This is a genomic window from Guptibacillus hwajinpoensis, assembly GCF_005144865.1.
GTDB classification, from domain to species: Bacteria; Bacillota; Bacilli; order Bacillales; family Guptibacillaceae; genus Guptibacillus; species Guptibacillus hwajinpoensis_A.
The window spans coordinates 230,687-461,372 of record NZ_SWFM01000001.1 but is presented as its reverse complement, the minus strand read 5'-3'; the positions used below and the strand labels follow the sequence as shown (position 1 = coordinate 461,372).

The following is a 230,686-nucleotide window of genomic DNA, read 5'->3' as shown; positions in this document are numbered from 1 at the left end:
TAATAAAATCGAGAGACTTCTTGCAGATTTAAATCAATCGGATGAGTAATGATGAAGGGATAGACAGGAATGTCTATCCTTTCTCTATGTCATCAGAGTGAAAGGAGGAAGAGAATGAACGGCATTTTACCATTAAAAAAACCGGCTGGCATGACGTCTCATGATTGTGTAGCCATTATAAGAAAGCTTTTACGAACAAAGAAGGTTGGTCATACAGGAACTTTAGATCCTGATGTGACAGGTGTTTTACCTCTTTGCATTGGTAGAGCGACAAAAGTGGCTCAGTATATGACTGATTTCTCAAAGACGTACGAAGCTGTAATTACTCTAGGCTTTTCAACGACGACAGAAGATGCGTCTGGAGATAAAGTGGAGGAAAAGATTGTAGACAGATTGCCAGCAAATAGTGAGATAGAAGAAGCTCTTGCTGCGTTCAGAGGAGATATTGAGCAAATTCCACCAATGTATTCCGCTGTAAAAATAAACGGTAAGAAGCTATACGAGTATGCCTTTAAGGGAGAAGTCGTGGACCGCCCATCTAGAAAAGCGACTATACATGAGCTAGAGTTGAATGGAGAGGTTACTCATGAAGAAGGAACTGTCTCTATTCCTGTTCGTGTCACATGTAGCAAGGGGACATACATTCGAACACTTGCGGTGGATATTGGGGAAAAGCTTGGTTTTCCAGCTCATATGTCTTTTTTGATTCGTACCGCTTCAGGCCCGTTTAAACTAGAAGAATGTTTGACATTTGATGAGATTAAACAGATGATAGAAGAGGAAACACTATCTCTATTCCCAATGGAATACGCTCTTTCCGCAATGCCATCTTTAACTGTAGAACCTGAGCTTGAAGAAAAGCTTCAAAATGGAGCTGTGCTTCCTCAAGTGGATGAGATGACAGCGGATCGACTTGTTATGTACAATAAGGACGGAGAAGCAATTGCAATCTATCAAAAACATCCTGAGAAACCTGGCTTAATGAAGCCTGAGAAAGTGTTTTCGAGATGAAGTTAGAAGGTGAAACCGTTGAAAACAATTTATTTATCTCATCCTCATAAAATGGAAGCAGACAAACCATCTGTCATGGCACTTGGTTATTTCGATGGCATTCACCGGGGCCATCAGAAAGTCATTTCTACTGCAAAGGAAATCGCAGTAGAAAAGGGAGTAGACGCATCAGTAATGACATTCTATCCCCATCCATCGGTAGTATTAGGTAGTTCAGCGCCACAAACAGAGGCCATTACACCACTGGATGATAAAATTGATCTGATTGAACAGCTTGGTATTGATGTGCTTTACATCGTAAAGTTTGACCCAACTATTGCGGGTTTAACACCACAGCAGTTCGTAGATGACTACATTATTGCTCTATCAGTTGTACACGTTGTAGCAGGATTTGACTTTACATATGGAAGTAAAGGAAGAGGAACAATGGATTCAATGCCATTTCATGCTCGAAACAAATTCAATCAAACTACAATTGATAAAGTATCAAAACATGATGAAAAAGTTAGTTCTACATTAATTCGTTCTTATATTCGTGAAGGGGCTGTCGAGAACATCAAAGGTGTTCTTGGTCGCAACTATATTGTGAAGGGAACGGTTGTAAAAGGAGATCAGCGTGGACGTACAATTGGCTTCCCAACGGCTAATGTTGAGTTGAAAACTGAATATCTTGTTCCATCTACAGGTGTATACGCTGTTCGGATGAAAGTGGAAGGCACCTGGCTGAATGGTGTTTGTAACATAGGGTATAAACCTACCTTTTATGAAGAAAGACCAGAGCATCCATCACTAGAAGTCCATGTATTTGATTATGAAGGAAACTTATATGGTCAAGATGTGATGGTAGAATTCCATAAAAAAATTCGTGGGGAAGTTAAATTCCCTTCAGTTGATGCCTTAATTAAACAAATTGGGCAAGATTCTGAAGAGGCAAGAAGAATACTTACGTAGTTTCCTCTTGCATTTTGGTAAGAAAACCTGTAATCTAATATTCGTACGGAAAGTACACAACCTATACTGGGCAATCGAGTCACCGACGTTTGCGCGGTACCAGGGGATTAGAAATTAAGGAGGTGAAACGGATGGCAATCACACAAGAGCGTAAGCAAGAACTTATCACTAAGTTCAAAACTCACGAGAATGATACTGGTTCTCCAGAGGTTCAAATCGCTGTCCTTACTGAGGAAATCAACAATTTGAACGATCATCTACGTTTCCACAAGAAAGACCACCACTCTCGTCGCGGTCTTCTTAAGATGGTTGGTAAACGCCGTAATCTTTTAACGTATCTTCGTAACAAAGACGTTACTCGTTACCGCGAACTAATCAAAGAACTTGGTCTACGTCGATAATGATTCAGAAAAGCGGGATATTTCCCGCTTTTTTATTAGGTTAAAAATACATAGATTTCTTCCTTTCTTTTTAGAAGCAAAAAGGTTAGGGTATAATAAAAGAAATGATTTTATTGGATGAGAGGAGTTCTCACATTAATGGCACAGGACAAGCAAGTGTTTTCAATTGATTGGGCCGGTCGCGAGTTGTCGGTTGAAATTGGTCAACTGGCAAAGCAAGCGAGCGGTGCGGCATTGATTCGCTACGGCGACACAGCCGTATTAGCAACGGTTACAGGTTCAAAAGAGCCTAAAGACCTTCCGTTTTTCCCACTAACGGTTAACTATGAAGAACGATTATATGCAGTAGGTAAGATTCCTGGAGGCTTCATTAAGCGTGAAGGCCGTCCAAGTGAAAAGGCAATTCTAGCGAGTCGTCTAATTGACCGCCCGATTCGTCCTTTATTCCCTGACGGTTTCCGTAACGAAGTACAGGTAGTAAGTACAGTTATGAGCGTTGATCAAAACTGTTCCTCAGAGATGGCAGCTATGTTCGGTTCATCTCTAGCATTAGGTATTAGTGATCTTCCATTTGATGGACCGATTGCTGGTGTTATTGTAGGACGCATCGACGGTGAATTTGTTGTGAATCCAAACGTTGATCAGCTTGAACAAAGTGATATTCACTTAACGGTAGCTGGAACGAAAGAAGCCATTAACATGGTTGAAGCAGGTGCTGAAGAAGTTCCTGAAGAAGCAATGCTTGAAGGTATTCTTTATGGACATCAGGAAATTAAGCGTCTAATTGCTTTCCAAGAGCAAATTATTGAAGCAACTGGTAAAGAAAAGCGCGAAGTAGCGCTTAAGAAAGCCAACGAAACGCTTGAAGCAGAGCTTGGAGAGCAGTACCTATCTGACGTTAAAGAAGCTGTAAAGGTGATTGAGAAGCATGCAAGACAGGAAGCTATTGATGCTGTAATGACGCGTGCAACAGAAGCATATGAAGAAAGCGAAGAATATAGTGCTGATGAAGTGAAATCAATTCTGAATAGCTTCGTGAAGCAGGAAGTTCGTCGTTTAATTCTGAAAGATAAAGTACGACCTGATGGACGTGGCGTTGATGAAATTCGCCCGCTTGATTCTGAAGTCGGTATTTTATCAAGAACACACGGTTCGGGTCTGTTCACTCGTGGACAAACTCAGGCGCTAAGCATTTGTACGCTAGGAGCACTTGGGGATGTTCAAATCCTTGATGGTCTAGGTACAGAGGAATCAAAGCGTTTTATGCATCACTATAACTTCCCTAAATTCAGTGTAGGTGAAACTGGCCCTATGCGTGGACCTGGTCGTCGTGAGATTGGTCACGGTGCACTTGGTGAACGTGCTCTTGAGCAAGTTATCCCAACTGAGAAAGATTTCCCTTATACAATTCGTCTTGTATCTGAAGTGCTTGAATCGAATGGTTCGACTTCACAGGCAAGTATCTGTGCAAGTACGCTTGCGATGATGGATGCAGGTGTGCCGATTACAGCACCGGTTGCAGGTATTGCTATGGGGCTTGTAAGCGATGGAGAAGATGTTACAGTTCTTACTGACATTCAAGGCATGGAAGATGCTCTTGGTGACATGGACTTTAAAGTAGCTGGGACGAAGCAAGGAATAACAGCTCTTCAAATGGATATTAAAATTTCTGGAATTAACGAAGACATCCTTCGTCAGGCTCTTGAGCAGGCGAAAAATGGACGTCTTGCAATCCTTGAAAACATGATGAGCGCTATTAACGAGCCTCGTACTGAGCTTTCTGCTTACGCTCCTAAGATCCTTACAATGTCAATTAAACCTGATAAAATTCGCGATGTTATTGGACCAAGTGGAAAAATCATCAACAAGATTATCGAAGAGACTGGCGTTAAAATCGACATTGAACAAGATGGATCAATCTTCATTTCTTCTACTGAACAAGAAATGAATGCAAAAGCTAAGAAAATCATCGAAGATCTTGTGCGCGAAGTTGAAGTTGGTACAACATACCTTGGTAAAGTTAAGCGAGTTGAGAAGTTCGGAGCATTTGTTGAACTATTCGCTGGCAAAGAAGGTCTTGTTCACATTTCTGAACTTGCCGAAGAACGGACAAACAAAGTTGAAGATGTTGTCTCGATCGGTGATGAAATTATGGTTAAAGTTAAAGAAATCGATAAGCAAGGACGCGTTAACCTTTCTCGTAAAGAGCTATTAAAAGAGCAGCGTGAACGTGAAGAACAAAGTCAACAGAACTAAAGAATTCGGCTTAGGCCGAATTCTTTTTTTTTTTGCCTTTTATTGAAGAAGCAGACCTTAGAGAGGCTTATAATGAAACATTTTTAATACGCGTCTCGTTCTATAGCTTGACTTAAGCACATACCCTTTGTACAAAAGGGGGCAAAACAATGAAGAAGTCCTGGATCCATTTAGTTGTTTTTGTAATGATCTTAGCGGTTGCAGCAGGTTCACTTCAGAACCCCTACACATCGATGTATCTTGGTAATTTAAAAGAACAGGCTACTATAACTGTTAATGGAAGTCCACTATATAGTGAGATAAACGAAGCAAAATCGGAACTTGATATACTTCCTGTTAATGCCGTGATTGATCGTGTATGGAAAGGCATACCAGGTTATAATGGGGTTGTGATTGACGCAGAAGCTTCCTACGAGAAAATGAAAGGTAAGTCTTTCAACGAAGACATGCTTGTTAGAAAAGAAGTTGAACCTGATATCCAGCTAGATGACCTTGAACCTACACCAGTGTATAAAGGAAATCCTAATAAGGCTATGGTCGCTTTGATGATAAATGTTGCATGGGGTGAAGAGTATCTACCGGATATGCTGCAAGTGTTAAAGAAAAATAATGTTCACGCAACGTTTTTCCTTGATGGGTCATGGGCTAAGAAAAATTCAGATATGGTGCGCATGCTTGATGAAGAGGGGCACGAACTTGGAAATCATGCCTATTCTCACCCTGATCTAAAGCAATTAAGTGATGAATCCATTCGGAAAGAGCTAGAAGATACAAATAAAGTTATTGAAGCGACAATCGACAAAAAGCCAGTTGTTTTCGCGCCACCAAGCGGTAGCTATGCGAACAATGCAGTACAGATTGCTGACAGCCTTGGCATGCAGACGGTTCTCTGGTCTGTTGATACAGTTGATTGGAAGAAACCTGCCCCACAGGTTATAACGGATCGAGTATTGCAGAAGGTTCACGCTGGCGCATTAATTTTGATGCACCCTACAGACTCGACAGAGAAAAGCCTGGAATCTATTATTCGAGGTGTTAAAAAGCGCGGTTATCATCCTGGTACCGTCTCACAAGTGTTAGATTCAAAACGGATTGAGAAAAGACCATAGAATTGTTTCCTATCTTCATTAATGATATAGTGATTTTGGAAGATTACGAAAGAAAAGGTTACGATACAGGAGGAAAAGGCTTGATAAATAAAGTAACTTGCAAAAACGGAGTAAGGGTAGTGTTAGAAAATATTCCAACAGTTCGATCGGTCGCCATCGGCATCTGGATTGGAACTGGTTCTCGGTTTGAACCTAAAGAGTTAAATGGCGTTTCACATTTCCTTGAGCATATGTTTTTCAAGGGAACTGAAAAGCGTAGCGCGAAAGAAATTGCTGAATCATTTGATAGTATTGGCGGTCAAGTTAATGCGTTTACATCGAAAGAGTACACATGTTACTATGCAAAAGTTCTCGATGAGCATGCGGATTATGCGCTTGATGTGTTAACAGATATGTTTTTCCAATCAACGTTTGAAGCTGGAGAGCTCGCGAAAGAGAAGAACGTTGTTCATGAAGAAATCAAAATGTACGAAGATACGCCAGATGACATCGTTCATGACATGTTGAGTCAGGCGAGTTACGGTGATCACGAATTAGCAATGCCGATCCTTGGGACAGAAGAAACATTAAAAGGATTTTCTGGAGATACACTTCGAGAGTATATGCAAACTCACTATACACCTGACAATATCGTTGTATCTATTGCAGGAAACATTGATGAGTCGTTTATGCAAAAAGTAGAAGCTGCTTTTGAACACTGGGAAACACCTGCTGGAAAGCCTGATGTTTCAGCACCAGTTTTCCACTCAGGACATCTTGCTCGAAAGAAAGAAACAGAACAAGCTCACCTTTGTCTCGGATACGCAGGACTTCCTTTTGGTACAGACGATATTTATAGCTTAATTGTTATGAATAACGTACTTGGCGGAAGTATGAGCAGCCGTCTCTTCCAAGATGTAAGAGAAGATCAGGGACTTGCTTATTCTGTGTTCTCGTATCATTCTGCTTATAAAGATAGCGGGTTGCTTACGATTTATGCAGGGACAGCACAAAACCAGCTCGACCGTCTATATGAAACGATTCAGAAGACATTAACAGAATTTAAGAAAGATGGAATTACATCTAAAGAGCTTAAGAATTGCAAGGAGCAGTTGAAAGGGAACTTGATGCTTAGCCTTGAAAGTACAAATAGCCGGATGAGCCGAAACGGTAAAAATGAATTATTACTAAATCAACACCGCACACTTGACGACATTATTACGAATATCGAAAGTGTAAATCATGAGAATGTGAATAACATGATTCAATCCATGTTCACAGACGATTTCTCTTGTTCGTTGATTAGTCCAAACGGTAAATTACCAAATGGTATGAAATAGATTCGATTAAAAGCCCGTCTCTCTTGTAGAGGCGGGTTTTTAGTCGTGATTATTTATGTCTTCCTGTCTAACTTTATTCATAGACTAATATATATAAACGCGATAGTTAGGAGGAGAACGATGAGGTTAAGTCAACTGAGTGGCAAAGAATTAATTGATATTGAGAGAGGTCAGAAACTCGGTGTATTAGGTCAAACAGATCTATTATTTGATGAAAAAACGGGGTTATTAAAAGCCTTAATTATCCCTAAGTCCTCCTGGATGGGCTTTAAACGTAGAGAACAAGATATCTCCATACCGTGGGAACATATTGAAACAATCGGAAGAGATATGATTATCGTTCAAAATAATAAAAAGGATTAAATTGGAGTTCATTCTAAATTCACCAAGCGGGTATTCACCACATAGAATGTTGAGAAATTACATTAATCCCCGTAGTAAGACGTGGAAAAGGAAAGGGGAGGAACGATGCTAACGAATCAACACATCGCCGTAATTGGCGGTGATGCCCGCCAGCTTGAAATTATTCGAAAGTTGACCGAACTGAATGCGGACTTATACCTAATCGGGTTTGATCAGCTTGATCACGGATTCACCGGAGCAACGAAATGTACAATGGATGAAGTTAAGCTTTCAACACTGAATGCGATTATCCTTCCAGTGGGTGGAACGACGCTTGAAGGGGAAGTAGATACGATATTTTCCAATGAGAAGGTTATTTTAACGGCAGATCAACTGAAACAAACTCCTTCCCACTGCACAATTTATAGTGGTATCAGTAACAGTTGTTTAAATCAAATGGTTGCCGAGGCGTCCAGGACGTTAGTTTGCCTATTTGAACGAGATGATGTTGCAATATATAATTCTATCCCGACGGTAGAAGGTACTGTCATGATGGTTATTCAGCATACTGATATTACGATCCATCAATCAAATATAGCAGTACTAGGACTTGGGCGCGTTGGGATGTCAGTAGCACGTACATTTGCGGCACTTGGTGCAAACGTCAGTGTAGGAGCAAGAAAGCCCGAACACATTGCTAGAATTACGGAAATGGGCTTAAAACCATTTCATTTATCAGATCTCGTTCATCAAGTCTCAAATCTGGATGTTTGTATCAATACGATACCAGCCCAAATTGTAACGTCACAAGTGATTGCAAAAATGCCTTCTCATACGCTTGTGATTGACCTTGCTTCGAAGCCTGGAGGAACGGATTTTCGATATGCAGAAAAGCGTGGCATTAAGGCGCTTCTTGCACCTGGGCTTCCTGGTATTGTTGCACCAAAAACAGCAGGGAAAATTATTGCGAATGTATTGACTCAGCTGCTGATTGAGCAGTCTCACAAGGGAAAGGAGAACAATCCATGAGTTTGAAAGGGAAACACATTGGTTTTGGTTTAACAGGTTCTCATTGTACGTATGATGCCGTTGTCCCTCAAATTGAAGAACTCGTTCAATCTGGAGCCAAAGTCACTCCATTTGTGTCACATACCGTTATGAACACGACTACGAGGTTTGGAGTAGGTGAAGATTGGATTGCTCGAATTGAAGAAATCACAGGCATTTCTGCTGTAGATTCTATAGTGAAGGCAGAACCGTTTGGCCCGAAAACACCGCTTGATTGCATGGTTATTGCCCCAATAACAGGCAACTCGATTAGCAAATTCGCTAATGCGATGACTGATTCACCCGTATTAATGGGTGCAAAAGCAACGTTAAGAAATGAGAAACCGGTCGTTCTTGGCATATCGACGAATGATGGTCTTGGATTAAATGGCACAAATATTTTACGATTGATGTCGACCAAGAATATCTATTTTATTCCATATGGGCAAGATGATCCTGTTAAAAAGCCAAACTCACTTGTAGCTCGGATGCCTTCTTTGAAAGATACAGTTGAAATGGCGATGCAGGGAAAACAGATTCAACCCGTCTTAGTCGAGCGGTATTTAGATTAACCAATTGATTTTTCTTTCTTTAGAATAGGTTTATGATAAAATAGAAAATAAAATCACTATGTAGGAGGAGAAACCTCGGTTTCTCCTTCTGTTGTGATGGATTTAGGAATGGACTATGGAAGGAGAATAAAGAAATGAGCGGGAACCAATATCATGTAGCAGTAGTTGGAGCAACAGGTGCAGTCGGACAACAAATGATTCATACACTAGAGGAACGAGATTTTCCGATATCGACCTTAACGCTCCTTTCATCATCACGTTCAGCGGGTAAGAAAGTCATGTTTAAAGGGCAGGAATTAACCGTGAAGGAAGCAACACCAGAAGCTTTTGAAGGGGTGCAGCTTGCCTTATTTAGTGCTGGAGGTAGTGTTTCTAAAGAATTAGCTCCTGAAGCTGTTAAACGAGGCGCAATCGTTGTTGATAATACAAGTGCGTTCCGAATGAACCCAGAAGTTCCACTTGTGGTACCGGAAGTGAACGAAAGCGACTTGAATGATCATAAAGGTATTATTGCTAACCCAAACTGTTCAACGATCCAGATGGTGGCAGCACTTGAACCACTTAAACAAACATACGGCCTTCATAAAATTATTGTTTCTACTTACCAGGCTGTTTCAGGTGCAGGAGCGAACGCTGTTACTGAGATGAAAGAACAGTCACAAGCTGCATTAAATGGAGAAGAATACACTCCAGAAATTCTTCCAGTTAAGGGAGACAAGAATCATTATCCAATCGCATTTAACGCGATTCCGCAAATTGATGTTTTTGAAGAAAATGGATTTACTTATGAAGAAATGAAAATGATAAATGAAACGAAGAAAATCATGCACGACGCTGAGCTACATGTAGCTGCAACTTGCGTACGTCTCCCAATTGAGACAGGTCACGCTGAATCTGTTTATGTGGAAATCGGCCGAGACGATGTTACAGTTGATGATGTTAAAGAACTTATGAAGAACGCGCCAGGAGTAACATTGAAGGACGACCCTTCTAATCAAGTTTATCCTATGCCGCTTGATGCTGTAGGGAAATCAGATGTTTTTGTGGGTCGTATTCGAAAAGACCTTAATCAAAAAAATGGCTTCCATATGTGGATTGTCTCTGATAATCTACTCAAGGGGGCAGCATGGAATTCTGTTCAAATCGCCGAAAGTTTGGCAGCCCTCAATATTTTGAAATAGACATAAGAAGGTGTTCTGAATGAAAGTCATCGTGCAGAAGTTTGGCGGAACTTCATTAAAAAGTGAAGACGGCAGACTTAGAGCTGTTAACCATATTAAAGAAGCAGTCAGCGATGGATATAAAGTTGTCGTCGTCGTATCAGCGATGGGTCGAAAAGGAGATCCTTATGCAACGGATACGTTGCTTGGATTAATTGGTGATCGAAATCGTAAAGTAACGTCAAGAGAATATGATCTCTTAGTTTCATGTGGAGAAAGCATTTCTTCTGTCGTTTTTTCAAACTTGCTACTTACAGAAGGGCTTAGAGCCACAGCTTATACAGGTGGTCAGGCAGGGTTTATGACGACTGCCGAGCATAGTAAAGCAAGGATTCTTGAAATGAAATCTGAACGTCTCATGGAAGAGCTCAAGACGATGGACGTTGTGGTTGTAACAGGTTTCCAGGGTGTTACAAAAGATGGCGATGTTACAACACTTGGTCGTGGAGGTAGTGATACCTCGGCTGCAGCTCTTGGTGCAGCACTAACGGCTGAGTGGGTTGATATTTTCACAGATGTGGAAGGAATTATGACAGCCGATCCTCGTCTTGTTGAAAAAGCTCGCCCGCTTTCCATTGTGACTTATAATGAAGTTTGTAATATGGCTTATCAAGGTGCAAAGGTGATTCACCCACGTGCCGTTGAAATTGCGATGCAAGCGAAAATTCCAATGCGTATTCGATCTACTTATTCGTCCTCAACAGGAACACTTGTTACATCTGCTACTGGTAAGATCACAGGTGAACAGGTTATAGATCGTGTGATAACGGGTATCGCTCATGTGAGTGGCGTGACACAAATTAAAGTCTTCGCGAAAGAGGGGCAATACGATCTTCAGTCCAGAGTATTTAAAGCTATGGCTCGAGAAGGAATTAGTGTTGACTTCATTAACATCAGCCTTACAGGTGTCGTATACACTGTAATGGAAGAAATGACAGAGCGAGCAGTTTTGACTTTAAATGAAATGGGCTACGATCCAGAAATCATTCAAGATTGTGCGAAAGTATCTGCTGTAGGAGCGGGCATGAGTGGTGTACCTGGTGTTACTGCGAAGATTGTTGAGTCGCTTGCTCAAGAAAACATTGATATACTTCAGTCGGCTGATTCTCATACAACCATTTGGGTTCTGGTAAGACAACATGATTTGTCAGCGGCTGTTAACGCGTTGCATGATGTGTTTCATTTACATCTTGCCCCAGGACAGGAATTAGAAGAAATGAAGGATCAGCTTCAAGCTGAAGGCAAGGAGTGAAAGAAATGAATTTTGGAAAAGTATTAACAGCTATGGTCACTCCCTTTGATCGTAAAGGGTATGTTGACTTTGCGAAAACGGAACAATTAATCAACTATCTATTGAAGAACGGAACTGATGGACTTGTTGTTGCCGGAACAACAGGTGAATCTCCAACGCTTTCGTCAGAAGAAAAGGTAGCCTTGTTCAAGCATTCCGTTAAAATAGCAGATGGAAGAGTGCCGATTATTGCTGGAACAGGTAGTAACAATACACACGCATCAATTGAGCTAACGAAGAAAGCGGAAGCTGTAGGTGTGGATGCAATCATGATCGTTGCACCTTATTACAGTAAGCCCGGACAAAAAGGTCTTTACGAGCATTTCAAAACTATCGCTGAATCAACAAAACTTCCTGTCATGATTTATAACATTCCAGGTCGTTCTGTAGTGAATATGACAGCTGAAACGATTGTAGAGCTTTCCAAAATCAATAACATCGTTTCCGTTAAAGAAGCGAGTGGAGATCTTGATCAGATTACTGAGATTATCAGTCAAACAGACGATTCTTTCTCTGTCTATAGCGGAGATGATGGATTAACATTGCCGATTATGTCGATCGGTGGAGATGGCGTTATTTCTGTTGCTTCACACGTTCTCGGTAGCGAAATGCAGGAAATGATAGCTGCTTATGAAGCAGGAGAAGTAAAGAAAGCAACATCAATTCATCATCAGATTTTACCGATTATGAATGAGCTTTTTAAAGCCCCAAGCCCATCACCAGTGAAAACAGCCCTTCAGTTGAAAGGAATGGACGTTGGAAGTGTTAGACTCCCAATGATTCCTCTTACAGCTGAAGAACGTTCTTCATTAGCTGCTGCGCTATCTAAATAATATGTTCGAACGGACGCCTATGGCGTCCGTTTTTTGTTAAGCAATAAGGGGAGCTTTGTAATGAATGGTAAAACAATGTCTCGTTCATACTACTACTACCAGAGTAAGGAAGGGGACACTAGTATGAATAATGAATATCGTAATGAAAACCCAGGTCAGGAGCCTGATAAAAAGGATGACCAAAAATCATCACTTGTTGATAAAATACAGCAGCTCGGTCAAACGAATGTACCAAGTATGGATCATTCAAACATTCATTGTTTAACAATCATTGGTCAAATTGAAGGTCATGTTCAGCTTCCACCACAAAATAAAACAACGAAATATGAACATTTAATTCCACAGATTGTTGCAATCGAGCAAAACCCTAAGATTGAAGGAGTACTAATCCTGTTAAATACAGTTGGAGGAGACGTGGAAGCTGGTCTTGCCATCTCAGAAATGATTGCTTCCCTATCAAAACCTTCTGTTTCGATCGTGCTGGGCGGAGGGCACTCCATTGGTGTTCCAATTGCCGTTGCGGCGAATTATTCTTTTGTTGCTGAAACAGCTACGATGACGATCCATCCTGTTCGATTAACTGGACTAGTTATTGGCGTACCACAAACATTTGAGTACTTAGATAAAATGCAGGAGCGCGTTGTTAGTTTTGTAACAAGGCATTCAAATATAACAGAAGAAAAATTCAAGGAACTAATGTTCTCAAGAGGTAACCTTACAAGAGACATTGGAACGAACGTAGTTGGGGACGATGCTGTTAGTTATGGATTAATTAATGAAGTAGGTGCGGTGGGGCCTGCGATGAAAAAGCTTAATGAATTAATTGATGAATACAAAGGGAAGCAGGAAGGAGATCTTGTACAATGATCCTCTACACGATTCTTCCACATGAAGCGGTTTTTCCACCAGATCAATCCGTCTACGAACAGCAAAACATCATTGAATGGAATGGTGTAGAATTACTCGTTGAAAGGACTTCTCTTACAGAATGTAGAGTTGTCCAAGTTTTAAGTACAAATCCTCAGGATTATTTAAATGAATCAACTCAGCCTGGTCAAATGCTTACTTTATCAACTTCGCCTTTGAAATAGAGCCTATAGGACCACGGCAAGATGTGGTATACTAGGAATAGATTGGTGAACAAAAAGCAGCCTGAAATGGCTGCTTTTTCTTACCAGCTATGGCTTGTATAGAGGTGAGAATATGGCAAAGCGAAAACGAAAGAAGTCAACAAAGAAACAGGCCGCCTGGCAATCCCAAGTTAAAATTGAATTTATCGGTTTGACCGTTCTGGCGTTTACCGTTTTAGGCGTTTTGAAGATGGGAGTTGTCGGTCGAGCAATCTATCATATGTTTCGTTTTTTTGCAGGAGAATGGTTTGGGCTCATTGTCGCTGGACTCGTTCTATTTGCTGGTTTTTTAATTGTGAAAAGAAAACTGCCACCGTTTTGGACAAGGCGGCTAGCTGGATTTTATTTATTAGGAACATCTTTTTTACTATTAAGTCATGTTGGCTTATTTGAAACCTTATCTCGTGAAGGAGAATGGGGTAGTGCATCGGTTATTGCTAATACATATGAACTCTTCCGTATGGATGTAACCAATCCATCAGATTCCAGCCCGCTTGGCGGTGGCATGATCGGTGCTTTGTTATTTGCGTTTAGCTATCGTTTGTTTGATGCAACTGGCACTCAGTTAATGGCGTTTCTATTAATTCTTCTCTCATTCGTCTTAATCACTGGCAAATCATTCAGTGATGTTCTTGGGAAGTTCTTTGAATGGATCAAAGGGTTTGTCACCAATACTTTTGACGAAGCAAAAGCTTTATTTGCGGAAAGCAAAAATGCGCGGAGAGAAAAGAAGGAGCAGCGAGCTGCTTTAAGGGCACAGGAAGAAACAATGGAGCCTGAAACCTATGATGTCTCGCAAAATGATAACGAACAAGAAGAGGACCCTTTCGAACCTGAAATCCGTACGTTCACAGAAAGTGCATACAGAGAAGAGCCTGAGGCTGCACAAGATAAGCAGGAAGAGTCGAAGAGTGAAGCTACTTCAGAAGCAGCAGACGGCACGCCTATTAAGTCACTAACTGTTGGAGAGTTAGAAAACAAAGATTACCGTCTTCCATCACTCTCATTGCTTCAGCCTCCTAAGAAAATTTCACAGGATAATGAACGGCAGCAGATTTCTGCTAATGCAAGGAAACTAGAGAAAACCTTTGAGAGTTTTGGAGTGAAAGCAAAGGTAATGAAGGTTCATCTTGGACCTGCGGTAACGAAATACGAGGTATATCCGGATACAGGTGTAAAGGTAAGTAAGATTGTCAACCTCACAGATGACCTGGCTCTCGCTCTTGCAGCAAGAGATCTACGGATTGAAGCACCGATTCCAGGTAAATCGGCAATAGGTATTGAAGTTCCGAATTCAGAAGTAGCGATGGTTACTTTGAGAGAAGTACTTGAATCGAAAGAGTATCAATCACATGAATCAAGAGTTGCTATCGGTTTCGGAAGAGATATTTCAGGCGAAGCCGTTGTATCTGATTTATCAAAAATGCCACACTTGCTTGTCGCAGGGGCAACAGGAAGCGGTAAAAGTGTGTGCATTAATGGAATTATTGCAAGTATTATGATGAAAGCTAAGCCACATGAAGTGAAAATGATGATGATTGATCCTAAGATGGTGGAGCTAAATGTCTATAATGGTATTCCTCATCTTCTTGCACCGGTTGTTACAGATCCTAAAAAAGCATCACAGGCGTTGAAAAAGGTCGTCAATGAAATGGAACGTCGTTATGAGCTTTTTTCACACACTGGGACTCGAAATATTGAGGGATATAATAATTACATTAAGCGACAAAATGAAACGTCTGAAGCAAAGCAACCGACGCTACCTTATATTGTTGTAATTGTTGATGAGCTAGCTGATTTAATGATGGTTGCATCAAGTGATGTAGAGGATGCGATAACAAGACTTGCACAGATGGCACGTGCAGCTGGTATCCATTTAATTATCGCTACACAGCGACCTTCTGTTGATGTTATAACAGGCGTAATCAAAGCCAATATCCCTTCTCGAATTGCATTTAGTGTTTCTTCAATGACGGATTCGAGAACCATCCTTGATATGGGTGGGGCAGAGAAACTACTTGGTAAAGGAGATATGCTCTTCCTACCAGTCGGAGCGAATAAACCGAAGCGTGTTCAGGGCGCTTTCTTATCTGATGAGGAAGTAGAAGAGCTAGTTGACTTTGTTATTGCTCAACAAAAAGCGCAATACCAAGAAGAAATGATTCCAACAGATAAACCTGAAGAAGCTCAACCTGAAGTAGATGACGATCTCTACGATGATGCTGTCCAACTCATTACTGAAATGCAAACAGCATCCGTATCCATGCTTCAACGTCGTTTTAGGATTGGTTATACAAGAGCAGCAAGGCTAATCGATGCAATGGAGGCTAGGGGAATAGTTGGACCATATGAAGGAAGCAAGCCACGCGAAGTACTTATAAGCAAAGAAGAAGAAGCGCAATCTAGCTAGATTGCGTTTCTTTTTTGTTGTCTAAATGAGAATCAACAAATTGAAAATATACAATAATTTCACGTAATGTATTGTACGATTTAAAATATTGGTAATCGATTTTTTTTTCAAAAAACTATTTCTTTATCTCCTTGAAAATGGTATAGTTATGTCGAAATATGACTTATTTTTCAAAATTGTCTCAATTGCTTTCCATGCTCTTTCCTTATTATATAATTTTTTTTGGGGTATGAGAGCGCAACCAAACAAAGCGTAGCTCGATATAGAGAAAAGAGCAGGCGGAGTTTAAAAAACATTAGGGGGATTAAAATGAAGAAGAAGTACGGTTTTATGTTGTCGGCTGTATTAGCTGCCGGTACACTTTTGTCTGCTTGTGGAACAAATGATTCAGCAAATGAAGGTTCTGGAGGCGGAGGTACCGAAGATAAAAGCAGCGATTTTAAAGTTGCGATGGTAACTGATACAGGCGGTGTTGATGATAAATCCTTTAACCAATCTGCTTGGGAAGGTCTTCAGCAGTTCGGTAAAGATAATGGACTAGAGAAAGATAAAGGCTTTAAATACGTTCAATCTACTGCAGCAAGTGACTACCAACCAAACCTTTCAGGTTTAATTCGCGAAGATTATAACTTGATCTTTGGAATTGGGTTCCTAATGCAGAAGGATATTGAAACAATTGCTACACAAAAACCAGATGCTCAGCTCGCACTTGTTGATAGCGTTGCTGTAAACAAAGATAACGAACCTCTTGAGAACGTAGCGAGTATTACATTTAAAGAGCACCAGGGTTCATTCCTAGTTGGTGTTATTGCAGGTATGCAGTCTGAATCAAATAAAGTTGGCTTCATCGGAGGAGTTAACTCTGAATTAATCAAAAAGTTCGAAAGTGGATTTAAAGCTGGAGTTAAATCTGTAAACCCTGATGCTGAGATCTTTACTCAGTATGCGGATGATTTTAACGCTGCAGAAAAAGGTCAACAGATTGCTGCAACGCTTTACGATAAAGGCGCAGATATCATCTATCACGCTGCTGGTGGAACTGGTAACGGAGTGTTCACAGAAGCGAAGAACCGTGCGAAGAACGGTGAAAAAGTTTGGGTTATTGGTGTAGACCGTGACCAGCATGAAGAAGGTATGCCAGAGAACGTAACGCTAACATCTATGATTAAGCGTGTTGACACTGCTGTAATGGAAGTATCAAAGCTAACGATGGATGGAAACTTCCCTGGTGGACAAGTTACTGAATTTGGTCTTGAAGAAGACGGCGTAGGTATTGCTGAAACACAGGAAAACGTATCAGAAGAAGCACTGAAAAAAGTAGAAGAGTATAAAGAGAAAATCCAGAGCGGCGAGTTGGAAGTTCCTAGTACGGACGAAGAATTCGAGAAATTCGAAAGCTCTTTATAAAAGACATTCATCTTTAGGGCTGAACAACCTCTTGGAAATCTCACCTATATTACAGCCAAATACGGGACAAAGGCTAGTATTTTCATAGACTAGCCTTTGTTTCATGTTTTGGATAAGGGAGTGACATCTGTATGGAGTATGTAATTGAAATGAGAAATATTCGTAAGGAATTCCCTGGCATCGTCGCAAATGACAATATTACTCTTCAGCTACAAAAAGGAGAGATTCATGCTCTTCTAGGTGAAAATGGTGCAGGTAAATCAACGCTTATGAATGTGTTATTTGGCCTTTATCAACCTGAGCAAGGTGAAATTCATGTGCGCGGTCAAAAAGTTAATATAACAGATCCAAACATTGCAAACGAACTCGGGATTGGTATGGTGCACCAGCACTTTATGCTAGTAGAAAAATTTACGGTTACTGAAAATATTATTCTTGGAAATGAACCGACTACTAAAGGACAGGTTAACCTTAAAAAGGCAGCTAAAGAAGTGGAATCGATTTCTAAGCAATACGGTCTTTCAGTTGATCCAAACGCTAAGATAGAAGATATTTCAGTTGGAATGCAGCAGCGGGTTGAAATATTGAAAACACTTTATCGTGGCGCTGATATTTTAATCTTTGATGAACCAACTGCTGTGCTCACACCTCAAGAAATCAAAGAATTAATTATCATTATGAAGAAATTGATCTCAGAAGGTAAGTCGATTATCTTAATTACTCACAAATTGAAAGAAATTATGGAAGTAAGCGATCGCTGTACGGTTATACGTCGCGGTGTGGGAATCGGTACTGTGGATGTTGCTAATACGAACGAAGATGAACTAGCATCTATGATGGTTGGGCGCGAAGTAAACTTTTCGATTCAGAAAAAGCCTTCTGAACCTACAACGAATACACTTGAAATTCAAAACCTTGTTGTAGAAGATGCAAGAAAAGTACCTGCTGTCAATGGAATGGATTTGTCGGTTCGTGCAGGAGAAATTGTTGGCATCGCAGGTGTAGATGGAAATGGACAGTCAGAATTAATTGAAGCTATTACTGGACTACGAAAATCAAAATCCGGCAGCGTCATGCTTAACGGGAAAGATGTTACGAATTGGAAACCGCGTCGCGTAACAGAGGGCGGTATTGGACATATTCCACAGGATCGCCATAAGCATGGCCTTGTATTGGATTTTTCTATTGGCGAAAACATGGTCCTTCAGACCTATTATAAAAGACCTTTTTCTAGGAACGGCATTCTGAATTTTTCTACTATCATGGACAAAGCAAAGTCCTTGATAAAAGAATATGACGTTAGAACACCAAGTGAATCAACGCCAGCGCGTGCTTTATCTGGAGGGAATCAGCAAAAAGCAATTATTGCGCGTGAAATTGATCGTAGTCCTAATCTCCTAATTGCAGCACAGCCTACACGTGGGCTTGATGTTGGAGCAATTGAATTTATCCACTCAAAGTTGGTGGAGGAGCGAGATAAAGGAAAAGCTGTCCTCTTAATTTCCTTTGAACTAGAGGAAATCATGAATGTTAGCGATCGTATTGCAGTTATATACGAAGGGAAAATTGTTGCGATCGTTAAGCCTGAAGAAACGACAGAGCAGGAGCTTGGCCTCTTAATGGCGGGCGCAAACCGCAAAAAGGCTGGTGAGACTTCATGAAGTTATTAAAAGGAAAATGGTCTAATATTACTGTTCCTGTGCTATCAGTAGCTCTTGGGTTACTTGTTGGTGGTATTATCATGCTTGTGAGTGGATACAATCCACTTGTCGCTTATGCAGCGTTATTTAACGGGATTTTCTCTAACTCATATGTTCTTGGTGAGACAATCCGTCAAATGACGCCGCTTATTCTGTCAGGTCTTGCGGTCGCATTTGCATTTCGTACTGGTCTTTTTAATATTGGTGTAGAAGGACAGCTTCTTGTCGGATGGCTCGCATCTGTTTATGTGGGACTACAATTCGATGGCTTAAGTCCAATAGTACACATTCCACTAGCTGTTCTTGCTGCTGCAGTTGCAGGTGCAATGTGGGCCTTTGTTCCAGGCTTCTTAAAAGCAAAGTACCATGTTCACGAAGTTATTACGACGATCATGATGAACTATGTGGCACTTCATGTGGTGAATGCTATTATTCGTACGTATTTGCTTGCGCCTGGAGAGCGTACCGACCAAATCAATCAATCGGCTTCTCTTCAGTCATCTTTTCTACAAACGATTACTGATTTTTCTCGTCTACACTACGGCTTTGTCGTTGCGATTATTGGAGCTATTATTATGTGGTTCTTGCTTTGGAAGACAACGACGGGTTATGAACTTCGCTCAGTAGGATTTAATAAATATGCATCTGAATATGCAGGCATAAACGTTCAACGAAACATTATTCTTTCTATGGTCATTTCAGGTGCATTTGCTGGAGCGGCTGGTGCAATGGAAGGACTTGGAACATATGGGTATATGACCGTTATGGCTGATTTTACAGGTGTCGGTTTTGATGGAATCGCCGTAGCTCTTCTTGGAGCAAATAGTGCGTTTGGGGTAGTTCTAGCATCTGCTTTGTTTGGCGGATTAAAAATCGGAGCTCTCAATATGCAGTCTGTGGCACAAGTGCCAACTCAGCTTGTTGAAATTGTAATTGCGATGATTATTTTCTTTGTCGCATCTAGTTACTTGATTCACTGGATCAGCAACAGGGTGAACAAAAGGGGGAAAATTTAATGGATTTCATGCAGATTCTTCAGCTCGTCATTCCTGCTGCTATCTTTTCAGCAGCTCCCCTGATTTTCACTGCTCTTGGTGGAGTATTCAGTGAACGGTCAGGCGTTGTAAATATTGGCTTAGAAGGCCTCATGCTTATGGGAGCTTTCACAGGTGCATTGTTTACAATTCTCGGTGAGCAGTGGGGGATGGGTGCAGCTTCACCCTGGTTTTCACTCATAGTCGCTATTATTGTAGGTATGTTATTTTCACTTTTACATGCTGTTGCAAGCATCTCGTTTAAAGCAGACCAAGTTGTAAGTGGTGTTGCACTTAACTTTCTTGCAGCTGGTCTTGCAATTTTTCTTGTGAAGAAAATTTTTGACGCTGGTCAAACACCAATTATCCAAGAACGAATTTATAAAACAGACGTGCCTTTATTAAGTGATATTCCATTTATCGGTCCGTTGTTTTTCTCGAGTGCATACTATACGTCGTACATCGCAATTGCACTTGCCTTTGTCGTATGGTGGATTCTTTTCAAAACGCCGTTTGGTCTTCGTCTACGTTCAGTAGGGGAGCATCCAATGGCAGCTGATACAATGGGGATCAACGTTACAAAAATGCGCTATGTAGCTGTAATGCTTAGTGGAGGCTTTGCGGGACTTGGCGGAGCAGTCTATGCCACTTCAATTGCAGGAAACTTTAGTCATGCTACGATTTCCGGTCAAGGTTTCATGGCACTAGCAGCTATGATCTTTGGTAAGTGGCATCCACTAGGTGCGATGGGCGCAGCGCTGTTCTTCGGCCTTGCTCAGTCGCTTAGTATAACCGGTCAACAGATTCCTGGATTAAAAGAAATTCCAGAAGTTTATCTACTTATATCTCCTTATGTATTAACAATTCTTGCGCTTGCAGGACTTGTTGGAAGAGCGGATGCTCCCAAGGCAATTGGACAGCCGTATGAAAAAGGAAAACGATAGAAGTGAAGCTCTCCGTGAAAGCGGAGGGTTTTTTATATAGAGAAATTCATGTTTCTAAACGCTCGTCTCGGATTTTCGTGTCTAGTTACGCGGGCCAAATCCTCCGGCTGTTTCACCCTATCGATTGAGACAAAAAGCGTCTCATTCAATAGGGCTCCAACATCCTACGGATTTAAGCAGGCCCGCTTCGCTTTTCGTGATCCAGCTGCGCGGGCCAAATCCTCCGGCTGTTTCACCCTATTGATTGAGACAAAAAGCGTCTCATTCAATAGGGCTCCAACATCCTACGGATTTAAGCAGGCCCGCTTCGCTTTTCGTGAGATCCAGTTGCAGTGGCCAGATCCTTGTCACTTCACCTTTTAATCCGAACACAAAAAACGTGTTCATATTAAAAGGCTCCAGTGCCTGACGGGCCTAAACGCTCACTTCCGCTTTTCATGTCCAGCTGCAGTGAGCAGGGTCTCGATCGCTTCACCATTTCATCCGAACACAAAGAGCGTGTTCAAATGAAATGCCTCCAGCGCTTGTCGACCCTAAACGCTCACTTCCGCATTTCTTATAAAAAGTGTTAATTGCTTACACTATTACACATACTATGGTATAAAGGGGATAAGTTATGCTTTCCTCTAATGGTAGTTAATGGATTTTAAAAAGGAGTGAGGTCAATGGCTATTATCCCTCATGAGAAAACCTCTTGCGGCGGTTTGACGCTACATAGGATACAGACGGATAAATATAAGACGACAACGGTAGTAATGCAGTTTAAAGCAAAGTTAACGAAAGATACGGTTACAGAGCGTGCTCTTTTACCTTATGTGCTTCAGAGTGGAACGGCTCAATATGGATCTTCGAAAGCTGTGAGAACAGAGCTTGAGAAATTGTATGGAGCAACGCTTGGTGTAGATCTTGCTAAAAAAGGTGATTTTCATATTATGACGTTCCGAATGGACTTTGCAAATGAGAAATTCCTATCGGAAGATGATCCGTTATTTAAGAAAGCTTTGACGCTTCTTGCGGATGTTGTAATGAACCCTAAAACAGGGTACGCTGGATTTGATCCTTCAATTGTGGAGAAAGAAAAGCGAACGATGAAGCAGCGAATTGAATCGATCTACGACGATAAAATGAGATATTCTAACATGAGGTTAACTCAGGAAATGTTTCCTGATGAGCCGTTTGGCTTACACGTGTTTGGTGAGAGTGAACAGGTGGATAAAGTTACTTCACAATCTCTCTATGATTACTATAAAAAGATTTGCTCAGAAGATGAAATTGATCTCTATTTTGTAGGTAATCTGGAAGGCATTGAAGTAGAAAGCATCGTAAAAGAATTATTTCCATTTGAAGAACGTAGCAGCAGAGAGTCTGAGACGACGGTGAAGGCATCGCTTGAAGTTGAAGAGAAGGAAGTGCAAGAAACTCAGGAAATCAAGCAAGGGAAGCTTCATATGGGTTTTCGTTCGGGTGTTGGGTATGCTGACGATGAATATTACGCTCTTCAAGTTTTCAATGGCATGTTCGGTGGCTTCTCACATTCTAAGCTTTTCCGTAATGTACGTGAGAAAGAGAGCCTTGCTTATTATGCAGCTTCACGCTACGAGAGCCATAAAGGTTTAATTATCGTGATGTCAGGAATTGAAGCTAAGAACTATTCCAAAACTGTTGAGATTATTAAAGAACAGCTCACTGCAATGAGGAATGGTGACTTCAATGAAGAAGAAATGAAGCAAACAAAAACCATGATTCGTAATCAGCTACTCGAAACAGTTGACGATGCGAAGGGTATGGTTGAACTTCTTTACCATGGTGTTGTATCAAGAAAGCTTCGTAGCATCGAAGAATGGCTGGACGGTGTTGAAGCCGTTACCACAGAAGATATTCTAGCGGTTGCTGATAAGGTTAAGCTTGATACCGTTTACTTCTTGAAAGGGGAGGAAGCTTAATCATGAAAACTATTCCATTTAATCAACTACAAGAAACGCTATATCATCAAACGATGGACAATGGACTTGATGTTTATGTTCTTCCAAAGAAAGGGTTTAACAAAACATACGCAACGTTCACGACAAAATACGGCTCGGTTGATAACCATTTCGTGCCGCTGAATGGTTCAGAGAACATTCAAGTTCCAGATGGCATTGCTCATTTTCTTGAGCACAAGTTGTTTGAGAAAGAAGATCGGGACGTGTTCCAGGATTTTAGTAAACAGGGTGCATCATCAAATGCGTTTACTTCTTTTACTCGAACGGCATACTTGTTTTCAACAACACAAAATGTGATGCAAAACCTCGAGACGCTTGTAAACTTTGTACAGGATCCTTATTTTAGTGATAAAAGTGTTGAGAAAGAAAAAGGCATCATTGGCCAGGAAATTGAGATGTACAATGATAATTCAGATTGGCGCGCGTATTTTGGTGTGATTGAAAACATGTTCCATCACCACCCAGTTAAAATTGATATTGCTGGTACAGTAGAATCCATCGCTAAAATTACGAAAGAATCCCTCTATACCTGTTATGAAACGTTCTACCATCCTTCCAACATGGTGCTCTTTGTTGTTGGAGCTGTAGAGCCAAATGAAATTATGTCATTTGTTGAGAAAAATCAGGCTGCAAAATCTTATAAAGATCAGCCACCAGTTGAGCGTTTCTTCGATGAGGAACCTAAAAAGGTTGCAGAGAAGAAAAGGGTTCTACCGATGTCTGTTCAAGTTGCTAAATGTCTTGTTGGGTTTAAAGAGCCAAACCCAGGACGTCAGGGTGAAGAACTTCTCAAGCACGAGTTATCCATTAATCTGGCGCTTGACTTAATGTTTGGTCAGAGCTCGGAGAATTATGAAACACTGTATAACGAAGGCTTAATTGACCAGAGTTTCTCTTACGATTTTACAGAAGAAGAGAAGTTTGGTTTCTCTATTCTTGGAAGCAATACAAGTTCACCGGATGAGCTTGCTGATCGGTTGTACAACATGATTCAATCGTTTAAGAACAAAGCTGTAGACGAAGAACAGCTTGAGCGAATTCGTAAGAAGAAAATCGGAAGCTTTTTGAGAGCTTTAAATTCACCAGAGTTTATTGCAAATCAGTTCACGCGCTATCGCTTTAATCAAATGGATTTATTTGAAGTAGTACCTGTACTTGAGGCTTTAACAGCTAAAGATGTTGAAAAAGCTGTGAAGGAACACTTCGCTGAAGAATGCTTTACGGTTTGTCAGGTGGTTCCGAAGGCGTAAAAGCACCCTATCGGGTGCTTTTTTCTTTTTAGAAAGGAGACTTTGCGTGAAAAACATTCTAATAACAGGAGCAAGTGGAGGAATAGGGAAAGCTGTCGCAGAGCAGTTTCTCAGTAGAGACCATAGGATCTATGCACATTATCATTCCAATATGAAAAGTATTACAGCTCTTAAACATGAGAATCCTGAAGCATCCATCATACCAGTTAAAGCTGATTTATCTTGTTCGAATGGGGTAGAGGCTTTAATCAATGAAGTGCCAGAAGTCGATACGCTCATTTTAAACGCAGGCAACAGTTTTAATGGTTTATTAACAGATATGACTGATCAAGAAATCGAGGAGATGATCCATCTTCACCTTACTTCATCCATTAAGCTTGCTAGACACTATACGAAGAACATGGTGCAGAAAAAGAGCGGTTCGATTATCGTTGTTTCTTCTGTTTTTGGCATATCTGGCGCTTCGTGTGAAGTTGTGTATTCTTCTGTTAAAGGTGGATTAAACGCGTTTGTTAAAGGGCTTGCGAAGGAGCTAGGACCAAGTGGCATTCGTGTTAATGCAGTCGCTCCAGGCTACATCTCAACAGCAATGAATGCCTCGCTTATGGAGGAGGATGAAAGAGCTTTGCTTGACGAAATCCCATTAGGAAGACCTGGAAAACCGCATGAAGTCGCTTCACTCATTTCATTCCTTGATTCAGATCAAGCGGCGTACATAACTGGACAAATCATTTCTGTTGACGGTGCTTGGCAGTAAATTTATGCATAAAGTCCTTCGTTTCGACGCAATATATAGGTGATGAATTGATAAAGGAGGGACATAAATGTCTGTACTAGATAATTTTGATACGTGGAAAGAATTTTTGCACGATCGCTTAAATCAGGGACAGCAGCAAGGGCTTTCTCAAGAAGTTGTCTCAGATGTTGCTTTTCAAATCGGCGGATACCTTGCTGATGGCGTTAAAGCTAAAAACGAACAAGAACAAATTCTTGCTGACTTATGGCATGTAGCGAGTGAAGAAGAACAGCATGCTATCGCTAACATGATGGTAAAGCTTGTCCAAAACGAAAGATAAATAAAGGAATAGAGGAGAAGGGTGTGAGAACATCCTTCTTTTTGTATGCATTTGTACCATTCATCTAAGAAAAGTAAACAAAATCCGTATTCATCTCTTTTATACTAATTGAAAATCATTTATGATTAAAGAAACATAGGAAATTTGTGGCTGAGGGAGTTGGCATATGGAGAAAAAGGAATGGTACCTTGAATACGAGATTCACAAGAACAGACCTGGTCTTCTTGGAGACGTCGCTTCTCTATTGGGAATGCTAGGTATTAATATTATTACAATTAATGGTGTTGACGATATGAGAAGGGGACTTTTGCTTCTTGTAGATGATGTGGAGCAAATTGAGCGCCTTGAATCGATCCTCAATACAATGGATAATATTACAGTTACGAAAATGCGAGAGCCTAAATTGAGAGACCGTCTCGCTGTTCGTCATGGCAGATACATACAGCGTGACGCAGATGACAAAAAAACATTTCGGTTCATTCGCGATGAACTTGGTCTTCTTGTTGATTTCCTTGCAGAAATCTTTAAGCAGGATGGACATAAGCTCGTTGGAATTCGTGGTATGCCACGTGTAGGAAAGACAGAATCAATTGTGGCCTCAAGCGTATGTGCGAATAAGAGGTGGGTTTTCTTGTCTTCCACAATGCTAAAACAAACTGTTCGAACCCAAATTGCGGACGATGAGTTAAATAGTGATCACATTTTCCTAATCGATGGAATTGTTTCAGCAAGAAGAGCGTCAGAGAAGCATTGGCAGGTGCTCCGCGACATCATGAGACTACCAGCAACCAAGGTAGTTGAGCATCCTGATATATTTGTTCAAGAAACAGAGTATACGATGAACGATTTTGATTATATAATTGAATTGCGAGACGATCCGGAACAAGAAATTACATATCAAGTGATTGAAAATCAGAATTCTGGATTTTCGAGCTTAGACTTTAACTAATTGGTAGGTGTTTTTCATTGACAGAGCTAGGTCAACGATTGAAAGAGGCTCGAAGTGATAAGGGATTATCAATCGAGGAAATTCAATCCATCACAAAGATTCAAAAACGCTATCTTCATGCAATAGAAGAAGGAAATTACGAACTGCTTCCAGGTAATTTTTATACGCGTGCATTTATTAAAAACTATGCGGAAGCAGTTGGCCTTGGCGGAGAGGAATTACTTGAGGAATATGCCTCTGAAATTCCTAAAGCCAGCACAGATGTGCCAGAGAACTTGCCTCCAAGAAAAATGAGAAGGCCGGCCTCACCAAGTAAAACAACTTCGAAGTGGTCATCCGTATTTCCATCGATTCTTGTCGTGCTCGTATTGGTCGGTGTTGCAGCCATCATTTGGTATGTAGTGCAGAATGGTGATGAGAAAACAAATCAGACTGCTACAACAAATCAAGTAGAAGAACAAGTATCTAGTGATGAGAATAGTGGTGACGCGCCTTCTTCTGATGAGGTATCAGATTCCAAAAAGCCTGAAGAGTCATCAGATCAACCTGATGGAGAAGCTAAGGATCAGCCCTCAGAAGAAGACAAAAAGTCTGAAGAGAAGTCTGAAGAAAAACCTGAAGAAGAACCAGAAATGGCTATCAAAAAAGTCAAGAGTAATTCTTCAAGTTCAACTTATGAACTATCTAACACAGATAAGTATGAGGTTAAGCTAGAAGCTAAAGGCGGTAGTTGGGTTGCTTTAACAGGTGCAAGTGATAAGAGATACGTGTATAAGAGTCTTAAAAAAGGTGAAAAGGTTACACATGACTTAACAAGCGAATCTTCAGCGTCATTGCGACTAGGAAGCTCACCAAATATTACTGTGTTCGTAAATGGAGAGAAGATTGACATTCCAAATGAACCCGTTGTTCAAAACGTTACATTGAATTTTAAAAAATCAGAGTAAGCAAGTAGGGGTCATCTATGTTAGATGACCCTTTTTCTTTCGACTAATCATTGGAGAAGTTTTCCTTTCTGCATGAAAGAAACAATGATAGAATAGAATACGATTTAATGGGTTGCTTTTATAGTTTCACAATAACTACTACCCAATTTATTGGTTAAATGACATTTAGGAGGAACATACGTGAATTTACCTAATAAAATTACAGTATCCCGCATTTTTCTAATACCCGTTTTTCTCATTTTTCTATTAGCTCCACTGCCTCTTGGAGAAACCGAGATTGCAGGAACCGTTTTATTAAATTCTCAGTTAATCGCTACAGCCATTTTTATTTTCGCTTCAATAACAGATTGGATTGACGGTTATATCGCTAGAAAGCACAACCTTGTTACTAATCTTGGTAAATTTCTAGATCCACTTGCAGACAAACTTCTTGTTACATCTGCATTCGTTTCTCTTGTGGAGCTAGGTGCTGCACCTGCTTGGATTGTAGTTCTGATCTTAAGCCGTGAGTTCGCTGTAACTGGCCTTAGACTTGTTGCTTCTTCAGAGGGAGAGGTGCTTGCAGCAAGCAATCTTGGGAAGCTAAAAACATGGATTCAAATTATCGCCATCATAGCTCTATTAATTGAAAATGTACCATTTGGAGCAGTAGGTTTTCCATTTGCGACAATTTCATTATGGGCTGCACTAATAATAACTGTATATTCAGGATGGGATTATTTCTATAAAAATCGCGAAGTACTCCTGAAATCACGTTAAACACTTAGAGGAACAGATTATTCTGTTCCTTTTTGAAACCATTTTTATCCTCACTTAATGACCGTTTCATTCGTACCATATTAAAGGGACATGAGGCGCTTTCTTATACGTAATGACCATTCCAATGTATAATAGAGGAAGAAGAGTTATGATCATGTTAATAAACTTGGTTGCTAATCAGGTTTTTAATAGAAGGGATGAATAAGTATGAATGCAGAAGTTATCGGAATAGGTTCAGAGTTATTACTTGGACAAATAGCAAACACAAATGCACAATTTATTTCTACCCGACTTGCTGATCTTGGTATTAATGTTTTCTATCACACTGTTGTTGGAGACAATAGTGATCGACTGAAACAGGTGATAGAAACGGCAGAGTCTCGATCAGATTTGCTAATTTTCACCGGTGGACTTGGTCCAACGAAAGATGACCTTACGAAGGAAACGATTGCTGAAACACTTAACAAAAAGCTTGTTTACAATGAAGAAGCTATGGATACCATTCAAGCTTATTATACGAAAACTGGAGCACCTATGTCAGAGAATAATCGTAAACAAGCGCTAGTCTTAGATGGTGCAGACGTTCTTCGAAATGACAACGGAATGGCTCCTGGTATGGCTTTAACAGCGAATAATCGGACGTATATGCTGTTTCCAGGCCCCCCTAAAGAACTTTACCCAATGTTCACAAATTATGCAGAGCCATACTTACTTAGTCAGATGAAGCAGGGTGACACCATTGTCTCTCGTGTGCTTCGTTTCTTTGGTATTGGGGAATCTAGGCTTGAGACCGAACTTGAAGATTTAATTGATCATCAAACAAATCCTACCATTGCTCCTTTAGCAGGGGACTGGGAAGTAACGCTTCGCCTAACAGCAAAAGCGGATTCTAAAGAAGTAGCCGAAAAGCTTATTGACGAAACTGAAGAAAAAATCAGTCAGCGTGTTGGGAAGTTCTTGTATGGTTATGACCAGACTTCTCTTCCAAAAGAAACGTTTTCAATGCTTAAAGAACGCAATTGGACAATTTCATCTGCTGAAAGCCTTACTGGTGGACTGTTTAGTCAACAATTAACAGATCTTCCTGGAGTTTCTTCACTTTTTTATGGTGGGGTTGTGTGTTACTCTAACGAAGTAAAGCGAGAGATCGGCGTATCAAACGAAACGCTCGAAGCATACGGTGCCGTAAGCGAAGAGTGTGCGATTGAACTTGCAAAAAGCGTTAAAGCGAGATATAACACCGATGTCGGAATCAGTTTCACCGGCGTAGCTGGACCAGACCCTAGTGAAGGAAAGGAACCTGGTACTGTGTTTATTGGAATAGCATCACCATTAGGGGAGAAAGTCATTTCACTTCAACTTGCTGGTAATCGAGATGCTATTCGTAAACGAACAGTGAAACATGGATTTAATACACTATTGAATTTAGAAAGGTGAATTACGTAGGTATGAAGAATTTTGAAGACTTTGCATTATCCAATGAAGTAAGTAAAGCTGTGCTTGAACTTGGTTTTAAGGAACCGACTCCTATCCAGGAAAAAGCACTTGAACCAATACTTGAAGGAAGAGATATAATCGGTCAAGCGCAGACTGGAACAGGAAAAACGGCTGCCTTTGGTATTCCTATTATCGAAAAAGTAAAGAAAGTTGGCGGTCCTGAAGCTATTATTCTTACCCCAACACGTGAACTTGCTATGCAGGTTGCGATTGAACTTCAGAAGCTTTCGAAATATAAGGGTCTTAATGTCCTTGCCGTATATGGTGGCGAGCCGATCTATCATCAGATTCGTGCATTGAAGAAAGGTGTTCATATCGTTGTAGGAACACCTGGACGTATGCTTGATCACTTAAAGCGCAAAACACTTCAAACAGACAATGTTCATACGGCGGTTCTTGATGAGGCTGATGAAATGCTCGACATGGGCTTTATTGATGACATAGAACTAATTTTCAAGCAGTTACCTGTTCAGCGCCAATCATTGCTTTTCTCTGCTACGATTCCAGCTCCGATTCGTAAGCTTTCAGGAAAGTATTTGAAAAACCCTCTTACGATTTCGGTTTCAAAAGGAGATGTAACTGCAGATACAGTTGAGCAAGTGTACTATCGAACGTTCGAAAGTGATAAGTTTGATACCCTTTGTCGTGTGATTGAGAATGAAGATATTCGTCTTGGCATCATTTTTACGAAAACGAAAAAAGGTGCTTCTCAGCTAACGGAATCACTTAAGAAACGCGGCTACCGTGGTGAAGAACTTCATGGTGACCTTACACAACAGCAGCGTTCAAAAGTGATGAATTTATTTAGACGATCCCAGATTAACTTTCTTGTTGCGACTGATATAGCCGCAAGAGGAATAGACGTTGCCCACGTCAGTCATGTAATTAATTATGATATCCCTGAGGATCCTGAGCGTTATGTTCACCGTATAGGACGAACCGGTCGTGCAGGGAATAAAGGTATTGCATTAACACTAGTAACACCGAAAGACATGCGCTTTCTTCAGTCGATTGAATCAAAAATCAAGTTGAACCTTTCTGCTGAACCACTTCAAGATGAATCAGTGGATCTTGAAAACATTGTTAAATCAGTTGAAAAGCAATTGAAGAACCAAAAGCAGGAATCATCAGCTCGAGAAACATCTGAACTGCTTCTTGCGAAATATGATGCACATGCACTTGTTCAAGCATTGCTAGAAAACGCGATTCAAGAAAAACAAAATACAACGCCATCCGAATATAACTTCGGTGAAACGGGCGGACAGAATGGCATGGTGCGTTTCTTCCTTAATGTAGGACGTAACATTGACCTTCATCCAAAGAAACTCCTTAGTGAGCTTTCAGTGATGGCAGGAGTTGAGAACGATTCTGTCGGACGAATTGATATCTTCGAGAAGTTCTCTTTCTTTGAAGTTCACGAAGATGTAGCTCCATTCGTATATGAAGCGCTTCGTGCAGGAGGCATTGATGGTAAATCGATCCATTTAGAGCCTGCCAAACCCCAAAAAAGCAGAGTGTAGAAAACGAAACGATCAGCTCCAAGGCTTGGAGCTGATCGTTCTTCTTAACTTTTTCTTCACCTTTAGAACAAAGAAATGATGAAAAAGTCAAGATAAGTAAAAAATAAAAAGACGAATAAATGTTCGGTTTTCTATTGGCAAATTGATAAAAAAGAGATATGATAGTGATAGTTTAATAACGAGGAGGAATTCATTCGTGAGTGATCGCAAAGCTGCCTTAGATATGGCATTAAGACAAATAGAAAAACAATTTGGTAAAGGTTCCATTATGAAACTTGGCGAACAAGCCGAGCAAAGGGTCTCTACTATTTCCACTGGATCGCTAGCACTCGATATTGCTCTCGGTGTAGGAGGATATCCTAGAGGGCGTGTTATTGAAGTATACGGTCCGGAATCTTCAGGTAAAACAACTGTTGCCCTTCACGCTATCGCAGAAGTACAACGCAACGGCGGTCAGGCCGCTTTTATAGATGCTGAACATGCATTAGATCCAGTTTATGCAGAAAAACTAGGCGTTAATATTAATGAGTTACTGCTATCACAACCTGATACAGGGGAACAAGCTTTGGAAATTGCTGAAGCACTCGTACGAAGTGGTGCAGTTGATATGGTTGTTGTTGACTCCGTAGCTGCCCTTGTACCAAAGGCAGAAATCGAAGGTGAAATGGGAGATGCTCACGTTGGTTTACAAGCACGTCTCATGTCTCAAGCGCTTCGTAAGCTTTCAGGTGCGATTAACAAGTCCAAAACCACCGCGGTCTTTATTAACCAGATTCGTGAAAAAGTTGGAGTTATGTTCGGAAACCCCGAAACAACTCCAGGTGGACGTGCCCTTAAATTCTATTCTTCTGTGAGATTAGAAGTGCGCCGCGCTGAAACTCTTAAACAGGGTAATGATATGGTTGGTAACAAGACTCGTATTAAAGTTGTAAAGAACAAGGTTGCTCCACCATTTAAACAAGCTGAAGTTGATATTATGTATGGTGAAGGTATTTCTAAGCAGGGTGAAATCCTTGATATCGGTTCAAACCTCGAGATCGTTCAAAAGAGCGGCGCATGGTTCTCGTTTGAAGGCGAACGCCTTGGACAGGGTCGTGAAAATGCGAAGCAATTCTTGAAAGAAAACCCGGCTATTGAAGCTGAAATTGAAGGACGCGTACGCGCTCATCATAATCTTGACGCAGATAAGCAGACGGAAGAAACTGCAACAGGCAAAGATACGCTTCTTCCTGATGAAGATAAGTAAGATAGATAGAGATAGTCGGTCATTAAGACCGGCTTTTTCTATAATTACATAGGCTTTTTGTGTAAAATACGTTCATAGTTTGTTTAATGAAAATTTTCATTTCCATGTTTAGGCAGAGAGATGTCAGTTATTAGTAATGAATAATTCATGATTAAGAGGCGAAAAAAAGAGCAATAATGAGCTATCTGAAGCAATTTTGGCTCCATGTGCTCTCTTGACAACCCTTACGCTGAAAGATACAATATTAATTGTATAATTATAATTTTCTAGTAAGATTATACTTTACTCTTAACAAGTGACATGTGCTGGATTGAAATCTTGCAAATGGTACAAAGAACTAACATGACAGTAAACCAACAAGTTGATAGCAGGAGGAGGTGAGTTCGATGGATATAGTGATCATCATCTCCACTATGCTGGTCTCTGCAGTAGTCGGAGCAGTTGTTGGATTTCTTGTTCGCAAAACGATTGCTGAAGCGAAAATCTCCAGTGCAGAATTGGAAGCGCAACGGATTATCAAAGAAGGTAAAAACGACGCGGAAGCTTTGAAAAAGGAAGCTATGCTTGAAGCGAAGGACGAGAATCATAATCTTCGTGTTGAAGCTGAGCGTGAAATTCGTGAACGCAGAAATGAGTTACAAAAACAAGAGAATCGTTTGGTACAAAAAGAAGAGGTCCTTGATCGCAAAAGTGAGACTCTTGACAAAAAAGAGGATTCCCTCGAAAGAAGAGAGGACTCTCTCACCAAAAAACAACGACAAATTGAAGAGATGGAAGGCAAAGTGGAGGAGTTGCTACAAGAACAGCAACAGGAACTTCAGCGGATTTCCGGTCTTACGAGGGAAGAAGCGAAGCAAATCATCTTCCGTGAAAGCGAGCATGAACTTGAGCATGAACTAGCGCAGATGGTGAAAGAGCGTGAGAATCATGCAAAAGAAGAAGCTGATAAGAAGGCGAGAGAAGTATTATCGCTTGCAATTCAGCGCTGCGCTGCGGATCATGTTGCAGAAACGACGGTTTCCGTTGTTAACCTGCCAAATGATGAGATGAAAGGTCGGATTATTGGCCGTGAAGGTCGAAACATTCGAACTCTTGAAACGCTGACGGGGATTGATTTAATTATCGATGACACACCTGAGGCAGTTATTCTGTCCGGTTTTGATCCGATACGAAGAGAAATCGCTCGTAATGCCCTGGATAAACTCGTACAGGATGGAAGAATACACCCTGCACGAATTGAAGAAATGGTTGAGAAATCACGCAGGGAAGTAGACGAATACATCCGCGAAGTTGGAGAACAATCCACATTTGAAATTGGAGTTCACGGACTCCACCCGGATCTCATTAAGATTCTGGGACGTTTGAAATTCCGTACAAGTTATGGACAGAATGTATTGAAGCATTCCATGGAAGTTGCTTATTTAACAGGACTTATGGCAGCAGAGCTTGGGGAAGATGTACAGCTTGCTCGACGTGCTGGTCTTCTACATGATCTTGGTAAAGCGATTGACCATGAAGTGGAAGGAAGCCACGTTGAAATTGGCGTAGAGCTTGCGACTAAGTACAAAGAGCATCCTGTTGTAATTAATGCAATCGCATCTCACCATGGTGATACGGAAGCTACATCTGTAATCTCAACTCTTGTGGCAGCGGCCGATGCATTGTCAGCTGCACGTCCGGGAGCACGTCGTGAGACATTAGAGACGTACATTCGTCGTCTTGAGAAACTGGAAGAGATTTCAGAGTCGTTTGAGGGCGTAGAGAAGTCATTTGCTATTCAAGCAGGTCGTGAAATTAGAATTATGGTTAAACCTGATCTTGTCGATGACGTTTCATCTTATCGTCTAGCACGAGAGATTACTAAGAAAATCGAAAATGAACTGGACTACCCTGGGCACATTAAAGTCACGGTAATTCGTGAAACAAGGGCAGTTGAGTATGCAAAATAAAGCGATGCCGCGTGCATCGCTTTATTTAATTGGCTCTTTTCTAAAAGATTGTTACTTTTCAAAGATTCTTCTATAAAGAACCCCATATCATAGGTGATTGGAGCGGAAGGTGCTCGACTCCTGCGGGACTAGCGGGACAGGTGAGACCCCGCAGGCGCGATGTTCTTGCGCGCTGAGGAGGCTCATCGCCCGCCCCGCGGAAAGCGAGCATCCTGAAGCGGAAATCAACCACAACTGTTATAGCAACAATGGTTACGAAAGCAGCTATTAAATTTTATCCGTTACTTAATATCATGAATTTCTTTTGATAAACTGATAAAGAATGAAATAAGAGATTGGAGTATCATTATGAAAATACTATTTATCGGAGATGTTGTAGGCTCTCCAGGACGCAATATGATTTCAACTTACTTACCTCGTTTAAAAAGAAAGTACAAACCTACATTTACAATCGTTAACGGGGAAAACGCAGCAAGTGGACGAGGAATTACTGAGAAAATTTATCGTGGCTTTCTAGAAGCAGGTGCCCAGGTCATTACGATGGGAAATCACACATGGGATAATCGAGAGATCTTTGAATTCATCGATCGCGCTCCGAAGCTCGTTAGACCTGCCAACTTTCCTCAAGGCACTCCAGGTAATGGGTCAACGATTGTGAACATTAACGGAATAGAGGTTGGTGTTATTAACCTTCAAGGAAGAACATTCCTTCCGGCACTTGATGATCCGTTCACTAAGGCGGATGAGCTTATTGAAGAGATGAGAGAACGAACTCCAGTTATCTTTGTTGATTTTCATGCTGAAACAACAAGTGAGAAGCAGGCAATGGGTTGGTATCTTGATGGGAGAGTAACAGCGGTTGTTGGCACACACACGCATGTTCAAACAGCAGATGAGCGAATTTTACCTGGAGGTACAGGCTATTTGACTGATGCCGGAATGACTGGTCCGTATGATGGTATTCTCGGAATGGAACGCGAAGCTGTTATCAAGAAATTTCTGACAACGATGCCCGTAAGGTTTGAAGTAACAAAAGGTCGGGAACAACTTAGTGGGGTCATTTTAACATTAGATCCAAAAACTGGTAAGGCGACCAAGATTGAACGCATAGCGATCAATGACGACCATCCATTCTATGATTAGGTTTTGAATGTATTGAAAATTTGATGGACACAGCAGGAATACAAGCTTCTTACAAGGAATATAGTCTAGAGTGGTAATGGATGATCAAATTAAGGAGGGGCTATAAAAATGGATATATTAAAAGTTTCAGCAAAATCCAATCCTAATTCTGTAGCTGGTGCACTTGCTGGCGTCCTTCGGGAACGCGGTAATGCTGAGATTCAAGCGATTGGAGCAGGTGCACTAAACCAGGCAGTGAAAGCAGTAGCCATCGCAAGAGGGTTTGTAGCACCCAGTGGCGTTGACCTCATTTGTATCCCTGCTTTCACCGATATTTTGATCGATGGTGAAGAGCGTACCGCAATTAAGCTAATTGTAGAGCCTCGCTAAATAGTTCCGTCAAGAAAACCTGTTTGTTTTTACAAACAGGTTTTTTATACTTTGAAATCCCTTACCGGGTGTACAGATTAGTTGGACAAACATATGAGGAGGCTATCGATGAATATACATGATGCACACTGCGATGTACTTTGTAAGATGTGGTTGGACCCGTCCCTTTCATTTGAAGATGGTGAAGGACTTCACACGAACCTTAATCAAATGAGGAGAGCAGGTGCAAAGCTTCAATTGTTTGCGGTATACGTACCTGAAAGCGTTCCGGATCCTGCTAAATTTGACTGTGCGCTAGATATGGTCGATATTTTTCATGAAAGGGTTATCAAACCTTACGATGATGTTGTGCCCGTTTATACGAAAAAGGATGCCGAGAATATTCCAGATGGAAAGATAGGCGCAATGCTAACATTGGAAGGTTGCGATGTGATCGGGAAGGAAGCGGGTAGGTTGAAAACCCTTATCCGTCTTGGTGTTAGATCAGTCGGACTTACATGGAATTATGGCAATGCCACGGCTGATGGCATTCTTGAGTCAAGAGGAGCAGGCCTTTCTGACTTTGGTAGAAGTATTATCGATTTACATAATCAGCATCGAATTTGGACAGATGTCTCGCACTTATCTGTTCGAGCATTTTGGGATGTTATTGATCAGGGGCGTTATGTAATTGCTTCTCACTCCAATGCTAAAGCAATTTGCACACACCCACGAAATCTTGATAATCAGCAGCTTACAGCGTTAATTGAGAAAGACTCCTTTATTGGCGTTACTTTTGTGCCAAAATTTCTACGTAATGACCGAAATGCAAGCGTATCAGATATTATTCACCATATTGAGCATATATGTAGTCTTGGTGGAACATCAAACATCGGACTCGGATCTGATTTTGATGGTATTAGTGAAGTCCCTGCTGGTCTAGAGCGATACGATGATTATCCACGCCTCATTGAAGAACTTCATCGGTATTACAGCAAAGAACAAGTAGATGGATTTTTAGGTGAAAATCTGATCGCAAGAATGCCCTGATAAGTAAGAATTTAGTATTTGTCGAATTAATGAGCAGGGAATTATAATCCTATTTCGAACTAGTAATATAAGCAAGCGGTTTCAGGTACTAGATTAGAAAGGGTGGGGCGATATGATCGAGCAACTTTCATGGAAAGTTGGTGGGCAGCAGGGTGAAGGAATTGAGAGTACAGGTGAAATATTCGCGATTGCGCTAAATCGTATGGGATACTATTTATATGGTTACCGGCATTTTTCGTCCCGTATCAAAGGCGGGCATACGAATAATAAGATACGTGTAAGCACGAATGAAGTTCGCTCTGTTTCTGATGATCTTGACATGCTAATTGCATTTGATCAGGAAACCATTGATGTGAATGCTCACGAACTGCACAGCGGGGGCATTATTATTGGTGACGCGAAATTTAAGCCTGTTAAACCAGAAGGTTGCAAGGCTGAACTCGTCATCATTCCTTTTTCAGAAATCGCAACCGAATTAGGCACATCACTTATGAAAAACATGGTTGCTATTGGAGCAACGAGTGCAGCTCTCGGGGTCGACACGGCAACATATCAGGCTGTTGTGGAAGAAATCTTTGGTCGAAAGGGAGAAAAGGTCGTTACGAGCAATATGGAAGCGATCCAACGTGGAGCAGATGCATTCGTTCAATCTGCGGGAAACAGTGTTCAAACGTTATCTCTCAAAAAAGCCGATGGAAAGAATCGCATGTTTATGATTGGAAATGATGCGATAGCACTAGGAGCATTAGCGGGTGGTGCGAGATTGATGGCGGCTTATCCGATTACGCCTGCTTCAGAAATTATGGAGTACCTGATCAAGAAGCTACCGGAGTTTGGTGGCACTGTCATACAGACAGAGGATGAGATTGCTGCTGCGACTATGGCAATTGGGTCGAATTATGCAGGGGTAAGAACGTTAACTGCTTCAGCAGGCCCAGGGTTGTCTTTAATGATGGAAGCAATCGGGTTATCCGGCATTACAGAAACTCCGCTCGTTATCGTAGATACACAGCGTGGTGGCCCGAGTACAGGTCTTCCAACAAAACAGGAGCAATCTGATTTACTAGCCATGATTTATGGAACACATGGTGAGATCCCTAAGATTGTTATTGCTCCGAGTACAGTTGAAGAAGCGTTCTATGACGCGATTGAGGCTTTTAATCTTGCAGAAGAATATCAATGTCCTGTCATCTTGCTTTCCGATTTACAGCTTTCATTAGGTAAGCAAACAGTTGAACCTCTTGACTATCATAAAATAAAAATTAGAAGAGGGAAACTAAACGATCAAGAGCTTCCTGAACGAGAAGATAAAGCATACTTTAAACGGTTTGAAGTAACTGATGATGGTGTATCGAATCGTGTTATTCCAGGCACAAAGAATGGGGTTTTTCATGTGACTGGAGTGGAACATGATGAGACAGGAAAGCCTTCTGAAGTTCCTGAAAACCGTAAAGATCAAATGGAGAAGCGGCTTAGGAAGATTAGTAACTTATCGTTTCCAGTCCCAATCTACAAGCGAGAAGAGCATGAGGAGTCGGATGTGCTATTGATTGGATTTAATTCGACAAGGGGTAGTATTGAAGAAGCTATTCCAAGGCTTGAAGAAGATGGCTTTAAAGTAAATCATGCACAAATTCGCCTTGTTCATCCATTTCCTTCTGATGAATTGTTACCTATGCTTAAGGCCGCGAAGAAAGTAGTTGTTGTGGAACATAATGCAACAGGGCAACTTGCTAGTCTTGTGAAAATGAATGCAGGTCACGGGGATAAGATTGAAAGTCTTCTGAAATATGACGGGAATCCATTCTTGCCAGGTGATATTCATCAACAATGCAAGGAGATGTTAGCAAATGGCCACATTTAAAGATTTTCGAAATCAGGTAAAACCTAACTGGTGTCCAGGCTGTGGTGACTTCTCTGTTCAAGCAGCTATTCAGCGTGCTGCAGCAAATGTTGGGCTAGAGCCAGATGACCTTGCAGTCGTTTCAGGAATTGGTTGTTCTGGACGAATTAGCGGGTATATCAATGCATATGGCTTTCATGGCATTCACGGGCGCTCACTTCCGATTGCCCAGGGTGTGAAAATGGCGAATCGTGACTTAACTGTTATCGCTTCTGGTGGAGATGGGGATGGTTTTGCGATCGGAATGGGGCACACGATTCATGCGATGAGACGCAATATTGATGTAACATATATTGTAATGGATAATCAAATTTATGGTCTTACAAAAGGGCAAACCTCTCCAACTAGTGCAGAAGGCTTTAAAACGAAGAGTACGCCTTCTGGCTCAATCGAATCGTCATTATCGATAATGGAACTTGCACTTTCAAGTGGATGTGGCTTTGTGGCCCAGAGCTTCTCAACAGATCTAAAGGACCTTGTTGCAATAATTGAGCTAGGTATCCAACATAAAGGCTTCTCCTTAATTAATGTTTTTAGCCCATGTGTGACATTTAATAAAGTGAACACATATGATTGGTTCAAACAAAATCTAGTAAGCTTAAACGATATCGAAGGGTATGATCCTACAAATCGCATGTTGGCCATGCAAACATTGATGGAACATGATGGACTTGTAAAAGGTCTAATTTATCATAACCCAACAAGGCCGTCATATCAGGAATCGGTAAGAGGCTATAGCGCTGAAGCTCTATCTAAACAAAACCTGGCTCTACCTGAAGAGAAATTCACGGAATTAATGGCAGAGTTTATGTGAATTCTAACGAAGACCCTCTATAACTTGGAGGGTCTTTTTTTAGCGAAATGTACTTTTAAACTTATTCCATTTATATAACTATAAGTGTCCGTGTATAGAGGACACGTCATCTTTACGGTGTGATCAATTAATGATAAAATGGTTGTGATAACAGGGATTATTTAAGGTTTTAAATAAGTGAGGTGTACGCTGTGGAAGGAAAGATGAAAGCGATTGTAAAGCATGAGCGTGAAAAAGGTGCTCAACTTCAAACGGTGGATATTCCACAAATTAATGATAATGAAGTATTAATCCAAGTAAAAGCAACATCTATTTGCGGTACAGATGTACATATTTACACGTGGGATGAATGGTCTCAAAGTCGAGTGAATCCTCCGTATGTATTTGGACATGAATTTGCAGGTGTAGTTGTAGAAAAAGGCAAGAATGTAACAAATTTTGAAATTGGTGATCACGTCTCAGCCGAAACGCACATTGTTTGTAATCAGTGTCCACAATGTTTAACTGGTAAATTTCACATATGTGAGAACACAAAAATTATTGGTGTTGATACAGACGGTTGTTTTGCAGAGTATGTGGCATTGCCGTCACAAAATATTTGGAAAAACCCTGAATCGTTATCTTTTGATGTGGCATCTGTTCAGGAACCAATGGGAAATGCGGTGCATACGGTTCTTGCAGGAGATGTAGCAGGGAAAACCGTCGCGATTATTGGGTGTGGACCAATTGGTATCATGGCTGTTGGTGTTGCCAAAGCAGCAGGCGCATCACAAGTTATCGCGCTTGATTTGAATGATTACAGACTAGATCTTGCGAAAGAAATGGGCGCAACAATAGTTGTTAATTCACGAAATGAAAATCCTCTTGATGTTGTACATGAACTTACAAACGGTCATGGTGTAGATGTTGTTTGTGAAATGTCAGGTCATCCAATTGCGATGAATCAAGGTTTTAAGATGGTAACAAATGGTGGGAGAGTATCTATTCTAAGTCTTCCTGTTCGTCCAGTTGAAATTGATGTTACGAATGATATCGTTTTTAAAGGGATAACGGTGCAGGGGATTACAGGCAGAAAAATGTTTGAAACATGGCGTCAGGTTTCCGGGCTTTTACAATCAGGCCAGGTAGACGTTGAGCCAATGATTACGCATCACTTCCCGCTTGAAGACTTTGAAAAAGGCTTCGAATTAATGATTGAGGGTAAATGTGGTAAGGTAGTATTGCATCCATAGGGCTCGATAAGAGCTTTTACATAACGAAGAGGAGGCCAACCAATGAAAGGTTTTGAATATCTTCAGGAAGAGCTTGATCAAATGCAAGAGGAAGGTGTCTTTCGTAACCTTATTCCATTAGAATCTGCTCAAGGGTCACGCGTTACAATTAAAGGGAAAAATGTTATCCAACTTTCATCTAATAACTATCTTGGATTAACGGATCATCCGAAAATGAAAGAAGCAGCGATTGAAGCGGTTGAGAAGTACGGTGCAGGAACAGGATCCGTTCGTACAATTGCCGGTACGCTATCTATGCATGAACAGTTTGAAGAAAAGCTTGCGGAATTCAAGCACACAGAAGCTGCACTTGTACTTCAATCTGGGTTTGCGACAAATCAGGCAGTACTTTCAGCAATTCTTACAAAAGAGGACGTTGTTATTTCAGATGAGTTGAATCATGCATCGATTATCGATGGCATTCGTTTAACGAAAGCTGGACGACGGATTTATAAGCATACGGATATGGAAGATCTGGAGAAAGCTCTTCAAGAAACACAAGAGTATCGCACTCGTTTAGTCGTAACAGACGGTGTTTTCTCGATGGACGGAAATATCGCACCTCTAACTGAAATTGTAGAGCTTTGCGAGAAGTATAACGCTCTTGTGATGGTGGATGATGCTCATGCGAGTGGTGTACTTGGAGCAAATGGACGCGGAACAGTTGATCATTTTGGTCTGAACGGTCGCGTTCAAATTCAAGTTGGTACACTTAGTAAAGCAATTGGTGTTCTTGGAGGGTATATCGCAAGTACAAAGACACTTCGTGATTATTTGATCCATAAAGGTCGTCCGTTTCTATTTAGTACATCGCACCCACCTGCGGTAACAGCAGCGTGTTCTGCAGCCATCGATGTCCTTTTAGAAGAACCCGAATTGATTGAAAAGCTCTGGGATAATACAAAATTCTTCAAAGCCGGATTAGAAAACCTCGGTTTTGATACAGGCATTAGCGAAACGCCAGTAACACCAGTTATTATTGGTGATGAAGCGCTAACGCATAAGTTTTCTGATAAGCTATTTGAAAATGGCGTATTTGCACAGGGGATTGCTTTCCCAACTGTTGCAAAAGGAAAGGGACGCGTCCGCACGATCGTCACCGCTCAGCATTCAAAAGAAGACCTTCAAGAAGCGCTCGATGCTTTTGAAAAGTCGGCAAAAGAGCTTGGCATACTTTAAGTGAAAGGGAGGGGGAGAAATCCTCCTCTTTTTTTGTGTGTTAGTCAATTGAGTTAAAAGTCGTTTAGTTGTTGTTAGGTCTCATTGCTTAAATACTCTGAAACCCTTATAATAAAGGAATGTCCACTGGTTACACATTTTTTATTTGGTGATAAAGGATAACGGATAAAACGGAGGCTTTTTTGGAATGTAACTTTCATAAGCCTGTTTTCTAAGTTTAGGAGCATGATGCTCTTTTTCATAGCAGGGTCATCCTTTTAATTGGAAAGGAGTTAACGACATGAACGAAAAGCAAAGGTTAGATTCACAAATCAATGTGAAAAAGACAGAGAAGACAACAGAAGACTTTGCGAAATATTTTCAGACGACGTACCAGGCACCTAACTTAAAGGATGCGAAGCGACGCGGGAAAGAAAATGTGAATGTTCATTACGATTTTGAAATTCCAGAGAACATTAAAAATCTCGGGAAAGACAAGAAGTTCTTGATTCGTACATACGGATGTCAAATGAATGAGCATGATACAGAAATCATGGCAGGTATTTTTGAGGAGATGGGATATGAAGCAACGACAGCGGTTGAAGAAGCTGATGTGGTTCTTTTAAATACGTGTGCGATTCGAGAAAATGCCGAAAATAAGGTGTTTGGAGAACTAGGGCACTTAAAGCCGTTGAAAATGGAAAATCCTAATCTTATCATTGGTGTATGTGGTTGTATGTCACAGGAGGAATCTGTGGTAAATCGTATCATGCAAAAACACCAATTCGTTGATTTGATTTTTGGTACACATAATATCCACCGATTACCAGAATTAATGGAGCAAGCTGTATTTGGTAAAGAAATGGTGATGGAAGTTTGGTCAAAAGAAGGCGATATCATTGAAAACCTTCCGAGAACGAGAAAAGGTGAAATCAAAGCCTGGGTTAATATTATGTACGGTTGCGATAAGTTCTGTACATACTGCATCGTTCCATACACAAGGGGAAAAGAACGAAGTCGTCGACCGGAAGATATCATTCAGGAAGTACGTCACCTTGCAGCAAAAGGTTATAAAGAAGTTACGCTCCTTGGACAGAATGTAAACGCTTATGGGAAAGATTTAGAAGATGTTAATTATGGTCTAGGAGACTTAATGAATGAGATTCATAAAATCGATATTCCTAGAGTTCGGTTTACAACGAGTCATCCTCGTGACTTTGATGATCGTCTAGTAGAAGTGCTCGGTCAGGGAGGAAATCTAGTTGACCACATTCATCTTCCTGTTCAAAGCGGTAGTAATGACGTTCTTAAGTTAATGAACCGTCGCTATACACGAGAAACCTATCTAGAGCTTGTTCGTAAAATAAAGAAAGTAATGCCACAGGCAACGTTTACAACGGATATCATCGTTGGTTTTCCTAACGAAACCGATGAACAATTCGAGGAAACAATTGAGCTAGTAAAAGAAGTGGAGTATGATAGTGCCTATACATTTATATATTCACAGCGTGATGGAACACCAGCTGCTAAAATGCAGGATAATGTTCCAATGGATGTGAAAAAAGAGCGACTTCAACGACTAAATGCTCTTGTTAATGAGATGGCAGCGAAAAACAACGCGGTCTTTGAAGGTGAGATTGTTGAAGTGCTCGTTGAGGGAGAAAGCAAGAAAAATGCTGACGTCCTTTCTGGATATACGAGAAAAAATAAAGTAGTTAACTTTAGAGGCCCTAAATCTCTAATTGGTCAACTGGTACAAGTGAAAATCACGAAAGCAAAAACGTGGTCTCTTGATGGAGAATATATAGAAAAAACGGCAGAGGTGAATGCATAATGTTGTCAAGAATGGAAGTTATTGCAAAAGCGAAAGATCTTGCTAAGCTAGTTTCAGAAACAGAGGAAGTTGATTTCTTCAAACGTGCAGAAGCAAAGATTAACGAAAATAAAAAGGTGCAAAGCTTAATTGCTCGCATTAAGCTTGAACAAAAAGAGGCAGTTAATCTTCAACACTATTCAAAACATGAAGCGTTGAAAGAAAAAGATGAGCGTATCGATAAGCTCATGCAGCAGCTTGATGAAATTCCTGTTGTTCAGGAATTCAAGCGTTCACAGTCAGATGTGAATGATTTGCTTCAGCTCGTTGCAAATACAATTTCGAATACTGTAACAGATGAAATTATCGAGGCAACTGGTGGGAATGTTCTAGAAGGAACGACTGGATCAACCCAAAGTGGACCTGGATGTAAGTAAGGTAAAAGTCGGGAAAAAAATCCCGGCTTTTTTTATTTGTTCTATTAAATAAATTTCATATACCGTATTTTTTTTAGAAAAATATCAAAAGGTTGTAAAGCATTGGACATTAAAGACATAGACTGATAGTGGAACAGCCTTGATAGAGTGAAACTTCCATTTAAAGGTGGGAGAATTACTGCCACTTAAGGGTGGGATAAAAAAAGAGGCACACTAGTCGTTTGTCTTGCATAGGATGAGAATGAAGATTGGAAGAGGAGGTATGATCGATGTCAGAGGATTATAATTACAGAGAGATATTCGCCAAAGCAGTTTGCGGAAAAGGGCGTAAATTTACACAGGATACACACACAGTAACACCATCGCATAAACCATCAAGTATACTAGGTTGTTGGATTATTAACAATGAATTTACTTCAAAGAAGCACGGTGACTGCGTAGTCGTTGAAGGCTCTTATGACATTAATATCTGGTACTCTTACAGCCATAATACGAAAACAGAAGTCGTAACAGAAAATGTAAAATACCGTGAAGAAATTCCTCTTCGCTATAAAGACAAAGACTGTGTGGCTGAAGAAGTAGTGGCGAAAGCGATACAAGAGCCGAATGCACTTGAAGCTACCATAGCTCCGAGTGGTCACAAAATCATTGTCCAGGTAGAGAGAGAGTTCCTCGTTGAAGTAATCGGGGAAACCAAAATTTGTGTTTATGTAAATCCAGATGGCTGTGGAGACGACGATGATTGGGATTATGAAGTTGATGATGAAGAGTTTGAAGATTTAGATCCGAACTTTTTAATTGGTGATCTTGAAGAATAGCTATACCAGGGAGAAGCAAACCTTCTTCCTGGTTTTTATTTGGGTTGATGGTCTCCATCGCTTTTCGGACTTAAATGGTAACTTCCGCTTTTCTTGATCTAGCTGCAGTGGGCAGACTCTCGGTCACTTCACCTTTCAACCTGAACACAAAGAACGTGTTCATTTTGAAAGGCTCCAGTGCCTGTCGAGTCTAAACGGCCACTTCCGCTTTTCTGATCCAGCTGCATGGGCCAAATCCTCCGGCTGTTTCACCCAATCAGTTGATACAAAAAGCGTCTCATCTGATTGGGTTCCAACATCCTACGGATTTTAACAGGCCCACTCCGCTTTTCTGATATGATATACTATTAGCTGAATAGAATTGAGATTGGTGGAGAAAAATCATGGCGCGATATACACCTATGATGGAGCAATATCTTAGAATTAAGGCAGAGTATCAGGATGCCTTTTTATTTTTTCGTTTAGGCGATTTTTATGAAATGTTTTTTGATGATGCGACACGTGCATCGAAGGAATTGGAAATTACGTTAACGAGCAGAGATGGTGGTGAGCAGGGGCGCATTCCGATGTGTGGCGTGCCTTACCATGCTGCTGATAATTATATATCTCAACTAGTAACAAAAGGCTATAAGATTGCGATTTGTGAGCAAACCGAGGATCCAAAACAGGCCAAAGGGGTTGTGAGAAGAGAAGTGGTTCAGCTCATTACACCAGGAACGGTAATGTCTGATCACTTAATTAAAGAGAAAGAGAACAATTACATTGTTGCGATTTCAGCATTTGAAGACAATACCTTTGCGCTTGCAGCAAATGATTTAACGACTGGGGAATCAATGGCAACTATTTTGGCTGGTGATCACCATGAAGTCATTGGAGAGCTTTCTAACCTTGCACCACGGGAAGTGATTCTTAACAGCAAGAGTGAGGAGCTGTCAAATGCAATTCAAGAACGGATGACAGTTACGATTTCGATTGAGGACGACACTACGATTCCTGAAGCGTTAACCACGCTTAGTGACCATATCGATCAACCAAAGCTATTGGATGTGTTTGGTCGTTTGCTTCAGTATTTGATTCGAACACAGAAGCGGTCGATGGATCACTTGCAGCCTCTTCGTCATTATCATATATCTCAATATATGAAGCTTGATGTAAACTCAAAACGAAATCTTGAACTCGTTGAAACGATTCGCGACAAAAAGCGGACAGGCTCTCTAGTCTGGTTTCTTGATAGTTCTGTTACTGCTATGGGCGGGAGACTTTTAAAGCAATGGGTAGAACGGCCACTTTTGAAGCAAAGGGAGATAGAAAAGCGCCAGGAGCTTGTTGAAACACTGATGAAGCAATTTTTCGAACGGGAAACGATTAGAGAACAGCTTCAAGGTGTTTATGATTTAGAACGTCTTGCTGGGAAGGTTGCGTTTGGGAATTTAAATGCTAGAGATCTTGTACAACTAAGAAAGTCGCTTGAGAAAATCCCTGAAATTAAGCAAGCTGTGAACTCGCTTGATAATCCATATGCGAAGGAACTCGGGGAAGAGATTCTTCCATGTGAAGAACTTGTGAAACTATTGCAAGATGCGATTGAAGATAACCCGCCGCTTTCCGTTAAGGAAGGGCAAATGATTCGCGATGGGTATCATGAGGATCTTGATAAATATCGTGATGCGAGTCGTAACGGGAAAGATTGGATCGCGGCACTTCAAATGCAGGAGCGGGAGCGGACTGGAATTAAATCGCTCAAAATCGGTTATAACAAAGTATTTGGTTATTACATCGAAGTAACAAGGTCGAATCTTCCTAATCTCCCTGAAGGCAGATATGAGCGTAAACAAACCCTTTCTAATGCTGAGCGGTTTATTACACCTGAGCTTAAGGAAAAGGAAACCTTGATTCTAGAAGCGGAAGAAAAAATTGTGGATCTAGAATATAGTTTATTTGCCAATGTACGTGAAGAGGTTAAAGCGTTTATCCCTCAGCTACAGCAATTGGCTAGAAAAATTAGCGAGCTCGATGTGTTACAGGCTTTTGCGGTTGTAAGTGAAGAGAATCGATTTACAAAGCCTGTTTTCTCAAAAGAACGGAAAGTAGCCGTTGAGGGTGGGCGTCATCCGGTTGTTGAAAAAATGCTTAAAGGTCGAGAGTATGTTGCGAACGATGTGATAATGGATCGTGATCGAGAAATTCTACTCATAACAGGTCCTAACATGAGCGGGAAAAGTACGTACATGAGGCAGCTTGCGTTAATCTCCATTCTTGGTCAAATCGGTTGCTTTGTGCCAGCTGAATCTGCTGTTCTACCAGTATTTGATCAGATTTTTACAAGAATCGGTGCTGCAGATGACCTAGCGGCCGGTCAAAGTACGTTCATGGTGGAAATGCTTGAAGCAAACTACGCGATCACGCGCGCTACCCAGGATAGTTTAATTCTTCTTGATGAAATCGGGAGAGGGACTTCTACGTATGATGGCATGGCACTCGCACAATCAATTATTGAGTACGTGCATAGTGAAGTAAGAGCAAAAACACTTTTCTCTACTCACTATCATGAGCTTACAACGCTCGAGGAGGAGCTTGATCGTGTTAAGAACGTTCACGTGAAGGCAGTTGAAGAAAAAGGACGAGTTGTATTCTTACACCGGGTACACGATGGATCAGCTGATAAAAGCTATGGAATCCATGTAGCGCAGCTAGCGAATTTACCGGAATCGCTTATAAAACGTGCTGAGGCGATACTCAAAGAGTTCGAATCAGACTCGTATTCAGTTTCAGCTTCAAAGAATGAGTTAGCTTCTACCACAGTCGAACCCACCAAAGATAAGGCGTCAGTAGAAGAAGCACAGCTTGCTTTCTTTAATGAAGATGCGAGCCGTAAGCCTGCAAGAACTTCTGCTGAAAAGGCGATTCTAGATCGGTTAAAATCCGTTGATATTATGGAAATGACGCCAATGGATGCGATTAATACATTGTATGAGCTGAAAAAGCATTTAAAGTCATAATGAAAGAAAGGTGAGGACAATGGGAAAGATCGTACAGCTTGATGATCAGCTTTCAAACAAGATCGCTGCTGGTGAAGTAGTCGAAAGGCCGGCTTCTGTCGTAAAAGAACTGGTTGAGAATGCCATTGATGCAGAGAGCAGTGAAATTTCAATTGAAATAGAAGAAGGCGGTCTTTCCAAAATCCGCATCGTAGATAATGGTAGTGGGATGGATGAGGAAGATTGTAAGCTCGCTTTCTTCCGTCATGCTACAAGTAAAATTAAAAATGAGCGGGATTTATTTCAAATTGAAACGCTAGGGTTCCGTGGTGAGGCCCTTCCTAGTATCGCAGCTGTTTCTCATCTTGAATTGAAAACATCAACGGGTGATGCTGCTGGAACTTATGTACGAATAGAAGCAGGAAAAGTTGCTGAGTTCAAAGCGACGGATAGCCGAAAAGGAACGGAAATGACGATCACTGGACTATTTTATAATACGCCAGCTCGCTTAAAACATATGAAAACCGTTCACACAGAACTAGCAAATGTTGCAGATGTGATTAACCGTCAAGCCATGGCCCATCCTGACATAGCCTTTCGCTTTTTTCATAATGGAAAGAAATTGCTGTCTACAACTGGAAATGGTGATCTATTGCAAGTAATTGCGGCAATTTACGGCTACAACACAGCTCGTAAAATGCTTCCATTACATGCAGAGACAATTGATTTTACAGTGACTGGTTATGCTGCCAAACCGGAATTAACACGAGCGTCAAGGCAGTATATTTCGCTTGTAATCAATGGACGCTACATCAAAAACTTCACGATATCAAAAGGAATTCAACAGGGCTATCATACGCTACTTCCAATCGGACGTTATCCGATCGTGGTTCTTCATATTAAAATGAATCCAACGTTAATTGATGTGAACGTTCATCCTTCGAAACTCGAGGCGCGCATTAGTAAAGAGCAGGATCTTGCGCTAGCGATCGAAAATGCGATTAAAGGAATCTTTAAGAGGATCGAACTCATTCCTGAACAAACCTTGCCAAAGAAGAAGGAACCAGAAAGCGAGCAGCCTGCTTTTCAATTTCAGCATGATCGATCTAAGGTGCGAGAGGAAGCGCCTGTTCAGGAAGTGAAAGAACCAGAGTTTAAAACCGTTCACTCAGAAGAAACCGCTCCAGTCACAAGGGATTTCAATGAGCCGTTTATTGTGAAGGAAGAATTGAAGTCAGACGACTACGAGACGAATCAGTCTGAGCCTGAGACTCGTGACGAGCTTGAAATGGCGATGGATTATGTGAAAGAAACAAATGATAGTGAAACTCGAATCCCGCCACTTTATCCAATTGGTCAGATGCATGGCACCTATATTCTCGCTCAAAATGAGAACGGGCTATATATCATCGATCAGCATGCCGCACAGGAGCGAATTAAATATGAATTTTACCGTGAAAAAGTTGGTGAAATTGATCCAGTCGTACAAGAACTTCTTGTGCCATTTACTCTGGAGTACAATACGTCTGAATCGGCTATTATTGATAGTAGAATAGATGATCTTGCTAAAGTCGGAGTGTTTCTTGAGTCATTTGGACGGAATAGCTATATGGTAAGCGCTCATCCGGTCTGGTTTCCGAAAGGCGCCGAACAGAATACCATTGAGGAATTGATTCAAGAAGTCGTTGATAATCGTGCAATCGATGTGAAGAAACTTCGTGAGGAAGCGGCCATCATGATGTCGTGTAAGAAATCCATTAAAGCGAATCGTCATTTGCGTGATGATGAAGTATTCACCCTACTTGAGACGTTACGTCAATCAATTGATCCGTATACATGTCCTCACGGTAGACCGATTATCATACATTATTCAACGTATGAGATGGAAAAGATGTTTAAGAGGGTTATGTAACGAGCACAATGAGAAAACCTTGAAGGAAAGTACGTGAAATACATGGATAAAGAGAAACAAAAGCTAGTTACCGTTCTCGGTCCGACGGCTGTTGGGAAAACGAAGACAAGCATTGAACTTGCAAAAGCACTTAATGGTGAGATCATCAGTGGCGATTCCATGCAAATTTACAGGGGCATGGACATCGGGACGGCTAAAGTGACCACAGAAGAGATGGATGGGATTCCTCATTATTTGATCGATATTAAAAATCCTACTGACAACTTTTCAGCTGCTGAATTTCAGAAACTTGCTACAGATCTTGTTACTGATATAAATAGACGCGGGAAAGTGGCAATTATAGCTGGTGGAACAGGTCTTTATGTTAAAGCAGTCACGCATCAATATGCTTTCTCTGAAGCAAAAGAAGATCCTGAATATCGGGAGAAACTTGAACGACTTGCAGATGAAGAAGGTGCTGTAGCGTTCCATTCGAGGCTGAAAGAGATCGATCCTATAAGCTATGATCGCATACATCCGAATAATGTAAGAAGAGTCATAAGGGCACTTGAAGTCTATCACGTAACCGGTGAGCCGGTATCGACCTCAAAAGACGATCTCCCAGAACATTCTCCTTACAATCTCGTTAATGTTGGTCTTACGATGGATCGTGACTTGCTATATGATCGAATCAATAGAAGAGTGGACCTTATGATGGAGGGCGGCTTACTTGAGGAAGCGAGAGGTCTTCACGCTTCAGGTGTTCTAGAGTGTCAATCAGTGCAAGCGATTGGCTATAAGGAAATCTACCGTTTCATTGAGGGGCGCGTCTCGTATGAAGAAGCAGTGAATGAATTGAAGCAAAACTCAAGAAGGTATGCGAAACGTCAATTAACCTGGTTTCGCCATCAAATGGAGTTGGATTGGTTCGATATGACGGAGGACCGTGAAGAAAAAATACAGACAATCTTGAAAGTTGTAGCAGGAAAGTTAGCAGAAAGCTAGAAATGTAGTAAATGAATGCCTTTAGAGAAAAAGAGGAGGACTGACAATGAAGCAGCAAATTAACATCCAGGATCAATTTTTAAATCAATTGAGAAAAGACAATGTATTTGCAACGGTTTATCTGCTTAATGGATTTCAGCTAAAAGGGACAATCAAAGGATTTGATAATTTCACGATTATCCTTGAGTCCGACGGTAAACAACAACTGATTTACAAACACGCCATTTCTACTTTCGCTCCACAGCGATCAGTTGAAATAAATTTTGAGTCTGACAAGTAAAAAAACTGGTCCCTCGTTCTGATCTATGCAGGATGAGGGACTTTTTCATATCAAAATTAGGATGTTATTTGCTGCTCTTCCATGTAATCAAAATAGCGTTTCAGAGTTAAATCTGATTTCATGCCGAATTGTGTACGAAGCTGATCAATCGACAAATCGTTTTCAATGGCTCGGATAACACAAGTGCGTCTCATGTGCTGTGCTGAAACTCCTTTTCGAAGTCCAGCACGCTGGACTTCTTGTCGAATCATTTTTTGGACAGCGATTTCTGTCAGTCTCTTCGGGCGATCAACTTCATAGCTCCATCTATACGTCTGGCGCTGGAAATCAAAAGATACGAACAAAGGGTCATCACTTTTTAATCTTGGTCTTACAGGAGTAGGAATCGTATGATAATAGGAATATAGGACTTTTTTGTGTTCAACGTCAAGGTGTATGGTTCGTTTACCATACGCAGACGTGACGAGAAGTTCATTCTGTTCAAAAGAGACGTCTTTCATTGAAAGTCCACATAACTCCTGTAGTGTAAGGCCATACGAAAGGAAAAGACGAGCAATCATTAAATTGCGATCAATTAGAAACTCTCGTGCCCTTAACTGGTTTTCTGTTAGATCATCGAAAGAGACAATCGTTCCTAATAGCTTTTCGCATTCCTCCTCAAGAAGAAAATCGGTGTGAATGTACCCTGAAACATCATTTGTAGGTAGGACAACATCTTTCATTGGATTGTTCTTTGTTCGATTTAACGACATATAATAACGATATACTTGGTTTAGGACAGTCATGATCCGTTTAAGTGTTCGCTCGGAATAGTGTCGTTCTAGATGCAAGAAGCGAATGTATTCCTGAAGCCTTTCAGATGTTAACTGACGAAAGCTCTCAAAATCGACATTTCGATGATATGTCCGTAGCCAGAAGGTGAAGTCAACAAGGTCATAGCGATAACGCCTTAGGGTAGATGCTTTCCTGCCCTTGCGTTCAAGCGATTGAAGGTATTCTTCTAGAAATTCAGGAAGCGTTTGTTCAAAGAGCTCCATAATGTTGCCCCCTTCTGTTTTCTTCCATTATAACAAAGTTCACAATAGAATTTATTTCAAAGCATTTACATGATTTTGGGATTTATGGGAATACTGTAGGTACCAAATAGAAAAGGAGCGGTTGAGATGGCCTTTTTTTCAAAACAGCAGCAAGAACCGATTCCGGAAGTTGATACAGACGTGTGGTCATGTTCAGGTGGAGATTGCGCGGGCTGGATGAGGGCAGATTACTCGTTTTCTGATACGCCAGCATGTCCGTTATGTGGAGCCGAAATGATGAGTGAAGTGCGAAACCTCCCGGAAATCAAGTAAATGGAGGAATAGAATGAGTAAAATAATAGAGAAAATCATTCATAAAGCTGAACAAGTTGTTAGTATCACTAAAGCGGCAGGCAAAGGCAAGCATATGGTTCCTCAAGAAAGATTTTGTGATGTATTTAGAAAATTACCTGAAGTACAAAAGAAAGAGATAACTCATTTAAGAAGCAATTTCGTTCTATATACGCTCAATGAAGACGAAGTATTCATGAAGGTGCTTGAACGCTCCAACGGGCATGTGCTTGAAATAGATGTGGTAGAGCATGGTGATTATCTTACCCGTTATCGATCGTACCAGCACCCGAAAAGTGAACAAAAAGTAACTATACCAGAATCTTACGTTCCACGGTTTAGTTAAACACTCTATCTAGAGTGTTTTTCTTTTGGGCTTTTGTCACGAATTCTGGGCAGGTGCGTATACTATCGTGTCAGATCAAAGCGGGGTGAGCATCTTGCAGCATTCGATTACACAGCGGAAGAGTAGTCAAATTAACATAGTTCTCCGTCAAAACGAGGGCGTACAGGAAGTGGCTGATGAGGCGCTTAGTGAAGCAGCTAAAAAGCATATGCCACTTGAGCGGATTCAACAGGAAATGGAACAGCTAATAGGACTTAAAGAAATGAAATACTTACTGAAAGAAGTCTATGCCTGGCTGTATGTGAACAAGTGCAGGCAAGAGAACGGTTTAAAGCAAAATACGCAAGCGCTCCATATGATGTTCAAAGGAAATCCAGGTACAGGAAAAACAACAGTTGCTCGTCTTCTTGGTACACTTTTTCTGGAAATGAACGTACTTTCTAAAGGTCATCTGATTGAGGCAGAACGTGCAGATTTAGTAGGAGAGTACATTGGGCATACGGCTCAGAAAACGAGGGATTTGGTTAAGAAAGCTAGAGGTGGCATTCTTTTTATCGATGAAGCATATTCACTGGCACGTGGCGGAGAGAAGGACTTCGGAAAAGAAGCAATTGATACGTTAGTAAAGGCAATGGAAGACTATCATAAAGATTTTATCCTTATTCTTGCAGGTTACTCTGAAGAAATGGAGCATTTTCTTTCGTTAAACCCTGGCTTACCGTCTCGCTTTCCACTCGTTATTGATTTTCCTGACTACTCAAATGATCAGCTTCTAGAGATTGCTAGAAAGATGGCAGCAGAACGTCAATATCGCTTTTCAAAAGAAACAGAGTGGAAGTTGAAGCAAAGTTTTATTAAAAAACGTGAACGTGAAACAGCAGCTTTTAGTAATGGAAGATTTGTGAGAAATATTATTGAGAAAGCCATTAGGAAACAGGCTGTGAGACTGCTTCAAGCAAAGGTAATCGACCGGTCTTCATTAGAGCTCTTATTACCAGAAGACATCCCTGTAGAAGATTAATTGCGGTTCTGGTATGATGGGAACAGACTGATAGATAAAGGCAGGGAACGTACCTTTGAATAAAGAGCGAATCGAAGTAGCTGAACCAGCAATATTGATTGGATGTCAGCTTCAAAAATATAGTGATGAGCAGTTTGCTTATTCGATGGATGAGCTGGCTGCTTTAACAGAAACAGCAGGTGGTGTAGTTGAAGGTACTCTTTCGCAAAAACGCGAACGCATTCATTCTGCTACATTTATAGGAAAAGGGAAGGTTGAAGAGCTTTCCGAGCTAATTGAGGAAAAGGAAGCAAGTATCGTGATTTTTAATAGCGAACTTTCTCCAAGTCAACTTCGTAATCTCTCAGAAGTACTTGATGCTAGAGTTATTGACCGTACTCAGCTCATTCTTGATATTTTCGCACAGCGCGCGAGATCAAGAGAAGGTATGCTACAAGTTGAACTTGCACAGCTTCAATACATGCTTCCACGCCTTGCAGGACAAGGAACGTCCTTATCAAGGCTTGGGGGCGGTATTGGTACAAGAGGTCCAGGGGAAACGAAGCTTGAAACGGATCGACGCTATATTCGTAACCGTATTACCGACTTAAAGAAGCAGCTTGATCATACGGTGAAGCATCGAGAACAATACCGCGCAAGAAGAAAACGAAATGAAACGATGCAGGTTGCTTTAGTTGGCTATACGAACGCGGGTAAATCAACGATATTTAATCGGTTAACTAATTCAGATTCATATGAAGAGGACAAGTTGTTTGCAACACTTGATCCAATGACAAGACAGTTGAAGCTTCCTAATGGTTACAATGTACTCTTAACCGATACAGTTGGTTTCATTCAGGATCTTCCAACTACCCTTGTTGCATCATTTAAATCTACACTTGAAGAAGCAACGGAAGCCGACCTTATTCTGCACGTTATTGATGCTTCTCATCCTGATCGAGCACGTCACGAAGAAATCGTACTTAAGTTGCTAAAAGATTTAAAAGCATCTCACATTCCTGTGCTAACGGTATTTAATAAGATGGACCGTGCCGATCCTGCTGTACAAAGCAGTGTGAACGAACAAATTCATATTTCAGCTTTGAAACAATCTGACTTGATGAGTCTAAACGACCGTCTTCAAAAAGAAGTTTTGAAGCAAATGGAGTACTTCTCAATCTCGATCCAGGCAGATCAAGGCGATAAGCTTGCCTATTTACAAAGTAACACCGTCCTGTTAGAACGAAAATGGGATGAAGAGAAGGACCACTACAGATGCAAAGGCTATGCACCAGCGCATCTTTACGAACGAATCGTGAAAGAGTGGAACAACGACTAGGAGTAGACAAACATGTTTAAACATTTTACACACCAGGATGAACTAAAGAAATTATCAAGAAATGCAGAAGATAAAATTCAACCCGTTCTTCGAGAAATTGACGAACGAGTGGAAGCGAATCAGTACCGCGTGTTACAGGCATTTCATCAAAATCGGATAAGTGATTTTCATTTTACCCCATCAACAGGTTACGGCTATGACGATGATGGAAGAGATACGCTTGAGAAACTATATGCAGATGTTTTTGGTGGAGAAGCTGGCCTTGTAAGACCGCAAATTGTTTCTGGTACGCATGCGATTGCAACGGCTCTTTTCGGAGTATTACGACCTGGAGATGAGCTTCTCTATATCACGGGAGCTCCTTATGACACGCTAGAAGAAATCGTAGGGAAACGCGGGGCCGGTAATGGTTCACTAAAAGATTTTAACATTGGTTATCAAGATATTGCATTGTCTGAGGGAGCGGTTGATTACGATGCTGTTCGTGAGGCTATGACCGAACAGACAAAAGTAATTGGAATTCAACGCTCAAAAGGATACGCTAACCGACCATCATTCACAATTGATGAGATTCGTGAAATGATCGAATTCGTTAAGTCAATTAAAGAAGACGTGATTGTCTTTGTAGATAACTGTTACGGTGAATTTGTTGAGGAGTTCGAACCTTGTCACGTTGGAGCTGATTTAATCGCAGGGTCCCTTATCAAAAATCCTGGAGCAGGAATTGTCAAAACAGGTGGTTATCTCGTTGGGAGAGAGGATTTAATTGAACTTTGTGGTTACAGGTTAACGTCACCAGGAATAGGTAGAGAAGTCGGAGCTTCACTCTATTCCTTGCAAGAAATGTATCAAGGTATTTTCCTTGCACCACATACCGTAGGGCAGGCTGTGAAAGGAGCTGTTTACAGCTCGGCTCTTTTAGAAGCAGCTGGGTTTAATACAACACCACACTGGAACAGTACTAGGACGGATCTCATTCAATCTGTGCAATTCAACGATCGGGAACGCATGATAGCATTCTGTCAAGCGATACAATCTGCTTCACCAGTCAATGCACACGTCCGACCTGAACCTGCTTATATGCCAGGTTATGAAGATGATGTCATCATGGCAGCGGGCACGTTTATTCAAGGAGCAAGCCTTGAATTATCGGCAGATGGGCCACTAAGACCGCCTTACGTAGCATATGTTCAAGGTGGACTTACGTATGAACACGTTAAAATTAGTATCCTTCGAGCGGTCGATGAATTGTTAATAAAAGGTTTGATCATCGTATAATAGGGAATAAAGGCAGGGATCGAGTCGACCTCTGCCTTTTTTTTTGCTTAAAAATGATGTTAGATTATCTAACGTACTTTAACACGATGATGTGAGAGCTATAGTATATTGATAAGTAAGTGAAGAAGGAAGTGGCAATTGCGAATGCTCAATTAATTCTGAATTTTAGCATTTGTCCGTATTGTCCACGTACGGCGAGTCGATCATATACAGATATCTTATCGTTATACTCGTGCAGCTTGTCCAACGGATTCACTAAATCTTTATATTACTTAAGGAGGATTCATTTTACATGGCTAACAAATTCACGGCAGACGATATTAAAAAGATGGCGCAAGACGAGAACGTTAAGTTTATTCGATTGCAGTTTACTGACCTACTAGGGATTATTAAGAACGTAGAAATTCCAGTTGATCAGCTTGAAAAAGCTCTTGATAATAAAATGATGTTTGACGGTTCTTCAATCGAAGGTTTCGTACGCATCGAGGAATCCGATATGTATCTTTATCCAGACCTCGATTCATGGGTTGTTTTCCCATGGTCATCTGAAAAAGGAAGAGTAGCTCGTCTTATCTGTGATATTTACAGCCCAGATGGTACTCCTTTCGATGGGGATCCTCGTTCAGTGCTAAAACGCGTTCTTAAAGAAATGGAAGAGCTTGGCTTCTCTGATTTCAATATTGGACCAGAGCCAGAATTTTTCCTTTTCAAAATGGATGAGAACGGTGAGCCAACGCTTGAGCTTAACGATAAAGGCGGATACTTTGACCTTGCTCCTACAGATTTAGGTGAAAACTGCCGTCGTGATATCGTGCTTGAGCTTGAAGACATGGGCTTTGAAATCGAAGCTTCTCACCATGAAGTAGCACCTGGACAGCACGAAATTGACTTTAAATACGCTGATGCGATTACAACGTGTGATAACATCCAAACGTTTAAACTAGCAGTTAAAACAATTGCTCGTCAACATGGCTTGCACGCAACGTTCATGCCAAAGCCACTTTTCGGTGTTAACGGCTCAGGTATGCATGCGAACATGTCTCTATTCAAAGATGGGGAAAATGCATTCTACGATCCAAAAGACGAGCTTGGCCTAAGCGAAACAGCGCGTCAATTTATCGCAGGAACGATGAAGCACGCTGAAGCGTTCACAGCGGTAACTAACCCAACTGTTAACTCTTACAAGCGTCTTGTACCTGGATACGAAGCACCTTGCTACGTTGCATGGTCTCTTCGTAATCGTAGTCCGCTTATCCGTGTACCAGCATCACGCGGAATCAGCACACGTATTGAAGTACGTAGCGTAGATCCATCTGCAAATCCATATCTTGCTATGGCAGTTCTACTAGCAGCTGGCCTTGACGGAATCAAGAACAAAATGACGCCTCCAGCTCCAACTGAGCGTAATATCTACGTAATGGACAAAGACGAGCGCGTAGCGGAAGGCATTACAGACCTTCCAGCAACACTACACGATGCACTTCAATTGCTTAAGCAAGATCAAGTTATGATGAATGCTCTCGGCGAGCACGCATCAGAACACTTTATCGAAGCGAAAGAAATTGAGTGGGATATGTTCCGTACGCAAGTACACCCTTGGGAACGCGAACAGTATATGACAACTTACTAAGATAGAATGAAAAAAGCCCCTTAACACGATTGATGTGTTAAGGGGTTTTTTGTGCGAAATACTAAAAAACTTATCTGGTAGGATGGTAATAATATGGTATTGTGTTAGAGGATAGTCTATTAATATTACATATTTGAACGTTAAATCCTTCTTCGCAGTGAATGTTGTAGAAAGGAAAGTTCAATAACAAAGTAAACGATATCAGTAATACATAATAATATTATGTAATCTTGGAGGGAGCGCATGCCTGACTGGTCCTATCATGTCATGTTTAAACCATTTCTATCAAAACTAGATACCGAATTTTCAAGGGAGTTTATTCACAAATCAATGAATCGGATTGCATCCCTTCCAGGTGGGCATCACCTTATTCATTTTTTAGGAAGAGAAGAAGTGTCGGAAGAGCTAACGGTCAACATTGAAGGCTTAACGTTTTCAGGTTGTGTTGGTTTATCAGGCAAAATAGATCCACGGCTTTCTGGTTTAAAGGGGTTTAGCCATTTAGGATTTGGGTTTATTGAAATTGGTCCAATTACGAAAGAGGCATCTGAAGATCACATTAGACCATCTCGGCTTCAGGGTGAAGCGATAGCTTTTCCTTTTAATGGAGAGAGAGCAGGGCTTATTAAGACACTTCTTCTGCTAGAGCAATCGAAGTTGGAGCAACCATCTTTATTCAACATCAGAGGCACAAATGATGAGCTAATTGAAATTGCTAGAGCTTTAAAACCTTATAATGGTGCTTTTGAGATTCACTATGATGAGATAGATTCTCGTGAGTTAGATATATTGAAAATAATTAGTGATTGGAAAACTATATATATTCGAGTTCCAAGCAATAAAATAGATGGCATTGACTTGAAAAATTTCCTTCCATACATAACGGGTATTGTGCTTGATGAAGAGCAGGATTTAGATACAAATGCAAATCTCACTATACATAAGCAAGCGATTGAACATTGTAAAAAAGCATATCCTTCATTACGATTGGTGCCAGTAGGTGGAGTCAAAGAGCCAGAAGATGCCCTTCGGCTTTTAAATCATGGTGCAGATCTATTAATATTGTCTGGTGAGTATATTGAAGCTGGTCCAGGTTTACCGAAAAGAATTTATGAAGCCTTGACTGATGAGAGTGAACATATAGTTGAAAGCAGTGGTTGGAAAGAGTATTTCTTGTTTGGTTTATTCATAATGATTGGTGGCATAATTGCTCTGGTGTTAAGTCTGACCACAATTGTTTTACCTTATGATGAGAGCTTTATGCAATTATCTCGTGAGGAGCTACTGCTTTTTAATGAGCGACTACTGTGGTTTATGGCGCATGACAGGATGACCTTAGCCGGAACGATGATTTCTGGTGGAATTGTTTACATGACGTTGTCTATAAACGGAGTGAAATACGGGTTGCTGTGGGCGAAACAAGCAATTGATATTGCTGCTATTATAGGATTTCTAGGCATTCTGCTTTTCATTGGTTATGGGTACTTCGATTGGTTACATTTGCTGTTTTGGATCATTTTATTGCCTTTCTACTTGAAAGGATATGTAAAGACGAAGGGAATAAAGGGGACACCTAAATCCCTTAACCGACACAATGACTTGGCCTGGAGAAGAGGAGTATTAGGGCAATTTTGTTTTGTTATGCTTGGGTTTTCGTTTGTTCTTGGTGGCGTAATTATTTCTGGGATTGGTGTAACAGGTGTTTTTGTCCCTACAGACTTACAATACATCTGTATGCCGGCGGATACTATTCAGTCATATAATGATCGGCTGATTTCGGTCATTGCTCATGATCGAGCTGGATTTGGTGGAGCGATGATCAGTGTTGGCTTGTTAGTGTTACTGTCTGCACTCTGGGGATTCCAATCCGGGAATTCTTGGCTTTGGTGGATGTTTCTTTTAGGAGGTCTACCTGCATTTGTATCAGGTATCTTTGTACATATCATGATTGGTTATACGACGTTTATTCATTTGTTACCAGCTTACATAGCTCTAGGGCTATTTTTTGGTGGTTTATATTTTTCGCATAGCTATTTAATGCAGAAGAAAGTATAGCTTTTATTTCGTAAAACTATTTTTTCCTCATGCTAAAGTTGTAGTAAAGTTCATTCGATATTCTAAGGCTTTTACTCCTTGAAACTAATAAAATAGTTGTAAAGAGTTTAATGGATCAGGACAAAAATGCTAATTCAAGCTAACCGGAGGGAATACAAAATGAACTTTAAAGACTTTACCGCAATTCAAATTCGTATTGCTAGACCGACAGATCAATTAGAGGAGATCGTTCGTTTTTATGAATATGGTCTAGGATTAAAAAGGGTTGCTGAATTTTCAGGACATGTTGGGTATACAGGCGTAGTCTATGGTTTACCAAATCTACAATATCAATTAGAGTTCACAACACATGAACAAGGGAGTCCTTGCCCTGCTCCTACTACTGATAACTTGTTAGTTTTTTATATTTCGAATAAAGAAGAACTCGAGAAAGTAGTAGCAAGGCTTCAACAAATGGGACATGGAGAAGTTGAACCTGAAAATGTGTATTGGAAAGAGAGAGGCGTGACGATAGAAGACCCTGATGGCTGGAGAGTAGTGTTAATGAACACTGAAGGAATTTAAGGAGGTTATTCATGGATTACATACAGCACCTACGCTCTATGGTAGGGCACGAAAAAGTGATTATGGTTGTAGCGGGAGCGATGGTTTTCGATTCTGAAAATCGATTATTACTGCAGCTCCGATCAGATAGTGAGTCGTGGGGACTGCCCGGTGGTTTTATGAACTTAAACGAGTCTGTACAGGAAACAGCGCGACGAGAGGTGTATGAAGAAACGGGACTTACCTTGAAAGAAATGTCCTTGTTTGGCATTTACTCAGGACCTGATAAAGACAAGGAGTTTGCAAACGGAGATCAGGTTTCACCAGTGCAGATTCTATTTTGTTGTCAAGAGTATGAAGGGGTTTTAAGGAAAGATGCTGAATCTCGTGATATAGCGTTTTTTCACTTAAATGAACTTCCGGAAAATCTGTTTCTGGAGCATCGTATAATGATTAATGATTTATTACAGCATAAAGAACAACCGGTCATTGGTTAGGGAAGGAAGTGGAATGATGAGTGCAAGGAAAGTAAGCGTTTATATCGCTACAAGTGTTGATGGTTATATTGCAACTGAGAATGACTCGCTTGACTGGCTCTTTCGATCAGAGCCAGAAGGTGACGCTGGGTATGCGGAATTTTATGAAACGGTCGACACGATCATAATGGGACGACGAACGTACGACTGGGTGATGGAACAGGTGAAAGGTAAGTACCCATATGAGGAGAAGAAGTCCTACATTTATACTTCTAGCCCTAAAGAGAACGAATCTAATATCACCTTCACGAGCGAGGAACCGTCTACTCTTATCGACCGGATAAAGAAGGATGATGATGGAACGATCTGGCTCGTGGGTGGCGGGGCGCTCATCAATGACTTTCTTCAGAATAATCTTATAGATGAGTTTATAATTTCAATAGCGCCTGTATTAATTGGAAAAGGTATTCCACTTTTCAAGAACAGTGAGATGGAGCATGATCTCGAGTTAACGGAAGTTCGGCGTTATGGACAGTTCGCACAGCTTTATTATCAGATTAAGAAAAGCTAACAATTATGCACCTATTCTGATCAAAATAGGTGTTTTTTTATTTGCTAAGGCTACAGAGCCCTTATGTAAAACGTATCCGTCTTAAGGTGTAGAGAGAATGTCACACTTTTTAACGTATTTAAGAAACCATCTCCTTCAATGGAATCAATTTCGGATTAAATTATTATAATAGTTTGAAAAATGAAGCCTTCCATATCTACAATAAATGTGTAGTTTCAACTAGAATGGGAGGAAATGACGTATGGAAGATCTGAATTGGAAATGGGGATTTGTTCTTTTACTTATAGGTGTAATGACGTTCACATTTATGCCTACTAATGGGAGCGCGAAGAGTGATTGCTTTAATTCTGATGTAGCTTTAACGCCAGAGGAACAGCGAATTGAAGACGGGGCACCAATCCCACAGCAAATAATGAGCGACGCAGAATTCACGACATTTGCAGATGAATTTAAAGAAGATCTATGTAAAGCAAAAAACCTCAAAAAAGCTCAAAAAGTAATTGAAAAACACGGAACAGAATTATGGAAAACTGCGGTAGATGGTGCGCAGAGAGAACGTACAAACCTAGGTAATCTTGATCGTTATGATGATCGCCCATTGTATTGGACTCGGCTACATATGACTTCAGCTTTACGTCAGTGGGAACCTGATTACACAGTTTCTGAGAAAGAGCGGGAAGAGCTAATGAATAAGCTTGAGTACACTTCAAGAGGCATTACATCTATTGATTTTCCGAAGGGAAAAGGAGTAAAGCGCATTCTCGTTAGTGGTTTTGATCCTTACCGTCTCGAACAGGAATTTAGAAGATCTAATCCATCTGGCGCTGCTGCGCTTCAGCTTGATGGCAAAATGATTATGACAAATGATGGACCTGCATTCATTCAAACAGCGAATTTTCCAGTTCGTTGGGATGACTTTGAAGAAGGAATCGTGGAGGACACATTCGGACCTTATTTAAAGGAGAGTAAAGAGCAGGTGGATTTAATGATGACGATCAGCCAGGGTGGACCCCGTATCATGGCGATTGAAGGGTTTGCTGGACGCTGGCATACGGGTGTGGGGAATAACCTTGAAAATCGATCAGAAGTAATTCCTGTAGTAAATGATTGGGAAATGCCTGAGAAACTGCCTGAATTTATTGAGACAACCTTACCGTATGCAGAGATGATTGCTGCTAAAACTGAACCCTGGCCAGTGAAGCGAAATGATGAAGTTTGCGAATGGCTAGCTCCAGAGTATCGTGATCAACCTTACGAATGTCATGATGGTGGTCCTACTCAGGATTCCAAAGCACGTAAAGGCGGTGGGGGAAGCTACTTATCAAATGAAAGTATGTATAGATCGAATCGTGTGAGAATTGGAGTAGGGGCGGTTGATATTCCTGGTGGTCATTTGCACATTGCTGCACAGGAATATTATCCTGAAGATCCTGATGTCTATATAACTGAAGAATTTATTAACTTCCGTAAAAACACTGTTGATCAAACCGTTGAATTGGTTTCAGCCGCCGCTAAGGCTGCAGAGAAATAAAGAGAGAAGTGAACAGAGAGTGAAGCATATAGTTTCCTAAAGGCCTCCGTCTTGGATGAATACCTTATGAATGATTTTAGAAATGTCCTGTGAAATGGTACAGGACATTTTGATTTTTTTCAATCCTTTGCACGATATTTTGATTGGAGAATTACGTTCGGGAGGTTATCATTATAAGATATTTTGAGCAAATATAAGAAATGGTTAGTTTTCTAGAGTAATCACTACTAATATTTACACCTTATTGTGGATTTAACGCTTCGATAGACAGATTATTCATCAACCTGTCTATCGAAGCGTGTTGTTAAAGAGATTTATCTTTTGGGAATTTGAATCAGTGGAAGGGCATTGATTTCATTTAGATATTGTCTTGGAGTTCCATAGTAGAGTGTCTGTTTGTATTCAGGGTAAGTGGAGTCGAAATAAATATAAATAGGAGCATCTAGTAATGCTGAGTGAGCAGCAAAGAAAGGTCGATCTCCATAAGTCATGCCCTTAAGTGCTGTGCCCATTTCTTGTCTGAATACCTTGAATCGTATCATGGAAGCTGATTTATTCTTGTTTCTTAAATCAACCTGTACTTTTCCTGATAAATACAAAAGTCCATTTTTATCTCTTTTCCATTCAGCTATCACTTCATCTCTCATGGTTTGATTGATAGCTTCTACATCAAATACATACCCTATACTTGAAAACAATTCTCCAGTAATATCCGAATGAGTAAGGGTGTATTTCCTTCCCTCCACCGGTTGTATTTCTGTTGTTGGGTGAATGAGTTTAACAAAAAATTTCTGAGGATTAAAAGAAGACATTGAATTCACCTTTTTTCTAAATAATGTAAATTGAATATTTTAGAGATATGAGATTTTGTCATTCTTCTAAGTGCACACAGCCTCAACACAATAGTAACCATTCATATCAAATATTGTATGGAAGCATTTCCTTATTCGAGTGGGCTTTTACCTACTATCCATCCAATGACACACAAAAAGCTGACAAATCCCTATGGAATCAATCAGCTTTTGTTAGTAATCCAACGTGGCTTGAATTGTGCTTTTTTTGTTTGAAAAAAGAAGCGCGGTATGCGCTTCTAGTGGATTGAACGAAAGACACCAACAACTTTACCAAGAATGGAAACGGAATCTAGAATGATTGGCTCCATTGATGAGTTCTCCGGTTGAAGACGGAAGTAATTGCTTTCTTTAAAGAAACGCTTAACTGTTGCTTCACCTTCATCAGTCATCGCAACAACAATATCCCCATTGTTTGCAGTTGGTTGTTGTTTCACAATCACCATATCTCCGTTATAAATACCAGCTTCAATCATACTGTCCCCTTCAATGACAAGAATGAATGTATGCTCTTCATCTTGTGCAAACTGTTCAGGAAGTGGGAAATATTCTTCTACATTTTCAATCGCAGTGATCGGTTGACCTGCAGTAACTTTACCGATAACAGGAACGTTAACAGTGTGCTGGCGAGGAATATCAATTGCTTCCTCTAGTCCAAGCACTTCAATTGCTCTAGGTTTTGTAGGGTCACGACGAATGTAACCTTTTTTCTCGAGTCTTGCCAGGTGGCCATGGACAGTTGAGCTTGAGGCAAGTCCAACAGCTTCGCCAATTTCTCTTACAGAGGGTGGATAACCCTTTTGCTTCACTTCGACTTTAATAAAGTCCAGAATGTCCTGTTGACGCTTTGATAGTTTCATATATCTGGCACCTCGTTCCAATCTATCTATTTGTTAGTAGTATACCAGAATTTTTGTTCGCATACAAACATAAGTTCGAAGATATTAGTTGACACGAACAGGGGTTCTTATTATACTGAAAACAGAACAAATATTCGTATATGGGGTGATTGGGATGAGAAAGCAAGCTGGGGGCTTGTCTGGAATTGATTTTCTTGTCATTATATCTTTTGTAGCTGTGTTAATTATTGTGTTCATGTCATTGCGAACGGCTGCAGCTGAGGAATACGATCGTTACACGACCATTGAATTGGAGCAAGGTGATACTGTTATTGAACTTGCGAAAGAGTATCGTAACGCGCATGATTTGTCTGATCGTAAGTTTATCAGTTGGGTTGAGAAAGTAAATCGCATTAATGCAAACAAAATTACAGCAGGAGATACTCTCATCATCCCTGTTGAAGCGAACGCTACCGCACTTGGGGGTATAGAATAAAGTATGAACGCAATTATTTATTGTCGGGTAAGCACGAAGAAAGAAGCGCAGGAGTCTTCCCTTACAAGACAAAAGGAAGAGCTGCAGAAATTTGCAACAGAGTCGGGATTTACGGTATATAAAATGATCGAAGAAAAGCACAGCGGATATGACATTGATCGAAATGGCATACTTGAGGTGCTTGATTTGTTGAAAGAAGGATATGCCGAGGCTTTGCTAATCCAGGATGAGACAAGACTTGGAAGAGGGAATGCCAAAATTGCACTGTTACATGCAGTTCATAAATATGGGGGCACGATCTATACAGTGAATCAAAACGGTGAACTGCAATTATCTGAAGCTGATTCAATGGTGCTTGAAATTGTAAGTATTGTTGAAGAGTTTCAAAGGAAGCTTCACAATTTAAAAATTAAACGTGGCATGGACAAAGCTGTGAAAGAAGGCTATCGACCACAGCGTAATCTCAGTCATCAAAGTAACGGTGGAAGAGAGCGTGTAGAGGTTCCGATTGAAGAAATCGTCAACTTACGTAATAGAGGACTAACATTTAATGAAATAGCAGCTACGTTAAAAGGATTTGGTCATAATGCGTCAAAAGCAACTGTACATAGACGTTATCAAGAGTTTGTTGACCAAGGGGAGGAAAGGCACTAAACTTGTCTATGTGCAACATTTACGTTAGCATAAAAGATACAAGTTGCAGTAAAGGAGCTATTTAACATGCTTTCACAAGATAAAATTCAAAGAATTAATGAGTTGTCACGGAAATCCAAAGAGTCTTCATTAACTGAAGCCGAAAAGAAAGAGCAGAAAGAACTTCGTCAGGAGTACCTAAAGAGTCTACGCTCTTCTTTTGACAACCAGCTACATTCGATCAAGGTAGTTGATGAAGAAGGTACTGATGTGACTCCAAATAAATTAAAAGAAAGCAAGAAAAGTCGCCGCTTTCTTCAGTAGAAAATAGCCTAATTTTGCGAAAAGCGAAATTAGGCTATTTTTATGGTTGCAATTTTTTGAATTTTCGTTATACTGTACTATAACAAGATGTACTAATACAAAAAACGGAGAGGGCGGATAAGATGTTTGTAGTAACGGACTCAGCAGCAGAATTTTATAAGAATGAAATGGAACTTAGAAACGGTGACTGCTTGAGGTTGTTTGTACGCTATGCTGGAAGTGGAGATAGTGGCGGATTTTCCCTTGGTGTCATGTCAGACCGGCCTTCATATGAAGATTATAAGCAAGAAATTGATGGAGTTACTTACTTTGTACGACCGGATGATCAGTGGTTTGTTGATCGAATGAAGCTTGATTATGATGAGAGCTGCGGAGGCGTTCTTTGCGACTTGCCGAGTATGGCATAACAAATTGAACCTGTACTATAACATTTATGTTATAGTACAGGTTTTTGAATTTCGACAAAACTAGTGGAGTCGCGCTACATGCATAGACAACGATTTTGATGAGACTGGTGTATACTATCTTTCATAATCAGGCTTTGTCTGACAGGGGGAAGTGTATGAGGCACTACGAGATGTATTTCATTAAGCAAGAGGTTGCTTCTCAATATGCTGGTAAGGAAACCCTTTTGTATCAACTTTTTTTAGAAAGAAAGCGTGCCTTATTTGTGGAAGAGAAGTCTCTATTAGATAAACAGGTAACCTTTATTACAGAGCCTGTTTGTGAAGAGGAAATGAATAAGTATATTGTGAATGAACTAGGTGGTTTTCGAACCTATGAGTTTAGAAATGACGGTCATAGGCTAACGATCAAGCAATCTCAGAGTGACGCTTCCTTATTTGTAAGACGTGAAAAGTTGAATTTATATTCCAGCGGTTCCAACGATGCTGAAACCGTTTTTTTTGAAGTGATTCGTAAATTAACTCCTTCCTTCTTTGCGATTGACTTCCAATCTGGTCGTTATGGCTGGCTTAACCCGGTAAAACAACAAAAGCTAGTTTAAACAAACTCCTACTATTTTAATAGACGTTATTGTATAATCATTACGGGTTGTAGTACACTATTGGAAGAGAAAGAATAAGGAGGAAATCTAGAATGTGGTGGATGTACACGATTGTGGGCGTTCTAGCGTTGATTGCTGGAGTAGCACTTGGCTTTTTTATTGCCCGCAAGTATATGATGGACTATTTAAAGAAGAATCCCCCAATTAATGAGAATATGCTGCGTGTTATGATGATGCAGATGGGGCAGAAACCTTCTCAGAAGAAAATCAATCAGATGATGAAGGCTATGAATAGTCAAATGAATACAAACGATAAATAAAGCACGAGCACTCTGGTTGCAGAGTGCTTTTTGTATGGATTGATTTTGGTTGACGGGTCTAATTGGTGAGATGGTATGATAGATTAGAATATAAAACAATCAGGAAGTGTTGATATGACAATGAAGAATCTATTTATTGCAAGTGGGTTATCTTTGGCTCTACTTGCGGGATGTCAAGCAAATGATTCCAATCAAGAAGCCGATCAAACGACGAATCAGAATCAAAGTAATGACCAAACGAATACCACGTCTAAAGAAACGAATAACATTAGCAACAGCACAAATAGTGAAGATCAGGACAACAATGCTAAGAATAATGAAGATCAAGAATACAATAGCAAGCAGAGTGACGCTAAAGAGAGTGAAGAGAATAACAAAGCGGATCAGAGTAACCAAGCCGCTTATCCTACTATGGCTGAAACCGTCACTGAAAATAATGGTCAGCTCACTGTAACGAACCCAGACAGTATTTACGTTGTTGCGAATAAGGAGCGGAATTTACCTGCTGACTTTGTCCCAGAAAACCTCGTTGAGCCAGACGTTGCTTCTTATGCACCACAAGGTGATCCGAAGCGATTAATGGTAAAAGAAGCAGCGAATGCCCTTGAAGAGATGTTTGCTGCTGCAAAAGAAGAGGGTTATGAGTTAAAAGCTGTATCAGGTTATCGCTCTTATGATCGCCAGGAAGCCATTTTTGCTTATAATGCTGATCGCTATGGTAAAGAGAAAGCGAATCAGGTTAGTGCTCAGGCAGGACAAAGTGAACACCAGACAGGTTTAACAATGGATATTAGTACTCCATCCATTGGCAGTTCACTAACTGAAGAATTTGGGAACACGCCTGAAGGGAAATGGGTCGCTAAGAATGCATACAAATATGGCTTTGTTGTTCGTTACTTAAAAGGTAAAGAAGAGATAACAGGTTATCAATATGAGCCATGGCACGTTCGATATGTTGGTAAAGAAGCAGCAAAAGATATTCAGGAAGCTGGCTATACGCTCGAAGAATTTTTTCCAAATAAGAAATAGTTGATGAATGTTCATAGTACGAACGCATAATATCGATTACAATGTAGGTTGGAATGGTGATTACATGCACATGCTATAATGACCGTGTGCATTAGACAGGGAGTAATGCAATGGCAGATTTGAACTTGTTTTTAGCGTTCGGTGCCGGTTTCCTATCGTTTATCTCGCCGTGTGTCTTGCCGCTTTATCCGGCATTTATTTCTTACATCACTGGTGTGTCAGTTGACGATTTAAAAGAAGATCGTGGAATGATGCAGCGACGAGCAATTTTCCACACGATTTTCTTCTTGTTTGGATTCTCAATCATTTTCCTTGTGTTGGGCATGTCTACAACGCTAGTTGGAAATTTGTTTATCCAGTATAAGGAGCTTCTGCGTCAAGTAGGGGCTATCCTTATTGTCGTGTTTGGTCTCGTCGTTGTAGGATTCTGGAAACCGTCATTTCTTATGAAAGATAGGCGTTTAACGATTCGCAACCGCCCAACCGGATTTATAGGCTCAGTTCTTATTGGAATAGGGTTTGCCGCAGGATGGACACCGTGTACTGGACCGATCCTAGCAGCTGTAATCGCTCTTGGTGTTTCGAATCCAGATGCTGGATTCATGTACATGGTAGCCTACACGCTTGGTTTTTCTGTTCCATTTTTCATTCTCTCCTTTTTTATCGGACGAATGCAGTGGATTAAGAAAAACAGTCGATTCATTATGAAGGCTGGCGGGTATTTAATGATAGTGATGGGCGTTTTGTTATATTTCAACTTTATGACAATGTTCACATCATTTCTCGTTAATAACCTCTTTAATGGATTCCAAGGATTTTAAGCTGGAAAGGATGCTGTAATTTGAAAGGGACAAATGATCTTATACTTAAAACGACAACAACAATAATTGTTTTCATTATTTTAGGATTTTCTATCTACCTATTTTTTGCAGGACATAATGCGCCTGGTGGTGGCTTTATCGGTGGACTGATGACAGCGGGAGCCCTTGTTCTACTCTACATATCGTATGGTTTTAAAACGATGAACAAGGTCATTCGAATTGACTTTAAAAATTTTATTCCAATTGGATTATTAATTGCTGTGTTGACTGGAGTCGGTTCATTTGTCTTTGGACAACCCTTTTTGAGTCAAACGGATGCCTATTTCGAGCTCCCAATATTAGGTCATTCTCACCTTGCGACAGCTATGCTGTTTGACCTTGGCGTGTACTTTACTGTTGTAGGTGTAACAATGACAATTATTTTATCCATAGCTGAAGATGAGGGAGAAGAAGCTCTTTCTAAGCAAAATGGTTAAAGGAGAGCAGGGGGCTTAGACCCTGTTCTTTTTCGTAAGCTTGTATTTTCTGTCTCTTCCACATACAATGGAAAGGATAGGGAGTAACGGTATAGGTGAGGGATGAAAATATGCTGATTTTTAGTACAATTGTAGGTGCTTTAATGGCGATGGCGATGGTAGTCATTAGGTTGAAGGCTTCGAAAAAACCAGCAACAATTAGAAAAATAATACTTCCGCCTTTCTTCATGGCAACGGGTTTCTTTATGTTTGCTGTACCAGAGGCGAGAGTTCCATGGTATGAAGCGATAGAAGCCCTTTCCGTAGGCGCTGCATTTTCACTTCTTTTAATTAGAACATCGAAATTTGAAATTAAGGGAGACCAGATTTACTTAACACGATCGAAGGCATTTGCGTTTATTTTGGTTGGGTTATTACTGGTTCGAATTATTTTCAAACTAATTATAGGAGAGTCCATTCCTGTTCTTCAAACTAGTTCACTTTTCTTTGTGCTGGCATTTGGTATGATTGTTCCATGGAGAATTGCGATGTACTTTCAGTTTCGAAAAACGGAAAGAAGTCGAGGGCATCGAACCAATTTGCATCAAACATTATCATAAAAAACTCGTTTAGCCATTATGCTAAACGAGTTTTTTTATTGCAGCAAATGATGATATGGAGCCATATCAATTCGCTTTTCATTTAATTTTTTAATGAGCCATTTATGATCTCGTTTCGGGGTAGCTATGATATAGCCTCGAATAATGAGATCCTGAGACATGTTCTTCGCTTTTTCTTGTAAAGCGAGCTCGCCAACTGTTCCAGCGATTTTGTACTTGGCAATATCTCTGAATAGTTCGGGTACAGGAGATACCAATTCGTCTAAAAGTTTAATTTGATCCGAGCTCCACATGTGTTTCGTTTTCTCGATATGATACTCTTGCCAATCCAATATTGATTTGCCATCTTCTTTAGGTAGCCGTTTCAAAAACTTTCGAAACATAAAGAAGCCGCCGATCGCAATAAGAGAAATTAATATTACTGTCCAGCTGACAATAAACCATTGAAACCAACCTGCCAACACCATCACCTCTTGGCATAATAATGTATAAACAATGTTTGAATACGGTCACATTATACGCCGAAAACGGTGATTAATCAAGGGGACAGGGCTTTATTTAGTTCTTCGTGCGGAGAATTATCAAGTTGTGAAAACGGATTATTTCTACCTCTACCTAATTGTCTATTGAAGAGGGGAGGGGAGTGACCAAGTTGAAAACAAAGGTAGCTAAGTTAGATGGGATCGTAACATACGACGAATTCATTTTAATTGGGGTGATCATAAAGGAAGGTAGAGCAGTTTATTGATCTACTATTTTTTTATAAGAAAAAGCAGACTGTAGTGCCAGTCTGCTTTTGATATGGAGACATTCGTAATGATCAATGTAAATTAAATTGGCGGGACTGTGTGGGAATCGAACCCACCGAAGACGGCACGCGCCTCCCAAGCGGTTTTGAAGACCGTGGCACTCACCAGACGTACAACCAGCCCCGTATGAAAGAATCATTCTTTTAACATAGTAACTTAAGAAACAATGAGATTCAACACATGTGCTCATAATGGCGGGGGTATTGGAAGGGTTTAGTAAAATACTTAGTAAACTTTTACCTCAATCAAGTTAGGATAAAAGGATAAAACATTATTTGTCGAACTGTGCGATCAGCTATAAAATATAGTGAACACTAAGTTGTATTATGCATATATCGACAAAAACTAAAAGCCTTTGTTTCATGTCGCAGTTCGACAAATTAAGACTTGAAACAGTTTTTTATAACGAACTAGTACAGTTCGGGTTGTAGTACAGCTCTAATTAGGGAGTGTAACAGTTCTGGCCTGTGGATAGCTGTTAATAACTTTCACCCTATGCATGAATGTATAATTATACGGTCTTGCATATCTATTATAGGTGGAGGTAAGTGAATATAATTACCCTTGTTGGGGGTTATAAGTTGCATCCAGATACGACTTTTATTAATGTTAGTATCGGATGATAGTAGATTGGCGGGTGAATGTATGAACTATTTTACGATCGGTCTTGCGGGACACATTGATCATGGAAAAACAACGTTAACAGGTGCATTGACGGGTATTGATACGGATCGGTTAAAAGAAGAAAAGGAACGTAATATTTCAATCGAACCTGGTTTTGCGCCATTTCGTCTTTCGGAAGAGATGACGGTATCCATTATAGATGTGCCGGGTCATGAACGGTTTATCAGACAAATGATAGCGGGTGTTGCTGGGATTGACCTTGTTATTCCTGTTGTAGCAGCTGATGAAGGAGTGATGCCACAGACAAGGGAGCATCTAGAAATTCTTTCTCTACTTGGTATTCAACGGTCCATCATAGCGATTACAAAAGCAGATCTCGTTGATGAAGAGATGCTTCAGCTTGTATATGAAGATATTGTTGACTACATAGAAGGTTCTGGGTTTGAAGGATCTGAGGTTCATATTGTCGATGCTAAGTCAGGCAGAGGGCTTGATGAATTGAAAGAAAGTATTACAGCGTTTCTTTCGCGAGTACCCTCAAGGAATAGAGCAGGAGCGTTCCGTCTTCCGATTGACCAGGTTTTTACATTACAGGGACATGGCACGATTGTAAGAGGAACGATTTTTGATGGAGAAATAAGAGATGGTGAACAGGTTAAACTCTTACCTGATCGATTGGAAGCTAGAGTGAGGCAAATACAAACGCATAACAAAAAAGTAGACCGTGCGTTTGCAGGTCAACGAGTAGCGATTAATCTTGCTGGGATAAACAAGCATGAGCTTATAAGAGGTCAGGTTATCGTTAATTCTAATCATTATGCGGTAACATCAACCATTGACCTAGCATTCACGCAATCATTAACAATGTTTCACGAATTGAAACAACGCTCACTTGTTACGGTGCATATCGGAACAGCTGAGGTAAGAGGAACAATTGTTTTTTTCGATCGTAATGTTTTGGAGTCAGGAGAGAGAGAAGAACTTTTTTGCCAAATTCGACTTCATCGCCCTATCGCAGCTAAAAAGGGTGACCATGTTATCGTTAGACGTCCTACCCCGGTTGAAACAATAGGAGGAGGAAGCATTTTAAATGTATCTGGAGAGAAATATAAATTCGGCAATGAAACGATTGAAATGTTTGAACAAATGAGTAGAGGCACACCATTTGAACGGTTAGAACAACTGCTTGATCATGAACTACTACTCTCTAAAGAACAGGTTATGCAGCATATTGGCCTTGATGAAGAAGCCTACGTACAGCTTACTGAAGAATCTCAACTTGTGCTTTTAGGAAACTATGTAACATCAGAAAATGTATTTAACATGGCCGTAGAGGCGATTCTAGTCATTATTCGGAATAATCATCAGCTATTTCCTATGCGAAAAGGCACGCCGAAAGCAGAGCTAATCCAGGAAGTAAGAAAAAGATATCCTGTAAAACTCGTAGAAGCTGCTATTGAGTTAAAGATAGCGAAAGGAGAGCTTAAGCAAACGGGTCCTTTCCTATCTGAATACTCATTTCAACCTTATCTTCCTAATTCGTGGAAAACAAGAATGACACAGGTTATCGGGGAATTAGCTAAACAGGAACTTAATGTATCACCTATCGATATGCTCATTGAGAAAGAAAGCATCCCAGATTCACTTAAAGGAGAATTTAAGCAGTACTTATTAACAGAACATGTGGCCGTTAGCCTTACTGACGAGTTATACGTTCATAAGGATAGTTGGGAAAAGACCATTACTGATTTGAAATCAGGTACAGGAGAAACGTTTACCCTTCAGGAAGCCAAAGATATTCTGAATGTGAGTAGAAAGTACCTTGTCCCAGTTCTAGAAAAACTTGATGAGAGTGGTTATACAATTAGAAAAGATCGTGACCGATATTGGAGAACGTAAAAAGAGATAGGATACGGGCGAGGAGTGTAAAAATGAAGAAATTAGGAATCTTATTGATTGTACTATTAGTAAGCATTCTAGCGGCTTGTGGTTCGAATGAACAAGAGAATAATCAAGCTATTGATGATAAGAAAGACAGTGAACCATTTACGATCGGTGTTATTCCGGTACAAACAGAGGGTGAAATTGATGAAGCGATGACTAAGCTTCAAGATGAGCTTTCAAGCAAACTTGATCGGGATGTTGAAATCACTACATTTCCTGACTATAACGGCGTTGTTGAAGCGATGAATTATAATCAAATTGATATGGCTTACTTTGGTCCACTTACTTACGTAATCGCACATGAGAAAAGTGGTGCTAAAGCCATTGTAACGCAGTTAATCGATGGGGAGCCTTTCTACCATTCTTATATCATTACAAACACGGAAAACAAATGGGATACGTTGGAGGCGTTTCTAGCAGAAAGTGAATCAAAAAGATTTGCTTTTGGAGATCCTAACTCGACTTCGGGATCACTTATACCTTCGATAGAACTTCAAGATCGTGGTGTGTTTGAAGATCAAGAAAAGAACAGTTTTAAATCTGTAAAGTATACAGGATCACACGATGCTACTGCTCTATCTGTTCAGAATAATCAGGTTGATGCAGGTGCAATCGATAGTGCTATTTATAACCAGCTTTTGGAATCTGGAAAAATTGATGGAGACAAACTTAAGGTTATTTGGGAATCAGATAAATTATTCCAATATCCTTGGGCTGTAGCGAAAGAAACAGATGAGGAAACAATTGATCAGTTGCAAGATGCATTTCTTTCGATTGAAGATGAAACCATTTTAAATGCGTTTGGTGCTTCTGGTTTTACAAAGGCAAGCAATGATGACTACGAGAGTATTCGTCAAGCTGCTGAAAAACAAGGATTATTAAACCAGTAATTATGGTCTGGTTTAAATGGAAGCATCTATTCATTTTCATTGTGGTAATTGGATTCATGGTTTGGAGTGCAAGAGTTACAGAATTTGATATAAGGAAATTCAGTCAATTTAATAATATGGTGGACTTTCTGTCGAATTGGTTTCCGTTGAACACGAGTATAATCCCAAAGATGCTTGAAGCAAGTTTGGTGACGCTTGGAATGGCTTTTCTCGGAAGTTTTGCAGGGCTACTAGTTGCCCTTCCGATTAGTCTTCTAGCTGCCAAAAATACAGCTGGTCGATTCTATGGAATCGTTCGGATTATGCTAAGCTTTGTTCGATCGATTCCAGAGATCGTGCTCGGATTAATGTTTCTTACAGTAGTAGGGCCAGGGCCATTTGCTGCGACGATCGCTATTATAGTTCATAATGCGAGCGTGCTCTCTAAATTAATTGCAGAACTCATCGAAGCTGCAGATAAAGGTCCTCAAGAAGCGATGAATGCCGTTGGAGCACGTTCATTGACTGGAGCACTTTTCTCGATCTTTCCACAAATTTGGCCAAATGTCCTATCACACTTTTTCTATCGGTTTGAAGTAGCGATTCGTACGTCCTTAATCCTTGGTCTTGTTGGTGGTGGAGGAATTGGTCAGCAATTGTTTGTTCACTTTAAAACGTTTCAGTATTCGACCGTAGCTGTAGATGTGTTCATTATTATGTTTATCGTGATTGCAGTTGATTTCCTTGGGAGCAGGGTGAGACAGTATGTTATGTAATGAAGAGCTTCTAACAATTCGAAATGGAAGTGTTATCTTCAAGAGTGCAGATGTAGCTGCCTTGAGTGATGTGTCCCTTAAGTTTCACAAAGGTGAATTTGTTTGTGTTCTAGGTAAAACGGGTGCAGGTAAATCAACTCTTATACGAACATTGAATGGTCTACAACCCCTCTCAGAAGGAGAAGTCTCTTATAATAAGAAAGGATATAGTCAATTAGATCATGAAGATCTAAGGCAGATCAGAAGCAACATTGGTATGATATTTCAGCACCATCAATTGATACCAAGGCTTTCGGTGATACAAAATGTGTATACTGGGTTATTCGGATCGCGATCTACTCTTCGAAATCTTGTCGGATTTTTTACGAGTGAGGAGAAGGAGCTCGCTCGAGACGTAATTAAACAAGTAGAATTGCTACCATATCTTAATCATCGTGTTGATTGGCTTAGTGGCGGACAGAGGCAAAGAGTCGGGATTGCAAGAGCTTTAATACAAACCCCAGAAGTTTTTCTGGGTGATGAACCAGTTGCGAGTCTTGATCCTGGAACAGCGAATCGGATTTTTCAATTGATTGAACGCCTGCATACAGAACGCCAATTACTTACAATCATGAATGTTCATGATGTTAAAATTGCAAAAAGGTATGCGTCGAGGATTGTGGCGTTAAAAGAAGGAAAGGTCGTGTTTGACGACAGCCCCGAGGCATTGACTGAAGATATAGAAGAGATGATATTCGCATACTAAAAAAGCGGAAGGGATAATCCCTCCCGCTTTTCATATGCATTTATTTACTAGCAGTTATCGAGAAAGTTTCTTTTTCCGTAACATGACCAATAACGAATGCCTGCTTTCCATTCTCGCGCATTCGTTTTGTGTATGAGTCTACTTGATCAGAAGGTAGGCTTATTAATAAGCCACCTGATGTAACAGCATCGCATAATACGTATTGTTCAATTTCACTTAAGTTCTCATATTGAACGGCTTCAGAAATCCAGCGATGATTTGCTTTGGATCCACCTGGGACAAATCCTTGTTCAGCAAGTTCTAGCGTTCCAGGAAGAACAGGAACACTGTTGTAGTCAACATGAATGCTTACGTTACTGCCTTTTGCCATTTCATAAGCGTGACCGAGTAAACCAAATCCGGTGACATCTGTTACAGCATTTGGCGTTAATCCTGTAAGTGATTCAGCTGCTGTTTTGTTTAACTCAGCCATTATAGTTGAGACAGTGTTAAGCTGCTCTTCAGTAAGCTTCTCAGGCTTAATCGCTGTTGTTTGAATCCCAACTCCAATTGGCTTAGTTAGGATCAGAACGTCACCTGGTTTGGCCCCAACATTCATGTAGATATGTTCAGGATGAACAAGTCCTGTAACGGATAAACCGAACTTCGGTTCTTGATCATCAATCGAATGGCCACCAGCAATTACGGCACCTGCTTCATCCACTTTATCTGCTGCTCCTTTAAGGATTTCAGCTAGAATCGATGGGTCGAGGTTCTTAATTGGAAAGCCAACAATATTAAGTACGGTTTTGGGTACGCCGCCCATCGCATAGACATCGCTCAATGAGTTAGCTGCAGCAATTTGACCGAACATATATGGATCATCAACGATAGGGGTGAAGAAATCTACCGTTTGTATCATTGCAAGTTCATCGGTTAATCGGTAAACGCCAGCATCGTCAGACGTATCGACACCTACAAGTAAATTTGGATCTTTTTTCTTATTAGGTAATTGACGCAAAACTTGCGCCAGGTCCTCTGGACCGATTTTGCATCCTCAACCACCTTTTGAAGAAAATGACGTTAATCGGATTTTTTCATGACTAGACATGTTACCACCTCCTTACAAGAGTATAAATCTTTTCATACATTTTTTGAAATGATATAGTATGTAAAATGCGAATTTTAGTAAGGAGGTCTTTCATTTTATGTATAAAGTTACGATTGAATTTTGCATGCAGTGAAACTACGCACCTAAAGCCGCGAGTTTCGCGGAAGCGTTGTTTAATCATTTTAGAGGCCAAGTTACTTCACTTGAATTAATGCCAAGCTCGGGTGGAGCTTTTGAAATTACGGTTAATGGAGATCGTATGCATTCTAAATTAGAATCCGGTCAATATCCAGATACAGAAGAGTTTATTAAAGAAATGGAAAAGTTGAATTTATAGTTTTGGCACCCGGCAAAGGGTGCCTTTCCTTTCGCCGTTAGGAGCTGAAAATATTGAACTTGTTAAGAGAACTGCCTCCTGTTCATCAGGTACAGGAAGTGCTGTTAATGAAAGGGATTGGAACGGAACTACCACATGAATTAATTAAGGGAATGATTCAACAAGAAGTAAACGAAATTCGTCAGCTTCTTCTAAGTGAATCTTACAGCGGATTATCTAGTACGCGAGAAGAGTTTATAAACGAAATCACAGACAACATTTACTTGAAATCACAACGATCAGGTACGCTTAATCTAAAACCGGTTATAAACGCTACTGGTGTTGTTCTTCATACGAATCTTGGCAGAGCTCGTCTAAGCGAAGCGGCACTAGATCATATGGTGAAGGTAGCAAGAAGCTATTCAACGCTTGAATACAATCTTGGAAAAGGTGAACGAGGATCTAGACATAGCATTGCTGAGGAATGGATATGTAAAATGACTGGTGCAGAAGCTGCGATGGTTGTAAATAATAATGCTGCTGCTGTTTTCTTAATTCTTAGTGCATTAGCCAAAGAGAAAGAAGTTATCGTATCGCGAGGGGAACTTGTCGAAATTGGTGGATCGTTTCGTGTTTCTTCTATTATGGAAGAAAGTGGTGCAAAGCTAACTGAAGTTGGAACAACAAATAAGACCCATCCTGCCGATTACGAGAAGAGGATTAACGACGAAACAGCAATGATTATGAAGGTGCACCGTAGCAATTTTGCTTTAATCGGTTTTACGGCTGAAGTTGAGAGATCTGAACTCGGTAGCATAGCTGAATCTCGCAATGTGATCTTTTATGAAGATTTAGGTAGTGGCGCTTTATTCGATTATCATAAAGCTGGGATTGGAGACGAGCCGACCGTTCAAGAAACGATTGAAGCAGGTGCTGATTTAGTTTCATTTAGTGGAGATAAGTTACTTGGGGGACCGCAAGCAGGTATGATTGCTGGAAAGAAAGATCTTATTGACCAATTAAAGAAACATCAGCTTGCAAGAGTCCTTAGAGTTGATAAATTTACACTTGCAGCTCTTGAAGCAACACTTAAGCAGCATTTGTTTGATGAAGCGGGTGATATTCCTGCCATAAGGGATATTACAAAGAATGAGCATGAAATAAAGACTCGTGCTGAGAACTTTGAAGGAAAGCTTCAAAAGAATACTTCATCATACGAAACAGAAATCATTGATGGAACCTCGCAAGTAGGAGGAGGAACAATGCCTGCAGTCGAGCTACCTACCTTCATTCTTTCGATCGCTTCCAAATTGTTTAGTGTTAATGAGTTAGATGAACAGTTAAGAAGTTATGCATTTCCGATCATCACCCGAATAAAGGCAGACAGGGTTCTGATGGATTTCCGCACAGTAACGGAGAACGAAGAAGTTATTATCCTAGAAGCATTAATGGAAATTGCAACATAAAAGACGGCCATGAGGCCGTCTTTTTTAGCGTTATAAGAAAGGAGACATTAAAACCCTTCACCATTTTTTTGTCTCGTGTGGTTTCTGTTCTTCACCTTATGAGACCCTTTCATTGGCTCGGGTTGTCCAGTGTGTCCCTTAGGTGCGTTTTTACGTGCATCTTTGAACGTATTGCTTTCTGTCATATGAATCCCTCCTTAACCGTTAGTATTGGCAGCACACCTGTACTTATGCGCGTCGTATAGGAAGCCTATACCTGGTTACACTATGTTGAAAGTAGAAGAAAAGGAGGTTGGTTTTATGCCATACAATAAGGATAAACAACAGTCGTTTCAAGCTGCTCAGCAAGGTTATGAACAGGCAATAAGTGCTAAGCAAGAAATTATTGTTAGCAGCAGTGGTTATGGAAAAGATCTTAAACATCTGCAGCAAGAGGTTGGAGAAGCGAAAATGCAGATTGAAAATGCGCTCGAAAATGCTTCTGAACACCAGAAAGCTCAGCTTCTTCAATTTCAAAAGGATTTACAAACAATTGAAACAGAAATGAATACTAATCTTTAACAGAAAACCCGTCATCGTGGGATGACGGGTTTTTATTCTACTGACGCTTTTTCGTCTTTTTATTGTATTGTCGTTGTTCTTGTGTCATGTGTTCGTGTGCGTATTCATTATCTGAGCCTGCACCGTTTCCTTGTGCATCGGCATCATTCATTCCTGGACGAACCCCGTTTGCTTTTCGCTTACCTATGTTAATCACCTCCGTACCTTTAATTTCTCCTGAAGCGCCGATAATATGTGGTGATAAGGTGATCTTATGAAGTATAATAACAATCTTGTTATTTACTTATGTTTGAAAATTTACTAAGATGGATAAAGGGAAGTTGAAAACGTTTTTTTCGACATTCGCTTTGTTATGCAATTTGGAGGAGGGAACTACATATGGCAAATCATGAACTTTATAACTCAAAAGCAACATTCGATGCCAATGGTAAATCATATTCCTTCTATCGCCTTCAGGCGCTAGAAGAAGCAGGTATCGCTAAAGTAAGCAAGCTCCCTTATACAATCAAAATTTTGCTTGAGTCCGTACTACGTCAGTATGACGGTAAAGTGATTAAAGAAGAGCATATTGAAAATCTCGCGAAGTGGGGAACAAGCGAGCAGAACAAAGATATTGACGTACCATTTAAGCCTTCTAGAGTCATTCTTCAAGATTTTACAGGCGTACCAGCTGTTGTTGATCTTGCATCTCTTCGTAAAGCAATGGCTGATATCGGTGGCGATCCTGACAAAATCAATCCTGAGATTCCAGTAGATCTCGTTATTGACCACTCTGTACAGGTTGATAAATACGCATCAGATGATGCACTTGAATTTAACATGAACAAAGAATTTGAACGTAACATGGAGCGTTATAAATTTCTTAAATGGGCGCAGGATGCATTTGATAATTATCGTGCGGTTCCACCAGCAACAGGTATCGTTCACCAGGTAAATCTTGAGTACGTTGCAAACGTTGTCCAAGAAAATACTGTAGATGGTGAAAATATTGCTTATCCAGATACACTATTTGGTACAGATTCTCACACAACTATGATCAACGGTCTTGGCGTTCTTGGTTGGGGTGTAGGTGGTATTGAAGCTGAAGCAGGAATGCTTGGTCAACCTTCTTATTTCCCTGTACCTGAAGTTATTGGTGTGAAGCTTACTGGAGAACTACCAAGCGGTACAACTGCAACTGATCTTGCGCTTAAAGTGACACAGCTTCTTCGTGAGAAAAAAGTTGTTGGTAAATTCGTTGAATTCTTCGGTCCTGGTCTATCAGGCATGCCGCTTGCAGACCGTGCGACAATTTCAAACATGGCACCAGAGCAAGGATCTACTTGTAGCTTCTTCCCAGTTGATGAAGAAGCACTTGAATATATGCGCCTAACAGGTCGCTCTGAAGAGCACATCAATCTTGTTCGCGAATACTCGATTGCTAACGGCTTGTTCTATACTCCAGAATCAGAAGATCCAGATTTCTCTAGCGTTGTTGAACTTGATCTTGGAACAGTAGAACCAAGTCTTGCAGGACCTAAGCGTCCACAGGATTTAATTCTTCTTTCTGATATGAAGAAAGAATTTAACAAAGCTCTTACAGCTCCTCAAGGCAACCAGGGTCTTGGTATGGATAAGAAAGAAATAGACAAAGAAGCAGTCGTTAAATTTAAAGATGGAAATGAAGTAACAATGAAGACGGGTGCTGTTGCAATCGCTGCAATTACAAGCTGTACAAATACTTCCAATCCATCAGTTATGCTAGGAGCAGCACTTCTTGCTAAGAAAGCTGTTGAAAAGGGACTTAAAGTACCGGAATATGTTAAAACAAGTCTTGCTCCAGGATCCAAAGTTGTAACAGACTACCTAGATAAGTCAGGCCTTATGCCTTACTTAAGAGATCTTGGTTTCCACCTTGTTGGTTACGGTTGTACAACATGTATCGGTAACTCTGGTCCACTTAAAGAAGAAATTGAGGATGCTGTCGCTAAGTCAGATCTTACAGTAACTTCTGTTCTATCTGGTAACCGTAACTTTGAAGGACGAATCCATCCCCTTGTGAAAGCAAACTATCTTGCTTCACCACCGCTTGTAGTAGCTTATGCACTAGCTGGAACTGTTGACTTTGATCTTCACTCCGAATCATTCGGGAAAGACAAAGACGGCAACGATGTATTCTTGAAAGATCTATGGCCTTCAGCAGAAGAAATTAAGCAAGCAGTTGCTGAGACTGTAACGCCAGAGATGTTTAAGCGTCAGTACAAAACAGTATTTGATGAAAATAAACGCTGGAATGAACTAAGCACAAGTGAAGGAGATCTATATAACTGGGATGAAGAGTCCACTTATATTCAAAACCCTCCATTCTTCGAGAATCTTTCTAAAGATCCTGAAGATATTCATGAGCTTAAAGATCTCCGAGCGGTCGCGAAGTTTGGCGATTCCGTTACAACGGATCACATCTCACCAGCAGGTGCGATTGCGAAAGAAATGCCTGCAGGGCAGTATTTACAAGAAAATGGCGTACGCCCAATTGACTTTAACTCTTATGGTTCTCGTCGTGGTAACCATGAAGTTATGATGCGTGGAACATTCGGTAACATCCGTATCCGTAACGAAATTGCACCGGGTACAGAAGGTGGCTGGACTACTTTCTGGAAAACAGATGAAGTTATGCCGATTTATGATGCAGCTATGAAGTATAAAGAAGAAGGAACAGGTCTTGTTGTTCTTGCTGGTAAAGATTACGGCATGGGAAGCTCACGTGACTGGGCTGCTAAAGGAACGAACCTTCTTGGAATCAAAACTGTTATTGCAGAAAGCTATGAAAGAATTCACCGCAGTAACCTTGTACTAATGGGTGTGCTTCCTCTACAATTTAGAGATGGCGAAAGTGCTGATACGTATAACTTAACTGGTAAAGAAACGTTTGATGTTGAAATCACTGAGAACGTAAAACCAAGAGACGAAATTAACGTAACAGCTACTTCACCTGAAGGCGAAAAGCAAACATTTAAAGTTCTAGCTCGTTTTGATAGTGAAGTTGAAATTGACTACTATCGTCATGGCGGAATTCTTCAAATGGTCCTTCGCGATAAAATTGCAAACTAAAGAATGTGTTAAAGGTGACCCAAAAAATGGGTCACCTTTTTTATTTGGCTATCTAATGGCTCTTTTCTAAAAGGTTGTTGCTATTGAAACAATTATTGAATAACAAACCACACTTAGTTGATTGGAGCGGAAGGTTGCTCGACGCCCCTGGAGCGGAAACCCCACTAATATAGCAATAATCTCTACGAAAAGAGCCACTTTTATAGACGATAATAAACAAAAAACTCCGAATATGTAATAAGTTTTGGAAAATCGGGAATACTGGCAATAAATAAGTCCGTTTAAGAAAGGAGACTAACATGAGAAAGTCTAAAAAAGTATCTTTCAAAGAACTTGTTATGCAGAATAAGCTTGAGCTAATGAATGATAAGAAAGCAATCGAACGAATTGAAGACAAGTTCGAACAAAAACACGCTAAAAATTTGTAACAGGATAGATATTTCTCCTCCATTTGCACAGCCTAAATGGTAAAGGAGGAGATAGTAATGAGTAATCCTAAGCGCTTTCCTAAATCTTTTAAGCCAAATCACCTCGCTTCAGTAAATCCTGAGGCAGAAGGGAACAAAGGCAAACAGATGCAGACGAAAGGGAATCAAGAACCAGACTATGCACCCCCTAAAGGGAAATAGACAAACCAAAACCAGAAAGGAACCAACTTTCTGGTTTATTTCAATTTTAACAAGTTCTTTTCATTCACTGTAAAATCGCCCCAAAAGGTTAAAAGACTGCGAAGGCTTAGATATAAGAATGTTTTGCGGGGGGACAAATTATGACAATAACAGCAAGAATTCAACCAATTTCAAAGAACGGGGTGGAAGAAGGGACTAAAGAAGAGCTTCTGGTTAAAGAACTTGAAATTAAAATGCAGCAGATGGGTTATTTAGTGCCTTACCGTGAGGAGTTAAATTGGGATCGAACAATCGCAAGCCTTGAGCTAGGCGAAGCACAGTCACTTCATCAGTTAAAAAAAGCAGCAGCTAGAAATGATCGAGTACTTCTCATTTATGCAAGACTCTTCAAAGGAACAATTTTTCAGCACCTCATTCTTCATCCAAATCATTCAGGAATTTATCTACCATTTCGGTTTGATGAACCGTTTACGATTCAAGTTGAAGGCCAAAAAATCTGGATTGGATCTTCTGTAAGGCTTCTTGAGGAATTATCATGGCTACAAATTAGCTTTGAACAGGGGAATCACAACGATACCGTCAAAGATTACTGGCAGAATCTTATGGACATTTCTAAAAAGAGCGTTGATTACATGAGTCCGATTATTTTTGAAGAAGCCATTTAGGAGATTTTAACAACGGAAGATAGGGTATGGACATATAAGGTGGGTGATGAATATGGATAGAAATGAAAAGGTAGGCACTGAGATTTACAGGATGTTAGAAGAAACTGGGCCGCCCTATGGATGTGGAACTGCTGGGATAGTAGGTGGCTTCGCTGCACGACTAACTGTCATGAGCCTTACAATTTCAGATATTGATCATGACTTACATGATGTACCAGGCACTTTCTTTCTTCTCAGTGATGAAGACAATCATGAATTTCAATCGTTCCTTGAAGGTGAGGAAGAACGTTCTATAAACGATGTACCTCTTCAACTGTTGGAATGTTCTTATCGTCTTCTGATCGCATTATCAGCTTATGAAGATCGAATCCAGGATAACGTAGTTGTTGATTACCGAATGGGAATGAGAATGTTAAATCAAGTATTTTTAGCTGCTGAAAATATTCTCCTTTCAAACGGTTGTAGTGCAGAAATAAGGAAAGACATGCTATATTATGAGAACAAATTGTCTGGAACGATACCTAAAAGTCTACAATCCTAAATAAGGAAACATAACCCCCTTGATAACAGACATACTAGAAATGTACCATTGCGTACCTCAAATTCTGGTTCAAGGGGGATATGATATGAAAGCTAACCAAGATGATCGTCGAGACAATGCAGCTAAATTACAACAAATGGTTCAGGATACGATTGAAAACAAAAGGGATGCAGAGGCATCGTTACAATTTACCGATAGTGCTGAACAAAAGAAACAAATTGAAGCAAAGAATCATCGTCGTGAAGAGAGTATTGAAGCGATGCGAAATGAAATTAAAGATGAATCTAACTATAATCAATAAATTAATTGACTGGATGGCCGTTTGCCATTCAGTCTTTCTGTTTTGCTGTTGCTTTATGGTAAAATGAAAAATGAAACAAGAGGTAAGGGGAGGATTCTAGTGTACATAGCAACAACTCCAATTGAGGTTCGTTATGCTGAAACAGATCAGATGGGTGTGGTTTATCATGCAAATTATCTGGTGTGGTTTGAGTTAGGACGGACTGCTTTAATAAATGATCTTGGATTTCGTTATGCTGATATGGAGAAAGAGGGGATTCTATCACCGGTTGTTGATATAAAAGCAAGCTACAAGCGCCCAGTCCGATATGGTGATAAAGTGACTATAAGAACGTGGGTAGAACATTATGACGGCATTCGAGTTAGTTACGGCTATGAAGTGACGAACGGTGAAGGAGAAATTTGTGTAACAGGGGAGTCTATGCATACCTGTGTGAAGCGTGAATCATTTCGTCCTATCTCAATTCGAAGGAAATTTCCGGAATGGCATAAAGCTTATGAAGAAATAAAAAAAGCACCTGTTTCGGATCGAGTTTAACGATGGCATTTGGTCTATCAAAGCGGGAATTAGCAGAATGGAAGGAAAGAGTCGCTTCTGGTGAAGTTGCTCTGTTAACACACTTCTGGTATGATCCTCGTTTTCCACAATATAAAACGGTGACAAAAGCTGGTTGCAGTGATAAAACAACTCTTGCCAGATGGGGAGAGAAGTATGGATTAAAAGCAGAATGGATACATGATCGAGAGGAATTTCCACACTTTGACTTGTTAGGAGATGATCAACTACGGATTCTTCGATTAGAAGGACTGAACTCACACATAAAGCGGTTTAATTTGAAAGAAAATATTTTTTAAGAAAACGCGAAAGCAGTTAGCTTTCGCGTTTTAGAATCAATTACCGTGAACGAACTCAATTTCATCTTTATTGCGGCTAAACTTCACAGTAAAATCCTGATTTTCAAAAAACCAGATATCTTTTTCCTCAACAAAAAAGGTAATACCCTCCTCTTGGATACTGAGAGCGGGTTCGGTTGGTGTTTCTACAGTCATTCCAAGTGAGAAGCCATCCTGTACTGTGCTGCAACCTCCTACACGTACAAAAAAGCGGAGGTTATCACCTTCTGTTAGTTCCATTTCCCGTTTAAACCAATTCATAGCGGGTTTAGTAATTGTCATTTTCATTTATCTATTCCTCCTTGCCGTACAAGTCTACCACCTCTATTATAAAGAAGAAGCATCAACTTGCAAAAAGAAAAGGTTTCATTTCGTATTAAACGTTAAATCCTCATACAATGAGGGTATAAATGTAAGTGTAATGGGGAGGTTTTTGTAATGAAAAAACAGAGAGCATGGCTGTTTTTATTCCTCATTCTTGCTGGAGGTATTCTACTAAGCATTAAGCCAGTAATGGAATACCGCAGTCAGCGTCTGAATGAAATAAAGCAAGCAGCATCTATGATGGTAATGAATAAAGCGCCTAATGAAACAGTTATTTCATCTATCGCAGATAAAAAAGATTCGGCAAGTACAACGATTACTCCTGAAATAACAAGTAAAGAAGTAGAAGAAGTTTCATCCACTACAGAAGAAGCGGTTCTTAAGGACCCTGATTTGACAATGGTCGGTCTTGGAGACTCCCTTACAAAAGGGAGTGGTGATTCGACTGGTCAGGGATACATTGGACGCCTTGCAGCAAATATAGAAAATGAAGCAGATTCATCCGTTTTAGTTGAGAATTTTGCAGTGCATGGTAGAAGAACACCTAAATTATATAAAATGCTTAAAGAAGAAAATGTTGAGGAAGCATTAGGTGATGCTGATGTTATTGTAATGAGTATCGGTGGAAATGATTTGATGAAAGTTGTCAAAGAACATTTTCTTGATCTTCAAATGGATGATTTTCAGAAAGAGCAAACAAGTTATGTTGAACGCCTTAATCAAATAATGAATAGGATTAGAAGCATTAACTCCGAAGCGCCTATTTTGTTTATTGGACTATATAATCCATTATTAGAAAATTTTCAATCTGTCACGGAAATTGATCAAATTGTACAGCGGTGGAATGGAGCGACGCAAGAAACCGTTGAGAAAGATGATAACACGACATTTGTGCCAATCTACGAATTATTTCATTCAGTTGATGAAAACCTGTTCTTTGAAGATGGTTTTCATCCAAATGATCAGGGGTATGAATTAATGGCGAGACAGATTCAATACCGACTTCAACAAGACGACATAGTCGAAGATATTCCCTTTGAGTAATCGTTTAATAGAATAATAGAAAAAGAAGCTGTTAAAATTAATTATCATAAGTGACGGAGTAGTAAATCGTTAAAGGTAGGGAACTAGTATGGAAGAGTCTTTAAATTACGAAGAGCTATACAATACGCTATCGGATCGGTATGAAGTACAAGGTATAATAACTCCTAAAACAAAACTAATCTTCATATTGGAATCTCCGCACGTTGCCGAAGTAAAGAATGGTGTGCCAGTAGCTGGGCCATCAGGTGCAACGATGTCAAAAAAGTTATTTGGAGAAGGGTACGGTAAGCCTCTTGGTCTTCTTCTACAAAAACAGTTGGAAGAAAGCAAGGATAGACCTTCCCTCGATGTTGTTGGACTTTTGAACGTATGCAACATCCCAATGCAAAAGCGTCCATACGAAAAACAGGATATTGATAATTGCAATGGTTTCCTGGATCAACTGGAAACCATCCGAACATCAAATCAGAAGAGTCACTTTAAAGATGAAAACCTAAATGACATTCAGAACTTTATTTTGAATAAGTTTCGAGAGCGTTTGAATGCTCTAGTTGATCGAGAAGTGACAATCGTACCATGTGGTCGATTTGCACAAAAGTTCTTTAAGCTTGCAAATGTGTCTAGTGAGAAGTGGACAGTTGTTGAAGACGTACCTCACCCCTCATATAATTCATGGAGTCGTGAGCGTTACCAGTCTTCTGTTAATAAAGTGATCCAAGAATTGAATCGCCATAAAATATAAGCATGTTTATCTATAAGTATGGAAAAGCTTCGTTCGTGTCGAACGAAGCTTTTTTGGTTTATCAGTTGCCCATATAAAGCCAACGCATAAATATTGGAACCGTTGTAATATAAATGTAACAAAGGAGGGGGATAATTTGAAAAAGTGGACAGCTTTGCTTTTGCTTTCTCTTGTCGTTTTCAGTAGTTATGCGGTAGTTCCTATAGACTCGCAAGAAATGGCACAAGTATCTAATTATATAATCAGTGACGAAGATCTTCCTTACTGCCATTAAAGAATGAAAAGAGGCTTAGAACTTGCTTACATCAGCTCAATTCTTGCAAATTAGAATGAATAGTTCTTGAATTTCTTGAAAGGAGGACATGCAATGGAAGAACTCACATTGTTTATCACTGCAGGACTTTTCTTCGTGTCTCTCTTTAATTTTATCGTCATCTTAATTGAGAAAACAAAGCAAAAATAATTTATGCTTTATGTGGGAGCATTCCGATCTTCTTTGCATAATCATCTACATGACGTTTGAACGCTTCATTTTGATCTAGTTTAAAAATAGTAGAGGAAGTGGTGAGGTATTTGGAGGCAAGGTCCTGGTTTCCTAGTAAAAAGTTTAGTTTCCCACACTGGTAGCTTAGTTCACCAAATAAATAAAGACGCTGTTTATCACGACAAAGAAGAAACCCCTCTCTCGCAATCGAAAGTGCTTTCTCAAAGTTACGGCAGGTTGAAAGAGCCTTCGCGTAATTATAATACAGTCTAATTTCAATTGTCTCATCATTAATAATCGGGAAGAAGCGAACGTGATAGAGAGCTTTATGAAATAAAGGCAGCGCTAGATCCCAATCCTTCTCTTCACTATATAGAATGGCCATACTAATGAGGATTTCAATTTCCCGTTCAGAGTAATTCTTAGGTGTGGTTGTTGTATAGTGGAGTGCAGCATCCAAGAGTTGAAGCGCAGTTTCTGCTTCCTTATAAAGGTAATACATGCAAATACCCTTATGCCACAAATAGAATTGTTGATTTTTAACGAGTCTAAAAAGGGGGTTCGACTCTTCTGAATCTAGTATCTCTTCTACTTCGGAATATTCACGTCTTATAATGTGCCGCCTTACCTGACGAATCACTTCATTTACGTAATCCAGGCGAGGCGTTTCCTTCATATGAAAGAAATAGTTGATATCGACACCAAGTCTTGATGCAAGTTGATAGAGTAATTCTGCGGACGGAGATACATCATTGTTCTCAATTTGGCTGATTAATGCCTGTGTACAGATGCCATCTGAAAGCTCAGCCTGTGAAAGTCCAAGGTACAATCGAAGTTCGCGCATGGAATATCCGAGAGTATCCTGATGCACCTGCAATCCCCCTTTTTTTCTTTCAGTGTAGCATGAAGAGAAGAACTAAATACATATTTTTCTAAACATATTGTACATAATTTTAATATGTAAACAATAATGATTGGAGGAGTTTACTCTTCTATATTGAAAAGTATTCTAGTAGATCTATAAAAAAGGAGTGGAAACACCTTGTCTTATTTGCCATCGTTTGAATTAACTGATCAAATCGTCGTTGTTACTGGAGCAGGTAAAGGAATCGGAAGAGCACTTGCAGTAGGTGCAGCTGAAGCAGGTGCTGATGTTGTAATCCTTGCTAGAACGAAAGCTGACATTAACGAGACGGCAGGACTCGTTCGTGACGTTGGAAGAAAAGCCTATCCTATTCAAGCTGATATTACGCGTAATGAGGAAATAAACGATGCTGTAAAGCAAATTAATAAAGAGGTCGGTACAATCGATGTACTTATTAATAATGCTGGCATGAATATTCGATCAAAAGCTAAAGATGTAACAGAAGAGGAATGGGGCAAAATTTTTCAAACGAACCTGCAAGGGGCTTTTTTTATGTCTCAAGCATGTGCTGAGATAATGAAAGAGAATGGAGGAGGTAAGATCATTAATATCGCATCGGTTGCAGGACACGTAGCACTTAGAACGGGGGTGGTGTACGCAGCAACTAAAGCAGGGATGATTCAAATGACCAAGAACCTCGCTTTAGAATGGGCAGATGACAATATAACAGTGAATGCAATTGGACCGTGGTATTTCAGAACACCGCTTACGGATAAGCTATTACAAAATGAAGAATACCTTCAGGATATTCTATCAAGAACGCCAATGAAACGCGTTGGCGAGCTTAAGGATCTTGTTGGTGCAAGTGTGTTTCTATCATCTGAAGCGTCTAATTATATGACCGGACAAACTCTCTATGTAGATGGTGGTATGACGATTTACGGCTTCTAGAAGACATTAGAAAAAACCGTTACATTTCGTAACGGTTTTTTCGTACTTTCTATTAATCTACTAGATCTGCTGCAAAGCTAGGTGCAGTTAGACCTGCATCTTTGTATACAGAACCCATTTTTTCTTCAAAGGAAGCAAATTGAGCATCGGATTCTTCATATGCTGCTTCTGCCTCATCAGATAGGTTAGCTGCTCTTGTTTCGTATGATTTTGCAAGATCTTCTAATGCTGACTCGATGTCACTTTGGTAAGTTTCAAGTTCAGCTGGAACCTCTACACCACGAACATCTTCTGCAACTTGCTTCGCTGCTGATTCAGCTTCAGATTTCATTTTAGCAAGTTCTTCATCAGAAGGTTTGTCTTCAGCAACCTTTGCAGCTTCGAATCCATAGATTGGAGAGTCATTCTTGTTTACCGTTTGAATAAGGTTCATTTGGAAATCAAGAAGTGCACCCTTTACGTCAGTTTCGCTGTTAGTTGTTTCTTCGCTGTTAGCAGAATTGCTAGCGTTTTCGTTGCTGTTATTTACCTCATCGTTACTACAAGCTGCCGCGAATACAAGCGCAAACAACATAAATGGAAGTAATAATTTCTTCATTCAAAACCCTCCTAATTTTTAGAAAATTACCCTACGAATACAAATTCTAGTGGATTAAAAGGCGTTTGTAAATAACTAGAATGGAATTTGGAATAGAATGTAATAAATAAGACTATTCAGATAAAAAAGATATATAAGACGATCTTATGTATATGTTAAAGTTGAGGGAGAAAAAAGGCGATAGGAGTGTAAAAATTGATTCTATTAAACGATGAATTAATTTCAAAAGAACATGCTTCAATTGATATTGAAGACAGGGGATATCAGTTTGGAGACGGCGTTTATGAAGTAGTGCGTATTTACAATGGTCAATTTTTTGAATTGGACGCACATCTAGAAAGACTTGGAAGAAGTGCTGGCGAAATAAAGATCACGCTTCCCTTCAGCATAACTAATCTTAAAGAAAGAATAGAAAAGTTGATGAAATTCAACAACGTACATAGCGGTCATCTCTATTTACAAGTTACTCGAGGAGTTTCTCCAAGAAATCATGCCTTCCCTGAAAACGCTATACCCGTTTTAGTTGCATACACAAAAGAGTACAAAGTAGAGCCATCTCGTTTACCAGGACGTGCCATGTTTACTGATGATATTCGCTGGTTACGCTGTGATATAAAGAGTCTTAATTTGCTTGGCAATGTGTTAGCAAAAGAGGATGCAACAGAAAAGGGATTTGATGAAGCAATTTTCCATAGAGGAGAAATTGTTACTGAAGGAAGCTCAACAAATGTTTTTCTCATTAGGGATCGTGTCCTTTATACGCATCCAGCAAACCATTTGATTCTTGATGGTATTACTAGAAGGAAAATAGTATCAGTAGCTGTGAATCTTGGTATTCAAGTGAAAGAAGAGTCATTTACGAAACAGCAGTTGCTTGAAGCTGATGAAGTTTTTATTTCTAGTACAACACAAGAAGTAAGACCTATAATTGAAGTGGATGGTCATACGATTGGAAATGGAAAAGAAGGTGATGTCACAGCTTCTCTACAAGCCGAGTTTGAGTTACATATACCTCGAGCAGAGAAGTAAGCTGAAAAATCTTTTTATGAAGTATAGTTGAATTATCCTCATAAAAGTGGTACTCTTAACTTTGGCTATACGTGAATGAAGAGTTGCTTGTTCCGAGCGTTTCCAACATTAGGGAAATGCTTTTTTTGAACATTATCAGGAGAGTTGTCTCCCGTCTATAGCATTTAATGCATTTAAAAGTAAAAAGGAGTTTTTAAAAGTTGAAAAAATTTCAAGATCTAGGTTTAAGTAACACACTAATAGAAGCCGTTAATCAAATGGGCTTCGAAGAAACAACACCAATTCAAGCAGGTACTATTCCAATTGCGCTTGAAGGTAAAGATGTAATTGGCCAAGCACAAACTGGTACTGGTAAAACTGCTGCATTTGGTATTCCAATGATTGAAAAGATCGACACTTCTCTTTCGCACGTACAAGGAATCATTCTTGCTCCAACTCGTGAGCTTGCTGTACAGGTTGCGGAAGAACTAAATCGTATTGGTCAAGCAAAAGGCGTACGTGCCCTTCCTATATACGGTGGACAGAGCATCGTTCATCAAATTAAAGCACTTAAAAAGAAACCTCACCTGGTTGTAGCTACACCGGGACGTCTAATTGACCATATGGAACGTAAAACAATTCGTCTTTCAGAAGTTTCATTCGTTGTTCTTGACGAAGCAGACGAAATGCTCAACATGGGCTTCATCGAAGATATCGAGAAAATTCTTAAAGGTGTACCGAATGAGCGTCAAACGCTTCTGTTCTCTGCTACAATGCCTAAACGTATTGCGCTTCTTGCTGAGAAGTTCATGAGCAATCCAGAGACAGTTAGAACGAAATCAAAAGAAATGACTGTTCCATCAATCGAACAGCATTATTATGAAGTTCGTGATTCTAAGAAATTCGATATTCTTTGTCGCCTTCTTGATACTCAGTCTCCTGAGCTTGCGATTGTGTTTGCAAGAACAAAGAAACGCGTTGATGAAGTATCTGAAGGACTTAAGAAGCGTGGCTATATGGCTGAAGGAATTCACGGTGATCTACCACAGGGTAAACGTGACCAGGTTATTAAGCAGTTTAAAGACAGCACAATCGACATCATGGTAGCAACAGACGTTGCAGCTCGTGGTCTTGATATTAGCGGTGTTACTCACGTTTATAACTTTGACATTCCTCAAGATCCTGAAAGCTATGTTCACAGAATCGGTCGTACAGGCCGTGCTGGTAAATCAGGTCTCGCTTCAACGTTCATCACTCCACGTGAGTATGATCACTTGAAAGTGATTGAGAAAATCACGAAGAAATCAATGCAGAAGCGTACGATCCCAAGTTTTGCTGAAGCAATGGAAGGTCAGCAACAAATGGCAATTCAACAGCTTCAAAGCACGATTGAAGAGCAGGATCATTCAGGTTACCGTTCATCAGCTGAACAGCTTCTTGATGATCACGATTCTGTAACGCTTCTTTCTGCAGCACTTAAGCTACTAACAAAAGAGCCTGATACTACTCCTGTTAGAATTACAGAGATTGCTCCACTACGTGCGAAAAAAGCACAAAATCGTGGTGGTAGCGGTGGAAATCGTAACCGTAACCGTAGCAACGATCGCGGAGGCCGTAAAGGTGGAAGCGGTGGCGGATACCGTGGCGACCGTAACAGCAGTGGCAGTGGTAACAAGCGTCGTAAGTTTAACGACAAAGGAAATAAATAAGTATACACTTAAGTCGGGCTATTGCCCGGCTTTTTTTGTTGAATATGGATAGGAAAACATAGGACTATTGAGATAACATTCAAATAAGTCTTTTTTTTATAAATCAGGACTGGGAAAAATCGTTTGAAAGCGTTATTCTAAGATAGACACTATTAACGAAAGGCAGCGGTATAACATGAAGCATGATTCCAAGTTGCATACAAGACTTAAAGAGGACGTTTTACTCGAACGTCTTGCGCTAATTGAGCGAGAGATTGACACGCCTGAAGCTACAAAAGTAAAACAGCTTATTCATAAGCTAATGACTGGAGAGCAACACTTTCTATTTTCGGGGCATTTTTCTGCAGGCAAATCATCGTTAATCAATGCTTTATTTGATACGAAACTACTGCCTTCTAGTCCAATTCCAGCAAGTGCCAACACCGTTCGAGTTCGTTCAGGTGAACCCGGTGCTTCTGTTCATTTTTTGAATGGTAAGAAAATGGTGTTTCAAGCGCCTTATGATATTGAAGTAGTTAAAGGGTATTGCTTGAATGGGGAAGAAGTGGAACGCGTGGAACTTTCCTCACCTTCCATGCTCAATCAAGATGTTATCCTAATAGACACTCCAGGAATTGATTCAACAGATGAAGCGCATCGCCTATCAACCGAGTCATCTATGTATTTAGCCGATGTTGTCTTCTATGTTATGGATTACAATCATGTACAATCTGAAGTGAATTACCAATTTATTCGTGAGCTCTATCGCCAGAATAAGAAAGTCATTCTAATCGTAAATCAAATTGACAAACATAAAGAATCAGAACTATCCTTTAAATCATTTCAGCGTTCGGTTGTTGAATCATTTGAGACGTGGGGTATTTCTCTTGAATCATTCTTTTTTATTTCATTAAGAGATCTTGAGCATCCTCACAATCAGTTTAACCAATTGAAGTCTTATATCGAAGGGCTTTCAGACAAAACAACGGAAGAGAAAGTCAAACGCGTATATGATGCAGCAGTTGAGCTACTTGCAGATGTAACAGCTGTTCAAGTGGAAGATGATGACGTGAATGAAGCGTTTAACGTTATGCAGCATACACTTTCAAATTCGAATGAACGCATCGATTTAGTTGAGGAAGAGTTTCATTTAGAATCATCCAAAATACTAAAAAGCGCAATATTAATGCCTTACGAAGTTCGTGAAGCTGGTAGAGCGTATCTTGAGTCCCTCCAACCAGGATTTAAGGTAGGTTTTATTTTCCGAGAAAAGAAAACAGAGCAAGAAAGAAATGCTAGGTACCAGGCATTTATGGATGGCTTACAAGAGCAGGTTAAATCACAGCTTGAATGGCATTTTCATCAGCTGTTGCAACAGCTTGTTGAGACAGCAAAGGTGGAGCAAGTAGATTTATCTGAGAAGCCACTAATTGCTGATTTCAGTGTGATTCAGGAAGAGGCAAATAAGGGTACAGGTGCATCAGGAGAGGCTGTCTTGCACTATACTGAAAATATTGCAAACCTCCTTAAATCACAGATGAAACAGCAAGCAGAACGTGTGAAGGATGATCTTCTTGAACAAGTGAAAAAGGATCATGAACAAACTTCAACTAAAGCAGAAGCATCATTCAAAGAAACGGTAGGAGAAAAAGCGGCAGCTACTTATTTAGCGAGATTAAAAATTGCAAATCGTAAATATGAGGACCTGTGGTCAATTATGAGCGGTGACCATGATGAAGATGCTACGCACGCAGCTGAAAGAATAAAGCAGTCGTTAAAATCAGGAGATGAAGAGGTTGTTATTATTGAACCGGTTGATGAGAACCACGTACGACAGAGAAACCAGCCGACTTCAAAGAAGAAACAAATTCAAAGAGAAGAATTATCGGATCGTTTACCATCTACTGAAGAAACGGCTCTTGCTCTTTACGACATTGCTAGCCAGCTAGATGATTTACCAGGATTCGAACAAACTAAATCCACTTTGATAAATAAGGCAGCAAAAATGAAAGATAAATCTTATACTGTTGCTTTATTTGGTGCTTTTAGTGCAGGGAAATCTTCATTTGCAAATGCATTAATTGGGGAAACAATTCTACCGTCATCTCCAAATCCAACAACAGCTACACTTAATCGAATCTGTCCGGTAACAAATCAGCATCCACACAAAACAGCTATGATTTATTACAAAACAGAAGCAGAACTTCTTGATGACTTAAAACATTCTCTTTCCTATTTTGGTGAGCAAGCCTTTTCGATACAAGATAGTTTGCAATTAATTGCGACAGGAAAGATTTTCAAACGAGAATCCGCTGATACGAAGCCCCATGCGCTCTTCTTGAGAGCAGTGCTTGAAGGTGAGTCGGAAATCGAATATCTTGGAAATGAACGAGAAGTATCTATAGAAGAATATAAAGATATGGTTGTGAATGAGTCGAAGGCTGCATTTATATCTTCAATCTCGTTATTTTATGACTGCCCGCTTACAACAGAAGGCATCACGCTTGTTGATACGCCTGGAGCAGATTCAATAAATGCACGTCATACTGGCGTTGCTTTCCAGTATATGAAGTCTGCCGATGCTATTCTATATGTAACCTATTATAATCATGCATTTTCGAAAGCAGATCGAGAATTCCTCATTCAACTTGGTCGAGTGAAAGATGTATTTGAATTAGATAAAATGTTTTTCCTATTAAATGCTGCAGACCTTGCAGAAGATCAAGAAGAATTACAAGTTGTTATTGATCATGTAACGCATCAGCTTCAGCAATATGGGATACGTCAACCATCACTTTACCCCGTCTCAAGTCTTGCGGGCATGCTTGAAGGGCAACAAAATCTCAATCAGGAAGAAAGAAGATTTCTAGATGGGTTACCTGATAAATTGAAGAAAAAGGGTGGAGTTGAAGACTTCGAGGCACGTTTTTATCAATTTATCCGTTCTGATCTTTCAATATTGGCGGTTGAAGCCAACTTGAATGAAATCAATCGTGTTCAGCAGTTAATCCAGCAATGGCTATTAAATTATGAACTAGATTCAAGTGACAAAGAAAAGCAGTTAAAACGAATTAAAGTACGAGCTGTGGAAGCAAAAAAGGAACTTTCTAATTATGCTATATCATCGTCGCAAAAGTCGATTCAACAGGAATTAACAGAGCTTGTTCATTATATTCCGCAGCGTCTGTTCTATCGTTTCAATGATTTCTTTAAAGAAGCATTTAATCCTTCCGTTGTGAGTAGCCGTGAAGATTTGGTAGATGCCTCTTCTAGTCTCTTAGAGGACATTGAACAGGACGTACTTCAAGAATTAAGAGCTGCTTCACTCCGAGTCGATCGATTTATTAAGCGAGAGCTTCAAAAGAATGAGAAAGACATTCAAATGATCATCAGTTACAAACTATCTGAATTTCGCTATGCTGGAGAAGGATATAAAGAAATGGAAACACCAGCATTTGCTCAATCTCTATCATCATGGCTTCCGATCGAGGTTATACAAAAGAAAGCGCGATCTGTGTTTAAATCACAGAAACAGTTCTTTGAACAAAACGGTAGAAGTCAATTGCATGATGAGTTAAAAGAATTGTTCAACCAACCGGTTAATAATTATTTAAAGGCTGAACAGCACGTTCTTCAGGATTGTGCTTTCCATTATTATGAACAGATGATGAGAGTGTTGAAAGATCAGGTTGATTCTCAAATTACGAATTACGTCGAATCTACGTCTTATATGCTCACAACCACAATTAATAAAGAAGTTTTGGAACATAAAGAACATCAGGTTGAGCAAATTAAAACGAAATTATTGGGGGAATGAACCAATGAAAAATCTCGTTACAGTTGAGTGGCTGTCTGACCATTTATATGATGAAAAGTTAGTCGTTGTTGACTGCCAGTTCGATCTTGGCAATCCTTCAAGCGGGTACGAATCGTATTTAAATGGGCACATACCAGGTGCCGTTTATGCAAATCTCGAGAAGGATTTGTCAGGTGAGATTGGTGAGCATGGTGGAAGACACCCTCTACCTGATCAAGAGCAATTACAACATTTGGTTGAACGTCTCGGAATTGAACCGGATTCAAAAGTGATTGCTTACGATAACCAGCACAGTGCGATGGCTGCAAGGCTCTGGTTTTTGCTCGGCTTTGCGGGCCATAAACAACGTGCTGTTCTAAATGGTGGGATTGACGCTTGGAGAGGGGAGGGGTTAAAAATTGAATCGAAGTTACCTTCTGTCCGTGCCTCCCATTATCCAATTAGTCTAGATAGTTCCATGATTGTGTCAATGAATGATGTGAAGCAGGCGCAGATTGAAGGTCGTACAATTGTCGACTCACGTGCCCCTGAACGATACTCTGGCAAAGAAGAGCCTATTGATGCGAGAGCGGGACATATCCCTCGTGCAGTGAATTATTTTTGGAAGGATAACCTTACAGAAACGCAAAAGTGGAGAGAGCCTCTCGAGAGAGTAGGGGAGATAGAGAGTGGTCAAGAACCTATTATATACTGTGGTTCTGGCGTAACGGCGTGTGTCAATATACTTGCTTTCCAAGAAGCGGGTGTTCATGCCAAACTTTATCCAGGTAGTTATAGTGATTGGATTTCATACAGTGATAACCAAGTCGTAACTTTATAATGAGAAAAGCCATCATGGACGTTTTGTCCATGATGGCTTTTTTTTGCTGTGGATCAAAGAGTCTTTATAAACCTTTCTAATCGATCCATACCTTCCCTTAATACATCGAGCTTGTAAGCAAATGAAATTCTTACATAACCTTCTCCGTAGTCAGAAAAAGCACTGCCTGGCACAACTGCAAGATTTCCTTCTTTGGCGAGCTTCATTGCAAAGTCAAATGACGATAAACCAAATTGCTTAATGGAAGGAAGAATATAAAATGCGCCGTCCGGTTTGATTGGAGAAAGTCCCATCTCAACGAGTCGGTTATAAACGTAATTCATTCGAATCTCATATTCTTTTCTCATTTCGACTGGATCTTCAAGTCCGTTTTGCAGTGCTTCGAGAGCAGCATATTGAGATATAGAAGAAGCACAGGATACGTTGTACTGGTGAACTTTTAGAATATGCTTGCAAATCTTCTCAGGAGCGAAAAGAAAACCAACTCGCCAGCCTGTCATTGCATGGGATTTTGAGAGTCCGTTTATCACGATTGTTTTATCTCTCATTCCTTCAAATTGAGCAATTGAGGTGTGGTTACCCGAGAAATTAAGTTCAGAATATATTTCATCAGATAGAACAAATATCTCTCTATCTCTTAAAAGATCTGCAATATCCGATAGTTCTTTTTCAGACAATGCAACACCTGTTGGGTTAGATGGTGATGGAAGGATAATACACTTTGTCCTCTCAGTGAGAGCTGATTCAATCAATGAACGCGTCATTTTAAATTCATGTTGCGTAGTATCTATATGAACCGCTGTTGCACCTGAAAGCGTAATAATAGGTTCGTAACCAGGATAAACAGGGCTAGGAAGAATGACTTCAGATCCCTCAGTTAATACAGTACGAAGTGTCACGTCAATAGCTTGACTTGCGCCGGTCGTTGTAATAACTTCATTCTCCGCTTGATATATTAAATTATATTTTGATTGGAGAAAGTTTGCTGCAGCTTTTCGTAATTCCAGTATGCCTGCATTATGTGTGTACGTTGTTCGATTGTCATCAATGGCTGATTTTGCAGCCTCTTTAATGTGATTGGGTGTTTCAAAGTCTGGTTGGCCAATTGTTAGAGAAATCATATTTTCATAATCTGAAACCATATTGAAAAAAGTACGTATACCTGAAATTTCAATTGATTTCACTTTAGGATTCAATAAGTGTTCCATAGGCTGGTCTTCCTTTCCGTATCAAGCTTTCCTGAACATCATTGTAGCATAATTTAAAAGCTATCGTCGAAATTACCTTCAAGTGTGGATTGGAAAGGAAAAGATGTAGAAAATAGGTTGTTGATAACTTCTAGATGTACTGGTACTATTAGCTTTTGAGCACTTATCAACAGCTTGAACCATATACCCTATATGGGTATATTCGGAAGTTGCGGGGGTATAAGCATGGGTATATGGTTACCCACAAAAATCTGTGGATAACCAATTTTCTGAACCTTTTTCCCTCTTTTATATTCCATAAATTACAAATATTGTATTATAAGGAATGGTGTGTAATAATGGTTGTGGTTTTCACATGGGGAGAAAATACATAAATAGGATTCTTTATCATCTCTTCTTTCCGTGTTTTTAAGATAATGAATTCTAAGAAGGAGAATGAGCCTGTGAACAAAATGCTTTTAAGTGCACTATTTCTGTCTTTTAGTCTTTTACTTGCAGCTTGCGGACAAGACGAGGACGTAGCAAAGGACGATTCCAAGAAAATAGACCAAACGAAACAAAGTAACGACGAAGCCAAGAGAACTTCCGACGATACCGAAAATGATAGTGTAGTAGAGTCAGAAGAGAATGGTTCGACAGAGGATGATTCTTCAAATGAGGATGAAGCCACCTTAGATGAATCGCCTACTGATGAAGAGAATAATACCGATTCAAACGAAAGTTATGATCTTACTAAAGAAAATTTCACCGAAAATGGGGTCTCCATCAACTATCCTCAAATCACTGGCTTAACTGATACGACGAAACAGGAGACTTTGAACGATCTTCTCTACAAAGAGGCACACAATGTATTAAACTTTTACGATGAATCAGATGGGCTAGACCTAGAGATCGACTATACAATTTCGTTTCAGAGCGCATATTTCTTAAGCGTTCAGTATGCAGGTAGCGGGTATGTAGAAGGTGCTGCTCACCCAAACAACCTCTTCTACACAACAAACGTCGATATCCAAAATCGAGAACGGATCAGACTATCTGACGCAGTAGTACTAGATGAATCGTTTCTTTCGCTATTCCAGTCAGATGCTTTTAAGGCGGTTAATCCCGATCAAGCAGAGTTTGCGAGCGACTTAAAAGCAAATGTAACGCTAGACCAATTGCAGAATGCTGATAACTTGGATGGAATTGGAACCGATCAGCATTCTGAAACGTTTACGTACTTTACAGATAGTGGATTGGGTATCAGCATTGGAACGAGTCATGCGGCTGGTGGTCACGCAGCATTTGAAATCATGTATGATGACGCCCCTGATGAGATGTGGGCTGGTGATAAAATCCGGAATTTGCTTAAAACATATCAATAAAGACGAGAGGGCTCTGTGGCATGCAGAGTCTTTTTTTTAGAATTTCTTCTGTTTAAATCTCTACTGAGTGTCAAAGTGACTAACGAATGAACGAAAAGGTATAACGTCCCGCCTTAAGCGAGCACTCAAAGCGAAGCACATAAAAAAAGCTTGTTGAGAATCGAATCGTCTCTCAACAAGCTTTTTGTAGTTCCTTCTGGATTAATGTGATTATTGTAATTTAGTTTACACCAACCTGTGTCCACGCATTTGCAACTGAATTGTACGTTGTGCCTGTACCATAAAGATCTGTAGTTGCCTGCAATAGGGCAGAACGCGCTTCACTAAAGTTACTTGTTGGCGTTAAATAAACACTTAATGCACGATAATAAATTTGCTCAGCTTTTGATTTACCAATGCTTTGAATGGTTAGGTATGCTGCTTTGTTCGGAATTCCGCTGTTTGTGTGAACACCGCCATTATCGGATGAAGTATTGTAGTAATCATCCATATGAGAAGGCTGACCATATGCTTCTGGATTCGATAAGCTTCGTAGCGCATCTCCAGACTTATTAGGCGTATAAACATCCTCACCTAGAAGGAAATCTTCCGGTTCAACGAAATATCCAAATACATCGGACATAGACTCATTCAATGCTCCTGATTGATCTTGATATTTCAGTCCAGCTGTTCTTTCTGTTACGGCATGCGTAATTTCATGCGCAACGACGTCCTGCGCACCAGATAGTGGTGCGAATGTTGTACCGTCCCCATCACCATAAACCATTTGTGAACCGTTCCAGAATGCATTATTGTAGTTCGATCCATAATGAACCGTTGAACGAATTGTCGCACCATTGTTGTCAAAGCTGTTACGGTTATGTGTGTTGTAGTAGTAGTCGTAAACTGTACCGGCATAATAGTTCGCATCCACATCTGCACCCTGAGAAGTATCAGTAAACGCATTATCGTCATCAGTTGAATAGTTTCCAGGAAGGAAATTCCCAAGAAAAGCTGTTCTCGTTTCAATGACACCATTCATAGGCTTTGTTGTATCGTAAAGATAGTACGTTCCGTTGGAGTAGTACGTATTAAGTGACTTATTATCACCAAGTACGCCAGTTCCGTGACCGGTAGTTGCTTCTTCAGTAACTGCGTTGTAGGAATCTACGATTGATCCATCTCTTGCGTCAACAAAAATTTGCCAATTTGCAGGATATGGATCGATGAACTGAAGTTGAACTTTATATGTCATATAATAGTTATTGTCTTTTTGATAGACTACTTTTTCACTTTTCTCGACCATATCAGAAGCATTTGATTTTTTAACAAAGCTAGGGTTGTCGCTCACAGTGTTTTTAGGCTTCACATTAATATGGTTCCACGCTTCTTTAACAGCTTCCTTTTCGGATAGCTTTACTTCATAGTTGCCTTTGAAATTCTTATTCGCATCAGGGTGAAGATCCCCATTGACTGCTACAACCTCGCCTGTTTCATTTGTATGTACGATAAATCTCGCTCCGTCGATCGAAACACCTTTAACCGTTTGAACGTACTCGTAATGCGTCATACCAAGATCGTCAGTTGACTCGCTAATGAGTTCTAGATCCTTTACTTTTACTTTAAATAGACTTTCATTTGATTTTAAATATGATTGAATTGCTTTTTCGGTTTTAACATTCTTCTCAGATAGTTTTCCGGAAAGGAAAGATGGCACCTTACGCTCATTTTCCCAATTTTGCTTCACAATTTCCATTTTCTCTAGTGCCTGCTTTTGTTCCGGTTTTAAATCATTTGAAGAAGCTGCAGCAGGTAGTGCTGAACCAAATGCAAGACCAGTCGCAAGAACAACGGCGATTCCTTTTTTCAATTCATTTCCTCCATTCAACATAAATAGAATTTTCTTACATATTTAGACTAACATAGTATTTTTAATGGCTGTATTGGGAAATGTAGTTGTATTTGCAGCATTGTAGTAAGGGTTTTCGCTTGTCTTTTCCCAATAACATTTTGGATTTTAAAGTGATATAATTTATTTGTAAGTTTGAATTTTAAAATAAATCACGTAAATAGACGTTCATATTGAAAAAGGCAGGCCAGTGGCCTGTCTTTTTAACTGTTATTAAAAGTCTCGATTCTAAAGGCTCTTTTCCAAAAGATTTATGTTTTCCTCCTACAACTTCCACTCCTACACTACAGCTGTGTTTTACTATTTTAATCCTATATAGAAAGAATCTGATCTGTTAAATAAGCAAGAAGGGCAAATTGAAGATGAATACGCTGTTCGTAAGAGTATATGTCAATGCCCGTGAGTTTCTCCAATTGTTTGATACGATAGTTTAGCGTATGACGATGAATAAATAGCTTGTCAGCTGTTCGGTTAATAACAAGATTGTTTTCCAAAAATGTTTCAAGTGTCCTCATTAACTGCGATTGATGCTTTCGATCATAATCAATGATTTGAGAAAGCAATGGAGTGTAGTAAGTAGAAAGATCTTCTCCGCTTTCTTTTAGACGTACAAAAATCTGATATGCCCCCAATTCTTCATGGTGAAGAATGGTTTCGCCTCGGTACTTCGCAAATTGATGGGCTGTTGAGGCTTCCCTTAAAGCTTCTTCTAACAGCTTAATCCCTGATGTACTTGAACTAATTCCTGCATGAAAAGGATAGGGAGCCATATTGTTAGAGAACGGTACACGATCTCCAGTGAACAATACAACGACATGATCTATTTTCCTTTTAACAATACCTTTCGTTCTACTAGTGACTAACTGTTGTAGGCATTCTTTTTCTAGTAATGTAAGATTACTAGATGAAAAAATAGCTACTCGATTTACTCCACTTAAATCAAAACCCATTTCTCTACTTTTCTTTAAGATATAGCCCTGGTCTTCGTAAGAATGGGAGAGGAGTGTATCAAGAAAATCAGCCTCAATCTGAGATCGGGTATCTTCTACAATTTTTAACTTCAGGAATTCGATTGCAAATATGGTAGATGCATGTTTTAACGCTAAATGCTCAAGTGATGTAAGCGGTGTTTGCTTCTGAATACATAACATTCCGATCGTTCTATTTTCTGCTAATATAGGATAGGTTTCTTCAACACGGTAGTTTCGGTTTGCGTAGTAAGTGCCTGCTACTAGGGCATGATGCTGGTCGTATAGCGTTATATTACTATTCAGTAGTTTTGATAGCGTACTGGTGATGGCAGAAAAACCAGTGTTTTGTAAAACAAGAGAAGTTAATTCGTCTTGAATTTGTTGTACGTAAGTAAGCATAGAAAGCTGCTTGTTTACTAGCTGTTCAAGGATACTCCTTGTTACCATAGAGAAATTCATCGTTCTAGGAATTTCTAGAAGTGGTAATCCTGTTCGATTCGCAGCTTCAATAATCGCTATCGGTATTACATCAAGGTAGAAACCAGTATGAATGGCAAGAGCAGAAAGCTGTCGGTTGGCTAGCGCTTCAACTAACTTCGAATAGGTTTCAGAATTTTCATTCCATCCATAAGCTGTTGTAATTAAAAATTCTCCTTCATGCAGTCTTGTGATATCTTCCATCACCTCTACGATCGTCAGCCACTTAATATCACGATCAATCCCTTGTTTACCAGCGATGAGCTTAATTTCTTTCATTTCTCTCAGTTGCAACGCTTCTCTTACTGTTAGTCCCATAAACGTCCCTCCGTATCCTCTTATCCAAATCGTACAACAAAGTCAGAATTTTTTGTAGATAGTGTGGAATAGAATTTTCACCTTTTTCAACATAGGCTATAACTATAAACAAGAATAGTGAGGTGAAGTTCTGTATGGACAAGAGAACCCACTTAATTAAACCACTGCTTGGAATGGATTATGCCGTTATTTCTCATGGTAAAGGCATTTATTTATATGATGAAGATGGAAACTCATTTCTTGATGGTTGTTCAGGTGCTGTAACGGCGAACATCGGTCATGGCGTGTCAGAAATTACAGAAGCCATGGTTAAGCAGGCAACTCAAGTATCTTTTGTTTATCGCTCTCAATTTACGAGTTCATCTGCTGAAGAACTTGCAGAGCGCTTAGTTCGATCAGCGCCTGGAGATCTCGACTGGGTGTTTTTTGTGAATAGCGGGTCTGAAGCAATGGAAACCGCTTTAAAAATAGCGGTTCAATACTGGCAGGAACTGGGCAGGCCAACGAAGAACAGAGTCATATCAAGATGGATGAGTTATCATGGCATTACAATGGGAGCGCTCTCGATGTCCGGACATGTTATACGTAGAAGTCGATTCAACACCATGCTTGAACAATACCCAACCCTGTCTCCACCTTATTGTTATCGTTGCACTTATAGGGACCATTGCCCTAACTGTTCAAAGCAATACGCGCTAGAATTTGAGAGAGAAGTTCAACGTTTGGGAGCGGATACGATTGCTGCTTTCGTTTGTGAACCTATTATTGGTGCAGCGGGTGGTGCAGTCGTTCCCCCAGATAACTATTTTAAGGAAATGAAAGCGGTGTGTGATCGTTACGACATTTTGTTTATCGCTGATGAAGTAATGACTGGTGTAGGGAGAACTGGAAAAATGTATGCAATGGAGCATTGGGGAGTTGTTCCAGACATTCTTGCCTTAGGGAAAGGTATGAGTGCTGGGTATACACCTATGGCAGCTACCCTTGTATCCGATCGTATCATTCAAACAATTGAACGAGGGTCCAAGATCGTTTTAAGTGGGCATACGTTTAGTGCAAATCCACTTTCAGCCTCCATTTGTTTAGCTGTTCTTAATTATATTGAAAGTCATAATATCATTGAAAATGCTGAAAAAAGCGGTGCGGTTCTATTAACAGGTTTAGAACACCTTAAGTCCATTTATCCCATTATCGGTGATGTGAGGGGACGAGGATTGTTGACTGCTATTGAACTTGTTCAAGATTCTTTAACGAAGGAGTCCTTCCCGCTTCAGTATGAAGTAACCAATCGATTGATTCGAAAATGCTATGAAGCAGGTTTACTTGTTTACACCGCTGCTGGCGGTTTAAATGGGGTGGCAGGTGATGCTGTTATTATAGCACCGCCTCTGGTAATCCAAGAGCATGAAGTGCAAACTCTTCTCGATAAACTGAACAGGGGGCTTACAGAACTTGTTTCTGAATTGGAGGCAGAAGGACTTTATGAAACAAGATCAATTAGCTGATGAGGGGGAGTTCGTTTGTGAGAAGTAAAAAAAGTAGTCTTTTAAACCTAGACATTTTATTTAATGGAATGACAATTATGTGCGGCGGATTTGGTGGGGTTGGTTCACCTCCTACGATTATTGATTGGATTCTTGATTCTGGCGTTACTAATTTAACATTAATTAGTAACGATGCTGGTTTTCCATGGATTGGTCCAGGAAAGCTTGTCACAGAAAAACGAATTTCAAAGCTTATCGCATCTCATATCGGATCAAACCCAGAAGCTGGTAAGCAAATGCATAGTGGTGAACTCGAAGTACAGTTTTTTCCTCAGGGGACTCTTGCAGAGAAAATTAGGGCTGGCGGAATGGGGCTAGGCGGAATTCTAGTAGATGTAGGCCTCGGAACCTCGGTAGAAGAGGGTAAGGAAAAAACGATTGTTAATGGTAAGGAATATATGATCGAACCTGCTTTAACGGCTGATCTCGCTATTATAGCCTGCAAAAAGGCTGATCCATATGGGAATCTAATCTATGATCAAAGCGCGCGCAATACGAACCCTCTTATCGCAGCAGCAGGAGACATAACGATTGCAGAAACAGTTGAACTAGTCGAAACGGGTTCATTAAACCCTGAGGAAATTATTACTCAAGGTGTTTTCATCGATCATGTAATAGAAAGTAAGGGGGTGGACTGGAAGTGGGTATGGGAGCTGAAACGAGAAGGTTGATCGCAGAGCGTGCAGCGAAGGAAGTAACATATGGTATGATGGTTAATCTTGGAATTGGGATTCCAACCCTTGTAGCAGACTTTATCCCTTCTTCACTTGATGTCATGCTTCATACTGAGAACGGAATTCTTGGTATGGGGGGGAGTCCTGAACCTGGTAAGGAGGATGGAAACCTTTCTAACGCTGGAGGTTATCCTGTAACAATTAACACTGGGGCTTCATTTTTTAATAGTGCAGAAGCGTTTGGGATGGTGAGGAGGGGACACCTTGATCTGACGATTTTAGGGGCGCTTGAGGTAAATGGCAGAGGTGACATTGCGAACTGGATTGTACCGGGAAAGCGCGTGCCGGGTATGGGAGGAGCAATTGACCTCGCTCAAAAAGCCAAAAAAGTTATCGTACTGATGAGCCATACAACAAAAGAGGGCAAACCAAAAATACTCAAGGAATGTTCTTTACCGTTAACGGTCAAAGAAGGAGCTCATATGATTATCACCGAAAGAGCCGTGATGAGAATTGACAGTGGGGAATTGTTTCTTATCGAAGTCATGCCTGGTTTTTCAGTCGAAGATGTGATCAATTCAACCGAAGCGGAGCTTAATGTAGAACTGGTAGGGAGGCGCACTTCGTGAAGGATAAAATTAGTAGTTGGATGAACGAGAACAGGGAATATGGGGTCGAATTACTTCAAAATCTTGTCCGATGTGATAGTGTTCAAGGCAATGAATCTACTGTACAAAAAATTGTTGAAGAAGAGCTTCTACAACTAGCTCTATCGGTCGACCGCTTTGTTCCTTCAGAAGATACAATTAACCATCCAGCTTTCTGTGCGAATCGAACCGACTTTACGGAAAGTCCCAACATCGTAGGAGTGTTAAAAGGGAGTGGTGGCGGCCGCTCTTTAATCCTTAATGGGCATGTTGATGTCGTTCCACCTGGAAATCGGGAGGATTGGAATGAGGACCCTTATAGTGGTGATGTCATAGATGGACGTGTATATGGACGAGGCGCTACCGATATGAAAGGCGGTAATACGTCAATGCTTCTTGCGTTAAAATGTCTAAAGGAGCTCGGGATCACCCTCAAAGGAGATATTATATTTGAGAGTGTCGTCGAGGAAGAAAGCGGAGGGACAGGGACGCTCGCTACTATTCAAAGAGGATACCATGCGGATGCAGCCCTAATTCCAGAGCCGACGAAAATGAAGGTGTTTCCAAAGCAGCAGGGATCAATGTGGTTTAGAGTAACAATTACAGGCAGAGGTGCTCATGGTGGCACTCGCTATGAAGGGGTATCGGCCCTCGAGAAAAGTGTAGCAATCATACAAGCGATCCAGAATTTAGAGAAGGCGAGGAATGAACGGATCACGGATCCCTTATACAACAACATTCCAATTCCTGTTCCAATTAACATTGGCAAGATTTCTGGTGGAGACTGGCCGTCTTCCGTTCCAGATCTCGTAACCATTGAAGGACGAATGGGAGTAATACCAGGAGAAACCTTGGAAGATGCGAAAGATGAAATGAATCAGGCGCTGAATAATATTAATGATTCATGGTTAAAGGATCATCCTGTATCACTCGAATGGTTTGGTGCGAGATGGCTTCCAGGAGAAGTTGAAGAGGACCATCCACTTGTAGCAATTATAAGTAATCACTATAGTCGCATGACAGGAGAAGAGTTAACGATTGAGGCTTCACCGTGGGGCACGGATGGCGGTCTTCTTAATGAAGTAGGTAAGACTCCGTCGATTGTGTTCGGACCAGGAGAGACCTCGGTAGCGCATTTTGCTAATGAATACATTGCGATCGATCAAATGATGTTAGCAGCAGAATTGTTTGTCCACATTATCATTGACTGGTGTGGTCAAAATTAAGAACGGGTGAACCGTTCTTTTTTTATTAGCCTCTTTTCTAAACGCTGTTTTCTAAAAGGTTGTTACTTTTCAAAGATTTTTCTATAAAGAACCCCATATCCTAGTTGATTGGAGCGGAAGGTGCTCGACTCCTACGGGACTAGCTGGACAGGTGAAACCCCACTTGAGCCCAAATCACCCGCTTTATAACAAAAGCAACAATGTTTACGAAAACAGTCTTTTATTATGAAGGATTTCCAGTAGAAAAGGAGAAGCCATTTGTATAGCAGGAATGGTTAAGGAGGGGCTAGAGTGAATCAAGAGAGAAGTGAAGCTGTTTCTAGAGTTTATAAAGGGTGCGACTATTCCTTTTCTTGTACGCATGATTTATTCAATGAACGAATTCGTATTGACGAATATTCAGGAAATGTTAAAGCAATGACCAATCACATCCATTCTTTATTTACGGAAGGGTATACAAAATGCATTATCAAAGCAAAAGAAGGAGATATTCGTAAACTTCTTTCTCTTGGTCTATCTTACGAAGGAATGATCCGGCATTATTTCTCTGGAGTCGATGCGCACATGATGACGAAGTATCGAGACAACTGGCGTCGAAACAGTCAGACTTGGAAGGATGAGGATGTTATTCTAGAGGGTGTTTTAACGAAAACGCCTTCCGAAATAAGTGGAAAACCACTTATGCGTCCTGGTCGTGAAAGTGACGCACCTGCATTAGCAGAATTATATAAAGAAGTGTTTGCTGTTTATCCAACGCCAATGGATGAACCTGCTTACATTCGAAAAGTAATGAAAGACAATACTATTTTCCACGTGTTAGAAGAGAATGGACGTATCATTAGTGCTGCTTCTGCAGAAATGAATCGAAAGTTTAAGAATGCAGAGATAACGGATTGTGCAACACTTCCTAAGTTTCGTAAAGGAGGTACAATGCGCCACTTAATCATCGAACTTGAGAAGAAATTACTTGAAGAGGATATTTATTATGCCTACTCGATTGCGAGAAGCCTTTCATTTGGAATGAACGCAGTGTTTCAACAACTTAACTACGAGTATGGCGGAAGGCTTATTAATAATGTGAAGATTTATCAGGACTGGGAAAATATGAATCTTTGGAGCAAGTCTCTGACATGCGGTGCCGAATAATAGGCACTTAGTGATGAAAATTCGGCAAAAAGGAGCTAACTATGAACGAAAACATTTCAATTACGGATGGAATGTTTGAGGCAATACTTGAAAGCATTGATGAAGGAATTCATGTTGTAGATAATAGAGGAATTACTATTTATTATAATGAAATTGCAGCTAAACACGATGGTTTAAAAGTTGAAGAAGTGCTAGATAAGCATTATTTAGAAGCGTTCCCATCATTGTCAAAGGAAACGAGCACATTATCCCATGTTATGGCGACTAGAAAAGCGATTTTCAATAAAGATCAAACCTATCGAAATATGAAAGGGCGTTTCATTTCTACTGTTAATACTACACTCCCTATTGTAGTAGATGGTGAACTTGAAGGAGCTGTTGAAATAGCGAGAGACATTTCGCGAATTAAAACTCTCTCTGACAAGGTGATGGAGTTACAGGCAAAAATTAATAAAAAAACGGTTAAAGAATTTGATAACGGAACGACATATACGTTTGATCACATTTTAACTAATGATGAGGCTTTTATGAGTGTGAAAGCAAGGGCTAGAAAAGCAGCAGAACTCCATTCGCCTGTTCTTGTCTATGGAGAGACAGGAACAGGTAAAGAGCTAATTGTACAGGCTATTCATAATGCTTCCAACAGATCCGGACCATTTATTGCACAGAACTGTGCAGCCTTACCAGCAACTATTCTTGAATCGATTTTATTTGGAACAACTCGGGGTAGTTTCACAGGCGCAGAAGAACGAGAAGGATTATTTGAACTGGCTGATGGTGGAACGCTTTTTCTCGATGAAGTGAATTCGATGCCAATTGATGTACAGGCAAAGCTTCTTCGTGTTCTTGAGGATGGAGTGATCAGAAGAGTAGGAGCTGGTAAAACAAGAAAAGTCGATGTTCGAATCATAGCTGCAATTAATGAAGAACCTGAAGTCGCTCTTCAAGCACAAAGATTACGTGTTGATTTATTCTATCGATTAAACGTCATTTACTTAAGGCTCCCTCCTCTTCGTCTACGAAGAAATGATATACCTCAGTTGGTTGATCACTTTATCGATAAATATAATCGCAAGTTCAACAAAAAAGTTAAAACGATTCGTGATGATGCAGCTGCCTTCTTATATGAACGTAATTGGCAAGGAAATGTAAGAGAGCTTGAACATGTAATTCAATCAGCTATGAATTTTGCAGAAGACGAATTCTTGAGTTTGAAAGATTTCCCAATGCTGCAGCCTCTGCAAAACGAAGTGGTAATGACAAAATCAATAGAACCACTCAGAGAGACACTTATGAAAACTGAAAGAAGAATCATCGAACAGGCGATGATCGCTAGTGAGGGAAATGTGAAAAAAGCGGCAAAGCAACTTTGTATTCCAAGACAAACATTACAATATAAATTATCTAAGTTACCGAAACGTCATAGTGCCGAAAAATGAGCACATGTGGCGTTTTTATTAATATCATACCGCTATCGTATCTTAATCTTAAAGAATGGATCTTTTCTAAAATATGGTTGTTTTTGAAAGGGTTTTGTATAAAAAATCCACACTTAGATGATTGAAGTGGAGGGTGCACACCGCACGCCCCACGTAAAACGGGCAGTAGCGGAAATCAACCACTACTCCTATAAAAAACAGTGTCTCTGAAAACATCCTAAAGAAACAATGGAGCTGGCATTAATCTTGCATAGTATGTAAGTAGATTATATGAAGGGGGAATGCTTCATGCTTATGCAGCTTTATAAGCCAGCTCGACATTGGAAAGACATTGAAATTTGGAAGGATGTTACAGAGGAACAGTGGAATGATTGGATATGGCAATTAACAAACACCATTCGTACACTTGATGATCTGAAAAAGGTCGTGAATTTAACTCCTGATGAAGAAGCTGGTGTTAAGATTGCAACCAAAACGATCCCATTAAATATTACTCCTTACTATGCGTCTCTCATGAATCCTGATGATCCTCGCTGTCCAGTTCGTATGCAATCTGTACCAATATCACAAGAGATGCACAAAACAAAATATGACCTTGAAGATCCATTACATGAAGATGAAGATTCGCCTGTCCCAGGTTTAACACATCGCTATCCAGATCGTGTTCTCTTCCTTGTTACAAATCAATGCTCAATGTACTGTCGCTACTGTACAAGAAGGCGTTTCTCAGGGCAGATAGGAATGGGCGTACCAAAAAAGCAACTTGACGATGCGATTAATTACATTTCCAATACTCCAGAAGTAAGAGATGTTTTAATTTCAGGAGGAGACGGTTTATTAATTAACGATAAAATCCTTGAATACGTACTCAAAAATTTACGTGCCATACCACATGTAGAAATTATTAGGATAGGAACGAGAGCGCCTGTTGTGTTCCCTCAACGGATCACAGAAGATTTATGTAATATTCTTAAGAAATATCATCCTGTATGGTTAAATACACATTTCAATACAAGTATTGAAATTACTGAAGAGTCAAAGAAAGCTTGTGAAATGCTTGCGGATGCTGGCGTTCCAGTCGGTAATCAGGCCGTAATCCTTGCAGGTATTAATGATAGCGTGACAATCATGAAAAAGCTGATGCATGACCTCGTTAAAATAAGAGTAAGACCTTATTATATTTATCAGTGTGATTTGTCAGAGGGAATCGGACATTTCCGTGCTCCGGTATCAAAAGGATTAGAGATTATTGAAGGACTTAGAGGACATACATCAGGGTATGCTGTTCCAACTTTTGTTGTAGATGCACCTGGTGGGGGCGGTAAAATAGCACTTCAGCCAAATTACATGATTTCTCAAAGCGCTGATAAAGTTATTTTGAGAAACTTTGAAGGTGTAATTACTTCTTATCCTGAACCAGAGAATTATACTCCAGGTACCGCGGATACGTATTTTAATAATGTTTATGAACTAGAGAAAAAACCAGCCATTGGCATTCACTCGTTAATGACAGATGAGCGATTTAATCTTGTGCCAGAAAATCTACAACGATTAAATCGTAGGTCTCAATATGAGAAAGATGCCGAGCATAGTTCCTTGAAAGACCGAAGAGATAAACGAGACCAAATGAAAGAAAAGAAATACAATGCGGAACAAAGCAAATACAAGGAAGGAGAAAAAGGGGAGGTAAGTGAATGAAGTGCAAATGGTGCGACCAAGAAGGGGCGTTCGAAACCCTTGATAAAGGGTACTGGGAACTTCCGGATGGAACGAAAGCTGTAGAGATTATTGATTTGCCATCGATTCAATGTGTTTATTGTGGAATGTGCTATCAGACTGATGAATTGGTCGGTGATGTGGAGGAGCAACTTATGCTAATCGACACTTCAAAGCTCTCTGCGTCGTTCACATATAAAGAATTGATGAATCAGGAACGACTCCTTAAGAAAAACTACTTTGACATTGATCGGTACCCACTATAGGGCTACAAGAGTACCGTTATAGAGGCAAAAACGAACAAGTTAAAAAATTATATCGGAATATTCTGAAAAATATTGATATTTTGACGATTCCCTCGTATAATAGAAAAAAGAGCTTCAAGAGGGGGGAGAGCTAACATGAACAATCATCACAAGTCTTACAAAGATAATATGAAACAACGTGCAATGAAAAAGAAACAAGAACAGGAAACTTTTGAATTGGAATTGTACGCCCAGTTGATCCTTGATGAAGCCGTGTTTACTTTCCAAGAAGAACGTTATCACCAAACTATTGATCAGGCTCTCGACCAAAGAGATGAGAAAGCATTCAAGGAAGCATCAAAACAGTATGTCGCGTTCCTTCGCTCATACAAACAGGAGCTTCATTTTGACTGAATAGAATCAGACCTTTCTGACACAAACTATTAGAGAAATAACGATAAAGGAGTGTCACGATGGGTCGACAGAAAAAGGGCAATCCGAATGCCCAACGAAATAACAATGCCAAACAAATGAAAGACAAACAGAATTTTGCATCATATGCAGAAATGGAAGCTGAAAAACTAAAGAATCCAGAGAAATAGAAAGAAGAAGCCTTCTCAGAAGGCTTCTTCTTTTGTATGAGAAGCAGTGTTCTAGCTATATAGATAACAACAGGCGTTCATAGCCCGTTTATGATAACATTACAAAAGATAGAGCACTGTGCGAAAGGAAGAAAAACAATGAACAGATTGATTTTAATTGATGGTTTCAATTTACTAAGTAGAGGTTATTTTGCAACAGCATATGGAAAAACAGAAGAAGAATTAACGAAAACAGAAGAGGGTTTGTTTACTAATGCACTACGAGTGAAACTTCAGAAAATTATCTCGCTTCTGAAAGAGTACGAGCCAAGCCATTTGGTTGTGACATGGGATGTTAAGCGGAATGAAACGAAGCGTAAGGAGCTGTTTGAAGATTATAAGGGCACCAGGCAGGATTTGCCATCAGCACTTATTCAACAGTATGAAACGGCAGTCAATGTGTTCCATGCAACAGGAATTCCGCAAATGTCTGTAGAAGGATTTGAAGCGGATGATGTGATGGGAACGCTCTCAGATAGATGGACAAGAGAAGGCATGGGTGATTGTTACATTTACAGTAATGATCGGGACCTTCTTCAATTGTTGAATCCTTCTGTTTCACAAATCATTGCGATTCGAAAAGAAGGGGATAGGGTATATACTGAAGAACATTTTAAATCAGAATATGGCATTTCTCCTAATCAGTGGATTGATGTAAAAGCGTTACTCGGCGATAAGAGTGATAATATTCCCGGTGTAGCCGGTGTAGGAGATAAGGCGGCGTTACCTCTTATCCAACAATACGGATCGGTAAATGGAGTTTATGAGAACATCGAAACACTCGATAGTAAATTTAATCGCTATCACAAGAAGTTAATTGCAGGTAAGGAGTTAGCGGAATTGAGTCGTCAGCTTGTTACGATTGAACGTGCTATCCCTCATCTTGAAAATCATTCATTTGATGATAGTAAACTTAACGTTGATTACGAACAGTTAAAGAAGGAACTTGATTCACTGGGGCTGCGCATTCGAATGTAAGTAACGGCGCCTTCTCAAGAGAGGCGCCGTTGCTTTTTATGCGGTATTCAGCTGAATGGCTTTTCGAGCGAGCTCATCAGCCATTTTATTTTTTGAACTCGGAATCCATTTAATAAAACATAAATCAAATTGATCAACTAACGCAAGCGAGCGAGCTAAATAGGGCTGATAAACTTTGTTTTTTACATAACGATTATCGACTGCACTACTAACGAGCTGAGAGTCTGTTCGAACGGATAGAGTTCTGTAGTTATGATCTTTACAAAGCGTAAGTGCATGAATTAGCGCTTCAAATTCAGCTTCGTGGTTCGTTAGTATTCCGAGAGGCATAGATGAGCGAATCACATTGCCTTCAGCTTTAATAAAAACACCGGCTCCAGAAGGGCCAGGATTACCTGCGCTTGCTCCGTCTACATATACTTCAATCACATGTATTTCCTCCCTGGTGGCTAGTCGTGATTAATTTTATCATAATCATGTTCTAACAGAGAAGACATACATTTAAGGTAAAAGGAGAAAGCTGTTAAGAAGGGATCGTGCTTAGGAGTGAAAAGTATGAAAAAGAAAGATGTTATGATGGAGGTAGGGTTAATCCTTGATACATATTGTCAGGATTGCTTATTAAAGCGTGTCAATCAGCACGACTATGGTAAATGTCATGCTCAACGCTTTTGTATAACGGAGTGTTCTGTAGGAGATGAACTAAAGCAGTTAGGAAAACATCTAACGTAAGGGGAGTGAAAAAGCATGCTTGTCATTGTGAAATGGAAGTATAAAACCCCTCGTGGCATACAGTCATGGATGACTTCCGATGAAATGGGTTCAAATGAAGCCATGCTTCTTGCACGTGATATTGCAAAAACGGGACGCTCCATTGATCTTTACTTCCTTGATGATCGTGGAACAAAATGGTCTCTTAAAGAGCTGGAAACATTTACGACGAAAAAGCAAGAACGACCAGCTTCAATTGAAATCGTATTTGATGGTAGCTTTGATAAAGAATCCAAAAAATCTGGATGCGGAGCTGTTATTTATTTTTATGAAGGTAGAAGAAAAAAACGTATTCGAGTAAACAGATCGATGGATTATCTTGAAAACAATAATGAAGCAGAATACGCAGCATTGTGGGTTGGACTACAAGAAGTGAAGACGATTGATGTAGAAGATACTGAAATTCTAATTAAAGGTGATTCACAAGTTGTAATTAACCAGCTTTCTGGAGAGTGGGCAGTTTATGAGCCGCTTTTAAATAGGTGGATGGACCGTATTGAAGAAACATTACGTGATCTAAGACTTCAACCGATCTACAAACACATTGCAAGAGATGAGAACAAAGAAGCTCATCGTCTAGCTGTTCAAGCATTGAAGGGTACAGAAATAAGCAGTTCAATTGAATTAGATAACGAATAAAAGAAGCAGCCGGAGCTGCTTCTTTTATTCATTCGCTTCTTTTAGTTGTGTCTCACACTTCTCAATAAGTTCACTTGAGAATTCATAGAACTGTTCGTTTGTTCCTGTTTTGTGTGAAAGTGCTTGCTGGAATTGCTCTTTAGCCTGATTAATCGCATCCTGTGCTGCTTTTAACTGATTGTCATTCATACTCTTAGTCGCTTGTCCAACAAGGTGCTGAGCAGACTTGATAGACATTTCAATCTGTTGAAGATCAGAATATGGTTCTGACATACTATCCCACCTTTACAAATCATTCAGGAATAGTATGACCTAACGATGTCGACATTAAACGAATGAAACAATAAAAGGAGCAGATCCGAAGATCTGCTCCTTAAGCTCATATATATAATTAGAGTTTGTTTACGTTAGCAGCTTGAGGTCCGCGATTTCCTTCAACGATTTCGAAAGAAACTTCTTGACCTTCCTCAAGTGTTTTGAAACCTTCGTCATTGATTGCTGAGAAGTGTACGAATACGTCTTCAGCACCTTCGATTTCGATGAAGCCGAATCCTTTTTCTGCATTAAACCATTTTACTTTACCGTTTTGCATGTTTGTTCCTCCTAAAAGCTTAGCACAATCTTTGTGCACTTAAAATTTAAACCATTCAAAGAAAATTGAGAAACATGACCAATTTTGTGTAAAAGCTTCACACAAAAGAATCGTTTGTTTAACTCAAATATCCTATGTGATAAATGGTTAATTTAACTATACCGAATAATAACAGTATTGTCAAGGATGTGCTCAATTTTGTAGATAATCCTTAACGAACGGAATAAACTTGGGTAAGATGTAAAATGGAATACATATCTCACTGGAGGGGTTTTATGAAATCAAATTTAAAGATAAAAAGTGATATTGAAATTGCTCAATCAACAGAGATGAAACGAATTAAAGATATTGCTCATAATCTAGGTCTCCAAGAGGATGAGTGGGAGCCATACGGTCATTATAAAGCGAAAATCTCGTTAAATACGATGAAGCGTTTAAACGATCATCCTTCTGGAAAAGTCATACTCGTAACTGCGATTAACCCAACCCCTGCAGGAGAAGGGAAAAGTACCGTAACAGTAGGACTAGCTCAAGCACTAAATCGTATCGGTGAAAAAGCAATTGTGGCAATGAGAGAACCTTCTCTTGGTCCGAGCATGGGTATTAAAGGTGGTGCAGCAGGTGGTGGGTACTCGCAAGTAATGCCAATGGAAGATATCAACCTACATTTTACTGGTGATCTTCATGCGATTACTTCTGCGCATAATGCTCTATCTGCTTTAATTGATAATCATATCCATCAAGGAAATGAAGTTGGGTTTGATACGAGGAGAGTAACTTGGAAACGCGTAGTGGACTTAAATGACAGAGCTTTGCGCCAGGTGATAGTAGGGCTAGGAGGACCGACTCAAGGGGTCCCACGAGAAGATGGTTTTGATATTACGGTAGCTTCAGAAATTATGGCAATTCTTTGTCTTGCTTCTGATTTACCTGATCTAAAGAGAAGGATTTCTTCTATAGTTGTTGGTTACAATGCAATGAAAGAACCGATCACGGTTTCAGATATTGGTGTCCAGGGTGCGATTACGTTACTTCTTAAAGATGCATTGAACCCTAACCTTGTCCAGACACTTGAAAATACGCCTGCGCTTATCCATGGTGGACCATTCGCTAATATTGCACATGGATGCAACAGTGTCGCTGCTACAAAGATGGCTCAGAAGCTTTCCGATTATGTTGTTACAGAAGCAGGGTTTGGCGCAGATCTTGGAGCAGAGAAATTTTTTGATATCAAAACGAGAGCAGGGGATATCGATCCTGCTGCGACTGTTATTGTCGCAACAATTCGAGCGCTAAAGATGCATGGCGGTGTACCGAAAGACCAATTGAAAGAAGAGAATGTATCTGCACTTGAGAAAGGACTTGCAAATCTTGAGCATCACGTTGCATCAATACAAAAGTACGGATTGCCATTCGTTGTTGCAATTAATCGATTTGTAACTGACACTGAGCTTGAAGTAAATACTCTTCTTAATTGGTGTGAACAAAATAGTATTCCCGTTGCATTAACAGACGTATGGGCAAGAGGAGGAGAAGGTGGCGTTGAACTTGCACAAACACTCCTTAATGAGATTGAGAATAAAGAAAATACGTTCAAGCCCATATATGATCTTAATATGCCGATTGAGGACAAAATTCAGACAATCGCAACGGAGATCTATGGTGCAGATGGCGTAGAGTTCTCTTCAAAAGCACAAAAGCAATTAAAGGAATTTGAGCTGAACGGTTGGAGTCACCTTCCAGTATGTATGGCAAAAACGCAATATTCACTATCGGATGATCCTGCTTTACTTGGTAGGCCATCAGGATTTACGATTACAATAAGAGAATTTCGACCTTCTATTGGAGCAGGCTTTATTGTGGCTCTTACAGGCAATGTGATGACAATGCCTGGACTACCAAAAAAACCAGCAGCCCTTAATATGGATGTTTCAGAAGACGGAACAGCAATCGGGCTTTTCTAGAAAGAGTGAAGAAACCATGTCAGACACAGCTTTACCAAAAAAATTAATCCGAGCTTCTAGAACAACTAAATCAAGCTTTGTGTTACCATCTGATACGAATACTCATGGCACCTTGTTCGGAGGTAAGCTCATGGCTTACATTGACGACATTGCTGCCATAACTGCATCGAAGCACGCTCGATCAGCTGTTGTTACTGCTTCAGCCGATTCCATTGATTTTCTTAGTCCGATAAGAGAAGGGGAAGTCGTGAGTCTTGAATCGTATGTGAGTTGGACACACAATACGTCAATGGAAGTATTCGTAAAAATCTTTGCAGAAAACGTGTTAACAGGAAAAAAGAAAGTTTGCGCGACATCATTTCTAACGTTTGTTGCATTGGATGAAAACAGCAAGCCAGCAAAAGTACCTGAAGCTATTCCAGAAACAAAAGAAGAAAAGTATGTCCACGACGGTGGGTTTGATCGAATGAAGGCAAGAAAAGCGAGAAGAAAAAATTCTGAGAAGATGGCGAGCGAGTTCGGATCTTTTTCTTAGGGGATTTTCTAAAAGGTTGTTGATTTTGAAAGAATTTTTATATAAAAAACCACACTTAGGTAATTGGAGCGGAAGGAGGCTCACCGCCTGCCTTGCGGAAAGCGAGCACCCTGGAGCGGAAATTAACCCACTTTTAAAGCACCAATGTATACGAAAAGAGCAAAAAAAAAAGATCTGCTAACAGCAGATCTCATGTGTCGAATCCTAATATAAAATCATTTTGACAATCCTGAATTTGCTGTTGTGCTCTTGATAAAGCATCACGCTGTTCAGGATTTGCACTATGAATCATTTTATCAAGCTCTACAGACATGCGTTCAAGCAGCTGCTGAGTTTCAGTGTATCCTTTATCTGTTACTGCTGGTTGCTGTTTTGTAGCAAGCTGTAGCTGTTCATCAGCATATTCAACAAGTTCATGTGCGTTTTTTAACATTTCTTCGACTTTACGGTAAGTAGACATCGTTCACGACTCCTTTTCGATTTGTGTCGATGTTAGTATTTACAGGATAAAAACTTTTATGATAAATGATAAAATACGAGCGTATGAAGTGATATACTAAGACGAGAAAAAAGAAAGGCGTGAATCAAGTTGGCAAGTGAATTACAAGCAGGAGAAATTACACAATTACGCGTAGCGCGTATGCAGGAATACGGCTACTTCTTAACGAATGGTTATGAAGATGTAATGCTTCACAAAAGAGAAGCTAAAAATAAATATGAAGAAAATGATGAGGTAGAAGTATTTTTGTATCATGATCATCAGGGCAGACTTTCTGCAACAGAAACGATGCCAACTGTAACACTGGACTCTTTTTCCATTCTTAAAGTGGTAGAAGTAAAGCACAGTCTTGGTGTCTTTGTAGATATTGGAATTCAAAAGGACATGCTTCTTTCAAAAGACGATCTTCCTTACGACTGGGCAACATGGCCAGCGATTGGTGATGAGTTGTATTGCGGATTAAAGCTTGACAAAAAGCAGCGTCTTTTTGCCGATTTAAGCAAATTTGAAGAAATTCAAGAGCTTTCAATCGTTGCCCCAGCTGAATCCAAAAATACGGAAGTTGAGGGACTCGTCTTCAGATTTTTAGATGAAGGTGTTTCGATTTTAACAAGTGAAGGTTACCTTGCATATCTTCATAAAGATGAGATGAAAGAGCAGGTAAGACTTGGACAGCGACTGTCGATGAGAATAACGTTTGTTAGAGAAGATGGTCGAGTAAATGTTTCAACACGACCACTTGTTAAAGAAGCAAGACTTGAGGACTCTGATCGCCTTCTAGCGTACATGAGGGAACGTGATAATCAGATGCCATTTACAGATAAGAGTGATCCTGAAGCCATTAAAAAAGAATTTAACATTAGTAAAGCTGCGTTCAAGCGCGCGATGGGGAAGTTATTAAAGGAAAAGAAAGTAGAACAGAAAGACGGCTTTACCATCCTTAAATCATAATATGACTGTTATCTTTTTCTTCGTGTAAGCGGAGCTGCCATGTAGATACTATAGGTAAGCTCCTAGAAAGGGGGCAAGTCATTGGACATTACTGACTATGACAAAGCTCTTTATTACACTCACCACTGCGCATGTATTGATTTAAGCGTATTGATGATGAAAACCCAAGATGATATTCTGTCAAAGCGAATTGAAACCTTCGTTTACGCGTTTATACGCGAAACGGAATTCCTTAAAGTTAAAGAAGCCAGAGATCAGCTTCTTTCGTATATTGATTACGTGTATCGAATGGAGCCAGAAACTGGTGAAGTTGCTGCGATTAATCAGACTTTAGACTGACCTTTTTTCCTGGGTTAGTCTTTTTCGTACAATAAAAAGGTTTAAAATTGTCGAAAAGGGTATAATTGTAGTAAAAAATAAGGAGCAGGTGAGGAATATGAATCAACATAAGCTGCACAGTGTACTTGAAAGCATGCGACTACCTAATGGCGCATATGTTGCAAGTACTTCAGATGACTACGATTACGTATGGATCAGGGATGTATGCTATGCAGTGATGCCATATTTAAATTCAAAATGTACAAGGTACGAAAAAGCTTATCATGCGTTGCTCTCATTACTTAGAAAATATGAGTGGAAGTTAGATATCCATACAGAACAAAAACCACAATATCTTCACGAATACATCCACGCAAGATACACGAAAAATCTTGAAGAAATACCCGTAGAGTGGGGTCATGCCCAAAATGATGCGATTGGCATTATGCTTTACGGAATAGGACAGGGAATTCTAAACGGTAAACCAGTCTTAAGAGATAAAGTCGACCTTAGAATTGTTCAAAAACTTGTTGATTATTTAGAATGTCTTAAGTACTGGGAAAGTCCTGATAACGGCATGTGGGAAGAGAATGTTGAAGTTCATGCTTCAAGCGTCGGGGCATGTGTAGCTGGATTAAAGGCAGTTAATACACTTGTTGATGTTCCTGCCTACATGATTCAAAAAGGCGAAGAGGCTTTGAATAAGCTCCTTCCATGTGAAAGTGAGACAAAAGAAACCGACTTATCGCTATTATCCTTAATTTATCCTTTAAATGTTGTAACAAGACAACAAGCAATCCAAATTCTTAATCGTGTAACTGGTCGCCTTGAACGTAAACGGGGTATTATCCGATATGAGAACGATCAGTACTATAATGAAGGTAGCGAAGCAGAATGGTGTTTTGGATTTCCTTGGTTAGGATTGTGTTATGAACAAATTGGTGAACTTGATAAAATGAATGAGTACTGGTCGAAGACAATGAGTATAACGCCTGAGAGTGGAAAAATTCCAGAACTGTATATTGGTGGAACAGATATTCCGAATAAAAACACTCCACTTGCATGGTCGATCTCTATGGCTTACCAACTTCAGGAAAGAATGAATGAAATGCAAGAAAATGTATCATAATTGGACATAAAGGTCTGCGCAAAATAGCGCAGGCCCTTTTTTTTATGAAAATAATTTCGAAATTTGACGAAAAATCATTTTTCTTTCGACAAATTATTTTTTAAAAGGAAACACCGCATCGTTTGTCGAATCTGTAAGATGTAAAGGATTTCTAAGGCGGAATCCCTATACTTTTATTTTGAAAGCGAGGTGTCGCAATGACTGTAATGATGCCGACAGATTACGATCGGTATTTATTTCATCAGGGAAATTTATTTCAGGCGTATCGTTCCATGGGAGCGCATTTAAGGGCGGAGAATGGACGATATGGAGTACGCTTTACAGTCTGGGCTCCTCACGCAGCAGCCGTATCAGTAACTGGGAATTTTAATCACTGGGATCAAACTTCTCATAGGATGACGAAAATTGAAGAATCAGGTCTATGGTCATTATTCATTGAAGACCTTACTGAGAACGAGCTTTATAAGTACGCAGTAGAAACAAGTAGTGGAGAGGTTTTAATGAAATCTGATCCATACGCGTTCTATTCTGAATTAAAGCCGAAAACCGCGTCTATTGTTAAAAAAGTAGACGAATACGATTGGCAAGATTCAAAATGGATGAACAAACGACAGAAAACGGAACCGTATCATGGTCCGCTTTCCATTTATGAAGTTCATCCAGGTTCGTGGAAGAGGAAAGAGGATGGGTCGTATTATTCATACAGTGATCTAACAAATGAATTAATCCCATATGTAAAAGAACACGGCTATACACATATCGAACTTATGCCTATTATGGAGCACCCGTTTGACAGATCGTGGGGATATCAGCTCACAGGATATTTTTCGGTCACAAGTCGATTTGGTGAACCACAAGACTTGAAAGCATTTATTGATCGCTGCCACCAAGAAGATATCGGAGTTATTCTAGATTGGGTTCCTGCACACTTCTGTAAAGACGCACATGGTCTAGGTCAGTTTGATGGTGGACCTGTTTTTGAACCTTCAGATCCCGCAAGAGCTGAACGCCTTAATTGGGGCACTTATAATTTTGATTATAGCAAGCCAGAAGTTGTAAGCTTTCTTATATCAAATGCTGTTTTCTGGTTTGATTATTACCATATTGATGGCCTACGAATTGATGCCGTTTCTCAAATGTTACTTTATCATCATGATGATGGTAGCGGCGTTGATGTAGGAGAAAATATAGCTGCTAAAGAATTTCTACAGAAATTGAACCGAACAATTTTTGAGAAATTCCCTAATGTCTTAATGATGGCAGAAGAGTCAACTGATTATCCTCTTGTTAGCGCCCCGATTCATGAAGGCGGTCTGGGATTCAATTATAAATGGAACATGGGATGGATGAACGATGTTCTAAAATACATGGAACTTCATATGGACGACCGGAAACATCATCATAATTTGCTAACGTTCTCGTTTTTTTATGCGTTCTCAGAGAATTATCTTCTTCCTTTATCACATGATGAAGTTGTTCACGGGAAGAAGTCGCTTCTTAATAAAATGCCAGGAGATTATTGGCAGAAATTTGCTAATCTTCGAACGTTATTCGGCTATATGATGGCTCATCCAGGCAAGAAACTGCTATTCATGGGTGGAGAATTCGGTCAATTTGATGAATGGAAAGATTTATCTGAACTTGATTGGATGTTATTTGATTATGAAATGCACAAAAAAATGAATGCCTATGTGAAGGACTTGAATCATTTCTATTTAGAGTCAAGAGCCATGTGGCGAATTGATCATGAACAAGAAGGATTTGAATGGATTGATGCAAATGACAATTCTCAATCCGTACTCACATTTATGAGAAAAGGAAAAGCAAAAGGTGATTGCGATATTGCAGTAATCAACTTTTCTCCTAATGTTTATTACGATTATCGTATTGGTGTCCCTTCAACAGGTGCATATATAGAAATGTTTACTAGCGATCAAGAAAAGTATGGTGGATCAGGCCAGCTGAACGCAGAGACGCTTAAGAGTGAGAAACAGCCCTATCATAATCAACCGCATAGCCTGATGTTAAAAGTTCCACCACTTGGTATTGTGATTCTCGGCAAAAAAAATAAAAGCAACCTTGAAAGGAGAAGTCGCTATGTCTAAAAAACGCTGTGTTGCAATGCTACTTGCAGGGGGGCAGGGAACGAGATTAGGAAAGTTGACCACACGTCTCGCAAAGCCTGCTGTCCCATTTGGAGGGAAGTACCGAATTATTGATTTCACCCTTAGTAATTGTAGTAACTCTGGTATTGATACGGTTGGCGTTCTAACACAATATCAGCCTTACATATTGAATTCTTATATTGGAATTGGAAGTTCGTGGGACCTTGATCGTAAAAATGGAGGCGTATCAGTACTACCTCCTTATCTAGGTCAAAAGGGTGGAGAATGGTATAGAGGTACTGCCAATGCCATTTACCAGAATATGTATTATATCAAACAATATGATCCAGAATATGTGCTCGTTATTTCTGGAGATCACATTTATAAAATGGATTATTCTGAAATGCTTGATTACCACGAAGAACGTGGTGCTGATGCGACAATCGCCGTGTTGGAAGTGCCTTGGCATGAGGCTAGTCGATTTGGCATCATGAACACAGATGATGAAGATCGAATTGTTGAGTTTCAAGAGAAGCCAGCTGAACCTAAAACAAACCTTGCATCAATGGGTATATATATTTTCAACTGGAAAGCTCTTGAGAAATATTTAACAGAAGATGAACAAAATCCAGAATCCTCGAATGACTTTGGAAAAGACATTATTCCTGCCATGATTGAAGATGAAAAGAATGTCTTTGCCTACTCATATAACGGATACTGGAAAGACGTTGGAACATTACAAAGCTTGTGGGAAGCCAATATGGACTTATTGGATGATGATCCCTCTCTAATTCTAAACGATCCTGCATGGAAGATTTATTCTGTTAACCCGAACCAACCACCACAATATATTGCGCCACAGGCGAAAGTTACGCGTTCACTTGTGAATGAGGGGTGTGTTGTTTATGGAGATATTTATAGATCCGTTCTATTCTACGGAGTCCACGTAGGACTCGGAAGTACAATTAAAAACTCCATCATTATGCCAAATGTAAAAATTGGTGCAAATGTAACGATTGAAAATGCAATCGTTGAGAGCGGTACAATCGTGGAAGATGGTATGACACTTGGTTCCAATGATGGTTCCATTTCATTGATTGCTGATGGCGAAATTGTTTCGGTACCAAAATAGGATAGGAGGATGAATCGATGAAAAAAGTAGTAGGAGTAATTAATCTAGTCGACGAAAAAAACAACTTGAGTGAGTTAACAAATCATCGGAGCTTTGCCTCTGTTCCTTTTGCAGGTCGGTATCGTTTAATTGATTTTTCGTTATCGAATATGACCAATGCAAGTATTAATACTGTAGCAGTGTTTACACGTGAAAAATATCGTTCCCTTTTTGATCACCTTGGTTCTGGTAGAGAGTGGGATCTAGATCGTCACAGAGGAGGTCTGTTCTTTCAACCACCTGCTGACGATGAGAGAAAAAGTGATGGAGACATTAGTTCTTTCTACGAAAATCTTTCTTACTTTAAGAGGAGCCTTTCTGATTATGTGCTTGTTACAAATGGTCAGCTTGTCTGGAATGTAGATTTTGATCAAGTCATTCAAGAACATGAAGCACAAAATGCTGACATAACTGTTGTCTATAAGCCTTGTGATGACCCTTATACAAGCGGTAGAAATTATAATGTTCTATACACTAATGATGATGAACGTGTTGATCGTCTAAACCTAGATGTTGAGGCATTGCCAGGAGATAATGTGTATTTAAATACATTTTTAATGAATTCTTCCCTGCTTATCTCCCTTGTGGAAGATAGTGTAAAAACAGGAAAATATGATTCAATTAATGAAGCCATTGCAGGTAGTCTGGACCGTTACCATGTTCATGCCTATCATTTTGGAGGATATGTTACTTTTATTGATAACATCGAAAGTTATTATCGCTATAGCATGGAGATGCTCGATCCAAATGTGACACAAGAACTTTTCTACAATAAAGGGCCGATCTATACGAAGGTTAAACATGAGTCGCCTGCAAAGTATCTTGAAAGCTCAAATGTTTCAAACTCCCTTGTTGCAAATGGATGTATTATTTCAGGTACAGTAGAAAATAGCATTCTATTCAGAGGTATTCGAGTTGGTAAAGGGGCAGTTATTCGTAATAGCATTATCATGCAAAAATGTGAAATTGGTGAAGGTGCGATTATTGAGAACGTTATTCTAGATAAAGACGTTTCCGTTTCGCCTGGTGAGACAGTTAGGTCAGAAGATCAGCCTCGAGTCATTGCCAAATCCACGGTTATCTAGTAGGAGGAACTTGAAATGAATGTTTTATTTGCAGCATCTGAAGGCCACCCATTTATTAAAACTGGGGGCCTTGGGGATGTAATAGGAGCGCTACCAAGAGCTCTTAAGAAACAGGGAGTAAACGTATCCGTTATATTGCCTAAATATCAAGATATGAACGAAACATTTAAAAGTCAACTTAAGCTTAAGGATACAATTACAGTATCTGTAGGATGGCGTCATAAATACTGTGGAATTGAAATGCTGAAACACGACGGCATAACGTATTATTTTATTGATAATGAGTATTACTTTAAGCGAAGTGGGAGCTATGGGTACTACGATGATGGTGAACGATTCTCATTCTTCTGTAAAGCCGTATTAGAAGCTATTCCTTATCTTGATGAGCAGCCTGATATCCTTCATTGTCACGATTGGCAAACTGGTATGATTCCGGTATTAAAGAAAGCACATTACCGTAATCATCCAACTTATGAGTCGATGAAGGTTGTCTATACCATTCATAATTTGCGTTACCAGGGCGTTTTCCCGAAATCAATTTTACATGACCTTCTCGATTTAAGTGAGCTTCATTTCAACAATGAAGGCGTTGAGTTTCATGGTAATGTCAGCTTCATGAAGGGTGGGCTAGTGTACTCGGATTACATTTCAACGGTAAGTCCTTCATATGCTGATGAAATTAAGCTACCTTATTTTGGAGAGTACCTAGATGGAATAATGCGCAAAAGGGAGCAAGATTTTGTCGGCATTATAAACGGTATTGACACAGAACTGTATGATCCTGCATCTGATGATGCGCTTCCTTTTAAATATCAGGCTACTCAGCAGCTGTTGAAAGAGAAAAACAAAACAGATTTGCAGAAGAAGCTCGGTCTACAGGTTGGGGAAGGAATTCCTGTCTTGTCTATGATTACACGTTTAGTTGAACAAAAAGGGATTGATCTATTCTTCCGCGTGCTACCACAGATCATGGAAGAGAATATTCAAGTTGTTGTACTTGGTACTGGCGATGAACATTACGAGCATATGCTTCGTGAAGCGGAGGCTCGTTACCCTGGAAGATTTTCAGCTAATATATATTTTGATGATGGTTTTGCTCGCCAACTTTATGCTGCTTCTGATCTCTTTCTCATGCCGTCCCAGTTTGAACCGTGTGGACTTAGTCAGCTTATTGCACTTCGATACGGAAGTTTGCCAATCGTTCGTGAAACAGGTGGATTAAAGGATACAGTTGTTCCTTTTAATAAGTACACGGGTGAAGGGCATGGTTTCAGTTTCGCCAACTATAATGCGCATGAGATGTTAGATACGATTAAGCTTGCTCTCAATCTTTATCATCATGACGAAACAACATGGCATAAGTTAGTTTCAAGAGCAATGCATCTGGACTACTCGTGGGAAGCGTCATCTGAAGAATACCTTAATTTGTATGAAAATCTATTAAAATAAATAGGAACTTGTCCGATAAAAAAAGCAGGGGATAAATCCTCTGCTTTTTTATGACTTTAAAGATTGAACTATAGTAAAGGTAAGGAGAAGATTATGAATGCTTGCTTGCTCTAAATGCAATGCGATTCCACAAATATTACTTGAGGGGTACTTAGAAGTCTACACACCAGCTCCTCAATTAGTTGAAAGCTTAAGAGAAATCTTTAATTTGGAATCGGCAAATCCTATTGTGGTTTCTTATGATAATGAACATGAACTTAAAGAACTTTGTGAGCTGATTAATAATTCCTTTAATAAGGCAGCTAAAGAAATGTTTTATTGCTCAACACTAACAGAGCCTGGAATAAAGGGAGCAACAGCCATAACCTTTCCTCACTTTTATTCCCGTGTGCAACGACCAGATTACATAGAAATTATGAACGGCTCATTGTTTACTAACCATATGCAGCCTATTATTAAGCTAGAGGATAATGAAATAACCGGTTATGAATTTCTAATGCGTCCAATAAAACAAGATTACCCTTTTCAACCATATGAATTGTTTCAAATGGCAAGAGAGTCTGGTCTCCAATCATTTCTAGATAGTGCTACTAGAATTTCTTCTATTCGAGTAAGTGCAGAAACCCTTCCTAGAGGGGTTAAGCGATTTATTAACTTTTTGCCGTCTTCTATCTACGATCCAACCCATTGTCTCAGGACAACGTTCAAGGCAGTTGAAAAATATGAGGTGGACCCAAATGATCTTGTGTTTGAAGTAGTAGAGACAGAGAAAATAAATGAAATCGACCATTTGAAAAACATCTTTAATACATATAAAGCTGAAGGAATGAAAATGGCGCTGGATGATGTTGGAACAGGATTCGCAACTCAGGAGATGCTCCTTGAATTAAAGCCGGATTTCGCCAAAATTGATCGCAGTGTGATTTCTTTTTGTGATCAGGATATCGTTAAGCAGTCTAAACTATCTGAATTGGTTTCAATTGCTGAAGCAGAGGGGATTACACTTCTTGCAGAGGGGATTGAGCGAAAAGAAGAAGCTCAATTCTGCCAGGATGTTGGAATGACTTATGGACAGGGGTATTATTTTGGACGACCAGCAGAGCAACCAATTTCAAGGATTAAGGTATAATCTTAAAGGAAGGGAATTCCCTTCTTTTTTGTTATGGAAATTTAGCTTTAAAACCGATATGCTTACGACAGATGAATTTAGTGAGGTGACAACGTGTTAACTTTTTATAGACGGTATGCGAGAACGGCATTTGATATCGGCCTTATCGTATTAACCGTGTTTCTTATCATGCTCGTATCGAGTTTCTTATTTGATATTGCCGCTCCTATTCTTGTAGGCTATGTCATCTTCTTAATTATTGAGCCTTTTGCTCGATTCTTAAATCGAAGAGGGCTTGGAAAAACGGCAGCTACAACAATTTCAACACTTTTATTTGTTTTAGTCGTGGTCAGCGTTGTATTTCTTGCTGGAGCGATATTTGTTCTACAATTACAGAATTTAATTGCATTGATTCCTGGTTACGTTGCTACATTTCAAGAACAGGTAATGAGCTACGTTCAATGGGGCCAGCTTCAGTTAAACGCGCTTCCACCAGATGTTCTTCAAAAAGCACAGGATTTCTCTCTAACATTAGTAGAGAAGGCTTCGATCATGCTAACTTCATTTTTGAATAGTGTGTTTGCTTTTGTTACATCGATTCCAACCCTTGTGATCAATTTCATCATCGGAATCGTCTTAGCCTATTTCTTAAGTATTGAAATTGATATGTGGAAGCGTATTGCAGAGAAACGTACGCCGAATACTTTTAAAACCGCTTATTATTTTCTGAAAGAGAACGTACTTAGTGGGATTGCTTCCTATTTAAAAGCTCAGCTTAAACTAATCACGATAACCTTCGTACTAGTTCTTTGCGGTTTATGGATATTACGAGTAGATAATGCATTTACACTTGCGCTTTTATCAGCATTTTTTGATGTTCTGCCACTGCTTGGTGTTTCTGCTATTTTCGTACCATGGGCTATTTATCTATTTGCAGTTGGCCATTCATCACTTGCTATATCATTGTTGATTTTGCTTGCAGTCGTGATGCTAGTTAGACAAATAATGGAGCCGAAAATAACAGGAGATTCGCTTGGCGTATCAGCATTTACGATTCTATCATTTATGATTATATCTCTTTCTCTGTTTGGTATTGCAGGTGTTGTACTATCACCAATTTTACTCATTTTAATTAAAGCTCTTTATAATCATGGCTATCTAAGTAAGTGGATTCATCTTCCGAGTGAAGAATTTCAAGATCGGAACGACCGCAGCTAGGAAGGAAGTAATAATTTGAAACGACCAAGTGTAGCAATTCTAGTTACAGTCATCATAAGCGTAGTATGTGGGGTTCTTTTACAGAAGAACCCTGCTGCTTTTCCCACTCCATTGAAAAAGTCACATGTTCCAGAAGAGTATATGGATCTCTACAGAGAGGCTGCTGAAGAATATGGGATGCAATGGGAACTACTTGCTGCTGTTCATCGTGTAGAAACAAAGTTTTCAACCATGTCAAAACTCGAAAGTCCAAAAGGTGCGATTGGACATTATCAGTTCATGCCACTCACATGGATAGGATGGAGCTACGGTGGCAGTAGGCTTGGTGAACTGGATAAAGATGATTTAGTTGATATAACGGATCCTAAACTGATCGATAAATATGGTGGTTATGGAAAAGATGGGAATGGTGATGGTAAAGCTGACCCATATAACCTAACAGATGCAGCTTATACAGCTGCAAGCTACCTTTCTGCAAATGGGGCTAGTGAAGGAAGAATTAAGAGTGCATTATTTGCGTACAACCAGAGTGATGAATATGTGGACGAGGTGCTTTCCTTTTATAATGAATACAGGAAAAACGCTACAGTGGTTAAGATTGAACAATGAATCACTGTAATGGTAGAGCGTAGTCACATATGATAAAATCACGAATAGAAGGGGGCGATTGCATGAAGATTGTTTCAATCGAACCGACACCAAGTCCAAATTCGATGAAAATTAACTTAAGTGAGGAACTAGAAGCTGGTGATACGCGCCAGTATAAACAGGATAGTGACCTAACGGATGCACCGGATTTTATTCAGAAATTGATGGCTGTTCCAGGAGTGAAAGGTCTTTATCATGTGATGGATTTTATCGCACTTGAACGAAATGCTAGATACGCTTGGGAAGATATCTTACCAGGCGCTAGGGAAGCTTTTGGACAGGAGAGTGAAGAGTCTCCCGCTTCTGATCAGGCGAAAGTTGAAGACTTTGGAGAAGTGAAGGTATTCATCCAGATGTTCCGTGATATTCCAATGCAGGTTAAGCTTGAAGAGGGGGATAAGGAGCATCGTTTTGGACTCCCAGATCGATTTATGGAGGCGGCTATGAACGCTTCTTCAGCATCTGATAACATGGTAATGGAGCGAGAATGGAAAGAGCAAAGTCCGAGATATGGTGCAGCTGATGACATCGGAACTGAAGTAACGGAAGAAATAGCAGCAACATATAGCAAAGAGCGCCTTGACGATCTTGTAAAGTCCGCGTTTGATCCGAATCGGACAACTCAAACGAGAAAAACAAATAAGAAAAAAGTAACTTTAGAGATGCTGGATGATCCAGATTGGAAATCAAGATATGCTGCTCTTGATCGGATGGATCCGGATCTTTCTGATTTACCTGTACTTGAGAAAGCATTGAAAGACGAAAAAGCTTCAGTACGAAGACTTGCAGCTGTCTATCTCGGGATGATCGAATCAAAAGAAGTGCTTCCGCTACTATATCAAGCTTTACGTGATAAGTCTGTGACCGTAAGGCGTACGGCAGGTGACTGTATGTCCGATTTAGGTTATATAGAAGCGATTCCAGAAATGGTTGAATCGTTAAAGGACCCGAACAAGCTTGTCCGTTGGAGAGCAGCGATGTATTTGTATGAAGTGGGGGATGATACAGCTATTCCAGCCTTAGAAGAAGCAACTCAAGACCCAGAGTTTGAAGTGAAGATGCAGGCAGGTATGGCTTTAGAGCGTATTAAAGGCGGAGAAGAAGCAAAAGGATCTGTCTGGCACCAAATGACTCAGGCAAGAAAGTCCAATTAAAATCGGGAGGTATCGGATATGAACCCATACGAAGAATATATGCGCCAAATGGCACAACCAATGCGTGATGAATTAACATCAGCTGGATTTGAAGAGCTTACAACACCTGAAGAGGTTGCGAACTTCATTACTGAAAAAAAAGGAACGTCTCTCGTTTTCATTAATTCTGTTTGCGGCTGTGCAGCTGGGCTTGCAAGACCTGCTGCACGTGAGGCGATTGAGAATGACAAAAAGCCTGAACACTTAGTTACGGTTTTTGCTGGTCAAGACAGAGAAGCGACAGGAAAAATGCGTGAATATCTAGAAGGATATGAACCTTCCTCACCTTCTATTGCACTACTCAAAGATGGACAGGTCCTTCACTTCATTCCAAGGGAAGAAATCGAAGACCATGAAGTAGAAGAAATCGTTGAGAACTTAACGGGAGCTTTTGAACAATATTGTTAAAGACAAACTCCACTCATTCGAGTGGAGTTTTGTCGCTACTTAAAGGAGGGCATCATATGGCTCATGTATTTGAACTGAATGGAAGTTGGAAAGGCGGACTATCTGGAGCGGGGAAGATTAGTACAGATCATTTAACGACAGAAGTATCTATCCCTGCATCAATGGGTGGGAGTGAGATTGGTACGAATCCGGATGAATTGTTGTTAAGTTCATCTGCAGCCTGTTACTTTATGACAATTGGATTGTATTTAGAGCGAAACAAAATTCAGTTTGAAGATATTACAATTTCTTCTAAATTAATCGTGAGTGAAAAAGGAAGACTACATGTAGAGTCAATTCATCATTATCCAGTCATATATCTTTCAGAAAAGCCAGATGAAGCATTGAGTGAACAAATTCATAAAATTGCTCATCAGGCAGAAGAAGGGTGTATGATTACACGTGCTATTAAGGGGAACGTTGAAGTTATTGTCGAGCCATCTATTAAACAAGCGTGATTTTTTCACTGTTTCAACTGCTGTCTGTAGCAATAAAAGCAATGCCGATTGATTTGTTTGTAATCTGCTTAACAGATTAGTTTAAGCGATTCGGTTTGCATTTTGAGTAAATTTTATTATAATTAGTTTTTGGAACGGTTCAAAGACTGGCAAAAGGAAACAGTGAAATAAAGGAGATACTAGTATGGATAAAGACTATCGCGTTTTATTGTTTTATAAATATGTTCAAATTGATCAAGCTGAAGAATATGTAGAGGAACATCTTGCATTTTGTAAGGAAAACAATCTAAAAGGCAGAATCCTTATTTCGGAAGAAGGCATTAACGGAACACTTTCTGGAACAATTGAGGATACTCAAAAATATATGGATATGATGCATGCTGATGAGCGCTTTGCTGATTTGTTCTTCAAAATTGATGAAGCAACAGAACATCCTTTCAAGAAAATGCATGTCCGCTATCGAGATGAACTTGTAACGCTTCGTCTTGAAGATAATCACAATCCTAATGAAGTGGGTGGCAAGCATCTTAAACCAGCAGAATGGCGTGAAGCGATGCTACAGGAGGACGTTATCATCTTAGATACTCGTAACGACTATGAGTATGATCTAGGTCACTTCCGCGGAGCGATTCGCCCTGATATTCAGAATTTCCGTGACCTACCTGAATGGGTCCAAGAGAACCTTGCTGATCAGAAGGAGAAGAAAATTCTCACTTACTGCACTGGAGGCATTCGCTGTGAAAAATTCACAGGATGGATGATGAATCAAGGATTTCAGGATGTTAATCAGCTCGATGGTGGTATCGTGTCGTATGGTAAAGATGAAGAGACGCAGGGCGAACTCTGGGATGGGCAGTGTTATGTATTCGATGGTAGAATTTCCGTTCCAATTAATCAAAAAGACCATGTAGTAGTTGGAAAAGACTATTTTACAGGCGAGCCGTGTGAACGCTATGTTAATTGTGGTAACCCTGAATGTAATAAGCAAATTATTACGTCAGAGGAGAACGAGCATAAATATTTGCGTGGATGTACGCATGAATGTAGAACATCCCCACGAAATCGCTATGTTGCAGAGCATGGTTTAACTCAAGAAGAAGTAGACGAACGTATTCAAAATCTCATGCAAGAACATATTGAACAAGAAGTATAGAAAAGCTAGCTGTCGCCTCATCGACAGCTAGCTTTTATTTATCGTATCTTAATTTGCTTACTTTCAGAAGGTGATCCACGCGTGATAGCCGATCTCCTTCGATTTTCTCAAGAAATTCGTGAAGGGTTAATTCCATCTGACAAAGCGCTTGAAACAAATCCTGGTGGCGAAGTTCTTTGTTTTCAGGGGAAAGTGAGATATATCCTGTTAACAAATCTGGCAATTCAGTAGAAAGCATTCGTTTCACAATATGCCGTTCTTCAAGATCCAAAGGCTCAAGCTCAGGCAGAATCTTTCGAAATAAATTAATCAGTCTTGTAGATCTAGAATGAATGACCCCTTGAATGAATGAATGTCCAGTTATTCGTTGTAATTTGTCAAGGTGATCAAGGAGAAGAGGATCAATTGTGGGTGAGTGACTCGTACCAGTTGGTGATGTACCGAGTAGCGAATGGTCCAACAATCTTATCCGTTGAAAAATTCCCGAGAAGAAGGGCGATCGTTTAATGTTTCTCTTAATAATACGACCTCTGTCATTTATTAATATCGTCCCTTGCTTACAGCGTCCATGGTCTTTCTTAGCTACCATTTGCCTTTCCCACTGAATGAAAAACTTTTTGGGCATTGATGTTCTGTTTTTTTGACTGTCATAGCCGGACAATAGAATTAGGTTTCTTCTTATTTTCAAATATATCGTATAGCCATGTTCAGATCGCTTCCATTTCTGTGGTTTGTCTGAACCTTGGTCGAGTTTATCAATGAACTCATCCAGTAACTTTTCTGCGTATGTGAGGAAGCTAGTCGAACTGGCGTCCTGTAAAAGCGATGGTTCCACCGTTTTATACTGTGGTGGTAAAAGCTTTTCAAGCCACTGTGATTCTAGAGAATCGAAAAGCCCCATACTATTCCCTCCTGTCATTAAAATCGATCTGCAGCATCAGAAAGCTGTTTCTGCCTCTGAGTCGAACTGTCTAATTTAGCTTTCATCTCTTTATTTAAATCATTCATTTCAGTAATAAACTTCTTACCACTGTCGATTATCCGGACGTTTGATTTCTCGGTAATATCAATTGCTTCAAACACATCGTTATAGGCTTTACGAAAAGATTCAATCGCAATAGCTGGTTTTTCGAGCGTTTTGACTGTATCTTCTGTATTTTGCTTCAACATCTCCGCGTTCCTTAACAACATGGATTCTGTCGCCTCGTTTACATTCTGTACAGCGGAAATGACCTTTTGTTGGTTACCTAGTGCAAGTTGTATGGATGCTGTAACGGTAATGATGTTTTTGGTCATCGTTACGGCATTAAAAATCGCTTCTTCAAGCTTTTCGTTGTTTTCAATAATAAGGTCTACTGATGCCATGGATTGACGAAGAACCATAACAGCCTGTGACATGTTTTTCACTCTGCTAACAACCTTCTGCTGCGCTTTCTGAATCGGAAGAGGATTTTCTTTCCACTGCTCTTTAGAAGCTTCGTCATCAAGCATTTTCATGAGGGTTTGTCCAAGCTCCATTTGGTCTTCAAGTCCGCCAATTCTATCTCTTGCAACGTCTTTTAATTCCTTCAGCATCACATTGTCTTCCTGGAGCTTATCCTTACCTGTTAGAAGTGATTCAACAATCACCTCAACCTGGGATTCTACTGTTTTGTACTTTTTAGCATATTGTTCAACTTCATTTCGACCCATAACTCGGTTCACTAACTTATTGAATTTACTTTTCTTAAGATAGGAAGGTTCAAGTTCTGATACATGTTCTCTTAATTTATGAAGATGATCGGGTAAATCATTGTTAGGCTGGTCAATCATTCCCTTAACTGGTCGTTTCAGTGCTTCAAGTGATTCACCCGCATTTCTTTGTGCATCTTCTCCTAGTCCTGAAAGAGACTGAAGTAGCTTATCTGTATCATCTTCATGATAAAAGCTTTGTATAATTTCTGCCGCACGCTGGTCGTTTGATTGTTCAGGTTGAAGACTCATATATGTCACTCCTTCAATAGAATGAAATCGTTAGGATGTAAACCTCTATTATTGTATACGATTAGATTTCGAGAAAAGTTTCAAAACACCTTCAGCAACCCATTTCCCCTTGGTATCGATTGACAAACTTTCTAAAACGAAAGAGTTGAAAGATAAGCAACGTGGTGGTATGTTTTAGACGGATTTATTTGTATATGAACGATAGGATGTGATGATAAATGAAAGACGTGAAGCTTTATACCCAACCAGCTTGCCCACCTTGTGAATTTGTAAAAAACTACTTCCAAATGCATGAAATTGCCTTCGAACTACTAAATATCAAGGAGAATACTGCTGCTCGGAATGAGCTCATTAACGAACATCAATCGATGTCTACACCAACAATTGTTATCGATGGAGAAGTGATTATTGGTTTTGAAAAAGAACGGATCGATGAACTATTAGAAATCACCTCATAATTAGACGTTAAATCGGTAACAAAAGGAGAGTGTTTAAGATGATTGGGCAATTTATAAGAAATGAACGAGATCATGAACTGATCAAGTTAGCAGAGAAGCATCGGATTGAACTTAGCGAACATGCAGAATTGATAGATCAAGAAGCTAGTATTCCTTCACATATAATTGACAACATGAGGTTGTCAGGTTTAACTGCGCTTCCTATTCCTGAACAAGCTGGGGGAAGGAGCATGTCGCTTTATGAACTCGTTTTAATCCAGGAGGAGCTTGGGAAGGGTGAATCTTCTGCAGCATTATCAATTGGTTGGCATCTTGGGGTATTAAAAGATTTAAACGACCGCAGACCATGGGCAGATGAAACCTACACAAAACTATGTAACGACGTCGTAAATGGGTCGATTATTAATCGAGCTCAAACGGAGGAAGAAACTGGCGATCCTACACGTGGAGGATTGCCTGCTACAATAGCTACTCCTGTTGAAGGAGGCTATACAATTACCGGAAGAAAAACATTTACAACCTTGAGTCCACACCTTGACCAAGTTATTGTAAAAGCAACATGTGAAGGCGTTCCTGCCGATTTCCTCGTTGCTATGAATTTAGAAGGCGTAGAGCTTGAAAAAACGTGGGATACCCTCGGCATGAGGGGAACGAGAAGTGATGATTTAATCCTTAATAAAGTATTTGTTCCTAAAAGTGCACTCCTGGAAACTTATGATAAAGAACGGAAAACAAAATCTCTACCACCTGCTTGGCTGCTTCATATTCCAGCTGTTTATCTCGGGATTGCTGAAGCTGCAAGAGTAGAGGCGCTAAACTTTGTTTCGAATTACCAACCCAATAGTATAGATATACCATTAAAAGATGTTCCGCATATTCAAGATAAATTCGGTAAAATAGCACTCTCACTAGTGGCTGCACGTCATTTCCTATATTCTGTTGCAGATCAATGGGATCGGTATCCTGACGAACGAATGATGATGCAAGCTCAACTGTTTGCTGCCAAACAACAAGCAGTTAGTAGCGCAATGGAAGCTGTAGACTTATCGATGAGAATAGTTGGTGGTCGTAGCCTTATGAAAAAGAATAAATTAGAACGACTATATCGTGATGTTCGTGCTGGGCTTCATAACCCCCCTAGTGATGAATTAACATTACAGGTTCTTGGCATGAGTCAGTTCAAAGAGTAAGAAAGAAACTCCTTCTCGCTGGAAGGAGTTTCTTTCTGTTCTGATATGTGGAAGTATGTCCTGCGTTTCCCTATTGAATCCTGTCTCGACTTCCTCTAACCTTAATTGCGTGATTGAGAACGTTATAGAAAGGATGGGGTTTATGATCAAATCGCTATCTATTCTTCTTACGATGAGCTTGGTCCTTACGTTATTTTCTGCCCAAACTCATCATGTTGAAGCGAAGACGATGATTAAAGCAGGAACTTCCCTATTTGATGAGGAAATGACAGAGTCCAATCGCGTCATACCTGAACCTGAAACTAAACAGGACGTAGCGTTATTATTGAACCTTCCTGTTAAACATATGAACGATGTAAAGCAAGTAACGAAAGATCAACTGTCAGTAACGAAGTACTCGGTACAAGAGATTGAAATGTTAGCTAAATTAATTAGTGGTGAAGCAAGAGGGGAGTCCTTTGAGGGAAAAGTAGCGGTTGCTTCTGTAACAGTCAATCGGGTTCTCTCTTCTGAATTTCCTAATTCCATTAAAGAAGTAATATTCCAGAGCGGTGCCTATACCGCTGTGTCAGATGGCCAGTATGATCGACAGCCAGGTAAAGATGCGTATAGAGCTGTTTATTCTGCGCTTATTGGAGAGGATCCAAGTTCTGGTGCCCTTTTCTATTACAATCCTGAAACGGCTACAGATAACTGGATACGAAACAGGCATATTATTAAAGAGATTGGAAAGCATGTATTCACAAGATAAAATCCTCCTGACATAGGAGGATTTTATGATATCATCGACGTGTAGAATCATAGATGATGAAGGAGTGAAGTTCACATGTCAGAGCAAAAATCATTTCAACCAGGAGAAATCGTTACAGCAGGTTACAAAACAGGAAGATATATTGGTGAAATTGTAGATTTGAAATCCCCTAAGGCTGTCGTGAAGGTTCTCGCAGTTATGAAGCACCCTACACAGGGAGATCTTCATAATCCTAAACAATTGGATGTACCACTTTTTCATCAGCGTAAAGCACTCGCTGAATTTGAAAAAGCGCTCGTTCCAATGTCTGCGATTAATCATTATGATGGGAATGTTCCTGATTATTCAGCGTCATTACAAGAAGCGCTTGATACACAATCTGCAGAATTAAAACACGAAGGCGGCCGATGGGCAGAAGCCTCATTAACAGAAATTGAAAAGCTTAAAGATGATTATTTCCCGAAAAGATAGACTTCTTTACATCAATTAAGAGATAAGGTAAGATTTATTATTGGTTTAAGAAGACGTAAAAGGTGGTTTTTGATTTGCAATCAGAAGCTTCAGCATATCAAGTGCTGTTATATTATCAGTATGTCGAAATAGAAGATCCTGCATATTTTGCTAAAAAGCATCTTAAGTTCTGCCAATCTCTTGATTTAAGAGGAAGGGTGCTTGTAGGCGTTGAAGGGATCAATGGAACTGTTTCGGGCACAATTGAAGACACAGAACGCTATATGGAAGAACTAAAGGCAGATCCGCGTTTTGAAGATATGGTCTTTAAAATTGATAAAGTAGAAGGTCACACATTTAAAAAGATGCACGTTCGTGCACGCGATGAGATTGTTTCACTTCGTCTCGAAGAAGATATTAATCCGAAAGAAATAACAGGTAACTATCTAGAACCCAAGGAATTTATGGAAGCTTTAGAAGATGATGATGTTATAGTTATTGATGCAAGAAATGATTATGAATATGACATTGGTCACTTCCGGAATGCAATTCGTCCGGATATTAAGGCGTTTCGAGATTTACCTGAATGGATTGAACAGAACTTATCTGACCAAAAGGATAAGAAGGTTCTCACGTATTGTACAGGTGGGATTCGCTGTGAGAAATTCTCTGGCTATCTTATGAAAAAAGGATTCTCTGATGTTTCTCAGCTTCACGGTGGCATTGTCACTTACGGCAAAGACCCTGAAGTTCAGGGCAAGTATTTCGATGGCAAATGTTTTGTATTTGATGATCGACTTGCTGTAAGTGTCAACAGAACCGATGAAGACAAAGTAGTAGGGGAATGCTATCACTGTGAAACGCCAGCAGATACGTATATTAATTGCGCGAATGTTGAGTGCGACAAGCTTCACATCGTTTGTGATTCTTGTAAAGAATCACATAACCATTTCTGCTCATCTTCATGTGAACAGCACGCAGTTAGTACTCTATAAGTTAAGCGCAGCGTTTATCGCTGCGCTTTCTTTTTGAATTTGAAGGGAGAAAAGTGGCAATGTGTTTAATTGGAATCGCCTTAAATGCACATGAGAAATACCCCTTTATTCTCGTTGCGAATCGAGATGAGTTCTATGAGCGGCCAACAGAGCGAGCTCATTTCTGGGAAGATGAGCCTGAAATTCTCGCAGGTCGAGATCTTAAAGCGATGGGGACGTGGCTTGGTGTAACAACCACAGGGAAAATTGCTGCCCTAACCAATTACCGAGAACCTGGAGAGAAGCCTCAAGAAAAATCCAGAGGAGATCTGCCGTTAGATTATTTAAGAACAAATCTCGGAATAAATACATATTTGGAAGATGTGAATGCAAAAAGGACAGAATACAATGGCTTTAATCTTATTGCAGGGCATTTTAACGAATTGTACTACTATTCGAACCGTCAGAACGAAATTAAACAGTTGCAAGATGGGATCCATGGTCTTAGCAATCATTTATTGAATACTAGCTGGCCAAAGGTTGATCGCTTGAAGGACGATATATCATGCTATCTATCGCAAAATGCTGAAATAGACATCAATCAGTTGTTTGAAATGCTTAATCAAGCAGATCCCGCTTCAGATGATGCTCTCCCAGAAACAGGTGTTCCAATTGAATGGGAGAGGATGCTTTCTCCGATCTTTATAGCTTCTGACTCATATGGAACAAGAGCACAAACGGTCATTACAGTAACGAATCAGGGCCAAGTAACATTTACAGAACGGTCAAAAGGACAGAAAAATGATGAAAGATATTTTGAATTTTCGATTAATCATTCATAATTCAGGTATAGGGGAATACAATAGATTTTACCTGTAACTTTTACTACTAAATAAATGATAAAAAGAAGTGGTTTAAACATCGTCTTGCAGGGGTAATGATGAACTATTACTCATGAGGAGGGGTTTTTTTGAAACGAAAGCGTCACTATGTAGAAGATCAGCTTTTGAGGGAATCGTCTGAAATGAAAGAATACCGCAAATATGATTCTAATATGGTGACCAGGAAAAGACCAGAACTCAGTGCAACGAATAAGAAAAAACCACTTGTAAAATCGCCGGTATAAGCAGGGATGATCCCTGCTTTTTTTATTTGGAAAAAGGGTTGCAATTGCATGGGAAGGATGGTAAGATTATTTTTGTCCTCGGAAAAACGCTTTTAAAAAAAGGTGTTGACGAGTTCAGGTTATACATTATATAATACAGAAGTCGCTGTTTAATGGAGGATTAGCTCAGCTGGGAGAGCATCTGCCTTACAAGCAGAGGGTCGGCGGTTCGAGCCCGTCATCCTCCACCATTTAATTTTAGCGATTCGCCGGTCTAGCTCAATTGGTAGAGCAAGGAGCAAGACATCATCGAAAAACCAACGACTTGTCTCGACGCAGCTTACTTCAGAGTAAAGCTTGTAGAGGAAGAGACAACAGTGTGAATATGCTTCGCATCACTTCGCCGGTCTAGCTCAATTGGTAGAGCAACTGACTTGTAATCAGTAGGTTGGGGGTTCAAGTCCTCTGGCCGGCACCACACATGCGGGTGTGGCGGAATTGGCAGACGCGCTAGACTTAGGATCTAGTGTCTTACGACGTGGGGGTTCAAGTCCCTTCACCCGCACCATATATTTTTTGCGCCCGTAGCTCAATTGGATAGAGCGTCTGACTACGGATCAGAAGGTTAGGGATTCGACTTCTCTCGGGCGCACCATTACATATTTGGGGCCTTAGCTCAGCTGGGAGAGCGCCTGCCTTGCACGCAGGAGGTCAGCGGTTCGATCCCGCTAGGCTCCACCAAATATAACGGAGGAATACCCAAGTCTGGCTGAAGGGATCGGTCTTGAAAACCGACAGGGGCTTAATCGCCCGCGGGGGTTCGAATCCCTCTTCCTCCTCCATTTTTGCGGGTGTAGTTTAGTGGTAAAACCTCAGCCTTCCAAGCTGATGTCGTGGGTTCGATCCCCATCACCCGCTCCATTTTAAATTGGCCCGTTGGTCAAGCGGTTAAGACACCGCCCTTTCACGGCGGTAACACGGGTTCGAATCCCGTACGGGTCACCAACGTAATTTAATTCAAATGATTGTACTTTCCAAGCATACTCGTTGAGATGCTTTTTTTGTTTGTTTTCAATCGGTACACCTCACTGTAATACAGCATACATTGGCTGTAACAAGAGAGAGGGGATGGACCGTATGTATTATGAAGAACATGAACATATTGAGTATCATTATGACGTTGGAGACCAAAGTAGACAGCAGCCGGTAACAGCTCCAACATCTAGCCCGCCTGCTTCAGCACCTCCAAGACCTCAGACTGCTCAAAGTGGCTTGCAGGCTGTCGATCCTGGAGCAATTAGAGGGTGTATGTATCGGTTCACTTATATCTGGATGAGAGGTGGAAACTCATTCTGGTTTTGGCCGGTATATGTCGGTCGCACGTCTGTATCTGGATTTCGTTGGACAGGGAGAAGATGGGTTTACACAGGTATCGGTCTAAATCGAATTGATATGTTCACGTGTTAATGAATGTGGAGCGCTTTCAAAGAGCGCTCCTATGATACATAATATTTTGAAAAATGTAGTAAACATCTGGCTTTTTTTATTGGTTCGTGCGAAAATAAAGAGAACAATTGAACTGTGAAAGTCAGGTGTGAAGTATGAAATCGCCATTATGGATGAGGAAACTATTCGTTGCATTTGTTGCTGTTATTACACTTGGTACGGTTATTCCAACAGGTTATCTTGCTGAAGACAAAACAGAGTCATCTGAAAATTATCAAGATGAGAGCTATCTTCGTGTTGAACCGAGAGACGAGCTTCCAGATCCAACCGATAACGAGGGTCAGGATGAAATGGATTGGCCGTCGCTTGCTAAGTATGCTCCTACTTCTGAACTTCTTACAGGCTTTGTTAGCTATGCTAGCCTTCAATCAGAAGAGATTGGTTTAGCTAAGTTTGGCGAAACGATTTCTAATCGTGTAGGAAGTGAGTATAAAGATACTATTGTGCCCAGAATGACTGAAGCGATTGCATCATCAGTTGAACTGCTTGATGAAGAAACCATTCGATCACTTCGCTTGACGGACAAGCCTGCAAGTGGTTATGGTGAACGTATCATGCACGTTTACAATGAAGAAACTGGAGAAGATCTTCTTCGTTTTCACGTAAGAAGAGACCATCCACCACAGGATGGCTACTGGTTTAATTTTCATTATCACGACGCATCCGATAATTTTGAAGAACATTATGAAGTTGGTAAGATATATTGGGATAAAAACACTCCGCCTAAGTGGCTCTCTTAAGAGAGGCACGCGGGGTGTTTTTGGTTGGAGAATAAGGGAGGATTACATCATAGATGGAACTTGTACAGTGTATTAGAGATGTTTTTGAAGAAGAGCCTTTAACTGGCGCTGAGAACCCGCTAGAGAAAAAGTTATTTAAGGAAGGGAATTTCTATCCCGTATACCGCGATGAGCATAACAGCTGGATTACAGTAGATGATGAAGGGGAGCAGCACATCATCGCAACGGGTTTAACGCTAATGGAGGATTTCTGGTTTTCATTTCGGTTTCGCATCGCATAACAAAACGCCGCTTAATTAGCGGCGTTTTGTTATTTCTTTTTAGGGCGCGCATTTTGCGGGCCTCTTTTTTTGTTCATTAGAAGCGCATCTTCGCCTTCTTTTTCACCTTGAACACCGGTTTTAGGGTCATATCCATTTCGGTTTTTCATTTGTAAGTGCCTCCTTTTTTGGATTCACTCATTAGAATGCCCGAATAGGATTAAAACATCGGATTTTCTTCAATGAATTGATATACATTGTCTACAAGCTCTTCTGGCGTTTCGCCAATTACCCGTTCACCATTGACAAGGCAGTACATTTCCTGGCTACAAAGCGTGCAATGACCGAGACAGGAATACTCAAGCACGTCTAGATCAGAATCTTTTTCAAGTATTTCCATTGCTTTATGTGAACCGCTTGAAAGATTGCTCATGCAGAATTCTACGATTGGATTCATCTTACATTCACCTCTGGTTCTTGATACAAATTGTAAACTGCTTCTATTCTATCAAGAAGGATGGAAAATAAACAACCATTTGCACATTGAAGTAAGAATGATGTGTGAAATAAACGATACTATTTGTAAGAGAGGGGTTTATTTCTCTGGAATTAGGAAAAATAACATAATGAAGTCGATAGAGGAGGGTCATTATGCATAAAGCAGTTATTGTAGGAACAGGACCAGCAGGTTTAACAGCTGCCATTTACCTCGCGAGGGCGAATATGGAACCGCTAGTAATTGAAGGACCTGAACCGGGCGGTCAGCTTACGTTAACAACCGATGTCGAGAATTTCCCTGGGTTTCCTGATGGTGTACTTGGGCCTGAATTAATGGAGAATATGAAGAAGCAGGCACTTCGCTTTGGCGCTACGATTGAACGTGGCTGGGTGAAGGATATTGATTTTTCAGAGCGTCCTTATAAACTCTCTACGGATACACTTGGTGAGATTCAGGCAGAATCTGTGTTGATCTCAACTGGTGCATCTGCCAAACTTCTTGGCATTCCTGGAGAATCAGAAAATATGGGGAGAGGCGTTAGTACATGCGCAACATGCGACGGGTTTTTCTTCAGGGGCAAAAAGATTGTTGTGATTGGCGGAGGTGACTCTGCAATGGAAGAAGCGACTTTCTTGACGAAATTTGCGTCTGAAGTCACTGTGCTTCATAGAAGAAATGAGCTTCGTGCATCTAAAATAATGCAAGAACGAGCGCGCAACAATGATAAGATAAGCTGGAAACTTAACTTCTCACCAGTAGAAGTAGTAGCAGCAAACAATAAAGTAAGTGGCATTAAAGTGGAGGATAGTGATACTGGAGAAGAAGAAATCGTTGAAACAGATGGAATTTTCGTTGCGATTGGTCATCGTCCTAATACAGATTTCTTACACGGGAAAATAGATATGGACGACAAAGGGTATATCAAGGTAGAACCAGGTACAACTAGAACGAACATTCCTGGTGTCTTTGCTTGTGGAGACGTCCAAGACTTCACATATCGCCAGGCTATAACCGCTGCTGGAACAGGGTGTATGGCTGCAATGGACTGTGAGCGATTTCTTGAAGGAAATGCATTTATTGATTGGAGTATGTAAAAAGAGAGCGGAGGCTAAGCCTCCGCTTTTTTTAATCGATCGTTAGATAGGAAGCTTCCTCATGTATACGATCATCTTTAGGAATTGTAATTTCTAGTATGCCGTTTGTATACTTTCCTTTAACGTTCTCCATAGAAAAGTGATATGGTAGCTTAATGGTCCGACTCGTACTTGTGTATGACCGTTCTTGTTTATAATATCTTTGTTTGTCGTTTCGCTCTTCTTCATAGCTTTTAGATTCGATTGAAATTCGAAGTCCATCTCCTAGTGGTTCAACCTTAATTTGTTCTTTGGTTATTCCAGGGAGTTCTGCTTCAATAATAAAAGCTACGTCCGTTTCATAAAGGTCTACACGAAACGATTGTGCAGGCAATAGATTTGTAAAAGGCTCTTTAAAGAAATCATCAAATGTATTCATCCAGTTCTGTATCATAGGGTCTTGAAAGAGTTTTGGCAACTTATCACCTTTTCTCATTTCGCTTCATCCTCTCACTAATTTCTGATATACAATATGATAAGAAAAATAGAATGTTCCTTACGCTGCCTATTATTAACAAGCGCGCAGCTAGAGTTACGATTCAACTTTCTTCATGTTACAATGATTTGTAGTGAAGTGAAGGAGGAGTAAGATGAAGACTTATTTAGACTTATGCGAAGAAATTTTACATAACGGTACAAAGAAATCTGATCGAACTGGTACAGGTACGATTAGTGTGTTTGGTCATCAGATGAGGTTTAATTTACAAGAAGGCTTTCCCGCTTTAACCACAAAGAAGCTACATCTACGCTCCATCATTCATGAGCTTCTCTGGTTCCTAAAAGGAGATACAAACGTAAAGTATCTGCAAGATAACGGCGTCCGAATCTGGAACGAATGGGCAGATGAAGACGGTGAACTTGGTCCGGTTTATGGACATCAGTGGCGTTCGTGGACAGGGGCAGATGGAGAAACAGTTGATCAAATATCTAAAGTTGTTGAACAGATTAAAACGAATCCCAATTCGCGAAGAATGATTGTAACAGCTTGGAATCCTTCTCAAGTTGATGAAATGGCACTTCCGCCTTGTCACTGCCTCTTTCAATTTTATGTGGCAGATGGGAAGCTTTCATGTCAGTTATACCAGCGTTCAGCTGACGTATTCCTTGGTGTCCCATTCAATATTGCTTCCTACGCGTTACTAACAATGATGATGGCTCAAGTATGTGACTTAGAGCCAGGTGAATTTATTCATACACTTGGTGATGCACATATTTACAATAACCATATTGAACAAGTTCAACTTCAGCTTACACGTGATACTCGGACTCTTCCCAAAATGAAGATCAATCCAGATGTGAAATCGATTTTTGATTTTACCTTCGATGATTTTGAGTTAACCGAGTATGATCCTCATCCACATATTAAAGGGGAGGTTTCTGTATGATTTCATTTCTTCTCGCTATGGATGAGCAGAATCTAATAGGTAAAAACAACGATCTGCCATGGCATATACCTGCAGACCTTGCATACTTTAAAAAAATGACAACTGGCAAGCCAATTGTCATGGGGAGAAAAACGTTTGAATCCATCGGCAAAGCTCTTCCAGGACGAGAGAACTACTTGATTACAAGAAAAGATCTTGAGTATGAAGGAGTGACAGTACTTCACTCAATCGAGGAGTTCTTTGAATTAACACGTAATCAAGAGAAAGAATGGTTTGTTATTGGGGGAGCAGAAATATACCGACAAGTCTTACCTCATGCTGATCGATTGTACATTACTGAAATCCATGAATCGTTTGAGGGAGATACGTACTTTCCGACTTTCTCAAAGGAAGAGTGGAAGGAAACCTCTAGGGAGAAGCATTCGAAGGACGATCGAAACAAATACGATTTCGACTTTGTGATATATGATCGTAAATAACAAAAACCCCGAGTGATTGAAATACAACACTCGGGGTTTATTTAAGTCTTGGGGAATGTAAATCCTTCACCAAATACATCTCTCACATCGTGTACAACAACAAATGCTTTCTCATCAACCTGTTGAATCATTTTCTTTAAGAGGAATAGTTCTTGTTTATTAATAACAACATACAAAATATCTTTTGATTCATTGGAATAATGACCTCGAGCATTAATAACAGTTACACCACGATCCATCTCTTCGCTTACTTTTTCAGCGATCGCTATGGTGTTTTGAGAGATAATTGTTACAGCTTTTCTAGTATCAAAACCATCAATCAAGTAATCCAATATTTTAGTACTAATATAGATTGAAATACCTGTGTACATTGTATTCTCTATCCCAATGACTACAGATGAACCAAGAACAACTAGAATATCGAAAACAAACATGGATGTACTTACACTCCAACCGAAATGCTGATTTAGCATTCGAGCTACAATAGTTGAGCCTCCAGTTGTCCCTCCTGAACGTAAAACAAGCCCAAGTCCAATACCGATAAAAACGCCGGCAAAGACAGTTCCTAGCATAATGTCTAGTGGGTTACCCATGCCTTCTGTTAACTGTATAAAGAGAGAGGTAAAGAAGATCGCAATAATTGTATACCAGGTTACTCGCTTGTTTAGAACTTTATAACCGATTGCTAGAAGGACACCGTTCATAACGAAGTTCGTAATACCTGGCGACCATCCTATGAGGTAGTAAAGTGTCATCGATATACCAGTAACGCCGCCCTCACCAAGTTCGTTAGGGATGGCAAACCAGTTTACGCCAAGCGCAAAGAACAGGGATCCAATAATAATTAATGTGATTTCTTTCCCTGTGTTATTCATATCATCACTCCGTTCTATTCTGAATACGTAGGATAATATATCATAGAGAGGTAATTTGAACAAGATTGTTCAACAATATTGCTCTAGTTGAATATAAAATGATCACACAATATGTTAAAATAGGTAAAAAATGAACGTATGGGCGGGTTAATTGAAATGCGAAAAGAAACAGTTGAACAAAAGGTGTATCAGTTAATAAAAAATGCGATCATGAAAAGACAAATTGCACCTGGTAATCAGTTGTTTGAAAGTGCCATTGCAGAGAAGGTTAACGCGAGTAGGACGCCAATTCGAAGCGCGATTATGAAGTTAGAATCAGAGGGACTAGTGAACGTCATTCCAAATAAGGGAGCTTTCATAGTTCAGCCAACGATTGAAGAAATGATTCAAGCATTTGAAATGAGAAAAGCGCTAGAGGAAATGGCGGTTCAAAAAGGGTTTTCGAATATTGGAACGTATGATATCGATCAACTTAAACAATATGTTGATGAAATGAGAAACGCCTATAAGAAGCGGGAAATCTTACTGTATCAAGAAAAAAACAATGCGTTTCACCTTTTGATAGCAAAGGCAAGTGGGAACAGCTATTTGATTGATTTCATGGAGAAAATCTTAAATCAAATTACGATTTATATGGTGCTATATGATGTATTTAATGGAGACAATGATAATGAAGAAATGGATATCCTTGAACATGAAGAAATGATAAAGCACATTGAAAATGCACAGGAGAAAGAGTTTCAATCGTTACTTTGTCGTCATCTTGATAGTAGTTTAAGAAAACTCGAACAAGATAAATTGAATTATTATCAGTCGCTTACGACACTGTTTTAAGCCAGTCTAATAGAGAAGTATAGGGTTCCGTTTTGAGGAGCATAAGCGTTTAATCACATTAAGAATGTCCTGTGAATTTACACAGGACATTTTGTTTTGTAATCAATGTTTCTCAGGGAGTTAATGGAGCATATGCCAGTTTAAATGACACTATAAATTCAGTAGTCAACAGTTATTGTACAAACTAAGAAGGTTGTCAAAATGTAGGATGATTGTATTGTTATTTTTGATCGCATTTTTTCTTTGACATCTCTTTTTTGTGGTGAAATTAGGATAAATTAATGCATATTGTTATTAGGTTTAAGAGCAGGATAGTTGAAGACTCAGTTTCGAAATAATATACATATACCTTCTGTTTTTTTCTCTTAATTTAGTAGTTGGTGTTTGGGCTTAACATTAGCAAGGACTTCCATGTAAGGAGGTCCTTTTGTTTATATTGAAAGAAAAATAGTTGAGTTCTATTAGATATAGATGAAACCATTTAACTTCTATAAGAGTCTAAAGGTTTTGAAGATGAAAAAGAACGACCCGTCTTTAACGGGTGAAGTTGATGAAGAGAAACTAGAATTTCAAATAGCTGAATTGGTTGATGAGCACTCAAAAAAATCTATTTACTTGCATACTCTTACGTGCAAGATAAAGGATCAGCAGAAGATATAGCTCAAGAAGTCTTTTTAAAAGCCTTTAAAAATCTCAAGAGATTTCGAGGAGAGGCGTCCCTCCAAACCTGGCTTTACAGAATCACTGTAAATACAGCGAAGGATCATTTGCGCAAAAAAAGTTTTCAACTCTTAAAAAATCCAACTGGTTTTTTTGATAATTTCTTAAGATCTCAAAGTTCTGAGCAACTTTACATAGAGCATGAAGGAAATCGAGAGGTACTTGATTATGTTTATGACCTCCCCAGAAAGTATCGCGAAATCATTGTGCTGCACTACTTTCATGAGCAAACCGTTACAGAGGTTAGTCAGGCTTTAGACTTAAATCTGAACACCGTTAAGACGAGGTTATCTAGAGCTCGCAATTTGTTGAAAAAAAACATGCTGGATCAGAAGGAGGCGAACCTCAATGGATGAAGAGTTAAAGAAAGCTAAAGTGAAGTATGAAGACCAATACTCAGATGAGATTAGTGGGAAAATTAAAGATGGCGTAATAACTAAGATTAATAACGATCAACATCGACCTCGATGGATCAAACGTGTTTACTATCCCATTAGCATTGCCATGATTATGCTTATCTTATTTATTGGATCAGCATTTTTCTCTCCTTCATTGGCAGGAGTCGTGGCTGAATTTCCATACTTGAGTGGTTTTTTTGAAGAAGAGAAATCAGATATGGAAGTAACAAAAGTGCTAGAAAAAACACTACTCGATATTGAACCAAATGTTAGAGGACTGGATTCGGATTACGAAGTCAAACAGATTACAGTTTCAATAATAGGTGATGAAAGCTACATTCAAAATGTAAAACCTGATATTGTTCATGAAGTGAAAGAGGTATTAACTCACCATAACTATACTGGATTTAATATACGTGTCGAGCGCTTTATTCCATATGATGATAGCTATAATCCAAGTGAAGAAGAGAAGCGCATTAATAAAGAAGAGGATCAAATCTCAAAAGAACTTGAGCCACTTCTACTTGAAGACAAATATGACGTACTGTCCTATGGTGTTGATATAGGGTTGAAGAGAGTGGTAATCGATATTGCCAACAGTGAATCAAAGGACGATATTAAAGAAATTAAATCCTATATTAAGGATGTTTTAGCGAAATACAACCATGAGGGACTCGTAATTGAAGAAACAATAATTGATATGGAGAAACGTGATCAGGCAGATCGATGGACAGACGTAATTAGTGTCATCTCTGACGGGCTGGAAAAGAAAAGCGACCTGAATGTTACAGAGGTTGCCTATTCAAACAATACATCCTCTATAACGCTCTATATTAAAACGTCTATTAACTCCGCAGATCCTGAAAAAAAAGATGAAGCAAAAGAAATAGTAAGCACTATTGAAGAATTTATAGAATCGGAACAAGTAGCTCTTTACGTTCAGGAAGATCCCTATAAATTAATTGTAGAAGATAAGGATGGCGTGGTTCTTTTAGAGAGTTCCCGAAAGAATAGTCAATAATTTTTTGAGAAGTAAAGATCACAAACTTGAAAAACGTTATTTACCTATCAGACGTAATTCCTTAGGAAGGAGTTACGTCTTTTTCTATCAAAAAGGTTGAGCAAGTGATTTAGTTTTGAAATAATTGGAATTAAGCAATAGTGGCAGGATTTGTGGAGGAGTGATGAACAAGTGTAATAAAAATGAAAGAAGGATGTGGTTTAAATAAACAATGTGAAGAAACTACAATTATCTATTCTTGCTTTCGTTACCCTATTAATTTTACTTGTAGGGTGTCAGCAAACAACGCTTTCCTTTAAAGGAGAAGGAGATTATTGGGAAGGGAAATATATCAGCAACCAAACTTCAGAAGGTGAAAATGGTGAATTTAGGTTCGGTTACAAAGGCAAGGATAGTGTTTCGGATATTGAATATAAAATCACTTCAAATACAGGGAATAGTAGTGGAGAAATAAATGTTAACGGCAAAAGTTTTACCCACTCAACTTCTTGTACTGGTTGCGCCAAAACAAACGAAGATGAAGAAATTAAGGTGATCATTAAGTGGGATGGTACAGAAGATGCGTTTATCCTAAAGAAATAAATTTAAGAAATGTGTATTAATTATACCTGAATCTCGGAGCACTTGCTGAATAATTAATGCAATCGCTCACTTTCAAAATTATCAACAGGAATAATGTAGGATCAGGTATAAATGAAGAAGGGGTGTATTTTAACGTGTGCAACGTTAATTTTAGAGACATTGACCATTCTAATGAATGTCTAGTCAAAAATGTAAAATTAAAAGCTGACCAAGAAAATTTTGTTGAAACAGTAGATGAATGTCTAAAAGAAGCTGATACATATGAAGGTTGGCATCCAGTAGCTATATATCATAATGAAGATGTTGTTGGATTTGCAATGTATGGCTCTTTTGGACCAAATAAGGATACTTGGATCGATCGAATTATCATTGATGAGAGATATCAAGGAAAAGGCTTAGGAAGAATAGCAATGAAAAAGCTTATTGGAATAGTTTCGAGTAAATTTGAAGTGAAGGATATATATTTGAGTATCGTCGAGGAAAATAGAATAGCATATAGTCTATATAAAAGTATGGGGTTTGAATTTATAAATGAAAGAGATCCAAATGGAGAACTCATATTTAAGTATACTATCTAGAATAGTGAAATTCACTAAAATTGATTTGATTAAAATTAACTTTATTTTGTTATTCGGTATTCCGTAATATCGGAGCGTTTATTAATATCCATGATGTTTCCCATGATTTTAGCAGTCCTCTCTTTGAACAGGATTCACATTTATCCGGCTTAATATTGAAGAAGGGTACGTGTCATATTACATAGAATTTAATTAAAAAGTCTATTTATTGGTGGGAGTAGTAATGACAAAACCGATTGTAAATTTGAATGAGTATAATACTGAATGGGAAAGTCAATTCGATTTTGAGAGAAAGCGAATTATTGCTGCTATTGGTGATAAAATAGCTGGAATTGAACATATTGGAAGCACTTCAATAAAAGGATTAAAAGCTAAGCCTATTATTGACATTATGGTAGGGATAAAGGATTTAAATAGTACATCAGCTTTTGTGCAACCTTTAAGCGAAATAGAATTTGAATATGTTCCAAAACCAGAATTAACAGATAGAAGATTTTTCAGAAAGGGATTATGGGGGAAAGGGACTTGTCACTTACATATTTGTGAAATACATAGTACAGAATGGATCGAAAAAATAATGTTTCGTGATTATCTTAGAAAGCACCCTAAAGTAGCTGAGGAATATGCTTTGCTAAAAAGTGAACTCGCTACTAAATACAAGTATGACAGACCAGCCTACACCCAACAAAAAGGACCATTCATTAAAGACATTATAAGAAAAGCCAGAAGAGAATTATATATATAATTTTATGCCATTATAGAGGAGCATTTGAGGATATAGCTATGTAGGTTGAGTTGAAGATTTGTTGAGTAATGAGAAGAGAAATAATGTGGGTATGGGTGCTGTGAGTATAGCATTAGTTCCAATTATAATAATAGCCGTCTTGATAATTGGTGGGATATTTCTTTTAAAGAGATAAAAAGAACTAATTAAAGAGAAGGGAGCTTTTCTAAAATAGATAAGCTCCCAATAATTGGTCGAATAATGATCTATTTTCTTTGCTGAATGATGGAGTTAGCGATTTCCACCATCTCTTCCTTTTTAAAAGGGGAGTCTTGTTCAGGTGGGACAACGCCTTGTATTGAATATAATGCATTTTTATTTTCACTCAACCACATTAATTTTGATATCCCTCCACCTTCACTGTAATACCCATTAATGTCATTATCCAGTTCCTGATTTGAATCTTTCCCGAGTGATACGTCTATACCTTTTTGATCCTTGATCGATACATTTAGACGTTTCTCGTCTTCTACGTAATAAAAGTTCATACCATAGGGTTTGAGTTTCGTTTCTGCCACTGCTTCAACTTCAGATACATCAAGAGGAACTGATTTCTTACTTGGAACCGTTATCTCGTTTCTAAATTCTTCTGGGAGTTTTTCTAATTCAGTCTTCACTTCTGGATAGTTGTCTTTAAGCGTTTCCAGTTGGTTTTCTGTCGAACTACCACCGCCAGAATTACAAGCAGCCAAAACAACTAATAACCCTAGCATTAAATAAGTTAGTTTGAATTTCATATGTATATCCCTCCTATTAAGTACTACGAAACAAAGCTACATAAGTTTCGGAATAATAGATAACTATCTTCAACAATCTCGGAGCAAATCTTTAATAGTTAGATATAAGAACTTATTTAAGGGGGGATTGTATGGATGTACTGATGTATTTATTTCTTGCTGCATTGTTAATCCCAGCAAATATCTTCATGATTAAATGGCACGGAAGTGGGAGTCTTCCCCTCAGGGCTTCTGGTATTTTATTAGCAATTCTTGGCGTTGGACTTGGCTTTGTTGTTGGTGGAATCCTAGTAGGCCCTGGTAATGTCGGCCAAGGTGGAAGCCTAATGGCAGCTTTTGTAGGTCTTATTACAGTAGCTAATGGATTAATACATTTCCTCATAGGACTTATAATAGTGATCGGAAATCTATTTACTAAAAAGAATACCCAAGTATAAGAAGAGCCCAAGTCATACATAAACGTTCTTCTATTATCTCGGAGCCTATCTGTAATAAGATAGGCTTCTTTTACATTAAGGTAAAGATTGAGTTATGTGGGATAGTTTGAAATAATTGGTATTAGAGGTTTGCGCAGTTTAATTTAAGAATTGAATTCGAAATAATCTATAAGTTATTCATTTATATAGGTATCTGATTAGTTCTATACGAAAGACTATTTGAAGTCGTGGCTCCTAATAAGGATGAAAACACAAAATATTGAGTGAGTTGGAGAGGATTTAAAATTCTAAAGCGTATTCTCGTTTTTGTTTTAATGTCTGTTGGTATAATAATAGCTTTTTGGACAATATTGCTTTGGTTTAATACAGAACAAAGTATAGTAGCGTGGACGATTGTTGCTCTATTAGGAACTGGATTGATACTATTTGGAGTATTTGGACTTTTCAAGCCTAAGAGGCATACTTTGAAAAAGAGATCACCTAACCTGTTATTAATTATTTTAACAGTATTGGTATCTTTGATTACATTTTTCATAACGGCATTAAATTATTCAATCGAAGAAGTTGCCACTTCTCAAAATAATGAGGATTCAATTAATGTTACTCAGAAGCTTAACTTCTATAAGGATCTTTTTAATAACAAACCAGACTTTGAAGATGAAATAAGACATATGGAATCAAAAAAAATTGGGGAGATCACTTTTTACTATAAAGAAGATCAAGAAAGTCTGAAATACATAGATTCAGCAGTGAATGCATTAGAAAGCGAAAAGGAAGAGTTTGAACGATTGTTTGGGATGGGATTAAATAATCCAGTAAATATGATTTTGTATGGTGATTCTACTAAGATGGAAGACCTATTTGAGTCTGAATATGGAAGTGTTACAGGTTTTTATACGTTTAAGGATCAAACAATCCACCTTTCAATTCCACAAACTGAAGAAGAAATGAACAACTTTGATAGGACAGTGGTTCACGAATATACTCATCACCTGTTAGCAACTCTTATTCATAATAGTGGATTAGTTGCCTCTGATTTTCCAATGTGGTTTCACGAGGGAGTAGCTGGTTACATCGAAAGAAAAAATATTGGTTTTTCTGAAAAACACCTTAAAAAAATCGAATACATAAGTTTTGGGAATTTTGATACTCCTGAAAAAATGGATAGTCATCTACGATCTCCATATGAACCATATCTTCAAAGTATGTTGTTTATACAATATATAATAAACACTGAAGGAGATGACTTCATCAAACAATTGGTCGAAAAGAGGAAAAATCAAGCGTTTGGATATGCTTTTAACGAAGTTGTTGGAGAAGATTTTTCAAGCTATGAATTAACATTTATTCATCAATTGGAAGACATTCCATCATTACTGAAGATGGCTAGAGGACAATTTTATCAGGATCAAAATCCAAAAGGTGCTTTAAAAACGCTCTTTAAAATAAATCAATATGTACCAAACCTATACCAGTCAAATTCAACTATCGCAGTTGTTTACACTGAGTTAGGAGAACATCAAAAATCGATAGAATACCTCCAAAGAATTGTTAAACAAAACCCACAAAACGCACCTTCATACGATCGACTTTCCATAGCTCTTCTATTCAGAAGTTTAGATCAGTCTATTGATAAGGCAGAGTTGGCAGTAAAGTACTCAGATGAAGAAGAACTCATTTGGACCAAGGGATTACTAGATAAATTAAATATTGTGGAACAAAGTGTTAATGAAGGTAAACCATTTGCAGGATACCTAGCTTTAATAAGAAGTGAATATATGAATTCAAACGTTCAAAAGAGAGATCTTATTAAAAGACTTCTAAAAGAATATCCGGATGTTCATTCGAGTGCTAAAGAAGAACTGATTTCTTTTTGAGGAACTCTTGAAATGACTATAAAAACTATAATTTCTTTGTTCCAGAAAATCGGAGCGATAGCTGCACTTTGGCTATCGCTTGTTGTGCTAATGAATCAGGTTAGCTAAAGTAGTGGCAGGTCCTATTGTGTAATTATCCAAGAACATGGCTGGATAGATATTAAATGATTAAAGGAATATATCAATTTATAAGTGAAGCACAGTTAAAAAAGTATGCAGAACTTGCTGTGCGAGCTGGTGTAAACCTGCAGAAAAATCAATTATTGATTATTCATAGTGATATACAATATGCTACGTTTGCACGTTTAATCCAAACGGTGGCCTACGAGGCAGGAGCGTCCAATGTATTTATAGACTGGACAGATGAACAGTCTACCAAAGAGTTTTTCTTACACGCAGCAGATACTGTCATCGATCACTTACCTGATTGGCAGGCTGCTCGTTTTAAGGAATGGGAGGATGCTGGTGCTGCTTACATCCATATTATTTCTGAAAACTTAGAGGTCTTTAAGGAAGTTTCTACAGAAAAGATAAATCGTTTCCAAAAAGCTTCTCGTACCAAATTGAGGGATCATCATGCGAAAATTAGGTCACACGAGGTGCGCTGGTGTCTTCTAACTGTCCCGAGTATTGAATGGGCAATGAAAGTATTCCCCAACCTAAGTAAAGAAGCAGCTTTACAATTCTTATGGAAATTAATCTTAAAAGGATCTCGGGCAGATGGGAAAAGCCCTATAAAAGATTGGGAGAGTCACAATAGATCCTTCGAGTCTCGAAAAAAGATTCTAAACGAGAGCCAATTTGAATCCCTGCATTTTACAAATAACCTTGGAACTGATTTAGTAGTTGGTCTACCTAAAGATCATCTCTATATCGGTGGGGGTGTCATAGATAAAGATGAAATACCTTTCTTTCCGAACATTCCTACGGAAGAAATATTTACTGCTCCTCATAAAAATAAGGTGAATGGGAAATTGGTAGGTACCAAACCTCTTATCTATGGGGGAAGTGTCATCGATGAATTTTATCTAATTTTTAATGATGGACGGGTTACCGACTATTTTGCTGAAAAGGGACAGGAAGTGTTACAAAACCTCATCGAAACAGACGAAGGATCACATTATCTAGGTGAAATTGCCCTGGTGTCTAATAAATCTCCTCTTGCTAAGTCAGATACGCTTTTTTACAATACCTTATTTGATGAGAATACTTCCTGTCATATTGGAATCGGAAATGCATCTCCTTCCAACATTCAAAATGGCAATGACCAATCTGAGGAAGAGTTGAAGGCAGCGGGTCTGAATACTTCACTTTTGTTAGTCAATGTGACCTTTGGTACCGAAGACATGAATGTAGAGGGAATTAAAGAAGGTGGAACTGAAGTCCTGCTAATGAAAAATGGGGATTTCCAATTCTAAAGCAACTCCAACTTAAAAACAGTAAAAACTGATTTCTGGGGGATTAACTTAGTGCGAGTTATAGTGAAAACAAACTGGTACATTAGGTATAGATCCGTTTCAAAATCTCGAAATCAAGTCTTCCGTATTATCGGAGCGATAGCTACACAGTGGTTATCGCTTAGCAATCTGGTGCAAGATTTGACGAAACGTTATTCTATTAAGGGGTGAGGTTATGGGGATTTGGTATTTCTTAATATTATTTGTAGGAATATTTTTAGTTGTTAAGGGGCTACTTGGGAATAAAAGAAATGGCTTGGTATTGATAGGGGTCATAAGTATTGCGTTCTCAATATTTATGTTTCAACCAAGAAGTGATGAAATCATTTCAGAACTATTTAATTTTTTTGGAATAGATATATGAGTAATTTCCTACTAGGTATTTTCACTAACGGTTGCTAAAGCAAAAGAAAGAACAGTAATCGAATATTGGAAGTAAAATGACAATCTTCCACAATCTCGGTGCATTTCTTTAAGAAGTAGAAGAACACTTTTTTGAAATAAGTGTTCAAAATAAAGATTACTGCCGTAAAATAAGGTATATTATATAGTTGTATAGATTCTCTTGTAAGAGAAGAAAAGTGGTGAACAAAGTGGGAAGATATCAATTGGATCACAAAGGTAAGGTAGCTGTGACAAAGTTTCATGAAAAACAGACGACTGCCAAATTTGATAAAAAGAATCATCTTGAAAAAATACGTGCGGAGTATTTAAAAAAGAAGCAAAAACAGACAGATAAATAACATGATGGAAAACATAGGAAGATTAAATTCTTCCTATGTTTTTCTTATGAAAAGTTTTATTTCGATATCTTTTTCAATCTCGGAGCTTATTTTTAATTAGATAGGTTCTTTTTTGGGGAACAGATGGATTTATTAGCTCTGTTTTGAAATAATTGGTATTAAGCATTTGACTAAGATTAGATGCTAATCAAACTATTGTATTGCTTTAGGAGGACTTTTATTTAGATACCAAAAAACTAGATTTCATTATCTTATTAACCCTGACCGTTGCAGTTCCAATATGTACATTTCTTCCGTACCTTGGAATAATTCCAGACCTTTTACTATTCTTCATCTTGCCAGTAGGAATTATCTTCTGCCTCATAGGAGTAATGGCTTCTGTTCTAAGGATACAAACTAGTGGTTGGAAACAAATCATAACAAATATCAATGATCCGCAATCTCGGAGCGAATATGGGTTTAATAGACGATAATATAAAATAAGGAGTGGAATGGTGGAAACCAATCTTAAAGAACTTATAAAAAAGTTAGAAGAAAGCCATATAAATCTTGAGATTCGTAGTTCAGCAGAAGAATTAGATAAGATCCTTGCTGATGAATTTTTTGAAATTGGAGCATCAGGAAATAAGATATATAAAAAGGATTGTATTGATAGTGGTTTGGCATTGGATGAATTGTCATTATATGATTTTGAAGTTCATCCATTAGGTCCTTTTGCAGTTTTAACAACTTATTTTATTAATAATAAAACAAACAATCGTAATACCCTAAGAAGCTCAATATGGAAGTATATAGATGAAAGATGGCAACTTTATTTTCACCAAGGCACAGTCACAAACTTACGTGTTGAAGACGTTAATAAATAATTATATTTTAATAGAAATTTCTTATTTTACAATCTCGGAGTGTTGATCTAAAAAGGATTACATTCCTTTTTGTTTAAGTTAATAAGAGGGCAGGATTGTGGAAGCTTTTTTAAAAGGACCAATGATCGAATAACAAATTAAATTACCAGAACAGAGTGGTGTACTTAGAATGTTTAAATCAGTACAAGCTAATAGTTTAGTAAAAATAATTGGTATGTGGATCCTCTACGTTTTCATCATTTACAAAAACACACAAATTTTTGATGGGGTCGGCAGAGGGCATTAAAGAAGGTGAATCGGAAGTCCTGCTAATGAAGGATAGAGATTTCCAATTCTAAAGCGACTACAACTTAAAACAATTGAAAACTGATTTCTGATTTCTGGTGGATTGTACTTAGTGTGTTAGTTATAGTGAAAAAAACTTGACAGCATTCTTGTAGCAAATGAAGATTATGGGTTATGTTTGTGATGAATGCACTTAACAAACGGAAGCGTTTCTAGGATAAAACGTAAGTGCTCTGTGCAGGGTTAGGGGCAGTTTAGTTAAACCAAAAAAATATATGGCTATATACTTGTTTATGGAAGTAGGAGAGTGATTACTGAAATATGAATTTTTATAAAATAACCGGGTTTGTACTTGTGATAATGTCTGGACTTATTTATACACTTGATCGTGGATTTTCCTTAATTTCATCCAGTTTAATAAAGGCTGGTTTTTTATCAGGCAGAATGACAGGTGCAATCCCTGAGGTGGAGGCAAGTGGTATCTTCAGCAACTTATTTGTACCTTTTTTCTTTTTTTCTGGCGTGGCATTAATAATATTCGGTATTAAAAAGAAATAGCTTCTTCCATTATATTAGAAGCGATTGATTAATGCCAGAAGAGTCGAAAATTAAGATTTAGTATCTTGAAAAGCGGGGAGATCTAAATAAATGAAAATACAACTTGGAATATATTATTTGTGATAATCTAAGTATCTCGTGCTCTATTACAACAAATAATGTGGGAGTCATATTGTTTCCTATCGGCAATCAGCCGAATTTTATTAGAGATTTAAATGAAGTTAATGGTGATTTGAATGAAATAGCTATTCAAGGCAGCACTAAAAATCTTGAACGAATAAAAGACTTCCCAAATCTGAGGGATATAGAGGTGGAATTATATGCCTAAAATTGACAATATGTTAGCAATTCTATGGATGCTTCGTTCAGGTGAAAAAACTACTGCAAAACAAATTTCAGAAAAGTTAGAGATGAATATAAGGACTGTGTATCGTTATATTGATACAATTTCAACAAGTGGCGTACCAATAATTTCAGAACCTGGACATAACGGTGGATACACATTAATGAACAATTTTATTGAGGCTCCTCTTTTTTTTGATTTTGAGGAGCAAACTTCACTATATCACGCTGCTGTTTTTGCAGAAGAAGCTGGATATTATGGAGGTGAAGCACTAAATAGGGCCATTTCAAAACTAAGTAAATACTCAAATCAAGAGCAGGAAACAAAGATAAACCAACATTTAACTAGTCTTGAAGTAATAAGTCGATTAAGTTCACTCTCTATGGAACCTCTTTTGAAAGAGTTGGAGCAGGCCGTAGCTGAGGGGTCCTCAGTAAAAATTCTTTACCATAAAAGTAGCGAAAAGCAATTAAATTATAGATTGGTTGATCCGTACAGAATTATCTATTGGAATAATAAGTGGTATGTGATTGGATTTTGTCATCTTAGGAATGATATCCGTAGTTTTAGAGTAGATCGAATTGAAAGTCTAATGCTAACCGAATATAAGTTTAACCGGCCAGAAAATTTTTCAGCACGTGACTTTTTTATGAAAAGTCTTCTTCCAACTATAGAAGATAAGGAAGGGATTATTTCTTTGGTTATTAATGGGGATAAAAGTGTATTGGCTGATATTTGCCAACATTGGTTTTTAGGACATTATTTACAAGAACGGACTTCTAATCAAGCCATTTTTCTTCTTGAAAAAGATATAATACATACATATGTACCTTATTTACTTTTACCGTACAATAAATCTATTAAAGTTATTGAGCCAATAAGTCTTAAGAAAAGACTTATTGAAGTTCTGTCGGAATTAATAAAATTTTATGAAGTAAGATAACTTCCCTGACGTTAACTGTCAGGGAAGTTATCTTATAATTGCTATATAAATTGCGACTGGGAGTGTTATTGGATGCAAACAAAAAAGGTTATTCTATATGTATTTAATACAATGTCGGACTGGGAATATGGATATTTAATTGCTGAACTAAACTCAGGAAGATATTTCAAAAAAGATTTAGCACCTTTAAAAGTAATTACAGTAGGAGCTAATAAAGAAATGATTACTACTATGGGAGGACTGAGCATAAAACCAGATATTTCCCTTGATGAATGTACTCTTGAAAGTAAAGATCTTTTAATTTTACCAGGAGGGGCTACTTGGAGTGAAGAAATCCATAAACCTATCTTGGAAAGAATTGGCCAAGCTTTAAAGCTTGGCACTATTGTTGCTGCGATTTGTGGTGCAACTGAGGGCCTTGCGAATATGGGATACCTAGATACTAGAAAGCATACAAGTAATAACTTAGAATATACTAAAATGGTATGTCCTAACTATAAAGGAGAAAAGTTTTATGAGTTGGGACCTGCGGTATCTGATGCGAATTTAGTTACTGCATCAGGAATAGCTCCTCTGGAATTTGCAATGGAGGTACTGAAAAAAATAGATGTATTTACACCAGATGTACTACATTCATGGTATAACCTAAATAAGACTCATAAACCTGATTACTTCTTCCAGTTAATGAATTCAATAAATAACTGAAGTAACTGAAAAGCTCAATTTCTCTATTTTGATTTGTAGAGAGGTTGGGCTTTTCAATTTGGAAGTTCAATATCGTTTTAAATCTGCATTTTCCTGACTCTCCCCCAGTAATAACCCTTACGCTTTTTCAATGTATTTCTTTATAGTTCCGTTATCTCGGAGCTTTAATTGAATTAATCTAGACTTAATAAAAGCCACATCTCTATCCCATAGGGATTAAGATGTGGCTAATTTTTTGCAAACCCCTATACAAATCAGAGTACAAATTCATGTAAATATTCCCTTGGCACAGCATCGCTTTTATTATGGATTAATTTAACAGGAACTGTTGAAAAAATATAATAATAGTGTAAAATTACACTAAAGGTGAATTTAGGAACAGGGTGATGAGAATGAATAAAGAAGAACTAATAAAGTTGGTATCAGATAGACTTAGGTTAATCAGGCAAGAACAAGGCTATTCTCAAGATATTATGGCAGAGGTTTTAGGGACGTCGAAGAAAACACTTGTTCAGATCGAGAAGAATAGGATGCTTGCAAGCTGGACGGTGACTGTCTCCACATGCTCACTGTTTAGTGAAAGTGAAGTATTGCAAAATGTCCTGGGTGATGAGCCACTTGAAGTAATCAAGTTGCTCGCTCACAAGAAAATCGAATATCGCTTAGACAAAACGATGGGTGGTAAGGTCTGGTGGAAAGAAATTGAAAGCAAAGGGAGATACGTTTTACAGCAGAATGTCATTAGTCAGCATTACCGAATAATCGATGACGGTCATTTTCGCTGGTATAGCTCGTTTGATCGAGATGACACAATGAAAAGATTTGGAGAATTGATTCAAGATTAGTTCTAGTGTTAAGGAGATGATCTAATGAAGGCAACTCTTCAGGCTATTCTATTAATATCGTTATTCTGTATATTTGGTTTTACATTCTGGTTAGCATCCTGGACAGCAAGTTATTTGCCTTACTCTGATGACTGGAAAGATCATGTTGTTTTCACACCTGCATCAACTGAAGATCCTTCACAAATCTACATGGTGGATATGTACCTATATGCTTTTCGGTACTCGCCCTTCATAACGATTGTCTGTACGCTGTCTTTTATTGTGATTGTTGTTGTTCTGTTTTTGTTAGTAAAAGCATTTTGGGAAGAGAAAGTAAGCAAAAAAATTAAAGAGGTTTAAACCCTTTTAAACAATTATGAAACTGAATGGAAACATGAATATGTTGAGTGACATGATAATCAAAGCAATTTCGAATATGTAACTCTTATAAAATTAATTGCATGAATATGATGAAAGAATCTCGGATCGAATCTGGAAGATGGCAGCCAACGTTTAATACTTAGTACAATACACTTTAGTTTAAAGTTATAGTGTATAGTTTTAAAAAGGCTCTTTTCTACAAATTATTGCTTTTGAAAGATTTTTCTATAGAGAACCCCACTTAGTTGATTGTAGCGAAAGGGTGCTCGACTCCTGCGGGACTAGCGGGACAGGTGAGACCCAGAGGCGCAATGTTTTTATGCGCCGAGGTGGCTCAAGCGTCCCGCCCCCCGGAAAGCGAGCATCCTGGAACGGAAATCAATCACTCCTCTTATAGCAACAAAGTCTACGAAAAGAGCCTTTAAAAAGAAGGAGTGATTTATATCTATTTAGTGCAGGTTGTATTATTTCTTCTTCCAGCCGTTTCCCTTTTATTAGTTGGCTTAGGGTATTTTATTTTTAAAAACTTATATATAGGGCCTTTGTTCGTTTTAATAACAGCAAGTATTTCAGTATACACGGTGTTTAATTCTTCATTTTGGATATGGGTAGTTATTTACACTTTGACATCACTTCTCGCAGGATTATTTATTAAGCTACTCTTTTCAAAAAGAAAGATATCAAATACTTAAATACTTATTCAACAATCTCGGAGCTTATCTGAAATTACGGATACGCTTCCTTTCATATGTAATAAAGATTGAATTAGTCTTCGGGATTTGCAATAATTGGTTTTTAAAAGTCAAGTACTTTACACATCATTGAAAGGAGGTAAAATATGGAGAATCCTGTAGTCATTGTAGGTGCTGGTCTAAGTGGCCTTCGGGCTGCGTCTTTACTTGCTGCACAAGGTACCAATTGTAAGGTGCTAGAAGCAAGAGATAGGATTGGCGGTAGGGTCTTGAGTACTTCAGATCCAAGTAGACCTGACCTAGGAAAATTTGACCTCGGTCCGACATGGTTCTGGCCACAGTATGAAAGCACAATTACCAACCTTGTTAAAGAACTGAATATAGGAACGTTCGCCCAGCACATAAAAGGTGCAATGATTTCAGAACGTTCCCAACACATTCCGCCAGAGCGTTATGTACTTCCAGAAAACTCGAGTGAAAGGTCGATTCGGTTCATAGGTGGGGTGCAGTCACTTATTGATGCTGTAGCAGATGAGATTCCTGCAGGGGTAGTTGAGCTTGAAACGCGAGTTACAGCAATTCGACTTAACGAAGACGGTGTTTCCACGGTTGAAGTAGCTCGTGCTGATGGAATGAAAACAGAAGTTTCGGCAAGAGCTGTTATCCTAGCAGTGCCGCCTCGGATAGTGGCGCGTCATATTAACTTCTCTCCTTCATTACCTCAAAATATAATTACTGACCTAATAAGACCTACTTGGATGGCAGGACAAGCCAAGGCAATTGCAGTCTATGACCGTCCTTTTTGGAGGGAGTCAGGACTCTCTGGATACGCAACAAGCTGGGTTGGACCCTTGCAAGAAATCCATGATGCTTCTCCTGAAACTGGATCCGGTGCATTGTTTGGATTCTTCGGCATACCAGCGAAAACGCGCCGAGAAATGGGTGAGGATAAAGTTTTAAATTTGGTCAGGGAACAATTGGTCAGACTCTTTGGAACCTCTGCTCAAAATGTAAAGGCTATCCTGTACAAGGATTGGTCCAATGATTCCGAAACGGCATCAGAGGAAGATTTAGACCCGCTTAGAGATTTTCCGATCTATGGTCAACCACCAAAATCAGGGGTATGGGAAAAGAAAATTGTTTTTGCTGGTACAGAGGCTAATCCACAATATGGTGGGCATCTCGAAGGTGCACTCCTGGCAGCTGAGAAGGCAGTTGTTGAAATCAATAATCTAGAGGGATTTTAAAGCTGGTAGCACCTATAATTGTTGTATTGGCATTCCTTTTCTAATTTGTTCTGATGGTTCTTCGCTTATTATGTGAATATCTATATATAGAGTTATCAAGTAAAGGGAGCTTATCCGTAATTACGGATAAGCTCCAGTTTTTTACTCTATGCCAGTTATTTTAATAATGAACCTCTAAGCGGAACCCTTTAATAGAGAAAACTGGCTTTTTCTTCTGTATTTACTCCGCTGGTCTTGGGCCAGCATCAAGACCAGAGCTTTCAACTGTCATGGCAGGTTTAACTTCACAATCGCCATTTACACGAACTTGACAGGATAAACGTAGGTTATCTTCAACGCCTTTTTTCTTAAAAGCTTCTTGTTCAATTTCAGTCAAATCTCCAAATTCTCCATCTACTACTTCAACACGACAGGTCGTGCATTTAGCATTCCCGCCGCAGCGGTGGAGAATTTGCACACCATTGTCTTCTAGTGCAAGTGTAAGCTTTGTTCCTTCTTCTACCTCAAATGTTCCGTGATCTGGTACTGTAACTTTAGCCAAAGAAATTCCTCCTTTAAGAAAATATTACCTCTACATGCTCTATCATATCTGAAAACTGTCTTTCTTTATAGTGTGCAATTCAATATGTAAAAAATCGTCGAATGATGTGTAAAGAATGCAGGTAAGGGTAAAGGTGTAGTAGTAAAGAATAACCAGGAGGATAATCATGGAAAAAAAGTATTTTACCGTAGAAGAAGCAAACAATCTGTTGCCTGAGTTAAAGAGAGAGCTTGCCGAACTTAAACGACTTAAAGTCCAATTTAGCGAACACTATGACCAGATTGAACAGCATAAAAAAACCCTCCTTTACAGACATAAAACCAAAGTAGATGAAGATATTATCTTCAAAAAGGAAGCAAGAATGGAATTTATGGAGATGGAAGCTCAAACGTTCATTCTTAACATGAAGGCTCTTGGTGTGGAGATTAAAAACGTCGATGCAGGATTGATCGATTTTCCTGCACGGATAAACGATCAAGAAGTGATGCTATGCTGGAAAGAGGGGGAAGAGGAAGTTTCTTTTTACCATTCTGAAATTGGTGGATTCAATACAAGAGAACCAATTGAAAACCTAATGAAAGAAAATGATTAGGCTGACCTTGTTCAGCCTTTTTATTATTTTGTAATTTAATTTCACATACCGTATTTAGTATAAAAATTTTTATGAATGATCACATTAAGAAAGAGCGGAGGTGAGTATCTTGAAGAATCCAAAACAAAACCAAAAGCATGAAACTGAATTCGCAAGCGAGCTTGCAGCAGATCAGAACAATAACAAGAAACATAAGAAAAATAAACAGCAGAAAAAGAACAATTCTTAATTAGAAGAAGCTCTTCAGTGAGCTTCTTTTTTAATTACTTTTTTCTCATTAGTAGATTAGTTCCTTTCTTTACACAAAACAGTTAAAATAGAAAGCAGACTATAGAGAGAAAAGGATGAATGTCATGAGCTTACTTCAAGCTGAATTAATTACGAAGTCGTACGGAGAAAAAACCCTTTTTGATGGGATATCTTTTTCCTTAGAAGAGAAACAGCGGATCGGTTTAATTGGAGTAAATGGAACTGGTAAATCATCTTTGCTCAAGATTTTAGCTGGAATTGAATCAATGGATAGCGGGACACTTTATCATGCCAATCAGTTTCATGTGGAGTATTTGCCCCAGGATCCTAAATTTATAGAAAAGAAAACGATTCTTGAAACGGTTTTCGATAGCGATATTCCGTTATTTAATACAGTAAGACTATACGAGGAAGCACTCCAAAATGTAATGAAAAATCCAGAACGGGAAGCCTATCAGGAAAAGTTACTTCATGCACAAGAGGAAATGGATCGTGTTGGGGCATGGGATTTCAGTACACAAGCGAAGACAATATTGACTAAGCTAGGCTTAAATCAGTTTGATGCTATGGTAGACGAGCTATCAGGTGGGCAGCAAAAGCGTGTGGCCCTTGCGAAGGCTTTCATTAATCCTGCAGATTTATTAATACTCGATGAGCCGACTAACCATATTGATAACGCAACAGTAGAGTGGTTAGAACAATACCTTGCTAACTATTCAGGCACACTACTGCTCGTTACGCATGACCGTTATTTCTTAAATCGTGTAACGAACCGTATTTTCGAACTAGATAAAGGCCGATTGTTTGAATACGAAGGAAATTATGCGACGTTTCTTGAACAGAAAGCAATGCGAGAAGAACGTGAAATGAAGGAAGAAGACAAGCACAATAAGTTGTTGAAAAGCGAGCTTGAATGGCTTAAAAAAGGTGCGAAAGCAAGAACAACGAAACAAAAAGCAAGAAAGCAGCGAATTGAGAAGATGAAGGAAGTACCTGGTAGGAGTACTGAAGGAAATGTTGACATGGAGCTTGGTGCTAGTCGATTGGGGAAGAAGGTTATTGAAGCAGATAACATCTCTAAATCAATCAACGGTAAAACTCTAACAGATGAATTTAGTTACCTTGTCCTTCCACAGGATCGAATTGGGATCATTGGACCGAACGGCTCAGGTAAATCAACATTGCTCAACATGCTTGCTGGAAGAACAGCTCCTGACAAAGGAACCGTTGATATCGGTGTAACAGTAAAAGCCGGGTTCTATAGTCAACAAAATGAAGGTCTTGATGAATCACAGAGAGTGATTGAGTATATCCGCGAAGGTGGAGAAGAAATTCGCCTTCGTAAAGGTGGATCAATAACAGCTTCTCAAATGCTTGAACGATTCCTTTTTACACCTGATCTACAGTGGACGTACATATCTAGACTTTCTGGTGGGGAAAAACGACGTCTGTATTTACTTCGGATTCTAATGGAAGAACCGAACGTTCTTTTTCTTGATGAACCTACAAATGATCTTGATGTCCAAACTCTTGCCGTACTTGAAGACTATCTTTCAGAGTTCCCAGGAGCAGTGATTACCGTATCCCATGACCGTTACTTCCTCGATAAAGTAGCACAGCAGTTATTTGTATTTGAAGGTAACGGAGAAATTAAGCATTATTACGGTGACTATTCAGACTATCTAGACGTGGTCAAAAGAGAGAAAGAACTTGAAGCGGAAGAGAAGAAGCAGGTTAAAGAAGACGTTGTTCAAGAGAAAACACGTCCTACAAAGTTGTCTTACAATGAAAAGAAAGAATGGGAAACGATTCAGGACACCATTGAAAAAATTGAGCAGCGGATTGAAGATGTAAAGAACCAAATAACAGAATCCGGAAGCGACTTTGCTAAAGTCGATGAACTTTATAAAGAAGAGCAAGCTCTTACGATGGAATTAGAAGAAAAGATTGAGCGGTGGTCTGAGCTCTCTGAAAAAATGGAATAGAATATTATTGAAAGTAGTTCAGTCTAAGAGTGCAAACTTGTTTTGTACCTTAATTGAACTGCTTTTTTATTTTAACTAATACAGGATTATTCCTTTTGCAATAAAATGTAAAAAAGGACTATGAGAATAGTAAATAGAATATACGTATTTGAAGCTACAGACTAGCATGATTAATTAAAACTATGAAAAGTAGGAGGGAATTATGGGTAGAGTAATTCATTTTGAAATTCACGTTGATGACATGGTACGGGCAAAGGAATTTTATGGTGAGGTATTTGGGTGGAGATTTGAGGATTGGAGCGACTTTGCAGGAATGCCTTACTTTGGAGCTGTTACTGGTGATGAAAAAGAATTAGGAATTAACGGAGCTTTGATGCAAAGACAAAGTGCTCCTCCAGTGTTAAACCAGGCTGTAAACGCCTATGCATGCACGATAGGTGTAGAAAATTTGGATTCAATCGAAGCTAAAATCATGCAATATGGATGCAAGATAGCCATGCCTAAATATGCTCTTCCAGGTATGGCGTGGCAAGCATACTATTTTGATACCGAAGGAAATATTTTTGGTGTTCATGAACCAGACGTAAATGCTAAATAGCTATATGTAATAATATCATCTTATAAAAAAGGAGAGGTACTAATGAACTTAGTAGAACACGATACATAACAACTTTATCCGCATATAAGGGGGCCTCCATTATGTAGTGGCAAACTAAAGGATAATTAAACTACTAATTGGAGGTACTCGAATGGATATAGATGCGCAATTCTTACATTATCTTAAAGACGTGGATCATGATTTTACTGGGTGGGACTTTTCTTTTATAACAGGTACTGGGCGAATGCAAACCCAATTACTTCCTTGGTCGTATGGAAGTATTGCAAAAACAGCAATACAACAATCTGAATTTATGTTGGATATGGGTACTGGTGGAGGTGAGTTTCTATCTTTGCTAAGACCTTTTCCAGATCATGTTTACGCCACTGAAGGGTACGAACCGAATGTTGCAATTGCTAAAAAAAGGCTTGAACCCTTTGGGGTAAAAGTGCTTGAGTTTATAGATGATTCTGATCTACCCTTTGATAATGGGCGGTTTGACTTGATCTTGAACCAGCATGAGTCTTATTCTGCTTTAGAACTTCAAAGAATTAGTTCGAGTGGAGCAAACTTTATTACTCAGCAGGTCGGAGGGACAGATTGTTATCAAATAAATGACAAGCTAGGAGTTCCTTTAAATAAAGAATTCCAAAACTGGTGCTTGGAAACAGCTCTAAAAGAACTTGACGAAAGCGGTTTTAGGGTATTGGAAAGTAGCGAGGCCTTTCCAGTACAGCGTTTTTACGACATAGGAGCTTTAGCTTATTATTTGAAAGCGATTCCCTGGCAAATACCAGACTTCAATATACAAGCGTACATGAACGAATTGTATAACGTACATTGTATGATTAAAGAAAAAGGGTACTTCGATGTAAATCAGCATCGTTTCCTCATTAAAGCAAAAGCAAGATAAAGAGATGAAGCCTTCGTTTGAAGGCTTTTTTTATTTATAAGGCTCTTTTCTAAAAGATTGTTGCTTTTGAAACAATTAATGAATAAAACCCACACTTAGCTGATTGGAGCGGAAGGATGCTCGACTCCTGCGGGACTAGCGGGACAGATGAGACCCCACAGGACGAGGAGGCTAACCGCCCGCACCAAGGAAAGCGAGCATCCTGGAGCGTAAATTAACCAGCTATAGCAACAATGTCTACGAAAAAAGCCATTTATAAAAAATGAGCTTTCACCCAAATGAAAGGAAGGTAATGGAAACAGTTTCTTTTGGGAATGATGAGCATAGAGGTAAGAAAGAGGTGCTCGTCATGGATATAGTAATGGATGGCGTAAAAGTCATCTTGCGTATTGTAACCATTCTCCCGTTCATGCTTGCGATTGTACTCTATATGGGAAAGCGTTCAATCGGAGAGCTACCTGTATTTGATTTTCTTGTCATTCTTGTTTTTGGAGCTGTAGTAGGTGCAGATATTGCAGATCCAAAGATTAATCATATTCACACTGTCATAGCCATGATCGCCATAGCGCTTTTACAGAAACTGATTATTAATTTAAAGCTAAAACATCAGAAAGTAGGAAAGCTCCTTACCTTTGAACCAACAGTTGTTATGTATAAAGGTGAATTCTTAAAGGAGAATATGGGACAAATTAAATACTCTATCGATAACATTCTACAGATGCTACGGGAGAAGAATGTTTTTCATACACCGGATGTAGAACTCGCCATAGTCGAATCAAATGGAAAACTTAGTGTGAAATTATATCCTGATAAAGAGTCAGTAGTTCGTGAAGACTTATCGATCTACAAGACTGGTAATAACTTTGAAATTCCAGTTGTACTCGACGGGAAAATCCAGCGGGACTTGTTGCAGCGCTTAGATAAATCAGAATCTTGGCTTATGGAGCAACTAGAGAGCGCTGGAGAACTTAGTCTTTCTTCTGTTTTTTATGCAGGCGTTAATGCGAGGAATGAATTTATCATCTCGAGAAAGCAACCTATGAGGTCTGATGTACCGCCTTTCAAACATTAATAAAAAGGAAAGACGCAATAAATGTATTACTAAGAAAATGGTCATCAATGTGATGACCATTTTTGTGTTGCGATTTAATACTTTAGTGCTTTTATCCTGATTTAGTTGCTTTTTGATGGGAGCTACATCAGTCAATACATAGGTACAATGTAATAAAACTCCATTATATTTTTAGAATATACTGAGAAATTGAGCGAATGATGGTATAATTGTTCAGAAAGTTATGAAAAAAGGGAAAAGGAGGTAATTTGTGAAGTTTTATTTATCGGTTGATATGGAAGGAATTACTGGACTTGTAGATGATACATTCGTGGATTCTGGAAAGCGTAATTATCTTCGCGGACAAGAGATCATGACGAAAGAAACGAATCATGTGATTGAATCTGCATTTGATAATGGTTGTAGTGAGGTGATCGTGAATGATAGCCATTCCAAAATGAATAATTTGCTTTTTGAGAAGCTACATCCTGAAGCTAAGCTTGTGTCAGGAGATGTAAAGCCATTTTCAATGGTCCAGGGATTGGATGATTCATATGACGGAATGGGACTTATCGGCTATCATGCAAGTGCCTCCATGGCTGGGGTAATGTCACATTCGATGACGTTTGCAGTAAAGAATTTCTATATAGACGATCAAAAAGTTGGTGAGCTAGGTATGAATGCATATGTTGCAGGATACTTTGGCGTACCCGTTTGGTTGGTTTCTGGAGACGATCGCGCAGTTCTGGAAGCTAAGGAGCTTCTGCCGAACGTCACGACAGCTGTAGTCAAGGAATCAATTTCTCGTTCATCCGCACTAATCTTATCTCCAGAGAAAACAGGTCAGCTTCTTAAGAACAAGACTGTGCAAGCAATTGAGAACAGATGGAATGTAGAGCCATTAGTTCCACCAAAACAACCTACATTCCGTATTGAATTTACAAATTACGGACAGGCAGAATGGGCGAGTATCATGCCAGGAGCTGAACTTGAAAAAGACACAATCGTCAAGTTTCAAGCAAAGGATATGCTTGAAGCCTATCAAGCTATGCTTGTTATGACTGAATTAGCAACTAGAACTACATTTTGCTAGAAAGTAGGGATGCCTGTGGCGAAATATGTATTAAGTCGATTGTTCGCTATGGTGATTACATTGTGGATAATTGTTACCATTACATTTTTCTTAATGCATGCGGTTCCAGGATCACCATTTAACCAAGAAAGAAATACAAGTGAAGCGGTCCAACAGAATCTTGAAGCGCACTACCATCTAGATGAACCAGTCTTTATTCAATATGTTATTTACATTAAGTCACTTGCAACACTTGATTTTGGTCCGTCTATTAAACAATCATCGACATCCGTGAATGAAATGATTGGAAGAGGATTTCCTGTTTCAGCTGAATTGGGGATTACATCTCTTTTGTTTGCGGTTATCTCAGGGGTAATCCTTGGTATTTTGGCCGCTCTTAAACACAACGGAGCAATTGATTACATAGCTATGACATTTGCTGTTATCGGCATATCGGTTCCAAACTTTATAATGGCAACGTTACTTATTCAGCAGCTCGCTGTTACGTGGGAGATTTTCCCTGTAGCAACGTGGGCGACGCCACTTCATATGATATTGCCTTCAATTGCTCTAGCTACAGGGCCAATGGCGATTATTGCTCGATTAACACGTTCGAGCATGATTGAAGTGCTTAATCAAGATTATATTTTAACTGCTAGAGCAAAAGGAATGACAACGTTTCAAATCGTTACGAAACACGCGATGCGAAATGCGTTACTTCCTGTTATCACAATTCTTGGAACACTTGTAGCAGGTGTTCTAACTGGTAGCTTTGTAATTGAAAAAATCTTTGCGATACCAGGTATGGGGAAGTATTTCATTAATGGGATTAACGATCGGGATTACCCTGTCATTATGGGTACAACAGTATTTTATAGCGCCTTTTTAATTCTCATGCTTTTTATTGTAGATATTGCATACGGGATACTAGACCCGAGAATCAAGCTACATAAGAGGGGGAATTAAGATGGGCTTGCCAGAACAAAAAGAACCAAAGGTGCAGGCGCCAGACAATTTATTTGTTCCACTAAAAGAATCGTTACATGATGCAGAAATGATAGCGAAGCCTAGCATTTCTTATTGGAAGGATGCCTGGTTGCGACTTTCTAGAAACAAACTTTCCATGTCTGGCCTTGTTATGTTAATTCTACTCATCGTAATGGCGATCATTGGTCCTATGATTACACCTTACTCTTATGACCACCAAGTTCTAACAGAGGGGAATTTACCTCCTTCACTTGAGCATTGGTTTGGAACCGATAATCTTGGACGTGACATGTTTACAAGAACGTGGAATGGCGCAAGAATTTCATTATTTGTTGGTTTCATGGCGGCAACCATTGACTTCATTATAGGAGTAGCTTATGGGGGTTTCTCAGGTTATAAAGGTGGCAGAGTGGATGACTTCATGATGAGAATCATTGAGATCCTATACGGTCTTCCATATTTACTGATGGTCATTTTACTAATGGTGGTGATGGGACCAGGTCTATTCACGATCATTATTGCGTTAACTGTAACTGGTTGGGTTGGGATGGCGAGAATTGTTAGAGGTCAAGTGCTTCAATTGAAGAATTCAGAGCACGTTCTTGCATCTCGTACATTTGGAGCAAGTGCAAGTCGCGTTATTCGTAAGAACTTACTACCAAATACAATGGGACCAATCATTGTACAAATGACATTAACCGTGCCGACGGCTATTTTTGCAGAAGCATTTCTAAGCTTCTTGGGTCTTGGTGTTCAAGCCCCTGTTGCAAGCTGGGGAGTTATGGCTAATGATGGATTATCTGTTATTTTATCAGGGCACTGGTGGAGACTATTCTTTCCTGCGTTTTTCATTTCACTAACGATGTTTGCGTTTAACGTTCTAGGAGATGGGTTGCAAGATGCACTGGATCCTAAACTTCGTAGATAGCGTCTGAAGTCTATTCATTATAATAAGGGGGAATTTGCTTGAAGAAATTAGTAGTATTACTACTTTCGATCGTACTTTTGTTAGGAATTGTAGGATGTACAACAACTGAAAACAGTTCTTCTAACTCAGGCTCAGGCAGTGATGAATCAAAGCAAGAAGGCAAGAAGGTATTGAAACTAAACAACGGTAGTGAACCAACTTCATTTGATCCTCCTATAGGATTTGATAGTGTTTCGTGGAACGCATTGAACAATTTGATGGAAGGTATGACACGCCTTGACAAGGATGACAAACCACAACCTGCCATTGCTAAGGAGTGGGAGTTATCTGATGATGGTAAAACGTACACTTTTCACCTGCGTGAAGATGCTAAATGGTCAAATGGAGAGCCGGTAACAGCAGGTGATTTTGAGTTCGCATGGAAGCGTCTTGCGAATCCCGATACTGCATCACCAGCAGCTTTTCTTGCTTATTTTATTGAAGGTGCAGAAGCCTTTAATACTGGTGAGGGTTCTGAAGAAGATATGATGGTGAAAGCTGTGGACGAAAAGACGTTAGAAGTAACGCTTGAAAGTCCGGTGGCTTACTTCCCTAGTCTAGTTTCTAATCCAGCATTTTTCCCTGTGCATAAGGAAACGGTCGAAGCGAACCCCGAATGGCATACTGAAGCGGATACTTATGTAAGTAATGGACCATTCAAACTTACGAAATGGGAGCATGATTCCGAATTTGTATTTAGTAAAAATGAGAATTATTGGGATGCTGCTAATGTGAAGCTGGATGAAGTTGATTGGGCAATGATCGATGATACTAATACAGAATACCAGATGTACAAAACAGGCGAGCTTCACACATCTGATGTTCCTGCTGACTTAAGTGAAGAGCTTTTCAATGATGGCAAGGCTCAAGTAGAGGATCAATCTGGAACGTATTTCTACCGTTTTAATCTAGAAATGGAGCCTTTCCAGAATGAGAATATTCGTAAAGCCTTTGCGATGGCTGTTGATCAACAGAAAATCGTGGACTTTGTTACAAAAAATGAAGAAAAACCAGCGCATGGCTTTGTTGCATATGGATTTGAAGATGCTTCCGGCGGCGATTTTAGGGAAGTTGGGGGAGATCTTGTAACAACGGATGCTGACAAAGCGAAGGAGTTACTCGAAAAGGGAATGGAAGAAGAAGGGTATGATGAGCTCCCGAACGTGACATTAACTTATAATACAAGTGATGATCACAAGAAAATAGCGGAAACCCTTCAACAAATGTATAAGGAAGTGCTCGGTGTTAATGTAGATCTTGCTAATCAGGAATGGAATGTGTTCTCAGATGAACAGAAGCAATTGAAACTGCAATTCTCTCGTAGCTCATTCCTTGCAGATTATGGAGATCCTATTAATTTCCTTGAAAGTTTCCAAACAGGGCACTCGATGAATCGAACTGGTTGGAGCAGTGAAGAATATGATCGCTTAATTCAACAGGCAAAAGAAGAAACGGATGAAGCAAAGCGTTTTGAACTAATGCATGAAGCTGAAGCACTGTTGTTTGAAGAAATGCCTATTTTCCCAATTCATTTCTACAACCAGGTATACCTTCAGAGCGGAGATGTAACAGGAATTGTTCGTCACCCTGTAGGTTATATGGAATTGAAGGGTGCAGCTATTAAATAAGTCATTCGAGCCCGTCTTTCGAGATCGGGCTTTTTTCAATGATTTATGAACCAATATTGGCGCTTTATCCAAAATATAGTAAGATCGCGCAATGAATATTACGATGTTACTTATTCTCTGTCTCTTTTCTCAGGAAAGGACTATAGTTCTAAGGGAATCATTGATAGAATTGTAGATGGAGCAATAGTCCTGATTAACTAAAAATACATGCAGTACTGGGAGGGTCTATCATTGGAATTGATTCGTAAAACAATAGCAGTTACAACAGCTACATTATGGACTTCGCCAGAAAAAGCACGACCGATCGATCAAAAAGCGATTACCAATCCAGTAAAACTTGAAAGCTGGATAGAGAATCTTACATACTCACAGAGCCTTGAGTTATGTGATCATAACCATATTCAGTCACAGGTTCTGTATGGTGAAGAAGTAATCATTCTAGATGAACGAGGGAACTGGTCATATGTTCTTGTTCCTTCACAGCCTTCTTCAAAAGATGAACGTGGTTATCCTGGTTGGATTCCTACTGTTCAATTATCAGAACGTGTGCCAGAGCAATTTGATTCTAGCATAACGGTTAACAAACACGGAGCAAGTCTAATCACAGTCAATGGCAACATGGAACTTTCTTTAAGCTTCCAAACCGTTTTACCATTGTTTGAGGAGCGTCAATCAGACTATCTCGTGTGGACTCCACACGGCAAAAGCATCGTTCAGAAAGATGATGCCAATTTGCGCCCTTCTAAGACACCGTTTGGGACAGGTGAAGATCTTGTACAAGAAGCTGAACGATTCATAGGTCTCCTTTATCTATGGGGGGGCATGTCATCATTCGGATACGACTGTTCGGGCTTTAGCTACAACATGGCGAAAGCAATTGGATGCACCATTCCAAGAGATGCCCATGATCAGTTTAAGGGTGGAATGATAGTAAATGATGGAGATTGGGAGAAGGGGGATTTACTATTCTTCGCTTACCAGCATGGCAAGAGATCTGTTCACCATGTCGGTATCTATTATGGTGAAGGTAAAATGATCCATTCTCCGAGTACTGGACGTTTTATTGAAATCATTCCTCTAAAAGGAACGCTTTATGAAGAAGAGCTTTGTGGTGTACGTAGATATTGGAGGAACAGTTGATGAACTTTAGTCAAGTATCAGAGAGAATTCTTGATTGCTTTCGTAGTCTAGAAGGCAATCAATCACTTTATGTATTAGCTCCTGATGGAGAGATAGCATTAAATGAAGATCAGCCAGTATCATCAGCAAGTATTATTAAACTCGCAATTATGATTGCAGCATTAAGAAAAGTAGATAATGGAGAGCTCAATTTTAATACTGTCATACCTATCGAGTCTAGTAATAAGGTGGAGGGAGCAGGCGTTATTTCTTTCCTTTCAAATGACTTACAGTGGACAGTGTCTGATCTGATTAAGCTTATGATCGTTTCGTCTGATAATACAGCTACGAACCAACTGATTGAATTACTAGGTAAAGATGAAATTAATCATACAATGAAATGTGCAGGAGCTTTTCATTCAAAACTTATGAGAAAAATGATGGATTGGGAAGCGGTTAAAGATGGCAGAGACAATATGATTAGCAGTAAAGATATCTACTTATTGCTAAATGAACTCGTTACGGAACATTTGCTATCTAAATCTTCAATGGAGTGGGGAATCACTGTTCTTATGCAGCAACAGTTGAAAGATAAATTTCCAGCTAAAATAGCCAAACTTCAAAACAATGTTCTCGCTCATAAAACAGGTGAACTTCCTGGATTAGAGCATGATTCTGGAATATTATTTACTTCAAAAGGACCAGTCATCTATGCGTTTCTAACAGCAGGCCTCATTGAAAATCGTTACGGTAGAGATGCGATATCTAATGCTGGTCGGCTCTTATATGATTACCACATGTAATATAGACAAAAAACACCGTCATTGAGACGGTGTTTTTTTATTTCCAGCTTTTAAGGTCCTATCGTTACGGAAGTTCCAATAGGAATAGTCATTGCTAAATCTTCTACATCACTGTTTTGCATCCGAATACAGCCTCGCGATACATACTTGCCTATAGACGAAGGATCATTCGTACCATGGATACCATAATGGATTTTGGAAATACTCATCCACATTGTACCAAATGGACCTCCTGGATTTGGAGCCTTGTTAATAATAATAAAATTTCCTGACGGAGTATCGTGAAGCATACGTCCGACGCCAACAGGGTATACCTTAACAACGGACCCATTTCTTAAAAGTGACAGAGTTCGGTTAGTGAGTGATACATAGATTGTGTAAGGAAGAGTAGAGGGATCAGGATACCCTGGAATAGCAATAAGCTGACCTGGGTAAATCAGATTTGGATCCGTAAGTGAATTGGCTTGAATAATGGCTAATAAAGGAACACGATAATCACCAGATATTGAACTAAGAGTCTCACCGGGTTTCACAATGTGCTTCACGTGCATACCCCCTGTAAATAAGAGTAAGATGAAAGGAATGAAAGAAGTGAACGTAATTGTCTTGGGTGACACACATATGCCTCGGATGGCAAAGCAACTTCCAAAACGTCTTATTTGTGAGTTGAAAACTGCTAATCTCATTATTCATGTTGGCGATTGGCAAACAAGAGAGGTTTATGAACAATTGAAGGAATTTGCACCTGTGAAAGGAGTCTATGGGAACGTTGACGAACCTTTTTTTCATGATCACTTTCAGGCCACATTAATGCTTAACCTTGCTGGGCATCGGATTGGTGTGACACATGGTCATGGCAAGGGTAAAACAACTGAGAAGAGGGCATTAGAGAAATTTAGTGATCAAGATGTTGAACTGATTTTATTCGGCCATTCACACATACCACTCCATAAAGAATATGAAGGAAGAGTTATTTTTAATCCTGGATCACCAACAGATAAAAGAAGACAGTCTCATTATTCCTTTGGAAAGCTTACTCTTTTTAGGAATGAGCCCATTCAAATTGAGCATATATTCTTCGTTGATAAGAAGCATTGAGATGCACAGCCTCTCGCTTGTGCATAAATTGTTGAACAAAAAAGCCTTAGTATGTATAATGTTTGTATAACTTATGTGCGAATTGGCATATGCGGATGGAAGGGAAGATCGTCATGACAACAACAAAACGAATTATTGTAATCGGGGCCGGACCAGGAGGCTTAACTGCCGCAATGCTATTAGCAAGCAAAGGACACTCGGTTACTGTTTATGAGAAACAGCCATTTGTAGGAGGCAGAACATCAGGATTTGAGCGTGATGGCTATAGATTTGATAGAGGACCTACCTTTCTTAACATGCCGCATATTCTTGAAGAAATGTTTGAAGAAGCTGGACGAAGCGTCCATGATTATCTTGATTTAGTAGAAATTGATCCGATGTATGAACTGAAATTTGATGACCTATCTTTCTATCCAACTAGAGATCAAGATGAGATGGTTAGAAGAATTGAAGAAACGTTCCCAGGTGATGGTGAAGGTTATCGACGATTTATGAAGGAAGAAAAAGAGAAGTTTGAAGCTTTGATGCCTATTTTACAGAATAAACATGATTCCCTGCTAGATTATGGGAGATGGCGTTTTGTAAAAGCTTTGCCAAAGCTTACTGTCACTGAGAGTGTTTATAAGCGATTAGCTAGTTATTTTGACGATGAACGTCTTCGCCTTTCTTTCACATTTCAAGCGAAGTATCTAGGAATGTCACCATGGGAGTGTCCTGGAGCCTTTACAATTCTTTCTTATATGGAGCATGCTTATGGGATTTTCCATCCAATTGGTGGACTTAATCAAATACCTGAGGCCATGGCAAGAGTTATTAAAGAAGATGGCGGAGAGATTCATACTGGAAAAGGCGTGAAACAGCTTATACTCGATGGAAAAACTGTTGTGGGTGTAGAACTAGAAGATGGAACCACTGATTATGCAGATGAAGTTATCATTAATGCTGATTTTGCGCATGCTGTGAATCACCTCATTCCATCTGGGACGGTAAAAAAGTACACTCCTGAGAAAATGGAGAAGAAGAAGTATTCATGCTCAGCGTTTATGCTTTATCTTGGAGTCGATAAAACCTATGATTTATCACATCACTCCATTGTCTTTTCTTCTGACTATAAAAAAAATGTGGAAGAGCTTACAAAGCAGAAAATGCTTTCGGACGATCCATCTATTTATATACAAAATGCCTCTGTAACGGATAAAACACTTGCACCTGAAGGCAAATCATCCATTTATATATTAGCACCAGTTCCAAATAATTTTAGTTTAATTGATTGGGAGCAACACAAAGAGGATTTTAGAAGACTCGTTCTAGATCAAATTAAGAAGAAAACGGGCTTTACCGATCTTGAAGAACATATTGAGGTTGAAGAAATGTACACCCCAACTGATTGGGAAACGGATATGAACGTATATAAGGGTGCTACGTTTAACCTTGCTCATAACCTTCCACAAATGATGTATTTTAGACCACCTAACCAATTTAAAGAGCTGAATCAATGTTGGCTTGTTGGAGGGGGAACACACCCAGGGAGCGGTCTCCCAACGATTATGGAATCTGCTCGCATAACAAGTAGAATGTTGCACGAGCAACCTGCATTAACGAGGACTCAAACATGAGTATCGGTATAGTAGGTGGGGGAATTGGCGGAATGTTTTCAGCACTCTTTCTTGCGCAAAAAGGGTATGACGTAACGATTCATGAAAAGGCATCATCGCTTGGAGGAAGGCTTTCTTTCGTTGAAAGAGATGGGTTCAAAATTGATAAGGGGCCAACTATCGTATTACTTCCAGGAATGATTTATGAATTCCTTGATAAAGCTGGGATTCCAAGAGATGAAGTTGAGATGGTGCGCTGCGATCCTCTTTATCGAATGATCTATCCGGATGGGACTACATTTACAAAAACGAGTGATGTTGACAAACAGCTTAAGGAAATCAGTCGTGTTTTCCCAGGTGAGGAGGAACAATTTTTATCCTATTTAAATGACATGCGTGTACGGTTTACAAAAGGGAAAGCGGCTTTTCTAGAACAGTCCTTCGTCAAAAGAAAAGACTTCTTTACCCCAAAGAACATTAAGTTGTTACTTGAGCTTAAAGCGTATCAATCCGTTCAGTCTCAAGTAGGAGATTACTTTACAAACAAACGAATGCAAGATGCTTTCTCTCTTCAGACGTTATATATCGGAGGGGAACCATCTGCTTCACCAGCGCTTTATTCACTTGTTCCGTTTAGTGAGTACGAGCATGGCATCTGGTATATCAAAGGTGGATATGCTAGTTTAATATCTGTTTTAGAAAAGCATTTGCGCATCCAAAATGTTACAGTTCATTTAGAATCAGCTGTGGAAGAGCTTCTAATAGAAGGCAACACCTGTAAAGGAATACGCACAACAGAAGGCGAACATTATTACAACAAAGTAGTGTACAATGGCGATTTCCCGTTAATTAACCAACTAATTAAAGGTAAAAAGTCTCCTAAAAAGAAATATAAGGCTTCATCTGGCTGTTTACTTCTTTACATGGGTCTTAATCGCATTTATGAAGAGGCAGATGTTCATCAATTCTTTATGACAGACGATTTTTCAACGCATATGAATGACGTATTCAAAAGCGGTAAACTGACAGATCAACCTGCTGTTTATACATTTCACCCCTCACGAATTGATGATTCGCTAGCTCCTCCAGGTAAGGGAGTGTTATACGTTCTAATTCCTGTGCCTTCAGGGGAATCAATTGATTGGAATGATAAAGAAGAGTTAGCTAATCGAATGATTCAATTATTGGAAGATCGAGGATTTCCTCATTTGAAAGAGTCAATTGAATGGTTAGAGATACGGACACCTAGTGATGCCGAAAAAGAAGGGCTGTACCAAGGTGGGAGTTTCGGAATTGCTCCTACACTTACACAGTCTGGTGCTTTTAGGCCACAGGTTAAGCCGTTTAAATATGATAATCTCTATGCAGTTGGGGCTTCAATTCATCCTGGTGGAGGAATACCGATCGTTATACAGGGAGCAGACCTTCTAGTGAAAGAAATCGAAAGGGAGTGAGCGAAAGATGCTGGAACAAGCTTATAATCACTGTGAAGCGATCATTAAACATCATTCTAAAACATTTTACAAAGCTTTTTCCTTATTGCCTCCTACAAAGCGGAAGGCCGTTTGGGCTGTCTATGGTTTTTGTAGACAGGTAGATGACATTGTCGATGAAGGCACAGATCCAGAAGCAGAATTAACTGTCTTTCGCGCTCAATTTGCCTCTTTTCTTAATGGACAAGTACCAGATACAGATCCAATGTGGCTAGCCCTTGAAGATGTATTTCAGAAGTTCCCAATGGAACCAGAAGCTTTTCATGATATGATTGCAGGTCAGGAAATGGATCTTTATAAAACGAAATATTATACTTTAGATGAGCTTGAGCACTATTCCTATCATGTGGCAAGTACAGTCGGATTAATGCTCCTTCCAATTCTTGCTCCTAAGAAAGTAGACGAATTGAGAGAGAGTGCAATTGCCCTTGGTCTAGGAATGCAAATTACGAACATTCTCCGTGATATTTCAGAAGACCTTGAAAGACAAAGAATTTATCTACCTATTAATGAAATGATCGCTTCAGGGTATTTGGTCGATGATTTACTTAACCATCGGTTAACAGAAGAGTTTATTGAGGTTTGGGAAAGGTTAGCGTTGAGAGCAGAAACTCATTATGAAAAAGCTTTCTCTGCCATGCATCACTATCCGTTGGATGCTCGTTTACCTGTTAAAAGCTCTGCTGTTTTTTACCGGGCAATTCTAAAGTCGATTCGAAAGAAAGGCTATAACATATTTGAACAGCGTGCTTTTGTAACTGATAAAGAAAAAGAAGAATTATTGTCTGCTATAGCTGGCAATTAATCCAACGCTCCCTCACTTCAAAGAGGGAGCGTTTTTAATTGGAAATATAGACCGATCTGAGAAGAAGTAGTTGAGAAAACGGATGCAGTTTGAAATAATTGTCATTGTACTAAGATCTTTTGGTAGACGATGAGAGCTTTTGAAAGGAAGGCTGTTTTGCCATAATTGAAAGAGTGGAATACGCAAGAGTGTAGCTTACGGAACTATACATTAGTTAAATAGATGACAAAGGAAACAGGACGTGAATATGCATCGAGTAAATTATTCAGTCATAACACACCTTGATGATCTCAGTCAGATTGATGCAGAAGTAATAGGTAATGAAAGGAGAAAGAAAGAAATAGAGAAAGCGATACAAGAACAAAGATGCTTAACATGTGATTTGGATGGAACAACTGTCGGTTTTCTTATATTTCATACATCGTTTTTTGATCATGCTTTCATATCATTACTAATGGTAAGTCCCTCTGCAAGACGAAAAGGTGTAGCGAGATCATTGATTAACCGTTTTGAAGTAGTGTCACCTACCAACAAAATTTTTTCTTCTACTAACAATTCCAATAAAGTCATGCATCAATTGTTTCACTCGCTTGGTTATGTAATAAGTGGTTCAATCGATCATTTAGATGAAGATGATCCTGAAATCATTTATTATAAGTCCCTAGATGAAAAGAGGAGTGTGCAATGAAAGACCTTCCCGATATTGCTCAGAACGTACTAAAAGATTATTGTTCATTAGTCGAAGAGAAACTACCTTATACGCTCCAAGCACTAGATGCTTATATTAAATACAAACGATACATCAGGAGGTACAACTTTGATAACGATTACTAGAGACAAAGTTATGTTAAGAGAAGCGACCTGGAATGATATTAACAAACTTTACTATTGGAAATACGAAGAGAAAGAACAAGAAGCAAAGAAGTGGAACGGTCCTTACATCCCTGAAAGGAAGATAACAAGAAGAGAGTATCGAAGAACGTGGGAGCATAATAATGAAATTCTACCTGGTATTCCAGATACTCTTGTCATATTAGCAGGAGACCATGTGATTGGAACTGTTGGCTCTTACTGGGTGGATCGAAATACAAATTGGCTTGAAACAGGCATTGTGATTTACGACAAACAATATTGGGATGGTGGGTACGGTTCAGAGGCATACAAAGTATGGATTGATTTTCTCTTCCGTTCAACAACTCTTCACCGGCTTGGGATGTCCACCTGGTCTGGAAATCATCGAATGATGAAGGTGGCAGAGAAACTTGGTATGAAAGAAGAAGCGAGAATCAGAGATGCAAGAATGGTAGATGGAGAGTATTATGATGCTATCAAAATGGGAATGTTACGTAAGGAATGGGAGGTTCTTGATAAATCCTGATGTGAGAGTGTATTTATACATAATATGTGACATCATAGAGAATGAGAGATTACATAACTTGGAGGAATTTATGGAAAACATGACGTATACACATTTATTAAATGAAACGATTGCTATTTATGACAAGAGCGGTAGTCTAGAAGCTTATCAGTTTATGAAAGAAAATGCTAATGAAGTAGAAGGAAATCAGGCTCAAATTTATAATTTTAAATATGCATTAGCTGCAGCATCAGGTCTAGAACAAGAAGCACTTGATACGATGAAAGAAGCAATCATTGATCATGGATATTGGTACGCTTATGACTATTTACAATCAGATGATGATTTAAACTCCCTTCGTAAATTTGATGAATTTCAAGAGTTGGTAGCTCTTTGTAAAAGTCGAGAACAAGAAGCACTAGAAGAGACAAGTGCGGAACTAATCATCGAAGGAAGCTCTAATAGGAAGCGACCATTATTGATGGCACTTCATGGTGATCAGGAAAATGCAGAGATGACCCTAAGAGCTTGGAATAGTGCGATTACTGAAGGATATACACTAGCTCTTCCTCAATCCTCACAAATTCAATTTACAGATGCGTATGAATGGGAAGATGTTGAAAAAGGTGTAGAAGAAGTATCGATGCATGTTCAGAACTTTAGCAGTAGAACTGATCTTATGATAAATGATATGGTTATCGGCGGATTTTCCGCAGGATGTCGAGTAGCACTGAAAGCGTTAATGAATAAGCGTTTTTCAGTAAAAGGTTTTCTCTTTGTTGCACCGTGGCTTCCGGATATAGAGGAGTGGAGTAGTGCTCTAGATAACTTAAAAGGCGAGAATGTGAGAGGTTATATACTATGTGGAGATCAAGATGAAGACTGTCTAGAAGGTTCTCGAAAGCTATCAGAACTGTTGCAAAAGAAAGGAATTCAGCATGAATTGAAGGTTATAAAAAACCTTGATCACGAATATCCCAAAGATTTTAATGAAGAATTAGCAAAAGCTCTTATGTACATTAACAATAATAAGAATTTCTTATAAGACTACTAAGGTATAGGGTGATGATTGCATGAAAGAACTGGTAGGAGAATGTGCAAATTGTCATAAGCCAATCTATTGTTTAGATGGTTTCCTAAATGGGGTCATTTCTGATAATCGGACACTTTATTGTTTTTCCTGTAAAGGAGTTACTGACAAGGCTACTTCTATTAAAAGGCTGTTTTCGTAAATATTGTTGCTATAAGAGGCGTGGTTGATTTCCACTTCAGGATGTTCGTTTTCCGCGGGTCGGGCGGTGAGCCTCCTCGATGCGCTTAAGGCGCGTCTGTGGGGTCTCCACCTGTCCTGCTAATCCCGCAGGCGCGCAGGCGCAGGAGTCGAGCACCTTCCGCTCCAATCAGCTAAGTGTGGTTTTTAATACAAAACTTCTTTAAAAAACTATCTTTTAGAAAAGAGCCTATTAAAATTAGCATGGGGAGAGAAAATTAGTTGTTAACCTACTTATTAAAAAATTGGATTCCCTTTGCTGTTGGAATAGTGATTTTCGTACCAGTACTTCAATTAGCACAAAATGAACCAATCAATTGGAAGTATATCTTTGGCATGAGTATAGGTGCTTTATTGGGCTTTAGGATGAAATGGTATTACAAAAAGGGTAAGGAAAAAAGCAAGGACCATTAACACATCTGTGTAATGGTCCTTGCTTTCTTGTAACTATGCATCTCGTTCAATAATCTTCTCCGCGACATTTTTCCCACTAATAACAACCATCGGAGAGCCGCCGCCTGGGTGTGTACTACCGCCTGCAAAATAGAGATTAGCTATATCCTTTGATTGATTGGATGGGCGTAAAAAGCTGTTTTTAAGAGAGTTGGATGAGATGCCATACAGTGCGCCTCTAAATGCATGAAAACGCTGCTTAATTTCATTCGGACCAATCACTTTTTCCTCTACCAAATACTCCCGAATTGGTAGGCCATGAGCTTCTAATTTGTTGTATATGATTGTTTTGTACTCATCCTCAGAAATACTGTTTTCTGCTGAAATTGGTGGAGCATTTACCAGGATAAAGAGATTGTCTCCGTCTGGAGAAACCGATGGATCAGTATAGGAAGAATTTGAGATATAAATCGTTGGGTCTAGAGCCCATTGTCCTTCAAAGAGTGTTTCAAATTCTTTAGTATAATCTTTTGAAAAATAGACTTGATGATGACAAAGCTCTTTAAGTCGAGTTGAAAGGCCTGCCATTATAACAAAAGCTGAAATGGATGGGGAAGATGCCTCTATTTTTTTATTTCGCATAGATGGACGATGCTTTTCCTCTACAAGTGCTGGATATGCATCAAGTAAGTCTCCATTGATCACAACGTTATCTACTGGGAGACCAAACCCGTCTACCGTTTCAACTTTCTTTGCTCTTTTTTCATCAATATGTACCTGTTTCACCTGCGTATTTAAATGAAAATGCACTCCCAGTTGCTTAGCTGCAAGCTCCATTCCTTCAGCGAGTCTCGTGTTGCCACCTTTCACGTAATAAACGCCCTGCACCATCTCTAAATAACCAATCATCGCAAATGTAGCCGAAGACAAATAAGGTGAAGATCCTATATAAGTAGAGTAGCGATTGAAAGCTTTTAATAGAAGCGGGTGTTTAAAGAAGCGTTCATGAAAGTGATTCATTTTCTCAAGCGGCCTTACTCTAAGTACGGCGTTAAAAAGTCCTGGAGATAAATAATCACCTATGGAAGTAAACATTCTTGGAAAGAATGAATTCTTTGATAACAAGTAAAGACGCTCTATTTCTCGCAAATAAGCTGGGTAATGATCTGCAGCAAAGGGGTCGAGCTTCTTAAGTTCATTCATCATATCCTCTTGATTTGTGCTCATCATAAATGACTCGCCATTGTAGTCAATGTTGCGCGTGTGGTGATCGATCCTAGTCCATTCAAAAAAGTCACGAGGATTAAGGCCAGCCTCTTCAAAAACGCCGTCGAATACTTCTGGCATCGTCATTGTGTTAGGTCCGAAGTCAAAGTGATAAGACCCTATATTTACAGGCATCATTTTCCCGCCGGTATGCGAATTCTTTTCAAATACATGCACATTATAGCCGTTGCTTGCGAGTTTAATAGAAGCAGATAGTCCGCCGAGACCTGCTCCGATAATTGCGATTGTTTTCATGAATAGGTCCGTCCTTTCCAAACATAACCTTTACGCTTTAATCCGACACGCATGGAATGAATCAAAAGAACCATAAAAGCTAGCGCACTTATCGGCATAAAGAAAGATAAGATAATAACTTGCTTCGTTCTAACATCTACCCATGCTTTTTGTAGAACAATTAAAAGGTAGGGATATAACAATTCTAGCTGTAGGGTTCCATTAGCAAGCTTAAATAACCCAGCGAAAAATAAGAATAGTGGAGCAACATAAAAAATTCCATAAAAGCAAAAGAGAAATGAGACGAGAAAGCCCGATCGTCCGAGCCCTGGAAACAGGTTTTTTGTAAATCCGTTCCACACTTCACGGTTTGAGTGATACATATAGCATTTTGCGTAGTTTGTTACATTCGCAAGTATCGCTCGATAGCCGTGCTTTTTAAATATTCTCGTTAAATCCACGTCATCAAGCAGAGTGTTGTAAATCCCTTTATGCCCACCAATAGTTTGATAGGCTTGATTGTTTACCATAATAAACGCACCATGAGCCGCAGTAAATGAAGGGAGCGTCGTCCAGTTAGATGGCCCTAATGGAAGGTGAAAATGTACAACAAAATGTTGTAATGGCACAAGAAGTTTTTCGAGCCAAAGCTTTACTGGAAATGATGGAAACCCAGTTAATAGAGCAGCTTTTCGCCTCTTCATTAAGGCAAGCGATGATTGAACAGCACCAGGTGCAAGTCTTAAATCGGCATCAATGAATAAGAGATAAGCTCCATTTGCTTGTAAACTTAGTTGGTGACAGGCATAGACTTTTCCAGTCCAGCACTCCGGTAATTCCTTTCCTTTTATAATAGTGAATCGATCATCACCAACTGTCGTTCCTTGAAGCAATTCCAATGTGTTGTCTGTGGAATGGTCATCCAGCAGTATGATTTCAAGATTTGGATAGGTTAGTTCTTCTAGGCTCTTAATTAAATTTACAACATTCGCCTCTTCATTACGAAGAGGGATAAGGATGGAAACAAGTCCATCCTTATCCCCCTGTATGTTAGAATTTTTTAAGGCGGGCATAAATAACGAGTTGACGATCGTCCAAACAACGAAACCTGTAAGAACCCATAGGTAGATTGTTAGCATCAGAGTAGCACCTCTTCAGTTGTGGCCAATTCTCTTTGCTTCGTGCTAGCTCGATAAGCAAAGAGTAGTAAATAAGCTGGTATTCCAGTAAGGAAGAATGCAAGCCATAGCCCATCAAGAAGAGCAAGAAAGATAAACATTCCCATTACCATACCAAACAAAGCAGCCATTCGATTTTTCCAGAGTAGAAAGGCTTTCTTTCTTTTCACTTTATTATTGATATAGACTGGATAGAGAAGAAGGTGGAAGAAAAGTGATACCCAGAACCAACCTGAGAAGTTCTGTAATGGCACACTATAATAGAAGCTATCACCTTCCCATCCCCAGTAACCTTTAACGAGATAGGCGACTGGATCAATAATTAAATCAATTAATACAGCAATCATTGCACCAAGGAAAGAATATGCTATCCATTTCATTTTGGAAGGCTTAATCTTACTCACCAGTTCCATCGCTAGCACATGAGTGACCGCTATGACCATCACCCAGGCAAATCCAATCCCAATTGGTACGTCAACTAATTTATAACCGAAGTCATCTGAGTAATCATATTGTCCAAAAATCCATCCATAATGAACGCCCAATCCTTCTGCAACCATACTTAATAAGAAGATAAAGGTAGTGATGCCTAATCCTTTATTTAATCCAAAGGTGCGGATGAAATAAAAGCCACCTAGAATACCACAAAGAATTAGGAAAAATGCATTGGCCCATTCGAGTATGGGTGGAAGCAGATCAAATCCAACTAGAATTAATCCGCAGCAATACCAAAAAACAAATAATCGAAATATTAAATTGTCCCATTTCATCATGCAGTGAAGATCCTTTCTTAGCCAGTTTGTTCGTCCTTCAGTTTCTGATCTTCAGCAATTAAGTCTGCAGTTAATTGTCCTGATAATGTTACCATTGGCACGCCACCACCTGGGTGAGTAGAACCTCCAACAAAATACAGGTTATCAACAAGAGAGCTTCTTGAAGGGATCTTAAATCCACCATTCACTTTACGATCAGTAGCAACGCCATAAATAGAGCCACCATTTGAACCGTATAGATCACGAATATCATCAGGAATAAATTGATACTCAAATTCAATTGATTCACGAAGACCTGTCATGCCCATTCGTTCAAGTTTATCTAGCACAATTTCACGGTACTTCCCACGATATTCTTCAAAACTTTCACCAGGTTGAAGTGGTGGAACGTGTGTAAGCACGAATAGGTTTTCTTTTCCTGCAGGCGCTTGTGATGGATCAGACTTTGAAGAAACACCAATATATACAGTCGGGTCATCCGCCGGAATGCCTTCATCAAAAATTTGTTTGAATTCGAGCTCTGGATCTTTCGAGAAGAAGAAGTTGTGATGTTCTAAGTGATCAAAAGTTTTGTTTACACCTAGTAGTAAGACCAATCCTGATACAGTTGGCGTATACTTCTTAAGGTCGTTCTTCACTTTTTCAGCGCCTGGTTCACCTTTAAGCAACGTTTCGTGAGCAGGAATCCCTTCTAGGTTACTTACAATTAGGTCAGCTTCCATTGTATGGCCACTTGTTAATTTAACGCCAGCCGCTTTTTTGTTCACTGTTAGAATTTCAGCTACTTCAGTGTTTACTTGAACATCTACGCCCAGTTCATCAAGTAGCTTAAGCATTCCTTCAGCAATGTTGTACATCCCGCCTTCTACATAATAAATACCAAGTCCGAGCTGTACATAAACAAGCTGGGAAAGAATAGCAGGAGAGTTATATGGAGAAGATCCAATATACATAATGAAGAAATTAAATAATTGCTGAAGATGTTTATCATCTAAATACTTCTCAGTAGCTTGATTCATCGATTTCATAGGGTTCATTGTGAGAAGATCTTTAAATGTATGTAGCTTTTGCAAATCCTGAATACCCGATAAGCTCTTTTTGTAGAAGCTCTTTAAACTTAAATCAAACATCGTTTTACAATAGTCTAAATAGGAGAGGAAATTGGAGTAATCTTTTTCTGAGCGCTTGTGAACTTCAGATAACATAACGGCAATATCACTCGTTACGTCTATCTGTGCACCATCTTCAAAGAAGGTTCTCCATTGTGGTTCAATCCGCTTGATTGTCATATAATCGCTCACATTTCGACCAGCACTATTAAAGAGCTTCTCTAGTACCCACGGCATTGTTAAAATGGAAGGACCTGTGTCGAATTTGAATCCTTGACCAGATCGCTTATTTAACTTACCACCAGCACGTTCGTTTTTCTCAAGAATAGTTACATCATGTCCATCGGCAGCAAGGCGAATAGCTGCTGAGAGCCCACCTAAACCAGCCCCGATTACGATTGTTTTTTTGCCCATTCCTTCTCCTCCTTCTTCATTTGAAAGTCATTCATCGACTTTTGATCATTGTCATTGTATAGTGTAGGTATAACTTTTGTAAAGGAATCATAACACCTTGAACGTGCTAGGGATTTGATTCTAACAGAACTATTACCTTAATTAAGACCTTATAAACCAACTATGAAAAGAGGATTGTCTGTGCAGGTTATTGAATTATCGATTAGTTTACTCGTAATTGTGAATATACTTGCCTGGTTAGTTATTCACGTTGTATTATCTTATATTTGCCTTCGACTGCCAGATTCCTTTTACGAATCCAAAAAATCAACGATTAAGCTAAGAAAATGGGAATTCGCATTATATAAGACGGCTAGAGTTCGTAAGTGGAAAACAATTTTACCTGATGGTGGTGGTGTTTTTCGGGGGGGCTTCCGAAAGAAAGAACTAAAGAGATTATCTTCGCTTTATCTTAGCAAGTTTATACTTGAAACAAGGCGAGCAGAGGTAACACATTGGATTTTAATTCCACCAGCCGTTTTGTTTTTCCTTTGGAATCCTCCCATAATAGGTTGGATAATGATTGGATATGCTTTGCTCGTTAACATCCCATTTATTATGATTCAACGGTACAACCGTTATCGATTTAAGCCTTTGTTAAAAAAACAAATGAAAAGAGACCAGTTCAGGGGGACTACCAATGAATCATTTTGAATTTGATCAAACTGAAAAACGTAAAAATGAACATATTGATATTTGTCTAACAGAAGAAGTAGAAGGCAAAGATTTATCAACAGGTCTTGAAAGGTACCGGTTTAAACACAATCCTCTACCAGAAATAGATTATAAGGATGTCGATCTTTCAACAACCTTCCTCAATAAGAGAATGGCAACACCTTTTCTCATTAGCTCGATGACAGGTGGAACTAACCGTGCCTGGGAAATTAATCAACGACTAGCCAAGGCTGCTGAACGACATGGATGGGCGCTTGGTGTCGGATCAATGCGTGCTGCTATTCAAGAATCTCGTTCAGTTTATTCGTTTGAAGTGAGAAAGCATGCCCCCTCTATTCCGGTTCTTGCAAATATCGGTGCTGTTCAACTGAATTACGGCTTCACAATTGAAGAATGTAAACGAGCGATTGATTTAATCCAGGCAGATGCCTTACTTCTTCACCTTAATCCTTTACAGGAAGTATTCCAACCTGAAGGGGACACGAACTTCAAGGATCTAGTATCAAAGATTAAGACGGTTGCAAAAGAAATTCCTGTGCCTCTTGGCATTAAAGAGGTTGGTATGGGAATTGATTCCGAAAGTGCGAAACGCTTGATTGACGCTGGAGCTCACTTTATAGATGTAGCAGGAGCTGGTGGAACGTCTTGGATCCAGGTGGAAAGCTATCGAGCACATCAAGAAATGCGAAGACAAGCTGCAGAGGCTTTTCAGGGGTGGGGGAATTCAACAGCAGATTGCTTGATTGATGTTCGTAAGCACCATTCAGATGTCCCAATCGTAGCGAGTGGAGGACTTAAAAACGGCGTTGATGCAGCCAAAACCATTGCACTTGGTGCAGATGTAGCAGGTTTTGGTCGTGCTCTTCTTGAGAATGCTGTAGATGACAGCGAACAAGCATTGTCTGATCAGCTTGAACGCATTGAGTTCGAGTTAAGAACTGCCATGTTTGGAATTGGCGCATCATCGATTGCAGATCTACAATTTCATCAAGCATTGCGTAGCAGATAGCCAGAGCGTATGCTCTGGCTTTTTGTATAGCTCGTTCCTCCTAGCGCAAACTAGTAGCGAAGGGGGAGAATCATTTGGACTGGCTGTCAATTTTACCATTTGTGGTAGTTATCATTGTTGCAATGAAAACCAAGCTTGTGATTCCGGGGCTTACAGCAGGACTACTAACGGCGTCGTTTATTTATAAAACAGGTCCCCTTATAGGGCTAGAGCAGTTTTATACGTTTATTATGAGCGGGTTGAAGGATGAGAGTAATATTAAGATTATTCTCTTTCTTTATATGTTTACTGGACTTATCGGTATGATGAAATTTACTGGAGGCATTAAAGGCTTTGTTCATGCTGCTTCAGAGAAAATCAGCACAAAAAAAGGAGCGCTTTTTCTCACATGGGTCTCTACTTTAGGTACGTTTAGCGCCCCAAGCTTTCGAATCGTTACGGTAGCTCCTATTATGAAAGCTCTTCTTAGTAAAGTGAAGATCACACCACAAGAACTTGGCTTTGTAATTGAGACAACAGCAACACCTGTTATCGTTTTAATGCCAATTGCGACAGCATTTGTTGGCTATATGTCTTCCGTTGTTCAACTTTCCATTAGAGCAGAGGGGATAGAAGGAGATGGCTATCGTTTATTTCTCCAAAGCATCCCATATAATTTTTTCTCCATTAGTATTATCATTATAGGTTTTTATTTAAGCTTCTTCCATCATCGCAAAAAGCCCTCTACTGAAGCTGGTAATGCTGAGAAGGAGGTAGACGATCAATGGGAGGATTGTCATCCGGCTGTAGCAAAGGACCTTCCTACAAAACCTTTTAACTTATTAATCCCGCTTGGTGGCGTTATATTACTTACACTGTTACTTACGTATTGGAGTGGTTACCAAAAAGGATTTACTTCTCTAACCAAGGCGTTTATTGAAGCAAGTGTTCTTGATGCGATGGTCTTTGCACTGCTTACGACTGTTCTCTTAGCATTTGTTTTCTACTTATTTCAGCGCTTTTCACTGAAAGATCTCGTTACCTTTTTCATTGAAGGAGGTAACGAAATGATGCCGGTTATCGTTTTATTAACTGTCGTATGGGGACTTGCTGCATCGACGGAGGCACTGGGGTTTTCAACTTTCGTAACATCAAACCTTGATTGGATTCCAGCACTATTTGTGCCAGCAGTTCTTTTTTTAGTTGGTGCATTTATTTCCTATTTTATCGGATCATCGTGGGGAACATGGGGCATTTTAATGCCGCTTGGTGTTTCACTTGGTCATTCCACTGGAACTGATTTACCACTCGTTATCGGTGCCGTGTTTGCTAGTGGGACATTTGGAGCTTTTTCATCACCTTTAAGTGACAATACAAACACAATTGCAAGAATTCTTAAATTGAATCCAATGACGTATGCTAAATTCAAACTTGGCCCAGCATTAATAGGCGCTGGTACTGCTGCAGTAGGGTATTTTATAATTTCTTTTGTGATTTAGCATACTAATGTGTTCGTTTCTATTGACACCAGTATTAAAAGGATTTATTATTGAAAATAACTTAATAATCCTTTGTTTAAAGGATCTTCTTATTCAGAGAGGTGGAGGGACTGGCCCTTGGAAACCTCGGCAACGGACCGATGAATGTATTGTTCATTAGGAACCGTGCTAATTCCTGCGACGAAAGTCGGAAAATAAGAAGAGGCTCGGAAATTCCAAACCCTCTTCTGTTCTGACAGATGGGGGTTTTTTCGTATGCGCCCACTATCTGGCATCAATTTATTGTAGAGGAGTGACTGGCATTGCATACACTAATAAATAATGAAGCTAAACAACAACTTATTAAGACCCTTCTTTCAAAAGGGATTTACAAGAAGGGGAGTAAGCAGCTTTATATGTTACCACTAAATGAATTAGAGAACATATATAGAAATGAGACTGAAGCTAACAATATAGGAAACGGAGTGGGCACGATGAATTACGCAACATTTGCAGCTGGATGTTTTTGGGGAGTAGAAGCACTTTTTCAACAATTAAATGGGGTTATTTCAACTTCCACAGGTTTTACAGGTGGTGAAACCATCAATCCTTCTTATGAAGATGTATATAAAGAACTAACAGGTCATGCCGAAGCAGTTCATATTGAGTATGATCCAGCACTTATCTCGTATGAGGAACTCCTTGAAGTGTTCTTCGATAATCATAACCCAACATCATTAAATCGCCAGGGTGAGGATGTTGGTGCAAGATATCGTTCAGCAGTCTTTTTCCATTCAGAAGAGCAGAAATCCGCTGCATTGATTGCAAAAAACACCCTGTCAGCCTCAGGAAGATTCAAGAAACCGATCGTAACACAAATCGTACCAGCTACAGCGTTTTATCGTGCAGAAGAGTATCATCAAAGCTATCTTGCTAAACGCGGTCAGTCTTCTTGCAAGATTTCTTAATACCAAAAGGCTTTCCTTCACTAGAGAAGGAAAGCCTTTTTTTACTAGTTTAGTTGGTTTGATTAACACCAATTTGGTCGATGAAGATAGTACCTCCGTTAGGCTGATCGAATTGAAACGTAAGGGTATCTATCTTCTTAACATCTATTGAAGGATTGTCTTCAATAAAATGTGAAATCGGAATGTTAAACGTTTGTAGAACAGGTTCCGTTGGTTCTCCGTACCGTTTTTCTTCGAAGTAAATGGTTTTCGTATGCCTTACAGGTAGAACAGGATGCAAAGGCATAATGTCACTTAACAAAACAGTAGCACTTTCACCGTTGCTTGATAATTTAATCGAGAAGTCAACCGACTCCTGACTTTCATCTTCAGAAAGATTAGCCGCGGTAAAGGTTAAATCACTGTTCTCATTAAAATTAAATGGATCCTGAAGTGGTTTAGAAAAATTCAACGTATAATGCCCATTTTTAGAATATGAATCATCCCATTTCAAGAATACACCATGATTGGCCCTTTCTTTATCTCTTCTGTACTCAAGCTCTCCTTCATACCACTGCAATAAACTTCCTGCTGTAACCTTAATAAAGGGAGAAGATGTAGTCGTTACATCAACATCTTCTTCATAATCAGCAAAAATGCTGTAGGAGGGATCTTCGTATTTACTAATATAAGTTGTTTTCGGTAGCCATTTTAGTGCATAGCGATAATCTTCAAACATCGGCTTATAAGAGTCATCCTCATGTAACGTAGTTTCTAAGAATCCTGATACATATGTTTTAGCGATCTGTCGCTGTTCTTCCCCTTTTAGTAAAGGCTTTTTATTTAATAGCAACGTAAAAGGAAAGTATGTGTCATTATCTCCCCATGTTGTATTAAATTGTCCATGATTTGCACGATCAATATAAAGAGCTGCTTTAATGGCATCTTCACCGCCAGTTAATTGAATACCGTTATATTGGCGATCTCCCTCGAATTCTGAAAGGTCACTGTCATATGATCCATGCAGTAATAAGTAGTTCACATCATTCATTTCAATTTTTCGGTCGGAAAGTGTTTGATAATCCGTTGGCGCTATGGCTATCACAGTTTGAATAGCGTAATTAAAATCAAAGCGCATAGTCGCATTATTTGGATAACGATCAAGCTTATTAAATTTCGCAGCTAGAATTGCTGCCTGACCACCACGAGAATGGCCGATTAAAGCGATTTCATTCATATCAACTTTTTGATAAAAAGGCGTATCTTTCTTTTGGTTAAATGACTCTATTTGTTGAAGGTGTTGTAAAAGCATCCAGGCTCTTCCGTTGATATCTCCTGCCACGCCTCCTGACCATGATGAATTTAGGAAATTCTCATCAACCGATACGGTGATAAATCCCCTACTTGCAAGTAATTCACCAAGATAGTCGTAACCTTCATCAGAGAAGTCCTCCATCTTGTGGTTTCCGTGAACAATAAGGACAAGAGGAAATTCACCTTTCCCTTCTGGCATCCAAACTCTCCCGTTTAGAGGAACATTTGTGTCTTTGAATCCCCAGAACCATTCACGAGCTTTTGACCATTCGCCGATCATGGGGGAAGCATTGACAGACTGAGTTTTTAAATCCACTTGCATACTGAATTCCTTTCGTTGTTTATCGTTGCCACTTCCATAAGTAAACGTTTGAACAGAGTAGTTACCGCTACTTGCTGGGTTAGAGCTAACAGGCGAAAGGGGTTTTACTACCATTTGAGATCGGTAATCTTCCAAACCGGGTGTGAACAGCCAGTAGAAAAAAGCACCGGATGCGATTAAGCCAATAGTGAGTAAAACGATAGATACTGGTTTCTTTAGACCGTTCGTAAGAGGATAACCAACTAGTCCACCGATAACAATTCCAACAACAAGCAATGTATAGGCTAGGGGAAGAATGTTATCAAGTTGTCTGTACTGATCTAATGTATAAATGATAATAATGCCTGAAACTAGGATGCTTGCGATGAACAACGACGGTAGTTTTTTTATAAGGCCAATGATGATTAAACCAATTTTAACCGCTAACCATGTTCCAGGAATCGCGATTAGTGTAAATATAACAATGTCTATTGCTTTCCCTAAGCCGGTATGAAAATCGAAACCCATTGAGATAATGAGAAGCATTGTCATGAAAGTTGCTCCATAAGACGAACCTTTCCAAGTTGCTTTTGAAAAGGACTGAATAAGGTGGAGGCTTTTTTGCGTATAGGTTTTAAAAATCTTTCTTTTATGATGAGTTGTTCTACTTGTTATCTCATATTCAGGTTCTTGATCCACACGAATCCTCCATTTCACTGCATGATTGTCTTATTATATCAAAACCACATTCTACCTTGGGTACTAGAACGTGGTTTTCAGCATGGAAACTCCAAAGTTTTCGAAAAAAATGAAGGGAACGAATCCTTTTTATGGAATTTTATAGGTTATATAGAACTCTTTTAGTTAAATTACATCATTTTAAGGAGGAAACTTAGTGTTAAATCAGGTGTGTGTACTAACAGTTAAGGTAAAGGAAATGAAAGAATCGCTCTCATTTTATACGGAGGTGTTCGATTTTACAGTATCAAAAAAGTATAGTGATAAGATTGTGAGTCTTGTACATAAGAATATCCCGATTGTCTTAGAAGAGGACTCATCAAACAATTTGTCAGAGTCGAAGAGTGTTCTGCTTGGTATTTCTTCAGAGAATATCGATTATGATTTCAAACTTTTAAAAGAACGAGGTGCTAACGTCCTATTTGATGAACCGAAGCCTTGTCCACCAGGTCTTTATTTTATCGTTGAAGATCCATCTGGCAACCAGATTGATGTTGTTGAATTCACAAATGAGGATCAATAGGTAATCAATTAGATGTTCAAAACTTACGCTGTCCGTACACTCATTCAATTTTCCTTAACGTCAATTGGAATCATGTTGATAGGTTCACTTCCTTACCTTCTTTTCAATATGGAATCGCAATTGGACGTCTTAAAAATGGTAGATCGAAAGGAATTAACAAATACGCTTTTTATCTACGATACAATCGTCCTCAACTTTGAAGAATATTTAAAACACATGATGACAACGTTAAACCTGCTTTTTACTGATAATACGATTCAATATTACGAGCGAGGAAGAGAGCTACCATTGTTCCCTGAATTTTTTGATGCGTATCTTCAATCAATGGTTTATCTTTTGGCTTCGCTTACCTTAGCACTAGTGTTAGGAGTCCTACTCACAATTCTCACGATGTTGCTTCCAAAAGAGAAGAGAGCTCTACCTAAAGGAGTCTTGTTTGTTCTTGAGTCGCTTCCAGACATATTTGTTATATTGATTACGCAATTGACTATTATTTGGATTTACAAAGCATCAGGTATTCTTCTATTTAATATTGCTAGTGGATACAATGACCGAGCCATTTTGCTTCCGATTGTTGTATTAGCTCTTCTACCTGCTTTATACATCTTTAAATACTTATTAGTCTCATTTGAAGATGAGGAACAGCAGCTATATGTTGAGCTAGCAAGAGGAAAAGGATTAAAGCGAAGCAAAATCTTAGTGGTCCATATTTTTAGAAATTCTATATTAACGTTATTTAACCACTTTAAAGGCATTTTTCTTTTTGCATTAGCAAATTTAGTGATGCTTGAGGTTATTTTTGAAGTAAGAGGATTCATGACGTTTGTTATTAACCACGGCGTGTTAAACCCTGAAATTGTAACCATCGCCTTATTTATGATATTCATTCCTACTTTTATATTCTTTACTGGTATGCAATGGATACTAGAGCGCTGGTTGCATGTTAAGGGGGAGCTGATATGAGAAAGTTATCGTTAATCCGAAATAAACCATTACTTGGCGGAGGATTGTTTATTGTATTATTGCTTATTGGGAGCATCTTGTATGGTTTATTTTTCGATCCGCAAGAGCCTCAAAAAGTTCTACTTGATGAGAACAATAAAGCTGTTGCATTGGCCCCTTTTCCGCCGTTATCAAAATTCCCACTTGGTAGTGACCTTGATGGCAATAACTTAGTGCTTAACATTCTTGAGGGGGCAAAATTCACGGTAGGCTTATCCATCCTCGTTGCGTTTTTTCGAATGGTCGTTTCATTTGTTGGGGGATATATATTGTACCTTCTTCCAGGATCATTCAGAAGAATATTAGATGGTCTTGCTAACGCTTTGCATTACGCACCTGTAACGATTTTCACCTATGTACTAATAGCACCGGTCATCTTAAGCTTCAGCTGGAGTTATGACACATCAACGAAAGTGATTTTTCCGATGCTAGTTCTTATTTTAATCAGCGTTCCGGTTTTATCACTTTATGTTCAAAATGAACTTCATCTTATTGAAGAAAAGGAGTTTATTGAAAGTGCTAAAGTGATGGGAGGGAGTCATTTTCAAATTTTCCGCAAACATATGGCACCGTTTCTATACCCAAAATTGTTTGTAGTTTTTATTCAACAAGTCGGTCAGGTGCTGATTGTTTTTGCGCATCTCGGTCTTCTGAATGTGTTTATTGGTGGATCAGATATTCGGATTATGGAATACGATTATGATACGGGTGAAGCTACTATTGAAGTCTTCTCTATGTCCAATGAATGGGCAGGGTTGATTGCACAAAACTTTCAATATGTATCATCCTTTCCTTGGATGGTTCTTGCCCCTGTTATGGCTTTTGCCTTAACAATTCTAGCGGTTAATAGTATTGTATATGGGTTATCGCATCCGTATACTTATCGCAAACGCAGGAAAAAAAGCATTGAATCTTCCACACCTCACCTTATCCGAGAAGATAGTTTTCATATGAGAGGTTAATAGTGGTAAAGTGAAGTACTCATCTTATGGATTGGTACTTCTTTTTCCCATGAATGAAAGACATGCTACCAAGTGCGATCAAGTGTACGCTATACTAATAAAGACAATAGATGATGTGCGCATCATGTTCAGGGAGGAATGTTTTGATTGGCAGCAGTATGTATTATCGCGGAAAAGCCAGATCAGGGAACGCGTCTCGCAGCGCCTTATCCGTCAGAAAAGAAACAAGGATATATTTACATAAAACCAAATCCAGATTTCCCAGAAGGTGCCTATATGACTTGGGCTGTTGGTCACCTTTGTGAACTTGTACCACCAGAAACATATGAGTCATCATGGAAGAAATGGTCCTTACAAACATTACCTATGATTCCGCAGCAATTTCAATATCAAGTCACAAAAGGAAAGTGGAAGCAGTTTAAAGTTATTAAAGAATTAGTGAATAAGAAGGAAGTTCGATCCATCATTCATGCCGGAGATGCTGGGAGAGAAGGAGAGTTGATCGTTCGCACCATTCTCAATCAGGCGGGATGTAAAAAGCCAATGAAGCGGTTATGGATATCCTCGCTAACTGAGCGAGCAGTAAAAGAAGGTTTTAACGCACTACTTGATGAGGAGAAAACGCGCAACTTATATTTTGAGGCTTATGCGAGGTCATGTGCAGACTGGGTCGTCGGCATAAATGCTTCCCGTGTCTACACGCTCCTTTTTAAACAAAAGGGTGTACAGGATGTTTTTTCTGCAGGAAGAGTGCAAACACCAACACTTGCATTGGTTGTAAAAAGAGAAAAAGAAATTGCGGATTTTAAATCAGAACCATTCTGGGAAGTGAAGGGGACATTCAATTACAGTGGAAAAGTTGTTGTCGGGAAATGGATTAAGGATGACCAAACTCGAATTGAATCACCCGAAATGGCTAGTAAAATCGCTCAATTTTGTCAGGACAAAGACTGTATAGCCAGTGATGTTAAAAAGGAACGAAAGCAATACAAGCCTCCATTTCTGTTCCAACTTTCATCACTACAATCGACAGCAAACAAACGGTATAAGTTTTCACCTAAAAAAACGCTAGACATTGCTCAGAAGCTCTATACGAAGGGAATCATCTCATATCCCCGAAGTGATTCTAGTTTTGTCACAAAAGATGAGGCAGCAGAGTTTCCGTCGATTCTATCAAAACTGCAAAAGCAGTCAGCATACAAAGATCTATTTCCTCTAAAGCGTGATTCAATTATGGATGATAAACGGTTTGTCAATGCAGCTAAAGTTAGCGATCATTATGCCATCATCCCAACTGAGCAGGTTCCAAATATGGATAAACTATCAGGTGATGAAGCGAAAATTTATGACTTAATCGCAAGAAGTCTTCTAGCAGCACATGAAGAAGTCGCTATTGTTGATTATACAACGTTAATGACACTTGTAGATGATCGTGCTTTATTTCAATCTAAAGGTCAGGTTCGCATCCAAGAGGGTTGGCAACGTATTATTAATTCAACGCAAAAAGATGAAGAATTGCCTCCGATCGAAAAAGAAGAAAATGGTAAGGTAGTATCTGCAGAAGTTACTGAAGGGAAAACACAGCCTCCTAAACGATTTACTGAAGGTCAGTTAATTACGATGATGAAAACCGCAGGCAGGCATCTTGAGGATGAATCGCTTGAGAAAATTCTAAAAGATACGGAAGGTTTAGGAACCGAAGCAACAAGGGCCGGAATTATTACAATGCTAAAAGACCGGAAATACATCGACGTAGTAAAAAACCAGGTGTTTGCAACGGATAAAGGAATTTTACTCATTGATTCAATCGGAAATGCCGTATTATCCAGTGCAGAAATGACAGCGAAATGGGAGCAGCGGTTGAAACAAATAGGAAGTGGAGATGCTTCTCCGCAAGCCTTTATGGAATCTGTTAAAAAGCTTGCTGCTAAATTAACGTCGGATGCAATTGAAGCTTCTGGAACGTGGGATTTAAAGGATATTAAAATTGAACCTTCTACGGTTTCCAAAAAGGCTCTAGGTAAAAAAATTGGAGAATGCCCACTATGTGGATCTGAAGTCATTGACAAAGGGAAGTTGTATGGCTGTAGCAACTATTCAAAATCCAAATGTCCGTTTACGATATCAAAAAGGATTCTTGGCAAACCTATCTCCCAAACCAATGCTAAGAAACTACTAACAGACGGCAAAACAAACGTAATCAATGGACTGAAAAGTAAAAAAGGAACGTTTGACGCAGCACTTGTTTGGAGTTCCACTGAAAAGAAAATAACGTTTGATTTTGCTAAGAAATAACATTCCTATGAACATGCTCAGAACGCTGAGCATGTTTTTTATTTTCTTAGTAGATTAGGACACTATTTATATTTATTATTCAAAAAATAAAATATATATTTCCAAAAATGTGTTGTATATATATTCTTGTATATGTATAATCATACAATAAGAAAAGAAAGAGGGAGTGGAATTTGTGAAAGCAGGTATTGTCGGTGCCAGCGGTTACAGCGGTCTAGAATTGATCCGTTTATTGCTTGGACACCCTGAAGTAGAAATTAAAACGATCGTATCTCCATCTAATGTAGGTTCTAAACTAAATGATGTATTCCCTCACCTAACGAATATACACAATTGTGAATTTGATGCTCTAGATGTTAACGATCTAGCATCTAAAGTAGATGTCGTGTTTTTTGCTACACCTGCTGGAATTAGCAGTAAGTCCATTCCATCCCTTCTAGAGAGAGGAGTCCCATGTATCGACTTGTCGGGAGACTTTCGATTAAAGGGAGATGGGTTATACGAAGAATGGTATAAACATTCATCACCCCCTGCACATGCTTTAAAGCAAGCAGTCTACGGATTATCAGAATTTTATCCAGAGCAGATCGCAAATGCGAACTTGATTGCAAATCCGGGGTGTTATCCGACAGCTTCTCTTCTCGGCATTCTTCCTATTATCCAACAGGACTGGGTAGACCCAAATTCACTGATCATTGATGGTAAATCCGGACTTTCTGGTGCAGGTCGTAAAACAAGTCTTGCAGCACACTTCTCAGAAGTGAATGAGAATGTTTCTGCCTATAAGCTTGGACATCACCAACACATTCCTGAGATTGAACAACTTCTTTCAATGCAAATCGAAAAAGATATTCAGGTTACGTTTTCAACTCATCTCATTCCGCTAACAAGAGGGATGATGTGTAGCATGTATATGAATCTACTAACTGATAAAACAACTAACGAAGTGATTGAGCTATATCATTCATTCTATGAAAATCATCCATTTATTCGTATTATGCCTGAAGGAAAATGGCCAACACCAAAGGGCGTTGCAGGATCTAATTACTGTGACATCGGCTTCTCGGTAGACAATAGAACAAACCGTATTACGGTAATATCTGTGATTGATAATTTAATGAAAGGTGCGGCCGGTCAGGCTGTTCAAAATATGAATTTACGATTTGGTTTTGCCGAAACAGAAGGTCTAACGCTTTCACCAGTGTTTCCATAAGTTTACGAATAGAAAGGATTGAACTTTGTGGCAATGACAACTGCAAGTGAGACACTTTTTACTAAAGTAACAGAAGGTACAGTTACATCTCCGAAAGGATTTGAGGCAGGAGGATTTCATGCTGGGTTAAAGCGAAAGCGAAAAGATCTTGGTTGGATTAAGTCGAATGTTCCAGCAGCTGCAGCGGGGGTTTTCACGTTGAATACCTTCCAGGCACCTCCATTGAAAGTGACGAAAGAGAGTCTATCTGGGGGACTATTGCAAGGAATTATCGTAAACTCTGGAAATGCAAATGCTTTTACTGGCAAAAAGGGACTTGAAGATGCTTATGAAATGCGCAAACAATTTGCAGAAGTTATGGATATAAAAGAAGCACAAACAGCTGTTACGTCTACAGGTGTAATCGGCGAATATTTACCGATGGAAGCTATTGCTAAAGGAATAAAGCAAATTCCAAATTACGAAGAAATGACAAGCGGAAGTGATTTTGCTGAAGCCATTGTGACGACGGATACAATAACAAAGGAAATTGCAGTAACATGCGAGATAGACGGGAAGATGATTACGATCGGAGGTGCAGCAAAAGGTTCAGGGATGATTAAGCCGAATATGGCAACAATGCTTGCTTTTGTTACAACAGATGCAAAAGTGGAAACGGAGGCACTTCAAACAGCACTGAGTACGGTAACAGATCGTACCTACAATATGATTACAGTAGATGGTGAAACGAGCACGAATGATATGGTACTTCTTTTAGCAAACGGTCAAGCTGAAAACAAAGCATTATCTGAAAATCATTCCGGTTGGGAAACGTTTTTACATTCACTTGAGTATGTTTGTCAATACTTAGCCAAAATGATTGCAAAAGATGGTGAAGGTGCAACTAAGCTCGTTGAAGTGCATGTAAAGGGAGCACAAACGAATAATGGAGCCAAAGCAATAGCGAAATCGATTGTAGGCTCTAGTCTTGTTAAAACAGCCATTTATGGCACAGATGCGAACTGGGGGCGAATCGTTTGTGCGATTGGGTACAGCGGTGAATCAGTTCAAGAAGAATCGCTCTCCATATCACTAGGTGGAATTAAAGTAGTTGATCATGGAATAACTACTAAATTTAGTGAAGAAGAAGCAAAGAGCTACTTAGAAAATGAAAACATTCATATTTATGTTGACTTGGGTAACGGAACCAAAGAAGCGACAGCATGGGGGTGTGATCTTACTTATGACTATGTCAGAATCAATGCATCCTACAGAACATAATAGATCGAAGTATTTCGTTATTAAATGTGGTGGAAGTATTTTAGATCAACTTCCAGATGAATTCTATAAGGATCTTATTAAACTCAAATCTTATGACATCTATCCAGTGCTTGTACATGGTGGTGGTCCAGAAATCTCTCATATGCTACAAAAGTTATCGATTGAGACAGCTTTTGTTGACGGATTACGAGTAACGACTGATCAAATGGTTGATACAGTTGAAATGGTTCTGAGCGGTAAAATAAATAAGCAGCTTGTAAGGAACATCCACTGTGCTGGTGGGAAAGCAATTGGTATAAGCGGTGTAGATGGAGGGATGTTTCGTTGTAAACAGACTGATCAAGCGCTTGGTCGAGTAGGCGAAGTGACTCATGTGGATCGATCTTTAATTGAACAGCTGTCTATTTCAGGTTACATACCTGTTATATCTCCGATTAGTATGGATGAATATGGGAAGTCGCTCAATATTAATGGAGATGAAGCAGCGTCTGCTGTTGCACAATCGTTACTTGCAGAGATTTGTCTTGTGAGTGATATCCCTGGCATTTACAAAGAAATAAATGGTGAAAAAGTTGTATTTAGATCTTTAGATGAAATTAGGATTACAAAGTTAATAGAAGAAGGCACAATATCAGGTGGTATGATCCCGAAAGTTAAAGGTGCGGTTGCTGCCCTTTCTGATCAAGTGTCTTCCGTTATTATTCTTGATGGAAGAGAAAAGAACGCTCTACAAAAAGCTGTCTCTAATGAACAGATAGGCACTAGGATTGTGCGAAAGGAGCTTACAAATGTCACCAACTGAAACCTCTCAAACTAGCATTATGAAAACGTACAATCGTCTTCCAATCACTGTAGTGAAAGGTGATGGCAGCTTCCTATATGAAGCAAATGGCATGAAATTTCTAGACTTCACCTCAGGGATTGCAACGTGTAATCTCGGGCACCAGCCAATTTCAGTAAAAAAAGCTGTCACAGATCAGTTAGATCTTCTCTGGCATTGCTCTAATTTATACCACATTCCGAAACAACAGGAGCTTGCAGACTTGCTTACAGAAAAAAGCTGTTTTGATGAAGTGTTTTTCTGTAACAGTGGAACAGAAGCCAACGAAGCGGCCATTAAACTTGTTAGAAAATGGAGTGACAAAGAAACGATTGTAACGTTTACAAAGTCATTCCACGGTAGGACGCTCGGATCTCTTTCAGCTACTGCACAAACAAATTTGCAAGAAGGCTTTGGTTCTATGTTGGAAGGATTCCAGTACCTTCCTTATAACGAGTTTGAGAGTTTAGCAAAAATCGAGGAGCAGAAACCAGCAGCTGTCATGTTTGAGCTTGTACAAGGGGAGGGCGGTGTTCGACCGGCAGATCAACAGTGGGTCTCAAAACTTGTTGAGATTTGTCAGTCAAACAATATCCTACTTGTAGTGGATGAGGTTCAAACTGGAATGGGTAGAACGGGAACCCTATTTGCGCATGAGCAATATGGGTTTGAACCTGACATTATGACACTTGCTAAAGGACTTGGATCAGGATTTCCGATTGGCGCGATGCTTGCTAAGGAAAGCGTGGGATCTGCTTTTGGTCCTGGGGCTCATGGGAGTACGTTTGGAGGAAATCCTCTTGCATCAGCAGCTGCTGTTGAAACTGTTAAACAGGTATCTTCTCTATTGCCTGAAGTTAGCAACACATCAAACTATCTTATAAGTGAATTAAAAAATCTTTCAGAACAGTGTACATCGATTTTAGAAGTAAGAGGACTTGGTTTGCTCATAGGGATTGAAGTGAAAGAAGCAGTACCGTATATGACGGAACTGAGAGAAAAAGGTGTGCTGGTTTTAACGGCCGGTGCTTCAGTACTTCGGATTCTTCCACCTTTAAATGTGACTCAAGAAGAAGTGAATAACTTTTTGAACGTTTTAACAGAAGTTTTTCAGGCAGCGGAGGAGGGTGAACAGCAATGAAAAAAGGCTATCTCGCTCTTGAAAACGGAGCGGTGTTTGAAGGGGTCCTAATAGGGGATCTCGAGGCCACAGGAGAAGTGGTTTTTAATACGAGCATGACTGGTTATCAGGAAATCGTGACTGATCCCTCCTATGCAGGGCAAATTATAGTTTTTTGCTATCCACAGATTGGAAATTATGGAATGAATGATTTTGATAGTGAAAGTGAGCATCTCCATCTTCACGGTGTCGTAACAGGTGAGCAATGTGAAACGCCTAGTCACTACCTATCTAACAATTCGTTCTCGAATGGACTCGCGCAAAAACATATCCCATCATTAACTGGAGTGGACACACGAGCTCTTGTAAAGATGCTTAGAGATCATGGAACGATGAAGGGTAAAATACTGACCGAATTGCCAGTAGCGGAGATCGATTGGCGTTTAGGGGAATCGTATGTTCCTCTTGTGTCAGTTAAAGAATTTAAGCATTTTCCAAATAACGGTCCACATATTGTATTGATTGATTTCGGCTATAAGAAGTCAATTTTAACGGCACTACAATCCATTGGGTGCGCGGTCACTGTTGTTCCTTATAATACAACGTTAGATCAGCTTCTTGATCTAAATCCCGATGGAGTTGTTTTAAGCAATGGACCAGGTAATCCTGAAGCTTTATCCGCAAGTTACGAAACGATACGCATCATAAGTGAAATGTATCCGGTTTTCGGAATATGTCTTGGTCACCAACTTCTAGCTCTAGCTCATGGTGCTTCTACTCGAAAGCTTTCGTTTGGGCATCGAGGATCAAATCATCCTGTTAAGCACGTAGAAACTGGTAAGGTGTATATTACTTCTCAGAACCATGGGTATGAAGTAGTGCAAGATAGTCTTATAGATACTGGCTTCAAACCAACTTTTATGAACTTGAATGATGGAACAGTGGAAGGATTGATGCATGTGAAATACAACATCCAATCAGTGCAATTCCATCCTGAAGCACATGCAGGACCATCAGATACGGCGTATTTATTCGACGATTTTTTGCAGCAGATTACAAGAACAGGAGACCAGCATTATGCCTTTACGTAAAGAGTTAAAAAAAGTAGTGATTCTAGGTTCCGGTCCGATCGTCATTGGTCAGGCAGCAGAATTTGATTATGCTGGTACGCAAGCTTGTCTTGCTCTTAAAGAAGAAGGTATTGAAGTCGTCTTAATCAATAGTAACCCTGCAACAATTATGACGGATAAAACAATCGCTGATCACGTATATATGGAGCCGATGACGATTGACTATGTAGAAGAGATTCTACGAAAGGAAAATCCCGATGGCATTATAGGAACACTTGGAGGGCAAACAGGATTAAATCTTGTTGTGCAACTATATGAAAAAGGGATCCTCCAGAAGTTAAACGTTGAGCTTCTTGGAACGTCAGTTGAATCAATTCAAAACGGAGAAGATCGTGAGAAGTTCAGACAAATGATGATTGACATCGGAGAACCAGTACCTGAATCAAAAATTGCTGTAACGGGAGAGGAAGCTTTAACTTTTGCAAATGAAATTGGTTATCCAATTATGGTTCGTCCTGCCTATACGATGGGTGGTGAAGGAGGCGGTTTTGCTGCAAATGATCACGAGTTGCTTGAGATTGTGGAACGAGGACTAGCGTTAAGTCCAATTTCGCAAGTTCTTATTGAGAAAAGCATGCTCGGATGGAAAGAAATTGAGTATGAAGTAATGCGTGATGAGAACGACACATGCATGATCGTGTGCAACATGGAAAATATGGACCCAGTTGGGATTCACACCGGAGATTCGATTGTTGTTGCACCTTCACAGACGTTAAATGATTACCAGTATCAAATGCTTAGAAATGTTTCCTTGAAAGTGATTCGCTCTCTTAATGTGATTGGAGGATGCAATATTCAAATTGGGTTAAATCCTGAATCCAACGACTATTACATTATTGAAGTTAATCCAAGGGTGAGTCGCTCATCAGCTCTCGCTTCTAAAGCGACAGGTTATCCGATTGCTCGAATGGCGGCAAAATGTGCGATCGGTTATACACTTGATGAACTTCCAAACCCTATTACTGGAACGACGTTTGCAGCTTTCGAACCAGCGCTGGATTACCTAGTCGTTAAAATACCTCGATTCCCATTCGATAAATTTCCTGAAGGTGATCGAGGTCTTGGAACCCAAATGAAAGCAACAGGAGAAGTAATGGCGATTGATCGAAGCTTTGAGGGGGCTTTAAACAAAGCGATTCGTTCCTTAGAAAATGGTCATTATTCATTAACGAATAATTTTTACCAAAATGTCAGTACAGAAAATTTAGATTATCAACTGCAACATCCTACAGACGAAAGGCTTTTTTTAATTAGTGAAGCTTTTCGTAGAGGTTATTCTGTAGAGCACATAAAGTCCCTTACAGCGATTGACAACTGGTTTCTTGATAAAGTGAAGCGAATCGTAGACGCTGAAATGATGTTGAAAAATGAAACCGACCTGAACGAAGAATTGTTATTGAGCTCCAAGCGTTTAAACATAAGTGATTCGTTCATCGCTGAAGCTATCGGAAAAACGATTGATACTGTTAACGAGATGAGTAAGAATGCAGGTATTAATCGTGGAATGAAACAAGTCGATACGTGCGCAGGTGAATTTGAAGCGGTGACGCCTTACTTCTATTCCACTTTTCTAGGAAACGATGAACTAGAGGTGGTCAGTGATCCAGCTATTCTCGTGCTTGGTTCTGGGCCGATTCGAATTGGTCAGGGTGTCGAATTTGACTATTGCTCTGTTCATGCGGCTCAAGCAGTGAAAAAGTTAGGGTACCGAGCAGTGGTCATGAATAATAATCCTGAAACAGTGAGTACAGACTATAGCATCGCAGATTGCCTTTACTTTGAACCACTTTCTCTAGAAGACGTTCTTGCGGTTATCGAGAAAGAGAATGTTGTTGGTGTAGCGGTTCAATTTGGTGGTCAAACAGCCGTTAATCTCGCTGAGGAGCTTCATGAACGAGGCATACTGATTCTAGGAACACCAGTTGAGAACATCAATAAGGTGGAAGACCGGGATCAATTTTATCAATTGTTGAACTCACTATCAATTCCATATATAGAAGGAAGAATGGCATATAAACCTGATGAAATGGAGCAGCTTGCTGAAGAACTAGGGTTTCCGATCATCGTGAGGCCATCTTACGTTATTGGGGGACAAAATATGTTTATCTTCCGAAACTTAGATGAGTTGAAAAAGTACACGAAGAAGCTAGGTTCAAGTTCAAAAAAAATGTGGCCATTTCTGCTTGATCGTTATGTGGAAGGCGTTGAATGTGAAGTCGATGTGATTTGTGATGGTAAATCAGTTGCCATACCAGGTATCATGGAACACCTTGAGCGAGCGGGAGTCCATTCTGGAGATAGCACCGCGATTTACCCACCTCTTTCTATTACGAAAAAACAGAAGGAAGTCATCACCCAATACTCTGAGAAGTTATCACGAGCACTCGAATGTCGTGGGCTTATGAATATTCAATTTGTGATTGATGAAGATACGATTTACGTTCTCGAAATAAATCCAAGATCTTCTCGAACCGTTCCTGTTATGAGTAAAGTAACCAATGTCCCAATGGTCGAATGGGCGATTAAAGCACAATTACATCCAAACTCACTCGAATTAACAGGGCTTTTAGAAGAAAAACCTTATTACACCGTGAAATTCCCGATTTTTTCAAACGGAAAGTTAAAAAACGTCGATCATGTATTAGGACCTGAAATGAAGTCAACTGGTGAGGTACTTGCTATAGCAAAAAACAAAGAGGAGGCGCTTAGTAAAGCTGTATTATCCACATGGGATACAGAGGTACTACCTTCAAAAATTCTTTGTTCGATAAGTGAAGAACATAAAGAAGCTGCTTCACAAGTCTTATTCAAACTTACTGAAAAGGGTGTAGAACTATATGCTACTCCTGGAACCGCTCAGTTTTTAAATAATAAAGGAATTCAGGCGACGCTTATCCAGAAAGAGTTGGAAGACGTAGAGAAATTGATGAAAGAAGGGCTAGGAGCTGTAATATCCATTCCGACTACTGGAAGAGAAAAAGAACGGTCAGGTTTTCAAATTCGCGCGCTTGCAACACGTTATAAAATTCCATGCTTTACTCATATCGACACTCTTCAGCTGCTAGATCTGACTGGTTTTAAGACGATGGAAGTGATGAGTCTTCAAGATTGGCACCAGATGGAGAAGAATACAATCGGACAGAAAGGATGATTTGATGATGCAATCAATACAGAAAGCAGAGAACGAAATTGAAGAAGGTATGAAGGGGAAGGATTTTCTTACGCTTTCAGAGTTCTCAACGGAAGAAATTCAATATCTCTTAAAAGAAGCAGTTGAAATGAAAAAATTACAGAAACAGGGCATACCTCATGAGGAACTAAAGGGGAAAGTCCTAGGGATGATCTTTGAAAAATCATCAACCAGAACGCGCATCTCATTTGAAATAGCCATGTTGCAACTTGGAGGGCATGCTCTATTCTTAAGTTCAAAAGATATTCAGCTTGGAAGAGGCGAGACGATTGAGGATACGGCACAAGTGCTTGCGGGATATCTTGATGGTGTGATGATTCGGACTTTTGGTCATGAGACAATTGAACGCTTTGCTGAAGCATCATCAATTCCAGTTATCAATGGATTGACAGATACACACCATCCAGCACAGATCCTTGCCGATTTGCTTACGATTATGGAACATAAAGGTGAGCTAAGTGGGTTGAAAGCAGCTTATTTTGGTGATGGGAATAATGTGGCTCATTCATTAATAGAAGGTGCAGCTAAAGTAGGGATGCATTTTACCATTGCCTGTCCACTAGGATATGAACCAGACGAAGCCATCTTATCCAAAGCAAAAGAAGTTGGAAAAGAGACTGGCGCAGTAATTAACGTTACCGAAGATCCTTTCGATGCTGTGAAGAATGCGGACGTGTTAATTACAGATGTATGGGCCAGTATGGGTCAAGAAGATGAACAAGAAGAACGCGAAGGAGTATTTGAACCATATCAAGTTAATAAGGAATTGTGCATAAACGCCAATGAAAATTACATCTTTATGCATTGCTTGCCCGCGTACAGAGGAGAAGAGGTTACAGGAGATATTATTGATGGTCCACACTCTGTTGTATTCCAGGAAGCAGAGAATCGTCTTCATGCACAAAAAGCTCTTTTAAAACTTTTATTAAAAAGTTAAAAATTTTTAATGCATTTTGAATAAATATACGTTATCATATATATTAATACAAAGATAAGGAGTGGGAAGCATGGCGAAAGAAAAAATCATTCTTGCATATTCTGGAGGATTAGATACCTCCATTTCGATAAAATGGCTTGAAGAGAAATACGGTTATGAGGTAATTGCACTTGGACTCGATGTAGGAGAAGGTAAAGATCTTGAAACGATCAAGGATAAGGCGTTGAAAGTCGGCGCTTCTAAAGCATACATGATCGAAGCAAAAGAATTGCTTGCTCAGAACTATCTGTTACCAGCTCTAAAAGCTAATGCATTATATGAAGGAAAGTATCCGCTATCGTCTGCACTGTCACGCCCACTCATCTCGAAGCTTCTTGTTGAAGCCGCAGAACGTGAAGGAGCAACAGCTGTTGCTCATGGGTGTACCGGAAAAGGTAATGACCAGGTTCGCTTTGAAGTTTCGATTCAAGCGTTGAATCCGGACTTGAAAGTGATCGCTCCAGTCCGTGAATGGGGTATGACACGTGATGAACAGATTGCTTATGCTGAAGAAAAAGGAATTCCGGTACCTGTTAAGTTGGATAATCCCTTTTCAATAGATGCGAATATTTGGGGCCGTGCTTGTGAAGCAGGAGTACTAGAAGACCCTTGGGCTGAAGCACCTGAAGCAGCGTTCGAATGGACTGCGCCAATTCATCTAACACCAGATGAGCCAGAGTACATTGAAGTGGATTTTAAAGAAGGTTGCCCAACTTCATTGAACGGTGAGGAAATGGGGCTAGTTGACCTTATTGAAAAGCTTAATGAACTTGGTGGCCACCATGGAATAGGGCGTATTGATCATATTGAGAATCGTCTCGTTGGTATTAAATCAAGAGAAGTGTATGAAAATCCTGGCGCACTAATTTTAATTAATGCACACAAAGAGCTAGAATTTCTAACACATACACGTGAAGTATCGCAGTTCAAAACAACGGTTGATCAGCAGATGTCAAAGCTCATTTATGATGGACTTTGGTATTCACCACTTCGTCAAGCACTTGAAGGATTTATAAACGAAACACAGAAAGTTGTTAGTGGAAAGATTCGCATCAAGCTTTACAAAGGAACGCACACAGTCGTTGGGCGTAAGTCTGAAAATTCCTTATACAACGAACAACTCGCTACGTATCTTAAAGGAGATCTCTTCGATCATAATGCAGCGGTAGGTTTCATTAAGTTATGGGGACTACCAACTAAAGTAAATGCGGAAGTGCATAAAAAGCAAAAAGTACACCAATAAGGAGATGTTAATGTGTCTAAGCTTTGGGGAGGACGCTTTACGAAAGAAACGAATAAGCTCGTAGAAGAATATACAGCATCTATTCAGTATGATAAAGAACTTGCAGAGGAAGATATCGAAGGCAGTCTTGCCCATGTTCAGATGCTTAGTGAATGCGGCGTAATTAGTTCAGCAGACATGTTAGAAATTAAACGCGGACTGAATATCGTGCTTGAGAATATTCAATCTGGTGAGTTTGAATATGATGTATCACATGAAGATATTCATATGAATATCGAGAAAGCACTCATTGATGAAATAGGTCCTGTTGGGGGAAAGCTTCATACCGGAAGAAGCCGTAACGATCAGGTAGCAACCGATATGCACATGTATCTTGTGAAAAAGGTGAAGTTATTCATTTCACATATCGAAGCTGTTCAGCAGGCAATCGTGAAGCAAGCTGAAGAACACGTGGAAACGGTTCTTCCTGGTTATACACACTTACAACGTGCGCAGCCTGTCTCCTTTGCACACCATATGCTCGCTTATTTCTGGATGTTTGAGCGAGACAAGGAAAGATTTCAGGATAGCTTGAAGCGTACAAATGTGCTACCACTTGGTGCAGGTGCGCTAGCAGGGACGACTTTTCCAATTGATCGTCATCGTACTGCGGAGCTACTTGGGTTCGAAGCTGTTTATCCAAATAGTATGGATGCTGTAAGTGACCGTGATTTTATTCTTGAGTTTCTATCGAACGCTTCAATGCTAATGATGCACATGTCTCGTTTATCTGAAGAAATGGTCATTTGGAGCAGTCAGGAATTTCAGTTCATTGAACTAGACGACTCTTTCTGCACAGGATCTAGTATTATGCCACAGAAGAAAAACCCTGATGTGCCGGAATTGTTACGTGCCAAAACAGGAAGAGTTTATGGGAATTTATTCAGTTTGCTAACTGTTCTGAAAGGATTGCCTCTGGCTTATAACAAAGACATGCAGGAAGATAAAGAAGGCATGTTTGATACAGCTAAAACGCTAGACGGAGCACTAAAACTTTTAGCGCCAATGATTGCGACGATGACTGTGAAAACAGAAAACATGAAGCAGGCAGTAAATGAAGATTACTCAAATGCAACAGATATAGCTGATTACCTTGTGAACAAAGGTATGACGTTTAGAGAGTCTCATGAAATGATTGGCAAAATCGTCTTATACAGCATACAGCATCAGAAGTATTTGCTGGATCTGACGCTACAAGAATACCAAACCTTCACGCCACTGTTTGAGGAAGATGTATTTGATATCTTGAAGCCTGCAAACGTTATGAATGCAAGAAAAAGCTATGGAGGTACTTCACCTGAACAAATTAAAGTTCAGCTTGAATTAGCTAATCATCACTTAAAAGTGAAGGAAAGCGTATAGAAAAAGGCCCTATCCGTATGGATAAGGCCATGAAGAAGGAAATTATTAGCTATTGCTAAACAAGCGATGGGGTAGAACGGTAATTGTCTTTTGGAGACACCTCTTTCTAAAGAAAGTTGTTAGAGCCTTGTTTTACCAACAGAGTAGTACAACGCGACCATCTCCTTGATTGACGATGCCGTCTTTCCTTATACACTTTTGTTTTCCTTCTTCACTAATTATAATGGCCAGATGAACCTGATCTTATACATCCGTATATAATTTTTTTCGAATATGGGTTATTACAGGTGACATACTATCCACATGGAAGGAGGGATAGTATGGGTCGAGGGAAAGCATTTGATCATAAGAAAAAAGGTATGGAGCGGAAGCGACCTGCATCAGCTGATCAAACGAAGTTTCCACATGAAGCTTCAACTGGACACAAAACTGTAAGCAATGAAGAACGTGAAGAGTAATGCGAAATCCTGCTTATAAGCAGGGTTTTTTTGTGCATGAAAGGCATTAAAATATTGAATGTGCTACAACATGTTTAAGCATGTTCCTAAGACGGGAAGAGTTCACCACTAACACGTAGGAGGTATTTCAAGTGAAGAGTTATCAAATCTACATTAATGGTGAATTTACAAAAAGCAATTCTGAAGAAATGATAGATGTTATTAATCCAGCAACAGAAGAAGTGATTTCCCGCATACCTAAAGGTAATGAGAAAGACGTAGAGCGAGCAATCGAAGCGGCTAAATCGGTACAGCAGGAATGGGAACATAAACCGTCTATTGAACGAGCTGAATACTTAACAACGATTGCAAATAAAATAGAAGACCGTAAAGATACATTTATTAAAATGCTTACCGAAGAAAATGGTAAGACTACGGGTGCATCCAAAGCCGAAGTCGAATTAACGATCGATTATTTCAAATATATGGCTGGTTGGGCCAGAAGATATGAAGGAGAAGTTCTTCCAAGTGATCGTCCAAATGAGAATATTCTCGTATTCAAAAAACCAATTGGCATTGTTGGCGGAATTGTACCGTGGAACTTCCCAATGTTTATCTTCGCACGCAAAGTTGCACCAGCATTTGTTACAGGATGTCCCATCATTATCAAGCCAAGTCAATACACACCAAATACGGCGTGTGAGCTAGCAAGCATCATTCATGAAGCTGGTGTTCCGAATGGCGTATTTAACTTAATTACTGGTAAAGGTTCAGATATTGGTACACCACTTGCGTCTTCCCCTGATATTTCAATGATAAGCTTAACAGGAAGCTATCCAGCAGGATCTAAAGTAATGGAAGCAGCAGCTAAAAACATTACGAAAGTAAACCTCGAGCTTGGTGGTAAAGCGCCAGCAATCGTAACAAAACATGCCAATGTTGATCTTGCAGTCGAGAAGATTACAACTTCCCGCATTACAAATAATGGGCAAGCTTGTACGAACGCTGAGAGAGTATATGTACATGAAGATGTGGCTGAAGAATTCATCTCGAAAATTACTGAAACCTTCAAAAATACAAAAGTTGGTGATTCTTTAAACGAAGAAGGCTGTGACATTGGCCCGCTTGCTAATGAACAGCAAATTGATTCTGTTGAAGAGATGGTAAACAACGCAGTTAAAGCCGGTGCAGTTGTAAAGACTGGTGGAAAGCGAATTGATCGAGATAAAGGCTTCTTCTTTGAGCCAACAGTCCTAACAGATGTTTCTCAGGACATGAATGTGATTCAAGAGGAAATTTTCGGTCCGGTACTGCCCATTGTTGTATATAGCGATTTTGATAAAGTCTTAGAAGCTGCGAATGATACGAACTACGGACTTTCTTCATCAATCTTTAGTGATAACATGCATGAAGTTATGAAGGCGTCTAATGTGCTTCGTTATGGTGAAACATACGTAAACCGTGAGAACTTTGAAGCCGTGCAAGGATTCCATGCCGGAATGGGTCAATCAGGAATTGGCGGCGCAGATGGTAAACACGGCTTGAATGAGTATTTAAAAACACATGTGATCTACATGGAGTACAACCAAGATATTAAATAAGGACAAACCGGGCTTATGCCCGGTTTTCTATTGTTTGAAGAAATGGTTCTTTAATGCGTATAATGAAAGGCGAAGCTATTATATTTTTAGAAAAGAGGGAGAATATGATTGATTCTCGTATTATAGAATTTTCACAGAAACTTGTTCAGTACTCAACTGAAATTCAACCAGGTGAACACGTTCTAATTGAAGCATTTGATGTGGATAATACCCTTGTAAGAAGCATTGTAAAAGAAGTACATAAGGTAGGGGGATTTCCACATGTAAACTTACGTGATAACCAGATCATTCGTGAAATGTTGATGAATGCAACTGAAGACCAAATATCACAATGGGCAGAGATTGACTTAAATCAGATGGAAAAAATGGATGCATATATTGGGATACGTGGATCTGAGAATATCAATGAACTATCTGACGTCCCGGAAGAGAAGATGGCTTTGTATAATCAAATTTATAAAACAAAAGTTCATAGCAACCAGCGTGTCAAGCATACAAAGTGGGTTGTAATGAGGTATCCTAATGAATCTATGGCGCAGCTATCTGGTATGAGTACAGAAGCTTTTGAAGATTTCTATTTTAAAGTGTGCACGATGGATTACGCGAAAATGAGTGAAGCCATGGATGCGCTTGTTGAACGAATGAATAAAGCAGATATCGTTCGAATTGTTTCTCCAGATACGAATTTGAGCTTCTCAATTAAAGATATTCCGGCCGTGAAATGCGCGGGACAACTTAATATTCCAGATGGTGAAGTATTTACAGCTCCAGTTAAGGATAGCGTAAATGGAGTGATTACTTATAACACGCCATCGCCATACAACGGTTTCGTTTTTGAGGATGTTCAGCTTACATTTGAAAATGGTAAAGTAATTGATGCTGAGGCAAATGATACTGAACGTTTAAATCAAATTCTTAATACAGATGAAGGCGCTCGTTATATCGGAGAATTTGCTATTGGAGTAAACCCATTTATACGAGAGCCAATGAAAGATATCCTTTTCGATGAAAAGATCGATGGTTCATTCCATTTCACACCTGGACAAGCATATGATGAAGCTCCAAATGGTAATGACTCTTCCGTTCACTGGGATCTCGTTTTAATCCAGCGTCCTGAATATGGTGGTGGTCAAATCTGGTTTGATGATGAATTGATTCGTAAAGATGGAAAGTTTGTTCCAGAGGCACTTCAGGCGTTAAATCCTGAGAATCTTATATAATTTATCGAGGCGCATCTAAGAGGATGCGCCTTTTTCGTACAGATGACCAATCACATTCTAGATCTCTTGAATATAAATAAAGAAAATACTTAAGACAGGAAGTGCCTTCCAATGGAAATACATTGTGATGGATGTACGAAGGAGATGAGGGACTGGGAAACCATTCATATGGTTAAGTTCGATAAATGGTATGTTGGTCATTTCAACTGCTTGTTGAACTTAAAAAAGAAATTAAATCTTAATAGACCAATCAAGTGGGATAAACTTGAGGGTAAAAAAGATAACCAGAAAGATTCTGATGGAAAAATGGCACCTTAGATCGAGGGGTAAGAAAAGACGCTACGAGAAAGTAGCGTCTTTTCTTATGCTATTATTCACCTTTTTCTTCAAGGAATCCGCTTGTTTTACTAGCGTGAACCGCAAAAACAAGCGGATTTTTCTTAATATAACCTGCTTTTTTAAGTTCGCCAATTGTTGCACTTACTGTTTCTCTTGTTGAACCGATCATAGTTGCAATATCATAGTGAGTTAATTTGATGTCAATCGTTTGCCATTCGTTTTTACGCTTTCCAAATTTCTCGCTTAATTTAAGTAAGAGTGAAAGGATTCTATATTTTACACTGTGCAGCGCAAGATTCTCGCTCATTTCGTATATATCCTTAAGACGTGATGACAGAATTTCTATAAATTTAATGGCCAATTTAGGGTTGTCAGAAATAAGTTCTTCAAATTGAGCCTTCCCAATAACACAAACATACACGTCAGACATTGCTTCGGCATAAACCAAATCATCAGTTAACGAAAAACTAGACGTTTCCCCGAAAATATTCCCATCCCCGAGAAGATCTACGGTTAATTGTTTCCCAGCGGCATTTGATCGATAGAGGCGGACTGTCCCTTGTTTCAGTAGAAAAAGAGCTTTCATAGGTTTCTCTGGTCCGAGAATTATAGTACCTTTCTTTAAAGGTTGCATATCACTGACATTATCAATTTGTTTTAAATCACTCATCTCGAGCTCATCGAACAAATTAATCTGAGATAGCATTGTTAACTTATCCATTGTTTTCACCTGCAATTAATTCAAACTTTATTCCGAAAACGACCCTTGTAATTCAGCTTACATCAATTACATAGGTATTAATCGTATACTCATCATGTTAGGAGGTAAGGAATCTAACATGGAACAGCTTACATTATACACGATAACGAGTTGTATCAAATGTGTAAAAATAAAATCGTATCTTAAAGAGAAAGAAATTCCCTTCGAAGAAATAAATCTTTTTGACCAACCGCATAAACAACAAGAGTTGATTAACTATTCAGGCGATTGTAGTGTACCCACTATCATTTTTAAGGGAAAAGTCCTGAATAGTGGTGATCTCTAGGATGAATAGGAAGAACCAATTTGAGTCGATACGAATAAGGTAGATCAATTATTCAATGAGGTGTTTCTATGACAGATTATCCAATTCTTTATACTGCAATTGGAGATTCCATTACCCTTGGTACAGGCACAATTTTATTTTCACCTACATTTGTAGATTTTTACGCTTCAGCACTTACACGGGCTACAAATCATTGCATTGAAACAAAAACCTATGCAGAAAATGGTTCAACGACTGAAGATGTTAAACGAGGTTTAGCTTCGTCTTATATTTCGTTAAGGAAAACGACCATTGTAACATTAACAGCTGGGGGAAATGACTTAATTGATGCTGTGCAAGCTTTTGTGAAAACAAATGATAAAGCCATATTATATGAAGCTCTCCATAAGTGCTGCGAAAATATGAGCTGGATCGTGAATTATCTATCAACTGCTTTAACTAAACATGGTGACGATTATATGATAAGAGTGATCAATTTGTACAATCCGATTCCTGACCTCCCATTATCAAATTACTGGGTTCAGGCCTTTAACCGTCATATTTATAGCTGTGCTAAAGGAGAACACGTCAAAGTAGCTGATGTTTTTAATCTTTTCCGCGGAAGAGAAGGAAAGTTATTATCAGAAGATGGCATTCATCCCAACACATCAGGTCATAAAGTGATAGCAAGAGCACTTGTGGAAACAGGAATATGCTTATAAATGTTTAATTTAGAAGAAACGGTGGTAATTTTTGGTGTTACTACTATTACTAATATATGGGGAGGAACATATGGTACAACAATCCATTCAAACAAATGAATTAAGAAATCAATTGCTCCATTCATACGAGACGACACGAAAGATGACAAATAAATTAGTAGAACCTCTTGAAACCGAAGACTTTACCATACAATCTATACCGGATGTAAGTCCTCCAAAATGGCACATGGCTCATACAACATGGTTTTTCGAGACGTTTATTCTAAAAGAATATTGTGAGAGTTACCGTTCCTTTCATGAAGAATTCGATTACTTATTTAATTCTTACTATGAAAGTGTTGGAAGTTTCTTTCAGAGACATTCTAGGGGCCTTTTAAGTCGACCTAGTATTGAAAAGGTAAGAAGTTACCGTAAAAATATCGATGAAGAAATAACGAGATTAATTAAAGAAACAGACGAAAAGAAGCTATTTAAGATATCAGGGTTGATCGAAATTGGATTAAACCATGAACAACAGCATCAAGAGCTACTTATGACTGACATCAAATATAACTTTTCAATTAATCCACTTAAACCAGTTTACCGCGAACTTGAAATGAATTCTGATGCCAAAGCTTCTCCTTTAGAATGGGTTTCGTTTGAAGGAGGACTTGTAGAAACTGGGATCGATGATGAGGACGGTTTCTCTTTCGATAATGAACGTCCCGTACATAAAGTGTGGCTTGACTCGTTTGAACTTGCTACAAGAACTGTGACAAATGGAGAGTATCTTGCATTTATTGAAGATGGAGGGTATCAGCGAGCTGAATTCTGGTTATCAGATGGTTGGTCAACAGTAAAGAATCAAAAATGGGAATCGCCTTTACACTGGGAGAATAAAGATGGAGAATGGTATAATTTTACGCTTCATGGTTTGGGACCTATAAACAAGGAAGAACCAGTTACGCATATTAGCTATTATGAAGCAGAAGCATATGCAAGCTGGGTAGGTAAACGTCTTCCTACAGAAGCTGAATGGGAAGTGGCAGTAAGAGATCAGCCTATTGAGGGTAACTTTGTAGAGGATGGTGTCTATCACCCTGTTGCTTCAATTAAAAATGATGAAGGACAGCTACAAAAAGCATATGGAGATGTATGGGAATGGACTAAAAGTCCTTACATGGCATATCCAGGAAACAAACCACTTGATGGTGCATTAGGTGAATACAATGCTAAATTCATGAGTAATCAAATGATTTTACGAGGAGGCTCTTGTGTAACTTCTCAATCACATATCCGTCCTTCCTACAGGAACTTTTTCGGTCCTGATAAACGATGGCAATTTACTGGAATACGTCTTGCCGGAGATGTTGAATGATTAAGCATAAAGCAATATCCGAATCATCGATCAACTTCAAGAATAGAACAATTGGAAATGTAACGATTCCATTTAAAAATCATGAGACCATCCATACTGAAAATCCATATAAGTATAGTAACAGTGAGTTTCAGAAACTTGCATCTGCTTCTGGTTTTGTTCATGAAAAAACGCGGGCTGTTCGAGAAGGATTATTTAGTCTTGATTATCTCAGTGCTATGTAAAGAGAGTCACTTGAAAGACAATGAGAGGGTATTTCGGTATAATTGTTTTAACGCTAGTTACAAAGGGGAGAATTACATGAAAAAAATTGAAACAAATGATTCTTATCAATCATTTATTAACGATACGAATGTATCAATCTTAAAATATGAGGCGAATTGGTGTCCTGATTGTAAGCGTCTTGATTTTTTTATCGATGATATTATGACAGAACATGATGATAAAAAATGGGCTCAAATTGATATTGAACAGTTTCCTGAAATTACAGAAGAAAATGATGTGATGGGGATCCCAAGCCTTCTTATTTATAAAGAAGGTAAAAAGATTGGCCATCTTCACAGTGCTAATACAAAGAACCCTGATCAAGTAAAAGATTATTTAAGTCAATTTAAATAAAAGAGAGGGGGCTTCCCTCTCTTTTATTTTGTTAAAATATATTCAATTGTACCATCAGTAAGTGAATGGACGAAGGAAATGGAGTAGCCTATGCTTAAATAGATTGATAAGGTCTCCGTACATAATGGATGGAGTGGTTCTGTTGGGGCATGAAGACTACTAAAAAACGAAATAACTTTATTCGTGTCTTGGGTACAGCGAATAATTACAACATGTGTGCCGCTCCAAGCAGTGCCGATTAGATTTCTATTCATTAGAATACTTCCTTTATGATAGTAGTATAGTCATTATTAAGGTATGAGAAAAATAAGATCATGTTAGAATGAATTTTTTTTGAGAAATTAATAAAAATATTTTGAATTTTATATGAATTACTGGTATATTAGTAGCATATAACGTCACTGTTCTCTTAATTATTCAAAAACGTCACTGTTCATGTTGTATAACTTGGATTATTGTTGGAGTGTGTCATTTCTGAACTCTCCAGAAAAAGGCAAACCATCTTAAAGGGTGGGACGCAAAGACACAGGTCTAATGTTGGAATTCCAACGATGACGGCTGGTCCTCCTGGAAAACATACGAAGGAGGATGAAGAGAATGGCCGTGGCCAAGATAATGTCTAAAAAAATACTTGATCAAGAATGGGTTATTTTGATGAAAGCCGCTAAAGAACTAGGACTCCAAAAGGATGAGGTTCAAGCATTTTTAAGACAATATAATAAACCTACAACGATGAGACTACATAAATAATAAGAGCGATCAATAGATCGTTCTTTTTTTGGTGATAATAAGTAAAGAGATGTTCCAATTGAAATCCCTTGACTTTGGGTATTCATTTTTTGTATCATATGTCTTATCAATTGCATACATAATATGTACAACTGTGAAGGACAGATAGTAACCAGGAGATTACTTACTAGCGATTCAGGGATGGTGAAAGCCTGAAAAAATCTGGTGAAACGGCAGTCTGGAGTTGGAATTCTGAAAGTGGATGTATCATCACTATACATCAACTAGGGTGGAACCGCGGGTGCACAAGCTCTCGTCCCTGGACAATTACTGTCCATGGGTCGGGAGCTTTTTATATTTGAAGAGATTGAATAAAAGGAGAGATTGACATGAGTATTACAATGGAGCAAATTGTGTCTATATCGAAACACAGAGGCTTTATCTTTGCAGGGTCCGATATTTATGGTGGCCTTGCGAATACATGGGACTACGGTCCACTAGGTGTGGAACTTAAAAACAACATTAAGGGTGCATGGTGGAAGAAGTTCGTACAGGAGTCACCGTATAATAGCGGTCTTGATGCTGCGATTTTAATGAACCCGAAAACATGGGAAGCTTCAGGTCATTTAGGGAATTTCAATGATCCTTTAATTGATTGCAAAAGCTGTAAAACACGCCACCGTGCAGATAAATTGATTGAGGATGCTTTATCAACTGATACAGATGATATGATTGCAGACGGTCTTTCATTTGAAGAAATGGGTCGTTTAATTAAAGAAAATAATATTACATGTCCTGAATGTGGTAGCGATGATTTTACAGAAATTCGCCAGTTTGATTTAATGTTCAAAACTCATCAAGGTGTAACAAAGTCAAGCACAAGTGAAATTTACCTTCGTCCTGAAACAGCACAAGGTATTTTCGTGAACTTCAAAAACGTTCAACGTTCTATGCGAAAGAAAGTTCCTTTTGGAATTGCTCAAGTTGGTAAAAGCTTCCGTAATGAAATTACACCAGGTAACTTTACTTTCCGTACACGTGAGTTCGAGCAAATGGAACTTGAATTCTTCTGTAAACCGGGGAACGAACTGGAATGGCACGAGTACTGGAAAGAATATTGTAAGAACTGGCTTCTTAATCTAGGTGTAAGTGAAGAAAGCATTCGTCTGCGTGAGCATGCAGAGGACGAATTATCACATTATAGTAATGCAACAACAGATATTGAGTACAAATTCCCGTTTGGTTGGGGAGAGCTTTGGGGCGTAGCATCAAGAACAGACTATGACCTTAAGCAGCACATGGAACATTCGAATGAAGACTTTACCTACCATGATCAACAAACAGGTGAAAAATATGTGCCATATTGTATTGAACCTTCTCTTGGAGCAGATCGTGTGACACTTGCATTCTTAATTGAAGCTTATGAAGAACAAGAGCTTGAAGATGGAACATCAAGAAGCGTGATGCACTTCCATCCTGCTATTGCACCTTTCAAAGCAGCTGTTTTCCCACTTTCTAAGAAGCTTTCTGAAGAAGCGAGAGCAGTACATGCTGAACTAGCTAAATACTTTATGGTTGATTATGATGAAGCAGGTTCAATCGGTAAACGTTACCGTCGCCACGATGAAATTGGTACGCCGTATGCGATCACTTTCGATTTTGATTCAGTTGAAGATCAACAAGTAACAATCCGTGACCGTGATACAATGGAACAAAAGAGAATGCCGATTTCCGAACTGAAAAGCTTCCTAGAAGAGAAAACACAATTTTAACTAAAAGAGCCGCTCGAAGTGAGCGGCTTTTCTTTACTTATAAAAGATGAGAGGGGTTACACGATGAGAATCTTATGGGATTTTGATGGCACACTTTTTGATACATACCCAGCGTTTACTAGAGTAATGAGAGAACTAGTGCCTTCTGGAGTCAAAGAAGAAGATATTCTAAAGGAATTAAAAGTATCTTTCCATCATGCTGCAAGTTTTTTCAATTTATCAAAAAAACAAATAGAAACGTTTCGTGAAATGGATAATGCATTATCACCAGATGATAAACCACCATTTCCAGGATTGAAAGATATTCTAGAAAAAGCAGAATTGAATGTGATTATGACACATAAGCCTCGAGCAGAGGTCACTAGTATCCTGAAGCATTTTAATATGGAACATTATTTCAAAGATCTTGTTGCAGGAGATGATGGCTATCCTCGTAAACCTGATGCTTCTTCTTATCGATATTTACATAAAAAACATAACCTCGATCTTGCGGTAGGCGATCGTGTGCTTGATATCCTTCCAGCGAAGGAAATTGGTTTAAAAACGTGTCTTTTTCAAAACAGTGCACAAGGTGCTGATTTATATGTAACGAATTATAAAGACTTAAGCAAATTGTTATGGCCAACTTCTAAATAGATTAGTTCTTCATCTACTTGCTGAATACAGATATATGAATTGAAAGTGAGGGAAAATGAAGCGTGGATAAACAACTCCGATTTATACTAATTACGTTTCTACTCGGTGTGTTTCTTGGAGCACTTGATTCTGGTATTGTATCACCAGCTTTAACGACATTAATTGAGGAACTTGGAATTGACTTAAAATGGACAGTTTGGGTAGTAACGATTTATACGCTTGTATATGCAGTAAGTATGCCGATCGTTGGTAAACTAGGTGACTTATTTGGAAGAAAACGCGTTTTTCTTACAGGTATCGTCCTTTTCGCTATCGGGTCACTTATTGCAGGGTTAAGTCAATCACTGCCTTTTCTACTGACTGGTAGAGCGATTCAGGCTCTAGGAGGTGGAGGTATTATTCCGATTGCCAATGCAGTGATTGGTAGTAGCTTCCCTAAAGAAAAGCGAGGTATGGCCCTAGGGCTAGTTGGCGCAATGTACGGAATAGCGACTATACTCGGTCCAAACCTTGGAGGCTTATTTGTAGCACAGCTGAGTTGGAGATGGATTTTCCTTATTAATTTACCTATTGCCTTCATTATATTAATGATGGGTCTTAAACTACCTGAAGATCGTACAGAAAGTAAGCGACCATCACTTGACTTGAGCGGTGCTGCAGTCCTATCATTTGTCATTATTTCATTATTACTTGGACTAACGAATTTAGACACAAGTGACTTTTTTGCTTCTTTACAATCTGTGATTGTATGGCCACTGCTTTTACTTAGTATTTTGCTAATCTATCCGCTCGTCAAAGTGGAGAAAAAGGCGAAAGATCCAATTATTAAATTATCATACTTCACTGACCGAAATATCGTTCTAGCACTTCTGATTTCGACAATTACAGGTATTGGTATTATAAGCATGATATTCATACCATCCTTTTCTGAAATACTCCTCTCATTATCAAGGGGGCAGGGTGGATACGTTATGACGATTCTAGCTGTTGCTGCAGGTTTTGCTGCTCCAATTGGCGGAGTGTTACTTGATAAATGGGGATCGAAACAGGTAGTGCTTCTAGGTTTTACTTTAAGTCTACTAGGATCTCTCACTTTTGTTTTCGTTGCTCAGGGCTTTGTATCGCTATCGATTGGTATGATTCTCTCGGGTGTAGGTATTGGTTTTACGATGGGAACACCGCTTAATTACATTATTTTAGAATTAACACCTGATCGGGAAGCGGGGGCTGCACTATCTCTCGTAAGCTTATTAAGATCTATTGGTACATCCCTAGGGCCAGTTATCCTTGCTGGTTTCATAGCGACTTCTGGTGCTGAATCATTTAGTAGGGAGATGACGGAGGCAATTAGAGCAGTGGTTCTGATTGGCTATGAACAGATGTATCTTGCTAGTGCAGTTGTTTTTTTAATAGGTCTTGTTCTTGGGATTTTTCTTAAATTACCTTCCAAAACAGCTCCCAAATAATTTTCCGAATTAAGAAGCCAGGGGTGAGTTTGATTGAATCAAACTCACCCCTGGCTTTTATGTACTTTTTTGGCGAATTATAAATAAATACAAATTATTGCCCAAATCGGTTAAGAACTTCATAAAAATGGGTAAGGAATTCAAAAAACTTCCTTTCAGATGGAGCAAGTTCTCTCTCTTTAGGGATAATGACGCCAACAGTGCGAGTCACGTTTGGTTCAGATAGTTCAATTTTTACTGTTTCGCCTGGAAGCTGTTCTGAAAGTGTAATTTCAGGAAGGAGGCTTACACCGAGCCCAGCAGCCACAAGTCCTTTAATCGTATCGATATCTTCTCCTTCAAAGGCGATTCGAGTTTTAAAGCCAACCTGCTGACATGCTGTGGTAACAAGATGATGAAGAGCATAGCCTGATCGAAACAGAACGAATGGTTCATTCTTCAATTGTCCGAGTCTTAACATCGGATAGTCGGCTAGTGGATGTGAGATAGGGAGAAGGGCTAGTAGCTTCTCCGTGAAAAAAATATGCCCATCCACATCAGTCCGATCCTTCGGGACTGGGGAAACAAATGCGATATCGATTTCTCCTTTACTAACTGCATCCGTAAGGTCCTGAACTGAACCCTGCCTCAATTGAAAACCAACACTTGGATGCTCTTTTCGAAAAGCAGAAATAACGGTAGGTAACGTTTTGGCAGCTAGACTGTTTGGGAAACCGATTCGAATCGTACCAGTATCAGGATTTAGAAATTCGAACACAGCTTGTCTTGCGCGTTCAATCTCAGAGATAGCTGTTTCGGCGTGATCCATAAAGATGTGTCCAACTTGTGTCAGCTTAACGTTACGCCCCTCACGAATAAATAATTGCACACCGAGCTCAGACTCTAGATTGGCAATCTGTCTGCTAACAGCTGATTGAGCGACATGTAAGGAGGTTGCTGCCTCCGTTACATGCTCTCTTTTAGCTACTTCCATAAAGTAATAGAGTTGCCTGAGTTCCAATAAAAACGACCCTTTCTTCGATTCATATCAATAATAGATTAATTATATCTTAATTATATATTGAAAGCATTGGTTATAGCAATGTACAATAAGTGTAGAATATTTAAACAATTTCGACGTTATGGCGTTAAAGCGAGAAACCATAATGAATTGGGATAAGAGCGAGGAGTGGGATTATGGATAGAAGCAATTTTCCAGAGAAACAGGGATTATATGATCCAATTCATGAGCATGACGCTTGTGGCATCGGGCTGATCGCCAATATAAATAATGAGCCAGCACATCACATTATTGAAAAAGGAGTCTATATGCTTCGCCAGCTAGATCACCGAGGCGGACAGGGAAGCGATCCTGACACTGGTGATGGTGCTGGTATTATGCTACAGATTCCACATGAATTCTTTGTAGAAAACTCAGGTTTCAACCTTCCAAATAAAGGTGAATACGGAGTAGGAATGATGTTCCTACCAGTAGATAATCAGCTGAGACAGCGCGCAAAGCAAATTGTTGAGAATGCAATCAAGGAAGCAGGTCAAGAATTTATTGGCTGGAGAACGGTTCCTGTTGATGAGTCCACAATTGGAGAAGCTGCATGCATTGCTCAGCCTGTCATTCGACAGGTCTTTATTAAGAAAAGCGATATTTCCGCTGAAGAATTCGAGCGTAAACTTTACGTGATTCGTAAGAAAGCTGAAAAACAAGTAGCACTTGATTCACAGCTTTCCAAAACGAAGTATTACGCAGCTAGTTTCTCTAAAGATACGATTGTCTATAAAGGAATGCTTACACCAGAACAACTAGATAAGTTTTATCTTGATCTTAAAAACCCAAGTTTTAAATCTGCTTTTTCAATGGTCCATTCACGTTTTAGCACGAATACATTCCCTAGCTGGGATCGAGCGCATCCGAACCGTTACCTCATCCATAATGGTGAGATCAATACACTACGTGGAAATGTAAACTGGATGAGAGCGCGTGAAGGAGCGCTTCAATCAGACGTTTTTGGTAACGATATGCAAGACATTGCTCCAATCATTCGTCCTAATGGAAGCGATTCATCCTCATTAGACAATTGCTTGGAATTCTTGAACCTTTCAGGACGATCGTTGCCACATGCTGCAATGATGATGATTCCTGAACCGTGGGATCGGGACGCAACAATGCAGGATCCAAAGAAAGCGTTCTATGAGTATCATAGCTGTTTGATGGAACCATGGGATGGTCCAACAGCAATCGCTTTTACTAATGGCCGTCAAATTGGAGCGATGCTTGATCGAAACGGCCTGCGTCCTGCACGTTATATTATTACGGATGATGATACATTTATCCTTTCTTCAGAAGTTGGAGTTATCGAAATTGAAGAAGAAAAGATCATCGAGAAAGGTCGTTTAAGCCCTGGTAAGATGCTACTTCTCGATCTAGAAGAAAAGCGTCTTGTATATGATGAAGAGATCAAAGAACAGATTGCTAATGAGCTTCCATACCGAAAATGGCTTGATGAAAATCTAATGAGCTTATCAACAGTACCTGCAGCTGAACGTCAAATTGATGAGAAGGACCTTGTCAAAACGCAGCGTGCATTTGGATACACATATGAAGAATTAACAAAGAATATTGCACCAATGGTCACAGAAATGAAAGATCCAATTGGTTCGATGGGTAATGATGTACCGCTTGCTGTTCTATCTGAACGTCCACAGCTTTTGTTTAATTACTTTAAACAGCTGTTTGCGCAGGTAACAAACCCTCCAATCGATTCAATTCGAGAAGAATCCGTTACGTCTACAATGACGTTACTTGGACCAGAAGGTAATTTATTAAGTACTGATCCTGATAGCGCAAAAAGAATTCGTCTTGAAACCCCTATTTTAACTGAGGGTAGATTTGAGGCAATTAAAGCTTTAGATGAAGAGGATTTCCAAACTGAAACGCTAAGCTTGCTGTTTAATGCTGCACGCGGTGAAACTGAAATGGAGCACGCTCTACTTTCTTTGTTCCGTAAAGCAGATCGTGCAATTAAGAATGGAAAAACTATTCTAGTCCTTTCTGATCTTGGTGTTAACAGTGAAAAAGCAGCTATTCCTTCCCTTCTTGCTATTAGCGGACTTCATCACCATTTAATTAAGCGTGAGACGAGAACTAAAGTTAGTCTCATTGTTGAAACAGGTGAAGCGAGAGACGTACATCAATTTGCAATGCTAGTTGGTTACGGAACAGATGCAATTTATCCGTATGCTGCCTATGATTCCATTGCTCATATGATTCAGGATGGCACGATTGAAGGGTTCTCATTTGAAGAAGCTCTTGATAATTATATTGAAGCTGCGACAACAGGAATTGTTAAAGTAATGTCCAAAATGGGCATTTCTACTATCCAAAGCTATCGTGGTGCGCAAATCTTTGAAGCAATTGGAGTTAGCAATGAAGTCATTGACCGTTATTTCACAGGTACGGCATCACAAATTGATGGGATTCCAATTGATATTATTGCAACAGAAACACTGATGAGACATCATTTTGCTTATCATGATTCTGAATATAGTGACCTTACACTTGAAACAGGTAGTGAATTGCAGTGGAGAAATGGTGGAGAGCACCATTCATTTAATCCAAAAACGATTCATACCCTGCAACATGCTGCTAAAAGCAATAACTATGAGTTATATAAGAAATTCTCTGGTATGGCATTTGAAGAAAACTTAACGTATTTGAGACAGGCGATAGATTTTGGGTCGAATGAACCGATTCCAATTGATGAAGTTGAAAGTGTTGAATCAATCACACGCCGATTTAAAACAGGTGCGATGAGTTACGGTGCACTTAGTGGAGAAGCTCATGAGGCACTGGCGATTGCTATGAACCGTATTGGTGGACGAAGCAATAGTGGTGAGGGTGGAGAAGATCCTTCGCGCTTTACACCTGATGAGAATGGAGACTTGCGTCGTAGCTCTATTAAACAAGTAGCATCAGGAAGGTTTGGCGTTTCAAGTTATTACTTGAGTAATGCTGATGAAATTCAAATCAAAATGGCTCAAGGGGCTAAACCAGGTGAAGGTGGTCAGCTTCCTGGTAAAAAGGTTTACCCATGGATTGCAGAAGTTCGAGGCTCAACGCCTGGAGTAGGCTTGATCTCCCCGCCTCCACACCATGATATTTATTCGATTGAAGATCTTGCTCAGCTTATTCATGACTTAAAGAATGCAAATCCTTCTGCACGAATTAATGTCAAACTCGTTTCCAAAGCGGGTGTAGGTACAATCGCTGCAGGTGTAGCGAAAGGACTTGCAGATGTAATCCTCATCAGCGGATATGAAGGTGGAACAGGAGCTTCACCTAGAACAAGTATTAAACATGCAGGTTTACCTTGGGAGTTAGGTCTTGCTGAGACGCACCAAACCCTAGTCCTTAATGATTTACGGGACCGCGTTGTTCTTGAGGCTGATGGTAAAATGATGACTGGCCGTGACGTTGTGATGGCTGCCATCTTAGGTGCAGAAGAATTCGGTTTTTCAACTGCTCCTCTTGTTGTATTAGGTTGTATTCTAATGAGAGCTTGCCATCTAGATACATGTCCTGTTGGGGTAGCTACACAGAACCCTGAACTTCGCAAAAAGTTTATAGGAAGCCCTGATCATGTAGTAAATTACATGCAATTTATCGCACAGGAAGTTCGCGAAATCATGGCACAGCTTG

At 39.4% G+C, this 230,686-nt stretch carries 233 protein-coding genes, 9 tRNA genes and 2 riboswitches (2 of these 244 cut by a window edge); of the genes, 208 read left to right on the top strand and 34 right to left on the bottom strand.

Annotation, left to right across the window (positions count from 1 at the left end):
- The 45 genes from rbfA to hfq form a co-directional block, all read left to right on the top strand.
- Nucleotides 1-49: the end of a 30S ribosome-binding factor RbfA gene (gene rbfA / locus FBF83_RS02275; RefSeq protein WP_048309785.1), read on the top strand. 302 nt of this gene lie to the left of the window's left edge; the window shows 49 of its 351 coding nt (coding positions 303-351); its start codon lies off the left edge, out of view; its stop codon occupies nt 47-49.
- 65 nt (nt 50-114) lie between these two features.
- Nucleotides 115-1,011 carry a tRNA pseudouridine(55) synthase TruB gene (gene truB / locus FBF83_RS02270; RefSeq protein WP_136945517.1) on the top strand — a complete coding sequence of 299 codons (897 nt, stop codon included), beginning with the start codon at nt 115-117 and terminating at the stop codon, nt 1,009-1,011.
- Nucleotides 1,012-1,029: 18 nt separating this feature from the next.
- Nucleotides 1,030-1,962 carry a bifunctional riboflavin kinase/FAD synthetase gene (gene ribF / locus FBF83_RS02265; protein WP_136945516.1) on the top strand — a complete coding sequence of 311 codons (933 nt, stop codon included), beginning with the start codon at nt 1,030-1,032 and terminating at the stop codon, nt 1,960-1,962.
- Between the two features lie 131 nt (nt 1,963-2,093).
- Nucleotides 2,094-2,363, top strand: coding sequence for a 30S ribosomal protein S15 (rpsO, locus tag FBF83_RS02260; protein ID WP_048309782.1), 270 nt, complete (start codon nt 2,094-2,096; stop codon nt 2,361-2,363).
- Nucleotides 2,364-2,501: 138 nt separating this feature from the next.
- Nucleotides 2,502-4,619, top strand: a complete 2,118-nt coding sequence (locus FBF83_RS02255) for a polyribonucleotide nucleotidyltransferase (protein WP_136945515.1) — start codon at nt 2,502-2,504, stop codon at nt 4,617-4,619.
- 149 nt (nt 4,620-4,768) lie between these two features.
- Nucleotides 4,769-5,728 carry a polysaccharide deacetylase family protein gene (locus FBF83_RS02250; RefSeq protein ID WP_136945514.1) on the top strand — a complete coding sequence of 320 codons (960 nt, stop codon included), beginning with the start codon at nt 4,769-4,771 and terminating at the stop codon, nt 5,726-5,728.
- Nucleotides 5,729-5,808: 80 nt separating this feature from the next.
- Nucleotides 5,809-7,047, top strand: a complete 1,239-nt coding sequence (locus tag FBF83_RS02245; RefSeq protein WP_136945513.1) for a M16 family metallopeptidase — start codon at nt 5,809-5,811, stop codon at nt 7,045-7,047.
- A 120-nt stretch (nt 7,048-7,167) separates the two neighbouring features.
- Nucleotides 7,168-7,410, top strand: a complete 243-nt coding sequence (locus tag FBF83_RS02240; RefSeq protein WP_136945512.1) for a YlmC/YmxH family sporulation protein — start codon at nt 7,168-7,170, stop codon at nt 7,408-7,410.
- Between the two features lie 105 nt (nt 7,411-7,515).
- Nucleotides 7,516-8,418: a dipicolinic acid synthetase subunit A gene (gene dpaA, locus FBF83_RS02235; protein WP_136945511.1), complete on the top strand. Its 903-nt coding sequence runs from the start codon at nt 7,516-7,518 to the stop codon at nt 8,416-8,418.
- Nucleotides 8,415-9,008, top strand: a complete 594-nt coding sequence (gene dpaB, locus FBF83_RS02230) for a dipicolinate synthase subunit B (RefSeq protein ID WP_136945510.1) — start codon at nt 8,415-8,417, stop codon at nt 9,006-9,008. Before dpaA ends, dpaB begins: the two co-directional genes overlap by 4 nt.
- A 134-nt stretch (nt 9,009-9,142) precedes the next feature.
- Nucleotides 9,143-10,189: an aspartate-semialdehyde dehydrogenase gene (gene asd / locus FBF83_RS02225; RefSeq protein ID WP_136945509.1), complete on the top strand. Its 1,047-nt coding sequence runs from the start codon at nt 9,143-9,145 to the stop codon at nt 10,187-10,189.
- Nucleotides 10,190-10,208: 19 nt separating this feature from the next.
- Nucleotides 10,209-11,480, top strand: a complete 1,272-nt coding sequence (dapG, locus tag FBF83_RS02220) for an aspartate kinase (RefSeq protein ID WP_136945508.1) — start codon at nt 10,209-10,211, stop codon at nt 11,478-11,480.
- 5 nt (nt 11,481-11,485) lie between these two features.
- A complete protein-coding gene (dapA, locus tag FBF83_RS02215; protein WP_136945507.1) occupies nt 11,486-12,352 on the top strand; it encodes a 4-hydroxy-tetrahydrodipicolinate synthase in 867 nt (288 codons plus the stop codon).
- Nucleotides 12,353-12,475: 123 nt separating this feature from the next.
- On the top strand, nt 12,476-13,219 hold the full coding sequence (locus FBF83_RS02210) for a ClpP family protease (protein WP_136946458.1): 744 nt from the start codon (nt 12,476-12,478) through the stop codon (nt 13,217-13,219).
- The gene (locus FBF83_RS02205) at nt 13,216-13,443 is read left to right on the top strand and encodes a YlzJ-like family protein (protein WP_136945506.1); all 228 of its coding nucleotides are present in this window, start codon (nt 13,216-13,218) and stop codon (nt 13,441-13,443) included. Before FBF83_RS02210 ends, FBF83_RS02205 begins: the two co-directional genes overlap by 4 nt.
- Before the next feature lie 112 nt (nt 13,444-13,555).
- Nucleotides 13,556-15,892, top strand: coding sequence for an FtsK/SpoIIIE family DNA translocase (locus FBF83_RS02200; RefSeq protein WP_136945505.1), 2,337 nt, complete (start codon nt 13,556-13,558; stop codon nt 15,890-15,892).
- A gap of 309 nt (nt 15,893-16,201) precedes the next feature.
- On the top strand, nt 16,202-17,299 hold the full coding sequence (locus FBF83_RS02195) for a BMP family lipoprotein (RefSeq protein WP_136945504.1): 1,098 nt from the start codon (nt 16,202-16,204) through the stop codon (nt 17,297-17,299).
- Between the two features lie 131 nt (nt 17,300-17,430).
- Entirely contained in the window at nt 17,431-18,960 is a 1,530-nt protein-coding gene (locus FBF83_RS02190) for an ABC transporter ATP-binding protein (RefSeq protein ID WP_136945503.1), read from the top strand.
- A complete protein-coding gene (locus FBF83_RS02185; RefSeq protein ID WP_136945502.1) occupies nt 18,957-20,015 on the top strand; it encodes an ABC transporter permease in 1,059 nt (352 codons plus the stop codon). Before FBF83_RS02190 ends, FBF83_RS02185 begins: the two co-directional genes overlap by 4 nt.
- On the top strand, nt 20,015-20,977 hold the full coding sequence (locus FBF83_RS02180; RefSeq protein ID WP_136945501.1) for an ABC transporter permease: 963 nt from the start codon (nt 20,015-20,017) through the stop codon (nt 20,975-20,977). The genes FBF83_RS02185 and FBF83_RS02180 overlap by 1 nt, the downstream gene beginning before the upstream one ends.
- Nucleotides 20,978-21,642: 665 nt before the next feature.
- Nucleotides 21,643-22,920 (top strand): EF-P 5-aminopentanol modification-associated protein YfmF, encoded by a 1,278-nt coding sequence (yfmF, locus tag FBF83_RS02175; RefSeq protein WP_136945500.1) that lies wholly within the window; start codon nt 21,643-21,645, stop codon nt 22,918-22,920.
- 2 nt (nt 22,921-22,922) lie between these two features.
- The gene (gene yfmH, locus FBF83_RS02170) at nt 22,923-24,209 is read left to right on the top strand and encodes an EF-P 5-aminopentanol modification-associated protein YfmH (RefSeq protein ID WP_136945499.1); all 1,287 of its coding nucleotides are present in this window, start codon (nt 22,923-22,925) and stop codon (nt 24,207-24,209) included.
- Between the two features lie 46 nt (nt 24,210-24,255).
- Complete coding sequence (gene ymfI, locus FBF83_RS02165) at nt 24,256-24,966, top strand: elongation factor P 5-aminopentanone reductase (RefSeq protein ID WP_136945498.1); 711 nt, start codon at nt 24,256-24,258, stop codon at nt 24,964-24,966.
- 67 nt (nt 24,967-25,033) lie between these two features.
- Complete coding sequence (locus tag FBF83_RS02160; protein ID WP_136945497.1) at nt 25,034-25,285, top strand: DUF3243 domain-containing protein; 252 nt, start codon at nt 25,034-25,036, stop codon at nt 25,283-25,285.
- Between the two features lie 166 nt (nt 25,286-25,451).
- On the top strand, nt 25,452-26,234 hold the full coding sequence (locus FBF83_RS02155; protein ID WP_136945496.1) for a YmfK family protein: 783 nt from the start codon (nt 25,452-25,454) through the stop codon (nt 26,232-26,234).
- Nucleotides 26,235-26,251: 17 nt separating this feature from the next.
- A complete protein-coding gene (locus FBF83_RS02150) occupies nt 26,252-27,181 on the top strand; it encodes a helix-turn-helix domain-containing protein (RefSeq protein WP_136945495.1) in 930 nt (309 codons plus the stop codon).
- A gap of 180 nt (nt 27,182-27,361) precedes the next feature.
- The gene (pgsA, locus tag FBF83_RS02145) at nt 27,362-27,940 is read left to right on the top strand and encodes a CDP-diacylglycerol--glycerol-3-phosphate 3-phosphatidyltransferase (protein ID WP_136945494.1); all 579 of its coding nucleotides are present in this window, start codon (nt 27,362-27,364) and stop codon (nt 27,938-27,940) included.
- 207 nt (nt 27,941-28,147) lie between these two features.
- Entirely contained in the window at nt 28,148-29,377 is a 1,230-nt protein-coding gene (locus FBF83_RS02140; RefSeq protein ID WP_136945493.1) for a competence/damage-inducible protein A, read from the top strand.
- A gap of 11 nt (nt 29,378-29,388) precedes the next feature.
- Complete coding sequence (locus FBF83_RS02135; RefSeq protein WP_136945492.1) at nt 29,389-30,957, top strand: DEAD/DEAH box helicase; 1,569 nt, start codon at nt 29,389-29,391, stop codon at nt 30,955-30,957.
- 196 nt (nt 30,958-31,153) lie between these two features.
- Nucleotides 31,154-32,203 (top strand): recombinase RecA, encoded by a 1,050-nt coding sequence (gene recA, locus FBF83_RS02130; RefSeq protein ID WP_136945491.1) that lies wholly within the window; start codon nt 31,154-31,156, stop codon nt 32,201-32,203.
- A gap of 386 nt (nt 32,204-32,589) precedes the next feature.
- A complete protein-coding gene (gene rny, locus FBF83_RS02125) occupies nt 32,590-34,152 on the top strand; it encodes a ribonuclease Y (protein ID WP_136945490.1) in 1,563 nt (520 codons plus the stop codon).
- A gap of 348 nt (nt 34,153-34,500) precedes the next feature.
- The gene (locus tag FBF83_RS02120; RefSeq protein ID WP_136945489.1) at nt 34,501-35,295 is read left to right on the top strand and encodes a TIGR00282 family metallophosphoesterase; all 795 of its coding nucleotides are present in this window, start codon (nt 34,501-34,503) and stop codon (nt 35,293-35,295) included.
- 108 nt (nt 35,296-35,403) lie between these two features.
- Nucleotides 35,404-35,664 carry a stage V sporulation protein SpoVS gene (spoVS, locus tag FBF83_RS02115; RefSeq protein ID WP_044391806.1) on the top strand — a complete coding sequence of 87 codons (261 nt, stop codon included), beginning with the start codon at nt 35,404-35,406 and terminating at the stop codon, nt 35,662-35,664.
- Nucleotides 35,665-35,772: 108 nt separating this feature from the next.
- A complete protein-coding gene (locus FBF83_RS02110) occupies nt 35,773-36,693 on the top strand; it encodes a dipeptidase (RefSeq protein ID WP_136945488.1) in 921 nt (306 codons plus the stop codon).
- A gap of 112 nt (nt 36,694-36,805) precedes the next feature.
- Nucleotides 36,806-38,557, top strand: a complete 1,752-nt coding sequence (locus FBF83_RS02105) for a 2-oxoacid:acceptor oxidoreductase subunit alpha (protein WP_136945487.1) — start codon at nt 36,806-36,808, stop codon at nt 38,555-38,557.
- Entirely contained in the window at nt 38,544-39,410 is an 867-nt protein-coding gene (locus tag FBF83_RS02100) for a 2-oxoacid:ferredoxin oxidoreductase subunit beta (protein WP_136945486.1), read from the top strand. Before FBF83_RS02105 ends, FBF83_RS02100 begins: the two co-directional genes overlap by 14 nt.
- Before the next feature lie 191 nt (nt 39,411-39,601).
- The gene (tdh, locus tag FBF83_RS02095) at nt 39,602-40,642 is read left to right on the top strand and encodes an L-threonine 3-dehydrogenase (RefSeq protein ID WP_169525145.1); all 1,041 of its coding nucleotides are present in this window, start codon (nt 39,602-39,604) and stop codon (nt 40,640-40,642) included.
- A gap of 42 nt (nt 40,643-40,684) precedes the next feature.
- Nucleotides 40,685-41,860 (top strand): glycine C-acetyltransferase, encoded by a 1,176-nt coding sequence (locus FBF83_RS02090; RefSeq protein ID WP_136945485.1) that lies wholly within the window; start codon nt 40,685-40,687, stop codon nt 41,858-41,860.
- A gap of 280 nt (nt 41,861-42,140) precedes the next feature.
- Complete coding sequence (gene miaB, locus FBF83_RS02085; protein ID WP_136945484.1) at nt 42,141-43,673, top strand: tRNA (N6-isopentenyl adenosine(37)-C2)-methylthiotransferase MiaB; 1,533 nt, start codon at nt 42,141-42,143, stop codon at nt 43,671-43,673.
- Complete coding sequence (locus tag FBF83_RS02080; protein WP_136945483.1) at nt 43,673-44,089, top strand: RicAFT regulatory complex protein RicA family protein; 417 nt, start codon at nt 43,673-43,675, stop codon at nt 44,087-44,089. Before miaB ends, FBF83_RS02080 begins: the two co-directional genes overlap by 1 nt.
- A gap of 269 nt (nt 44,090-44,358) precedes the next feature.
- Complete coding sequence (gene cotE / locus FBF83_RS02075; protein ID WP_136945482.1) at nt 44,359-44,907, top strand: outer spore coat protein CotE; 549 nt, start codon at nt 44,359-44,361, stop codon at nt 44,905-44,907.
- A 383-nt stretch (nt 44,908-45,290) separates the two neighbouring features.
- Nucleotides 45,291-47,906, top strand: a complete 2,616-nt coding sequence (gene mutS, locus FBF83_RS02070) for a DNA mismatch repair protein MutS (protein ID WP_136945481.1) — start codon at nt 45,291-45,293, stop codon at nt 47,904-47,906.
- A 19-nt stretch (nt 47,907-47,925) separates the two neighbouring features.
- Entirely contained in the window at nt 47,926-49,797 is a 1,872-nt protein-coding gene (mutL, locus tag FBF83_RS02065; protein ID WP_136945480.1) for a DNA mismatch repair endonuclease MutL, read from the top strand.
- Between the two features lie 42 nt (nt 49,798-49,839).
- Nucleotides 49,840-50,781, top strand: a complete 942-nt coding sequence (gene miaA, locus FBF83_RS02060) for a tRNA (adenosine(37)-N6)-dimethylallyltransferase MiaA (RefSeq protein WP_136946456.1) — start codon at nt 49,840-49,842, stop codon at nt 50,779-50,781.
- A 46-nt stretch (nt 50,782-50,827) separates the two neighbouring features.
- Entirely contained in the window at nt 50,828-51,061 is a 234-nt protein-coding gene (gene hfq, locus FBF83_RS02055) for an RNA chaperone Hfq (protein ID WP_136945479.1), read from the top strand.
- 56 nt (nt 51,062-51,117) lie between these two features.
- Here the strand turns inward: hfq and FBF83_RS02050 are convergent, their stop codons facing one another.
- Nucleotides 51,118-52,098 carry a tyrosine-type recombinase/integrase gene (locus FBF83_RS02050; RefSeq protein ID WP_136945478.1) on the bottom strand — a complete coding sequence of 327 codons (981 nt, stop codon included), beginning with the start codon at nt 52,096-52,098 and terminating at the stop codon, nt 51,118-51,120.
- A gap of 126 nt (nt 52,099-52,224) precedes the next feature.
- On the opposite strand from FBF83_RS02050, the gene FBF83_RS02045 reads away from it, so the two are divergent.
- The 11 genes from FBF83_RS02045 to FBF83_RS01995 all read left to right on the top strand — a co-directional run bounded on the left by FBF83_RS02045 (nt 52,225) and on the right by FBF83_RS01995 (nt 63,197).
- Entirely contained in the window at nt 52,225-52,410 is a 186-nt protein-coding gene (locus FBF83_RS02045; RefSeq protein WP_048309742.1) for a cold-shock protein, read from the top strand.
- 13 nt (nt 52,411-52,423) lie between these two features.
- Complete coding sequence (locus FBF83_RS02040) at nt 52,424-52,774, top strand: hypothetical protein (RefSeq protein WP_136945477.1); 351 nt, start codon at nt 52,424-52,426, stop codon at nt 52,772-52,774.
- A 94-nt stretch (nt 52,775-52,868) separates the two neighbouring features.
- On the top strand, nt 52,869-53,795 hold the full coding sequence (spoVK, locus tag FBF83_RS02035; protein WP_420875113.1) for a stage V sporulation protein K: 927 nt from the start codon (nt 52,869-52,871) through the stop codon (nt 53,793-53,795).
- A gap of 55 nt (nt 53,796-53,850) precedes the next feature.
- Entirely contained in the window at nt 53,851-55,113 is a 1,263-nt protein-coding gene (gene hflX, locus FBF83_RS02030) for a GTPase HflX (protein ID WP_240687954.1), read from the top strand.
- Nucleotides 55,114-55,125: 12 nt separating this feature from the next.
- Complete coding sequence (locus FBF83_RS02025; protein WP_136945476.1) at nt 55,126-56,391, top strand: aminotransferase class I/II-fold pyridoxal phosphate-dependent enzyme; 1,266 nt, start codon at nt 55,126-55,128, stop codon at nt 56,389-56,391.
- A 292-nt stretch (nt 56,392-56,683) separates the two neighbouring features.
- Nucleotides 56,684-58,021, top strand: a complete 1,338-nt coding sequence (glnA, locus tag FBF83_RS02020) for a type I glutamate--ammonia ligase (protein WP_136945475.1) — start codon at nt 56,684-56,686, stop codon at nt 58,019-58,021.
- 243 nt (nt 58,022-58,264) lie between these two features.
- On the top strand, nt 58,265-60,076 hold the full coding sequence (locus tag FBF83_RS02015) for a dihydroorotate dehydrogenase (RefSeq protein WP_136945474.1): 1,812 nt from the start codon (nt 58,265-58,267) through the stop codon (nt 60,074-60,076).
- A gap of 159 nt (nt 60,077-60,235) precedes the next feature.
- The gene (locus tag FBF83_RS02010; protein ID WP_136945473.1) at nt 60,236-60,640 is read left to right on the top strand and encodes a VOC family protein; all 405 of its coding nucleotides are present in this window, start codon (nt 60,236-60,238) and stop codon (nt 60,638-60,640) included.
- Nucleotides 60,641-60,651: 11 nt separating this feature from the next.
- Complete coding sequence (locus FBF83_RS02005; protein WP_136945472.1) at nt 60,652-61,116, top strand: NUDIX hydrolase; 465 nt, start codon at nt 60,652-60,654, stop codon at nt 61,114-61,116.
- Between the two features lie 16 nt (nt 61,117-61,132).
- A complete protein-coding gene (locus tag FBF83_RS02000; protein ID WP_240687953.1) occupies nt 61,133-61,666 on the top strand; it encodes a dihydrofolate reductase family protein in 534 nt (177 codons plus the stop codon).
- Between the two features lie 241 nt (nt 61,667-61,907).
- Nucleotides 61,908-63,197, top strand: coding sequence for a pyroglutamyl peptidase (locus FBF83_RS01995; protein ID WP_136945470.1), 1,290 nt, complete (start codon nt 61,908-61,910; stop codon nt 63,195-63,197).
- 314 nt (nt 63,198-63,511) lie between these two features.
- On the opposite strand, the gene FBF83_RS01990 is transcribed toward FBF83_RS01995, so the two are convergent.
- Nucleotides 63,512-64,009 carry a staygreen family protein gene (locus FBF83_RS01990; protein WP_136945469.1) on the bottom strand — a complete coding sequence of 166 codons (498 nt, stop codon included), beginning with the start codon at nt 64,007-64,009 and terminating at the stop codon, nt 63,512-63,514.
- Between the two features lie 278 nt (nt 64,010-64,287).
- Nucleotides 64,288-64,908, bottom strand: a complete 621-nt coding sequence (lexA, locus tag FBF83_RS01985; protein WP_136945468.1) for a transcriptional repressor LexA — start codon at nt 64,906-64,908, stop codon at nt 64,288-64,290.
- Nucleotides 64,909-65,062: 154 nt separating this feature from the next.
- Here lexA and yneA point away from each other — a divergent pair, with 154 nt between their 5' ends.
- The 10 genes from yneA (at nt 65,063) to FBF83_RS01935 (ending at nt 70,591) form a co-directional block, all read left to right on the top strand.
- On the top strand, nt 65,063-65,383 hold the full coding sequence (gene yneA / locus FBF83_RS01980; RefSeq protein ID WP_136945467.1) for a cell division suppressor protein YneA: 321 nt from the start codon (nt 65,063-65,065) through the stop codon (nt 65,381-65,383).
- A gap of 3 nt (nt 65,384-65,386) precedes the next feature.
- Nucleotides 65,387-66,037: a YneB family resolvase-like protein gene (locus tag FBF83_RS01975; protein ID WP_136945466.1), complete on the top strand. Its 651-nt coding sequence runs from the start codon at nt 65,387-65,389 to the stop codon at nt 66,035-66,037.
- Between the two features lie 66 nt (nt 66,038-66,103).
- A complete protein-coding gene (locus FBF83_RS01970; protein ID WP_136945465.1) occupies nt 66,104-66,340 on the top strand; it encodes a DUF896 domain-containing protein in 237 nt (78 codons plus the stop codon).
- Nucleotides 66,341-66,462: 122 nt separating this feature from the next.
- Complete coding sequence (locus FBF83_RS01965; protein WP_136945464.1) at nt 66,463-66,747, top strand: HesB/YadR/YfhF family protein; 285 nt, start codon at nt 66,463-66,465, stop codon at nt 66,745-66,747.
- Nucleotides 66,748-66,902: 155 nt separating this feature from the next.
- A complete protein-coding gene (sirA, locus tag FBF83_RS01960; protein ID WP_169525144.1) occupies nt 66,903-67,346 on the top strand; it encodes a sporulation inhibitor of replication protein SirA in 444 nt (147 codons plus the stop codon).
- Nucleotides 67,347-67,438: 92 nt separating this feature from the next.
- Nucleotides 67,439-67,666 carry a YneF family protein gene (locus tag FBF83_RS01955; RefSeq protein WP_048309696.1) on the top strand — a complete coding sequence of 76 codons (228 nt, stop codon included), beginning with the start codon at nt 67,439-67,441 and terminating at the stop codon, nt 67,664-67,666.
- 114 nt (nt 67,667-67,780) lie between these two features.
- Complete coding sequence (locus FBF83_RS01950) at nt 67,781-68,695, top strand: M15 family metallopeptidase (protein WP_136945462.1); 915 nt, start codon at nt 67,781-67,783, stop codon at nt 68,693-68,695.
- 110 nt (nt 68,696-68,805) lie between these two features.
- Nucleotides 68,806-69,516 (top strand): cytochrome c biogenesis protein CcdA, encoded by a 711-nt coding sequence (locus FBF83_RS01945; protein WP_136945461.1) that lies wholly within the window; start codon nt 68,806-68,808, stop codon nt 69,514-69,516.
- 20 nt (nt 69,517-69,536) lie between these two features.
- Complete coding sequence (locus FBF83_RS01940) at nt 69,537-69,992, top strand: Na(+)/H(+) antiporter subunit B (RefSeq protein WP_136945460.1); 456 nt, start codon at nt 69,537-69,539, stop codon at nt 69,990-69,992.
- A gap of 110 nt (nt 69,993-70,102) precedes the next feature.
- Nucleotides 70,103-70,591: a CcdC family protein gene (locus FBF83_RS01935; protein WP_136946453.1), complete on the top strand. Its 489-nt coding sequence runs from the start codon at nt 70,103-70,105 to the stop codon at nt 70,589-70,591.
- A gap of 35 nt (nt 70,592-70,626) precedes the next feature.
- Here the strand turns inward: FBF83_RS01935 and FBF83_RS01930 are convergent, their stop codons facing one another.
- Nucleotides 70,627-71,055, bottom strand: coding sequence for a DUF2621 family protein (locus FBF83_RS01930; RefSeq protein WP_136945459.1), 429 nt, complete (start codon nt 71,053-71,055; stop codon nt 70,627-70,629).
- 372 nt (nt 71,056-71,427) lie between these two features.
- A tRNA-Sec gene (locus FBF83_RS01925) sits at nt 71,428-71,524 on the bottom strand.
- Between the two features lie 521 nt (nt 71,525-72,045).
- Between FBF83_RS01925 and selB the strand changes: the two genes are divergently transcribed.
- From selB to phnC, 4 genes are read left to right on the top strand one after another with little or no spacing between them, the layout of a single operon-like run.
- Complete coding sequence (gene selB / locus FBF83_RS01920) at nt 72,046-73,923, top strand: selenocysteine-specific translation elongation factor (protein WP_169525143.1); 1,878 nt, start codon at nt 72,046-72,048, stop codon at nt 73,921-73,923.
- A gap of 32 nt (nt 73,924-73,955) precedes the next feature.
- Nucleotides 73,956-74,858, top strand: coding sequence for a phosphate/phosphite/phosphonate ABC transporter substrate-binding protein (phnD, locus tag FBF83_RS01915; RefSeq protein ID WP_136945457.1), 903 nt, complete (start codon nt 73,956-73,958; stop codon nt 74,856-74,858).
- A gap of 56 nt (nt 74,859-74,914) precedes the next feature.
- Entirely contained in the window at nt 74,915-75,613 is a 699-nt protein-coding gene (gene phnE, locus FBF83_RS01910) for a phosphonate ABC transporter, permease protein PhnE (protein WP_338109121.1), read from the top strand.
- The gene (gene phnC, locus FBF83_RS01905) at nt 75,603-76,358 is read left to right on the top strand and encodes a phosphonate ABC transporter ATP-binding protein (RefSeq protein ID WP_136945455.1); all 756 of its coding nucleotides are present in this window, start codon (nt 75,603-75,605) and stop codon (nt 76,356-76,358) included. The genes phnE and phnC overlap by 11 nt, the downstream gene beginning before the upstream one ends.
- Nucleotides 76,359-76,398: 40 nt before the next feature.
- On the opposite strand, the gene selD is transcribed toward phnC, so the two are convergent.
- Complete coding sequence (gene selD, locus FBF83_RS01900; RefSeq protein ID WP_136945454.1) at nt 76,399-77,448, bottom strand: selenide, water dikinase SelD; 1,050 nt, start codon at nt 77,446-77,448, stop codon at nt 76,399-76,401.
- 97 nt (nt 77,449-77,545) lie between these two features.
- Between selD and FBF83_RS01895 the strand changes: the two genes are divergently transcribed.
- Nucleotides 77,546-77,785, top strand: a complete 240-nt coding sequence (locus tag FBF83_RS01895) for an Rdx family protein (protein ID WP_338109112.1) — start codon at nt 77,546-77,548, stop codon at nt 77,783-77,785.
- Nucleotides 77,786-77,838: 53 nt separating this feature from the next.
- Nucleotides 77,839-79,230, top strand: coding sequence for an L-seryl-tRNA(Sec) selenium transferase (gene selA / locus FBF83_RS01890; RefSeq protein ID WP_338109111.1), 1,392 nt, complete (start codon nt 77,839-77,841; stop codon nt 79,228-79,230).
- A 47-nt stretch (nt 79,231-79,277) separates the two neighbouring features.
- Here the strand turns inward: selA and FBF83_RS01885 are convergent, their stop codons facing one another.
- Nucleotides 79,278-79,415, bottom strand: coding sequence for a small acid-soluble spore protein P (locus FBF83_RS01885; protein ID WP_084006397.1), 138 nt, complete (start codon nt 79,413-79,415; stop codon nt 79,278-79,280).
- 115 nt (nt 79,416-79,530) lie between these two features.
- Between FBF83_RS01885 and FBF83_RS01880 the strand changes: the two genes are divergently transcribed.
- Nucleotides 79,531-79,791, top strand: a complete 261-nt coding sequence (locus FBF83_RS01880; protein ID WP_136945451.1) for a hypothetical protein — start codon at nt 79,531-79,533, stop codon at nt 79,789-79,791.
- Nucleotides 79,792-79,828: 37 nt separating this feature from the next.
- Here the strand turns inward: FBF83_RS01880 and sspO are convergent, their stop codons facing one another.
- Nucleotides 79,829-79,987, bottom strand: coding sequence for a small acid-soluble spore protein O (gene sspO / locus FBF83_RS01875; protein ID WP_420875104.1), 159 nt, complete (start codon nt 79,985-79,987; stop codon nt 79,829-79,831).
- Nucleotides 79,988-80,169: 182 nt separating this feature from the next.
- Here sspO and acnA point away from each other — a divergent pair, with 182 nt between their 5' ends.
- The 8 genes from acnA (at nt 80,170) to FBF83_RS01835 (ending at nt 85,871) form a co-directional block, all read left to right on the top strand.
- Complete coding sequence (gene acnA, locus FBF83_RS01870) at nt 80,170-82,881, top strand: aconitate hydratase AcnA (protein WP_136945450.1); 2,712 nt, start codon at nt 80,170-80,172, stop codon at nt 82,879-82,881.
- A gap of 299 nt (nt 82,882-83,180) precedes the next feature.
- Nucleotides 83,181-83,309 carry an FbpB family small basic protein gene (locus FBF83_RS01865; protein ID WP_048309684.1) on the top strand — a complete coding sequence of 43 codons (129 nt, stop codon included), beginning with the start codon at nt 83,181-83,183 and terminating at the stop codon, nt 83,307-83,309.
- Between the two features lie 57 nt (nt 83,310-83,366).
- Nucleotides 83,367-83,510 (top strand): small acid-soluble spore protein N, encoded by a 144-nt coding sequence (gene sspN / locus FBF83_RS01860; RefSeq protein WP_048309683.1) that lies wholly within the window; start codon nt 83,367-83,369, stop codon nt 83,508-83,510.
- 140 nt (nt 83,511-83,650) lie between these two features.
- A complete protein-coding gene (locus FBF83_RS01855) occupies nt 83,651-84,175 on the top strand; it encodes a hypothetical protein (protein WP_136945449.1) in 525 nt (174 codons plus the stop codon).
- Nucleotides 84,176-84,227: 52 nt separating this feature from the next.
- Nucleotides 84,228-84,716: a hypothetical protein gene (locus FBF83_RS01850; RefSeq protein ID WP_136945448.1), complete on the top strand. Its 489-nt coding sequence runs from the start codon at nt 84,228-84,230 to the stop codon at nt 84,714-84,716.
- Between the two features lie 85 nt (nt 84,717-84,801).
- Nucleotides 84,802-85,017 (top strand): small acid-soluble spore protein Tlp, encoded by a 216-nt coding sequence (tlp, locus tag FBF83_RS01845; protein WP_136945447.1) that lies wholly within the window; start codon nt 84,802-84,804, stop codon nt 85,015-85,017.
- A gap of 99 nt (nt 85,018-85,116) precedes the next feature.
- Nucleotides 85,117-85,554, top strand: coding sequence for an acyl-CoA thioesterase (locus FBF83_RS01840; protein WP_136945446.1), 438 nt, complete (start codon nt 85,117-85,119; stop codon nt 85,552-85,554).
- A 2-nt stretch (nt 85,555-85,556) separates the two neighbouring features.
- Entirely contained in the window at nt 85,557-85,871 is a 315-nt protein-coding gene (locus FBF83_RS01835; RefSeq protein WP_136945445.1) for a hypothetical protein, read from the top strand.
- A gap of 36 nt (nt 85,872-85,907) precedes the next feature.
- Here FBF83_RS01835 and FBF83_RS01830 read toward each other — a convergent pair whose 3' ends face one another.
- Nucleotides 85,908-86,198, bottom strand: a complete 291-nt coding sequence (locus FBF83_RS01830; protein WP_136945444.1) for a HesB/YadR/YfhF family protein — start codon at nt 86,196-86,198, stop codon at nt 85,908-85,910.
- Between the two features lie 150 nt (nt 86,199-86,348).
- Between FBF83_RS01830 and FBF83_RS01825 the strand changes: the two genes are divergently transcribed.
- From FBF83_RS01825 to FBF83_RS20660, 3 genes are all read left to right on the top strand, one after another.
- Nucleotides 86,349-87,278 (top strand): SGNH/GDSL hydrolase family protein, encoded by a 930-nt coding sequence (locus FBF83_RS01825; RefSeq protein WP_136945443.1) that lies wholly within the window; start codon nt 86,349-86,351, stop codon nt 87,276-87,278.
- Nucleotides 87,279-87,366: 88 nt separating this feature from the next.
- Nucleotides 87,367-88,020, top strand: a complete 654-nt coding sequence (locus FBF83_RS01820) for a uracil-DNA glycosylase family protein (RefSeq protein WP_136945442.1) — start codon at nt 87,367-87,369, stop codon at nt 88,018-88,020.
- Between the two features lie 136 nt (nt 88,021-88,156).
- A complete protein-coding gene (locus FBF83_RS20660) occupies nt 88,157-88,294 on the top strand; it encodes a hypothetical protein (protein WP_169525142.1) in 138 nt (45 codons plus the stop codon).
- A gap of 190 nt (nt 88,295-88,484) precedes the next feature.
- Here FBF83_RS20660 and FBF83_RS01815 read toward each other — a convergent pair whose 3' ends face one another.
- Complete coding sequence (locus FBF83_RS01815; protein ID WP_136945441.1) at nt 88,485-89,375, bottom strand: helix-turn-helix domain-containing protein; 891 nt, start codon at nt 89,373-89,375, stop codon at nt 88,485-88,487.
- Nucleotides 89,376-89,546: 171 nt separating this feature from the next.
- On the opposite strand from FBF83_RS01815, the gene FBF83_RS01810 reads away from it, so the two are divergent.
- Nucleotides 89,547-90,320: an SDR family NAD(P)-dependent oxidoreductase gene (locus FBF83_RS01810; protein WP_136945440.1), complete on the top strand. Its 774-nt coding sequence runs from the start codon at nt 89,547-89,549 to the stop codon at nt 90,318-90,320.
- Between the two features lie 52 nt (nt 90,321-90,372).
- Here the strand turns inward: FBF83_RS01810 and FBF83_RS01805 are convergent, their stop codons facing one another.
- The gene (locus FBF83_RS01805) at nt 90,373-90,918 is read right to left on the bottom strand and encodes a hypothetical protein (RefSeq protein ID WP_136945439.1); all 546 of its coding nucleotides are present in this window, start codon (nt 90,916-90,918) and stop codon (nt 90,373-90,375) included.
- Between the two features lie 195 nt (nt 90,919-91,113).
- Between FBF83_RS01805 and dat the strand changes: the two genes are divergently transcribed.
- The 4 genes from dat (at nt 91,114) to FBF83_RS01785 (ending at nt 98,251) form a co-directional block, all read left to right on the top strand.
- Nucleotides 91,114-91,947 carry a D-amino-acid transaminase gene (dat, locus tag FBF83_RS01800; RefSeq protein ID WP_136945438.1) on the top strand — a complete coding sequence of 278 codons (834 nt, stop codon included), beginning with the start codon at nt 91,114-91,116 and terminating at the stop codon, nt 91,945-91,947.
- A 200-nt stretch (nt 91,948-92,147) separates the two neighbouring features.
- A complete protein-coding gene (locus FBF83_RS01795; protein WP_136945437.1) occupies nt 92,148-93,635 on the top strand; it encodes a DEAD/DEAH box helicase in 1,488 nt (495 codons plus the stop codon).
- A gap of 175 nt (nt 93,636-93,810) precedes the next feature.
- Nucleotides 93,811-97,431, top strand: a complete 3,621-nt coding sequence (locus tag FBF83_RS01790; RefSeq protein WP_136945436.1) for a dynamin family protein — start codon at nt 93,811-93,813, stop codon at nt 97,429-97,431.
- Nucleotides 97,432-97,435: 4 nt separating this feature from the next.
- Complete coding sequence (locus FBF83_RS01785) at nt 97,436-98,251, top strand: sulfurtransferase (RefSeq protein ID WP_136945435.1); 816 nt, start codon at nt 97,436-97,438, stop codon at nt 98,249-98,251.
- Between the two features lie 53 nt (nt 98,252-98,304).
- Here FBF83_RS01785 and FBF83_RS01780 read toward each other — a convergent pair whose 3' ends face one another.
- Nucleotides 98,305-99,459, bottom strand: a complete 1,155-nt coding sequence (locus FBF83_RS01780; protein ID WP_136945434.1) for an aminotransferase A — start codon at nt 99,457-99,459, stop codon at nt 98,305-98,307.
- Between the two features lie 443 nt (nt 99,460-99,902).
- Between FBF83_RS01780 and FBF83_RS01775 the strand changes: the two genes are divergently transcribed.
- Nucleotides 99,903-100,823 (top strand): hypothetical protein, encoded by a 921-nt coding sequence (locus FBF83_RS01775; protein ID WP_169525141.1) that lies wholly within the window; start codon nt 99,903-99,905, stop codon nt 100,821-100,823.
- A gap of 220 nt (nt 100,824-101,043) precedes the next feature.
- Here the strand turns inward: FBF83_RS01775 and FBF83_RS01770 are convergent, their stop codons facing one another.
- Together FBF83_RS01770 and FBF83_RS01765 are read right to left on the bottom strand one after the other, a co-directional pair.
- The gene (locus FBF83_RS01770) at nt 101,044-102,672 is read right to left on the bottom strand and encodes a M4 family metallopeptidase (protein ID WP_136945432.1); all 1,629 of its coding nucleotides are present in this window, start codon (nt 102,670-102,672) and stop codon (nt 101,044-101,046) included.
- 350 nt (nt 102,673-103,022) lie between these two features.
- Nucleotides 103,023-104,477 carry a PucR family transcriptional regulator gene (locus tag FBF83_RS01765; RefSeq protein ID WP_136945431.1) on the bottom strand — a complete coding sequence of 485 codons (1,455 nt, stop codon included), beginning with the start codon at nt 104,475-104,477 and terminating at the stop codon, nt 103,023-103,025.
- A 134-nt stretch (nt 104,478-104,611) separates the two neighbouring features.
- On the opposite strand from FBF83_RS01765, the gene FBF83_RS01760 reads away from it, so the two are divergent.
- From FBF83_RS01760 to FBF83_RS01715, 11 genes are all read left to right on the top strand, one after another.
- Complete coding sequence (locus FBF83_RS01760; RefSeq protein ID WP_136945430.1) at nt 104,612-105,982, top strand: aspartate aminotransferase family protein; 1,371 nt, start codon at nt 104,612-104,614, stop codon at nt 105,980-105,982.
- A 17-nt stretch (nt 105,983-105,999) separates the two neighbouring features.
- A complete protein-coding gene (locus FBF83_RS01755; RefSeq protein WP_255435834.1) occupies nt 106,000-106,692 on the top strand; it encodes a CoA transferase subunit A in 693 nt (230 codons plus the stop codon).
- Nucleotides 106,662-107,324 (top strand): 3-oxoacid CoA-transferase subunit B, encoded by a 663-nt coding sequence (locus FBF83_RS01750; RefSeq protein WP_136945428.1) that lies wholly within the window; start codon nt 106,662-106,664, stop codon nt 107,322-107,324. Before FBF83_RS01755 ends, FBF83_RS01750 begins: the two co-directional genes overlap by 31 nt.
- A complete protein-coding gene (locus FBF83_RS01745) occupies nt 107,321-108,568 on the top strand; it encodes a peptidase (protein WP_136945427.1) in 1,248 nt (415 codons plus the stop codon). Before FBF83_RS01750 ends, FBF83_RS01745 begins: the two co-directional genes overlap by 4 nt.
- Before the next feature lie 291 nt (nt 108,569-108,859).
- Nucleotides 108,860-109,714, top strand: a complete 855-nt coding sequence (gene ablB, locus FBF83_RS01740; RefSeq protein ID WP_136945426.1) for a putative beta-lysine N-acetyltransferase — start codon at nt 108,860-108,862, stop codon at nt 109,712-109,714.
- Between the two features lie 41 nt (nt 109,715-109,755).
- The gene (locus FBF83_RS01735) at nt 109,756-111,153 is read left to right on the top strand and encodes a sigma-54 interaction domain-containing protein (protein WP_136945425.1); all 1,398 of its coding nucleotides are present in this window, start codon (nt 109,756-109,758) and stop codon (nt 111,151-111,153) included.
- Nucleotides 111,154-111,441: 288 nt separating this feature from the next.
- Nucleotides 111,442-112,851: a lysine 2,3-aminomutase gene (gene ablA, locus FBF83_RS01730; protein WP_136945424.1), complete on the top strand. Its 1,410-nt coding sequence runs from the start codon at nt 111,442-111,444 to the stop codon at nt 112,849-112,851.
- Entirely contained in the window at nt 112,848-113,135 is a 288-nt protein-coding gene (locus tag FBF83_RS01725; protein ID WP_136945423.1) for a YokU family protein, read from the top strand. The genes ablA and FBF83_RS01725 overlap by 4 nt, the downstream gene beginning before the upstream one ends.
- Before the next feature lie 135 nt (nt 113,136-113,270).
- Nucleotides 113,271-113,528, top strand: coding sequence for an IDEAL domain-containing protein (locus FBF83_RS01720; RefSeq protein WP_136945422.1), 258 nt, complete (start codon nt 113,271-113,273; stop codon nt 113,526-113,528).
- Nucleotides 113,529-113,587: 59 nt separating this feature from the next.
- On the top strand, nt 113,588-113,716 hold the full coding sequence (locus FBF83_RS21245) for a hypothetical protein (RefSeq protein WP_255435832.1): 129 nt from the start codon (nt 113,588-113,590) through the stop codon (nt 113,714-113,716).
- Nucleotides 113,717-113,854: 138 nt separating this feature from the next.
- Nucleotides 113,855-114,733 (top strand): 5'-3' exonuclease, encoded by an 879-nt coding sequence (locus FBF83_RS01715; protein ID WP_136945421.1) that lies wholly within the window; start codon nt 113,855-113,857, stop codon nt 114,731-114,733.
- Between the two features lie 36 nt (nt 114,734-114,769).
- On the opposite strand, the gene FBF83_RS01710 is transcribed toward FBF83_RS01715, so the two are convergent.
- The gene (locus FBF83_RS01710; RefSeq protein WP_136945420.1) at nt 114,770-115,162 is read right to left on the bottom strand and encodes a reverse transcriptase-like protein; all 393 of its coding nucleotides are present in this window, start codon (nt 115,160-115,162) and stop codon (nt 114,770-114,772) included.
- Nucleotides 115,163-115,288: 126 nt separating this feature from the next.
- On the opposite strand from FBF83_RS01710, the gene FBF83_RS01705 reads away from it, so the two are divergent.
- Both FBF83_RS01705 and FBF83_RS01700 read left to right on the top strand, forming a co-directional pair.
- Nucleotides 115,289-115,465, top strand: a complete 177-nt coding sequence (locus tag FBF83_RS01705) for a zinc-finger domain-containing protein (RefSeq protein ID WP_136945419.1) — start codon at nt 115,289-115,291, stop codon at nt 115,463-115,465.
- 15 nt (nt 115,466-115,480) lie between these two features.
- Entirely contained in the window at nt 115,481-116,143 is a 663-nt protein-coding gene (locus tag FBF83_RS01700) for a reverse transcriptase-like protein (RefSeq protein ID WP_136945418.1), read from the top strand.
- Nucleotides 116,144-116,167: 24 nt separating this feature from the next.
- On the opposite strand, the gene FBF83_RS01695 is transcribed toward FBF83_RS01700, so the two are convergent.
- Nucleotides 116,168-116,416, bottom strand: coding sequence for a DUF2564 family protein (locus tag FBF83_RS01695; protein ID WP_136945417.1), 249 nt, complete (start codon nt 116,414-116,416; stop codon nt 116,168-116,170).
- Nucleotides 116,417-116,534: 118 nt separating this feature from the next.
- Nucleotides 116,535-116,735, bottom strand: coding sequence for a cold-shock protein CspD (gene cspD / locus FBF83_RS01690; protein WP_136945416.1), 201 nt, complete (start codon nt 116,733-116,735; stop codon nt 116,535-116,537).
- 275 nt (nt 116,736-117,010) lie between these two features.
- On the opposite strand from cspD, the gene FBF83_RS01685 reads away from it, so the two are divergent.
- Together FBF83_RS01685 and FBF83_RS01680 are read left to right on the top strand one after the other, a co-directional pair.
- A complete protein-coding gene (locus tag FBF83_RS01685) occupies nt 117,011-118,699 on the top strand; it encodes a formate--tetrahydrofolate ligase (protein WP_136945415.1) in 1,689 nt (562 codons plus the stop codon).
- 16 nt (nt 118,700-118,715) lie between these two features.
- Entirely contained in the window at nt 118,716-119,234 is a 519-nt protein-coding gene (locus FBF83_RS01680; RefSeq protein WP_136946451.1) for an acyl-CoA thioesterase, read from the top strand.
- 190 nt (nt 119,235-119,424) lie between these two features.
- Here FBF83_RS01680 and FBF83_RS01675 read toward each other — a convergent pair whose 3' ends face one another.
- The gene (locus FBF83_RS01675; protein WP_136945414.1) at nt 119,425-119,694 is read right to left on the bottom strand and encodes a DUF2524 family protein; all 270 of its coding nucleotides are present in this window, start codon (nt 119,692-119,694) and stop codon (nt 119,425-119,427) included.
- A 129-nt stretch (nt 119,695-119,823) separates the two neighbouring features.
- Here FBF83_RS01675 and FBF83_RS01670 point away from each other — a divergent pair, with 129 nt between their 5' ends.
- The 14 genes from FBF83_RS01670 to FBF83_RS01605 all read left to right on the top strand — a co-directional run bounded on the left by FBF83_RS01670 (nt 119,824) and on the right by FBF83_RS01605 (nt 134,166).
- Nucleotides 119,824-120,684: a S1 RNA-binding domain-containing protein gene (locus FBF83_RS01670; RefSeq protein ID WP_136945413.1), complete on the top strand. Its 861-nt coding sequence runs from the start codon at nt 119,824-119,826 to the stop codon at nt 120,682-120,684.
- Between the two features lie 81 nt (nt 120,685-120,765).
- Nucleotides 120,766-121,023 carry a YhdB family protein gene (locus FBF83_RS01665; RefSeq protein ID WP_048309652.1) on the top strand — a complete coding sequence of 86 codons (258 nt, stop codon included), beginning with the start codon at nt 120,766-120,768 and terminating at the stop codon, nt 121,021-121,023.
- 97 nt (nt 121,024-121,120) lie between these two features.
- Nucleotides 121,121-122,131, top strand: coding sequence for a glycoside hydrolase family 15 protein (locus FBF83_RS01660; protein WP_136945412.1), 1,011 nt, complete (start codon nt 121,121-121,123; stop codon nt 122,129-122,131).
- A gap of 197 nt (nt 122,132-122,328) precedes the next feature.
- Nucleotides 122,329-124,236 carry a 1,4-alpha-glucan branching protein GlgB gene (glgB, locus tag FBF83_RS01655; protein ID WP_136945411.1) on the top strand — a complete coding sequence of 636 codons (1,908 nt, stop codon included), beginning with the start codon at nt 122,329-122,331 and terminating at the stop codon, nt 124,234-124,236.
- Nucleotides 124,229-125,368, top strand: coding sequence for a glucose-1-phosphate adenylyltransferase (locus FBF83_RS01650; RefSeq protein WP_136945410.1), 1,140 nt, complete (start codon nt 124,229-124,231; stop codon nt 125,366-125,368). Before glgB ends, FBF83_RS01650 begins: the two co-directional genes overlap by 8 nt.
- Nucleotides 125,369-125,385: 17 nt before the next feature.
- A complete protein-coding gene (gene glgD, locus FBF83_RS01645; protein WP_136945409.1) occupies nt 125,386-126,492 on the top strand; it encodes a glucose-1-phosphate adenylyltransferase subunit GlgD in 1,107 nt (368 codons plus the stop codon).
- Between the two features lie 15 nt (nt 126,493-126,507).
- Entirely contained in the window at nt 126,508-127,941 is a 1,434-nt protein-coding gene (glgA, locus tag FBF83_RS01640; protein ID WP_136945408.1) for a glycogen synthase GlgA, read from the top strand.
- Between the two features lie 97 nt (nt 127,942-128,038).
- Nucleotides 128,039-129,070 carry an EAL domain-containing protein gene (locus FBF83_RS01635; RefSeq protein ID WP_136945407.1) on the top strand — a complete coding sequence of 344 codons (1,032 nt, stop codon included), beginning with the start codon at nt 128,039-128,041 and terminating at the stop codon, nt 129,068-129,070.
- A 93-nt stretch (nt 129,071-129,163) separates the two neighbouring features.
- A complete protein-coding gene (ytvI, locus tag FBF83_RS01630; protein WP_136945406.1) occupies nt 129,164-130,267 on the top strand; it encodes a sporulation integral membrane protein YtvI in 1,104 nt (367 codons plus the stop codon).
- 15 nt (nt 130,268-130,282) lie between these two features.
- A complete protein-coding gene (locus FBF83_RS01625) occupies nt 130,283-130,876 on the top strand; it encodes a lytic transglycosylase domain-containing protein (RefSeq protein WP_136945405.1) in 594 nt (197 codons plus the stop codon).
- A 62-nt stretch (nt 130,877-130,938) separates the two neighbouring features.
- Nucleotides 130,939-132,069, top strand: a complete 1,131-nt coding sequence (locus FBF83_RS01620; protein WP_136945404.1) for a conserved virulence factor C family protein — start codon at nt 130,939-130,941, stop codon at nt 132,067-132,069.
- An 18-nt stretch (nt 132,070-132,087) separates the two neighbouring features.
- Nucleotides 132,088-132,516, top strand: coding sequence for a BrxA/BrxB family bacilliredoxin (locus tag FBF83_RS01615; RefSeq protein ID WP_136945403.1), 429 nt, complete (start codon nt 132,088-132,090; stop codon nt 132,514-132,516).
- Nucleotides 132,517-132,572: 56 nt separating this feature from the next.
- A complete protein-coding gene (locus FBF83_RS01610; RefSeq protein ID WP_136945402.1) occupies nt 132,573-133,013 on the top strand; it encodes an OsmC family protein in 441 nt (146 codons plus the stop codon).
- Between the two features lie 184 nt (nt 133,014-133,197).
- Nucleotides 133,198-134,166, top strand: a complete 969-nt coding sequence (locus FBF83_RS01605; RefSeq protein WP_136945401.1) for a rhodanese-related sulfurtransferase — start codon at nt 133,198-133,200, stop codon at nt 134,164-134,166.
- A gap of 34 nt (nt 134,167-134,200) precedes the next feature.
- Here FBF83_RS01605 and FBF83_RS01600 read toward each other — a convergent pair whose 3' ends face one another.
- Nucleotides 134,201-135,067, bottom strand: a complete 867-nt coding sequence (locus FBF83_RS01600) for a hypothetical protein (RefSeq protein WP_136945400.1) — start codon at nt 135,065-135,067, stop codon at nt 134,201-134,203.
- A 17-nt stretch (nt 135,068-135,084) separates the two neighbouring features.
- Nucleotides 135,085-136,149 (bottom strand): toxic anion resistance protein, encoded by a 1,065-nt coding sequence (locus tag FBF83_RS01595; protein ID WP_136945399.1) that lies wholly within the window; start codon nt 136,147-136,149, stop codon nt 135,085-135,087.
- Between the two features lie 218 nt (nt 136,150-136,367).
- Here FBF83_RS01595 and FBF83_RS01590 point away from each other — a divergent pair, with 218 nt between their 5' ends.
- From FBF83_RS01590 to FBF83_RS01510, 18 genes are all read left to right on the top strand, one after another.
- Nucleotides 136,368-136,607, top strand: a complete 240-nt coding sequence (locus FBF83_RS01590) for a glutaredoxin domain-containing protein (RefSeq protein ID WP_136945398.1) — start codon at nt 136,368-136,370, stop codon at nt 136,605-136,607.
- Nucleotides 136,608-136,645: 38 nt separating this feature from the next.
- A complete protein-coding gene (locus FBF83_RS01585) occupies nt 136,646-137,797 on the top strand; it encodes an acyl-CoA dehydrogenase family protein (RefSeq protein ID WP_136945397.1) in 1,152 nt (383 codons plus the stop codon).
- A 142-nt stretch (nt 137,798-137,939) separates the two neighbouring features.
- Nucleotides 137,940-138,548 carry a cell wall hydrolase gene (locus FBF83_RS01580; RefSeq protein WP_240687952.1) on the top strand — a complete coding sequence of 203 codons (609 nt, stop codon included), beginning with the start codon at nt 137,940-137,942 and terminating at the stop codon, nt 138,546-138,548.
- A 75-nt stretch (nt 138,549-138,623) separates the two neighbouring features.
- Entirely contained in the window at nt 138,624-139,019 is a 396-nt protein-coding gene (locus FBF83_RS01575) for a kinase-associated lipoprotein B (protein WP_136945396.1), read from the top strand.
- Between the two features lie 74 nt (nt 139,020-139,093).
- A complete protein-coding gene (locus FBF83_RS01570) occupies nt 139,094-139,993 on the top strand; it encodes a rhodanese-related sulfurtransferase (RefSeq protein WP_136945395.1) in 900 nt (299 codons plus the stop codon).
- A 59-nt stretch (nt 139,994-140,052) separates the two neighbouring features.
- Nucleotides 140,053-140,814, top strand: coding sequence for an NRDE family protein (locus FBF83_RS01565; RefSeq protein WP_136945394.1), 762 nt, complete (start codon nt 140,053-140,055; stop codon nt 140,812-140,814).
- A gap of 128 nt (nt 140,815-140,942) precedes the next feature.
- On the top strand, nt 140,943-141,098 hold the full coding sequence (locus FBF83_RS20655) for a hypothetical protein (RefSeq protein ID WP_169525140.1): 156 nt from the start codon (nt 140,943-140,945) through the stop codon (nt 141,096-141,098).
- Nucleotides 141,099-141,252: 154 nt separating this feature from the next.
- Nucleotides 141,253-141,328 (top strand) — tRNA-Val (locus tag FBF83_RS01560).
- A 151-nt stretch (nt 141,329-141,479) separates the two neighbouring features.
- Nucleotides 141,480-141,555, top strand: a tRNA-Thr gene (locus tag FBF83_RS01555).
- 5 nt (nt 141,556-141,560) lie between these two features.
- A tRNA-Leu gene (locus FBF83_RS01550) sits at nt 141,561-141,645 on the top strand.
- Between the two features lie 10 nt (nt 141,646-141,655).
- Nucleotides 141,656-141,732 (top strand) — tRNA-Arg (locus tag FBF83_RS01545).
- 10 nt (nt 141,733-141,742) lie between these two features.
- Nucleotides 141,743-141,818, top strand: a tRNA-Ala gene (locus FBF83_RS01540).
- Between the two features lie 8 nt (nt 141,819-141,826).
- Nucleotides 141,827-141,919: transfer RNA gene (locus FBF83_RS01535), tRNA-Ser, on the top strand.
- Nucleotides 141,920-141,924: 5 nt separating this feature from the next.
- Nucleotides 141,925-141,998 (top strand) — tRNA-Gly (locus FBF83_RS01530).
- 9 nt (nt 141,999-142,007) lie between these two features.
- Nucleotides 142,008-142,082 (top strand) — tRNA-Glu (locus FBF83_RS01525).
- Between the two features lie 132 nt (nt 142,083-142,214).
- Nucleotides 142,215-142,544 (top strand): transporter, encoded by a 330-nt coding sequence (locus FBF83_RS01520; RefSeq protein ID WP_240687951.1) that lies wholly within the window; start codon nt 142,215-142,217, stop codon nt 142,542-142,544.
- Nucleotides 142,545-142,678: 134 nt separating this feature from the next.
- The gene (locus tag FBF83_RS01515; protein ID WP_136945393.1) at nt 142,679-143,323 is read left to right on the top strand and encodes a YpjP family protein; all 645 of its coding nucleotides are present in this window, start codon (nt 142,679-142,681) and stop codon (nt 143,321-143,323) included.
- Between the two features lie 53 nt (nt 143,324-143,376).
- Entirely contained in the window at nt 143,377-143,604 is a 228-nt protein-coding gene (locus tag FBF83_RS01510) for a hypothetical protein (RefSeq protein WP_136945392.1), read from the top strand.
- A gap of 199 nt (nt 143,605-143,803) precedes the next feature.
- Here FBF83_RS01510 and FBF83_RS01505 read toward each other — a convergent pair whose 3' ends face one another.
- Nucleotides 143,804-144,040, bottom strand: coding sequence for a YuzB family protein (locus FBF83_RS01505; RefSeq protein ID WP_136945391.1), 237 nt, complete (start codon nt 144,038-144,040; stop codon nt 143,804-143,806).
- Between the two features lie 194 nt (nt 144,041-144,234).
- On the opposite strand from FBF83_RS01505, the gene trxB reads away from it, so the two are divergent.
- A complete protein-coding gene (trxB, locus tag FBF83_RS01500) occupies nt 144,235-145,176 on the top strand; it encodes a thioredoxin-disulfide reductase (protein WP_136945390.1) in 942 nt (313 codons plus the stop codon).
- Nucleotides 145,177-145,207: 31 nt separating this feature from the next.
- On the opposite strand, the gene FBF83_RS01495 is transcribed toward trxB, so the two are convergent.
- Nucleotides 145,208-145,651, bottom strand: a complete 444-nt coding sequence (locus tag FBF83_RS01495) for an Hsp20/alpha crystallin family protein (protein WP_136945389.1) — start codon at nt 145,649-145,651, stop codon at nt 145,208-145,210.
- 154 nt (nt 145,652-145,805) lie between these two features.
- Here FBF83_RS01495 and FBF83_RS01490 point away from each other — a divergent pair, with 154 nt between their 5' ends.
- Nucleotides 145,806-146,600 carry a thymidylate synthase gene (locus FBF83_RS01490; protein WP_136945388.1) on the top strand — a complete coding sequence of 265 codons (795 nt, stop codon included), beginning with the start codon at nt 145,806-145,808 and terminating at the stop codon, nt 146,598-146,600.
- A complete protein-coding gene (locus tag FBF83_RS01485; RefSeq protein ID WP_136945387.1) occupies nt 146,597-147,079 on the top strand; it encodes a dihydrofolate reductase in 483 nt (160 codons plus the stop codon). Before FBF83_RS01490 ends, FBF83_RS01485 begins: the two co-directional genes overlap by 4 nt.
- Nucleotides 147,080-147,120: 41 nt before the next feature.
- Here FBF83_RS01485 and FBF83_RS01480 read toward each other — a convergent pair whose 3' ends face one another.
- Nucleotides 147,121-147,954, bottom strand: a complete 834-nt coding sequence (locus tag FBF83_RS01480; protein ID WP_136945386.1) for a YitT family protein — start codon at nt 147,952-147,954, stop codon at nt 147,121-147,123.
- Nucleotides 147,955-148,110: 156 nt separating this feature from the next.
- Here FBF83_RS01480 and FBF83_RS01475 point away from each other — a divergent pair, with 156 nt between their 5' ends.
- The 6 genes from FBF83_RS01475 to FBF83_RS01450 all read left to right on the top strand — a co-directional run bounded on the left by FBF83_RS01475 (nt 148,111) and on the right by FBF83_RS01450 (nt 152,832).
- The gene (locus tag FBF83_RS01475) at nt 148,111-148,788 is read left to right on the top strand and encodes a GntR family transcriptional regulator (RefSeq protein WP_205665295.1); all 678 of its coding nucleotides are present in this window, start codon (nt 148,111-148,113) and stop codon (nt 148,786-148,788) included.
- Nucleotides 148,789-149,393: 605 nt separating this feature from the next.
- A complete protein-coding gene (locus FBF83_RS01470; protein ID WP_136945384.1) occupies nt 149,394-149,864 on the top strand; it encodes a sigma-70 family RNA polymerase sigma factor in 471 nt (156 codons plus the stop codon).
- A complete protein-coding gene (locus FBF83_RS01465; RefSeq protein ID WP_136945383.1) occupies nt 149,857-150,927 on the top strand; it encodes a DUF4030 domain-containing protein in 1,071 nt (356 codons plus the stop codon). The genes FBF83_RS01470 and FBF83_RS01465 overlap by 8 nt, the downstream gene beginning before the upstream one ends.
- A gap of 213 nt (nt 150,928-151,140) precedes the next feature.
- The gene (locus FBF83_RS01460; protein ID WP_136945382.1) at nt 151,141-151,509 is read left to right on the top strand and encodes a hypothetical protein; all 369 of its coding nucleotides are present in this window, start codon (nt 151,141-151,143) and stop codon (nt 151,507-151,509) included.
- A gap of 134 nt (nt 151,510-151,643) precedes the next feature.
- Complete coding sequence (locus FBF83_RS01455) at nt 151,644-152,087, top strand: GNAT family N-acetyltransferase (protein WP_136945381.1); 444 nt, start codon at nt 151,644-151,646, stop codon at nt 152,085-152,087.
- Between the two features lie 223 nt (nt 152,088-152,310).
- Entirely contained in the window at nt 152,311-152,832 is a 522-nt protein-coding gene (locus FBF83_RS01450) for a GrpB family protein (protein WP_136945380.1), read from the top strand.
- 245 nt (nt 152,833-153,077) lie between these two features.
- Here FBF83_RS01450 and FBF83_RS01445 read toward each other — a convergent pair whose 3' ends face one another.
- Nucleotides 153,078-153,608: a hypothetical protein gene (locus tag FBF83_RS01445; protein ID WP_136945379.1), complete on the bottom strand. Its 531-nt coding sequence runs from the start codon at nt 153,606-153,608 to the stop codon at nt 153,078-153,080.
- Between the two features lie 131 nt (nt 153,609-153,739).
- Here FBF83_RS01445 and FBF83_RS01440 point away from each other — a divergent pair, with 131 nt between their 5' ends.
- From FBF83_RS01440 to FBF83_RS01385, 12 genes are all read left to right on the top strand, one after another.
- Nucleotides 153,740-154,045, top strand: a complete 306-nt coding sequence (locus FBF83_RS01440) for an inner-membrane translocator (RefSeq protein WP_136945378.1) — start codon at nt 153,740-153,742, stop codon at nt 154,043-154,045.
- A gap of 464 nt (nt 154,046-154,509) precedes the next feature.
- Entirely contained in the window at nt 154,510-155,922 is a 1,413-nt protein-coding gene (locus tag FBF83_RS01435; RefSeq protein ID WP_205665294.1) for a peptidase MA family metallohydrolase, read from the top strand.
- 164 nt (nt 155,923-156,086) lie between these two features.
- Nucleotides 156,087-157,340: an aminopeptidase gene (locus tag FBF83_RS01430; protein WP_136945376.1), complete on the top strand. Its 1,254-nt coding sequence runs from the start codon at nt 156,087-156,089 to the stop codon at nt 157,338-157,340.
- A gap of 647 nt (nt 157,341-157,987) precedes the next feature.
- Nucleotides 157,988-158,122, top strand: coding sequence for a hypothetical protein (locus FBF83_RS21240; RefSeq protein ID WP_255435940.1), 135 nt, complete (start codon nt 157,988-157,990; stop codon nt 158,120-158,122).
- A 491-nt stretch (nt 158,123-158,613) separates the two neighbouring features.
- On the top strand, nt 158,614-158,988 hold the full coding sequence (locus tag FBF83_RS01420) for a DUF4440 domain-containing protein (RefSeq protein ID WP_136945374.1): 375 nt from the start codon (nt 158,614-158,616) through the stop codon (nt 158,986-158,988).
- A gap of 606 nt (nt 158,989-159,594) precedes the next feature.
- Nucleotides 159,595-159,831, top strand: a complete 237-nt coding sequence (locus FBF83_RS20645) for a hypothetical protein (protein WP_169525136.1) — start codon at nt 159,595-159,597, stop codon at nt 159,829-159,831.
- 320 nt (nt 159,832-160,151) lie between these two features.
- Nucleotides 160,152-161,117, top strand: a complete 966-nt coding sequence (locus tag FBF83_RS01415; protein ID WP_136945373.1) for a helix-turn-helix transcriptional regulator — start codon at nt 160,152-160,154, stop codon at nt 161,115-161,117.
- A 72-nt stretch (nt 161,118-161,189) separates the two neighbouring features.
- Nucleotides 161,190-161,822: a type 1 glutamine amidotransferase family protein gene (locus FBF83_RS01410; protein WP_136945372.1), complete on the top strand. Its 633-nt coding sequence runs from the start codon at nt 161,190-161,192 to the stop codon at nt 161,820-161,822.
- A gap of 392 nt (nt 161,823-162,214) precedes the next feature.
- Nucleotides 162,215-162,667: a helix-turn-helix domain-containing protein gene (locus FBF83_RS01405; protein ID WP_169525134.1), complete on the top strand. Its 453-nt coding sequence runs from the start codon at nt 162,215-162,217 to the stop codon at nt 162,665-162,667.
- A 24-nt stretch (nt 162,668-162,691) separates the two neighbouring features.
- Entirely contained in the window at nt 162,692-163,006 is a 315-nt protein-coding gene (locus FBF83_RS01400; RefSeq protein ID WP_136945370.1) for a DUF4306 domain-containing protein, read from the top strand.
- 455 nt (nt 163,007-163,461) lie between these two features.
- The gene (locus tag FBF83_RS21395; RefSeq protein WP_136945368.1) at nt 163,462-163,719 is read left to right on the top strand and encodes a DUF2651 family protein; all 258 of its coding nucleotides are present in this window, start codon (nt 163,462-163,464) and stop codon (nt 163,717-163,719) included.
- Between the two features lie 146 nt (nt 163,720-163,865).
- Nucleotides 163,866-164,966: a flavin monoamine oxidase family protein gene (locus FBF83_RS01385; RefSeq protein ID WP_136945367.1), complete on the top strand. Its 1,101-nt coding sequence runs from the start codon at nt 163,866-163,868 to the stop codon at nt 164,964-164,966.
- Nucleotides 164,967-165,186: 220 nt separating this feature from the next.
- Here FBF83_RS01385 and FBF83_RS01380 read toward each other — a convergent pair whose 3' ends face one another.
- Entirely contained in the window at nt 165,187-165,507 is a 321-nt protein-coding gene (locus FBF83_RS01380; RefSeq protein ID WP_136945366.1) for a 2Fe-2S iron-sulfur cluster-binding protein, read from the bottom strand.
- A gap of 166 nt (nt 165,508-165,673) precedes the next feature.
- On the opposite strand from FBF83_RS01380, the gene FBF83_RS01375 reads away from it, so the two are divergent.
- The 11 genes from FBF83_RS01375 (at nt 165,674) to FBF83_RS01325 (ending at nt 177,471) form a co-directional block, all read left to right on the top strand.
- Nucleotides 165,674-166,099, top strand: a complete 426-nt coding sequence (locus FBF83_RS01375) for a DUF2203 domain-containing protein (protein WP_136945365.1) — start codon at nt 165,674-165,676, stop codon at nt 166,097-166,099.
- 353 nt (nt 166,100-166,452) lie between these two features.
- Nucleotides 166,453-168,333: an ABC-F family ATP-binding cassette domain-containing protein gene (locus FBF83_RS01370; RefSeq protein ID WP_136945364.1), complete on the top strand. Its 1,881-nt coding sequence runs from the start codon at nt 166,453-166,455 to the stop codon at nt 168,331-168,333.
- Between the two features lie 202 nt (nt 168,334-168,535).
- The gene (locus tag FBF83_RS01365; protein ID WP_136945363.1) at nt 168,536-168,931 is read left to right on the top strand and encodes a VOC family protein; all 396 of its coding nucleotides are present in this window, start codon (nt 168,536-168,538) and stop codon (nt 168,929-168,931) included.
- A gap of 151 nt (nt 168,932-169,082) precedes the next feature.
- Entirely contained in the window at nt 169,083-169,844 is a 762-nt protein-coding gene (locus FBF83_RS01360; protein ID WP_136945362.1) for a class I SAM-dependent methyltransferase, read from the top strand.
- A 349-nt stretch (nt 169,845-170,193) separates the two neighbouring features.
- Nucleotides 170,194-170,916 (top strand): DUF421 domain-containing protein, encoded by a 723-nt coding sequence (locus tag FBF83_RS01355; RefSeq protein WP_240687950.1) that lies wholly within the window; start codon nt 170,194-170,196, stop codon nt 170,914-170,916.
- 250 nt (nt 170,917-171,166) lie between these two features.
- The gene (locus FBF83_RS01350; RefSeq protein ID WP_136945361.1) at nt 171,167-171,988 is read left to right on the top strand and encodes a M55 family metallopeptidase; all 822 of its coding nucleotides are present in this window, start codon (nt 171,167-171,169) and stop codon (nt 171,986-171,988) included.
- Between the two features lie 15 nt (nt 171,989-172,003).
- The gene (locus FBF83_RS01345; protein ID WP_136945360.1) at nt 172,004-172,933 is read left to right on the top strand and encodes an ABC transporter permease; all 930 of its coding nucleotides are present in this window, start codon (nt 172,004-172,006) and stop codon (nt 172,931-172,933) included.
- Between the two features lies 1 nt (nt 172,934).
- A complete protein-coding gene (locus tag FBF83_RS01340; protein WP_136945359.1) occupies nt 172,935-173,882 on the top strand; it encodes an ABC transporter permease in 948 nt (315 codons plus the stop codon).
- A gap of 38 nt (nt 173,883-173,920) precedes the next feature.
- Entirely contained in the window at nt 173,921-175,549 is a 1,629-nt protein-coding gene (locus FBF83_RS01335) for a peptide ABC transporter substrate-binding protein (protein ID WP_136945358.1), read from the top strand.
- Nucleotides 175,550-175,780: 231 nt separating this feature from the next.
- Nucleotides 175,781-176,689, top strand: a complete 909-nt coding sequence (locus FBF83_RS01330; RefSeq protein WP_136945357.1) for a C40 family peptidase — start codon at nt 175,781-175,783, stop codon at nt 176,687-176,689.
- Nucleotides 176,689-177,471 (top strand): serine hydrolase, encoded by a 783-nt coding sequence (locus FBF83_RS01325; RefSeq protein WP_136945356.1) that lies wholly within the window; start codon nt 176,689-176,691, stop codon nt 177,469-177,471. Before FBF83_RS01330 ends, FBF83_RS01325 begins: the two co-directional genes overlap by 1 nt.
- Nucleotides 177,472-177,521: 50 nt before the next feature.
- Here FBF83_RS01325 and FBF83_RS01320 read toward each other — a convergent pair whose 3' ends face one another.
- A complete protein-coding gene (locus tag FBF83_RS01320; protein ID WP_136945355.1) occupies nt 177,522-178,022 on the bottom strand; it encodes a L,D-transpeptidase family protein in 501 nt (166 codons plus the stop codon).
- Between the two features lie 31 nt (nt 178,023-178,053).
- On the opposite strand from FBF83_RS01320, the gene FBF83_RS01315 reads away from it, so the two are divergent.
- From FBF83_RS01315 to FBF83_RS01285, 8 genes are all read left to right on the top strand, one after another.
- On the top strand, nt 178,054-178,569 hold the full coding sequence (locus tag FBF83_RS01315; protein WP_338109110.1) for a metallophosphoesterase family protein: 516 nt from the start codon (nt 178,054-178,056) through the stop codon (nt 178,567-178,569).
- A 113-nt stretch (nt 178,570-178,682) separates the two neighbouring features.
- Nucleotides 178,683-180,185, top strand: coding sequence for a phytoene desaturase family protein (locus FBF83_RS01310; RefSeq protein WP_136945354.1), 1,503 nt, complete (start codon nt 178,683-178,685; stop codon nt 180,183-180,185).
- On the top strand, nt 180,182-181,618 hold the full coding sequence (locus FBF83_RS01305; protein ID WP_136945353.1) for a phytoene desaturase family protein: 1,437 nt from the start codon (nt 180,182-180,184) through the stop codon (nt 181,616-181,618). The genes FBF83_RS01310 and FBF83_RS01305 overlap by 4 nt, the downstream gene beginning before the upstream one ends.
- A 7-nt stretch (nt 181,619-181,625) precedes the next feature.
- On the top strand, nt 181,626-182,462 hold the full coding sequence (locus FBF83_RS01300; protein ID WP_136945352.1) for a phytoene/squalene synthase family protein: 837 nt from the start codon (nt 181,626-181,628) through the stop codon (nt 182,460-182,462).
- A gap of 247 nt (nt 182,463-182,709) precedes the next feature.
- Entirely contained in the window at nt 182,710-183,150 is a 441-nt protein-coding gene (locus tag FBF83_RS01295; RefSeq protein WP_136945351.1) for a GNAT family N-acetyltransferase, read from the top strand.
- Nucleotides 183,147-183,296, top strand: a complete 150-nt coding sequence (locus tag FBF83_RS20635; protein ID WP_169525131.1) for a hypothetical protein — start codon at nt 183,147-183,149, stop codon at nt 183,294-183,296. Before FBF83_RS01295 ends, FBF83_RS20635 begins: the two co-directional genes overlap by 4 nt.
- The gene (locus tag FBF83_RS01290) at nt 183,280-183,840 is read left to right on the top strand and encodes a GNAT family N-acetyltransferase (RefSeq protein WP_169525130.1); all 561 of its coding nucleotides are present in this window, start codon (nt 183,280-183,282) and stop codon (nt 183,838-183,840) included. Before FBF83_RS20635 ends, FBF83_RS01290 begins: the two co-directional genes overlap by 17 nt.
- Nucleotides 183,841-183,910: 70 nt before the next feature.
- Nucleotides 183,911-184,864 (top strand): alpha/beta hydrolase, encoded by a 954-nt coding sequence (locus tag FBF83_RS01285; RefSeq protein ID WP_136945349.1) that lies wholly within the window; start codon nt 183,911-183,913, stop codon nt 184,862-184,864.
- A 672-nt stretch (nt 184,865-185,536) separates the two neighbouring features.
- On the opposite strand, the gene FBF83_RS01280 is transcribed toward FBF83_RS01285, so the two are convergent.
- The 4 genes from FBF83_RS01280 to FBF83_RS01265 are packed head-to-tail and all read right to left on the bottom strand — an operon-like array spanning nt 185,537 to nt 190,456.
- On the bottom strand, nt 185,537-187,003 hold the full coding sequence (locus tag FBF83_RS01280; RefSeq protein ID WP_136945348.1) for a phytoene desaturase family protein: 1,467 nt from the start codon (nt 187,001-187,003) through the stop codon (nt 185,537-185,539).
- The gene (locus FBF83_RS01275) at nt 187,000-188,121 is read right to left on the bottom strand and encodes a glycosyltransferase (RefSeq protein ID WP_136945347.1); all 1,122 of its coding nucleotides are present in this window, start codon (nt 188,119-188,121) and stop codon (nt 187,000-187,002) included. Before FBF83_RS01275 ends, FBF83_RS01280 begins: the two co-directional genes overlap by 4 nt.
- A complete protein-coding gene (locus FBF83_RS01270) occupies nt 188,121-188,933 on the bottom strand; it encodes a carotenoid biosynthesis protein (protein ID WP_136945346.1) in 813 nt (270 codons plus the stop codon). The genes FBF83_RS01275 and FBF83_RS01270 overlap by 1 nt, the downstream gene beginning before the upstream one ends.
- A gap of 17 nt (nt 188,934-188,950) precedes the next feature.
- Nucleotides 188,951-190,456, bottom strand: a complete 1,506-nt coding sequence (locus FBF83_RS01265) for a phytoene desaturase family protein (RefSeq protein WP_136945345.1) — start codon at nt 190,454-190,456, stop codon at nt 188,951-188,953.
- Between the two features lie 180 nt (nt 190,457-190,636).
- Here FBF83_RS01265 and FBF83_RS01260 point away from each other — a divergent pair, with 180 nt between their 5' ends.
- The 4 genes from FBF83_RS01260 to msrA all read left to right on the top strand — a co-directional run bounded on the left by FBF83_RS01260 (nt 190,637) and on the right by msrA (nt 194,604).
- Entirely contained in the window at nt 190,637-191,149 is a 513-nt protein-coding gene (locus FBF83_RS01260; protein WP_136945344.1) for a glycosyl-4,4'-diaponeurosporenoate acyltransferase, read from the top strand.
- Nucleotides 191,136-192,179 (top strand): type 2 isopentenyl-diphosphate Delta-isomerase, encoded by a 1,044-nt coding sequence (gene fni, locus FBF83_RS01255; protein WP_136945343.1) that lies wholly within the window; start codon nt 191,136-191,138, stop codon nt 192,177-192,179. Before FBF83_RS01260 ends, fni begins: the two co-directional genes overlap by 14 nt.
- A 122-nt stretch (nt 192,180-192,301) precedes the next feature.
- The gene (locus FBF83_RS01250; protein ID WP_136946446.1) at nt 192,302-193,657 is read left to right on the top strand and encodes a Na+/H+ antiporter NhaC family protein; all 1,356 of its coding nucleotides are present in this window, start codon (nt 192,302-192,304) and stop codon (nt 193,655-193,657) included.
- 86 nt (nt 193,658-193,743) lie between these two features.
- Nucleotides 193,744-193,858, top strand: a riboswitch (SAM riboswitch).
- A gap of 101 nt (nt 193,859-193,959) precedes the next feature.
- Nucleotides 193,960-194,604, top strand: coding sequence for a peptide-methionine (S)-S-oxide reductase MsrA (msrA, locus tag FBF83_RS01245; protein WP_136945342.1), 645 nt, complete (start codon nt 193,960-193,962; stop codon nt 194,602-194,604).
- Nucleotides 194,605-194,653: 49 nt separating this feature from the next.
- Here msrA and FBF83_RS01240 read toward each other — a convergent pair whose 3' ends face one another.
- Complete coding sequence (locus tag FBF83_RS01240; protein WP_136945341.1) at nt 194,654-196,897, bottom strand: alpha/beta hydrolase family protein; 2,244 nt, start codon at nt 196,895-196,897, stop codon at nt 194,654-194,656.
- A gap of 196 nt (nt 196,898-197,093) precedes the next feature.
- On the opposite strand from FBF83_RS01240, the gene FBF83_RS01235 reads away from it, so the two are divergent.
- From FBF83_RS01235 to FBF83_RS01160, 17 genes are all read left to right on the top strand, one after another.
- Complete coding sequence (locus tag FBF83_RS01235; protein WP_136945340.1) at nt 197,094-197,459, top strand: VOC family protein; 366 nt, start codon at nt 197,094-197,096, stop codon at nt 197,457-197,459.
- A gap of 12 nt (nt 197,460-197,471) precedes the next feature.
- The gene (locus FBF83_RS01230) at nt 197,472-198,422 is read left to right on the top strand and encodes an ABC transporter permease subunit (RefSeq protein WP_136945339.1); all 951 of its coding nucleotides are present in this window, start codon (nt 197,472-197,474) and stop codon (nt 198,420-198,422) included.
- Nucleotides 198,419-199,423 (top strand): ABC transporter permease subunit, encoded by a 1,005-nt coding sequence (locus tag FBF83_RS01225; RefSeq protein ID WP_136945338.1) that lies wholly within the window; start codon nt 198,419-198,421, stop codon nt 199,421-199,423. The genes FBF83_RS01230 and FBF83_RS01225 overlap by 4 nt, the downstream gene beginning before the upstream one ends.
- Nucleotides 199,424-199,570: 147 nt before the next feature.
- Nucleotides 199,571-201,718 (top strand): DNA topoisomerase III, encoded by a 2,148-nt coding sequence (locus FBF83_RS01220; RefSeq protein ID WP_136945337.1) that lies wholly within the window; start codon nt 199,571-199,573, stop codon nt 201,716-201,718.
- A gap of 175 nt (nt 201,719-201,893) precedes the next feature.
- A complete protein-coding gene (argC, locus tag FBF83_RS01215) occupies nt 201,894-202,931 on the top strand; it encodes an N-acetyl-gamma-glutamyl-phosphate reductase (RefSeq protein ID WP_136945336.1) in 1,038 nt (345 codons plus the stop codon).
- 33 nt (nt 202,932-202,964) lie between these two features.
- Complete coding sequence (argJ, locus tag FBF83_RS01210; RefSeq protein ID WP_136946445.1) at nt 202,965-204,191, top strand: bifunctional ornithine acetyltransferase/N-acetylglutamate synthase; 1,227 nt, start codon at nt 202,965-202,967, stop codon at nt 204,189-204,191.
- Complete coding sequence (gene argB / locus FBF83_RS01205) at nt 204,154-204,993, top strand: acetylglutamate kinase (protein ID WP_240687949.1); 840 nt, start codon at nt 204,154-204,156, stop codon at nt 204,991-204,993. The genes argJ and argB overlap by 38 nt, the downstream gene beginning before the upstream one ends.
- Nucleotides 204,980-206,152, top strand: coding sequence for an acetylornithine transaminase (locus FBF83_RS01200; RefSeq protein WP_136945335.1), 1,173 nt, complete (start codon nt 204,980-204,982; stop codon nt 206,150-206,152). The genes argB and FBF83_RS01200 overlap by 14 nt, the downstream gene beginning before the upstream one ends.
- Nucleotides 206,149-207,222, top strand: a complete 1,074-nt coding sequence (locus tag FBF83_RS01195; protein ID WP_136945334.1) for a carbamoyl phosphate synthase small subunit — start codon at nt 206,149-206,151, stop codon at nt 207,220-207,222. The genes FBF83_RS01200 and FBF83_RS01195 overlap by 4 nt, the downstream gene beginning before the upstream one ends.
- Complete coding sequence (carB, locus tag FBF83_RS01190; protein ID WP_136945333.1) at nt 207,209-210,412, top strand: carbamoyl-phosphate synthase (glutamine-hydrolyzing) large subunit; 3,204 nt, start codon at nt 207,209-207,211, stop codon at nt 210,410-210,412. Before FBF83_RS01195 ends, carB begins: the two co-directional genes overlap by 14 nt.
- Nucleotides 210,413-210,419: 7 nt before the next feature.
- Nucleotides 210,420-211,388, top strand: a complete 969-nt coding sequence (argF, locus tag FBF83_RS01185) for an ornithine carbamoyltransferase (protein WP_136945332.1) — start codon at nt 210,420-210,422, stop codon at nt 211,386-211,388.
- Between the two features lie 70 nt (nt 211,389-211,458).
- The gene (locus FBF83_RS01180) at nt 211,459-212,670 is read left to right on the top strand and encodes an argininosuccinate synthase (protein ID WP_136945331.1); all 1,212 of its coding nucleotides are present in this window, start codon (nt 211,459-211,461) and stop codon (nt 212,668-212,670) included.
- Nucleotides 212,671-212,682: 12 nt separating this feature from the next.
- Nucleotides 212,683-214,071 (top strand): argininosuccinate lyase, encoded by a 1,389-nt coding sequence (gene argH / locus FBF83_RS01175; RefSeq protein WP_136945330.1) that lies wholly within the window; start codon nt 212,683-212,685, stop codon nt 214,069-214,071.
- Nucleotides 214,072-214,391: 320 nt separating this feature from the next.
- Complete coding sequence (locus FBF83_RS20630; RefSeq protein ID WP_169525128.1) at nt 214,392-214,529, top strand: hypothetical protein; 138 nt, start codon at nt 214,392-214,394, stop codon at nt 214,527-214,529.
- Nucleotides 214,530-214,660: 131 nt separating this feature from the next.
- A complete protein-coding gene (aldA, locus tag FBF83_RS01170) occupies nt 214,661-216,109 on the top strand; it encodes an aldehyde dehydrogenase (RefSeq protein WP_136945329.1) in 1,449 nt (482 codons plus the stop codon).
- Between the two features lie 104 nt (nt 216,110-216,213).
- Nucleotides 216,214-217,329 carry an aminopeptidase gene (locus tag FBF83_RS01165; protein WP_136945328.1) on the top strand — a complete coding sequence of 372 codons (1,116 nt, stop codon included), beginning with the start codon at nt 216,214-216,216 and terminating at the stop codon, nt 217,327-217,329.
- A 111-nt stretch (nt 217,330-217,440) separates the two neighbouring features.
- Complete coding sequence (locus FBF83_RS01160) at nt 217,441-217,647, top strand: hypothetical protein (protein WP_048309524.1); 207 nt, start codon at nt 217,441-217,443, stop codon at nt 217,645-217,647.
- Nucleotides 217,648-217,699: 52 nt separating this feature from the next.
- Here FBF83_RS01160 and FBF83_RS01155 read toward each other — a convergent pair whose 3' ends face one another.
- On the bottom strand, nt 217,700-218,389 hold the full coding sequence (locus FBF83_RS01155; protein ID WP_136945327.1) for a Crp/Fnr family transcriptional regulator: 690 nt from the start codon (nt 218,387-218,389) through the stop codon (nt 217,700-217,702).
- A 94-nt stretch (nt 218,390-218,483) separates the two neighbouring features.
- Here FBF83_RS01155 and FBF83_RS21390 point away from each other — a divergent pair, with 94 nt between their 5' ends.
- From FBF83_RS21390 to FBF83_RS01130, 5 genes are all read left to right on the top strand, one after another.
- Complete coding sequence (locus FBF83_RS21390) at nt 218,484-218,714, top strand: glutaredoxin family protein (protein WP_136945326.1); 231 nt, start codon at nt 218,484-218,486, stop codon at nt 218,712-218,714.
- Nucleotides 218,715-218,782: 68 nt separating this feature from the next.
- Entirely contained in the window at nt 218,783-219,415 is a 633-nt protein-coding gene (locus tag FBF83_RS01145; protein ID WP_136945325.1) for an SGNH/GDSL hydrolase family protein, read from the top strand.
- 70 nt (nt 219,416-219,485) lie between these two features.
- Complete coding sequence (gene egtB, locus FBF83_RS01140) at nt 219,486-220,772, top strand: ergothioneine biosynthesis protein EgtB (RefSeq protein WP_136945324.1); 1,287 nt, start codon at nt 219,486-219,488, stop codon at nt 220,770-220,772.
- Nucleotides 220,769-220,996: an L-histidine N(alpha)-methyltransferase gene (locus tag FBF83_RS01135; RefSeq protein WP_136945323.1), complete on the top strand. Its 228-nt coding sequence runs from the start codon at nt 220,769-220,771 to the stop codon at nt 220,994-220,996. Before egtB ends, FBF83_RS01135 begins: the two co-directional genes overlap by 4 nt.
- 76 nt (nt 220,997-221,072) lie before the next feature.
- Complete coding sequence (locus tag FBF83_RS01130) at nt 221,073-221,390, top strand: thioredoxin family protein (RefSeq protein WP_136945322.1); 318 nt, start codon at nt 221,073-221,075, stop codon at nt 221,388-221,390.
- A 23-nt stretch (nt 221,391-221,413) separates the two neighbouring features.
- Here the strand turns inward: FBF83_RS01130 and FBF83_RS01125 are convergent, their stop codons facing one another.
- Entirely contained in the window at nt 221,414-221,644 is a 231-nt protein-coding gene (locus FBF83_RS01125; protein WP_136945321.1) for a hypothetical protein, read from the bottom strand.
- 228 nt (nt 221,645-221,872) lie between these two features.
- Nucleotides 221,873-221,961: riboswitch (cyclic di-GMP riboswitch) on the top strand.
- 26 nt (nt 221,962-221,987) lie between these two features.
- On the opposite strand from FBF83_RS01125, the gene FBF83_RS01120 reads away from it, so the two are divergent.
- From FBF83_RS01120 to FBF83_RS01105, 4 genes are all read left to right on the top strand, one after another.
- Nucleotides 221,988-222,140: an anti-repressor SinI family protein gene (locus FBF83_RS01120; RefSeq protein WP_240687948.1), complete on the top strand. Its 153-nt coding sequence runs from the start codon at nt 221,988-221,990 to the stop codon at nt 222,138-222,140.
- A 368-nt stretch (nt 222,141-222,508) separates the two neighbouring features.
- Nucleotides 222,509-223,891 carry a glycine--tRNA ligase gene (locus FBF83_RS01115; RefSeq protein ID WP_136945320.1) on the top strand — a complete coding sequence of 461 codons (1,383 nt, stop codon included), beginning with the start codon at nt 222,509-222,511 and terminating at the stop codon, nt 223,889-223,891.
- 63 nt (nt 223,892-223,954) lie between these two features.
- Nucleotides 223,955-224,527 (top strand): HAD-IA family hydrolase, encoded by a 573-nt coding sequence (locus tag FBF83_RS01110; RefSeq protein WP_136945319.1) that lies wholly within the window; start codon nt 223,955-223,957, stop codon nt 224,525-224,527.
- 62 nt (nt 224,528-224,589) lie between these two features.
- A complete protein-coding gene (locus FBF83_RS01105; RefSeq protein WP_136945318.1) occupies nt 224,590-225,993 on the top strand; it encodes an MFS transporter in 1,404 nt (467 codons plus the stop codon).
- Nucleotides 225,994-226,087: 94 nt separating this feature from the next.
- On the opposite strand, the gene FBF83_RS01100 is transcribed toward FBF83_RS01105, so the two are convergent.
- On the bottom strand, nt 226,088-226,993 hold the full coding sequence (locus FBF83_RS01100) for a LysR family transcriptional regulator (protein WP_136945317.1): 906 nt from the start codon (nt 226,991-226,993) through the stop codon (nt 226,088-226,090).
- Between the two features lie 176 nt (nt 226,994-227,169).
- Here FBF83_RS01100 and gltB point away from each other — a divergent pair, with 176 nt between their 5' ends.
- A protein-coding gene (gltB, locus tag FBF83_RS01095) for a glutamate synthase large subunit (RefSeq protein ID WP_136945316.1) crosses the window boundary here: on the top strand, nt 227,170-230,686 show its 5' portion. It continues 1,073 nt past the right edge of the window; 3,517 of the gene's 4,590 nt are visible here — the first part of the coding sequence; it begins with the start codon at nt 227,170-227,172; its stop codon lies beyond the right edge, outside the window.

What these genes read in the sequence shown, in the direction of transcription:
- FBF83_RS01675 (WP_136945414.1), bottom strand. Translation starts at nt 119,694, where the DNA reads ATGTCTACTTACCGTAAAGTCGAAGAAATGTTAAAAAACGCACATGAA.
- FBF83_RS02140 (WP_136945493.1), top strand. Translation starts at nt 28,148, where the DNA reads ATGAATGCAGAAGTTATCGGAATAGGTTCAGAGTTATTACTTGGACAA.
- yfmF (WP_136945500.1), top strand. Translation starts at nt 21,643, where the DNA reads ATGGCTATTATCCCTCATGAGAAAACCTCTTGCGGCGGTTTGACGCTA.
- FBF83_RS01490 (WP_136945388.1), top strand. Translation starts at nt 145,806, where the DNA reads ATGAAGACTTATTTAGACTTATGCGAAGAAATTTTACATAACGGTACA.
- FBF83_RS01825 (WP_136945443.1), top strand. Translation starts at nt 86,349, where the DNA reads ATGAAAAAACAGAGAGCATGGCTGTTTTTATTCCTCATTCTTGCTGGA.
- FBF83_RS02025 (WP_136945476.1), top strand. Translation starts at nt 55,126, where the DNA reads ATGTTTAAACATTTTACACACCAGGATGAACTAAAGAAATTATCAAGA.
- FBF83_RS01600 (WP_136945400.1), bottom strand. Translation starts at nt 135,067, where the DNA reads ATGGGGCTTTTCGATTCTCTAGAATCACAGTGGCTTGAAAAGCTTTTA.
- FBF83_RS02045 (WP_048309742.1), top strand. Translation starts at nt 52,225, where the DNA reads ATGGCCTTTTTTTCAAAACAGCAGCAAGAACCGATTCCGGAAGTTGAT.
- FBF83_RS02090 (WP_136945485.1), top strand. Translation starts at nt 40,685, where the DNA reads ATGAAAGGTTTTGAATATCTTCAGGAAGAGCTTGATCAAATGCAAGAG.
- FBF83_RS01720 (WP_136945422.1), top strand. Translation starts at nt 113,271, where the DNA reads ATGAACAATCATCACAAGTCTTACAAAGATAATATGAAACAACGTGCA.
- FBF83_RS01270 (WP_136945346.1), bottom strand. Translation starts at nt 188,933, where the DNA reads ATGATGAAATGGGACAATTTAATATTTCGATTATTTGTTTTTTGGTAT.
- FBF83_RS01950 (WP_136945462.1), top strand. Translation starts at nt 67,781, where the DNA reads ATGACAATGAAGAATCTATTTATTGCAAGTGGGTTATCTTTGGCTCTA.
- FBF83_RS01160 (WP_048309524.1), top strand. Translation starts at nt 217,441, where the DNA reads ATGGAAATACATTGTGATGGATGTACGAAGGAGATGAGGGACTGGGAA.
- FBF83_RS01375 (WP_136945365.1), top strand. Translation starts at nt 165,674, where the DNA reads ATGGAAAAAAAGTATTTTACCGTAGAAGAAGCAAACAATCTGTTGCCT.
- FBF83_RS01310 (WP_136945354.1), top strand. Translation starts at nt 178,683, where the DNA reads ATGACAACAACAAAACGAATTATTGTAATCGGGGCCGGACCAGGAGGC.
- FBF83_RS01195 (WP_136945334.1), top strand. Translation starts at nt 206,149, where the DNA reads ATGAAAAAAGGCTATCTCGCTCTTGAAAACGGAGCGGTGTTTGAAGGG.
- FBF83_RS02200 (WP_136945505.1), top strand. Translation starts at nt 13,556, where the DNA reads ATGGCAAAGCGAAAACGAAAGAAGTCAACAAAGAAACAGGCCGCCTGG.
- FBF83_RS01320 (WP_136945355.1), bottom strand. Translation starts at nt 178,022, where the DNA reads ATGCACGTGAAGCACATTGTGAAACCCGGTGAGACTCTTAGTTCAATA.
- FBF83_RS01650 (WP_136945410.1), top strand. Translation starts at nt 124,229, where the DNA reads ATGTCTAAAAAACGCTGTGTTGCAATGCTACTTGCAGGGGGGCAGGGA.
- cspD (WP_136945416.1), bottom strand. Translation starts at nt 116,735, where the DNA reads ATGCAAAACGGTAAAGTAAAATGGTTTAATGCAGAAAAAGGATTCGGC.
- FBF83_RS01615 (WP_136945403.1), top strand. Translation starts at nt 132,088, where the DNA reads ATGAACCCATACGAAGAATATATGCGCCAAATGGCACAACCAATGCGT.
- FBF83_RS02050 (WP_136945478.1), bottom strand. Translation starts at nt 52,098, where the DNA reads ATGGAGCTCTTTGAACAAACGCTTCCTGAATTTCTAGAAGAATACCTT.
- FBF83_RS02210 (WP_136946458.1), top strand. Translation starts at nt 12,476, where the DNA reads ATGAATAATGAATATCGTAATGAAAACCCAGGTCAGGAGCCTGATAAA.
- FBF83_RS01515 (WP_136945393.1), top strand. Translation starts at nt 142,679, where the DNA reads ATGAAATCGCCATTATGGATGAGGAAACTATTCGTTGCATTTGTTGCT.
- rny (WP_136945490.1), top strand. Translation starts at nt 32,590, where the DNA reads ATGGATATAGTGATCATCATCTCCACTATGCTGGTCTCTGCAGTAGTC.
- glnA (WP_136945475.1), top strand. Translation starts at nt 56,684, where the DNA reads ATGGCTAACAAATTCACGGCAGACGATATTAAAAAGATGGCGCAAGAC.
- FBF83_RS01165 (WP_136945328.1), top strand. Translation starts at nt 216,214, where the DNA reads ATGATTGATTCTCGTATTATAGAATTTTCACAGAAACTTGTTCAGTAC.
- FBF83_RS01605 (WP_136945401.1), top strand. Translation starts at nt 133,198, where the DNA reads ATGGATAAAGACTATCGCGTTTTATTGTTTTATAAATATGTTCAAATT.
- FBF83_RS02040 (WP_136945477.1), top strand. Translation starts at nt 52,424, where the DNA reads ATGAGTAAAATAATAGAGAAAATCATTCATAAAGCTGAACAAGTTGTT.
- FBF83_RS01620 (WP_136945404.1), top strand. Translation starts at nt 130,939, where the DNA reads ATGAAGATTGTTTCAATCGAACCGACACCAAGTCCAAATTCGATGAAA.
- dpaA (WP_136945511.1), top strand. Translation starts at nt 7,516, where the DNA reads ATGCTAACGAATCAACACATCGCCGTAATTGGCGGTGATGCCCGCCAG.
- FBF83_RS01400 (WP_136945370.1), top strand. Translation starts at nt 162,692, where the DNA reads ATGAAGGCAACTCTTCAGGCTATTCTATTAATATCGTTATTCTGTATA.
- FBF83_RS01420 (WP_136945374.1), top strand. Translation starts at nt 158,614, where the DNA reads ATGGTGGAAACCAATCTTAAAGAACTTATAAAAAAGTTAGAAGAAAGC.
- FBF83_RS01680 (WP_136946451.1), top strand. Translation starts at nt 118,716, where the DNA reads ATGTCAGACACAGCTTTACCAAAAAAATTAATCCGAGCTTCTAGAACA.
- FBF83_RS01480 (WP_136945386.1), bottom strand. Translation starts at nt 147,954, where the DNA reads ATGAATAACACAGGGAAAGAAATCACATTAATTATTATTGGATCCCTG.
- FBF83_RS01130 (WP_136945322.1), top strand. Translation starts at nt 221,073, where the DNA reads ATGAAAAAAATTGAAACAAATGATTCTTATCAATCATTTATTAACGAT.
- yfmH (WP_136945499.1), top strand. Translation starts at nt 22,923, where the DNA reads ATGAAAACTATTCCATTTAATCAACTACAAGAAACGCTATATCATCAA.
- glgD (WP_136945409.1), top strand. Translation starts at nt 125,386, where the DNA reads ATGAAAAAAGTAGTAGGAGTAATTAATCTAGTCGACGAAAAAAACAAC.
- FBF83_RS20645 (WP_169525136.1), top strand. Translation starts at nt 159,595, where the DNA reads ATGAATTTTTATAAAATAACCGGGTTTGTACTTGTGATAATGTCTGGA.
- FBF83_RS01440 (WP_136945378.1), top strand. Translation starts at nt 153,740, where the DNA reads ATGGATGTACTGATGTATTTATTTCTTGCTGCATTGTTAATCCCAGCA.
- FBF83_RS02110 (WP_136945488.1), top strand. Translation starts at nt 35,773, where the DNA reads ATGAATATACATGATGCACACTGCGATGTACTTTGTAAGATGTGGTTG.
- FBF83_RS01820 (WP_136945442.1), top strand. Translation starts at nt 87,367, where the DNA reads ATGGAAGAGTCTTTAAATTACGAAGAGCTATACAATACGCTATCGGAT.
- FBF83_RS01855 (WP_136945449.1), top strand. Translation starts at nt 83,651, where the DNA reads ATGACAATAACAGCAAGAATTCAACCAATTTCAAAGAACGGGGTGGAA.
- FBF83_RS01705 (WP_136945419.1), top strand. Translation starts at nt 115,289, where the DNA reads ATGAAAAAGAAAGATGTTATGATGGAGGTAGGGTTAATCCTTGATACA.
- dapG (WP_136945508.1), top strand. Translation starts at nt 10,209, where the DNA reads ATGAAAGTCATCGTGCAGAAGTTTGGCGGAACTTCATTAAAAAGTGAA.
- FBF83_RS02015 (WP_136945474.1), top strand. Translation starts at nt 58,265, where the DNA reads ATGCCTGACTGGTCCTATCATGTCATGTTTAAACCATTTCTATCAAAA.
- mutL (WP_136945480.1), top strand. Translation starts at nt 47,926, where the DNA reads ATGGGAAAGATCGTACAGCTTGATGATCAGCTTTCAAACAAGATCGCT.
- FBF83_RS21245 (WP_255435832.1), top strand. Translation starts at nt 113,588, where the DNA reads ATGGGTCGACAGAAAAAGGGCAATCCGAATGCCCAACGAAATAACAAT.
- hfq (WP_136945479.1), top strand. Translation starts at nt 50,828, where the DNA reads ATGAAGCAGCAAATTAACATCCAGGATCAATTTTTAAATCAATTGAGA.
- FBF83_RS01700 (WP_136945418.1), top strand. Translation starts at nt 115,481, where the DNA reads ATGCTTGTCATTGTGAAATGGAAGTATAAAACCCCTCGTGGCATACAG.
- FBF83_RS01410 (WP_136945372.1), top strand. Translation starts at nt 161,190, where the DNA reads ATGCAAACAAAAAAGGTTATTCTATATGTATTTAATACAATGTCGGAC.
- FBF83_RS01575 (WP_136945396.1), top strand. Translation starts at nt 138,624, where the DNA reads ATGTCAGAGCAAAAATCATTTCAACCAGGAGAAATCGTTACAGCAGGT.
- FBF83_RS02005 (WP_136945472.1), top strand. Translation starts at nt 60,652, where the DNA reads ATGGATTACATACAGCACCTACGCTCTATGGTAGGGCACGAAAAAGTG.
- sirA (WP_169525144.1), top strand. Translation starts at nt 66,903, where the DNA reads ATGAGGCACTACGAGATGTATTTCATTAAGCAAGAGGTTGCTTCTCAA.
- glgB (WP_136945411.1), top strand. Translation starts at nt 122,329, where the DNA reads ATGACTGTAATGATGCCGACAGATTACGATCGGTATTTATTTCATCAG.
- sspN (WP_048309683.1), top strand. Translation starts at nt 83,367, where the DNA reads ATGAGTAATCCTAAGCGCTTTCCTAAATCTTTTAAGCCAAATCACCTC.
- FBF83_RS02205 (WP_136945506.1), top strand. Translation starts at nt 13,216, where the DNA reads ATGATCCTCTACACGATTCTTCCACATGAAGCGGTTTTTCCACCAGAT.
- yneA (WP_136945467.1), top strand. Translation starts at nt 65,063, where the DNA reads ATGAGAAAGCAAGCTGGGGGCTTGTCTGGAATTGATTTTCTTGTCATT.
- lexA (WP_136945468.1), bottom strand. Translation starts at nt 64,908, where the DNA reads ATGAAACTATCAAAGCGTCAACAGGACATTCTGGACTTTATTAAAGTC.
- FBF83_RS01225 (WP_136945338.1), top strand. Translation starts at nt 198,419, where the DNA reads ATGAGAAAGTTATCGTTAATCCGAAATAAACCATTACTTGGCGGAGGA.
- FBF83_RS01955 (WP_048309696.1), top strand. Translation starts at nt 67,439, where the DNA reads ATGTGGTGGATGTACACGATTGTGGGCGTTCTAGCGTTGATTGCTGGA.
- argF (WP_136945332.1), top strand. Translation starts at nt 210,420, where the DNA reads ATGCAATCAATACAGAAAGCAGAGAACGAAATTGAAGAAGGTATGAAG.
- FBF83_RS01945 (WP_136945461.1), top strand. Translation starts at nt 68,806, where the DNA reads ATGGCAGATTTGAACTTGTTTTTAGCGTTCGGTGCCGGTTTCCTATCG.
- FBF83_RS01295 (WP_136945351.1), top strand. Translation starts at nt 182,710, where the DNA reads ATGCATCGAGTAAATTATTCAGTCATAACACACCTTGATGATCTCAGT.
- FBF83_RS01685 (WP_136945415.1), top strand. Translation starts at nt 117,011, where the DNA reads ATGAAATCAAATTTAAAGATAAAAAGTGATATTGAAATTGCTCAATCA.
- FBF83_RS01285 (WP_136945349.1), top strand. Translation starts at nt 183,911, where the DNA reads ATGGAAAACATGACGTATACACATTTATTAAATGAAACGATTGCTATT.
- FBF83_RS02100 (WP_136945486.1), top strand. Translation starts at nt 38,544, where the DNA reads ATGGCCACATTTAAAGATTTTCGAAATCAGGTAAAACCTAACTGGTGT.
- FBF83_RS01180 (WP_136945331.1), top strand. Translation starts at nt 211,459, where the DNA reads ATGGCGAAAGAAAAAATCATTCTTGCATATTCTGGAGGATTAGATACC.
- FBF83_RS20635 (WP_169525131.1), top strand. Translation starts at nt 183,147, where the DNA reads ATGAAAGACCTTCCCGATATTGCTCAGAACGTACTAAAAGATTATTGT.
- FBF83_RS01355 (WP_240687950.1), top strand. Translation starts at nt 170,194, where the DNA reads ATGGATATAGTAATGGATGGCGTAAAAGTCATCTTGCGTATTGTAACC.
- FBF83_RS01325 (WP_136945356.1), top strand. Translation starts at nt 176,689, where the DNA reads ATGAACTTTAGTCAAGTATCAGAGAGAATTCTTGATTGCTTTCGTAGT.
- FBF83_RS01765 (WP_136945431.1), bottom strand. Translation starts at nt 104,477, where the DNA reads ATGGGACTAACAGTAAGAGAAGCGTTGCAACTGAGAGAAATGAAAGAA.
- FBF83_RS01595 (WP_136945399.1), bottom strand. Translation starts at nt 136,149, where the DNA reads ATGAGTCTTCAACCTGAACAATCAAACGACCAGCGTGCGGCAGAAATT.
- FBF83_RS01835 (WP_136945445.1), top strand. Translation starts at nt 85,557, where the DNA reads ATGGCATTTGGTCTATCAAAGCGGGAATTAGCAGAATGGAAGGAAAGA.
- FBF83_RS01465 (WP_136945383.1), top strand. Translation starts at nt 149,857, where the DNA reads ATGGATGAAGAGTTAAAGAAAGCTAAAGTGAAGTATGAAGACCAATAC.
- FBF83_RS01280 (WP_136945348.1), bottom strand. Translation starts at nt 187,003, where the DNA reads ATGAAAACAATCGCAATTATCGGAGCAGGTCTCGGCGGACTATCTGCT.
- FBF83_RS01495 (WP_136945389.1), bottom strand. Translation starts at nt 145,651, where the DNA reads ATGAGAAAAGGTGATAAGTTGCCAAAACTCTTTCAAGACCCTATGATA.
- FBF83_RS01790 (WP_136945436.1), top strand. Translation starts at nt 93,811, where the DNA reads ATGAAGCATGATTCCAAGTTGCATACAAGACTTAAAGAGGACGTTTTA.
- FBF83_RS01315 (WP_338109110.1), top strand. Translation starts at nt 178,054, where the DNA reads ATGAAAGAAGTGAACGTAATTGTCTTGGGTGACACACATATGCCTCGG.
- phnE (WP_338109121.1), top strand. Translation starts at nt 74,915, where the DNA reads ATGGTTTGGAGTGCAAGAGTTACAGAATTTGATATAAGGAAATTCAGT.
- FBF83_RS02080 (WP_136945483.1), top strand. Translation starts at nt 43,673, where the DNA reads ATGTTGTCAAGAATGGAAGTTATTGCAAAAGCGAAAGATCTTGCTAAG.
- FBF83_RS01805 (WP_136945439.1), bottom strand. Translation starts at nt 90,918, where the DNA reads ATGAAGAAATTATTACTTCCATTTATGTTGTTTGCGCTTGTATTCGCG.
- FBF83_RS01735 (WP_136945425.1), top strand. Translation starts at nt 109,756, where the DNA reads ATGAACGAAAACATTTCAATTACGGATGGAATGTTTGAGGCAATACTT.
- FBF83_RS02135 (WP_136945492.1), top strand. Translation starts at nt 29,389, where the DNA reads ATGAAGAATTTTGAAGACTTTGCATTATCCAATGAAGTAAGTAAAGCT.
- tlp (WP_136945447.1), top strand. Translation starts at nt 84,802, where the DNA reads ATGAAAGCTAACCAAGATGATCGTCGAGACAATGCAGCTAAATTACAA.
- FBF83_RS01510 (WP_136945392.1), top strand. Translation starts at nt 143,377, where the DNA reads ATGGAACTTGTACAGTGTATTAGAGATGTTTTTGAAGAAGAGCCTTTA.
- FBF83_RS02010 (WP_136945473.1), top strand. Translation starts at nt 60,236, where the DNA reads ATGAACTTTAAAGACTTTACCGCAATTCAAATTCGTATTGCTAGACCG.
- FBF83_RS01635 (WP_136945407.1), top strand. Translation starts at nt 128,039, where the DNA reads ATGCTTGCTTGCTCTAAATGCAATGCGATTCCACAAATATTACTTGAG.
- FBF83_RS01305 (WP_136945353.1), top strand. Translation starts at nt 180,182, where the DNA reads ATGAGTATCGGTATAGTAGGTGGGGGAATTGGCGGAATGTTTTCAGCA.
- FBF83_RS02195 (WP_136945504.1), top strand. Translation starts at nt 16,202, where the DNA reads ATGAAGAAGAAGTACGGTTTTATGTTGTCGGCTGTATTAGCTGCCGGT.
- cotE (WP_136945482.1), top strand. Translation starts at nt 44,359, where the DNA reads ATGTCAGAGGATTATAATTACAGAGAGATATTCGCCAAAGCAGTTTGC.
- FBF83_RS01975 (WP_136945466.1), top strand. Translation starts at nt 65,387, where the DNA reads ATGAACGCAATTATTTATTGTCGGGTAAGCACGAAGAAAGAAGCGCAG.
- FBF83_RS01450 (WP_136945380.1), top strand. Translation starts at nt 152,311, where the DNA reads ATGACAAAACCGATTGTAAATTTGAATGAGTATAATACTGAATGGGAA.
- FBF83_RS02250 (WP_136945514.1), top strand. Translation starts at nt 4,769, where the DNA reads ATGAAGAAGTCCTGGATCCATTTAGTTGTTTTTGTAATGATCTTAGCG.
- FBF83_RS02105 (WP_136945487.1), top strand. Translation starts at nt 36,806, where the DNA reads ATGATCGAGCAACTTTCATGGAAAGTTGGTGGGCAGCAGGGTGAAGGA.
- FBF83_RS01415 (WP_136945373.1), top strand. Translation starts at nt 160,152, where the DNA reads ATGCCTAAAATTGACAATATGTTAGCAATTCTATGGATGCTTCGTTCA.
- phnD (WP_136945457.1), top strand. Translation starts at nt 73,956, where the DNA reads ATGAAGAAATTAGGAATCTTATTGATTGTACTATTAGTAAGCATTCTA.
- FBF83_RS01830 (WP_136945444.1), bottom strand. Translation starts at nt 86,198, where the DNA reads ATGAAAATGACAATTACTAAACCCGCTATGAATTGGTTTAAACGGGAA.
- FBF83_RS01340 (WP_136945359.1), top strand. Translation starts at nt 172,935, where the DNA reads ATGGGCTTGCCAGAACAAAAAGAACCAAAGGTGCAGGCGCCAGACAAT.
- FBF83_RS01610 (WP_136945402.1), top strand. Translation starts at nt 132,573, where the DNA reads ATGGCTCATGTATTTGAACTGAATGGAAGTTGGAAAGGCGGACTATCT.
- spoVS (WP_044391806.1), top strand. Translation starts at nt 35,404, where the DNA reads ATGGATATATTAAAAGTTTCAGCAAAATCCAATCCTAATTCTGTAGCT.
- FBF83_RS01370 (WP_136945364.1), top strand. Translation starts at nt 166,453, where the DNA reads ATGAGCTTACTTCAAGCTGAATTAATTACGAAGTCGTACGGAGAAAAA.
- FBF83_RS01725 (WP_136945423.1), top strand. Translation starts at nt 112,848, where the DNA reads ATGAAGTGCAAATGGTGCGACCAAGAAGGGGCGTTCGAAACCCTTGAT.
- glgA (WP_136945408.1), top strand. Translation starts at nt 126,508, where the DNA reads ATGAATGTTTTATTTGCAGCATCTGAAGGCCACCCATTTATTAAAACT.
- FBF83_RS02255 (WP_136945515.1), top strand. Translation starts at nt 2,502, where the DNA reads ATGGCACAGGACAAGCAAGTGTTTTCAATTGATTGGGCCGGTCGCGAG.
- FBF83_RS01990 (WP_136945469.1), bottom strand. Translation starts at nt 64,009, where the DNA reads ATGTCTTCTTTTAATCCTCAGAAATTTTTTGTTAAACTCATTCACCCA.
- FBF83_RS01475 (WP_205665295.1), top strand. Translation starts at nt 148,111, where the DNA reads ATGCGAAAAGAAACAGTTGAACAAAAGGTGTATCAGTTAATAAAAAAT.
- miaB (WP_136945484.1), top strand. Translation starts at nt 42,141, where the DNA reads ATGAACGAAAAGCAAAGGTTAGATTCACAAATCAATGTGAAAAAGACA.
- FBF83_RS02185 (WP_136945502.1), top strand. Translation starts at nt 18,957, where the DNA reads ATGAAGTTATTAAAAGGAAAATGGTCTAATATTACTGTTCCTGTGCTA.
- FBF83_RS01155 (WP_136945327.1), bottom strand. Translation starts at nt 218,389, where the DNA reads ATGGATAAGTTAACAATGCTATCTCAGATTAATTTGTTCGATGAGCTC.
- FBF83_RS01885 (WP_084006397.1), bottom strand. Translation starts at nt 79,415, where the DNA reads ATGACAGAAAGCAATACGTTCAAAGATGCACGTAAAAACGCACCTAAG.
- FBF83_RS01300 (WP_136945352.1), top strand. Translation starts at nt 181,626, where the DNA reads ATGCTGGAACAAGCTTATAATCACTGTGAAGCGATCATTAAACATCAT.
- FBF83_RS01200 (WP_136945335.1), top strand. Translation starts at nt 204,980, where the DNA reads ATGTCACCAACTGAAACCTCTCAAACTAGCATTATGAAAACGTACAAT.
- miaA (WP_136946456.1), top strand. Translation starts at nt 49,840, where the DNA reads ATGGATAAAGAGAAACAAAAGCTAGTTACCGTTCTCGGTCCGACGGCT.
- FBF83_RS01115 (WP_136945320.1), top strand. Translation starts at nt 222,509, where the DNA reads ATGAGTATTACAATGGAGCAAATTGTGTCTATATCGAAACACAGAGGC.
- FBF83_RS01565 (WP_136945394.1), top strand. Translation starts at nt 140,053, where the DNA reads ATGTGTTTAATTGGAATCGCCTTAAATGCACATGAGAAATACCCCTTT.
- FBF83_RS02120 (WP_136945489.1), top strand. Translation starts at nt 34,501, where the DNA reads ATGAAAATACTATTTATCGGAGATGTTGTAGGCTCTCCAGGACGCAAT.
- FBF83_RS01135 (WP_136945323.1), top strand. Translation starts at nt 220,769, where the DNA reads ATGATTAAGCATAAAGCAATATCCGAATCATCGATCAACTTCAAGAAT.
- FBF83_RS01145 (WP_136945325.1), top strand. Translation starts at nt 218,783, where the DNA reads ATGACAGATTATCCAATTCTTTATACTGCAATTGGAGATTCCATTACC.
- FBF83_RS01365 (WP_136945363.1), top strand. Translation starts at nt 168,536, where the DNA reads ATGGGTAGAGTAATTCATTTTGAAATTCACGTTGATGACATGGTACGG.
- FBF83_RS01865 (WP_048309684.1), top strand. Translation starts at nt 83,181, where the DNA reads ATGAGAAAGTCTAAAAAAGTATCTTTCAAAGAACTTGTTATGCAGAAT.
- FBF83_RS01385 (WP_136945367.1), top strand. Translation starts at nt 163,866, where the DNA reads ATGGAGAATCCTGTAGTCATTGTAGGTGCTGGTCTAAGTGGCCTTCGG.
- FBF83_RS01110 (WP_136945319.1), top strand. Translation starts at nt 223,955, where the DNA reads ATGAGAATCTTATGGGATTTTGATGGCACACTTTTTGATACATACCCA.
- FBF83_RS02160 (WP_136945497.1), top strand. Translation starts at nt 25,034, where the DNA reads ATGTCTGTACTAGATAATTTTGATACGTGGAAAGAATTTTTGCACGAT.
- FBF83_RS01580 (WP_240687952.1), top strand. Translation starts at nt 137,940, where the DNA reads ATGATCAAATCGCTATCTATTCTTCTTACGATGAGCTTGGTCCTTACG.
- argB (WP_240687949.1), top strand. Translation starts at nt 204,154, where the DNA reads ATGACTATGTCAGAATCAATGCATCCTACAGAACATAATAGATCGAAG.
- trxB (WP_136945390.1), top strand. Translation starts at nt 144,235, where the DNA reads ATGCATAAAGCAGTTATTGTAGGAACAGGACCAGCAGGTTTAACAGCT.
- FBF83_RS01360 (WP_136945362.1), top strand. Translation starts at nt 169,083, where the DNA reads ATGGATATAGATGCGCAATTCTTACATTATCTTAAAGACGTGGATCAT.
- FBF83_RS01780 (WP_136945434.1), bottom strand. Translation starts at nt 99,459, where the DNA reads ATGGAACACTTATTGAATCCTAAAGTGAAATCAATTGAAATTTCAGGT.
- FBF83_RS01505 (WP_136945391.1), bottom strand. Translation starts at nt 144,040, where the DNA reads ATGAATCCAATCGTAGAATTCTGCATGAGCAATCTTTCAAGCGGTTCA.
- FBF83_RS01230 (WP_136945339.1), top strand. Translation starts at nt 197,472, where the DNA reads ATGTTCAAAACTTACGCTGTCCGTACACTCATTCAATTTTCCTTAACG.
- phnC (WP_136945455.1), top strand. Translation starts at nt 75,603, where the DNA reads ATGTTATGTAATGAAGAGCTTCTAACAATTCGAAATGGAAGTGTTATC.
- FBF83_RS01250 (WP_136946446.1), top strand. Translation starts at nt 192,302, where the DNA reads ATGAAAACCAAGCTTGTGATTCCGGGGCTTACAGCAGGACTACTAACG.
- FBF83_RS02190 (WP_136945503.1), top strand. Translation starts at nt 17,431, where the DNA reads ATGGAGTATGTAATTGAAATGAGAAATATTCGTAAGGAATTCCCTGGC.
- FBF83_RS21390 (WP_136945326.1), top strand. Translation starts at nt 218,484, where the DNA reads ATGTTAGGAGGTAAGGAATCTAACATGGAACAGCTTACATTATACACG.
- FBF83_RS02155 (WP_136945496.1), top strand. Translation starts at nt 25,452, where the DNA reads ATGGAGAAAAAGGAATGGTACCTTGAATACGAGATTCACAAGAACAGA.
- selB (WP_169525143.1), top strand. Translation starts at nt 72,046, where the DNA reads ATGAACTATTTTACGATCGGTCTTGCGGGACACATTGATCATGGAAAA.
- rpsO (WP_048309782.1), top strand. Translation starts at nt 2,094, where the DNA reads ATGGCAATCACACAAGAGCGTAAGCAAGAACTTATCACTAAGTTCAAA.
- carB (WP_136945333.1), top strand. Translation starts at nt 207,209, where the DNA reads ATGCCTTTACGTAAAGAGTTAAAAAAAGTAGTGATTCTAGGTTCCGGT.
- FBF83_RS01660 (WP_136945412.1), top strand. Translation starts at nt 121,121, where the DNA reads ATGAATCAACATAAGCTGCACAGTGTACTTGAAAGCATGCGACTACCT.
- dapA (WP_136945507.1), top strand. Translation starts at nt 11,486, where the DNA reads ATGAATTTTGGAAAAGTATTAACAGCTATGGTCACTCCCTTTGATCGT.
- FBF83_RS01405 (WP_169525134.1), top strand. Translation starts at nt 162,215, where the DNA reads ATGAATAAAGAAGAACTAATAAAGTTGGTATCAGATAGACTTAGGTTA.
- FBF83_RS01785 (WP_136945435.1), top strand. Translation starts at nt 97,436, where the DNA reads ATGAAAAATCTCGTTACAGTTGAGTGGCTGTCTGACCATTTATATGAT.
- FBF83_RS01935 (WP_136946453.1), top strand. Translation starts at nt 70,103, where the DNA reads ATGCTGATTTTTAGTACAATTGTAGGTGCTTTAATGGCGATGGCGATG.
- FBF83_RS01965 (WP_136945464.1), top strand. Translation starts at nt 66,463, where the DNA reads ATGTTTGTAGTAACGGACTCAGCAGCAGAATTTTATAAGAATGAAATG.
- truB (WP_136945517.1), top strand. Translation starts at nt 115, where the DNA reads ATGAACGGCATTTTACCATTAAAAAAACCGGCTGGCATGACGTCTCAT.
- FBF83_RS01590 (WP_136945398.1), top strand. Translation starts at nt 136,368, where the DNA reads ATGAAAGACGTGAAGCTTTATACCCAACCAGCTTGCCCACCTTGTGAA.
- argJ (WP_136946445.1), top strand. Translation starts at nt 202,965, where the DNA reads ATGACAACTGCAAGTGAGACACTTTTTACTAAAGTAACAGAAGGTACA.
- FBF83_RS01760 (WP_136945430.1), top strand. Translation starts at nt 104,612, where the DNA reads ATGGACAAGAGAACCCACTTAATTAAACCACTGCTTGGAATGGATTAT.
- FBF83_RS01880 (WP_136945451.1), top strand. Translation starts at nt 79,531, where the DNA reads ATGCCATACAATAAGGATAAACAACAGTCGTTTCAAGCTGCTCAGCAA.
- FBF83_RS01430 (WP_136945376.1), top strand. Translation starts at nt 156,087, where the DNA reads ATGATTAAAGGAATATATCAATTTATAAGTGAAGCACAGTTAAAAAAG.
- FBF83_RS01120 (WP_240687948.1), top strand. Translation starts at nt 221,988, where the DNA reads ATGGCCGTGGCCAAGATAATGTCTAAAAAAATACTTGATCAAGAATGG.
- FBF83_RS01125 (WP_136945321.1), bottom strand. Translation starts at nt 221,644, where the DNA reads ATGAATAGAAATCTAATCGGCACTGCTTGGAGCGGCACACATGTTGTA.
- acnA (WP_136945450.1), top strand. Translation starts at nt 80,170, where the DNA reads ATGGCAAATCATGAACTTTATAACTCAAAAGCAACATTCGATGCCAAT.
- FBF83_RS01485 (WP_136945387.1), top strand. Translation starts at nt 146,597, where the DNA reads ATGATTTCATTTCTTCTCGCTATGGATGAGCAGAATCTAATAGGTAAA.
- dpaB (WP_136945510.1), top strand. Translation starts at nt 8,415, where the DNA reads ATGAGTTTGAAAGGGAAACACATTGGTTTTGGTTTAACAGGTTCTCAT.
- FBF83_RS20630 (WP_169525128.1), top strand. Translation starts at nt 214,392, where the DNA reads ATGGGTCGAGGGAAAGCATTTGATCATAAGAAAAAAGGTATGGAGCGG.
- FBF83_RS01695 (WP_136945417.1), bottom strand. Translation starts at nt 116,416, where the DNA reads ATGTCAGAACCATATTCTGATCTTCAACAGATTGAAATGTCTATCAAG.
- FBF83_RS01995 (WP_136945470.1), top strand. Translation starts at nt 61,908, where the DNA reads ATGGAAGATCTGAATTGGAAATGGGGATTTGTTCTTTTACTTATAGGT.
- FBF83_RS02180 (WP_136945501.1), top strand. Translation starts at nt 20,015, where the DNA reads ATGGATTTCATGCAGATTCTTCAGCTCGTCATTCCTGCTGCTATCTTT.
- FBF83_RS01585 (WP_136945397.1), top strand. Translation starts at nt 136,646, where the DNA reads ATGATTGGGCAATTTATAAGAAATGAACGAGATCATGAACTGATCAAG.
- FBF83_RS02000 (WP_240687953.1), top strand. Translation starts at nt 61,133, where the DNA reads ATGAGTGCAAGGAAAGTAAGCGTTTATATCGCTACAAGTGTTGATGGT.
- FBF83_RS01265 (WP_136945345.1), bottom strand. Translation starts at nt 190,456, where the DNA reads ATGGGCAAAAAAACAATCGTAATCGGGGCTGGTTTAGGTGGGCTCTCA.
- FBF83_RS01520 (WP_240687951.1), top strand. Translation starts at nt 142,215, where the DNA reads ATGTATTATGAAGAACATGAACATATTGAGTATCATTATGACGTTGGA.
- FBF83_RS01715 (WP_136945421.1), top strand. Translation starts at nt 113,855, where the DNA reads ATGAACAGATTGATTTTAATTGATGGTTTCAATTTACTAAGTAGAGGT.
- FBF83_RS02240 (WP_136945512.1), top strand. Translation starts at nt 7,168, where the DNA reads ATGAGGTTAAGTCAACTGAGTGGCAAAGAATTAATTGATATTGAGAGA.
- FBF83_RS01850 (WP_136945448.1), top strand. Translation starts at nt 84,228, where the DNA reads ATGGATAGAAATGAAAAGGTAGGCACTGAGATTTACAGGATGTTAGAA.
- FBF83_RS01970 (WP_136945465.1), top strand. Translation starts at nt 66,104, where the DNA reads ATGCTTTCACAAGATAAAATTCAAAGAATTAATGAGTTGTCACGGAAA.
- ablA (WP_136945424.1), top strand. Translation starts at nt 111,442, where the DNA reads ATGCTTATGCAGCTTTATAAGCCAGCTCGACATTGGAAAGACATTGAA.
- mutS (WP_136945481.1), top strand. Translation starts at nt 45,291, where the DNA reads ATGGCGCGATATACACCTATGATGGAGCAATATCTTAGAATTAAGGCA.
- FBF83_RS01275 (WP_136945347.1), bottom strand. Translation starts at nt 188,121, where the DNA reads ATGCTAACAATCTACCTATGGGTTCTTACAGGTTTCGTTGTTTGGACG.
- fni (WP_136945343.1), top strand. Translation starts at nt 191,136, where the DNA reads ATGAATCATTTTGAATTTGATCAAACTGAAAAACGTAAAAATGAACAT.
- asd (WP_136945509.1), top strand. Translation starts at nt 9,143, where the DNA reads ATGAGCGGGAACCAATATCATGTAGCAGTAGTTGGAGCAACAGGTGCA.
- FBF83_RS01445 (WP_136945379.1), bottom strand. Translation starts at nt 153,608, where the DNA reads ATGAAATTCAAACTAACTTATTTAATGCTAGGGTTATTAGTTGTTTTG.
- egtB (WP_136945324.1), top strand. Translation starts at nt 219,486, where the DNA reads ATGGTACAACAATCCATTCAAACAAATGAATTAAGAAATCAATTGCTC.